Annotated in this window: 182 protein-coding genes, 3 tRNA genes, 1 pseudogene and 1 riboswitch (2 of these 187 running past the window's edge); of the genes and pseudogenes, 128 read left to right on the plus strand and 58 right to left on the minus strand. The window is 50.7% G+C overall.

The genetic code is table 11. The annotated features are described in order from the left end of the window. Positions 1-1313: the 3' portion of an efflux transporter outer membrane subunit gene (locus LX98_RS07320; protein ID WP_496428281.1), read on the plus strand. Its footprint begins 16 nt before the window's first position; 1313 of the gene's 1329 nt are visible here — the last part of the coding sequence; its start codon lies beyond the left edge, outside the window; the stop codon is at positions 1311-1313. A 358-nt stretch (positions 1314-1671) separates the two neighbouring features. Then, entirely contained in the window at positions 1672-2007 is a 336-nt protein-coding gene (locus LX98_RS07325) for a hypothetical protein (RefSeq protein ID WP_496428282.1), read from the plus strand. 305 nt (positions 2008-2312) lie between these two features. On the opposite strand, the gene LX98_RS07330 is transcribed toward LX98_RS07325, so the two are convergent. Both LX98_RS07330 and LX98_RS07335 read right to left on the minus strand, forming a co-directional pair. After that, positions 2313-3503 carry an amidohydrolase gene (locus LX98_RS07330; RefSeq protein WP_496428283.1) on the minus strand — a complete coding sequence of 397 codons (1191 nt, stop codon included), beginning with the start codon at positions 3501-3503 and terminating at the stop codon, positions 2313-2315. Positions 3504-3679: 176 nt separating this feature from the next. Next, positions 3680-4696 carry an NAD-dependent epimerase/dehydratase family protein gene (locus tag LX98_RS07335; protein WP_496428284.1) on the minus strand — a complete coding sequence of 339 codons (1017 nt, stop codon included), beginning with the start codon at positions 4694-4696 and terminating at the stop codon, positions 3680-3682. A gap of 100 nt (positions 4697-4796) precedes the next feature. Here LX98_RS07335 and LX98_RS07340 point away from each other — a divergent pair, with 100 nt between their 5' ends. Beyond that, positions 4797-5828, plus strand: a complete 1032-nt coding sequence (locus tag LX98_RS07340; RefSeq protein WP_496428285.1) for a molybdopterin-dependent oxidoreductase — start codon at positions 4797-4799, stop codon at positions 5826-5828. Here LX98_RS07340 and aspS read toward each other — a convergent pair. From aspS to LX98_RS07370, 6 genes are all read right to left on the minus strand, one after another. Then, on the minus strand, positions 5825-7609 hold the full coding sequence (aspS, locus tag LX98_RS07345) for an aspartate--tRNA ligase (RefSeq protein ID WP_496430578.1): 1785 nt from the start codon (positions 7607-7609) through the stop codon (positions 5825-5827). The genes LX98_RS07340 and aspS overlap by 4 nt on opposite strands. A gap of 58 nt (positions 7610-7667) precedes the next feature. Next, complete coding sequence (locus LX98_RS07350; protein ID WP_496428286.1) at positions 7668-8906, minus strand: pseudouridine synthase; 1239 nt, start codon at positions 8904-8906, stop codon at positions 7668-7670. 2 nt (positions 8907-8908) lie between these two features. Continuing rightward, complete coding sequence (gene guaA, locus LX98_RS07355) at positions 8909-10465, minus strand: glutamine-hydrolyzing GMP synthase (RefSeq protein WP_496428287.1); 1557 nt, start codon at positions 10463-10465, stop codon at positions 8909-8911. A gap of 57 nt (positions 10466-10522) precedes the next feature. Beyond that, complete coding sequence (gene guaB / locus LX98_RS07360; protein ID WP_312641885.1) at positions 10523-11983, minus strand: IMP dehydrogenase; 1461 nt, start codon at positions 11981-11983, stop codon at positions 10523-10525. Between the two features lie 275 nt (positions 11984-12258). Continuing rightward, entirely contained in the window at positions 12259-15201 is a 2943-nt protein-coding gene (locus LX98_RS07365; RefSeq protein ID WP_496428288.1) for an SMP-30/gluconolactonase/LRE family protein, read from the minus strand. A 272-nt stretch (positions 15202-15473) separates the two neighbouring features. Further along, positions 15474-15695: a cold shock domain-containing protein gene (locus LX98_RS07370; RefSeq protein WP_312641881.1), complete on the minus strand. Its 222-nt coding sequence runs from the start codon at positions 15693-15695 to the stop codon at positions 15474-15476. A gap of 339 nt (positions 15696-16034) precedes the next feature. Between LX98_RS07370 and LX98_RS07375 the strand changes: the two genes are divergently transcribed. The 3 genes from LX98_RS07375 to LX98_RS07385 all read left to right on the plus strand — a co-directional run bounded on the left by LX98_RS07375 (position 16035) and on the right by LX98_RS07385 (position 19592). Further along, entirely contained in the window at positions 16035-17120 is a 1086-nt protein-coding gene (locus tag LX98_RS07375; RefSeq protein WP_496428289.1) for an LptF/LptG family permease, read from the plus strand. 28 nt (positions 17121-17148) lie between these two features. After that, the gene (lptG, locus tag LX98_RS07380) at positions 17149-18237 is read left to right on the plus strand and encodes an LPS export ABC transporter permease LptG (protein ID WP_496428290.1); all 1089 of its coding nucleotides are present in this window, start codon (positions 17149-17151) and stop codon (positions 18235-18237) included. Positions 18238-18537: 300 nt separating this feature from the next. Continuing rightward, positions 18538-18628: riboswitch (cyclic di-GMP riboswitch) on the plus strand. An 85-nt stretch (positions 18629-18713) separates the two neighbouring features. Beyond that, complete coding sequence (locus tag LX98_RS07385; protein ID WP_496428291.1) at positions 18714-19592, plus strand: FliA/WhiG family RNA polymerase sigma factor; 879 nt, start codon at positions 18714-18716, stop codon at positions 19590-19592. Positions 19593-19602: 10 nt separating this feature from the next. On the opposite strand, the gene LX98_RS07390 is transcribed toward LX98_RS07385, so the two are convergent. Then, positions 19603-20172, minus strand: coding sequence for a cell wall hydrolase (locus LX98_RS07390; protein WP_496428292.1), 570 nt, complete (start codon positions 20170-20172; stop codon positions 19603-19605). Between the two features lie 440 nt (positions 20173-20612). On the opposite strand from LX98_RS07390, the gene LX98_RS07395 reads away from it, so the two are divergent. The 3 genes from LX98_RS07395 to recN all read left to right on the plus strand — a co-directional run bounded on the left by LX98_RS07395 (position 20613) and on the right by recN (position 23459). Beyond that, on the plus strand, positions 20613-21173 hold the full coding sequence (locus tag LX98_RS07395; protein WP_496428293.1) for a hypothetical protein: 561 nt from the start codon (positions 20613-20615) through the stop codon (positions 21171-21173). Between the two features lie 167 nt (positions 21174-21340). Further along, complete coding sequence (gene trxA, locus LX98_RS07400) at positions 21341-21688, plus strand: thioredoxin (protein WP_312641866.1); 348 nt, start codon at positions 21341-21343, stop codon at positions 21686-21688. A 25-nt stretch (positions 21689-21713) separates the two neighbouring features. Then, positions 21714-23459 (plus strand): DNA repair protein RecN, encoded by a 1746-nt coding sequence (recN, locus tag LX98_RS07405; protein ID WP_496428294.1) that lies wholly within the window; start codon positions 21714-21716, stop codon positions 23457-23459. Positions 23460-23525: 66 nt separating this feature from the next. Here recN and LX98_RS07410 read toward each other — a convergent pair whose 3' ends face one another. Next, positions 23526-24194, minus strand: a complete 669-nt coding sequence (locus LX98_RS07410; protein WP_496428295.1) for a DUF6445 family protein — start codon at positions 24192-24194, stop codon at positions 23526-23528. A 231-nt stretch (positions 24195-24425) separates the two neighbouring features. On the opposite strand from LX98_RS07410, the gene LX98_RS07415 reads away from it, so the two are divergent. Next, complete coding sequence (locus LX98_RS07415; RefSeq protein WP_496428296.1) at positions 24426-25166, plus strand: HalD/BesD family halogenase; 741 nt, start codon at positions 24426-24428, stop codon at positions 25164-25166. Positions 25167-25187: 21 nt separating this feature from the next. On the opposite strand, the gene LX98_RS07420 is transcribed toward LX98_RS07415, so the two are convergent. Together LX98_RS07420 and LX98_RS07425 are read right to left on the minus strand one after the other, a co-directional pair. Beyond that, positions 25188-25967, minus strand: a complete 780-nt coding sequence (locus tag LX98_RS07420; protein WP_496428297.1) for a Stp1/IreP family PP2C-type Ser/Thr phosphatase — start codon at positions 25965-25967, stop codon at positions 25188-25190. Beyond that, positions 25964-26737: a ribonuclease H-like domain-containing protein gene (locus tag LX98_RS07425; protein ID WP_496428298.1), complete on the minus strand. Its 774-nt coding sequence runs from the start codon at positions 26735-26737 to the stop codon at positions 25964-25966. The genes LX98_RS07420 and LX98_RS07425 overlap by 4 nt, the downstream gene beginning before the upstream one ends. A 110-nt stretch (positions 26738-26847) precedes the next feature. On the opposite strand from LX98_RS07425, the gene LX98_RS07430 reads away from it, so the two are divergent. From LX98_RS07430 to LX98_RS07500, 15 genes are all read left to right on the plus strand, one after another. Then, complete coding sequence (locus LX98_RS07430; protein WP_496428299.1) at positions 26848-27243, plus strand: cyclophilin-like fold protein; 396 nt, start codon at positions 26848-26850, stop codon at positions 27241-27243. Next, complete coding sequence (locus tag LX98_RS07435) at positions 27243-27524, plus strand: DUF507 family protein (protein WP_496428300.1); 282 nt, start codon at positions 27243-27245, stop codon at positions 27522-27524. Before LX98_RS07430 ends, LX98_RS07435 begins: the two co-directional genes overlap by 1 nt. Before the next feature lie 46 nt (positions 27525-27570). Continuing rightward, positions 27571-27858 (plus strand): DUF507 family protein, encoded by a 288-nt coding sequence (locus LX98_RS07440; RefSeq protein WP_312641850.1) that lies wholly within the window; start codon positions 27571-27573, stop codon positions 27856-27858. 103 nt (positions 27859-27961) lie between these two features. Next, positions 27962-28228, plus strand: coding sequence for a hypothetical protein (locus LX98_RS07445; RefSeq protein WP_496428301.1), 267 nt, complete (start codon positions 27962-27964; stop codon positions 28226-28228). A gap of 28 nt (positions 28229-28256) precedes the next feature. Next, positions 28257-29132: a hypothetical protein gene (locus tag LX98_RS07450; protein ID WP_496428302.1), complete on the plus strand. Its 876-nt coding sequence runs from the start codon at positions 28257-28259 to the stop codon at positions 29130-29132. 110 nt (positions 29133-29242) lie between these two features. Next, complete coding sequence (gene radA / locus LX98_RS07455) at positions 29243-30625, plus strand: DNA repair protein RadA (protein WP_496428303.1); 1383 nt, start codon at positions 29243-29245, stop codon at positions 30623-30625. A gap of 26 nt (positions 30626-30651) precedes the next feature. After that, the gene (locus tag LX98_RS07460) at positions 30652-31437 is read left to right on the plus strand and encodes a hypothetical protein (RefSeq protein WP_496428304.1); all 786 of its coding nucleotides are present in this window, start codon (positions 30652-30654) and stop codon (positions 31435-31437) included. Between the two features lie 52 nt (positions 31438-31489). Next, positions 31490-32185, plus strand: coding sequence for a tRNA (adenosine(37)-N6)-threonylcarbamoyltransferase complex dimerization subunit type 1 TsaB (gene tsaB / locus LX98_RS07465; protein WP_496428305.1), 696 nt, complete (start codon positions 31490-31492; stop codon positions 32183-32185). Between the two features lie 44 nt (positions 32186-32229). Then, positions 32230-32784: a ribosomal protein S18-alanine N-acetyltransferase gene (gene rimI, locus LX98_RS07470; RefSeq protein ID WP_496428306.1), complete on the plus strand. Its 555-nt coding sequence runs from the start codon at positions 32230-32232 to the stop codon at positions 32782-32784. Positions 32785-32831: 47 nt separating this feature from the next. Then, a complete protein-coding gene (locus LX98_RS07475; protein WP_496428307.1) occupies positions 32832-33077 on the plus strand; it encodes a DUF465 domain-containing protein in 246 nt (81 codons plus the stop codon). 38 nt (positions 33078-33115) lie between these two features. Next, positions 33116-33916, plus strand: coding sequence for a twin-arginine translocase subunit TatC (tatC, locus tag LX98_RS07480; RefSeq protein WP_496428308.1), 801 nt, complete (start codon positions 33116-33118; stop codon positions 33914-33916). 58 nt (positions 33917-33974) lie between these two features. After that, positions 33975-35042 carry a ligand-binding sensor domain-containing protein gene (locus LX98_RS07485; RefSeq protein WP_496428309.1) on the plus strand — a complete coding sequence of 356 codons (1068 nt, stop codon included), beginning with the start codon at positions 33975-33977 and terminating at the stop codon, positions 35040-35042. A 26-nt stretch (positions 35043-35068) separates the two neighbouring features. Beyond that, positions 35069-35590 (plus strand): peptidylprolyl isomerase, encoded by a 522-nt coding sequence (locus LX98_RS07490; RefSeq protein ID WP_496430579.1) that lies wholly within the window; start codon positions 35069-35071, stop codon positions 35588-35590. Beyond that, on the plus strand, positions 35583-36263 hold the full coding sequence (locus tag LX98_RS07495) for a hypothetical protein (RefSeq protein ID WP_496428310.1): 681 nt from the start codon (positions 35583-35585) through the stop codon (positions 36261-36263). The genes LX98_RS07490 and LX98_RS07495 overlap by 8 nt, the downstream gene beginning before the upstream one ends. A gap of 172 nt (positions 36264-36435) precedes the next feature. After that, on the plus strand, positions 36436-37635 hold the full coding sequence (locus tag LX98_RS07500) for a substrate-binding domain-containing protein (RefSeq protein WP_496428311.1): 1200 nt from the start codon (positions 36436-36438) through the stop codon (positions 37633-37635). A gap of 172 nt (positions 37636-37807) precedes the next feature. Here the strand turns inward: LX98_RS07500 and LX98_RS07505 are convergent, their stop codons facing one another. The 11 genes from LX98_RS07505 to LX98_RS07555 all read right to left on the minus strand — a co-directional run bounded on the left by LX98_RS07505 (position 37808) and on the right by LX98_RS07555 (position 46270). Further along, the gene (locus tag LX98_RS07505) at positions 37808-38158 is read right to left on the minus strand and encodes a hypothetical protein (RefSeq protein ID WP_496428312.1); all 351 of its coding nucleotides are present in this window, start codon (positions 38156-38158) and stop codon (positions 37808-37810) included. Between the two features lie 112 nt (positions 38159-38270). After that, the gene (locus tag LX98_RS07510) at positions 38271-38780 is read right to left on the minus strand and encodes a Mov34/MPN/PAD-1 family protein (protein WP_496428313.1); all 510 of its coding nucleotides are present in this window, start codon (positions 38778-38780) and stop codon (positions 38271-38273) included. 4 nt (positions 38781-38784) lie between these two features. After that, positions 38785-39585, minus strand: coding sequence for a molybdopterin-synthase adenylyltransferase MoeB (gene moeB, locus LX98_RS07515; protein ID WP_496428314.1), 801 nt, complete (start codon positions 39583-39585; stop codon positions 38785-38787). A 14-nt stretch (positions 39586-39599) separates the two neighbouring features. Next, positions 39600-39842, minus strand: a complete 243-nt coding sequence (locus LX98_RS07520; protein WP_312641817.1) for an NIL domain-containing protein — start codon at positions 39840-39842, stop codon at positions 39600-39602. Further along, positions 39839-40114 carry a ubiquitin-like small modifier protein 1 gene (locus tag LX98_RS07525; RefSeq protein ID WP_312641811.1) on the minus strand — a complete coding sequence of 92 codons (276 nt, stop codon included), beginning with the start codon at positions 40112-40114 and terminating at the stop codon, positions 39839-39841. The genes LX98_RS07520 and LX98_RS07525 overlap by 4 nt, the downstream gene beginning before the upstream one ends. Further along, positions 40111-41349, minus strand: a complete 1239-nt coding sequence (thrC, locus tag LX98_RS07530; protein ID WP_496428315.1) for a threonine synthase — start codon at positions 41347-41349, stop codon at positions 40111-40113. Before thrC ends, LX98_RS07525 begins: the two co-directional genes overlap by 4 nt. A gap of 31 nt (positions 41350-41380) precedes the next feature. After that, positions 41381-42211 (minus strand): molybdopterin-synthase adenylyltransferase MoeB, encoded by an 831-nt coding sequence (locus LX98_RS07535; protein WP_496428316.1) that lies wholly within the window; start codon positions 42209-42211, stop codon positions 41381-41383. Positions 42212-42430: 219 nt separating this feature from the next. Then, positions 42431-43360: a cysteine synthase A gene (cysK, locus tag LX98_RS07540; protein ID WP_496428317.1), complete on the minus strand. Its 930-nt coding sequence runs from the start codon at positions 43358-43360 to the stop codon at positions 42431-42433. Next, positions 43357-43557, minus strand: a complete 201-nt coding sequence (gene thiS / locus LX98_RS07545; RefSeq protein WP_496428318.1) for a sulfur carrier protein ThiS — start codon at positions 43555-43557, stop codon at positions 43357-43359. Before thiS ends, cysK begins: the two co-directional genes overlap by 4 nt. Before the next feature lie 84 nt (positions 43558-43641). Next, positions 43642-44376: an NAD-dependent protein deacylase gene (locus LX98_RS07550; RefSeq protein WP_496428319.1), complete on the minus strand. Its 735-nt coding sequence runs from the start codon at positions 44374-44376 to the stop codon at positions 43642-43644. A 136-nt stretch (positions 44377-44512) separates the two neighbouring features. After that, positions 44513-46270 carry a DEAD/DEAH box helicase gene (locus tag LX98_RS07555; protein ID WP_496428320.1) on the minus strand — a complete coding sequence of 586 codons (1758 nt, stop codon included), beginning with the start codon at positions 46268-46270 and terminating at the stop codon, positions 44513-44515. A 547-nt stretch (positions 46271-46817) separates the two neighbouring features. Here LX98_RS07555 and LX98_RS07560 point away from each other — a divergent pair. The 17 genes from LX98_RS07560 (at position 46818) to LX98_RS07640 (ending at position 69075) form a co-directional block, all read left to right on the plus strand. After that, on the plus strand, positions 46818-47651 hold the full coding sequence (locus tag LX98_RS07560; RefSeq protein WP_496428321.1) for a DUF4412 domain-containing protein: 834 nt from the start codon (positions 46818-46820) through the stop codon (positions 47649-47651). 449 nt (positions 47652-48100) lie between these two features. Beyond that, positions 48101-49408: a Na+/H+ antiporter NhaA gene (nhaA, locus tag LX98_RS07565; RefSeq protein ID WP_496428322.1), complete on the plus strand. Its 1308-nt coding sequence runs from the start codon at positions 48101-48103 to the stop codon at positions 49406-49408. A gap of 1361 nt (positions 49409-50769) precedes the next feature. Next, complete coding sequence (locus LX98_RS07570; protein ID WP_496428323.1) at positions 50770-51648, plus strand: TP0624 family protein; 879 nt, start codon at positions 50770-50772, stop codon at positions 51646-51648. Positions 51649-51678: 30 nt separating this feature from the next. After that, positions 51679-52656: a DUF4384 domain-containing protein gene (locus tag LX98_RS07575; RefSeq protein ID WP_496428324.1), complete on the plus strand. Its 978-nt coding sequence runs from the start codon at positions 51679-51681 to the stop codon at positions 52654-52656. A gap of 680 nt (positions 52657-53336) precedes the next feature. Then, a complete protein-coding gene (locus tag LX98_RS07580) occupies positions 53337-54575 on the plus strand; it encodes a hypothetical protein (protein WP_496428325.1) in 1239 nt (412 codons plus the stop codon). A gap of 16 nt (positions 54576-54591) precedes the next feature. Beyond that, complete coding sequence (locus LX98_RS07585; RefSeq protein WP_496428326.1) at positions 54592-55803, plus strand: type VI secretion system-associated FHA domain protein; 1212 nt, start codon at positions 54592-54594, stop codon at positions 55801-55803. Continuing rightward, positions 55775-56281, plus strand: a complete 507-nt coding sequence (tssJ, locus tag LX98_RS07590) for a type VI secretion system lipoprotein TssJ (RefSeq protein WP_496428327.1) — start codon at positions 55775-55777, stop codon at positions 56279-56281. The genes LX98_RS07585 and tssJ overlap by 29 nt, the downstream gene beginning before the upstream one ends. Before the next feature lie 45 nt (positions 56282-56326). Beyond that, a complete protein-coding gene (gene tssK, locus LX98_RS07595; protein WP_496428328.1) occupies positions 56327-57670 on the plus strand; it encodes a type VI secretion system baseplate subunit TssK in 1344 nt (447 codons plus the stop codon). 4 nt (positions 57671-57674) lie between these two features. Further along, positions 57675-58373: a type IVB secretion system protein IcmH/DotU gene (icmH, locus tag LX98_RS07600; RefSeq protein WP_496428329.1), complete on the plus strand. Its 699-nt coding sequence runs from the start codon at positions 57675-57677 to the stop codon at positions 58371-58373. Beyond that, positions 58370-62032: a type VI secretion system membrane subunit TssM gene (gene tssM / locus LX98_RS07605; protein WP_496428330.1), complete on the plus strand. Its 3663-nt coding sequence runs from the start codon at positions 58370-58372 to the stop codon at positions 62030-62032. The genes icmH and tssM overlap by 4 nt, the downstream gene beginning before the upstream one ends. Continuing rightward, positions 62032-62997, plus strand: a complete 966-nt coding sequence (gene tagF, locus LX98_RS07610) for a type VI secretion system-associated protein TagF (RefSeq protein ID WP_496428331.1) — start codon at positions 62032-62034, stop codon at positions 62995-62997. The genes tssM and tagF overlap by 1 nt, the downstream gene beginning before the upstream one ends. Positions 62998-63121: 124 nt before the next feature. Beyond that, entirely contained in the window at positions 63122-63943 is an 822-nt protein-coding gene (locus LX98_RS07615) for a type VI secretion system accessory protein TagJ (RefSeq protein WP_496428332.1), read from the plus strand. After that, positions 63940-65058, plus strand: a complete 1119-nt coding sequence (gene tssA, locus LX98_RS07620) for a type VI secretion system protein TssA (protein ID WP_496428333.1) — start codon at positions 63940-63942, stop codon at positions 65056-65058. The genes LX98_RS07615 and tssA overlap by 4 nt, the downstream gene beginning before the upstream one ends. A gap of 81 nt (positions 65059-65139) precedes the next feature. Next, the gene (tssB, locus tag LX98_RS07625; RefSeq protein WP_496428334.1) at positions 65140-65679 is read left to right on the plus strand and encodes a type VI secretion system contractile sheath small subunit; all 540 of its coding nucleotides are present in this window, start codon (positions 65140-65142) and stop codon (positions 65677-65679) included. Between the two features lie 2 nt (positions 65680-65681). Next, the gene (tssC, locus tag LX98_RS07630) at positions 65682-67172 is read left to right on the plus strand and encodes a type VI secretion system contractile sheath large subunit (RefSeq protein ID WP_496428335.1); all 1491 of its coding nucleotides are present in this window, start codon (positions 65682-65684) and stop codon (positions 67170-67172) included. A 463-nt stretch (positions 67173-67635) separates the two neighbouring features. Continuing rightward, positions 67636-68091: a type VI secretion system tube protein Hcp gene (locus LX98_RS07635; RefSeq protein WP_496428336.1), complete on the plus strand. Its 456-nt coding sequence runs from the start codon at positions 67636-67638 to the stop codon at positions 68089-68091. Between the two features lie 378 nt (positions 68092-68469). Then, a complete protein-coding gene (locus LX98_RS07640) occupies positions 68470-69075 on the plus strand; it encodes a hypothetical protein (protein WP_496428337.1) in 606 nt (201 codons plus the stop codon). Between the two features lie 424 nt (positions 69076-69499). Here LX98_RS07640 and LX98_RS07645 read toward each other — a convergent pair whose 3' ends face one another. Beyond that, on the minus strand, positions 69500-69694 hold the full coding sequence (locus LX98_RS07645; protein WP_496428338.1) for a hypothetical protein: 195 nt from the start codon (positions 69692-69694) through the stop codon (positions 69500-69502). Positions 69695-70111: 417 nt separating this feature from the next. Between LX98_RS07645 and LX98_RS07650 the strand changes: the two are divergent. Beyond that, positions 70112-71184 (plus strand): annotated as a pseudogene (locus tag LX98_RS07650) (IS30 family transposase). 454 nt (positions 71185-71638) lie between these two features. Then, positions 71639-75082 carry a PQQ-dependent sugar dehydrogenase gene (locus LX98_RS07655; protein WP_496428339.1) on the plus strand — a complete coding sequence of 1148 codons (3444 nt, stop codon included), beginning with the start codon at positions 71639-71641 and terminating at the stop codon, positions 75080-75082. Positions 75083-75323: 241 nt separating this feature from the next. On the opposite strand, the gene LX98_RS07660 is transcribed toward LX98_RS07655, so the two are convergent. Next, the gene (locus LX98_RS07660; protein ID WP_496428340.1) at positions 75324-78716 is read right to left on the minus strand and encodes an SUMF1/EgtB/PvdO family nonheme iron enzyme; all 3393 of its coding nucleotides are present in this window, start codon (positions 78714-78716) and stop codon (positions 75324-75326) included. 478 nt (positions 78717-79194) lie between these two features. Beyond that, on the minus strand, positions 79195-82299 hold the full coding sequence (locus LX98_RS07665; protein ID WP_496428341.1) for an InlB B-repeat-containing protein: 3105 nt from the start codon (positions 82297-82299) through the stop codon (positions 79195-79197). A gap of 861 nt (positions 82300-83160) precedes the next feature. Between LX98_RS07665 and LX98_RS07670 the strand changes: the two genes are divergently transcribed. Further along, on the plus strand, positions 83161-84435 hold the full coding sequence (locus LX98_RS07670) for a transporter (RefSeq protein ID WP_496428342.1): 1275 nt from the start codon (positions 83161-83163) through the stop codon (positions 84433-84435). 565 nt (positions 84436-85000) lie between these two features. Here LX98_RS07670 and LX98_RS07675 read toward each other — a convergent pair. Continuing rightward, on the minus strand, positions 85001-87742 hold the full coding sequence (locus LX98_RS07675; RefSeq protein ID WP_496428343.1) for a multicopper oxidase domain-containing protein: 2742 nt from the start codon (positions 87740-87742) through the stop codon (positions 85001-85003). A gap of 556 nt (positions 87743-88298) precedes the next feature. Between LX98_RS07675 and LX98_RS07680 the strand changes: the two genes are divergently transcribed. The 17 genes from LX98_RS07680 to LX98_RS07760 all read left to right on the plus strand — a co-directional run bounded on the left by LX98_RS07680 (position 88299) and on the right by LX98_RS07760 (position 112833). Next, positions 88299-90074 (plus strand): FG-GAP-like repeat-containing protein, encoded by a 1776-nt coding sequence (locus LX98_RS07680; protein WP_496428344.1) that lies wholly within the window; start codon positions 88299-88301, stop codon positions 90072-90074. Positions 90075-90638: 564 nt separating this feature from the next. After that, entirely contained in the window at positions 90639-93956 is a 3318-nt protein-coding gene (locus LX98_RS07685) for an InlB B-repeat-containing protein (RefSeq protein ID WP_496428345.1), read from the plus strand. A 663-nt stretch (positions 93957-94619) separates the two neighbouring features. Further along, positions 94620-95459, plus strand: a complete 840-nt coding sequence (gene tssE, locus LX98_RS07690) for a type VI secretion system baseplate subunit TssE (RefSeq protein ID WP_496428346.1) — start codon at positions 94620-94622, stop codon at positions 95457-95459. A gap of 2 nt (positions 95460-95461) precedes the next feature. Beyond that, entirely contained in the window at positions 95462-97297 is a 1836-nt protein-coding gene (tssF, locus tag LX98_RS07695; RefSeq protein WP_496428347.1) for a type VI secretion system baseplate subunit TssF, read from the plus strand. Positions 97298-97331: 34 nt separating this feature from the next. Next, positions 97332-98396, plus strand: a complete 1065-nt coding sequence (gene tssG, locus LX98_RS07700; RefSeq protein WP_496428348.1) for a type VI secretion system baseplate subunit TssG — start codon at positions 97332-97334, stop codon at positions 98394-98396. Between the two features lie 102 nt (positions 98397-98498). Then, positions 98499-101165 carry a type VI secretion system ATPase TssH gene (gene tssH / locus LX98_RS07705; protein WP_496428349.1) on the plus strand — a complete coding sequence of 889 codons (2667 nt, stop codon included), beginning with the start codon at positions 98499-98501 and terminating at the stop codon, positions 101163-101165. A gap of 330 nt (positions 101166-101495) precedes the next feature. Further along, positions 101496-103655 carry a type VI secretion system tip protein TssI/VgrG gene (locus LX98_RS07710; RefSeq protein WP_496428350.1) on the plus strand — a complete coding sequence of 720 codons (2160 nt, stop codon included), beginning with the start codon at positions 101496-101498 and terminating at the stop codon, positions 103653-103655. A 13-nt stretch (positions 103656-103668) separates the two neighbouring features. Continuing rightward, positions 103669-104181, plus strand: a complete 513-nt coding sequence (locus LX98_RS07715) for a DUF6484 domain-containing protein (protein ID WP_496428351.1) — start codon at positions 103669-103671, stop codon at positions 104179-104181. A 253-nt stretch (positions 104182-104434) separates the two neighbouring features. Beyond that, complete coding sequence (locus LX98_RS07720) at positions 104435-105130, plus strand: TIGR02594 family protein (RefSeq protein WP_496428352.1); 696 nt, start codon at positions 104435-104437, stop codon at positions 105128-105130. A 26-nt stretch (positions 105131-105156) separates the two neighbouring features. Beyond that, positions 105157-105585 (plus strand): hypothetical protein, encoded by a 429-nt coding sequence (locus tag LX98_RS07725; protein ID WP_496428353.1) that lies wholly within the window; start codon positions 105157-105159, stop codon positions 105583-105585. Between the two features lie 269 nt (positions 105586-105854). Beyond that, positions 105855-106967 (plus strand): DUF2169 domain-containing protein, encoded by a 1113-nt coding sequence (locus tag LX98_RS07730; RefSeq protein ID WP_496428354.1) that lies wholly within the window; start codon positions 105855-105857, stop codon positions 106965-106967. A gap of 8 nt (positions 106968-106975) precedes the next feature. After that, on the plus strand, positions 106976-108010 hold the full coding sequence (locus LX98_RS07735) for a 3-oxoacyl-ACP synthase (RefSeq protein WP_496428355.1): 1035 nt from the start codon (positions 106976-106978) through the stop codon (positions 108008-108010). Between the two features lie 21 nt (positions 108011-108031). Further along, complete coding sequence (locus LX98_RS07740) at positions 108032-109057, plus strand: PAAR-like domain-containing protein (protein ID WP_496428356.1); 1026 nt, start codon at positions 108032-108034, stop codon at positions 109055-109057. Next, positions 109058-109882: a hypothetical protein gene (locus tag LX98_RS07745; protein ID WP_496428357.1), complete on the plus strand. Its 825-nt coding sequence runs from the start codon at positions 109058-109060 to the stop codon at positions 109880-109882. 26 nt (positions 109883-109908) lie between these two features. Further along, positions 109909-111156, plus strand: coding sequence for a TIGR02270 family protein (locus LX98_RS07750; RefSeq protein WP_496428358.1), 1248 nt, complete (start codon positions 109909-109911; stop codon positions 111154-111156). A gap of 296 nt (positions 111157-111452) precedes the next feature. After that, the gene (locus tag LX98_RS07755) at positions 111453-112106 is read left to right on the plus strand and encodes a hypothetical protein (protein ID WP_496428359.1); all 654 of its coding nucleotides are present in this window, start codon (positions 111453-111455) and stop codon (positions 112104-112106) included. 214 nt (positions 112107-112320) lie between these two features. Then, complete coding sequence (locus tag LX98_RS07760; RefSeq protein ID WP_496428360.1) at positions 112321-112833, plus strand: hypothetical protein; 513 nt, start codon at positions 112321-112323, stop codon at positions 112831-112833. Positions 112834-113806: 973 nt separating this feature from the next. Here the strand turns inward: LX98_RS07760 and LX98_RS07765 are convergent. Together LX98_RS07765 and LX98_RS07770 are read right to left on the minus strand one after the other, a co-directional pair. Continuing rightward, on the minus strand, positions 113807-115084 hold the full coding sequence (locus LX98_RS07765; RefSeq protein ID WP_496428361.1) for a CHASE2 domain-containing protein: 1278 nt from the start codon (positions 115082-115084) through the stop codon (positions 113807-113809). Between the two features lie 145 nt (positions 115085-115229). Continuing rightward, positions 115230-116252: a TP0624 family protein gene (locus LX98_RS07770; RefSeq protein WP_496428362.1), complete on the minus strand. Its 1023-nt coding sequence runs from the start codon at positions 116250-116252 to the stop codon at positions 115230-115232. Between the two features lie 356 nt (positions 116253-116608). On the opposite strand from LX98_RS07770, the gene LX98_RS07775 reads away from it, so the two are divergent. Next, positions 116609-119206 (plus strand): protein kinase domain-containing protein, encoded by a 2598-nt coding sequence (locus LX98_RS07775; protein ID WP_496428363.1) that lies wholly within the window; start codon positions 116609-116611, stop codon positions 119204-119206. Between the two features lie 158 nt (positions 119207-119364). Then, the gene (locus tag LX98_RS07780; RefSeq protein ID WP_496428364.1) at positions 119365-121062 is read left to right on the plus strand and encodes an FHA domain-containing protein; all 1698 of its coding nucleotides are present in this window, start codon (positions 119365-119367) and stop codon (positions 121060-121062) included. A 51-nt stretch (positions 121063-121113) separates the two neighbouring features. Here the strand turns inward: LX98_RS07780 and LX98_RS07785 are convergent, their stop codons facing one another. Together LX98_RS07785 and LX98_RS07790 are read right to left on the minus strand one after the other, a co-directional pair. Then, complete coding sequence (locus tag LX98_RS07785; protein ID WP_496428365.1) at positions 121114-122475, minus strand: sigma 54-interacting transcriptional regulator; 1362 nt, start codon at positions 122473-122475, stop codon at positions 121114-121116. 441 nt (positions 122476-122916) lie between these two features. Beyond that, positions 122917-123912, minus strand: coding sequence for a HEAT repeat domain-containing protein (locus tag LX98_RS07790; RefSeq protein ID WP_496428366.1), 996 nt, complete (start codon positions 123910-123912; stop codon positions 122917-122919). A gap of 711 nt (positions 123913-124623) precedes the next feature. Here LX98_RS07790 and LX98_RS07795 point away from each other — a divergent pair. The 3 genes from LX98_RS07795 to LX98_RS07805 all read left to right on the plus strand — a co-directional run bounded on the left by LX98_RS07795 (position 124624) and on the right by LX98_RS07805 (position 127603). Then, complete coding sequence (locus LX98_RS07795; RefSeq protein WP_496428367.1) at positions 124624-125403, plus strand: lipopolysaccharide kinase InaA family protein; 780 nt, start codon at positions 124624-124626, stop codon at positions 125401-125403. A 127-nt stretch (positions 125404-125530) separates the two neighbouring features. Beyond that, positions 125531-127117: a PGAP1-like alpha/beta domain-containing protein gene (locus LX98_RS07800; RefSeq protein ID WP_496428368.1), complete on the plus strand. Its 1587-nt coding sequence runs from the start codon at positions 125531-125533 to the stop codon at positions 127115-127117. 240 nt (positions 127118-127357) lie between these two features. Then, positions 127358-127603, plus strand: a complete 246-nt coding sequence (locus tag LX98_RS07805) for a hypothetical protein (protein WP_496428369.1) — start codon at positions 127358-127360, stop codon at positions 127601-127603. Positions 127604-127708: 105 nt separating this feature from the next. Here LX98_RS07805 and LX98_RS07810 read toward each other — a convergent pair whose 3' ends face one another. Beyond that, the gene (locus LX98_RS07810; protein ID WP_496428370.1) at positions 127709-127948 is read right to left on the minus strand and encodes a hypothetical protein; all 240 of its coding nucleotides are present in this window, start codon (positions 127946-127948) and stop codon (positions 127709-127711) included. Between the two features lie 221 nt (positions 127949-128169). Here LX98_RS07810 and LX98_RS07815 point away from each other — a divergent pair, with 221 nt between their 5' ends. The 12 genes from LX98_RS07815 to LX98_RS07870 all read left to right on the plus strand — a co-directional run bounded on the left by LX98_RS07815 (position 128170) and on the right by LX98_RS07870 (position 138891). Beyond that, entirely contained in the window at positions 128170-128547 is a 378-nt protein-coding gene (locus LX98_RS07815) for a DoxX family protein (protein ID WP_496428371.1), read from the plus strand. Between the two features lie 19 nt (positions 128548-128566). After that, entirely contained in the window at positions 128567-129031 is a 465-nt protein-coding gene (trmL, locus tag LX98_RS07820) for a tRNA (uridine(34)/cytosine(34)/5-carboxymethylaminomethyluridine(34)-2'-O)-methyltransferase TrmL (RefSeq protein ID WP_496428372.1), read from the plus strand. A 215-nt stretch (positions 129032-129246) separates the two neighbouring features. Next, entirely contained in the window at positions 129247-130605 is a 1359-nt protein-coding gene (locus LX98_RS07825) for a 2-dehydropantoate 2-reductase (RefSeq protein WP_496428373.1), read from the plus strand. Positions 130606-130610: 5 nt separating this feature from the next. Continuing rightward, on the plus strand, positions 130611-131906 hold the full coding sequence (locus LX98_RS07830) for an alpha-amylase family protein (protein ID WP_496428374.1): 1296 nt from the start codon (positions 130611-130613) through the stop codon (positions 131904-131906). A gap of 99 nt (positions 131907-132005) precedes the next feature. Beyond that, entirely contained in the window at positions 132006-132422 is a 417-nt protein-coding gene (ndk, locus tag LX98_RS07835; RefSeq protein ID WP_496428375.1) for a nucleoside-diphosphate kinase, read from the plus strand. Positions 132423-132560: 138 nt separating this feature from the next. Then, positions 132561-134117 (plus strand): tetratricopeptide repeat protein, encoded by a 1557-nt coding sequence (locus LX98_RS07840; protein WP_496428376.1) that lies wholly within the window; start codon positions 132561-132563, stop codon positions 134115-134117. Between the two features lie 115 nt (positions 134118-134232). Next, on the plus strand, positions 134233-134619 hold the full coding sequence (gene gcvH, locus LX98_RS07845; RefSeq protein WP_496428377.1) for a glycine cleavage system protein GcvH: 387 nt from the start codon (positions 134233-134235) through the stop codon (positions 134617-134619). Then, entirely contained in the window at positions 134616-136016 is a 1401-nt protein-coding gene (lpdA, locus tag LX98_RS07850; protein ID WP_496428378.1) for a dihydrolipoyl dehydrogenase, read from the plus strand. The genes gcvH and lpdA overlap by 4 nt, the downstream gene beginning before the upstream one ends. A 31-nt stretch (positions 136017-136047) precedes the next feature. Beyond that, positions 136048-136611, plus strand: a complete 564-nt coding sequence (locus LX98_RS07855; protein ID WP_496428379.1) for a helix-hairpin-helix domain-containing protein — start codon at positions 136048-136050, stop codon at positions 136609-136611. Between the two features lie 31 nt (positions 136612-136642). Continuing rightward, positions 136643-137866 carry a tyrosine--tRNA ligase gene (gene tyrS / locus LX98_RS07860; protein WP_496428380.1) on the plus strand — a complete coding sequence of 408 codons (1224 nt, stop codon included), beginning with the start codon at positions 136643-136645 and terminating at the stop codon, positions 137864-137866. 121 nt (positions 137867-137987) lie between these two features. Further along, positions 137988-138062: transfer RNA gene (locus LX98_RS07865), tRNA-Gly, on the plus strand. 496 nt (positions 138063-138558) lie between these two features. After that, positions 138559-138891, plus strand: a complete 333-nt coding sequence (locus LX98_RS07870) for an STAS domain-containing protein (RefSeq protein ID WP_496428381.1) — start codon at positions 138559-138561, stop codon at positions 138889-138891. Between the two features lie 134 nt (positions 138892-139025). Here the strand turns inward: LX98_RS07870 and htpX are convergent, their stop codons facing one another. Continuing rightward, complete coding sequence (gene htpX, locus LX98_RS07875; protein ID WP_496428382.1) at positions 139026-139910, minus strand: protease HtpX; 885 nt, start codon at positions 139908-139910, stop codon at positions 139026-139028. 205 nt (positions 139911-140115) lie between these two features. On the opposite strand from htpX, the gene LX98_RS07880 reads away from it, so the two are divergent. Beyond that, on the plus strand, positions 140116-140571 hold the full coding sequence (locus LX98_RS07880; protein WP_496428383.1) for a cupredoxin domain-containing protein: 456 nt from the start codon (positions 140116-140118) through the stop codon (positions 140569-140571). Positions 140572-140574: 3 nt separating this feature from the next. Then, complete coding sequence (locus tag LX98_RS07885; RefSeq protein ID WP_496428384.1) at positions 140575-141618, plus strand: squalene/phytoene synthase family protein; 1044 nt, start codon at positions 140575-140577, stop codon at positions 141616-141618. Positions 141619-141894: 276 nt separating this feature from the next. On the opposite strand, the gene LX98_RS07890 is transcribed toward LX98_RS07885, so the two are convergent. After that, entirely contained in the window at positions 141895-142329 is a 435-nt protein-coding gene (locus LX98_RS07890) for a hypothetical protein (protein WP_496428385.1), read from the minus strand. Between the two features lie 74 nt (positions 142330-142403). Then, on the minus strand, positions 142404-142748 hold the full coding sequence (locus LX98_RS07895; RefSeq protein WP_312641752.1) for a (2Fe-2S) ferredoxin domain-containing protein: 345 nt from the start codon (positions 142746-142748) through the stop codon (positions 142404-142406). Positions 142749-142950: 202 nt separating this feature from the next. On the opposite strand from LX98_RS07895, the gene ald reads away from it, so the two are divergent. The 4 genes from ald to LX98_RS07915 all read left to right on the plus strand — a co-directional run bounded on the left by ald (position 142951) and on the right by LX98_RS07915 (position 145455). After that, a complete protein-coding gene (gene ald, locus LX98_RS07900; RefSeq protein ID WP_496428386.1) occupies positions 142951-144057 on the plus strand; it encodes an alanine dehydrogenase in 1107 nt (368 codons plus the stop codon). 19 nt (positions 144058-144076) lie between these two features. Continuing rightward, positions 144077-144153, plus strand: a tRNA-Pro gene (locus LX98_RS07905). A 207-nt stretch (positions 144154-144360) separates the two neighbouring features. Then, a complete protein-coding gene (locus LX98_RS07910; RefSeq protein WP_496428387.1) occupies positions 144361-144984 on the plus strand; it encodes a rhodanese-like domain-containing protein in 624 nt (207 codons plus the stop codon). A 63-nt stretch (positions 144985-145047) separates the two neighbouring features. Further along, entirely contained in the window at positions 145048-145455 is a 408-nt protein-coding gene (locus tag LX98_RS07915) for a hypothetical protein (RefSeq protein ID WP_496428388.1), read from the plus strand. A 76-nt stretch (positions 145456-145531) separates the two neighbouring features. Here the strand turns inward: LX98_RS07915 and LX98_RS07920 are convergent, their stop codons facing one another. Together LX98_RS07920 and mazG are read right to left on the minus strand one after the other, a co-directional pair. After that, positions 145532-146161, minus strand: coding sequence for a hypothetical protein (locus LX98_RS07920; RefSeq protein WP_496428389.1), 630 nt, complete (start codon positions 146159-146161; stop codon positions 145532-145534). Then, positions 146158-147078 (minus strand): nucleoside triphosphate pyrophosphohydrolase, encoded by a 921-nt coding sequence (gene mazG / locus LX98_RS07925; RefSeq protein WP_496428390.1) that lies wholly within the window; start codon positions 147076-147078, stop codon positions 146158-146160. The genes LX98_RS07920 and mazG overlap by 4 nt, the downstream gene beginning before the upstream one ends. 127 nt (positions 147079-147205) lie before the next feature. Between mazG and LX98_RS07930 the strand changes: the two genes are divergently transcribed. The 9 genes from LX98_RS07930 to LX98_RS07970 all read left to right on the plus strand — a co-directional run bounded on the left by LX98_RS07930 (position 147206) and on the right by LX98_RS07970 (position 157508). Next, positions 147206-147607, plus strand: coding sequence for a DUF1844 domain-containing protein (locus LX98_RS07930; RefSeq protein WP_496428391.1), 402 nt, complete (start codon positions 147206-147208; stop codon positions 147605-147607). 177 nt (positions 147608-147784) lie between these two features. Then, positions 147785-150103: an ATP-binding protein gene (locus LX98_RS07935; RefSeq protein ID WP_496428392.1), complete on the plus strand. Its 2319-nt coding sequence runs from the start codon at positions 147785-147787 to the stop codon at positions 150101-150103. Between the two features lie 102 nt (positions 150104-150205). Further along, positions 150206-151579 carry a sigma-54-dependent transcriptional regulator gene (locus LX98_RS07940; protein WP_312641737.1) on the plus strand — a complete coding sequence of 458 codons (1374 nt, stop codon included), beginning with the start codon at positions 150206-150208 and terminating at the stop codon, positions 151577-151579. Further along, the gene (gene rlmD / locus LX98_RS07945) at positions 151554-152969 is read left to right on the plus strand and encodes a 23S rRNA (uracil(1939)-C(5))-methyltransferase RlmD (RefSeq protein ID WP_496428393.1); all 1416 of its coding nucleotides are present in this window, start codon (positions 151554-151556) and stop codon (positions 152967-152969) included. The genes LX98_RS07940 and rlmD overlap by 26 nt, the downstream gene beginning before the upstream one ends. A 9-nt stretch (positions 152970-152978) precedes the next feature. Then, a complete protein-coding gene (purM, locus tag LX98_RS07950) occupies positions 152979-154016 on the plus strand; it encodes a phosphoribosylformylglycinamidine cyclo-ligase (protein ID WP_496428394.1) in 1038 nt (345 codons plus the stop codon). 12 nt (positions 154017-154028) lie between these two features. Further along, on the plus strand, positions 154029-154649 hold the full coding sequence (gene purN, locus LX98_RS07955; protein ID WP_496428395.1) for a phosphoribosylglycinamide formyltransferase: 621 nt from the start codon (positions 154029-154031) through the stop codon (positions 154647-154649). Positions 154650-154819: 170 nt separating this feature from the next. Then, positions 154820-154895, plus strand: a tRNA-Ala gene (locus tag LX98_RS07960). Between the two features lie 176 nt (positions 154896-155071). Next, positions 155072-156283 carry a phage integrase central domain-containing protein gene (locus LX98_RS07965; RefSeq protein WP_496428396.1) on the plus strand — a complete coding sequence of 404 codons (1212 nt, stop codon included), beginning with the start codon at positions 155072-155074 and terminating at the stop codon, positions 156281-156283. Positions 156284-156497: 214 nt separating this feature from the next. After that, positions 156498-157508 carry a restriction endonuclease gene (locus LX98_RS07970; protein WP_496428397.1) on the plus strand — a complete coding sequence of 337 codons (1011 nt, stop codon included), beginning with the start codon at positions 156498-156500 and terminating at the stop codon, positions 157506-157508. 96 nt (positions 157509-157604) lie between these two features. Here LX98_RS07970 and LX98_RS07975 read toward each other — a convergent pair whose 3' ends face one another. Continuing rightward, positions 157605-158678, minus strand: coding sequence for a hypothetical protein (locus tag LX98_RS07975; protein WP_496428398.1), 1074 nt, complete (start codon positions 158676-158678; stop codon positions 157605-157607). After that, positions 158665-159447, minus strand: a complete 783-nt coding sequence (locus LX98_RS07980; RefSeq protein ID WP_496428399.1) for a hypothetical protein — start codon at positions 159445-159447, stop codon at positions 158665-158667. The genes LX98_RS07975 and LX98_RS07980 overlap by 14 nt, the downstream gene beginning before the upstream one ends. A gap of 494 nt (positions 159448-159941) precedes the next feature. Here LX98_RS07980 and LX98_RS07985 point away from each other — a divergent pair, with 494 nt between their 5' ends. From LX98_RS07985 to LX98_RS08075, 19 genes are all read left to right on the plus strand, one after another. Beyond that, on the plus strand, positions 159942-162479 hold the full coding sequence (locus LX98_RS07985; RefSeq protein ID WP_496428400.1) for a DEAD/DEAH box helicase family protein: 2538 nt from the start codon (positions 159942-159944) through the stop codon (positions 162477-162479). 9 nt (positions 162480-162488) lie between these two features. Beyond that, the gene (locus LX98_RS07990; RefSeq protein ID WP_496428401.1) at positions 162489-165095 is read left to right on the plus strand and encodes an N-6 DNA methylase; all 2607 of its coding nucleotides are present in this window, start codon (positions 162489-162491) and stop codon (positions 165093-165095) included. A 3-nt stretch (positions 165096-165098) separates the two neighbouring features. Beyond that, the gene (locus tag LX98_RS07995; RefSeq protein WP_496428402.1) at positions 165099-165839 is read left to right on the plus strand and encodes a hypothetical protein; all 741 of its coding nucleotides are present in this window, start codon (positions 165099-165101) and stop codon (positions 165837-165839) included. 150 nt (positions 165840-165989) lie between these two features. Next, positions 165990-167279 carry a hypothetical protein gene (locus LX98_RS08000; protein WP_496428403.1) on the plus strand — a complete coding sequence of 430 codons (1290 nt, stop codon included), beginning with the start codon at positions 165990-165992 and terminating at the stop codon, positions 167277-167279. Positions 167280-167586: 307 nt separating this feature from the next. Beyond that, complete coding sequence (locus LX98_RS08005; protein ID WP_496428404.1) at positions 167587-167784, plus strand: AlpA family phage regulatory protein; 198 nt, start codon at positions 167587-167589, stop codon at positions 167782-167784. A gap of 50 nt (positions 167785-167834) precedes the next feature. Next, entirely contained in the window at positions 167835-168326 is a 492-nt protein-coding gene (locus tag LX98_RS08010) for a helix-turn-helix domain-containing protein (protein ID WP_496428405.1), read from the plus strand. Beyond that, positions 168319-169422, plus strand: a complete 1104-nt coding sequence (locus LX98_RS08015) for a tyrosine-type recombinase/integrase (protein ID WP_496428406.1) — start codon at positions 168319-168321, stop codon at positions 169420-169422. The genes LX98_RS08010 and LX98_RS08015 overlap by 8 nt, the downstream gene beginning before the upstream one ends. Before the next feature lie 106 nt (positions 169423-169528). Then, the gene (locus LX98_RS08020; RefSeq protein WP_496428407.1) at positions 169529-169885 is read left to right on the plus strand and encodes a hypothetical protein; all 357 of its coding nucleotides are present in this window, start codon (positions 169529-169531) and stop codon (positions 169883-169885) included. Between the two features lie 515 nt (positions 169886-170400). Next, positions 170401-171636 carry an IS256 family transposase gene (locus LX98_RS08025; RefSeq protein ID WP_496428408.1) on the plus strand — a complete coding sequence of 412 codons (1236 nt, stop codon included), beginning with the start codon at positions 170401-170403 and terminating at the stop codon, positions 171634-171636. 213 nt (positions 171637-171849) lie between these two features. Then, positions 171850-174555 (plus strand): CHAT domain-containing protein, encoded by a 2706-nt coding sequence (locus LX98_RS08030; protein ID WP_496428409.1) that lies wholly within the window; start codon positions 171850-171852, stop codon positions 174553-174555. A 79-nt stretch (positions 174556-174634) separates the two neighbouring features. After that, positions 174635-178294 (plus strand): caspase family protein, encoded by a 3660-nt coding sequence (locus LX98_RS08035; protein ID WP_496428410.1) that lies wholly within the window; start codon positions 174635-174637, stop codon positions 178292-178294. A 123-nt stretch (positions 178295-178417) separates the two neighbouring features. Next, the gene (locus LX98_RS08040; RefSeq protein ID WP_496428411.1) at positions 178418-181204 is read left to right on the plus strand and encodes a CHAT domain-containing protein; all 2787 of its coding nucleotides are present in this window, start codon (positions 178418-178420) and stop codon (positions 181202-181204) included. 486 nt (positions 181205-181690) lie between these two features. Continuing rightward, on the plus strand, positions 181691-184144 hold the full coding sequence (locus LX98_RS08045) for a CHAT domain-containing protein (protein ID WP_496428412.1): 2454 nt from the start codon (positions 181691-181693) through the stop codon (positions 184142-184144). Positions 184145-184479: 335 nt separating this feature from the next. Further along, positions 184480-184743: a transposase gene (locus LX98_RS08050; RefSeq protein ID WP_496428413.1), complete on the plus strand. Its 264-nt coding sequence runs from the start codon at positions 184480-184482 to the stop codon at positions 184741-184743. Continuing rightward, entirely contained in the window at positions 184737-185570 is an 834-nt protein-coding gene (locus tag LX98_RS08055; RefSeq protein WP_496428414.1) for an IS3 family transposase, read from the plus strand. The genes LX98_RS08050 and LX98_RS08055 overlap by 7 nt, the downstream gene beginning before the upstream one ends. A 1088-nt stretch (positions 185571-186658) precedes the next feature. Further along, the gene (locus LX98_RS08060; RefSeq protein WP_496428415.1) at positions 186659-188314 is read left to right on the plus strand and encodes an alpha-amylase family glycosyl hydrolase; all 1656 of its coding nucleotides are present in this window, start codon (positions 186659-186661) and stop codon (positions 188312-188314) included. Positions 188315-188508: 194 nt separating this feature from the next. Next, a complete protein-coding gene (locus tag LX98_RS08065; RefSeq protein ID WP_496428416.1) occupies positions 188509-189018 on the plus strand; it encodes an Rrf2 family transcriptional regulator in 510 nt (169 codons plus the stop codon). A gap of 50 nt (positions 189019-189068) precedes the next feature. Continuing rightward, the gene (locus LX98_RS08070; RefSeq protein ID WP_312641722.1) at positions 189069-189290 is read left to right on the plus strand and encodes a DUF2061 domain-containing protein; all 222 of its coding nucleotides are present in this window, start codon (positions 189069-189071) and stop codon (positions 189288-189290) included. Between the two features lie 34 nt (positions 189291-189324). Further along, positions 189325-189729 (plus strand): DUF423 domain-containing protein, encoded by a 405-nt coding sequence (locus LX98_RS08075; RefSeq protein WP_496428417.1) that lies wholly within the window; start codon positions 189325-189327, stop codon positions 189727-189729. Positions 189730-189755: 26 nt separating this feature from the next. Here LX98_RS08075 and LX98_RS08080 read toward each other — a convergent pair whose 3' ends face one another. Continuing rightward, a complete protein-coding gene (locus LX98_RS08080) occupies positions 189756-190685 on the minus strand; it encodes a mechanosensitive ion channel domain-containing protein (protein ID WP_496428418.1) in 930 nt (309 codons plus the stop codon). A gap of 553 nt (positions 190686-191238) precedes the next feature. On the opposite strand from LX98_RS08080, the gene LX98_RS08085 reads away from it, so the two are divergent. From LX98_RS08085 to glnA, 5 genes are all read left to right on the plus strand, one after another. Beyond that, positions 191239-192462 carry an outer membrane beta-barrel protein gene (locus tag LX98_RS08085; protein WP_496428419.1) on the plus strand — a complete coding sequence of 408 codons (1224 nt, stop codon included), beginning with the start codon at positions 191239-191241 and terminating at the stop codon, positions 192460-192462. Between the two features lie 26 nt (positions 192463-192488). Next, positions 192489-193802, plus strand: coding sequence for an ammonium transporter (locus tag LX98_RS08090; RefSeq protein ID WP_496428420.1), 1314 nt, complete (start codon positions 192489-192491; stop codon positions 193800-193802). A gap of 113 nt (positions 193803-193915) precedes the next feature. Then, positions 193916-194254 (plus strand): P-II family nitrogen regulator, encoded by a 339-nt coding sequence (locus LX98_RS08095; RefSeq protein ID WP_496428421.1) that lies wholly within the window; start codon positions 193916-193918, stop codon positions 194252-194254. A 71-nt stretch (positions 194255-194325) separates the two neighbouring features. After that, positions 194326-195609, plus strand: a complete 1284-nt coding sequence (locus tag LX98_RS08100) for an ammonium transporter (protein WP_496430580.1) — start codon at positions 194326-194328, stop codon at positions 195607-195609. Between the two features lie 140 nt (positions 195610-195749). Beyond that, positions 195750-197159, plus strand: a complete 1410-nt coding sequence (glnA, locus tag LX98_RS08105; protein WP_496428422.1) for a type I glutamate--ammonia ligase — start codon at positions 195750-195752, stop codon at positions 197157-197159. Positions 197160-197265: 106 nt separating this feature from the next. Here glnA and LX98_RS08110 read toward each other — a convergent pair whose 3' ends face one another. Further along, on the minus strand, positions 197266-199512 hold the full coding sequence (locus tag LX98_RS08110; protein WP_496428423.1) for a [protein-PII] uridylyltransferase family protein: 2247 nt from the start codon (positions 199510-199512) through the stop codon (positions 197266-197268). Between the two features lie 72 nt (positions 199513-199584). On the opposite strand from LX98_RS08110, the gene LX98_RS08115 reads away from it, so the two are divergent. Together LX98_RS08115 and clpB are read left to right on the plus strand one after the other, a co-directional pair. After that, positions 199585-201219, plus strand: a complete 1635-nt coding sequence (locus tag LX98_RS08115) for a [protein-PII] uridylyltransferase family protein (protein WP_496428424.1) — start codon at positions 199585-199587, stop codon at positions 201217-201219. A 183-nt stretch (positions 201220-201402) separates the two neighbouring features. After that, positions 201403-204003 carry an ATP-dependent chaperone ClpB gene (gene clpB / locus LX98_RS08120; RefSeq protein WP_496428425.1) on the plus strand — a complete coding sequence of 867 codons (2601 nt, stop codon included), beginning with the start codon at positions 201403-201405 and terminating at the stop codon, positions 204001-204003. A gap of 79 nt (positions 204004-204082) precedes the next feature. Here the strand turns inward: clpB and LX98_RS08125 are convergent, their stop codons facing one another. The 4 genes from LX98_RS08125 to LX98_RS08140 form a co-directional block, all read right to left on the minus strand. After that, complete coding sequence (locus tag LX98_RS08125) at positions 204083-207232, minus strand: hypothetical protein (RefSeq protein WP_496428426.1); 3150 nt, start codon at positions 207230-207232, stop codon at positions 204083-204085. Between the two features lie 543 nt (positions 207233-207775). Continuing rightward, the gene (locus LX98_RS08130; RefSeq protein WP_496428427.1) at positions 207776-208483 is read right to left on the minus strand and encodes a hypothetical protein; all 708 of its coding nucleotides are present in this window, start codon (positions 208481-208483) and stop codon (positions 207776-207778) included. Positions 208484-208538: 55 nt separating this feature from the next. Then, entirely contained in the window at positions 208539-208817 is a 279-nt protein-coding gene (locus LX98_RS08135) for a peptidylprolyl isomerase (protein WP_312641696.1), read from the minus strand. A 139-nt stretch (positions 208818-208956) separates the two neighbouring features. Next, positions 208957-210027: a Kelch repeat-containing protein gene (locus tag LX98_RS08140; protein ID WP_496428428.1), complete on the minus strand. Its 1071-nt coding sequence runs from the start codon at positions 210025-210027 to the stop codon at positions 208957-208959. Positions 210028-210487: 460 nt separating this feature from the next. Between LX98_RS08140 and LX98_RS08145 the strand changes: the two genes are divergently transcribed. Next, positions 210488-210904 (plus strand): BON domain-containing protein, encoded by a 417-nt coding sequence (locus tag LX98_RS08145; protein ID WP_496428429.1) that lies wholly within the window; start codon positions 210488-210490, stop codon positions 210902-210904. A gap of 34 nt (positions 210905-210938) precedes the next feature. Next, positions 210939-211460, plus strand: a complete 522-nt coding sequence (locus LX98_RS08150) for a DUF3341 domain-containing protein (protein WP_496428430.1) — start codon at positions 210939-210941, stop codon at positions 211458-211460. Between the two features lie 152 nt (positions 211461-211612). On the opposite strand, the gene LX98_RS08155 is transcribed toward LX98_RS08150, so the two are convergent. Beyond that, positions 211613-212965 (minus strand): hypothetical protein, encoded by a 1353-nt coding sequence (locus LX98_RS08155; protein ID WP_496428431.1) that lies wholly within the window; start codon positions 212963-212965, stop codon positions 211613-211615. 598 nt (positions 212966-213563) lie between these two features. Next, positions 213564-213812, minus strand: a complete 249-nt coding sequence (locus LX98_RS08160) for a hypothetical protein (RefSeq protein ID WP_496428432.1) — start codon at positions 213810-213812, stop codon at positions 213564-213566. 238 nt (positions 213813-214050) lie between these two features. Here LX98_RS08160 and LX98_RS08165 point away from each other — a divergent pair, with 238 nt between their 5' ends. Continuing rightward, the gene (locus tag LX98_RS08165; protein WP_496428433.1) at positions 214051-214761 is read left to right on the plus strand and encodes an Lcl domain-containing protein; all 711 of its coding nucleotides are present in this window, start codon (positions 214051-214053) and stop codon (positions 214759-214761) included. Positions 214762-214964: 203 nt separating this feature from the next. Here LX98_RS08165 and LX98_RS08170 read toward each other — a convergent pair whose 3' ends face one another. Then, entirely contained in the window at positions 214965-215138 is a 174-nt protein-coding gene (locus tag LX98_RS08170; protein WP_496428434.1) for a hypothetical protein, read from the minus strand. A 311-nt stretch (positions 215139-215449) separates the two neighbouring features. On the opposite strand from LX98_RS08170, the gene LX98_RS08175 reads away from it, so the two are divergent. Together LX98_RS08175 and LX98_RS08180 are read left to right on the plus strand one after the other, a co-directional pair. After that, positions 215450-215704, plus strand: a complete 255-nt coding sequence (locus LX98_RS08175; RefSeq protein ID WP_496428435.1) for a DUF433 domain-containing protein — start codon at positions 215450-215452, stop codon at positions 215702-215704. Continuing rightward, the gene (locus LX98_RS08180; RefSeq protein WP_496428436.1) at positions 215701-216093 is read left to right on the plus strand and encodes a DUF5615 family PIN-like protein; all 393 of its coding nucleotides are present in this window, start codon (positions 215701-215703) and stop codon (positions 216091-216093) included. Before LX98_RS08175 ends, LX98_RS08180 begins: the two co-directional genes overlap by 4 nt. Before the next feature lie 155 nt (positions 216094-216248). Here LX98_RS08180 and LX98_RS08185 read toward each other — a convergent pair whose 3' ends face one another. Then, entirely contained in the window at positions 216249-216422 is a 174-nt protein-coding gene (locus LX98_RS08185; RefSeq protein ID WP_496428437.1) for a hypothetical protein, read from the minus strand. Positions 216423-216682: 260 nt separating this feature from the next. Here LX98_RS08185 and LX98_RS08190 point away from each other — a divergent pair, with 260 nt between their 5' ends. The 3 genes from LX98_RS08190 (at position 216683) to katG (ending at position 222020) form a co-directional block, all read left to right on the plus strand. Beyond that, entirely contained in the window at positions 216683-217621 is a 939-nt protein-coding gene (locus tag LX98_RS08190) for a PGN_0703 family putative restriction endonuclease (protein ID WP_496428438.1), read from the plus strand. Positions 217622-218333: 712 nt separating this feature from the next. Then, positions 218334-219179, plus strand: a complete 846-nt coding sequence (locus LX98_RS08195; protein WP_496428439.1) for a sterol desaturase family protein — start codon at positions 218334-218336, stop codon at positions 219177-219179. Positions 219180-219794: 615 nt separating this feature from the next. Continuing rightward, positions 219795-222020 (plus strand): catalase/peroxidase HPI, encoded by a 2226-nt coding sequence (gene katG, locus LX98_RS08200; RefSeq protein WP_496430581.1) that lies wholly within the window; start codon positions 219795-219797, stop codon positions 222018-222020. A gap of 548 nt (positions 222021-222568) precedes the next feature. On the opposite strand, the gene LX98_RS08205 is transcribed toward katG, so the two are convergent. From LX98_RS08205 to LX98_RS08245, 9 genes are all read right to left on the minus strand, one after another. Continuing rightward, complete coding sequence (locus LX98_RS08205) at positions 222569-222778, minus strand: AbrB/MazE/SpoVT family DNA-binding domain-containing protein (RefSeq protein ID WP_496428440.1); 210 nt, start codon at positions 222776-222778, stop codon at positions 222569-222571. Between the two features lie 236 nt (positions 222779-223014). Further along, positions 223015-223263 carry a type II toxin-antitoxin system HicB family antitoxin gene (locus LX98_RS08210; protein WP_442433398.1) on the minus strand — a complete coding sequence of 83 codons (249 nt, stop codon included), beginning with the start codon at positions 223261-223263 and terminating at the stop codon, positions 223015-223017. An 11-nt stretch (positions 223264-223274) separates the two neighbouring features. Further along, the gene (locus LX98_RS08215) at positions 223275-223463 is read right to left on the minus strand and encodes a type II toxin-antitoxin system HicA family toxin (RefSeq protein WP_447965593.1); all 189 of its coding nucleotides are present in this window, start codon (positions 223461-223463) and stop codon (positions 223275-223277) included. A 456-nt stretch (positions 223464-223919) separates the two neighbouring features. Then, complete coding sequence (locus LX98_RS08220) at positions 223920-224399, minus strand: deaminase (protein ID WP_496428441.1); 480 nt, start codon at positions 224397-224399, stop codon at positions 223920-223922. Positions 224400-224568: 169 nt separating this feature from the next. Continuing rightward, on the minus strand, positions 224569-225252 hold the full coding sequence (locus tag LX98_RS08225) for a hypothetical protein (protein ID WP_496428442.1): 684 nt from the start codon (positions 225250-225252) through the stop codon (positions 224569-224571). A gap of 78 nt (positions 225253-225330) precedes the next feature. Further along, complete coding sequence (locus tag LX98_RS08230) at positions 225331-226794, minus strand: DNA phosphorothioation-associated putative methyltransferase (RefSeq protein ID WP_496428443.1); 1464 nt, start codon at positions 226792-226794, stop codon at positions 225331-225333. Between the two features lie 287 nt (positions 226795-227081). Then, positions 227082-228011: a phospholipase D family protein gene (locus tag LX98_RS08235; RefSeq protein WP_496428444.1), complete on the minus strand. Its 930-nt coding sequence runs from the start codon at positions 228009-228011 to the stop codon at positions 227082-227084. Continuing rightward, complete coding sequence (locus tag LX98_RS08240) at positions 228011-229837, minus strand: ATP-binding protein (protein WP_496428445.1); 1827 nt, start codon at positions 229835-229837, stop codon at positions 228011-228013. The genes LX98_RS08235 and LX98_RS08240 overlap by 1 nt, the downstream gene beginning before the upstream one ends. Next, positions 229818-230686, minus strand: partial view of a DEAD/DEAH box helicase family protein gene (locus LX98_RS08245; protein ID WP_496428446.1) — the 3' portion only. It continues 772 nt past the right edge of the window; the window shows 869 of its 1641 coding nt (coding positions 773-1641); its start codon lies beyond the right edge, outside the window; it ends in the stop codon at positions 229818-229820. Before LX98_RS08245 ends, LX98_RS08240 begins: the two co-directional genes overlap by 20 nt.

Below are 230686 nucleotides of genomic sequence, written 5' to 3' on the forward strand. Positions count from 1 at the left end.
AGGATAAAACAGATACCACCAATATTGCCGACATACAGTGGAAAGATTACTTTGTCGATCCGCTTCTCCATAACTTAATAGATACCGCCATAAAGAATAATATTGATTTGCAAATGGCACTGCAGCGAATTGAAATTGCGCGTTCAAGTGTCAGAGCAGCAACCGGAGCACTGATGCCGACGATGGGTTTGGGCGTCGGAACCGCTATTCGCCGATTCGGACGGTACACCATGGACGGGGCAGGGAACGCGACGACCGACATTACTCCCGGACAAACCGTTCCCACCAATTTGCCTGATCTTTTTGTGGGCCTACAGTCATCGTGGGAGGTTGATATTTGGGGCAAGCTGCAAAATCAGCGCAGTTCCGCCATGGCCAAATTTTTGGGAAGTATCGAAGGGACGAGCTTTGTCGTGTCTAATCTGGTAGCCGATGTCGCAATTTACTATAACGAATTGCGGGCATTGGACAATGAATTGGACATCATCAGGCAAACCCTCCACACACAGTACGAATCGTTGGAAGTGATTGAACTGCAGAAGGAAACCGGCAGGGCAACCGAATTAGCCGTGGAATTATTTAAGGCTCAAGTGCTCAATACCAGCATTTTGGAAAAAGAGGTTTTGCAACAAATTACGATCACGGAAAATCACATAAACTTCTTGTTAGGGCGCTTTCCAGAACCCATTGAACGGACCAAAGGCGAATATTTCACAGATATTCCACATGAGATTTCGTCGGGAGTTCCTTCACAATTACTGGCAAACCGCCCGGATGTCCGTGAAGCCGAATTTCAGATCAAGGCCAGTAAGTTCGATTTGAAAGTGGCTAAAGCTGCTTTTTTCCCAACCTTTAATATTACGGCAAGTTTTGGGTTTCAAGCCTTCAATCCCGATTTTTTATTAGTGGCGCCCGCCTCAATCGCGTATACCACGGTTGGCACGTTGGTCGCCCCACTTATTAATAGAAATGCCTTACAAGCACAGTTCCATCTTGCCGAAGCTCATCAGCTGACTGCCATGTATCATTATCAGAAAACAATTTTGAACGCCTATGTTGAAGTGGCCAATGAACTCTCTAATATTCATAACCTGCGAAAAATCAATGCTTTGAAAAAGCAACAAAACAAAGTCCTGCGACAATCTGTCGAAACGTCACACTTACTCTATAGATATGGCAGGGCAAGCTACCTGGAGGTCCTTATTGCACAACGGAATGCTTTGCAATCCAACCTCGAATTAATCAATTTTGCCAAGCAATTACGAATAGCGGTCGTAAAAATATACAAGGCATTAGGAGGAGGATGGAAATAAGATGTCACTTCCGGAATTAACATTGGATAATGTGGAGCGGTGACCAAGAGGCTGGGATTGGGATCGATTGGGCAGGATTTCTCGTAGATTGGAGGGATCGTGTTTGATAGGAACGGTGAATAGTATTTGCCTTTGGCAGTTGAAGCTTCAATAGCCCCAATTATATAGCATGGTTGAAGACTTCAACCGATATGATGAGCAGGCTATTCCGTTATCCTTACTGTATCTTGAGTTCGCTTTAACCTTGGATTCAAGGTACTCTCGGTTTATCTTGTGTCGTGACTCTCGCGCTCCGGTTTATGAAAATAAAATGATGGGACCGCTAGTTTATCATAGCCTTCAACCCGGAAAATAATGCATGAGAGTGCAAGCGGGCATATTGGGAGCTTTGTATGGGGTTGTGGTCTTCACGGGATCGGCCTTGGGCGATCTTTTCGAGGTCAAGGAAACCGTGGAAGAGGCCATTTGCAAAAAAATGGCCACGGATTATGCGAATGATCCCAACTCCCTTACCGTACAAGCCATCGCGCAATTACAAATCTGTCTGGCTCAAACATTGAGGAAGACTGACTCGCCCGTCATATCAAAAAAATTCGAAAGAGAATCTCTTTCCCCATCGACAGGTATTGTTGATACCACACTCCCGACACCCCCAACCCCTCCAACACCACCCAAGTCCCTGAAGATTCGGTGAGAAGGGTTTCTTGCCTTTTTCTTCATCCACCCTCCCATAACCAGATACATAAAGAAGGCGGATGGAAATGATAGGGGGAATTTTTTTTGCTGTGGATGATTCCGTCGGGTAGAGGTCCATTGTCTCAGTCCTTACTTCGGAATGGGTCCTCAACCGGATGGCGGAATGACAGACGAATTGGAACGAGGTTTCGGCCGAACCGGTGAATACTTCGTAAATCTCTCTACCGGTTTTTGGCTCTATTTAGATTTGTTTTTTTTGAATTGTCTTTGTCGCAGTACCTTCGGCAAATTTATCGAAATTGCTCAGGTACCGGTTGCGGCTTTTTCTCCTTGACTTCCATATCCGATCAACAGCGATTTGACCATTTCATAAAAGCCACTCACCGCAATCAGGATTGTCTCGTCGCAGAACTCATAATCCGGCTGATGGAGGCCTGGTGCATGCTCACCAATACCGAGTCCAAAATGGAGTATGGGGCAAATATCGCCAAAATGTCCAAAGTCCTCCGACCAGCGGAACGGTTTGGGAATTTCCATAGCCTCAATTCCCGTATCCAGGCACACGCGCTCCAGGGTATCAACCAAGGCATCATCGTTAATTGTCGCCGGAAAATCCTGCACCCACTCGACTTCTGCAAAAAGTCGTTCCGCCTCGGCACAAAGACGAACACACTGTTCCGCTTCGCGACGTAAATTTTGAAGGCCCGCCGCGGAAGCTGCACGAAGCGTAGCACACACAGTTGCTTCTCCCGGTGTGAGCCCAAACGACATGAGTCCAAGCTGCGCATGCGTCAGCGTGAGCATACAATAGGGATTGTCCGTGACCCTGCTCAATTGGGGCAGTTCAGCTAGAAGCCGTCCTACTGCATTCGCAGGAGAGCGAGCCTGTTCGGGCTCGGCCGCGTGAGACGCTTGGCCAAGGAGACGAACTTTCATTCCGACAGAGGCACTGGCGAACGTCCCCCGTCGATACACGATATGCCCCCTGGGAAATCCTGGTAGATTATGCAGGGTGATAGCGCAATCCGGACGGAACTTTTCAAAATTCGGATCATCGATAATTGCCCGTGCGCCTGCCCCTGTTTCCTCTGCAGGCTGAAACAAGAGGACCACTCGTCCACAGGTTGGTGGCGTGCGATAAAGCAGGGGGGCCATGCCCGCCACGATGGCCATATGTCCGTCGTGCCCGCATCGGTGGGCGATATTTGCTCCTGGCACGAGCCATTGGTTCTTATCTGCTTCTTCCACAGGCAGTCCATCCAGTTCACACCGTAACATGACTGTTGGCCCTGGATGTTGGCCATTATAGACCGCTGCGATCCCATAACCACCGAGATGGGTCAACAGTTTGTCCGGTGGATAGGAATGTAAAAAATTTGTGATGAGTGTTGACGTCATGACCTCTGACCCGGCCACTTCCGGGCAAGCCGCAAGGGAGCCACGAAGTGTGACTAGAATGCCTTCAAGTATGTGGTCCTGCCGAATGTTCTGCATGGTTTTTATTTTATGGGGGCAAGGTGTCTCTGTCCACTCGCGCGGATTAATTGCGTTCGGAGCTTTGGCCAAACGCGGAATTGTCGAGCCAATGGTGTTGTATCCGATTACGATCAGGACAGGTTATGTCATGGGTCACAGATTGCGCGGAATCGATGAACCTCATAATCCGTGATTCACTTTACAAGGTCCAAATGAGAACGGAAATAGTCGATGGCTTTTTCCAGGCCTTGTTCCAACGTAATCCGAGGTTCCCACTTGAGCAGAGTGGTGGCCTTTTCGATATTGGGTCGGCGTACTTTAGGGTCATCGATTGGAAGGGGGTGTTGCGTGATTGTGCTTGATGAGTTGGTGAGTTTGATCACCGTTTTGGCAATGTCCATGACGGTGAGTTCTTGTGGATTGCCGATGTTAACAGGGTCATGTATGGAGCCGAGGTTGGCCTGAGTTTTTCCGAAGCGAACCGAATTTTGAACATCCTGATTCTTTCGAAATTCGTCTGGCGGGGCTTGAAGAAGCAATAGAATTCCCGCGACCAGGTCATCGACGTAACAAAAGCTGCGGGTCTGTGACCCATCGCCATAGACCGTTAACGGATGTCCTTGTAAGGCTTGCACGATAAAGTTGGACACCACCCGCCCATCTTTTGGGCGCATCCGTGGGCCATAGGTGTTGAAGATTCTGACGATTCTTGTGTCGAGGCCATGAAAGCGATGGTAGGCGGTGGTTAAGGCTTCGGCAAATCGTTTTGCTTCGTCGTAGACACCTCGTGGGCTAATGGGGTTAACGTTGCCCCAATAGGACTCCGGCTGCGGGTTGACCAGTGGATCTCCGTAGACTTCGGATGTGCTGGCAAGGAGAAATCGCGCCTGTTTCGCCTTGGCTAACCCCAGCGCTTTGTGTGTGCCTAACGCGCCGACCTTCATGGTGGCGATGGGAAATTCAAGATAGTCCTGCGGACTCGCCGGTGATGCAAAATGCATGACGGCATCGACTGGTCCGTCGACATGAAGATAATCGCAGACATTGTAGTGAATAAACGAAAACTTCGGATGTCCCATGAGTGCACCGATATTCTCTGTACGTCCGGTAAGGAGATTGTCCAGGCATATGACGGTATGTCCTTCATGGATAAGCGTTTCACACAAATGACTTCCTAAAAAACCGGCTCCTCCCGTCAAGAATATCCGCATGCCGTTTCTCCTTCTATTCGCATCATTTTCGTGGTAATTTGTAATGTGGCGTGGATCTTGTCCAAAGTCGTTAAGGTATTAGATAATAGGGAGGATGTCTATGTCATTTTTAAATAATTCTCCTTTTTCTTTTCCACTGAGCCGTCGGGCCCTTTTCAAACTTGGCGGACTGGCCACCATCGGCATGGGATTTCCTGGATGCGATCTGGGGTCCATGTTTGCAGTTCCTCCCAGGGAGACCACTTATTTTACGTCAAATGATAAATTTTACACTGTGAATTTCATGGATGCTTCTTATAATTTTACCCGTGACTTGGATGTGGAGCAATGGAAAATGGTGGTAAAGGGCGCTGTAGAACGCCCTCTGGTGATGAAATGGCGTGATCTGCTCAATCGGGAATCTTTTGATCAGGCTGTGACGCTGATGTGTATTGATACCCTTCCAGGCGGGAGTAGTTTGGGGACCGCTATGTGGAGAGGAATTTCCCTTAAAAAACTTTTGCAGGACATCGGAGCCGATGAAGACACCGCCCGGGATGTGATTTTTCGAGCATCTGACGGATATTCCGACAGTATTCCATTTGCCAGAGCCATGGAAGATGATGTCATGTTGGCCTATCTGATGAATGGGGAAAAGCTTCCTAAGGATCACGGTTTTCCGGTTCGCCTGATTGTTCCAGGTCTCTACGGGATTAAAAATGTGAAGTGGATTACGGAAATCGAAGTCTATAACGGCGATTACCTTGGCTACTGGCAACAGAAAGGTTGGACGGATGATGGGACCATTCATATCTTTTCCCGCATCGATAGCCCCGGTCATTACCAGTCTTTACAAGGGTTTCAACAGCGATTACGCGGGATTGCCTATGGAGGACCGGAGAGCATCAGTGAGGTTCAACTCAGTTTTGATCAGGAGAAAACCTGGGTGTCCGCCGAAATCGAACCACCGTTGTCTCCTTTAACCTGGGTGATTTGGAATTATGATTGGAGTCCGCCAAAACCTGGCAAGCACATGGTGTCTGTCAGGGCCATCGATACGAAGGGAAAGATCCAAACCTCGGAAATCACGAGGCCACAGCCAGCTGGGGCGACAGGATTGCATTCCATTGTTCTGGATGTGCTGAACGCCTAAACGGCGTTATCAGGCTTTCTAGCGGTCGTGCGAATAGAGAGCTCCTGTAGTTGTTCTGTTGTGACGGGGGAGGGGGCTTCGGTCATCAGGCATTGAGCCTTCTGTGTTTTAGGGAACGGGATCACTTCTCGAATCGATTCCGTCTTGCCGAGTAACATCACCAACCGATCAAGTCCCAGGGCGATCCCTCCATGAGGCGGTGCCCCTGATTCCAAGGCATCTAAGAGAAATCCAAATTTTTCACGGGCCTCCGTTTTGGAGATGTTGAGTAAGTCAAAGACTTTTGACTGAACCTGTGGCGCATGAATTCGAATACTTCCTCCACCTAACTCAAAGCCATTCAAAACCAGGTCATAGGCTTGCGTTCGAATCTGGAGAGGATCGGTTTCCAGAAGCGGCATATCTTCTGAGTGAGGGGCCGTAAAGGGATGGTGCAGAGCGATATACCGTTTGGCGGTATCGTCATATTCAAACATTGGAAAGTCCATGACCCATAGCGGTTCCCACCGGTTTCGATCAATCAATCCTAGCTCCTCCCCCAGCAGCAGGCGAAGGCGGCCTAAGACTTGGTGGACAATAGGCGCTTGATCTGCGACAAAGATGAGCAGGTCCCCGGTTTCGGCCGAGGGGAGGGCGTCACGTAGGGTTTGGGGATTAAAGAATTTGGCGATAGAGGAATCCAGATTCCCCTCTTCGTTAATTTTGACCCAGGCGAGCCCCTTGGCACCAAATTCTTTTGCGGTATCGATTAGATTGTCAATCCGGTTGCGGGTAAAGGCGTTGCCACCGGGAATAACGAGGGCTTTCACAATCCCACCGTTTTCCACTGCGCTCTTAAAAACTTTGAAGTCACAGGTTGCGGCGAATTGACTCAGGTCCTGTAACTGCAGATCAAAGCGGAGATCCGGTTTGTCCGTCCCATAACGTCCCATGGCCTCCTCAAAGGACAGCCGGGGCAATGGGGAGGGGAGGTCAATATTCTTCGTCTCTTTAAAGACCAGTCTGACCATATGTTCGATCAACTGCATAATATCTTCCTGATCAACGAAAGACATTTCCAGATCTATTTGTGTGAATTCTGGCTGGCGATCCAACCGGAGGTCTTCATCACGAAAGCACCGGGCAATTTGATAATAACGATCAGTTCCCCCGATCATAAGAATCTGCTTAAAGAGTTGCGGCGATTGGGGAAGAGCAAAAAATTCACCAGGGTTGACTCGACTCGGGACGAGATAATCTCGTGCGCCCTCCGGAGTACTTTTTGTTAAAATCGGTGTTTCCACCTCTATGAACTGATTGTTATGAAGATATTGCCGTACGAGATGGGACACCTGACTGCGGAGTTGAAGAAGTTCTTGCATCTTTGGCCGGCGTAGGTCCAGATACCGGTGTTTTAACCGAAGTGTCTCAGTGGTGGTGATGGTATCGTCGAGGGCAAAGGGGAGGGGTTTGGCTTCATTGAGAATCACAAGGGACGTACTTCGAATTTCTATGGCACCAGTTGGAATATGAGGGTTTGCTGAGCCCTCGGGACGTAATGTCACCTCACCGGTGATGGCCACGACGTATTCATTGCGGAGACGATCGGCTAGTTGATGCACAGTGGGTTGCCGCTCTGAATCAAACACGATTTGTGTGAGGCCGTAGCGATCACGAAGATCAATGAACCTCACTCCCCCATGGTCGCGGCGACTGGCAACCCAGCCGGCTAAGGTCACGGTTTGGCCTACATGGTCTAAGGAGAGTTCACCGCAATGATGTGATCGTTTCAACGAAAAAATCCTTTCCAACGCCTAAAAGCTTTTGATGGCAGAACATAAAACCGAGAATGCGGAATGCTTAAGTTTTAAACTTGAACCGGCTTTTTGATGTGACGCCGGGTCGGCGGGGCCGTGCGTTGCCGGTTGTGCCAGGGGTTGAGATCGTTTTCTTACTCCTGATGGGTTTCGGGTTTCCCTGGCGTGGCCAAAACTGACTAGCGGGTCCCGATTTAGGAAAATTTTCCATTTTTTTGATTGGTTGATCTTTGGATCGGTGCACCCTTGCTTGGCCGATCGTTCCTACAGACGTTGCAGTGCTCCTCCTTTTGATGGAACTCGGGTTTGGTGTGCGTGGCCGAGAAGGAGTCGCAGGTCTGGAGGGAGAGCGATCTTCCGTTTTCTTAATCAGCGGACGAGTTGGTGTCCATGGTCGTGTTTGGCCGGTCTTTTTGGCAGGTGACGCGATATTCTTGCTTCTGATGACATTGGCGGTTGCGGGACGTGGCCGTAATGGACCTGCAGGTCTCGATAGGCGCATCTGTGCATTTTTCGGCTGCCGGACAGTCGGACCTGGCGATTCAGGTGCGATGAGTAAATGGCGTAAGTCGTTCGCTTCCTTATCTGTTAAATATCGGGTTTGGCCTGGGGGAAGGGTTCCAAGGTTCAGAGGTCCAAACTGAACGCGTTTTAACCGGATCACGGGATGGCCGATTTGCTCAAACATTCGTTTGACCTGGTGTTTACGTCCTTCATGGATGGTAATTTCCACCCAGGAATTAGCGGCCGCTTTTCCGGCCTTTTTGACTTTGGCTGGAGCTGTGGGCCCGTCTTCCAACGTCAGCCCATGTCGGAGTTTTTGGATTTCAGATTCTTCTAGGATACCCTTAATTTTCACCAGGTAGGTTTTATGGACATGGTGTGCGGGGTGAAGGCAGGCTTGTGCAATATCACCGTTATTGGTGAGCAGGAGTAAGCCTTCACTATCATAATCTAAGCGTCCGACCGGAAATAGTCGTATGGAAGGTTTCGGGACCAAGGCTTTAATCGTGGGGCGACCGGCAGGATCATGCAAGGTGGAGATGTATCCCACTGGCTTATTAAGCATGAGAAACATATCGGGAGGTCGGGACTTCAAATGGCGCCCTTCGACCTTGATGTGGTCGACAGCAGGATCAACTTTGGTCCCTAGCGTCATGACGGTTTCCCCGTTGACGGTGACCAGCCCATGTTGGATCAGTTCCTCAGCCTTGCGTCTGGAAGCGACTCCGGAACGGGCGATGATTTTTTGTAAACGGACTGTTTTCTCTGCCTGAGCCATATCTATTCCCATTCGATCGTTGCTGGCGGTTTTGAGCTGATGTCATACACCACACGATTGATCCCTTGAACTTCATTGATAATCCGATTGGACATTTTGCCCAACACCTCTGGTGGAATCACGCCCCAGTCCGCAGTCATGCCGTCCGTACTGGTGACAGCACGAATGGCGATCACGGATTCGTAGGTCCGTTGGTCGCCCATGACTCCCACGGTTTGGATTGGCAGCAAGACCGCAAATGATTGCCAGATGATTCTTGACAGTCCGGCTCGTTCAATTTCGTCACGAACAATAGCATCCGCCTCACGAAGGATGGCTAGGCGCTGGGTGGTCACGGAACCAATGATGCGAATCGCTAAGCCTGGACCGGGAAAGGGTTGTCTCCAGACAATATCCTCCGGTAGACCTAATTCCAACCCCAATTGACGAACTTCATCTTTAAACAACTCTCGAAAAGGTTCAATCAGTTTGAATTTCATGCGCTTCGGCAAGCCACCGACATTATGATGTGTTTTAATCGTTGCCGATGGTCCTTTCACGCTCAGACTTTCGATGACATCCGGATACAGTGTCCCCTGAACTAAAAACCCGACTTTACCTAAGGATATCGCTTCCTGTTCAAAAACCTTAATGAATTGACGACCAATGATTTTTCGTTTGCGTTCCGGGTCTGTTGTGCGCCCCAGTGCTGCCAGAAATGTGTTTGCGTGGTCGGCAATGCGAACCTTCAGATGATAGGCGGAATCGAAAGTTGTTTGTAATTGTGCCACTTCATTCTTTCGCATGAGGCCATTGTCGATGAAGAGACAGGTCAATTGGTCGCCGATTGCTCGGTGGGCAAGAACAGCGGCCACAGTGGAATCCACTCCTCCGCTGAGTGCGCAAATGACCTTGGCGTTTCCAACAGTTTGCCGAATGTCTGTCACGGCCTGTTCAATGAATGACCCCATTGTCCAGGTTGGCTCGCAGCGGCAGATATGACGTGCAAAGTTTTGAAGAATCGTTGACCCATGAAGGGTGTGGATGACTTCAGGGTGAAACTGGATCCCAAAGAGCTGTTGCGTGTCATTGGAGGATTTCATCGCAGCAATCGGGGCATGGGCCGTGTGGGCGATCACATGAAATCCGGGTGGAAGCTGTTGTACTGAATCTCCATGGGACATCCAGACCGGAAATGCAATTGTGGGATCGAGATCAAGAAATAAATTCGTGTTGTCGTCAATGGTTAAATCGGCTCGACCGAATTCACGATGAGGTGTGGGGTTGACGGTTCCGCCACATTGATGAGCGAGCAATTGCATACCATAGCAGATCCCCAGAATGGGTATGGCAAGATCAAAGATTTGGCTGTCAATTTTCGGAGAATGGGCCTGAGTGACGCTGGCGGGTCCTCCCGAAAAAATAATCCCTTTGGGGTGATAGTTAAGAATATCCTGAACCGTCGCCTGCGAGGGGAGAATCACGGAAAAAATGTGGAATTCGCGTATCCGCCGTGCGATGAGTTGCGTATACTGCGATCCAAAATCCAGAATGACAATGGTATCGTGGTGCGAGTGCATGGCGTGCCGGTCAATTCGTCAACGGGGGACCTGACTGACTTGGGAAAGAATCAGATCTTAGTCAGCCCGATAATTGGGGGCCTCCTTAGTAATCACCACATCATGAACGTGGGCTTCTCGCAGCCCTGCAGAGGTCAGTTGAATGAACTGAGCGTTCTGTTGTAGTTCTTCGATTGTTCGACATCCGCAGTACCCCATTCCTGCCTTCAGCCCTCCGACTAACTGATAGACCATGACTGCGAGGTTTCCTTTGTAGGGAACACGGGCTTCAATGCCTTCAGGGACTAATTTTGAAGATTCGCGGCCCTCTTGAAAGTAACGATCCTTCCCTCCGCGTTCCATGGCCCCCAGTGATCCCATTCCCCGATATTCTTTGTAGGTTCGGCCTTGATATAATACGGTCTCCCCTGGAGATTCTTCGGTTCCCGCAAAGAGTGATCCAATCATCACGCAAGAGGCTCCGGCCGCGAGGGCTTTGGTGAGATCTCCCGAATATTTTATGCCTCCATCAGCAATCAAGGGTATTTGGTGTTCTTTGGCGATGGTGGCGCAATCCGCAACTGCGGTCAATTGTGGGACTCCGGCTCCTGAAACGATTCTGGTGGTGCAGATTGAGCCTGGCCCGACTCCAACTTTAATAGCATCTGCTCCGGCTTTAATGAGATCCAGCGTGGCAGCAGAAGTTGCAACATTTCCTGCCATTAGTTCCAGGTCTGGATAGCGGGATTTAATATCTTTGACTTTTTCCAGGACGCTTTGGGAGTGCCCATGGGCGGTATCGACAACGATTAGATCAATTCCAGCTTTTGTGAGCCGTTCCAGGCGTTCTTCTACGTCGGGTCCGACCCCGACGGCCGCGCCAACGCGCAACCGTCCATGCGCATCTTTGCAAGCATAGGGATATTTGATTTTTTTCTGAATGTCTTTGATGGTGATCAGCCCTTTTAACTCAAATTGATCATTTACAACAGGAAGTTTTTCAATGCGATGCTCATGAAGAATTGCCTGGGCCTGGTCTAATCCCGTGCCTTCAGGGGCAGTCACGAGGTTGTTTTTAGTCATAACCTGAGAAACTTTGAGATCCAAACGATTTTCAAAACGAAGATCTCGGTTCGTTAAGATGCCGACCAATTTTCCATCTTTGGTTACAGGGATTCCAGATATGCGATAGGTCGCCATAAGATGGTGTGCATCGCGAATGGTATGATCTGGGGAGATGGTGATTGGAGAAAGGATCATCCCGCTCTCTGATTTTTTGACCTTATCGACTTCTGAGGCTTGCATGTCAGGGGAGAGCGCGCGGTGAATTATTCCAATCCCCCCTTCGCGTGCTATTGCAATGGCCAATCGCCCTTCGGTTACGGTGTCCATGGCCGCGCTCAGAATTGGGATATTAATCCGAATATTTCGAGTGAGTTGGGTGGAGGGATCCACCTCAGAGGGGATGATATTTGAATGGCGCGGCACCAGGACCACGTCATCAAAAGTGAGTCCCATCCGTAATTGTTTTTCCAACATGCGTTAGGCCTTGTATTTCGTCCCCTGCCGAATTGTGGATGCGAAAAAGCCTTTCATCTTAATTTTCTTTTGAAAGGCAGTCAATGTGCCTTTGGTTATACTTGATGGGTTTATCGAGAAACACACAAGACTGCTCAGGATCGGCAGCTCAATGTGTTCCCATACCGGGAATCCGGTTCGGCACTATGAAAAATGCCAAAGGGTAATCCCTGCACCCTCTGGCATTTGATGTTAATGTGTGTGGTTGTTTCCCGGGTTTTGCCAGAGCGATGTGGCTATTCTGCTGCCTCAGGAATAAAGGCCATCGTTTCCTCTTCCTGGAAATGATCTTCGGCTTCTTCTGCCGGCATGAATTCTTGCACTCGCATGTTTCCGCTATCAACCGAATAGACGTGTCCTCTGGAGTCAGCTCCAATTCCATAGGGAAAGTTGAATTGGCCATCCTGAGAGCCAAAGCCGCCCCATTGGGTGATAAAGTTACCGTCTCGATCAAACTTTTGGATGCGTTGGTTGCCGGTATCACTGACAAATACGTCTCCTGATTCATCGACTGCCACACCCCAGGGTGAGCGAAATTGTCCCGGTTCTTGTGCCTGAGCGCTGCTGGCATGGCCAGGTCCAATGCCTCCGCCCCACTTGGTAAGTAATTGGGGGAGGACGTTTGAGCTGGTATCAAATTTTTGAATCCGATGATTACCCATATCGACCACATAGACGGTTCCATCTGTTTGATCCACCGCAATGCCTCGGGCAAAATAAAACTGCCCGTCCCCATTCCCAAAGCTTCCCCACTGCATAATAAACTCTCCGGTTTCATCAAATTTTTGAACCCGGAAGTTGGCACTATCTACGACGTACAGGTACCCGCGTACCCTGTCGACCGCCACTCCCCATGGAGCATTAAACTGTCCTTCGCCATTCCCGCGGGATCCCAGTTTCATCATATAATGGCCTAATTTCCCATCAAACTTTTGAATCCGATGGTTATTGGTGTCAGCCACATACACATTCCCATTCCCATCGCATGCGATGCCTGTGGGATTATTGAACCCTCCGTTAGCGGATCCGAAATTTCCCCATAACAGGATAAAATTACCATTCCTGTCGAATTTCTGGATGCGGTTGTTCCCGTTATCAACCACAAATAATGACCCTTGGCGATCAATCGTTAGGCCGTATAGAGGGCTAATAAATTCTCCACCATGGAGTAGGGAAGCTCCTCGGCCTGGTTTTCCCCACTTGGAGGCACAAATATACCCAGACGTGTTAAGAAGGATGTTGGTGCTGGCGGGAACAGAAACGTTGTTGTTGGCGTCTTTAAACCAAACGTAAACGGTTTTTGTGCCATCGGTTGGCGAGGTGGTAAAAGGAATAGTGGCTCCAAATTTTTGTTCCGGTTCCACTTCAACCCACCCAGGCATGGTCCCGCTTGGAGTCATAGGGTTTTCAGAGATGAAATAGGCAGCCACTCCGCTGTCCACGTCTTTAGCTGAGATGGTGGCGACCATATCGGGACTATTGGTCATGTAAGCCCCATGATTAATGACGATGTCAGGATTTTGAGGTGCCGAGATGTCAATCAAAACCGGAATAGCGGTCTGTTCTTCAGATAGCCGGCTTTCTGCTCCATCTTCGGTCACCGACGTCATGGCATAAAAATATGCCGTGTTATTTGTGAGGCCACTATGAATATATGGAGTGGTCACACCTTCAATCTTTGTGGAGGTATCGGTTGAGAGGTTTGGTTCAGTACTAAAATAGAGGTTGTAACTGACAGCATTTGGAACTTCGAGCCAACTTAGGATGTTTTCTGTATCTCCGGGTTTGACGGCAAGGTTGATGGGGGCGGTAAGGTCGCTGGCAACCCGCTTTTCTTGTTTGCCTCGATTGAGTTCATCCTCAGTTGGGGCAAACTTGGTTAAACGGTGGTTGCCGCTGTCTATGACGTAGACAAATCCCTCTTTGTCCACCGCAATCCCTGACGGGAAATTCAGTTGCCCTTCGGTTAATCCCCGATTTCCCCACGAAGTGAGATAGGTCCCGCTAGAATCAAATTTTTGGACACGGTGATTTCCGCTGTCGACGACATACACATATCCTAAAGGGTCGCAGGCGACCCCCCATGGGGCTTTAAATTGGCCAGGGGCATTCCCTTCCTTTCCCCATTTCAGGAGAAAGTTACCACGTGCATCAAATTTTTGAATCCGATGGTTCCCCTCATCGGCAATATAAATATTCCCGACAAAGTCAACCGCGAGGCCGCGGGGATAAAAGAAGGCGCCGTCATATCCCCCATCACGCCCCCACTTAAGTACAGGGGAGCCGTCGGAAAGGAATTTTTGAATTCTGGCATTGCTGGTATCCGAGACAAACAGATTGCCTTGGGAATCGGTGGTAACACCCCAGGGGACATCAAATTTCCCCGCTTCCGCCCCTCTCCAGGCAAAACCGAATTTTCCCCATGCGTTGATAATATTTCCTTCGGAATCAAACTTTTGGATGCGATTGTTCCCACTGTCCGCCACATACACATCTCCTTCGGGGGATGTGGCAATGCCCCGCGGGTAGTAAAATTTTCCTTCGGTTGAATCAGGTTCGTCACCCCAACGTGCAAGAAATTTTCCCGATCGGTCAAACTTCTGAATCGAATGATTGTCTGTATCGCCGACATAGATATTTCCGTCTTTATCTATAGCAATGCCGGTTGGTGATTTGAATTCTCCATCGTCGACGCCTTCACACCCGATTTGCATTACGGGGAGGTAGGGAGAAGGAATGGACATTACCTCTTCGGATAAAAGACTTTCACCCTCTTCCGTAACCACAGAAATGGCATAGTGATAACAAAAGTTATTAGCTAGGTCGTTATGTTCGTAAGGAGAGATCGCTCCTTCAATGCAATTGGCTTTTTCTTTGGTTATCCCAACTTTTGGGATGAAATCCTCTTGGCCCGCAACTGGCCTGGTTAGTTCGTTGGGCTTAATTTGAACGCCCTTAGTGGTCATGAAGTAAACGTTGTAATACAGGGCTTCCGGGACAGGATCCCAGGTCAGGGTAATTCGCGTGTGATCAGGGATAGCGCGTAGGTTTGCTGGTGCCTGTGGAATATTGGCATCCTCGTTTTGTCCTGCTCCCCAGTCCTCCACTCCACTTTCTACGGTCACCATCTTTCGATTGAGCGGATTTCCATAAAATAAAACATCGAAAAGTTTTGTCATGCTGTTCCCCTGAAACTGATGAAGCAGTTGTGTGAAATTTGTAATTTATGCAATAAATACAATGACTTACGGCAAAGTCTACCAGGAGAAAAAGAGGGAAGTCAAGGAAAGTCCCAGCAGGCTATTTACCTCTTAACCTTCTTTGACAACAAGTCAAAGACGAGGAATTCCAGATTATTCCATTGAAGAAAAGTTGAGATCTAACGTCCCAAGAAATTCACCCTTTCGTCATCAGCACATAATAGGCGGGAATGCGTTAGAGGTTTACCACCTTAAGATGGTTGGCCAATTCCTGATTTTGTGACGTTGGCAGCCTGTGGACCCTTTGCTCCCTCTACCAAGTCAAATTCTACCGATTCCCCCTCTTTTAGAGATTTAAAGCCGTCTTCTTGAAGTGCGGAATAATGGACAAACACATCCTGTCCACCTTCAACTTGAATGAAGCCAAAACCTTTCCGATCATTAAACCATTTTACCGTTCCCTTACTTCTCATGATGGCCCTCCCCATTAGAGTATTTGTGGATATATAGAGTATTTGTGGATATATATTTCAAAAAAGTTGTGCGTGTTTAAAAAAAAAGCCGAAAAAGGAATCCATTCCTCTCTCGGCTTCACGGCGTAATATTCTTCTCACTTCTTTACCCATTACAAAAACGAAGAGGATGTAGCACAGTTTGCAAAATCTGTCAATAAATGACACGAGGAAATTCATTCCCTACTATTCGACTTATAGGCTAATTATTTCGGATATTTGATTGAAAATGAGTAAAGGGGTCATGCTAATCACCCAACATATTTCATCACTCTCCACTTATTAGAATTGTCCAAGACCTTGATCAGACTTTTCGATCGGTACATTTTTTCTGAGTTGCTTCCCCCATTTCTGACCAGCCTGACCGGATTGTGTTTCATCATTTTTACAAAGGAAATGCTACGGTTGGTGGATTTAGTGGTATCCCGAGGAATCAGTTTGGCCGCCCTGGGGTCTATTGTGCTGCATTTGCTTCCTTCATTTTTAGTCCTAACCTTACCAATTGCCTGCTTAATTGCCTCAATTTCGGCCTTTAATCGTCTATCGTTTGACAATGAGGTCATTGCTATTCGTGCTGCGGGGGTCAGTTTCTGGCGAATCAACCTTCCTGTGGTGGTTTTTTCCGGCATGGTATTCCTCTTGACTGTATATCTTTCTCAATGGGGCCAGCCCTGGGCCAATGTGTCATTGAAGACTTTGGCTCTGAGCGTCATCGAAGATGAGTTGACTCTTGCGGTTGATTCGGGCGTGTTTAATGAACCGATCCCCGGACTCATGGTGTATGTGCCACACTCGGAGAATGCGTCTGGCGATAAGGGCATATTTATTTCGGACCAACGCAATCCGGAGCAACCCTTGATAATTGTGGCGGAAAATTTTCACATGTTGAAACAAAGCGAACGTCAGCAGTTTGGCATTCGATTGTTTAAGGGGGCAATTCATCAAATCCCCAAAGATGCCAATAGTTTTCATCGGGTCACCTTTGATACCTATGATTTTTGGCTATCTTCGCCTTTTACCTCCGTGAAAGATAAGACAAAACGAAAAACCTACGAAAACCTTACTCGGCAATTGGAGGAATCAGGGGGAACGGACGCAGGAGCCCTTCGTCGATTAGTAGAGTTTCATAAAGACACCGCCTTTCCGGTCGCCACCTTTGTACTGGGGTTGTTGGGCGTCCCGGTGGGGATTGTGTCGAAGCGGTCCGGGAAAGCTGGTGGGTTTGCGATTGGGGTTCTCGTGGTTATCGGATTTTATTTATTGAATGTATTGGGAGAGTTTCTCGTGACGACTTTGGTGATCTCTCCGTTTTTCGGTGCGTGGATGCCGAACATTATCCTGGCCTGCCTCACAGGATTCCTTCTATTTCAAGCTGGAAAACAATGATCCAGAATTCTTTCAAGCAAGTTAGATCATGAAAAAAATTTCTTGGTATGTATTTGGGAAATTTAGTCGCGTCTTCGTAATGTGTCTTGTAACCGTGCTGACGATTTATCTAGTCGTGGATTTTTTCGAAAAATTGCGAAAGTTTTTGAAATATGATGCAGACCTAACCGTTATTTTTAGCTTTTTTGTCTATCGAATTCCAGAAATTGCTTTTCTCTTAGCCCCGCTGGCGGCTCTAATGGCATCAATTTTGACGGTTTGTGGTCTTAATCGGACTCGTGAAATCACGGCGATGCGCAGTTGTGGGTTAAGTTTTTATCAGATTGCCATTCCCTTTTTTGTCTTTGGCGGGCTTGTGAGTGTCGTGGGTCTGAGTTTGACGGCCCTGTTGATTCCTCTGGCCAATATTAAAGCTGAATTTGTTCAATCGGTCTTAATCCAAAATAAACCAGAGCCCCTCTTACTTACTCCGGAACGTTTGTGGCTTCGGGTGGGACGCAATCACCTTATGCGAATTGATTCGGTGACAGAAGATGGGTATCGTTTAAATGGTATTCACCAGTACACGCTTGATGATCGCTTCAGTCTCAAAGGCATTCTTGAAGGAAAATGGGCAACATTTGTCGATGAGGAATGGATAATAGAGCATGCGATTGAGCGAACATTTCAGGATGAAGAACGCATGCAAGTGAATGGTATGACACGGCAGACGTTGTCTCTCTCTCTCACGCCTGATGATTTTCAGAATTGGCTAGCTCAGTCCCCAGAGCATATGTCCTTGTATCAATTGCATGACTATATTCAAGGGTTAATAGAAGATGGTCATAGTCCTCATCGTTTTTTAACTGATTATTGGTCTCGAATTGCGTACTCCCTTGTTCCTCTGGTGATGATATTGTTAGGGATCTCGGTGAGTCTCCGCGGAAGTGGTGTGCGTGAGGTTGGAATAGCTAAAGGGCTTGGGCAAACCCTGGCAATAGGGTTTTTTTTCTGGGCTGCGCATTCGGTAGGCATAGTTTTAGGACGAAATGGAGCGGTGTTGCCGATCATTGGCAGTTGGATTGCCACAGTCATGTTTTCGATCATCGGAATTAATCTTTTTTTAAGGCTAAAATGAGGGATCCACGATTGTCATGAAGAGCACTGGAAGGAATGTGTGATTGAGATTTTGACCATCCGTTCCTGATCACCATTCGTATTGGTTTTTGATGCTGTGCAATGTATGAATTTGTCAAGTTTTCTCATAAACACGCAAGGGATTTTCTTAATTCCCCCTGACTCGGATCCGATAACATTTCCATGGAGATAGAGTCGAAGAGTAGGGGAGATTCCGAAGATCCAAGGCAGACAGTTATTCGGAAAACTTCAAAAACCCACCGCTTACATGAGGTTGTAATTATCGAATAACGAATTCAACAGGTGACAAGGGCAAACTATCCGTGAGGGTAGGGCGCAAAGCCAAGAAACCCTGAGAACGTTGTTGTTTCAGGGTTCGTCTGGTTACCGAACTGTGTTGGTAGATCCATGCGTTCGTTCATGCGCCCATTCCCTGGAATTGGGCGCTTTTTTTGGTCACCCTGGAAAGGCCAAAATATGGACGAAAACGCACAATCTTTCACAGAGACAGTAGTTGGTATTACAGAACTCGACTCGTCTCACCTCGCTTCGGTTAGTCCAAAAAAAGCAGAACATACGGAAGCACAGGTCCAGCTCGATCAGGAACATGTTGCCCGGGTTTTATTAGAGTTTCTCCCGATCATTCGTCGGATGGCTGGAATTATGGCATTCAGGAATCCCTTTTCCCTGGATGTCGAGGATTTGACCAGCGCAGGGGCTATGGGGCTGTTATCAGCCTTGAAGCGCTATGATCCAACACGCGATATTAAATTTCGCACATTTGCCGAATATCGTATTCGTGGCATGATGTTGGATGAAATTCGGTCGATGGATTGGGTGCCTCGCTCTGTTCGATCTCGCCGAGATCAGGTGCGACAAATAGTTGAAGAGCATCTTCAGAAAAATGGGGTGCCACCGACTACACAGGAATTGGCCACGGTGTTGGGCGTACCCATTGAGGAAATAGAAGGAGTGGGCGGGTGTGATCCTCGCTTAATTAGTCTGGATGAGCCGGTTGGGCAGGGAGAAGATGAGTGCACCCTTCGTGATGTTTTGCCGGACGTTAACCATCTGGACCCTTTTGTGGCCTGTGCGGATGCAGAAATGAAAGCGGCACTGTCAGCGGCGCTGCAGACATTATCGGCACGCCAGCAAGAGGTACTTCAATCGTATTATCATGCGGGATTGACGATGAAAGAAATTGGTCGGCAAATGGGTCTGACCGAATCTGGCGTCTGCCGGGTGCATTCCGGTGCCATTCGGCATCTACGCATAGAGTTGAAACGTATTGAGGATGGGGGACCCAGTGCGCCTCGACCCAGGAATTTGCGAAAAACACCCGTTGGCCGTGACTAATTAAACTAAATTAAATTGTGTGCTTATTAAAAAATTCGTGTCCCCCAATTTGTGCCACTTTACGGTTGACCTGAGCCCACCGGGGAGTTTTGACCAGTTGAGGATTATAAAATAGTACAGCCCCATCCACCACTTTGCGCCCGTCTTGTACAACCTTCCAGGCTAATAAACTATCCTGCATGATTCGATTTGTTTGATCAAATTCCACTTCTTCTGGATTACGTCCCATCCATGGTTCAAACTGTTTTGCCCGAAGAACTGTGCCCTTGACCGTGCCATCGCTGTGGTATTTGAGAGCCATTCGGTTCCGAATGACGGCCGCGACGGCTAACTTTCCAGCAAAACTTTCACCACCGGCTTCCAGATAGATAGTGAGGGCGGCTAAAGTGTCGTCGCTGTGGCTAGATTCCTGCGAATAAATTATTTCTAGAGGCAAAGTTGATACAGACGAAGGAGACGAAAGAACGGATGCAATATCGGCCGAATTTACAGGAGTTGGTGAGACTGGGAGTAAGCATATGGAGAAGGTTTCTATACAGATGATGAGGATACAAGACAACAGTGTTTGGTTTCGTTTCATTTTATCCCTTTAAATCTTGATGGGTTTAGAGTTTTTACTCATTGTTTTTGTTTAGATATTGAGAAGTCAGGTTTAAAAAAATGCTTCTTGGTCACGGCCTTTCGCAAAGTACATGCCATTGACGGTTTAGATTGTTCAATGGAATGTGTTTATGGGAGTCTTGCGTTGTAGGGAGGAGTCTGGTGTTAGACTTTTTGTGTTTTCCTAAATAACAAGTGGCCTTTATCCAGCATTGTGTCGTGGTTTCGGGACATCAAAGAATAGGCCAGCCCTATTTCATGCAATAGTGATTGGAAATAGGGCGATTTCGAGATTCTCGTACTGATCAAAAATCTGACAATCTTAAAAATGGGTTCAGTGAATCAACGAAAAATATGCAGAACGAACAGAGGTCTATCGAGAATGATGTCTGTTGCGCGATTTTAGTGATGGAGGAGAACATGAGCATTTCGTCGGTGAGCGAAAGAGTAAGGGAAATGATGATGTGTCTCGGAGTGGGAGTAATTCTTCTTGGGACATTACCGCTTTCAAATGGTTGGGCTCAGTCAGATCAGACGCCTATCCTACCTATGCAATCTCTTGCGCACGCTAAAGTGTATTTGATGGCCGGAGATTACCGTCGAGCAGTAGAGGCTTGCCAGGAAAATATTGACCGCAATCCCTCGGTTGAAGCATACGTGTATTTGGCCTATGTCTATGAGGCAATTGATGGCTATTTAGGATCATTGGCAAAGCAGGAGGATTATGTGAAAGTGGAGCAATTAGCGCTGAATTTGACCGCACGGGATATTCTCGATCTCATTGATCCGCCAAATGTCATGCCACGTATGGCGCAAGAACTCATTCATGAAGGCATTCGGCAACAATTTGATGTGACAGCAGCGATGGCTAATCGGTTGAGTCGGAAACGGACGGATGAATTGTGGGCACAACAAACCCGTTGGCGTGAATTGAAGCCTGATTCATGGTGGACCGGAACCCCGGATGAATGGCAGTGGTGAATTCTATCCCTGCCTTGCCTGTGAGTGAAGAGATCAATCAGATCACACAGGATGCCACTCTGGAGATAGGTTAATCGTATTTGAGTGAGTTGACAGTCCGATAAGAGCGGTTTTAGGATGCCTAGACAGTCTGGACATTTTGTCGTATTTATCCAAGGAGGCAGTCAGTGTCTGATTTAGTGGCCAAAGCCGATGCAGCGAATTGGGATGGGGAAGTACTGAAATCTTCAGAGGTGGTGATGGTGGATTTCTGGGCGGTTTGGTGTGGACCCTGTCAAATGGTGGCCCCAATCGTCGATGAGCTTGCACAGGAATATCAGGGCAAACTTAAAGTGATGAAGCTCAACACCGATGATGCTCCAGAAGTTGCGGGCAAATATCAAATCATGAGTATCCCAAGTATTCTCTTCTTCAAGGGTGGCCAAGTTGTCGAAAAAATTGTTGGTGCAAGACCAAAGCAACAATTCAAACAAGTTATTGACTCGCTCCTGGCTCAATCCACGTCTCCTGCCTGATCAGCGAGACCGATGACTCGGTGTTATGCTGACCGAGCTGCGTATCTCCAACTTTGCCCTCATCGATCAACTCCATTTGGAATTTCCCCCTGGGTTTCTCGTCTTAACGGGGGAGACCGGAGCTGGAAAATCTCTTCTCATTGATGCTCTGGTGTTAATCACCGGGGGACGAGCCTCCGCCGAGCATATTCGGTTTGGTGCCGATGAAGCTCTGCTGGAAGCCTGTTTCGTCATCCCACCGACTCATCCTCTTTCGAGCAGATTGCAAGGGGACGGATACCTCCTACCCGATCAACAGGACATTATTGTTCGTCGGATGTTATCGCGGTCGGGAAGGAATCGCAATTTCTTAAATGGGCAACTTGCCCCTCTTCAAACGATTCAAGACATCGGCCCTCAATTGGTAGATATCCATGGCCAACATGATCAGCAATCATTGCTCTCCCCTAAAACCCAGCTCAAATTGCTGGATGCGTTTGGGAATCTTGAGGATGTCGTCGGATCCTATCAGGTGATGCACCGAGAATGGGTCGAGAAAAAGGCGGCTTTGGATGAATATGTGGTCAGGTTACGGGATCAAGCCAATAGGCAAGATATTCTTCAATATCAATATGACGAGCTGGTCAAGATGCAGTTGCAGTCCGGAGAAGAGGAGACTCTCAGTCAGGAATATCATCGGTTGAAACATAGCGGTCGATTAGGAGAATTATCGAATCAAGCCTTTACGGCATTACATGAAGGCGAACGATCGGTTCTGGATCGTCTGGGTGAGGTGACTGAGTGGATACAAGAGCTTGCAAAAATTGATGCGCACGGTGAGTCGTGGGTTCCGTTGTTGGAAACAGCGAACATGTCGTTGCGGGAAGTGACCGATAACCTTCGGGATTATAGGACTCGAATTGAATATGATCCTGAGAGAATGGATCTGATTGATAGTCGGTTGGCCGGTCTTCAGCGGCTGAAAAAGAAATATGGAAAGCCGGTCGAAGATTTAGTGGAACTTACCAAGACCCTCGAACATGATTTAGCGCAACTCCAAAATGGAGAAGAGCAGGTGCGGTATCTGCAAGCAGAAGTGACCAGTCGATATGAATCGATGAAGGCCTTGGCGGAAGACTTGTCGGCCAGGAGGAAAACAGTTGCGAAGCATTTGGTCAAAGAGATCAAGCAGGAATTAGCGGCTCTTAAAATGTCAGCAATGGAGGTGCAGGTTAATATTGAAATGGCCAACGGAGACAATCGATTTGGGGCGGCAGGAATGGATCGTGTTGAGATGTTACTGGCTCCCAATCCGGGAGAACCGTTGATGCCATTGGGCCGGATTGCATCGGGTGGAGAATTGTCTCGAATTATGTTGGCCTTAAAAACCGTGTTTGCGGAAAATGATCAGACGCCTGTTGTCATTTTCGATGAAATTGACAGTGGGATTGGTGGGGAAGCCGGCATAGTCATGGGAAGTCGATTACGGCAATTGGCTCAATTTCATCAAGTGTGTTGTATCACCCATCTTCCGCAGATTGCCTCTCAGGCTCATGCACAGTTTGTGGTTGAGAAAACAACGCTAGAAGACCGAACCCTAACGAATGTCCACGAAGTCTCAGGAGTTCATCGTGAAACCGAAATCGCTCGCATGTTGGGAGGAGGCACGCTAACTCCAACTATCAGAAAAACCGCCGGTGAAATGCTGGATCGGGGAAGCAGTCCTCATGTAGTCACCAGTCACAATAGGCCAAAAAAGAAACCTGCTAAAACCTCATCTAAATTCGAATGAGCTTGGTACATTCAGGTTAGCTCTTCATAAACGAGTGGATAGCTCTTTCTTAGTGTTCGAGAATTGTCAGGATCCGCATTTCCAAAAAAACACGACAGCCATTCGTTTTGAAGCTAACGCATGGTCCCAGCCAAAATATCCTGTTGCAGAATGGATGAGATCCGATTTATAGGCAACTAGGCGGTTGAAGACATACGGGACCTCTAGGATTTCCTTGAACATGGTAGGATCCATTTCCTGTGATATCCCAGGCACTTCGCTAAGACTTTCATAATCTTTTGGGCAATAGTTGCCGTCTGGTGGTTCACCGGGAAGATGCAATCGGTAAAAGGATGTGCCGCAATGTGATGTGGGTGGGCTGGGATGGAGGTAGAGGACGGCGGCGTAATGACAAATTCTGGCAGAGTCGACATGTGGACGAGCGACCCCCTCAGCTCCTCCGCATATCTGAATGTGATTGTGTCCGGAAAGTCCTGCCTCGTTATGCGATTGGGGAGTGAGGCTGGGAATACCTAAATGTGTGGTCACGTAGCTTTCCACGGTGCGCAGTTCATCGGGAGTCAGAGCTCCAGGAGCCCGCATGCCGGGCCAGGGTTCCGGGCGCCAGGGGGATCCCAAGGTCCAGGTTGGAATGGCCATACATCGTTGGGCAATCTCTAATGCGTTGGGAAGGGCCTGATCCTGAATCCAATAATCCTGGCCATGAATTAATTCGCGATAGGGAAGTCGGTTCATGAATACAAGCCAGACAGAGTGTTTGATCAGAGGAAAAATTGTGAGATGACATGGAAATTGGTGGATGAAAATGGGCACCATAAAACGTCGGTCAGGGTGAGGTCAAGCGGAAGTATTGTTTGATAGCCTGGTGAGAATGTGAAGGTTGTCATGATAAGCTATGGTTAATGACGACATTGAAAAAAGGATAGACTGAAAGTTTGGCGTCTGAAGGGATGAAGGAGAGTGACTATGCTCAATCCAGCGGTGTCCGAGATTGATCAATTGTTGACTGAGACACTTCAGGGCATCAAGGTTGAAGAGGCCACGCGTCAATACTGGGAGCAGGGTGAGTTCTTGGCTTTAGAGCATTTGTTCCCCACTCAGGTTGTTCAGGAATTTATGCGGGAAGTAGAGCGCGTGCGGCCCCAAATCAATCGAAACTTTATACCAGGGCATAAAAAGGGGGGAAGTGTCAGTTTTTATCTTCTGCAGCAGTCGGCTCCGGCCATTCTTGCGTTCTATCATCACCAGGGATGGATCGACTTCTTGAGCCGAATTGCCGGGGTTCCATTAATGCTGTGCCCCGAAGAGGATCCCCATTCCTGTGCACTGTATTTTTACACCGAGGCTGGAGATCATATCGGGTATCATTATGATACCTCGTATTACAAAGGTGAACGATTTACGGTTTTATTGGGATTGCAGGATCAATCAAGCAGCCGATTGGTCTGTCGTTTACATACCAAAGAAGAGGGTCGAGAGGTAAAAGAATTATCCCTACTGACGGACCCCGGCACATTTATTTTTTTTAACGGCGATAAATTGCATCATGCCGTTACGCCGCTGGGGGCTGGAGAGGAGCGGATTGTGCTCACACTTCAATACGTCACCAACCCGTCAATGGGTCTGGCCCAACGGTGGTTTTCGAATATGAAAGATGCAGTGGGATATTTTGGATGGTCGGCCATGTTTCGAAAACCCCACCGTTGAAAACTTTCTCCACGTCCCTCCTCAGTGCAACGCAATTAACACGACAGTCGTATTGTCTTCTCCACCTAATCGGTTGGCAGTATCCACTAGTGTTCGGCATATCGCTTCGGCCTGTGGAGCTTCTTGGCGGATAATAGTTTGAATCTCCTCATCAGTCAGCATTTTTGTGAGTCCGTCTGAACACATCAGAATAAGATCTGACGGCTCAAGCGGGTAGGTCCGAATGGTAGGTCGTGTTTCAGGATCAATTCCAAGGGCTTTGGTTAACACATGCCGAAGGGGGTGAGTGCGAACCTGTTTGGCTGTAATGAGATTCAGGGCCAACCGTTCCTCCATAAGGGTATGATCTTTTGTCCAGAGCGAAAGTGTGCCCTGCCTAAAGAGATAGGCGCGGCTGTCGCCGGCATGTGCCACGCTTGCATGATATCCTGTAGGAGAATGCGTGATGGCGACCATGATAATGGTTGTTCCCATTCCTTTCAGGGATTCGTCCTCTGCTGCTGCTTTTCGAATACGTTGATTGGCGGATTCAAGAGCTTGATTCAGCAGCGATTCTAATTTGTCAGGTCGAACGTAGGGAGAGGTTTCAGTCGAGAGTTGAGTTCGAACGACTTCGGGAATGGCTTTGACCGCAATCTGGCTGGCGACCTCGCCCCCGGCATGTCCACCCATCCCATCTGCCAACACCCACAATTGTAGGGAATTTTCGAGTGAAAAGGCATCCTGGTTCAGTTTTCTAACCAGACCAAGATCTGTCAGTCCGACGCCGGTCCATTTGTCAGAGCGCTGCTTGGATGTCATAGGGAAGCAATATATTCAGGGAGTCCATGACGTTGGACCAGACGGTTATAAATAAGGTCGGCCAAAGGCTCCAGGTTTTTGCAATCTGCCTCATTGTATTGGATGAGTACATCTCTAGAGTTCGATTGTCCGAGTTGCCATTCTCCCCACAAACGGACCGCATCCCATCCCGTCAGTCCTTCCAGCAAAGTCGGGCGATAACAGCCTATTTCGGTTTCAATTGCCTTCAGCCCACCTTTTAATCCGAGGCGTCTGGCCGCAAAGCACAAGTCGATATGGGGATGATCCAGACTCAAGTCTGGATATTTGGCCTTCAGAAAAGGCAAGTCAAAGCCTGAGCCAAAGAAGGTCACGAGAAGATCGTACGAGGCAAATTCCGCCTGCAAGCGTTCACCGGATAAGTTTTCTCCCTGAATCAACGTGGTCATGCGACCTTTTCCGTAAATACCCACCACTGTAATTTCGCCATCGGGTAACGGAACGCCGTTTGTCTCAATATCCAGAAACGCTGCCTGAGATCGAAAATTGGGATAAAGACGCCAGTGGTCGCGCGCTTTCAGGATGCGGGTGAAAAAACGGGAATTCTGTGCCTTCCACTGTTTTTGTGCTTCCAGAATGTCTTCATCGTATTGGGCTTTTCGAAACGGGGAAATGCGGGGAGCGATGGGTTTCTCGAGGAAAGTGTCCCATGTGCCAATGCCATCCTCCCACCAGAGGCGTTCAGTGGATTCTCCAATGCCGGGTAAAAAAAGAAATGTGGATTGTAACATTATTCTTAACGCGAAGAGAGCCTAATTCTAACCTTGATTTCACCAAGAGGACAAGCTACATTCGAAGCAATCTTGAGATCTTCTTTCATTCGTAGCATAAGCGAGAATATATGGAATTCCGTCCACAGAAAATTAAAATGACCATCGGTGGGATCCAGGTCATTGCACAACTCAAACCGAATCGAACCGCACAGGCTGTGGTCGAAGCTCTTCCCATTGAGGTCCCCGTGAACCAGTGGGGAGAAGAGTTTTATTGCAACATGCCGGGGGTCAAAGACTATCGAGAAGTTGCCACCACTCAGGTAAAAGTTGGCGATGTCGCTTTTTGGGGCATGGGGGGGATGTTGGCGGTCTTTTTTGGACGCACTCCCATGAGCCTCGGAGATGATCCGGTTCCTGCTGATCGGGTGAACGTCATTGGAAAAGTGATAGGTGATCCGAAAGTGTTGAGGGAGGCCACAGGGGCGTCCCTTATGAGAGTGGAACAACTTCCTGAAGGAACCTGATGCGACTCAATAAAGTTCGCGTACATCATATGGCCGTCTCAGTCATTGAACGATTACAGTCGAGTGGATTGTTACACATTCAAGGAAAACCGGAAGTGGTGATTCAGAAATTGGAAACAGCCATTCTATCCGAGTTGCAGGTGGAAGATCGTTTGAATGCGGATGTCCGGGAGATGTTGAAACAGTTTGAACGAGAGTTTGCGGAAGGTCGAGCGGATTATCAGAAAATGTTTACGATGGTGAAGCAAAAGCTCATCAAAGAACGCGGGGTCATTTTATAGGGTATATGGCAGAATAGACTTTGAATGCCGTAGGACTGAATTGCTAATGAATACACCCATTCTCAGCGACGAAAAACAAACACACCTTGCGCATGTCATTCTGACCAGTGTCACCGACATGCCCGAGGCAAAGATGATTGGCGATTCTGCTCATGCTCTTCGTGAAGTGAAGCGCGTGCTGGCCGAGCACATGAAAGCAGAGGAGGAGCTGGTTCAAAAAGTGCGGAGTCGATTGCAATCATATGCACGGCCGATTCCAGAAGGTTCCCAAGAGTGGGATGTCCTTTATCAAAAAACCTACCAGGAAGAATTACGTAAGCGGAACCTAACCTGAAGAACTCCTCTTTGCTCCCTTCCAGATTTCTTACTTTTCTGCGAGTGGGCCGACAGCTCTTTTATCGTGCAGGTGCTTATCCCTGGAACTCTCTTGAGGGCCAATGGTATGGTTTGTGAAGGGTACTCTCGTGAATGATCGTGAAAAGACCATGCATGCTCTTGGAGCCGCCACCCTCTCCATTTTACCGGGGATCGGTCATCTGTACTTAGGTGTCAAACGCGGGAATATTTTCCTGGTCTGTGGGATTCTTTTAATGATTATTTCCAAGTTTTTCTGGCCGACAGGTTGGCTAATTTATATGCAATTTTCCATTCTGGCGGGCTTCGATGCGTTTGCATTTGGTAAGCGGGGAAGAGGATTATTTTAACCATTGCCAGCCACATGGAGACCGTAAAATGAAGCAAGGCGATCGTCCCCTGACGAGGTTAGTGAGGTTGGTGTTGCTAGATTGGGGTATGAGAATTTTGGTGACCGTGATTGGGCTAAATGCTTCAATGGCTCAGGCGGCTAATTTGTCGGTGACTGATTTGCTAACATCTCCCGGGAAGCCCATTCAATTACAGGCACGTTTAACCAATCCCGAGGCAGAAGGCGAGATTGGTTTGCCGGACCAGCCCTTGGAATTTATTGTGCATGGTCGGACAGTGGGTCAGGCGAATACCGACGCGCATGGGTGGGCTCGGCTCGACTTTACTCCTAGTATGCGGGGGAATTTGTCAATCATTGTGAAGGTGGTGACACCCTCTAAAACCGAGGCTATCGAAGGAAAAGGGGTCCTCCTATCCTGGGAACGTCGTCGCCCAATATTGCTAATTGATTTGGCGGTGTTAGTGGAAGGAGAGCTGGTCATGGATCCGCCTCCGCCTGAACTCTATGAGGATCCGGGCCTCATATTGGGAGATGCCCATCCAGCAGCAGCGGCAGAATTGGGCAAGCTCGCGCAATTTTATTACAACCTTGTGTATCTGGATTTGACCGGGCGAGGGCATCTTGAACATATTCAGGATTGGTTGCGCGAGCACCAATTCCCTCCAGGAATGATTAGAATCCTTCCGAAGACGCCAACGGCATTGACCGAACTCATCCACGATCTGAAAACAGAGGGTTGGGAAAAAGTGAGTGGTGGTATCGGGCGCACGGCAGATTTTGCGGAAGTCCTCGTTCAAAATCGCTTGCAAACCGTGATTTTACCGCCACCACAGACAAAGGGTCGGTTTCCACGTCGGGCCATTGTCCTCAATGATTGGTCACGTATCCGACGGCATCTCTGATGGAGACAGTTTGCAAAAAGCCGGTCGACGAACGGTCCAACGATCGGATGTGGGCAATGGAGAATGCTAAATAATTTTGTACTCATGAGCCAGATGGTAGGGAAGAAGTCTTGGTGAAGGCACCACGACCCAAAACTCGTTTTGTATGTCAGGAATGTGGATACCAAGGCGTCCGCTGGAGCGGTCGGTGTCCGGAGTGTGCGCAATGGAATTCCTTACGAGAGGAGGTTGATCGAGATCTTTCAACCCTTCAAGAGCGAAGTGTCGCGGGAGGAACACCAGAGGCTCTTCCAATCAGCTCTATCGTACAGACTCAGGAGTTTCGTCTTCAGGCTGGTATTGAAGAACTGAATCGAGTGCTTGGTGGGGGAGTGGTTCCAGGATCGGTTATCTTAATTGGAGGCGATCCTGGAATTGGTAAAACGACACTTTTGCTCCAAACCCTGGCCTCCCTGGGAACGGCCAAACAAGTCGGGTTGTATGTCTCGGGAGAAGAATCACCTCAGCAAATTAAGATGCGAGCAGATCGTATAGGTATTCAATCCCCCAACCTGTATGTGGCTGCTGCCACCTCCCTGGAAGAAATTTTCAAGGTGGCTGAGCAGATGAATCCCGGTGTCATTGTCGTAGATTCCATTCAAACGGTTTTTACGCAGGAACTCACATCAGCGCCAGGTAGTGTCAGCCAGGTTCAGGAGGTCGGCTGCCGCCTGATGTGGTATGCCAAGCGGACGCATGTGCCTATCTTTATTATCGGGCATGTGACGAAGGAAGGCGTGATTGCCGGCCCAAGGCTTCTGGAACATATTGTCGATACGGTGTTGTATTTTGAAGGAGACAAAGGCCAGAGCTATCGAATTCTTCGAGCCGTGAAAAACCGTTTCGGGCCGACCAATGAAATCGGGGTTTTTGAAATGAAGGATGAGGGGCTGACCGAAGTTGGGAATCCTTCGGAACTGTTTTTAACGGGACGAATTGGACATGGTGCCGGATCTATTGTCGTGTCGAGCGTGGAAGGGTCTCGGCCCTTATTGGTTGAGTTGCAGGCTCTGGTCGCGGAGACCACCTACCCTATGCCGAAACGTATGGCCAAAGGTGTGGAAGTGAATCGGGTGTCCTTGCTGTTGGCCGTTCTAGAAAAACGATTGGGGTTGCACTTTACCGGGTACGATGTGTACGTGAACGTGGTAGGAGGGCTTCGGATTGATGAGCCGACGGTTGACGTGGGCATCGTATGTGCGGTGCTTTCCAGCTATCGGGAGTTAGCGTTGGATCCCAGATTGGTCGTGATGGGCGAGGTCGGGTTGGGTGGAGAGGTCCGGCCAGTGCAACATGCGGACTTACGCATTCGTGAGGCGATGAAATTGGGGTTTCAACGCTGCGTGGTTCCTGAGCCGAATCTTAACCAATGGAAACCTGTGGCTGGCATGGAAGTCGTTGGGATTCGTGATATTGGGGATATTTGGGAGGCGGTTGTAAGTCCTGCCTCATAACCGGCGTGGTCTATCGGATTTTCATAATGAATGCTGTTAGTCGCTTGTTCTTGTTTCCACTGGTGTTCCTTGTCGGATGCGCCGGAATGTTTCAAGGATCGTTACAACTGCTTGAAGACGAGCCGGACCGACAGGAGGTATTCCAAGCCTTACGTCAAAAAGAGTCGACCATTCGCACCCTTCGAGGATTATTTCAGGCGTCCATCTCTGGCTCTGGAGTGCCGCTTTCCCAAAATGTCCTTGGCACGGTATCGTATGTGCACCCCGATAATTTGGATCTGAAAACCTTTATCCGTATGGGTGTTCCCGTGATGAATTTTCATCGTAGGGGCAACGAATATGAACTGTATTTATCCGGTGAAGACAAGGTAATCACCGGAAGAGTAGATGAACCTCAGGAGCGTTCGCCCTGGGATCACACCGTGATGCTGAGCCTTCGTGCTTTGGATGCCATGTTGGGTAAGGTCTCGAGGGGAGTCGGTGAGGAGGCTCGCGTATGGAAAAATAACGAACACTATCGCATTGATCTGGCTGCAAACCCATCCTCATCTCACTCATCTCAGGATGATTTCACCGTACGGACCTGGGTGGATGCCCAGACCCTGGATCTGACGTCGATTGAATACCGACGCTCGTTCGATGACATTGTCGTGTTTATAGAATGTGAAGATTATCGAGAGGTGAAAGTCACCACGGGCGAAGTAAGCGCTCCGGTTCGATTGCCGTTTCTGGTTCGGGCGACAGACTATCGACCCAGCGGAGGATCCATTACCCTGCACTTCCAGGAGTTTATCGTCAATGCGGCCTCGTAGTTGCCCCTATGCATCCAGCAATCATTAATCGGTAGGTCAGGATCCATTATTTATGTTGTTTTTAGCTCTAGAATCTGCAACCTCTCATCAGAGTGTGGCCGTGTTTCGGGACCAACAGCTGCTAGCCAGTCTGGCCTGTGAGCCGGGGCAACCTTTGACCCCGCAACTCATCCCCACCATTGATCGGCTGTTATCCTCGGTCTCTTTGCAGTTATCAAATCTTGAAGGGTTGGTAGTGTCCATAGGACCGGGGACATTCACCGGATTACGGGTGGGATTGGCGACCATGACGGCCTTCCGGCTGGCTTTACAAATTCCTTTGGTGGGGGTTTCCACACTCGAAGGGCTTGCCTGGAATCATCCTGGTACCGAGCTCCCTCTGCTCAGTACTATCGGTATTCGGCAGGGGATCGTGTATTGGGCACTGTTCCGTTGGGAGAATCACCAGATGGTGTGCGTGAAAGAGTCACAAATTGGGGACATCATTGAGGTCTGTGGCGGACTGACCGAACCGACCGTTGTGCTCGGAGATGGGTGGATGCAGAACCGGACGACTCTCCTTTCAAAAGGGTTTTCTCTTGTCGAAGCTCCTCCGGATGAGCAATGGCCATCAGCCAAAGGGATTGGAATGGCAGGACGGGTCCTGCTGGCACGAGGGGCTCTCCTTCCTCTAGGCTGCACCCCACATTATATTCAGCCATCGTATGCAGAAATTTCGAAAACGAAAAGCTTGGATCCCATCGGGTGAGACTTTTTGGATACCTGTTCCTGTGAGATCAGAGGAGTGGAGTTATGGACACAAATGCCCCTGCCGTGAGAAGTGAACTATTACACCATGAGGGTAGTCGATTGGCCACATTGGCTGATTTGGACGCATTGGTGAGTCTGGAAGAGTCCTGCTTTTCTGTCCCCTGGTCGAAAAAAAGTTTCGAAGCCGAATTGCAAGGGAATGCCTTTAGCCGAATTCTTGTCATTTCAGGTTCAAGTGACCAACAGGAAATTGCCTTGCTGGCCTATTGCTGCGTGTGGGTGATTTTTGAAGAAATCCGCTTTTTAAATCTGGCGGTTCACCCTCATTTCCGTGGACAGGGATTGGCTAAGCAGTTAATTTTACAAGCTTTATGCATCGGGAGTGCTCAGGGATGTTGTCGGGGGATGTTAGAGGTTCGGAACTCCAATCAAGAGGCGAAACGTCTCTATGAGAGCTTTGAATTTAAGGAATATGGCAGAAGAAGTTCCTACTATACGAATCCAAATGAGGATGCTATCCTTATGATTCTGGAGCCTCTGTTCAAGCCTAAATCTGATAAAAACGATCTCCTGGGGATCCCGGCCGAATGTAAATAAGAAACGGTCACCAGTTCAACATTCACTACTAACACAGGAGGGCACCGATGGTGACGGACGAACAAATCGCCGAAAATTTGCGGGCATCCAATGTGGAGTATCAGGAGTTGGAGGAATCCCATCACCGGTTGGATCTGGAGCTTCAGCAGTTATTGAAACACCATGTGTTGACTCCTCAGGAAGAAATTCTTAAAAAACATTTACAGAAGGAAAAGCTTGGCAAGAAAGATCGAATGGCCGCATTGATTCGTGAACATCGTGCCTCACGTGATAATGCCCAAACACCTGGATAATCCGAACGGCTACTTCGCACTTTAAGTCCCACTTTCTAATGGCTGCTTTTTCCCCTACCATGGCCATGAATGCGGTGGTGCATCCCCTTCAGCGCCACATTCGTGATATTAAACGCCGGTTACTGATCGTGGGAGCCACGATCATGGTGTTTTTTGTTATAGCATTTTCCTACTCATCCATTCTCATCGACTGGTTTAAACGGCCTTTTGAAGATGATCTGATTTTTTACGCTCCGGCAGAGGCATTATTTGCCTCCATAAAAATCTCTTTTATGGCGGCGGTGATTGCCAGCGTCCCTATCATTCTGTACCAATTTTGGAAATTTATTGAGCCGGCGTTGCTTCAGAAGGAGCAACGATGGGCCGTGCCGCTTTTCTTCCTCGGGTTGGGGTTTTTCCTTCTGGGGTTGGGGTTTTGCAATATGGTGATCCTGCCGTTGGTCATCAACTTTTTTGTCACATTTGGCATGGATCGAGCCATTACTCCAGAATTAGCTGTCGGCACCTATGTCGATTTTAACGTCAAATTTCTTCTGGCGTTTGGCTTTGCGTTTGAAATTCCACTGGTGCTTTCTCTCTTAGCCCGCGTGGGTGTCATTCAATCATCTGTCCTAATTCGGTTCCGAAAGCATGCGGCTCTGGTGGCGTTGATTCTTTCTGCGGTGATCACCCCGGATGCGACAATGTTTACCATGCTGTTAATGGCTGTCCCGTTGATCATTCTATATGAAATAGGCATTTGGGGGGCAAAGGTCTTTGGGCGTGCTCCTCTGCCGGCGGGGGAGCAGTGTGAAGCGACTGAGGAGGGAGAAGCACCCGACCATGCAACAAAAGGCTAAACGGATTAGACCCGTTCACCAATCGACCCGAATCTCAAGGCCTCTATGGAATTGCCTTGTGGGCACAGTTGCCTCGTTCTGGCTTATGGGATTTTCCGGAATGGGAGAAAGTCATTCTCTCATATCGCCGCTGTTTTCCGTCTCGAATATTCCGTCTCTTCATCCGGATGACTCCCAAAACACCCAAAAAGGATTTTCCCCCAGTATTCAAACCCTCGTGGTGACCCCGGACGGAGTCGTCTATGCAGGATCCTTTGGAATGGGGCTCTTTCGGAGCCAGGATAAGGGTAAATCCTGGGAGCCGTTGAATCGAGGCTTGACTGACCCTTTCTTGTTGTGTCTGGCCGTGATTCCTGGGAAGCATATCTACGCCGGGACAATGCGTGGTGGAGTATATCGGCTTGAACTCAAGGGGACGACGTGGGAGTCCATTGGAACCGGATTACATGAGTCGGAAGTCAAATCATTTTTGGTTCACCAGGATGTCGTGTATGCGGGAACAGGAACCGGGGTGTATCGGTGGGTTGAAGCCGAGAAACAGTGGGACACTGTCGGAGCCGGATTGGATCGGATTCTGGTTCCGGGCCTTGCCATCATGGATGATGGCAAGCTGTTAGCGGCGACTTCTGGCAAAGGTCTCTTTCATCTGGAGACTCAACACTCCTCTCCTTCTACATGGGTAGACTCCCAATCCATATTTGTCGATCCACGGGAGCGGTTGCCGCATCGCTATCTCCGAGTCATTGCCGTCAATGAGGCGCAACACATTTTTTTAGGGACACAGGATGGGGGGATTTTCACGAGTACGGATCGAGGCCATTCCTGGTCCTCCCTCAGTCGTAATCTTCCCAATGATTCAATCAGAAGTATTGTCCCCGATCATAAAGATGTCATTGTGGCGACCGGAAACGGAATTTTTCGATGGAAAACCGAACAGCAAAAATGGATGGGCATGAATACCGGGTTGACCAACCTGGCTATTCAAAGTCTCACCATATCGAATGCCGGGGAGTTATATGCGGGGACCAGTAGCGGAGCATTTCGGAGTCAAGACGGGGGTGCGCATTGGACGAATATTAGCCAGGGGTTGGGTGTCCAGTTGGTTCCCAAGGGCCCTTATGAATAAATCGATGTCACGGAAAGGACGGGATGATGAGCGACGCAACTCATGAAAGTCAGGCAATTACTATTCACACCCAGGTGAACGGCGAGCCCTGGGGGGATATCCACGTAAAGCTTTTTCCGGATGTCGCGCCTAACCATGTACAGAATATGTTGAAATTAGCCAAGGAAAAGTTTTATGACGGCACGACATTTCATCGGGTGATTCCCAACTTTATGATTCAAGGGGGAGATCCCAATAGTAAAGATCACGATCGGTCACGCCATGGAATGGGTGGTCCGGGCCACCGCGTCAATGCGGAATTTAGCTCCAAGCCTCATAAACGCGGAACGCTATCGATGGCGAGATCACAAGATCCCAATAGCGCGGGCTCCCAGTTTTTTATTTGTGTGGCGGATTCGAGTTTTTTAGATGGTCAATATACGGTGTTTGGTGAGGTGGTGAGTGGTATGGAGACAGTGGATCGAATCGTCAGTGCCAAACGGGATGCCAATGATAATCCTCTTGAACGAATTGAAATGACCATGAGTGTCTCTGAAACGAATGCCTAAGACGTGGCGCGGAGTCTGGTTTTTTTGCTTACTTATTGGATGGCTATTCGCGGGATGTGTTGCTCCCCCATTTTATTCCTACCTGGTCTACGAAAATCCCACATCTTTTGTTCGGCTTGAGGTCTCCCCCTGGGTCGATCCTGATGTTCCTCAGACATTGAACGAGCATCCCGCTACCATGTCTCGCCGCCAAATGATCGAGGCCCTGAGCGGATTACGGGTGCGTGAGTATCGTTCCGGCCCCATTCGCTGGATTCGGGGCCTCGCGGATCCTGAGCCGGCTTTCAATAAAGAAGAAATTCACTTATTGGCGCCACGATTGCTGGAGGGATTAGGATTAGCTGTTCCCCAGGAACTGGTCACGTTTTACATCAGTCATCCGGTGAATGCTACGAAACGGGAAGTGACCTCCGGAGGGATGTATGTCAGAGATGGGCATCTCCACGTCATTATCAGTAATCACCGTACTAATTATGAAATTCCCCCTGCAGGGCTGATCTATGATCGGCGGTATCCACTGTTTTCTCTTGCTCCACTTGACGTGGATTTACTCTATGAGACAGAAGAGACGGTGCTGCCAAAAGAGAAAATTTTTTGGGACGCTATTTTTGGAGACGAACATAGCGGCGAAATTGTTCTCGATCTTTCCCGACTGTCGATGATGAAAATGTAAGGATGAGTTCCTAAGCTGACCGGTATGGGATGGAAAGGGGCGGGACTGCCATCTACGAGTCCTTTAGCAATGGGGTTGGGTTTAGGGAGGCGCAAGGATGATTAAGGTGTTTTGAGCAGGTCATAGAGACCAGCGGGCATCCTCCTTGATATTCCGTTAGAACAATACGATCATGAAAAAATTGGTTTCTAAAAGTCCCAAAACCTCACGGCAGGCGAAGGTCTCGCCTCAAGAATCCGTGTGTAATCGCTTACGGGATAGAAGGAAAAAACAGGGAATCTCACAGGCGGAATTAGCGGTCCGTGTTGGCCTGACACGACAAGCAGTCTACGCCATAGAAGCCAATCAATATTTGCCAAGCACCCACATTGCCCTACGGTTCGCTCGTGCGTTGAAGTGCCGGGTTGAGGATCTTTTTATCCTTGCAGATCATGAAGAAATTGTTGAAGCTGAGTTCATTGGTGGGACAACGCCATTGGGTCAGCCGACAAGGGTGAAGCTGTCATACGTTGGATCCCGGATACTGGCCAGACCGATGGCCGAACTGGGCGATGTATTGAATTTTGTGATGCCGGCTGATGGAGTTATTCAGGAACAGGGGAAGAAATCCTCCAGCGGAAAAAGGCCTTCTGTGCGAGTTCAATTACTGAATTCTTTGGACGTGATCAAAAAAGGGATTCTTATTGCCGGGTGTGACCCTGCGTTATTTCTCGCCGGCGAGCATGTCCGCAAGATTAATATTCTGGCGGGAATTACGAATTGGACCATGGGAAGCGCGAATGCCCTCCGTGCTCTTCAACGGGATGAAGTGCACATGGCAGGATTGCATCTTGTGGATGTGAAATCCGGGCAAAGTAACGTTCCTTATCTGAAACGCCATATTCCTGGTCATGATTTTGTCGGAGTGCGCTTTGCTTCTTGGGTGCAAGGCATGTTGGTTCATTCGGGAAACCCCAAGCACATTGGTGGTGTGGATGACTTTGGACAGCCGGGACTTCGTCTCGTCAATCGTGAATTGGGAGCCGGAGCGAGATTTCTTTTGGATTCCCTGCTTCAGAAATCAGGATTAACCGGAGACCAGTTACTAGGGTATGACCACGAAGTGCCGTCTCATCTCGAAGTCGCTCGCCTGATTCGAGATGGCATGGCTGACGTGGGTATTGGAGTGGAAGCCGCAGCTCGTCATTATGGTCTTGGCTTCATTCCGCTTCGCGAAGAACAGTATGACTTAATTATGCGCAGAGAATTTCTTAAATCCCACCCTGTCATGTCTCAATTTCTTGATGCGATGGTCAGTCAACCATTCAGGCGGGAAATCGAATCACTGGGGGGATACACGGTGACGGAAATCGGAAAAATTCTTCATTGGTAAATCTGGCTCTCTCCCTATATCCCTGGTATGTCCGGAGTCACGGCCAAGGGCCATATGGTCTACTTGCGTAAAGCTGCCAGGAATATTTCGGCTGCATTATGGCGCATTGAGGCAATAGACATCAGCAGAGGTCGGTGGAGGTGGCGGGTAGAATTGTGCCGTTGAGAAAGTCTTAAGGACTGCAGGTCTTGCCATTAAACACTTTACAGGAGGAACCACTTCTGGCTAATTTCCAGGATTTCACTAATGGCGGGGTGTTATCTGATCGCATTTCGACGATCACGTCGATGATATCTCCTACATCCAACGTCTTCAATTGAATCTTTGCCGCTTCATCAACTTGAACCCATTGAATGCCAGAATCGGTCGTAATTAAAAATACCCCTTTGTCCGATTCAATTTTCATAATGGGACTGTTGAACTTCTGGAGGGAGGTCGAAGCTTCGGCAAACACCTGTGATCCAGGCTGAAAAAATACAATCAACCCTAGCAGAAAACCTAACAGGTGATGGGGGATTGGCATAATTTTCTCCTCTTTGTTGCTTTGAGAAGCCTTTCTCATTATCTCAAGATTCTTGGGTGGAAGTCTATGGCCTTTCCAATAAAAATTGCAGGCGTGATTTGGAGGACCCGACTTAGGGCAAGGTTTGGATGGGAACTTCTGTGGCTGTGGATTCCTGGATTTTATAGGCTCGGACTACGGGCTGATGCGTATGCTCTAAGGAAATAATTAAGTGAAACGGTTCCGGGAGGTGGAGTTTGGCCCTGTAGCTTTCGAATTCCATGGCGATAGTGATATCCGTTTGAGAAGGCCTAGCCGGACTAAAGGTGTGGGAATGGTAAAAACCTAACAGATCAAGGTTTTTTGCACGAATGTCCCGCTGAGCCATGGCCATTTCTCTGGCATCCATCTGAAAGGCGATATCCGCTCGCTCCTCCGGCGATAAGCGTTGCAGGTCGGTCAATTTGGCTCCGTCAAAGCGTGTAAGATCCTGTTCTGATAACGCAGCCAGAATATTGGTAATGCGATAGTCCTCGGCGATGGTATTTTTGGTTCCTGAGAGAATGCCGCAACATTCATGGGGAGCTAACTCCCGGGCATGAACAATCATATTGTTGATGATGCTGGACGGAATGGCAAGCATGGACCTAGATGCTACAAGAGACTTCCTGTTCCACAAGTTTGGTGATAGTGGGATGAGGTCCACAAAGAGGACAGTCTGGAGATTTTGGGCGACCAACCTTTCTGAATGTCATATCCAGGGCATCGTAAAGAAGAAGATGTTTGGCCAAACTTTCTCCAAGTCCAAGGACTTCTTTAACAGCTTCATTGGCCTGCAAAACACCAATGGTCCCGGCTAACGCGCCTAATACCCCGGCTTCTTGACAATTTGGCACAAGGCCGGCGGGGGGAGGTTCTGGATATAAACAGCGATAACAGGGAAATCCTTCATGGGGCTTGATTGTGGCTAATTGTCCTTCAAAGCGAAAAATGCTCCCTGAAATCAGCGTCCTTTTCGCAAAAAAACAGGCATCATTGACGAGAAACCGTGTGGAAAAATTGTCTGATCCGTCCAATATGATGTCATAGGCTTCAATTAAGGAAAGGATATTGGTGGCGCTTACGTGTTCGGGATACAGCTTGAGTGTGGTTTCAGGATTAAGGGCTGACAATAATGTTCCGCCGGATTCAACCTTTGAAACACCTATCCGGTCGGTTGTATGCAGGATTTGCCGTTGCAGATTGGATAAGTCCACAACATCGCCATCAGTCAGACCTAAGGTTCCTATTCCGGCCGCAGCCAAATACAGAGCTGCCGGAGAACCAAGCCCTCCTGCTCCTATCACCAGGATTTTGGCATCCTGTAACTTTTTCTGTCCTTTGCCACCCACTTCCGCCAGAATGATCTGGCGGCTGTAACGCTGGATTTGAGATTCAGTAAATTCCATGAGAAGTGAAATCCTTATTCAACAACGTTCAGTTCAATCGGATCAACCATGCAGCCTTTTTGACGAAGACCCTGAATAGCCCGGTCAATTTCATCAGTTTCTCCAGAAAATTCCACATCCATCCATCCGGTCGTCTCACGGACATCGGCACGTCGAATACTGGGCACGACCTGATATTCCTGCCCGATTTCGTACAGGATGGGAGACGGAATTTTATCTTCGGGATAGCGAATGTGAAAGCGTAGTTTGGCCATCATGAACCTCCTGCGATTGCGGGGATGATGGAGACTTCATCTCCGTCCTTCAGTGGGGTGTCCTTGCCGGTCAAAAAACGAATATCTTCCTCGTTGACGTAGATATTGATGAATCGCCGTACCTCTCCCTGTTCATCATAGACTCGTTCCTTAATGCCGGGATGGGCAGACCCCAGGTTGTCAATAATTTCCGACACCGTGTTCCCTGCTATTTCCACCTCGCTTTTTCCTCCCGTCATGGGGCGCAAGGGAGTGGGAATTCTGACCTTAATCATGCTGACTCCTCTATGGAAAAAGTCTTAATAAAGTGACTGAGACTGGGTGGGATGCGAAATGGGCGTCCAACGGAATCGACGACCGCTTCCTGAGTTTTCAGTCCGTTACCGGTAATGTAGGCTACAGTCACATCATTTTTTTGAATGCGCCCTTGTTTTACCAATTTGCGAAGGACGCCGATGGTGACCCCCCCGGCGGTTTCAGCAAAAATCCCTTCCGTTTGAGCCAGAAGTTTAATGCTCTCCACTATTTCATCATCGGTGACGGCCTCCATGGCCCCCTGGCTTTCCGCGGCGGTTTTTAAGGCATAGTATCCATCCGCCGGATTGCCGATGGCCAGTGATTTGGCAATGGTGTGTGGCTTCACCGGTTTAAAAAAATCACGATTCTCACGAAATGCCGTGGCAATGGGTGAGCAGCCCTCTGCTTGCGCCCCGTTTACCTTGGTCTTCACCGAATCCACCAGGCCCAACTTCTCAAATTCTTTGAGGCCTTTCCAAATTTTCGTGAGCAAGGATCCCGAAGCCATGGGCACCACGACCTGATCCGGAGCCCGCCACCCTAATTGCTCGACTGTTTCAAATGCCAAGGTTTTCGAGCCTTCAGCATAATAGGGTCGGATGTTGATGTTGACAAATGCCCAGTGACGTTCTCCCGCGATTTCGCTGCAGAGTCGATTGACATCATCATAGTTTCCTTCAATTTCCACGACATTGGGACGATAAATCAAATTCCCCAGCACCTTCGCGGCTTCCAGGTCGCCGGGAATGAACACATAGCATTTCATCCCTGCGGAAGCTGCATGGGCCGACACGGAATTTGCCAGATTGCCGGTCGAGGCACAGGCGACTGTTTCAAATCCCAGTTCTCTGGCTCGAGTTAAAGCGATGGCCACCACGCGATCTTTAAACGACAGCGTCGGATGATTAACGCAATCATTTTTTATGTACAGGTTGTCCAGGCCGAGGAAAGCCCCAAGGTTTTTGGCATGAACCAGCGGGGTAAATCCGGCATGCAGACCGATGAAATTCGTGCCTTCCACGGGGAGGAGATCCACATATCGCCAAAGGCTGTGAGGGCCGGATGCAATCTTTTCACGCGTCATGACCTGTTTGATGGCGGCATAATCGTATTTGACTTCCAGTGGCCCAAAGCATAATTCGCATACATGAATATCCTGGGTAGGATATTCTTTCCCGCACTCTCGACAGACCAGAGCTTGCATTTTTTTCATAGCATCATCCTCCCCTCTTAACCGGTGGGGTTTATCCGTTGGTTAGCGTTGTAGCCGATGGTTGAAGTTGGCACGCCTCTTGTTCATAGTCGATGAGTTCCGTCAACGTAGGATTTGGGCCGCAAAGTGCGCAGGAAGGATTCCGCTTGACGCGAATTTCTCGAAACGCGGTGGTGCGTGCGTCAAAATCCAGGATGCGGTTCGTCAATGGCGTTCCAATGTTGAGTATGAGTTTCATGGCCTCTGTGGCCTGAATGGTCCCAATAATTCCCGCAACGACTCCAATAATTCCGGCCTCCTGGCAGGTAGGAACCACGCCGGCCGGCGGCGGATTTTTGAAAATACAACGATAGCAGGCGGATTGGTTAGGAATAATAGTGAAGACCCGTCCTTCAAACCGGAGGATTCCGCCATGGACGAGGGGCTTATTCTCCATATAACAGGCGTCATTGATTAAAAATTTTGCCGGGAAGTTGTCGACGCCATCGATAACGATATCGTATTGGCTGATCAGGTCTCGAGCATTGCGAGACGTCAATCGTTCTTCATGCATGTTGACCTGGACATCAGGATTTAACGCCAGGATTTTTTCTTTGGCCGAAAGCACCTTGGACCGTCCTACATCCGAAGTATGGTGAAGGATTTGTCGTTGAAGGTTGGAGAGATCCACCACATCGCTATCAATCAATCCAATGGTACCAATGCCGGCTGCGGCAAGGTAATAGGCGACAGGGCATCCCAGACCTCCAGCTCCAACGATAAAGACTTTGGCCTGTGATAATTTTTTCTGTCCCTTGCCGCCCATTTCGGGTAGTAAAATGTGTCGGCTATAACGGGTAATCTGATCTTCTGTGAAACTCATATGATCTCTGACCTTTTACGGTGTATGGGGTCATCCCCATATTAGAGGAGAATGAGGCGTGTTGATATTCAAAAATGATGCTTGGCCATGAAAATTTTTCTCAGAAAGCCGATATGCCCCCGCATATCTTAAATTTCCTTATCTTGTTTGAGAGAGGGGCGTTGTGTGCTCCTCCTCATTTCGGCTCTTTTTTCATGGAAGGGGTTCAGTGGAAATCCCCTAAATATTGAAATATTTCTCAATACTCAGATACCGTTCACCTGTATCGCAGAGAATCGTCACCACATTCTTATTCGGCCCTAAGGATTCTGCGACCTTTTGAGCGGCAAACACATTGGCCCCACCAGAAATGCCCACCAGGAGCCCTTCCTTTCTGGCGAGTTGCTTCGTGGTTTGGTAAGCCTCTTCATCAGTCACAGTCATAATTTCATCAATGAGTGAGCGATTCAGCACCTTGGGGACGAAGCCTGCGCCGATCCCTTGGATTCTGTGTGGACCGGGCTCTCCTCCCGACAAGACAGGAGAGCCAGCTGGCTCTAGCGCAATCACCCTGACCGAGGGATTTTTCTCTTTAAACAGTTCTCCGCAGCCGGTAATCGTTCCGCCGGTGCCCACGGCAGCCACGAATGCATCCACCTTTCCATCCAAAGCCTCCCAGATTTCCAACGCCGTGGTCTTGCGATGCATGGCTGGATTGGCCGGATTAGAAAACTGGTTCGGCATGAAGTATTCGGGATTTTGGTCCAAAATACTCTCTGCTTCTTTAATTGATCCACGCATCCCTTCCCGAGCGGGAGTCAACACCAATTGCGCGCCATACGAGGAGAGCAGGCTGGCCCGTTCCAGGCTCATCCCTTCCGGCATGACGAGAATCAGTTTATAACCTCGAACCGCAGACACCAAGGCTAATCCGATGCCGGTGTTGCCGCTGGTTGGTTCCACTATGGTGCCGCCCGGCTTGAGGAGTCCCTTATGCTCTGCCTCATCAATCATATTGAGGCAGATGCGGTCTTTCACGCTGCCGCCGGGATTATAAAACTCCGCCTTCCCATAAATTATGGCCCCGCCTGGGGGGGAAAGCCGGTTTAATCGTACTAACGGAGTATGCCCAATGCCATCCGTAATATTCCGAAGAAATGCGGCACTCACACGCCACCGCCCATGAAAAACAAAAACTCCAGTTTATCGCCATCTTTAATGGAGGTGGTTCCTAGATTCTCCTGATCAACCATCTGCGTATTCAGTTCTACCGCGACGAGTTGCGGGTCAATATCTTTGGTTTTCAAGACGTCCAGCACCGTCGAAACCTCCAGGGTTTCAGGTTTACCATTGATCGTCAATTGCATACCGTGCTCCAAACGTAAGTACTGAGAATCCCTAAACAAAAAAACGTAACAAACCCCCACGAAGGGAGTCAAGAAATGGCGCGATTAGGTGACTCCGCGCAACAGCGGCACCAGGTCCTTGGCACGGCCTTGAAAGGCTACGTCCACAACAGAGGAGTTTGGCGTCGGGTCCAAATTCAGCTCGACCACTAATGCGCCACCGTCTTTAGCAATCGAAGCAAAAGAAGCAGCCGGGTAGACCACGCCTGACGTCCCAATAATGAGAAGAATATCACAAGTTCGCAATGCCTGATAACTGCGGCTCATATCTTCCTGATCCAATGATTCTCCAAACCACACAATATGAGGACGTAATAACCCCGAACAGTCCGTGCAGATGGGTGGATAGACTAAAGGCAGATCGCGGTTCGGCGAAATCCGGTTGCATTGCGTACAACGCACTTTCCAGATGTTTCCATGGATTTCGGAAAGACGTTGCGAGCCGGCCAGGGCATGAAGTCCATCGACGTTCTGCGTGATAAGCCAAAAGTGTTCAATCCGTCGTTCCAGGTCGACGAGGGTTTCGTGTGCCGCATTCGGATGTTTAGTTGCGACCAATTCACGCCGCCAATTATACCACTCCCAAACAAGTTTCGGGTCCCGGGCAAAGGCTTCGGGCGATGCCAGTTCTTCGGGTCGGTAATTTTTCCACAAGCCTTCAGGTCCGCGAAACGTCGGCACGCCGCTATCCGCGGAAATTCCCGCACCGGTAAGAACCGTGACCGACCGGGCTTTGGTAATACGGTCACGCACATCAAGAATCGTCAGACCACTAGGCATTACATAAATTCAATTTCAGAGTGAGATAGCCAGACGCCATGTTAGACTTCACGGCTAATTTTTTAATCATAGTTGTAATGTATGGCCCAAGCACAGTATTGAGAGCATACCCTCACTGCCGGTGTCAGAAATTCTCTTATTCCTTATAGAGGCGGATGGTGACTTTTTGCCCTTTAATTCTTGTCCGGCCCAGAGCCTTGATAATGCCATGGACATGCTCTTCCGGCACTTTGACCAGAGAGAATTGATCGGAGACTTTAATTGGGCCGATTACATTCGAATGAATTCCGGCCTCGTTGGCGATGGCACCGACCAGATCTCCTGTGCGGACCCCTGCCATGCGACCGGCGTTCACATGCAAGGTCGCCATGCTTGTGGATTGACGGTGACGTTCCTGCCTACCGACCGGCCTACCGCCACCTACTCCCCTAAGAGCCCTTTTAGAATCAGGAAAATCCGATGGCCCTCGCCTTGGCCGTCTGGACGTCTGGGATGTGTCAGGTGTCCGGTCCCGTATTGCAGGAATATCTTCTTCAACCCGATTGCCTGTCTTTGACCCATAGGCCAATTGAAGGGCGGCTGCGGCGACATCCGCAGGGTCAAATTTTTCGGTGAGGGTATTGACCACGACTCGGAATTGCTCAAAATCGTTGGCCTTGAAAATTTCTTGAATAGAAACGCCAATTTGTTCAAGGCGCTTGGCTTGAAGGTCGGCCCCCGTCGGGAGGGTGCCCATCTCGACTTTGGATTTGGTCAAGCGCTCTATATTTTGCAGCAGCCAGCGTTCCCGGGATTCCACAAGGGTAATAGCTTCACCGGCCCGTCCGGCGCGTCCGGTTCGTCCGATACGATGGACGTAGGCTTCGGGAGAGGACGGAACATCGTAATTCACTACGTGTGATACGTGAGGAATATCCAGGCCCCGGGCCGCCACGTCCGTTGCAACTAGCAGCTCGGTTTTCCCGGCACGGAACGATTGCATCACCCTATCCCGTTGAGCCTGGTTCATCCCGCCATGCAGGCCTTCTCCCCGGTATCCGCGGCCGTTGAGCATGGAGGTCAACTCATCGACTTCCAAGCGTGTTCGGCAAAACACCAGGGCGGACTTTGGACTGGACATGTCCAGGATTCTGGCCAGGGCCGCCACTTTATGTGGCCTGGCCACGAGGTAGGCTGTCTGATGCACCCGAGGGGCCACACCGGCCTTTACCGGTTCCTTGATGATCTGAATCTCGATGGGGTTGCGCAGATGATGTCGTGCGATTGATGCAATGCGTGGAGGCATGGTGGCTGAAAACAGTGCGGTCTGCCTGGTCGTCGGCGTTTGTTTCAGAATGGCATCCAGATCTTCCGCGAACCCCATATTCAGCATCTCATCAGCTTCATCCAGCACCACAATCTGCAGGTCTTTAAGATGAAGGGTTTTGCGCCGGATATGGTCCAGTGCCCGTCCAGGCGTCGCCACGACGATATCGACCCCGCGTTTCAAGGCGATGAGCTGTGGTCGGATGGCTTGACCCCCATAAACCGCGAGGATGGCGATGGCCTGCTGCTTCCCATAACGCTGGACAGCCTCGCAAACTTGTATGGCCAATTCGCGGGTAGGCACGAGAATAAGGGCCGAAGGATGTGGCTGCTTTGGCGAATGGGCAAGACGCTGGAGCAGGGGAAGCGTGAATGCAGCGGTTTTGCCAGTTCCGGTTGCGGCCCGCCCCAGAAGGTCGTTTCCGGCCAGTAGCGGTGGAATGGCTTCGCGTTGAATGGGGGTGGGCTCTTCATATCCTAATGCCTCGAGCGTGGTCAGCAGCGCCGCTTCAAGGCCGAGAGCGGCAAAGCCGGGTGAAAAGCCCTTCATCGTTGGAGCGGTGGGTGAGTTGGAGGCATCGTGTTTCATGACGGTTTTGCAACCTTTCTGGATGAGGTCCTGATATTGTGTGCAGGCCGACTTTGAGCCGGTCTGTCGATATGTGATGTTCGTTAAAGACGAAAAGAAGGGACGGTTTAAACCGTCTTCCTTGGGCTGGTTGGCCTCACCTTGAAGAGACTGGGCCTTCTTACCATTGTCCTACCCCGCGACCCGATGGTCGTGTCGCGCCGGGCAGCATATGGTCCCTGACCATGATGACGAAACCGTGAAAGGTCACGACAACTCGTGACCTCTTTTAAGGGATGTCTGCCTGTCGGTTATGTGGGGTGGTCGTCTAACGAGCTTTACCTGTCTATACTCCTTTTACCAGGAAGGGGAAACCAATTCCTAGCTCTCTGCATGAAAAATGGTTCTTGGTGGGATCAAAATGGCAGGTGGGAGAAGAGTTTATTATGGCTTTTGCGCATTAAATGACTTGTGAATCGGGTTCCATTTTGAGAAATTGACGGGTCTCAGTGTTTACCATATGTCAAAGCAGCAGGTTGTGCCATCTATCACGCGTCAGGAGGTTGATATGGTGAAGGTTCTGGGCCTTGTGGGCGGGTTGGTACTGGGTATTCAGACGACGGTCTGTGCAGGCGTGGTTTTTCATGTCGAGACCATCTTTCCCAATCGGACAGCGGTGCCTTCCAGAAACGACGCGATGACGGTTGACGGGAAGAGACTGAAATTGACGATGAATGAGGCGGGGACCACTCAAGCTACGATTATTTATAGAGGCGATCGTGAGGAAATTCTGCTGATCAATCATGAGGATCACACCTGGCGTGCTATGGACAAGGCCACAATGGTCAGTCTTGGGCAACAGATCAACCCGGCCATGGAAAAAATGCAGGAGATGTTAAAGAATATGCCCCCGGAACGACGGGCCATGATGGAAAAGATGTTTGCCGGGCAGGGGATCAATCCCGCCATGTTGGGCGGGAAGGTCGAGATGCAGGTCAAAAAAACCGGCGAAAGGCAGACCATCAATGGCTATCCCTGTGTGAAATATGAAACTTGGCGGGAACACGAAAAGGTCGCAGAACATTGCGTGAGTGACTGGAAACAGGTTCCCGGCAGCCAGGAAGCCCGAGGCGTGTTTCAAGATATGGCCGCCTTTTCTCAGGAGGTATGGCAAGGGGTATTCAAAGGGGTTGGAGGTCCATCGTCGTTTTTTGAATCCATTGGGAAGATTGAAGGCTACCCGGTGTTCACGAGAATTTTCTCCAATGGAACCATTGTCACAGAAAGCCGGTTGACCGGAGTGGAGGAGAAGTCGGTTAAAGCGAAGGAATTTGACCCTCCCAAAGATTATGTCAAAAAGGATTTCTTGCCGAAAAATCTTTCCTCTCCCATGGGGCAATAGCAGAGAAGAACGTGGAAGTTAATAGAAACAACCTGAGGGAAACAAAGAGTCTGGCGGAGTCTTAGGTTTCTTGATCTGGACTCTGATCCTTCGTATCCGGCTGAGGACGTCGGGTGGATAAAGGTGGATGAGGCCTACCAGAAGCATATGGTCGCCGTTCACTGTCTGCGTGGTTCGATCGAATTTTCTATACAAGAGAATTGCATTTTCTCCCTCGTTGATCCTTCATGACCCTCATCTTGATTTGAATGCCCACCGTGCGGTGGTAGGTGTGGTGGCGCCTGTCCCAATGTTAGGAGAAATGATAGGCGAGGTGATGGCATTGTCCCTGATGATATTGGGCATACTGCTCAAGGGAATCAGGAAGTTGCGGGATGCGGATTTCGTGTCATAAGAAATCGTTCTGGCATTCGGTTTCGCATTCCCGTTCTTCATGGTAGTTTCGAAGCATGAAGAAAACTCCAGTCGATACTTGGCTGACAGATCCCCTTAACAGCTTTCTTGGCAGGCAGACCACCAGTGGCATTGTGCTATTCGTTGCCGCCCTGATGGCATTGATTGTGGCCAATTCTCCCTTTGCGGACGCCTACCACCATCTTTGGCACAACGAAATCTCCGTCGGGTTTAACGATTTCGTGATTAGCAAGACTCTGCACCATTGGATCAATGATGGGTTGATGGCCGTCTTCTTCTTCGTGATCGGGTTGGAACTGAAGCGCGAGATCATGGCGGGTGAACTGAGCAATCCCCGTGATGCGCTGCTCCCTATCGCAGCGGGAGTGGGAGGCATGGTTGTGCCGGCGTTGATCTACCTGGCGTTTAATTCGTCGGGCGACGCCAGTGACGGATGGGGCATACCCATGGCAACCGATATCGCCTTCGCGCTCGGCATTATCTCCCTGTTAGGTAACAAGGTCCCATTATCGCTTAAAGTATTTCTTACCGCTCTGGCCATCGCTGATGACCTCGGCGCGGTGCTGGTCATTGCGGTTTTTTATACATCAAACATTGACCTCGTCAATCTGGCAGCCGGTGCGGGATTCATGATCCTGCTGGTGACATCCAATCTGCTGGGTGTCCGCAATATTCTCTGGTATGGACTGCTGGGAATCGGCGGCCTGTGGCTGGCGTTCCTCTTATCAGGAGTGCATGCCACCATTGCCGCGGTGCTGGCCGCGTTCACCATTCCTGCCAATGTGAAGATCTCGGATAAGGGATTCGTTTCACGCATTCAGGCCTTGGGGGACCGATTTGAGATGGCCAAAAGCAATGACCTGACCCTGGTGACTGATGAGCAACTCCATGTGCTTGAAGACATTCGCGCGGTGGCCAGGGAGGCACTGACTCCGCTCCAACGGTTGGAGCATGGCATGCACCCCTTCGTGGCGTTTGTGGTGATGCCGGTCTTTGCATTGGCGAATGCCGGAATCTGCTTTCCGGCTGACTTCCTGAATCAGTTGGCCAGTCCAGTCACATTAGGAGTGGCATCAGGGCTGCTGGGGGGAAAGGTCTTGGGCATCATGGGCATGTGTTACATCCTGATCCATTTTCGGTGGGCCTCCTTTCCGGAACAGACAGGCTGGCGGCACCTCTTTGGTGCTGCGATGCTTGCCTCGGTGGGGTTCACGATGTCGTTGTTTATCACCGGACTGGCTTTCAACGATGACGTATTGATCCTTCAAGCCAAGTTGGGCATCCTGCTGGCCTCGTTGATAGGTGGAATTTCGGGATACTATCTGCTGCGGCGGGCAGGGTGATTTTCTAGATAAGCTGTGGTCCGTGTTTTACGAGAGGTTGGCTGTCATGTCTTAAATGTAAAAGCATAGATAGCAACATCCAGCCAGTGAACGAAGACCTTATGTTTCTGGTAGGCCTCATTCAGTTTAATCCCATTTTCATCCTGAGCAGGCGTGCAGGATCTGTACTAAGGAGAGATAGCTCCAGGGTGTAGCGAGGTTCTTCATAGAATTTTCCCCTTGCATGCTGAAGGACCCGGGGCCAGTTTTTCGGAAATCCATTACCATTGGGGTTATTCCGGACATGTGTTAATCGGGAAGTCATCGCAGCCTCTTTCGGATGGATCGCTACTAATTTCTTGCGGGGATGATAGAACGAATATCCTTTTGATATTCATCTATAAATTGTTGGATTGACGACCAATGATTTTTCGGCGTAGACCACAATTTCGATATTATTTGAGAGTGTTTGTCAACGAATGCCTTGGTTTTCACATACATTTACCATGATAGCGATGGCCTTATTTCAGCCTGGACTGTGCGCCCCATAGAAAAGCGTCACAGGTAATTGTTGAGGATACGCCAACAATTCCTTGATCTCTTAGGAATATTGGGGAGTTCGTGCGAGAATCGCTTTTGAAATTCCGTCCCTTGCATGGAATTAGGCTAAAACAATGTTTGTAATACCGTTAAAGGTGCGAGAATATTAAACCACAGATCCACGTGTGGGGTTTCTCCGGAAAGACAACGAGACCAAAACTGACCATGAGATTTCTAAACCCGTCGTCCTGAGGCTGTGGGCCATATATTCGCTAGATTTGAATGCCCAAGGAAAAATCTGCCCAAACTCCAGAAGTTAAAAAAGTTGGTTGGGGGTGAATTATGTAGGAGATGCTGGAAGCAATCGGTGGTTTGGTTATTCACTTACTCTGGCTGCTTGCATATGCGTGCAGACGACGTTATTTCCCTAGATGAAAACCTTGCATGCTTAAGATCTACTGAGAAGGCGTTACTCTGCTGAATAATGGCCGGGAATTTTGACATTTTTTTGAGTAATTGATTTTTGGGGCCACGCCCACAAACTCTAGAAATACCGATAAAAAGACCTGAACATTGATTTCTTGAAAGAAATTTACACCAGCTAAAAATCTTTTGGTCTTTCATACATCGTCATTTCGCTGGGGGGTCTGAATTAAAATTGGGATGGGAAATTTGGGAAACCGTGCTCGGGCTTTCTCGAGTCTCGATTTATTTAATAAATTATGAAAGAATAAGGAAATTTAAAAATTTGTGCTAAATATTGATAAAAGCCGCCACAGGCAATGGGGAAAACACTGCTTTGGTTTGGATTCATAAAATCTGAAAAAAAGGGGGACGGAATCATGAAAGCATATTTTATGAAGCAAATGGGTGTGCTTGTGGTGGGTGGAATGGTGATGGGGTATTTATCGATTGTCGGTATGGATCAGTCAGGTGCTGAAAATGTGGAAAATGAACAGGGTAACGTGATGATTTCTCAATCCAATGGGAATATTGACTGGTCCAATGGAATTGTTCAAGCAACTGGAATGGGTTTTCCCAGTCCTGATTCTGGGAATGCCAGGTTGGCCGAAGAGGGAGCTAAGAGGGCGGCCACGGTAGTGGCTAGACGGAATTTATTGGAGATTGTTCAGGGGATTGTGGTTGATTCGCATACCGTCGTCAAAAACTTCATGGTGGATCAGGATATTATAAGTAATAAAGTACAGGGGATTGTGAGAAATTCACAGGTAATCAAGGAAGAGAGGCTTCCTGACGGCGGGTACCGTGTGACTTTGCAAATGCCGCTTAAAGGAGAACTCTCGTCTTTGGTGGTTCCCTCCAGGCAAAGTAAACCCAAGCCTCAGTTTGAACCCAAGCCAGCTAAAAGCCAGAATCTTGTCTATACGGGGCTGGTTATCGATGCGCAGGGTTTACCGGTAACAGAGGCTTTAAGTCCAAAAGTGTTAATGGAAGATGGACGTGTGGTCTATGGTTCTGAGTGGATTGAGCCGGAAATTGTCCGGAAGGAAAATGTGGTTGGGTATGTCCGGGGGGTCAAAGCCGCCCAATCGAATAGTCGGGTAATTTCAAACCCTCTCATAGTCAAGGCCCTTCGTGTCGCAGGAGACAATAAGACTGATATTGTCATTAGCGATGAGGATGCGCAATTACTTCATGTTGTGCCCGAACACATGGAATTTTTAGAAAAAGCAAAGGTATTAGTGGTCTTAGACCGGTAACGAAATCACCCTGGTTCTTGAGGAGTGAAAATGAATAGACCAGATGGTCCATTCCATCATATCCCAACACGTGGCAGGGGGGGGCGAACTTGCTTAGCACAGGGATTCGCCTTGTTGGCCTTCTCTCTGTTGGGCAGCCTACCTCTCTTTGGGTGGGCTAATTCAGCAGAAGAAGTGAAAGGGCAATATTGTTACACCTATGGGGATCAAGAAACTCCAGCGCAAGGGAAAAAGAAAGCCTTGGCCTTAGCCAGGGAACGAGCCGTGGAAAATCATCAGGTCTTTATTTCAAACAAAACCAGTATTGAGAATTTTCAATTAAAAGAAGATCTCATTCAATCGGTCAGTGCCGGGCTGTTGAAAAATGTGGCGATCCAGGAAGAAACGGAGGAAGGTCGGACTCTGTGTGTGGAGATTGTGGCCCAAATTGAACCGAGTCTCATGCAGGAGGAGATCGAACGGCGAATGGAGCAGCGTGAACTGAATAATGAACTGGTTAAGTTATTGGCCACTCCGGTGAACGAGGGTGTGAGGCAAGAAAGTCCAGGACTGAAAATCTGGCTTAATAATCTCGACAGTCTCTATCGAGAAGGAGACAGTCTGATTGTGTATGTTCAGGCTGAGCAAGATGTGTACTTGAAGCTGGATTATTTCCAGGCAGATGGACAGGTAGTGCACTTGGTACCAAATTTTTTTAGGCGGCAGGCCTTTATTAAAAAAGGGGAAACCTATGAATTTGGAGGACCAAATTCCTTAGAACAATTTAGGATCAGTGGGCCATTTGGGGATGAAACAATCAAAGCTCTGACCAGTACGAAGCCTTTTACAGAAGAATTTCTCTCCAGAGAGAAGGTGAGTGAAGGGAAGGCCTATGTAAAAACATTGAAACGGGGCATTGAAAAAGGCATGAGGGGGGTTACGGTAATGTCTGGAGCCACAGTGGCCCTTCATACCAGAAGCCGTGAAGAGATTGAGCACAGAAAAAATTTAAATTTAGATGGTAATTAACACAATCAATAATTCAGAATTGTCAGCCAGGGATTGCCCCTCAATTATGTTTTAAACACTGATTTCTCGAGTAGAAGTATAGGAAGGACCCTTCCTCTCCTCTTGCTATGTTGAAATGATATTCCTGAGGGGCGGTGGGGAAGTTGCGTCTGAACCGGAGAAAATTCGAAATGGGGACCTAAAATCCAATAGGGGCATTCATGCCTGGGAGGTTTCTAATTTTTCCGATTTTTAAGTCTAGCCGGAATTCAAAATCACCCTACAGTTAACCTGCCATCTGGGGAGGCTTGCTTCTTTAGAAAAGTGCGGGTCTTGGGGGCGCTTCCGAAAGCTGCAGTGCGATCCACTTTTCCAATAAAGTCTTCATCGTTGAACCATGACCCTTAAGTCTTCTGCGAGATTTTCTGTTCTCAGGGCATATGGGTTACCCTTGCAATTATTGAAACACTGGGCTACCCTCTTCCGTCTACTTAGCGGATTAAAATTCTGCTTTACCAGTAGGGTAAAGGTAAACCGGTCTAGATCTATCTTTCAGGTCGATGGTTACCTCCTCACTTTCCTCCAAATTTTCTTCCTTTTTTTCCCTCCAATGGGATGAATTTTCTGATTTGTTAAGCGGCGGTCCTTGGGACCAAAACTGTTCTAAATGGTCATTTGAAAACTTGACTGAGGAGCGGCGGTTGGCCTTACCTCATTTGGCTCGCCGTTTTAGCCAGTCGCGCCAGTTTCTCATGACCGATCACGAACAGGACGTTCATCCATTGGAAGCCCTTTGGTTGAAATTGCGATTGTTTGCCGGGCTCTGTGCCCAACTGTCGGCATACTATCGGGACCAACATCGACCGCATTTGGGGTTGGGACCTTCACGGGTCCTTGTGATGTTTCCAAAGGAACATGATTCGCTTTTACCTGCCAGATGGGACTTTTTCGTGGGACCATTTCAAGAGCAGGAAGCCGCAATGGCCTTTGTTCACGAAACAATGCCGCCAGCCTTTCAAGCCAATCTTTTTCAACCTCCACATTCCTTGGATACCGTCTTCAGGGCTCCTGAATTGCGCGAATGGCCTTTGGGAACATCCAAGGAATTTACTGTTCTTCTTCGGTCCATGGAAAAAATCCGAACACAGGAAATTGTCCCAAATCAGGTGAGGGGAATTTTTCACATCCATCTCATGAGTGACGTTTTTCATGGGTCGTCCTTTTCATCTCAGGATGTGTTCTGTGTCAAGCTTCCGGTTTCTCAAAAGGGCAATGCAGTAGTAAACATTTGGATGGCCAGAGTGGAATCCCCTGAGCGGGGGATTATCCTTCGTGGGCAATCCGAGCCCATGTCGCTTTCATCATGGGAGCAAATTGAGGCCGAAAAAGAGAGGGCGTTTTCCAAGACTCCTGTTCAGTTTTTTCGTTCATTTTCAAGTGCCTGTGATTGCTACAGCTTGGGGTTGCTCTTGTTTCAATCCCTTGTAGGGGAAAATGCGGAAACCCTGGGGAGGTTGGAAAGTTGTCTTCCCACCATGGTGAAGGGGGTGAAGGCTCTCAGGACAACGCATACGGATAGATTGGTAGGTATGGGAATCGATCCAATCCGTTTACTCTTTGATGAACAAGGAGCCCTGTTTAGTTCAGCCCGGTTGGTGAGTCCTGGCCCGATACCACAGAGCACGACTCAAGACCTCCCGCGATATGTGTGGTATGCAAGTCTGGAATTGGCTCTTTTACTGGTGGCACGTGAATTTCCTTCCCGGCGAACAGATGAAGGGGATTCGACAGAAACGATCGATCCGGGCAAACAAATGGAGGAAGTGATTGGCCGAATTCAGACCATCGGTGAATGGATCCGGTTGGAACTGTATAGCAGGCAGCAACGGCGAAAAGAAATAATGAGCGTATGCCAAAAGGTTCGTAGGGAAATTAGTTAAAGGAGACCAGTCGGGCATGCCGTTTAAGCTGTTGATCCAGGGAGAATACAATCCTGAAAATGTGGTACCTGCTGCAAATCAGGAGTGGGAAGGAGAAGTCATCATTGGCCGGGGAGAAGATTCCGGATTTTGTCTGCCTGACCGGCGCAAATTAATATCTTCCCGGCATGCCAAAATTAGCCGGCAAGGGAATGATTATGTCTTGATAGATGTTGGCAGTACTAATGGTACCACGTTGAATGGCACGCGTATTCAAGTCGGTACCCCTTTCCCTTTGGCCCCTCAGGATCAAATCGGGATTGGTGGGTATATGTTGGAATTTGTGCCTGTTGATGCCTCAAATCGGATCGGTGAAGAGGATACAGATGCCACTCTGTGTATGGTGCCGATGGAGTCCCCTTCATCCACTATTGTCGAACGGTTGAAAAGGCGATATGCGGAATTACTTTCGGTCCCTGCCGATGAAAGAGAAGCGGAATTAGTGAAGATATTGCAGGAGACCATTTCGGGTCTAAAAAAGGAAAAAGGCGAAGAAATTCTTTCAATGGTGGAACAGGCTTTTTCGGAGGAGGATGCGCCGGGGGAGCCTTCTCAGCATAGGGAATTTCTTCATCCTGCTGAGGTTTCCGAAGCCGCGGCCTCCCTCAAAACCGGTCAAGCTTCTGCAAACAAGCCTCCGATGTTAGGGCCCTCATCCATGGGTGGACGGGAAGACCAGGTGCTGACCTTACTTCTTGATTTTGTCCTTGATTCCATAAATGGACGGAGGCAATTTGAAAAGGAACTGGAGGTAGAGGTGACACGGATTTTTGGAAAAGAACGAAATCCGATTAAATGGGCTAAAACCTCTCAAGAAATACGGACATACTTGTTTGAGAGTCCGGAAGCCAAGAGCCAGTTTCCACAGGTTAGGGATGAATTGCAACTAGTCTTGGAGGACTTAGCGCTACACCCCTTGGGTTTAATGGCAGGGTTTCGAGAATGTTTGAGATTTTTTTTAAAGCAGCTTGACCCTTTGACCTTGGAAGTGGAGTCCAAACATAAAAAGAAAGATCTGGGATCTTTGCTCCAGTCCTTTGGCATGTTGGTGAGTCATCCTACCTGGGAACATTTCAAGGAGAAACATCGTCAATTACGAGAGGAAGAAATTAAAACCTTCCATCGATTATTAGGCCCTGAGTTTGCGAAAGGATATCTCCGTGTATTCCAACAAAAAAAAACTTCGTGAAAATCGGGTTCTGCAGTTCCTAGTAGTGATCCTGTGTGGATTTTTGGTCTCCTGTGGTGGAGGGTCCACAAAAATGGACTTTGGTATCTCCCTGGATGCGTCTAATCGGTGTAACTTTTCGGAGATAGGGCAAGCTGTTCCGGTGACGGTGCGGATCTATACCTTGCAGGATCCAACCCGTTTTGAGAAGGCTACTTTTCAGGAGCTCTGGAAAACAGACTATGAATATTTGGGGAAAGATTTGTTACATCGGAAGGAATTGACCTTACGACCTTCCTCCATGGAACCGATTGTCTTAAATGTGGATCCGGAAGCCAACGAAAAATTTATTGGCATTATGGTGCTATTTCGCGAGTATAAGGACGGTATTTGGCGCCGGGTGATTCCGATTGAAAAACCCGGCATGCTGTCTTTTGGGCCGCCGCGGTACATTTTCAAATGTGACCAAAATGTGCTTGGGGAAGCGGTCAAAGATTAATCGGTGTTTTGACGGGCATGGGTCGTTAAGAAAGGGTTTTATTACATGGATGTCTCGAATCGGGTCATTTGGAGTGAGGGAATGTTATTGACGCCTCACCTATTTCAGCAATGGGATCGGTATCATGATCTCGTGTTGGGAGAGCGGTTTCAGAATCTCCATCCCTTTGGATGGGGGTTATGTCAATTGGATATCGATCGGGATGGATTGGCGAATGGGAGTTTTACGTTACTCCAATGCCGTGGGGTAATGCCCGATGGTCTGATTGTCCGGATTCCTGAGCACGATTCCATTCCCTCTACCCGCCTTTTGGGAGAAGAACTCTTTCCCCCATCTGCAGATTACCTTGAGGTGTTTTTAGGCGTTCCAATGGACCATACGGGAATTGCCAATTGCAAGCTGGATCAAAAGGCCTTACCCCGAGAACCACGTTATGAAAGCACGCTTGTCTCGGTTCCCGACTTCAATACAGGAGACAATACCAAGGAAATTATGGTCGCTCGGAAAAATCTCAAAATCTTTTTTACGGGGGAAGATATGCCGGATTCCAGTATCATGAAAATTGGGGAGTTGGTCCGGACTCCCGGAGGAACGATTACGCTCCGAGAAAGTTACATTCCGCCCTTGATGTGGGTGTCAGGGTCAGAGGCGCTGACCCGATTGCTGCGTTCCCTGTTGGAATTAATGGTGTCGATGGGATCGGCCTTGGCCGATCAGCAAAGAGGAATTCGTGAACATGGCGGTATGGACCTTCTTCGATTTTCCATGTTGCATGCCATTTTTTCCTATATTCCCGTCTTGGCCCATTATAACCATGTGGGAAAAATTCATCCGGAAGCGCTCTTTGTCACCTTGGCGAGATTAGCAGGAGAGTTACTGTTGATGTCCCCCAATGCCAGTCCCAAGGATTTGCCTTTGTATGAACATACAAATCTATCCAGAAGTTTCAGGGAATTAGATATCACCATTCGAAATATTGTGGAGCACATCTCCCCGACTCGGTATATCACGATTCCACTTGAAAAACGCGGAGAGACGATGTTTGTGGGACAGGTATCGGAAGGGGCGCTGTTAGAAAAAGGACAATTTTTCCTCTCGGTGAGTGGCGGGGAGTCGGAAGAGGCCGTCCGGGCTCTGCTCTTGAAACGGGTCAAGATTGGTGCCATGGATGACATGGACTTGATTGTGAATGCGGCAATGCCAGGAGTGCGGTTCCGTCATATCGTTCGGCCGCCCGCGAGTATACCGGGAAAAACTGGACACCAATATTTTCAATGGGAGACGCAAGGGGGATTTTGGGATCGCATCAAACAATCGCAAGGTGTCGCGCTGTACGTTCCGTCTGAATTACAAGACATCAAAATAGAAGTTCTCGTGACGAAAGAGTAACCCCATGAAACCAACTGAAAAATTACGAACAGGACAATTGGTGAATGTCTTTTTTGATCTTTTGGTTCTTGGAGTCCATGTCAAAGATTCACGCGATTTGGGGCGACTGGAATCGTTTCGAACGCGGATCGAAGAGATGCTTGCAGAGGCGGATCGTCGGGGAATGGAGCATCAGTATTCACGCGAAACGTTGAACGAGGCCCGGTATGCGGTTGTGGCGTTTTTAGATGAAATGGTTCTTCAGTCCGGATGGGACCAAAAAAGCCTATGGGCGTCGTCTCCGCTGCAATATCAATATTTTCAGACTCAGGTCGGCGGGGAAGAATTTTTTCGCCGCCTCGATGCCTTGCGTCGGGTCCATCCCGTGAATGCAGATCTTCTCGAAGTCTTTCAAGCCTGTTTGGTATTGGGTTTTGAAGGAAAATACAAATTAGAAGGCCGAGAAAAATTGAAGGATCTCACCCATGATCTCTTTCGGGAAATTGAAGGAGTTCGTGGGGACCTCCCTCCCTTTTCTCCGCAGGGGGAACGCAATGAAGTGGTGCTCGATATCGTGAGACAGGAAATACCCGCATGGGTCATTCTGGCCTGCAGCGTGGCGATTGTGTTTTTTTCTTATGTCGGGATGTCAGTCTTAATCGTCCAGGAAACCGAGGACACCTTTATCCATCTCAATGAATTAGCAGGATCGTCAAAGCCATGATGAAACGGATTACCGGCGCGCTCTGGACCTTGATTTGTCTGCCTCGGGTTCTTTTCCTGAGTCTCTTTCGACGTCCCCGGTTGGTGGTGGCCTTGGGCATTCTCTCCTTATGTGCCCTCATTTGGTTTGCTGGCGATAGGCTGGGCATGGGGAGTCCGGAAATCCGCCTGGTGTTGATTGCCGGGATCATCCTCGCGTGGGTCCTCCTTCTCATTGTCGATTTTTATCGTGCACGCCAAGGGGCGGAGATGATCGAGGAATCCTTGCAGCAACAAGGTGTGGAGCAGGCCGGGCGGTCCCGCCCCGAACAAAAGGAAGATATTGAAGCGATTCGGGTACGATTTGATAAAGCCGTTGCCACACTCAAACAATCCAAACTTGGGAAAGGCTACCGTGGAAAAGCAGCCCTCTACGCCCTTCCTTGGTACATGATCGTCGGACCTTCGGCTTCCGGAAAAAGTACGGCACTGCGGGAGTCCGGGCTCCAATTTCCCTCTCTGGGGGAAAATCAAAATGGCATACAAGGGGTTGGGGGGACTCGGAATTGTGATTGGTGGTTTACGACCGATGCAGTCTTATTGGATACCGCGGGCCGATACATGACGGAGGATGAAGACCGGGAGGAATGGATTGCCTTCTTAGAGTTATTAAAAAAAACCCGGAGTAAAAAACCGATTAATGGAGTTCTGGTGGCAATCGGCATCGATGAGCTACTGCGGGCTACCGATCAATTGATCGAATGGCATGCCAAAACCATTCGCGATCGTATAGATGAACTCATGACCCATTTGGGCATGTCCTTTCCCGTCTATTTATTGGTCACCAAATGCGATTTACTTGAAGGGTTTGTGCAGTTTTTTGGTGAGTTGGGAAAAAGTGAACGGGAACAAATCTGGGGATGTACGTTACCTCGCCCTACGAAGACCTCTTTGCCCCCGCACGAACTGTTCACCCAACAGTTTAGCCATCTCATTGAGGGGCTTCAGGCCAGACGCTTGGAACGGTTCTCGATGACCCGGGGTGCAGGCAAGTTATCTATCTTAGGGTTCCCCTTGCAGGTGGAGTCCTGTCGGCCGGCTCTCACTCGGTTTATCGAAGTCCTCTTTCATCAAAATCCTTATCAGGAAAATCCATTTTTTCGTGGTTTTTACTTGACGAGCGGGACCCAAGAAGGAAGTCCTATTGACCGGATTATTGATTCCGTTCGTCAGGCGGCGGGGCTCAAAGGGGAGGCGATCGGCGCTCAGCCCAACTTAGAACCCAAAAGTTATTTCATAAAAAATTTATTTACCGACGTCATTTTTCCCGACCAATATTTAGCTTCTCCCTCCTCACGCGCCTTCCAACATCGTGGCGTTCTGCGAGTGGCGGTCTTTGGGGCTGCGATTATTGGTGTCGGGCTGAGTATTTTTGCCATGGGATCGTCCTATTTGGGGAATAAGATTATTGTAAGGTCTGTCCAGGATTCAGCGGTCAAAATAGTGCAAATTTCCCGTCAGTCCCACCCAGTGGTAGGTTCCCAGGATTACTTGCATAACCTGGAATTCCTGGAGCGCCTCCAAGGTCGACTGGGTCAAATCCTGGAATACAAGGAACATGGCGTTCCCCTGCGCTTACAAGGATTTTATTGGGGAGACCGGCTCTATGAACCGGTGAAGAATCTGTATTACCGTGAACTTTCCAATGTGATTGTGGAGCCGACGAAAAGGGGGTTGGAAGCCCAATTGTCCCAATTTGTCAATGGGAGGGATATGGATCGGAAAGAGGAGGATTATTACGCCCTGTTTAAGGCCTATCTTATGTTGAGTGATGCCAAACATTTAGATCCCGACTTTCTGACTCGTCAACTCCAGGCGCTGTGGAAATCAGGAAGCCCGGCCTTGCCCGCCCAGGGTGATGCAAAGGTTCCAAAAGCCTATCAAGGGAGTTTACAGGCCAATTTGGAATTCTTTAGTCATTATTTGGCTGGGCAATACTCGATCACCCCCAATCGAGATTTGGTGAAGGCGGTTCGGAATATTTTACGAGAGATCCCTCTCAAGGAACGACTGTATAGCCAAACCCTCCACCAGGCTTCAGAGGGATTGGACCCCTATACTCTGCAGACGGCGTTGGAGGGATATCAGCAACCTCATCTAACAAGCGACTATCAAATACCGGGAGTATTTACCAAAAAGGGCTGGGAGTCGGCTTTCCAAGGAAGGTTGGATGAGGTGCTGGAAGAGTATGCCAAGGAATACTGGGTGTTGGGAGAAAAAGAGCCGTTCAATAAAGAAATATTGGAAGAGGTCAAAGCCAAATATTTCGGAGAGTATAGCCAGCATTGGTTCAACTTTTTGTCATCTATTCAGGTCCGTCCCAATCGAGCCCGGGCCGACGTGCTGACTCTGTTGCAAGGATTGACAACTCCTCCTTCCCCCTTCTTCCTCATTTTGGACGCGGTCAAAAAAAATACCAGCTTTCAAGATCCCCTGATGGCACAGGTGGGACAGGGAGCTTCCGGTCTTTTTGAAAGGATGAAGAAAAGATTATTTACCGACAATCAAGCTACGGGTGCGCAAAACCAGTCTGAATTTTCTCAATTATATCCTGAGTCCATTGCCAGAGAATTCAGATCCATTCATCGCTTTGTGGAGATCCCACAAAAGCAAGAAGGGGCCCAATCCGGTCTCGACCAATATTTGTCGGAACTCAAACGCTTGAATACCGTGATGATCGGGATGTCGTCCATGGGGGGAACCATGGACGATCCAGTCCAATTGGGCCAAAGAATCGTTCAGGGCGAAGCCAACGAGATCACGAAGGCGGCAAATACATTTGAGCAATTAGCGGCAAATTTTGATTTGAGGACGCAAAAAGCATTGGAGCCCATGTTGTTGCAACCGGTTCTTCTGGTCATGCAATCGGTGCTCGATCAGGCGCTACGCACTCTCGATCAACAATGGGTGAGTGAGGTGTTTGAGCCCTGTCAACAAACCCTTGCCCCCTATTACCCCTTTCAATCTTCCGACAAGGAAGCGGCGATTGGGGATGTGGCAAGCTTCTTTCATCCTGATCAGGGGCGGCTGTGGTCGTTCGTCAATAAAAAAATTCAACCGTTTGTCATGGAAGGGCAAGATGGCTGGACTCTGAAAAATTGGAGAGGTGTCCACCTGCCACTCACCCCAGAAACCCTTGAGAGTTTAGGGTACGCCAAATTTTTGTCGGCCAGTATTTTTCAAGGTGAACAAGCGACTCCCAATGTCCCGTTTGATATCTATCCGTATTCGGACCAAGGCTCATCAGCCTCCCTGGTCAGTCATATTGGGATAAAAATCGGTGACCAAAATTTTGTATATGACATGGGTCCCCGGGAATGGCAGGAATTATGGTGGCCGGGTCCTTCCGGATCGGCGGGCAGCCAACTACTGGTGATGGTCAACGGGGTCTGGGAGTCGCGTGAGGCTCAAGGATGGTGGGGCCTTTTTCGACTCTTGGAATCGGCTCAGGTGACGCCCATGAGCGAGTCACTCTATCGGGTAATCTGGGCGTGGAACACATCGGATTCAAAGCCCTTGCGTATTCAGTATGATCTCCGGGCTCGGAAGGCTCAGAATCCTTTCCAGCCCAACTTTTTCTCGAAATTTTCGTGCATCTCCCATTTGGCCGAGGCAATCTGATGCTGGAAAAAATTTCACTAGAAGTCGGCTGTTTTGGAAAACTCCCCCTGTCTCCGGAATTTATTCGGGTGAATGCCAAGGGACCCGCTCTGCAGGCTCTAGACCAATGGCTGCAGGAGGGGCTGCATGGATACCGGACTTCCTTGGGTGTTCAGTGGATCCAAGATTATCTGCAATCGGATACGTGGAGTTTTCTGTTTGACGTGCCAGGTGGGACCGAATGCCTCGTGGGGGTGGTGACGCCGAATCAGGATAAAGCCGGGCGTGGGTTTCCGATGGCGATTTATCTCCGAATAGAGGCACAAGAATTCGCGGGAAGGGTCCACAAGGTCCCCCTGTATTTTCAAACATTTCTGGACTGGGCGAAGCAGATGGTCGAGGAAGAGTGGAAGACTCATTCCCTTCAAGAGTTTCGTGAGCGGGTGACTAATTGTGAGGTTTCCGAGCCTGGGAATTGGGACTCGCTCGATCGGCTGTACCAGGAATTTCTTGGGGCCTATACACTGGACGGGTTGTTAGAGCTGTGCGAGGCCAGTACAGGGTTGGTCTCCATGGCTGCGGTGAAATCACGATTGCGAGAGATGGTGTCCAGCCATCAGCCGTCGAATACATCCAAAGGGGGGCAACTCATGCCCTTTCCGCTGATATATGATCCCGCTCTTCCGTTCGAAATCCCATTTTGGATGGAATACTTGAAAAAGATTGCAGACCTCACCATGGACTGCCCCGTTTTGTTTTGGAACAAATGTCCTCAAAAGGGCCCAGCCGTGGTGTTCATGCAAGAGGGGCCCGTGTCACCAAAAAGTTTTGCAAAATTAATTCATCCCCGCTCATTCGTCGGGCCGCATTGGCCGATGGCCTCGGAGGTTCATGGAGAAGCACATGTCGGAGTCGCCCCAACGGATCGGTCGGAGGGTTCCGATCCTCAAGAAGAGTGGGTAACCTTAGCCCGCTTATTGCGGTAATTGGGCTAAGAGTTCGGAAACAGGAGGGGCCGCGTATAAGCAAAATGAAAGAGACGGCCACTGGGTGGCCAAGCAGGGTAGCTCAGACCTGATCCTATGGACCTCAGGAAGAAGGAATGCACTGATGAATGCCAAAGAATTGTTGGACAAGGGAAAGCTTGCGGAAGCCATCCAAGCGATGATTCAGGAAGTTAAAGCGCATCCTGCCGATGGCCGGGCCAGGACATTTTTATTTGAACTACTCTGTTTTGCTGGGGACCTGGATCGAGCCAAAAACCATTTGGAAGCGCTGGATTCCCAAGACCCGAAATCTGACTTGGGCATTGAATTTTATCGAAAGGTTCTCAAGGCGGAACAGGCCCGAAGGCAGGTGTTTGAAGGGAAGGGGACACCCAGGTTTTTTTCCGGCTGTCCGGACTACCTGCAAGGCCACCTGGACGCGCTCGCGCATATCTGGGAAGGCCGGTATGCGGAGGCCAAGGCCCTGTTGGACGAAGTTCAGCAAAAACGGCCGGCGATTCAGGGGGATTGTGACGGCAAGGCCTTTGCCGATTTTGCCGATAGCGATGATCTTCTGGCTCCGGTGTTGGAAGTGATTGCCCAGGAAGGATATTTCTGGGTGCCCCTTTCCCAGATCACCCATCTTTCGATTACCCCGCCAAAACATTTACGGGATCTCCTATGGGTTCCCGCGCATCTGGAAACAACTGAAATGCCGGTAGGCGTTGTGCTGCCCGTGCTCTATCCTGGCTCCCACGCCGCGATGGATGAACTGCTGAAATTAGGGCGGATGACGGACTGGAATCGGGACCAAGAGGAGCTGATTAAGGGGGTTGGACAGCATACCTTTATCATCGATGACTCGGATAAGGGAATATTAGAAATCAAGGAGTTGTCCTTTTCCGGAAATGAGAAGGCCACTTCAGGAGAAAGGTCAGGGATATGAGCGCAAAATCCGTACTGGACCTAGATACCTTATTGGTGCCAATCCCCGGCGACAATCCGTCAGGCACCGATGTCCGGTATACCCGTTATGACATGGTCAAAGAAGCTAGGCGGGAAGACGATGCGCTTCCGAAAGGCGATTGGGAGGAAAAAGGGGATGCCAAAGTCGCCGAGTGGAAAAAGGTTATTGACATTGCGACAGAGACTCTGGCCACGGAAAGCAAAGACTTGCAAATTGCCGCCTGGTTGGTGGAGGCCTTAGTGAAGGAACAAGGCTTTCCGGGCCTTCGGGATGGGCTCACACTCATGAAAGAACTGCATAGTCGGTTTTGGGAGACGCTCTATCCTCCTATTGAACAGGAGGGCGATCAGGTGGACCTGGGATTTCGGGCCGGTCCCCTGGATTGGCTGAATGAGGAAAAAACCCTGCCCATGGCCATTCGCGGCATTGCCTTTCTGCGTTCACCGGAAGGACAGGGGTATGGACTTCTACAGTGGGAGGAAGCGCAGGCGGTGGAAAATCTCGGTCGCAAGGATCCCCAAAAAAAAGCGGAGGCCATCGCCGAGAAAAAAATCACACTCGAAGAATTTAATAAAGCGGTGCAGGCCACGTCATTGGCCACCTGTGTGGACATTTTAGACTGTCTTCGGCAGAGTCAGGAAGAGGTCGAAGGGCTTAATCAAGTGATCAAGGAAAAATACGGAGAAGCCAATCCTGAACGTCCCAGTTGCGAAAACTTGAAAAACGTCTTAGAAGAAAGCCGGACCGTGTTGGAAGGGATTGTCCAACAAAAGGGAGGTGCCAAAGTGGAGCTTCAAAGTGCCGTGGGGGGGGCAGGGATTGCGGCGGCCAGGGGCCAGAGTGAACGGATCGTGTCGACCGGCGGGGGGATCCACCCTTCTGATCGGATCGATGCCTTGCGGCGGTTGGCGGCCGTGGTCGAATTTTTTAGAGAAACCGAACCCCATAGTCCGGTTGCTCCGTTAGTACAACGGGCCGCCAAGTGGGGCGAAATGCCATTGAAGGAATGGTTGGAGGAAATCATTGAAGATCCAGCAGTACTGGCGAAGGTGTTGGAGACCTTGGGAATGACGGAGAAAACATCCCAGGAATAGGGGTAGGAGAAGGCCGGGCACGGGTGATCCATCGGAACGTCGATCAAGTCAAAAGTCGAATCATTCAATAAGGAGGTCATCATGGGAAAAGAAAGTACACAACACAAACTGGATCGGGTAAGGTCGCCCCGCGTCCATATCACCTATGATGTGGAAACGGGAGGCGCCATCCAAATGAAAGAACTACCCTTTGTGGTGGGCATTTTGTCTGATCTGTCGGGAAAACCCAAAGACCCCCTGAAACCGTTGAAGGAGCGAAAATTCATCGACATTGACGCGGATAAGTTCGACGATGTCATGCGGGGGATGAGTCCTCGATTGGACTATTCAGTCGAAAATAAACTCAAAGATGACGGCTCCAAAATGAAAGTGGAGTTGGAGTTTTCGAAAATGGACGACTTTACCCCCGAAAGCGTGGCGAGGCACGTCGAGCCGTTGAAAAAACTCCTGGACGTGCGAGGGCAACTGTTTGAATTGCTGGCCAAAGCGGACGGCAATGACAAACTCAGTGAGCGGTTGCAGGAAATCATCGGCAATTCGGATGAATTGCAGAAATTGGCGACTGAAGCCGGCGTGAAAGCCTCCGGTGGCGACAGTCCCGACGAAACAAAGGAGGGCTGAATATGAGCGCCGAAGCAGAACAAGCCAAAGCCGAAGGGGCGGCGGGGACCACCGAAGAGAAAAGTTTGCTGGATAAAATAATCGATGAGGGACGGATCGGGCGGGATCAGGGCGAACGCGACGCGTCCAAGCAGCAAATCGCCACGCTGATTGACGAGGTGATGAAGGGGACGGTCACCGTTTCCAAAGACATCGAGTCGATGATCAGCGCCCGGATTGCGGATATCGACGAGCTACTCTCCCGGCAGCTCAATGCGATCATGCATGCCGAAGAGTTTCAAAAATTGGAGTCGGCGTGGAGAGGGCTGCATTACTTCGTGAGCAACACGGAATGCAGTACGATGCTCAAGATTAAGGTCATGAACGTGTCAAAAAGCGACCTTATCAAGGACTTTCGCAAAGCCACGGACTTCGACCAAAGCGCCATGTTTAAAAAGGTGTACGAAGAAGAATACGGCACGTTCGGCGGCGCGCCCTTCGGCGCCCTCATCGGCGATTATGACTTTGGCCGCGGGCCGCAGGACATGGAGCTCCTGGAGAAAATCTCGAATGTGGCCGCGGCGGCCCATGCGCCGTTCATCGCGGCGGCCAGCCCGCACATGTTCCGGCAGGACAGTTTTACCGAACTCTCCAACCCCAAAGACCTGGCCAAAATTTTCGATAGCGTGGAATGGGCCAAATGGAAATCCTTCCGGGATTCGGAGGATTCCCGGTTTGTGGGCCTGACCATGCCCCGCATCCTCATGCGGATGCCCTACGGGCCGGACACGGAACCGGTGGAAGCATTCAACTACAAGGAAGATGTGGACGGCAAAGACCACGCCAAATATTTGTGGGGCAACGCGGCCTACGGGTTTGGGACGCGGCTCACGAATGCCTTCGCCAAATACGGCTGGTGTGCAGCGATCCGGGGAGTCGAAGGCGGCGGCCTGGTCGAAGGCTTGCCCTCGCATACCTTCAACACAGACGACGGCGAAGTGGCCCTCAAATGCCCGACCGAAATTGCCATCACAGACCGGCGCGAAAAAGAATTGGCGGATCTGGGCTTCATTCCGCTCATTCATTGCAAGGGAACGGATGTAGCAGCCTTCTTCGGTGCGCAATCGGCCCAAAAGCCCAAAAAGTACGACACCGATGCCGCCAATGCAAATGCCCGACTGTCGTCCCAAATTCAATATCTCATGGCCACTTCCCGGTTCGCGCATTATTTGAAATCGGTTATGCGGGATAAAATCGGGAGTTTTATGACACGCCAGGATTGTGCGGATTACCTCAACCGCTGGATCAGCAATTACGTCGTCAGCTCCGAAGATGCCGGGATGGAGATGAAGGCCAAGTATCCGCTCAAGGAGGCTCGAGTGGACGTCGTCGAAATGCCAGGCAAGCCGGGCTGTTATCGTGCCGTGTGTTTCCTTAAGCCTCATTTTCAACTGGAAGAACTCACGGTGTCACTCCGGATGGTGGCCGATTTGCCGCCACCGGCAAAGCAATAAGACTGCGCGAGGACCGGCTGCAGAAATGGAGCAGTGTCGCCAGGAAGGTAATATATGACCCATTTCGCAAAGCATCATCGAGCGAGGGGCCGTGCATAGCCGGCCTAAACCTCGAAGATGAGGGATCCACAAGATCGCGATCTGCTCAGACACCATCGAATTTCAAAATCTTAAAATGATTTTTGAAACTGATTGAGGATTGGTTAAAAATTTGAGTCAGTCGTGTCAATCGTTTAGTTAACTTGAAATTCGCAATCGCTCTATGGGAGAGCGGTTCAGAAGAATAGGCAATCTAAAATAAGAGTGGCATTTGGGTTGCAGAGTTTCTTGGGTATGGCACGGCTATTACACACAAACAACCCCGGGATTATTACACAATGAAGGTCATGCGGAACAGGGTTCAACATGAAACCGTGCATTCAGTCATTCCTTCACTTCATCCATCATCACAGGAGGACGCATCATGGCAGAACTACAAGAGTACATTTTTTTGAAGTTGGGCGACATCAAGGGAAACGCCACTACGACTTCGAATAAGGATCAGATTGTCATTCAGCACATGTCCTACGGCATTAGCCAGGGCGGACAATGGGAAGAGGGAGACAAGCTGTCGGGCCGGATAACTAATTTTTCCGATATTTCGTGTACCAAGCTTATGGACATGTCCTCCACGGCGTTGGCGAATGCCTGCGCCCTCAAAACGCAAATTCCGACAGCCGAGTTTGCTGTGACGGCCGGCACGAAACAGGCCTATTACAAGCTCATCCTGGATAATGTGATCGTGACGTCCATCAGTACGTCGATCAGTGCCGGTGAGACGCACCCGACCGAATCGTTCACGCTGAGCTTCCGTAAGGGGCGGTGGGAATACGGCTCCGCCAAGGGCGGGTACGATCTTGCGAAAAACGAGAAGGTGTAAGGAGCGCAGCGGGATTATCGGATCGCGGCAACCCCCTGTAAACATAAAAGTCTGCAGCCCTCCTGCTCACCGAGCGGAGGGCTGCGGCATTTTGAGGGACAAAGGCGCCACGCCCGTTGAGGGGGGCGGAAACGGGGAAATGTAAAAAGGGTGTGGGGGCGATGTGTGATTGCAAGACCTGACCCTATAGCGGATACGGGTGGCAGGATGGTTGGGTTCGGATCCACCGAAATACACAATGGGTGGCGAAGCTCGCCAGCATGTCGGCCTAAAAGTCAATACTCCGGACAGACTCCAATTCCTCGCAACCATGCCTGATCGCAAACCTGATGTGCAGAGAGGTAACATTATCTCTGTTCTTTTTCATGGAGGTAGTTCATGTCGCTTAGCCAGCAACTCTTAATTAAGCTTCCCAAACTTCCAGGGAAAGTCAATCGTCGTCTAATGTCATCAACTATTGCGGGGCTGAAGGCGGAGCGGGCCGGCGGTGGCTTCGCGATGACAGGCGACCCTCACCAACTGGTTGACGTGCGAAGTGGAAGGCATTGGTTTTGGGGAAAGCAATACCACCAGATTCCAGATCGCGATGTGGATCTACAGAAGACTAATGTCGCCAGACGCAAGCTATTGACTTTCGGCGCGCAAAACCAAGAATTTCGGAAGTCGGTGAACAAGGATCTGTCAGGTGGCGAGACCTATCCGATTCTCACAACAATTTTGGGTTTAGGCGTGGGTTTTGTCAGCGCCGGGGCCGGGTACTTGTGGACAGGCTTCACTGCGACACTCTCATTAGCAAGTGATTCCCAACCAGTCCGTGTTCGGGACGGCGACGAGGTTCACCAGCTCGAAATTGTGGGTGTTCGTAACGGCAAGTTCGAGTACCTCGAATGGATTATCCTCGTAGACCCGTTCCGTGTGAAAGCCAATTGCCACATTAAACAATGGATCATCCATGACGAGCGTCAGGAAGTGCGGATTGACTGAGATCTGTCCCAGGTTGATAGGGGTATGGTGGTCCGGATATGCCAAGTCAGAGACGAGACTCAATTGGCACGAAATACAACGATGCATAGCCAATCGCTTGACTGGAGTGGCTGATCCGGTGGGACTAAAGGATTGGTGGTCACCCTAGCAGGCTCTGTCAAGTAGGCACACGTCTCCACTGTTTCTCTTAAGATTTTTTTAGCTCTCCGCTCTTGTCCTTCGGCGCCTAGAAGCCCAATTCGCACTTGGGCTTGTCACTCTTCGTATTGCCCTGGCCTTTGCGGTTCCCATTGTTGAGCTTCGTGCTCTCGACGCACCGGCAGTAAGAGGAAACCGACCCGCGGTGAAGAGTTGGCCAATCTCGTCCGTCTCGAGCATGATCGTGGGCCAGCGTTTGCCCAATGCCGGGGACGGTCAAAAGCGACTAAAACGGCGGCCGCAGTTTCACGCGAGCGTGCACTGCCCGTTCCACCTGGGCGATCTGCTCGGCGGAATGCTGCATCACGGCCATGGTCACTTCAAGGGCGAAGGCGTGTTCCGGAAGCGACACCAACTCACGGACGGTTGTCGGTGTGAGGTGCTTTGTTTGGGTTCCGTTCATGGCGTGTCCCGTATTCAAGCCAATAAGTTTTGAACGCTCAACAGGTTAGCCGTCTTCTGTCGGACCAGGTGGCTGTGTTTGCGAAGCTGTTCGCGCACCGTTTGGCGTTTGCCCACGCGCTCACTGACCTCACGTAGATCGCAGAGAATCCAAGTAGCCCCATTGGTGCGGCCACTGGCCCTCATGCGATTCGCGGATCAGACCCAACAGCCGTTCATCGTCTTGCGACCGCCGGGACGGGGGCGTTCCAATCACCCATCATATCCATTGCGCGAGACCCCCAACACGCGACACAGCGGCTGCACCGCAGTCCAGTATTTGATGCTATAAGATGAACGCGTACCTCACTCCGGGTTTTTCCCCAAGTACGCGGCCTTGAGTTCAATGGATCATGCAACACCATATCTCAACTTTTTGGCAGGGAGGGTGTGGCGTATGGCACAATTTGGCTGGCTTGGTCTAATGAGTTCTCAGAAAGCGGTTGTGTGACAACAGTGGAAATGTGGACAGTCGCTGAGCGACATTGGGCGTGCGCTGGGCAAGCATGCGGGCTGGAGCCACGGCATTATCGCCGCTCACGGCGGCATCACCCCGCTGCCCAGGCGACGGTCTTTCCGGGCCCTCACGCTGGCCGTGCGCGAAGAGATTTCTCGGGGCATTGCCGCCGGGCTGTCGGTATCATGCCACGGTGGCTGATGAAGAAGCTTGGGCAGCTGCATGCCGCCCTAAACCCTGTCGACTTGCCCTTCATCCGATCCTACAGCGGATTGTCGCTGTTAAACTGAGTCTGGAATGGTCGCCCGAACTAATTGCCGGATGGCTGAAACGACAGTTTCTGACGGAGCCTCAGATGGGGGCGCCTCACGAAATAATTTATCGGAGCCAGTTTATTCAGGCCCGAGGGGTGCTCAAGAAAGAAATGACTCGGTGTTTGCGTTCACACCGGACCATGCGACGCTCCAAGCGTGCGAGTACCGACGGCCAGCCTCGAGGTCAGATCATTGATGGCATTTCGATTCCTGAACGGCCAGCTGAAGTCCATGATCAGGACATGGCTGGACACTGGGAGGGAGATTTACTCTCGGGCTCAAGCAACACTCATATGGCCGCCCTGGTCGACGGCAGTCTCGGTTACCCTACTCGTGAAAGTCGCAGGCAAAGGCACCGCGAGTGTTGTGAACGCCCTCATAGTACCCCGCCTGGCTCTCACACTCCGCCCTTCCTTGACGTGGGATCGAGGGATTGAGAGGACGGCGCATAGGCAGTTCACCGTGGCCACGAAGGTTAAGGTCTATTTCTGCGATCTCCACAGTCCCCGTGGCAACGAGGCACGAATGAAAATACGAATCGATTGCGCCGCCAGTATTTTCCCTAAGGAACGGATCTGGTCGGGACTCACAAGCGGAATTAACCACGTGGCATTACGGCTAAATTAACGCCCACGCAAAACTTTGGTTTTTCAGACACCAGCGGAGAAACTTCAAGTCAGTGTTGGAACGACCCATTGAACTCAATGCGGTTTTTTTAGGATGTCACGCTCTTCCTGTGCACGGCGGAGTTCGGCCTTCAACATCAGGTTCTCGCGCTTGACTTCTTTGAGCTGAGCCTCATATCGATCGGTGGCGTTGGAAGCATAAACCTTAACCCACTTGTACAGGCTTTGTGCAGAGACCCTTATCGCTTCGCGGCATCGGCCACCGTGTACCCTGGTACCTGCTTGCTCGCCTCTTCTTTAAACTCATCGACAAATCGCCCCTTGTGTCCGATTTCGTGGGGGAAGATTATAGGAGTTGCTTTTTAAGATGGAAGAGTTATAGTTCCAATGCTTCCTTGGCCGTAATGAGTATGAGGGGGGGAATAATTACTAAGGTTAAAATTTATGGGATTTTAAGGAGAATTCTGATCTCTCCATAATGATATCTCACATCTATGCCTAATCCACCACTCAATGGAGGAAAATAGATGCTCCCAAAACCACTTTTTGTATTCCTCCTAACCGTTCTATTGTTCCTGGCATTTAACCAGGCAGCTGTTGCACAAACAGATAAATTTCCGAAGATAACCAAGTCAGGACTATCCGTACAGATTGAAGATTTCGTCCAGGTACCGGCAAGCAGTGGCGCTCCACCCTTGGCGCGTATCAACTTGCTCTATCATTCTAAGGACAATACTGGAAGACTATTTGTCAATGATCTGAACGGAAAACTCTATGTGATTGATAAAGGTAAAATCACCACTTATCTGGATTTAGCTTCCTCCCACTCTAAATTTACCAAATCTGGCGGGCTAGGTATGGGGTTCTATAGTTTTGCATTTCACCCCGATTTCTCAACTAATGGAAGATTTTATACGGCTCACTCAGAATTAGAAGCCAATGACCCACCAGACATGCGTAGTACAGTCTCTAAATCTCAGCCGTTTCACAACGTAGTTAAGGAATGGACAGCCGTCGTTCCCTCGGATAATGAATTCAGGGGTACCTCCCGTGAAATCTTACGCACCGCACAATCTACAGGTGCTCACTCCATCCAGGAAATCGGATTTAACCCCAATGCGAAGCCAGGCAATCCGGATTTTGGCATGCTTTACATCGCACATGGAGATGGGGGAGAACGTGACACCGACGATCCCCAAAATTTGAGCTCTCCCCATGGTTCCCTACTACGCATCAACCCACTTGGCATGAACAGCCGGAATGGTGCCTATGGAATACCTTCGGACAATCCTTTTGCAAACGATGGCGATCCCAGGACACTAGATGAAATCTGGGCCTATGGGTTCCGCAATCCACACAGGTTTAGTTGGGACACTGGTGGGGATGGAAAGCTTTTGATTGGTAACATTGGTCAGGCTAAGGTCGAAGAGGTTGAACTAGGGAAGGTCGGTGCCAATTATGGCTGGAACAAGAGAGAGGGGACTTTTGTTTTTGATAAGGACAATGGAGGGAAAATTTCCCCCTTGCCCCCCAATGATAATACCTTTGCCTTTACGTATCCAGTTGCACAATATGATCACACCGAAGGCCAAGCTATCGTGGGGGGGTTCGTCTATCGTGGCAACCAAATTTCTGAATTAGTTGGAAAATACATTTTTGGTGACATTGTCAACGGTCGAATTTTCTATGTGAACGTGGATGATTTGGTTGAGGGAAAGCAGTCTGACATAACTGAACTCATCCTTCGTGATGCAAACGGCTCCGAAACTACTATGTTGAAATTGGTATCTGCTCAGCTCGCATCTTCTAACCGCAAAGCGGTTGATTTGAGGTTCGGCATAGATCAACAGGGAGAGATTTACGTTCTGTCCAAACAAGATGGCAAGATAAGACGACTCGTACCCCCAAAGGGGAATCAGAACCTGCTCAGAGGCCACTGGGCATTTGATGAGGGTGAGGGAGTAGTTGCGGTTGACTCCTCGGGTCAGGGAAACAAAGGAACAGTGATTGGGGCGTCGTGGACTAACGGGAACATTAGCAACGCGCTGGCGTTTAATGATGTCACCGATTACGTCCGGGTGGGAACCAACGGTTGGGCTGCAACCCAGGGGACCGTGGCCCTTTGGGCTTGGTTTGACGGGTTTCCTGCGAGGAAGGGCTTCGTTTTTGGCCACACCACACAGCCCCAATTTGCCAATAGAATCCAACTGTACCACGATGCCAGGGGGCAACTCACACTTGGCCTGGGTGATCAGCCAATCAGGCGGGCCAATATAAAGGCACTGGCCACGAGAGGATGGACCCATATTGCTCTGACCTGGGATGGGACAAATTATAGTGTCTATGTTGATGGCTCTGAAGAAGCGGATGGAAAATACAGTGGTCTCTCAACGTTGAATGCCTTCGCGGACATTGGGAATAACGGAGGGACATTAGAGGCACGTATCGAGGCACTACAAGGGAGGATTGACGACGTCCGCGTCTATGGTCGGCCACTGTCTGCCCAGGAGGTTCAGGCTCTGATTGAAGAATCCAAAAACCCCACACCACCCAAATTTTCTTTACAAGTTACCCAATTCGGGTCCGGAAGCGGGATAGTTACGATTTCGCCAGGAGGCGTCAAATGCGAGAGCGAATGCGCGGCGTTATACGATTCCGGCACCTCGGTCACGCTTACAGCGGCAGCGAATCCCGACTCCACCTTTGCGGCATGGGGCGGTGTTTCTTGTGGGAGTGCAGAAATCTGCACGGTGACACTCACGAATAATACGATAGTGACGGCAAACTTCAATAAGAAATCTGATCCTATTCCGGCTGTATTCTATAAGCCCCACATAAAACCACTGTTTGATACGCATTGCATAGAATGTCATGGAGTCAATGGATCTGAAAAAGGAATCAGTTTCGAGAACTACGCCTCGGCCACCCAAGGCAACAATGCCTTCCGCGCGGTAGCAAGAATCAATGATCCGGATAATTTCATGCCACCAATTCCTCGCGGACCACTCAGTAAGACCAACCGTGACTTGTTCACCGCTTGGCAAGCGGGAGGTTTCAAAGAGTCGGCTAGCCAGACGGGTGCGGCGAATCTGGGGGATCTAAATGGCGATGGGAAAGCGGACCTCATCTGGCGCCACACCAATAATGGCAGCACCGCCATCTGGCTGATGAACGGCACGACGATGACCGCCTCGGGCTTCCCGGGCGGCGTGCCCTTGGCGTGGCAGATTAGCGGCATTGGCGATGTGGATGCCGATGGGAAAGCGGATGTCATTTGGCGGAATACCACCAACGGCGCGGTGGCCGTGTGGCTGATGAATGGGATCACCGTGACCAGCACAGGTTTTCCCGGCAATGCGCCGGTGGACTGGGAGATAGCGGGCGTCGGCGATGTGGACGGCAATGGCACGGCGGATCTGGTGTGGCGGAACACCCTCACCGGGCAAACGGCTATCTGGTTGATGAATGGGGCCACAAGAGCCGCGTCGGTCTTCCTGGGCGGCGTCCCGGCGGTGTGGCACATCGCCGGGGTGGGCGATGTCACGGGAGATGGCAAGGCCGATGTCATCTGGCGCAACAGTGCCACCGGAACGGTGGCCGTGTGGCTGATGAATGGGGTAAACATTACGAGCGTGGCTTTCCCCGCGAACGCCCCGACGGTGTTCACCGTTGTGGCAGTGGATGATGTCGATGGCGATGCCAAGGCCGATCTGGTGTGGCGTAATCGTAGTGATGGCAGCACGGTGATCTGGCTGATGAACGGGGGGTCAATTAATTCGTCCGGCTCCCCGGGAGGGATGGCATTAGAGTGGGTGATAGCGGGTATGGGCGATATGACCGGCGATGGTAAAGCGGAGATCGTCTGGCGCAACACCAGGACGGGAGCACTAACCGAGTGGGTGATGGATGGCATCCAGGTGACCGCGAGCGGTTCCCCGAGCAGTGTTCCGACAGAATGGGAGATCCAATAGCAGCATTGATGACATACGGTCTCTTTCAAAGGTAAACATTCATTTGCTGTGATGTAGCGATGGATTTTAGGTTTTCATACAACTCAGGATGCACTCTGTTTTTGTAAGGAGAGAAATGAGTCTGCAGCAGAGTGATTGGATGTAGGGATATGTTACGCAGGTAAGGCAGAGAAAAGGCGGCCTGTTCTCAGATCTAGTACAAGACCACAGAACCATTTCCATATTTCATGAGTACCTTCTCTCATGGAGTTTTGGCGCATCGGAATCCAATATAGGGATTGCCTTTGGCAGGATCTTCTCTGGCTCTATAAGTTGTGCGGGCAAAGACCGACATCACGCTCCACGAGCCCCCGCGGTGAACCTTCATTGTTCCGGAATCATGCCCTTGAGGATTGTGGACCAGAGTAGGAGACGTGTCATACAGGGCATACCAGTCAGCGACCCATTCGCCCACGTTACCCGCCATGTCATGAACCCCATAGGGACTTGTGCCCTTTGTAAACGTTCCAACTTTCAACGGCCCATATGTGGGACTCTCCAATGCCGCTTGCATCCACGTGGCCCATATTTTTAGGGAGCGAAATGGTTCTCGGGACCAATAGCTTGCGGTATTGGTACGAGCAGAATCCCAGTCATTTCCCCACGGGTAAAGATTTTTTTTGGTACCACGAGCGGCTTTTTCCCATTCAGCCTCAGTGGGAAGCCGTTTTCCTACCCACTGGCAATAGGCCTCCGCATCAAACCACGACACTCCAACCACAGGAAGTTCAGGCTGATGAAATCGTTGATTCGACCAGAATTTGGGTGGGGTCCGATTTGTCGCTTCTAAAAACCGCTCGTAGAGTTTGAAAGTCACTTCATATTTATCAATAGAGTAATCGGGGAGGACCACTTGATGCTGGGGTAGTTCCCCTCCAAAAGCCTCAAACGGAACACCCTCAAAATCCTTTAATAGGATGGTAATCTCCTCTGCGGAACTCCCCATGCTAAATTCTCCACCAGGAATAAGAACCATCGAAGTATCGTCCTTCCCGACCACTTCAGATGAAAATGTACGAGATAAATCAGAAGGATGGAGTCGTGCCTCCAAAACAGGTTCAGGTTGAGAATTTTTTTTCTGAATGCCCGAAGATTCAGAAAGTTGAGTATTCTCAGTCTCGAAAGGTGTTGATCCTGAAAGGCTTGAACTTGGGTCATTTGGAGAAGAGGTTACTTCGGGAATGTCAGTGTCCTGATTTTTGAAAATATTCTTAAAGAAACCAAAAAAGCCGGATTCACTTTCATCAGAGGATGGTTGAGCTCCAGTCACAACTCCGTTCTGAGATTCAACAGACCCCTCTGCTCCTGTGGGCGGTTCAAGGCCTTCCTCTACTGGAGTCGTGCCGGGCTTGTTAGACGATGCCATGTGGGCTTCTTGGGCTCGTTGGGCCTGTTCGGCAGCCAGCTGACGTTTTTGTTCTTCTTCTTGGGCCACGCGCCGGGCCTGCTCGGCTTGGGCTTGCAGTTCCTGTTCTTGACGGGCAAGTTCTTCCTGGCGGTGTTGTTCTTCAGCGGCCAGGCGGGCCTGCTCAGCTTGTAAGGCGGCTTGCTCCTGAGCTATGCGGGCTTCTTGGGCTCGTTGGGCCTGTTCGGCAGCCAGCTGACGTTTTTGTTCTTCTTCTTGGGCCACGCGCCGGGCCTGCTCGGCTTGGGCTTGCAGTTCCTGTTCTTGACGGGCAAGTTCTTCCTGGCGGTGTTGTTCTTCAGCGGCCAGGCGGGCCTGCTCAGCTTGTAAGGCGGCTTGCTCCTGAACTATGCGGGCTTCTTGGGCTCGTTGGGCCTGTTCGGCAGCCAGCTGACGTTTTTGTTCTTCTTCTTGGGCCACGCGCCGGGCCTGCTCGGCTTGGGCTTGCAGTTCCTGTTCTTGACGGGCAAGTTCTTCCTGGCGACGTTTCTCCTCCAAGGCGGCCAGGCGGGCCTGCTCAGCTTGTAAGGCGGCTTGCTCCTGAGCTATGCGGGCTTCTTGGGCTCGTTGGGCCTGTTCGGCTTGGGCTTGTAGTTCACGTTGCTTCCGGGCGAATTCCTCCTGGCGGTGTTGTTCCTCAGCGGCCAAGCGGGCTCGCTCAGCTTTCAAAGCATTCTGTTCTTTGGCGAGTCGGGCTTCCTGTTGTTTTTGCGCTTGTTCCGCCGCTAGGCGTTGACGCTCCGCCTCTTCAGCTATCTTTTGGGCTTTTGCTAATTGCTCTTGGAAAGCCTTTTCTTTTTTGGCGAGTTCCTGCTGTCGCTGCTGTTCTTCTTCGAGGAGCCGGGCTTTTAGGGAAGCCTGTTCCTTTGCGAGCCGGATTTCTTGTTCTTTGCGTGCTTCTTCCGCCGCCAGACGGCGTTGTTGTTCGGCCTCGGCCGCTTGCCGGCGTGCTTCCGCCAGTTTAGCTTCCAGGGCCTCCTCCCGTTTTAGTTGTTCCTCTCGTAGGTTCTGGCTTGCTAATTCAAACTGCTTCCGTTGGGTCTCCAAGGCTTTTTGATTTTCTTGCAATTTTTTTCCCTGATCAGTTACGGGAGCTTGCTCAGAAGAAGGAGATTGCGCTTCGAACGATTCCAGTCGTTGTTCTAATTTTTTTAATAGGCGTTCAAATGTCTCAATGGTACTGGCTTCGGAATCTCTGGTTCCCCCTGCGTTTTTTGGAGCCTGGGCCACTTGAGGATTTGACGATGGTGGTTCTGGGACAAAGACAAATTCCCCATTGGCCGCCGTCAAGGACCACATTTCCGGACGCTGAACATGATTGCGCATGACGGAAGCAGACTGCACATGTTCTTCGATATAGGAAAAGAGTTCCGATGCGGGAATGATGCCGTCGCTGTTAAGATCCGCATACCCCTTTTCTAAACCCTCAAGAAGATAATAGGTAAACACACTATGGTTCCACTCCGGTCCTTCTAAGGCCTTTTGTCCGGGCCCTCCCGCCGTAATTAGCTGGCGGGCCGGCTCTCGCGTAATGATTTGGAGATAGTCCTGGTTCATGGTAGGAGAAGTAGACGAGCGAAGCCGACGCCCGGCAATGCCTCCGTAACAAATATCAATAAGAAATAATACCTGTTTAGCCGGGATCGCCTCGGAAAGTTCACGAATAAGGCCCATACTAATTGCCGTTCCGGCCAAAAGGTCCGGTTCGCTATCGACGGGCATCATATATCCCATGGGTTGCCCACCACCAATATTTTCTGTTTCCCCATGTCCTGCAAAAAAAATGACCACCCGGTCTTCTTTTTGGACTCTCATTAACAGATCCCGTCCTAATTCCCGAAGGATAGAACGCCGGGTGGCTTTTTTATTGTGTAAGGGCGTCACCTCAAATCCTTGCCGTGCCAGGACACGAGCCACTCCTTCCGCATCAGAAACGGCGTAAGAAAGTCGAGGTAGATTTTGATAATCATCAATGCCAATGGTGACGGCCCAGGATTTTCCCTGCTTTTCCTGGACATATTGGGGTGGGGTCTTCCCTTCCACAGTCACCCCGCGCGTGTCAGCACACGCTAGGGACGGCAGAAAAAGGAGCGAACAACTGAGAAGCGACAGACTGGTAAGATAGGAAAGGCCCAGGAGCCTTTGCCTCCATTTCAAGAGGACTGCCCTGAGTTCAACTAATTTCAACACGGCACACCTAGAGGGATAGGAAAAACTTAGAAAGGCATTATACTCCGATGAAGACTAACTAGAAATAGGCAGGTTTCCCTCCTCATAAGGCGTAAGGGAAAGAAGCTCTTCAGACTTTTGTCTGGGTGAGCTGGCGCAGGGACCAGTTAGGGGCTTATTTGCTGGGTAACAAACTCAAGATGTGGGCTGGAGGCATCACATATTTTAAAAATCGGCCATCTCCTAGGCCAAAAGGGGTCCGTGATAGATAGATAAGATATAGATAGATAAGATAAGGGTAGTGCAACCAACCTGCATGCCGTCAACTTCGCTTGGGATGATGAGGGCTTTCCCGTCAAATCAAGGCGCTCGTACATCTTGGTTTTCCCTGTTTCTAGGGTTATTCCCCATCACCCAGGTGGGCGGTACAGGTTTTCATCCTTTCTGAAAAGCATCTAAAAAAGCCCTCTATATCATCAAGATTTATATACAAACGTGGCTATTGAATCTCCCAATGCGCAGGCGCGGCCCCGGGAAATCCTGTGGTGCTGATATCCGCGCCATTCATCACCCACACCGCGACGGCACCCTTACCGCTGTGGCGCCAGATGATGTCGGCCTGGCCATCCCCCGTCACATCGCCGACGCCGGCGATCTGCCAGGCCAACGGCACTCCGCCTGGAAAACCGGATGAGGCCATCGTGGTCCCGTTCATCAACCAGATGGCGGTACTGCCATCCCTGGTATTGCGCCAGACCAGGTCGGCTTTCCCATTGCCATCCACATCGCCCACGCCCGCGATTTCAAAATCGGTCGATGCCCTTCCGGGAAAGCCGGTAGTGCGCATGGTGGTCCCATTCATCAGCCACACCGCCACCGCGCCATTTGTGCTGTTGCGCCAGACCAGGTCGGCTTTCCCATCGCCATCCACATCGCCCACGCCCGCGATCTGCCAGGTCAATGCCACCCCGCCGGGAGAGCCGGACGATCCAATGGCCGGCCCGTTCATCAGCCAGATAACGGTGCTGCCATCCCTGGTATTGCGCCAGATCAGATCGTCCTTCCCATCGCCATCCACATCGCCCACGCCCGCGATTTCAAAATCGGTCGATGCCCTTCCGGGAAAGCCGGTAGTGCGCACGGTGGTCCCGTTCATCAGCCACACCGCCACGGCGCCGTTGCTGCTGTTGTGCCAGATCACATCCGCCTGGCCATTCCCATCCACATCGCCCACGCCTGCGACCTGCAAGGCGAGCGGGACTCCACCTGGGAAGCCAGACAAGGCAATGGAGGTGCCGTTCATCAACCAGATAGCCGTTTGCCCGGTGAGGGTGTTCCGCCAGACCAAGTCGGCTTTGCCATCGCCATCCAGGTCGGACCTATCCCTGAGAAATAGTTGCCCCGATGACTGTGCCGTTAAGGCCTGGGTCACAAAAAACTCTGGACCAATGATTTGCTTGGCAGTACCAGCATCGGTAATGGCTGTTCTCGTCTTAGTTGCCAGATTGATTGATTCAAATAAGAGATCCCTCGGGGTACCGGGTTCTGACATATTCTGTCCGGACAAATGATAGAGCAGGCCGGTCGAGGGTTCCAAGCCGATCGTGTCGCCTTTTCGTTTTTTCCCATCCGAGACATTCAAAAAGTGGGTAGTCGTCCCTGTGCTTTTATCCACGACAAAGATTTGAGCGGGGGCGGTATTGCTGGGATTGTTCCCTGTAACGGCGTAAAGGATCCCGGCGGCATCAAAGGCCATGTCCGAAAAGCGACCGGAAACTGAGGCAATTTGAGTGGCGACCCCGGTTTGTGGGTTTATGGTCACCAACCGACGAGCGGTGTTTTTTTCTGCGGTTGTGACGAGTAAGGCCCACAGGGTGTTGGTCCGTGGTTCCGTGGCGAGACCGGTACTCCCGATAATCGGCACTCCGGCTAAGGTAAGAGGACGGGTGGTCAGGGTCATCCCGTTGGTCGGATTGAGGGTAAACAGGGTAGGAGTCTCTTTCCCTTCGTTGAAATTAACAGAAAACAGAGTGGAGCCGACAAAAGCCAAGCCGTTTGAGCGATGGTCGAGATCGCCCAGCTTGGTCACCACACCTGGATTGGTCAGTTGATAGAGGCTCGGCTCCGCGTTGAGATTCCTCCAGGCCACCATCAGAAAGGTACCGGTCACGGGATCTGGGGGCTGACCCTCCTGGGTAAACGTGGCCGTCACATTCTGAGCTTGCGTCAAGGTGACCGTGCAGGGGTCGGTCCCCGTACAAGTCCCGCTCCACCCCGCAAAGATTGAACCCGGGTTTGGCACCGCCGTAAGGATCACGATCGTGCCGTCATCATAGGAGTCTGTACAGGCGCTCCCGCAATTGATATTCCCGGCATTACTGGTCACCGTGCCACTGCCGGTGCCGACCGTGGTCACTGTCAACGTCCGTTGGACGGGAGTGGCGAGAGTAAATGTGGCGGTCACCGTTTGCGCCGCTTGCATGGTGACCGCACAGGGGTTGGTCGTGCCCGCGCAGGTGCCCGCGCCGCCCCCCCAGCCGGCAAAGGTGGAGCCCGCCGTCGCCGTGGTCGTCAGGGTCACGCTGGTGCCATGATCGTACGATGCTGAGCAGGTGCTCCCGCACGAGATGCCCGGGGGCGCACTGGACACGGTTCCACTGCCCGACCCGGTTTTGGTAACGGTCAGCGCTCGTTTAATGGCAGTAAACGTGGCTGTGACGGACTTGGCGGTGTCCATGGTGACCGCACAAGGATTGGTCGTGCCGGCACAGGTGCCCGCGCCGCCGCTCCAACCGGCAAAGGTAGAGCCCGCCGCCGCCGCTGCCGTCAGCGTTACGGAGGTGCCACTGGCGTATATCTGCGAACAATCGTTGCCGCAGGAGATGCCGACTGGGTTACTGGTCACTGTGCCATTGCCATTCTTGGTCACCGTTAGCGTTGGGTCCAATGATATTGGAAATGAGTCAAAGGTGGCCGTGACGGACTTGGCTGCATTCATGGTGACGGTACAGGGGTTGGTCGTGCCGGCACAGGTGCCCGCGCCGCCGCTCCACCCGGCAAATTTCGATATGAAACCGCCGGCGGCAGCACTGAGTGTCACCACCGTACCGTCAGTGTAAGACTCCGTGCAGTCGGTCGGGCAGTTGATGCCGGAGGGCGCACTGGTTACCGTCCCGCTGGCTTTCCCAGCTTTGATTACCGTCAGGAAATGTGTTGAGGGAGGTAATATTATAGGAGGCTCTTTCACAATAATAGTCACCGTATCAGCAGTGTTAGTGCCACTTGAATTCCGTGGGGTCATTGTAACCGTGAAAATTCCGGGATTATTAAAAGTAATGTTACCAGGATCTTCCGCTGTCGAATCCGGAATGCCGGATCCTGCCCCAAAAGACCAGGTTTGTCCGACGGGTAGATGAAATGAATGGGCTTCGGTTGTAGTTCCCGTAAAATTAAGCGTTTCGCCCACGAAAATGGTTTTGGAATTTGGGGTATCAATTACCGCGCTGCAATCAGTGGCTGAGGATTTGGCCGGCAGGCCGAGGAATATGAGGGTAAAACCTAGCAACATCCTTATCAATTGAGTCCGCGACGAATAGATAGGCATATTCATCCTCCTTAGCATTGCCATTTAGGAGAGACTTTTCCGCGCTGGGCTTCCTTCGTGTTTTTCTCCTGCCGTATCCGTTCAACCTTCCATTTTCTGTCCCAACGCTTCCCCAACAATATCCTTAAGAATAAAGTTAAGTTCCCCTCTTTCTAAAAGATGGTCTTTAGATGGTATCCCCAAGATGACCTCGGCATTCAACATGGCAATAGGAAACCCGGGTATTCCGCGAATTCAAAAATAGATCGACCGTGATCACCTCTTTGAACATTATCCGCATAACTTCCAAACATCATGTTCCCCAACAGACTGTTCCTCTGCGAAAAATTTGCCTTGCCTTTCCAGGGTATATTGATTTTTTTGTATGAGAGATCTGATTAGGGAGAACTGTATCAAAGCACCAATCCTTAGCTGGGTGACCATTCCTCGCGGCAATTTGGATGACCTCTTTTCTAAATCTCAATTCACGATAACTTTGCTGAGACGGATGATGGCAAAAAGCCTAGCAACTTTTTTGAATAACATCTACAAGGAAAAAAAGAATTTTGGCAAGGGAATTGGTCGAGGGATTGTCTGATTAGATTCGCAGAGATTCTCAAAGAAAATAATTGACTTAATTCTAGGGAGTTTATACGATCTGCGTGTTTTCATTATCTATCCACGGTGTCCCGCTCAAAACCGTCTCTCAAAATAGTCCAAGCATGAGTGATTGCTGGCATTTTTTTACACAAGATTTCTAATTAGAACGCCAGGGAAAGCACATACTAATCCACAAATGTTTTTCAAGTAGCAGGGGAGATTAGCTGTCGGAAAGCACAGGATTACCATTTTTCATTGATCTACTAGTAGGAGGAGGATCACATGCCTAAACGGTTATGGGTACACAATGTGCTGAAACTCGCTTCGACTTTTAGTCTTTTTTTGCTTGTATCAATGACCGTGACAATATTGGTTCCCGGTCCGACACAGGCTGAAAAATTGAAGGATGTGATCCCAGGCCTCTATGGCGGAAATGGATTTCAGGTGACGGCCAGTGGGCCCAATGCAAGTCCTGCCGACTTTTCACTGAATTCCTTGAATGATCTGAATGATTTGACTAATGGAATTACCTCACAGCTCGGGCAGTTTGCGGTCAACTCGACCGTGGGCGGGGTGACGTTCGACATGGAACGGGGTATTCCGGTTGAGGTGAGCAAAAGTCCCGGTCCACTTTTTGGGGAACTGGCGAACACCATTGGCAAAGGGCGATTGAACTTCCAGATTAACTGGTCCTATGCGAAATATGATAAATTTAACGGGCAGGATTTATCTTCCCTTGAAACAACGGCCCAAGCCAGTTTACAACCGGGTCAGCAACCCACTACCGATCAACTAAAGACTGTTACGGACGTAACTGTGATCACTAATTTTGTAGGGTTTTATGGCACGTTTGGCCTAACGGATTTTTGGGATGTGAATCTTGTTGTTCCCATCGTCACGACAAAGCTCAAGGCGAAAGCGAACTCCCAATTAGTTGACGGAAACGGAATACCCTGCCCCCAACAGCCGGGAGGAGGGACTGGGAATTGCAGCGGTAGATACTCTATTGTTCCTAATCAATTCGATCCAGCCAAGGATACTCGCTCGTCAGAATCCACAGGAATCGGGGATATTATTCTCCGGTCCAAATATCGATTTTTGGAGGAGCATCCCATCGCTCCCGATCTGGCTGTTCGGGGAGATGTCTCCTTCCCGACTGGTAATGAGGATAACTTCCAGGGGTTAGGGGATTTTAGATTTGCGGCTCTGGCTATTGCGTCAAAATATTATTCTTCTCCGATCGGGATGATTGGACCCCACGTCAATACGGGCGTCAGTATTGTCAATAATCAATCGTCACGAAATGCGTTTACCTATGTGGCGGGCTTCGATGTGGCGCCGGTCCCTACCCTTGCTGTGTCTTTAGATCTGTTGGGACGCCATGAATTTAATGACAAGGACAATAGTGGAAAGGACATCGTGGATTTGGCTCCGGGGTTTAAATGGGTGCCCTATCCCAACACTGTGGTGCAGGCCGCGGTCATCCTCCCTCTGAATATTAATGAAGGGCTCCGCGCCAATCAGACCTGGACAGCAGGATTTGGAGGCACATTCTAAATTTACCGATCCTCATTTTACAATAATATCCTCCTAAATCATTCGCCACCGCATGGGGAGACCTGAAGGTGAAGTGTTGATGGATTTCTTTTCATAATACAGGACACTTGCTGGATGGGGTGAGTTATATGACTGCTGACTTTACCGAGAAGAGTTGCGATGGTCCAGCAAAGAACCACGCTTAACGAGTAGGACTTCCAGGTTCATTTTTGTGAAAAATCCCGAGGGGGCTGTGTTTACTGAATTCGAATATGATCTATCTATAGATTTATGTATAAGAATAAGAGAGGAAGAGGTGTTTCGGGTGAATCCCGAAACACCTCTTACACAAGTGGTTCATGAACCCGTAACCATTTAGCGGTGGCCTGAAATTCGCTTTGCCTTCACTTCCTTTCATAATCATTGGAACAATTCCGCCCATAGCCGAAACCCGAATAATGCTTGCCAAGGCGACGTGATTTTTAGAGGGTTCGGTGTAAACCATCGGTTCAAATTTCCCGGTCTTTCTGGTTGAACGGTTTGGAAGAGAGAATAATAATATAATCGACGATAGGGCCTTTTTCCTTTAACCTTGGATTTCCCAAACCGTCGATGCGGTTCCGGCAAAGCCCGTGGTGGTCACGGCCAGGCCATTCATCACCCAGACGGCCACCGCGCCCGTGCTGCTGTTGCGCCAGATGATGTCCGCCTTGCCATCGGCATTGACATCGCCGCTTCCCGCGATCTGCCACGTGAGGGGCACGCCGCCGGGAAAGCCCGAGGCGGCCCTCGTGGTCCCGTTCATCAGCCAGATGGCCGTTTGCCCGGTGAGGGTGTTCCGCCAGACCACATCGGCCTTGCCATCGCCGTCCACATCGCCCGCTGCTTGAATGGACCAGTCCGTGGAGGTGCTCCCGGCAAAGCCCATGGTGGTCACGGCCAGGCCATTCATCACCCAGACGGCCACCGCGCCCGTGCTGCTGTTGCGCCAGATGATGTCCGCCTTGCCATCGGCATTGACATCGCCGCTCCCCGCGATCTGCCACGTAAGGGGCACGCCGCCGGGAAAGCCCGAGGCGGCCCTCGTGGTCCCGTTCATCAGCCAGATGGCCGTTTGCCCGGTGAGGGTGTTCCGCCAGACCAAATCGGCCTTGCCATCGCCGTCCACATCGCCCACTGCTTGAATGGCCCAGTTCAGGGAGGTGCCTCCGGCAAAGCCCATGGTGGTCACGGCCAGGCCATTCATCACCCAGACAGCCACCGCGCCCGTGCTGCTGTTGCGCCAAATGATGTCCGCCTTGCCATCGGCATTGACATCGCCGCTCCCCGCGATCTGCCACGTAAGGGGCACGCTGCCGGGAAAGCCCGAGGCGGCCCTTGTGGTCCCGTTCATCAGCCACACGGCCACAGCGCCAGTATTCGTGTTGCGCCATAGGAGAGAGGAAAGACCCGGCAACACCACTAATTCTGAGGTTTTGCCCATCTCTGCATGGTGAAAAATATGGCAATGAAACAACCAGCGTCCCATGGCTCCTCCTGGCCTAAGACCATCCTGCATTTTTCTATCATCAAGCCGTACTCTGTACACCAAGGTGTGATTCGGTTGAATATCAACTGTATCCACAAACTCTTGGTAATCGAAAGCATACTTCAGGATTTCATTTTCCTCAATTCTTACTGGTTGGAAAGAAAAGCCGTGCAAATGGAAAGGATGATGGGCCTGGGTTAAATTGGTGACCTTCAGCTCTAAGAGATCTCCTACTCGTGCATAACGGCTGGAATCCAGATGAGATATTCCCTGAAAATCTGTTCCTGAAGCGGCATGTAGATTTCCGGCAATCCCGTCAATAGAAGGCTGGCCGCTGGTATTGGTAAATTGAATGGTCTCATTTGCCGTCCCAGGTTGTGCTGGCGATAACGTTGCGGGATCCAGCAAATGATTGAAAATTGTTTGATTCTTGATATTCTCGATCGGTCCATTCACCCTAGGGTCGTCCAGTAGTCCCTGATTCTCAGCAATGGAAAACTGTTCGTTGCCATTGGCAGGGCCTACCATGAGATGGAGGATCGGAACCGTGGGAATGTTGGCAAACGGTCCTTGTCGGGGACCATTTCGGGGATAGTCTTGAGTCCACAGCGTTAAGACTTTTCCTTCGTTTCCATCGGGAATTTTGATCACGACATCGGCTCGATCAGAAGGCGTGAGTAAAATTTCCCCTTGAGAATATTTCGTATCCAACGATTGTTGAATTCCTCCTTCTACCCGAACGCGGTCCAATATTCCTCCTTCTCCGCCGACCCTGAAGAGGGTAACGGGTTGGCCGGTTCCATCGCTAAGCTTTAGACGAAAATATCGGGTAATGGCGGCGTTGATGATTTGTAATCGAAGGCCGTCACCAGATTTAACGTCCAGCACTTTGGCCATCGGTTCCAGGGTTCCCGGCGCGTCAGGTGAACCAGCTCTGCCACCTGGTTGAAGGCCATTCACCAGTACGATTTGACCCTCGTTGACTCGACATGCTCCACCTGGACCCGTACAGTTCATCCCTGGAAAAACATTGGGAACCGTCCCTTGTGATAAAGGACCGGGGATTGTCGTCCCCTCATTATTCCTGGCTGAATTTTCACAAAGATCCTTTGGGTTGGGAGTGAAGGTATGACCTAGAAAAGAATCCCCCCCAACCCAAGGGCGTTCGGGAGAGAAGGTGGCAGTGTCATTGGTTCCTGGAGCTTTACAAACCGTAATGTCACTGAGAATCAAACTATGGGTTTGATTCTCAGGAGGTAAAAGATGTAACTCGTCTCTCAGTTTTTTTGTCTCAGTATCATCGGTAACGATAAAAGGTCCATACATTCCTTTGAAAACTTGATTCGTCGCCGTGAAATGGGGGTGATACCAGAATACTCCTGGCCGCGTAACCTGAAATTGATATAGGAAACTTTCACCTGGCTGAACCATATCTTGCGAAACAGAAGATCCATCGCTTTCATTGTTGACCTCAATGCCATGCCAATGAATGCTCGTCGCTTCCGGTAATGAATTCGTAAAATGCACAATGACGGTATCCCCGACTTTGACTTTTATTTGGGGTCCCGGAATTTTCCCGTTAAAAGTATACACTTTCGTCACCGCACCATTCCCGTCGTTGATGTCCACCACCGCTTCCTTGGCCTCTAGGGTGGTTTCAAACACATTCGTGGCCGGATTATTGTCGCTGGCCTGCGTGAGATTTCCGATTACGGTAGTCGGAACTTGTCCTTTGACCATGGTGCCTAGCATGATAATTAAGGCGACCAATGGGATGAATGGCAAAGTTTTCCAGTTCATAGAGCCTCTTTTTGAAAGGTAGGAGTGACCTAATCAGTGACTTTACTTTCATTGAGGAATTGTGAATTGCAAGAGATTGTAGATAAAAAATTGAATATTAACCAGCTAAAATATTCCCCACATAAACCACTCCAATAAAGTCGAATCCTTTTCAGCAGATTTTCTAAAGGAATTGCGTCTGTTTCCAAACGAACTCCTCCCATTTAGTTTTCCTTACTTCCACCTTTCCAACAGTTGGAAAAAATTCACTAAATCTTGTAAACGTATGCCACTTCTTTAATGCAAGCATAAGTTATACCATTCCCTACACCTTAATACTGTTGTGAACGAGATGCGTCACAATATAAGAAGGTTTAAATCCCCTCCTTTTTGTGTATGGGTCCCTGGCCATACATTCTCTTTTGTCCCTGTGGATATTATTCGAAGAAAGTATTACTGTGAGTCGAACTTCATGAGGATGAGGCTTTTACATTGCAGGATGCAACTCGGCGAAAAAAATTTCTAAATGCAATTTAAAATTAAATGTATTTATAAATCCTTCATGAAAGGAATCCATATGTTTGGTCAAGGTGAGAGAGTTCGTCGAGGAAGAAAATTCTGGTTGAGCGCGCTAAGTCTGTGTCTTGTGCTAATGATGCCGAATGGGGTGACCGCGGCTGATCTTTTCCTGATGGCGGGATGGAGGAACCTTTCTTTCGACCCGAGCCTTTACCAACTGACGAGTGATGGGACGGTGACCAAACTTGGCGATCTCACTCATCGCTCGAATGGTTTGGCCTTCGTCGGGTCCACCCTGTATTCCATTAATTTCAATGAATTTGTGGAACCTCCGACCTTATTCACGCTCAATCCGGCCACCGGGGCTTCCTTGACCAGTCGTTCCCTCACTTTAGCCGGAGTAACGATAATAGGGGGTACCGGCCTCGCCACCGAACCGGGCACCAACACCTTGTGGGCTTTACTCGTGGCAAGTGGGGAAAAGAACGACTCTCGACGGTTGGTGACTCTAAACCCTCAGACGGGAGTCGCCACTCAGATTGCGAAAATTACCGGACGCTTTTCGGACATGGCCTTTGATGCGGCCGGCACACTCTACGCCGTCTCGGGGAATAATCCCAGCAATGTTGCACAGGCTGAAATATTTAGGGTGAATAAGAGCACGGGTCAGACGACGAACTTTTTAAATGTGGGGGATGGTAAGGAAAGAAAGGGGGAAACGATTGGCCTGAACCCTTCGTCCGGACTGCTCTATCATCTGTCCGGTCAAAATATGCCAGGGCAGGGTGTTGCGGTGAAGGATCTTTTGTTTGAATCGATCAATCTGACGACCAAGGCGAGAACGACAATTAAAGAAGGCATTGTCACGCCCATCATCGGACCTGATTTTTTTGTGACCCAGGCTTTGACGGCGTTACCGGGCTCTACCTCGCCACCGCCGGGAAAAAGAGCCGATGGGGATGTCAATGGGGATGGGAAGGCCGACCTGGTCTGGCGCCACACCAATAATGGCAGCACCGCCATCTGGTTGATGGACGGCACGACGATGACCGGCTCGGGCTTTCCCGGCGGCGTGCCCCTCACCTGGCAGATTGCGGGAGTGGGCGATGTGGATGCCGATGGAAAGGCGGATGTCATTTGGCGGAACACCATCAATGGAGTCGTGGCGGTATGGCTGATGAATGCCACCACGGTGCGCACCACAGGCTTTCCCGGCGGCGTGCCCTTGGAGTGGCAGATTGCGGGCGTCGGCGATGTGGACAGCAATGGTACGGCGGATTTGGTGTGGCGGAACACCCTCACCGGTCAAACGGCCATCTGGTTGATGAATGGGACCACAATAGCTGCATCGGACTTCCTGGGCGGCGTCGCGGCGGTGTGGCAAATCGCGGGGGTGGGCGATGTCACGGGAGATGGCAAGGCCGATATTATCTGGCACAATAGTACCAACGGGATGGTGGCCGTGTGGGTGATGAACGGGCTCACCAGGACCTCGGTAGGATTTCCCGGGAGCGAGCCCACGGAGCTTGAGATCGCGGGGATGGGGGATGTCGATGGCGATGGCAAGGCCGACGTGATCTGGCGGAATACCACGAGCGGGGGCGTGGTGGTGTGGGTAATGAATGGCACCACGGTTGCTCGGGCTGACTCCCTGACGGGCCAGGCGTTGGCGGTAAACATAGTTCAGGTCGGAGATGTGACGGGCGACGGGAACGCGGACATCATTTGGCGCGACAGCAGCACCGGCGCCGTGGAAGTGTGGGTGATGAATGGGACCACCGTGATCAACACGGGTTTTCCCGGGACGGTATCGACGGTCTGGGAGATTCAATAGGTGCTGGACATTCTCCTACAAACTTCTCGGGTCCCACCGAAACTTTCTTTTTCCAACACGGGTCTATTTGGACAACGTTGGATGAGCCCGGGTGCGCATCTAGGGAAAGGGGTGGGACTCTAAGCATGTCTGAAGAAAGGTATCCCTAGTGCACGTGAAAAATTGAAGGCCCTTGTGTCTGTCGTTACTGGCATGGTTTGAACTTTCCTATGGCCTATGGGGTTTTCCTAAGGGGCATGGGGGCTTGACATTATTCACCAAAAAAATAAGCATACCGTCACACAGGTCGCAGACTTGATAGCTGTTACGCTGTAAAACAAAAGAGGACGGTTCCGGTCATGTGGTACCCAATAGGGTGTCATTAAAGAGCGTGGCGAGAGGAAAAATTTTCTTTTCTTGTCACGCTCTTTTTTGTGGCATACAGAGGAAAAAAAGTGTAGGTGGCACAGATTTTCAAACCCATTGAAAGGCAGGGATACAAGGAGGTAGGCGAAAAAACACAAAGAAAAGAATTTTGCAAAAGTTCTATTAAGTTTTTATAGAAGGTTTTTTATGGAATTTGGCATGCCAATTAAGCGTAACCGGCTCCGGCTCTTCCATATTTTTATTTTGATGTTTGGGACCATGCTGAGCACGTGGTGGGGAGTCGGAATTGTTCCGGCATGGGCTGTAACCACCTATGTTTCGGATGCCCAAAAGATTCTTAGGGATCACTGCACTGACTGCCATAATCCGAATGGTTCCAAAAACGATGTTCCTCTTGATGACTATGCTTCAGCTCAACCAAGGGGGGACCAAATTATTGTGCGGGCTGTGGAGGAAGGCAATATGCCGCCTGGTGGAGCTCTCCCGCCAGATTTGAAAAATCTTCTGAAACTCTGGAAAGACGATGGTTATCTCCGCTTTGCGTTTAGATTTGACTTAAATAGTGCAGGCACTGACTCGGTCTCCTGTACGACTTTAGTCGAAGGAGGGGCAGAGTCGCAGTGTCAACCGGAGATTAAATTTGACAAGTCCACCATTAGGGCCACTTTGGTAGCTAAGGAAAATGATCTTAAGACAAAATTTGCAAGCTGGAGTAATTGCCCAAATGCTTCAGGCAACCAATGTACGGTGACAAAAGAAGACGGATCTCAAGTGAGCAATAAAATTATCACCGCAAACTTTACGGAAGTAGGTATCAATAGATTGGATGTCCAAAGAACTGGGAATGGTTCAGTTACTAGTGACCCCTCCGGTATCGATTGCGGCGAAGATTGTGATGAGCAGTACAAGGATGCTGAGCCTTACCAGATTGTAAAGCTAATTCCTATAGCTGGGGCGGGGCTGGGGTCGTTTGGCCCTATTTTCGATAGATGGTCTGGAGATCCCGATTGTCTAGATGGATTGGTAACCATGAATCAATCGAAGAGCTGCACGGCTAATTTTATTTCTTTTCATAAGGGCACCTACAGTAGGTTGAGGATTACCACGACGGGCAAGGGTAATGTCACCACTGCACCAGAGGGCACCCCTTGTAATTTGCCGGGTGACACGGGATTTTGTGCGCTTTATACAAAGGACACCTCCGTTATTTTGACGCCTCATGCAGATGCTATGTACAAATTTGATGGATGGAGTGGTGACGAAGCTTGTTTCAGTGGAACGGTAACAATGAATTCATCCTGGACTTGTACGGCCAATTTTTCTGAGGTAGCTCCGCCATCGCCCATTTTTTGGCCATTAAGCGTTAATAAAACAGGGACGGGGAGTGGCACCCTGACGAGTGCGCCAGCGGGAATTTTCTGCGGCACCGATTGTACGGATAGATATAGTGACGGCTCAACGGTGACGCTGACGGCGAAACCGAGTGGGGGATCAACTTTTGAGGGATGGAGCGGCAACGGATGTGCTGGAAAGGCCCTCACCTGTGAGGTGCTCATGACATCGGTTCGCGATGTCACCGCCACGTTTACTTCCATTTCCAGAATCCTAACTGTGGCCAAGGTCGGCACCGGGAAGGGTACGGTCACCGGCACCGGCATTACCTGTGGGGCTGACTGCACGCACACCGTTGACGATGGTACCTCGCTAATCCTCACTGCGACTCCTGAGGTAGGCTCTTCCTTTGTCAGTTGGAGCGGCTGTACCTCTACCTCCGGAAATCAATGCACCGTGATCCTGTCGGGTGACCGCACCGTCACTGCTATGTTCAGAGAGGATCCTGTTCAACATACTCTCACGGTCACAAAAGCCGGCACGGGGAGTGGCACCGTCACCGGCACCGGTATCAATTGCGGGAGCGATTGCAAGGAAGCTTACGCAGACAGCACAAAGGTGACGCTGACGGCGGTCGCCAATGCGGATTCGACCTTTGGGGGTTGGAGCGGGGCCTGTTCAGGCACGACCAACTCCTGTACCGTCACTATGACGCAAGCTCGCATGGTGGGCGCTACGTTCACCCCGAAGAATGGGAACGCACCGGTCACCACCTATGATCAGGATGCCCAGGCGGTTTTTGCCGCGAAATGTTCGGGCAGTTGTCATATGCCGGCCGGATTTCATACCTGGCACTTGGCCTATGCGAATGCGTTTGCCAAAGGGCCAACGATTATCGACCGGGTGAATCGAACGGATGCGCTCACCATGCCCCCTTCTTCTGCCACCCCGATAACTACCGGTGAACGGGCTATCTTGAATAAGTGGGCCACGGACGGCTTCCTCAAGTCCGCCCCGGCGGCTCCCCTGCAACACCTGCTCACGCTCATCAAAGCTGGTGCAGGCAGTGGCACGGTCAGTAGTGCGCCCGCCGGCATCATATGCGGCAACGACTGCACGGAGTCCTACAACCCCGGCATCGCGGTGACACTGACGGCTAGTGCCGATTCGGGCTCAACCTTTGCGGGCTGGGGCGGCGGCGCGGGCACCTGTTCGGACACGATCAATCCGTGCACGGTCCCCATGACGGCGGCGCGAACGGTGACCGCCACGTTTACTGGCGCCGTAATGGGAGGGACCGATCTGGCCGACCTGGATGGCGACGCGAAGGTCGATCTGGTCTGGCGCAACACCAGTGATGGCAGTACCGCCATCTGGCTGATGAACGGCACCACGATGGCCGCCTCGGGCTTCCCGGGTGGCGTGCCCTTGGAGTGGCAGATTGCGGGGGTGGGCGATGTGAATGCCGATGGGAAGGCGGATGTCATTTGGCGTAAAAACACCAGCGGCGCGGTGGCCGTGTGGCTGATGAAGGGGACCACCGTGATCACCACCGGCTTTTCCGGCGGTGCGCCGACGAACTGGGAGATTGCGGGGGTGGGCGATGTGGACGGCAATGGCACGGCCGATGTGGTCTGGCGGAATACCCTCACCGGGCAAACGGCCATCTGGTTGATGAATGGGGCCACGGTTGCCTCAACCGGTTTTCTGGGCGGCGTCCCAGCGGTGTGGCAGATCGTGGGGGTGGGCGATGTGAATGCCGATGGGAAGGCGGATATTCTCTGGCGGAATAGTACCAACGGCACGGTGGCCGTGTGGGTGATGAACGGGCTCACCATCACCGCGGTGGGGTTCCCCGGCACTGCCCCCCTGAATTTTGCGGTCAATGGGGTGGGCGATGTCGATGGCAATGGGACGGCCGATGTGGTCTGGCGAGATACCACGAGCGGGAGCGTGGTGGTGTGGTTGATGAACGGGACCACAAGGGCCGCGGCGGGCTTCCTAACGGGCCAGGCCTTGGAGTGGAGTATTGTTCAGGTCGGGGATGTGACGGGCGACGGCAAAGCGGACCTCATCTGGCGCAACAGCAGCACCGGCGATGTGGAAGTGTGGGTGATGAATGGGATCACTGTGACCACCACGGGTTTTCCCGGGACGGTGGCGACGGTCTGGCAGATTCAATAGCGCAGGCGAGGACCGGCGGTCTCCCTTCCGAGCGGGAACGAATGTGCACTGAAGTGCCAATATAAACGGAATTTGTCAGGACAATGATTGATGAATCCTGTACTGGTCACCAACTGAACAAGCCTTAGGCGATAGACTGGTTGGATGTTCACTGTAGTCCCAGAAATTTCGTCTGATGACCGAATGATGAAATCTCACTTTTTATAAAAAATACCGAACTGTAAACATCGAATCTGCTTTATCGAATAATATTTAGCCTTTCTCGTTGGTGTCGGATTAGTTGTACTGGCCGAACATTTCTCCCTCGTTTGGTTAATTGCCAAGGCCCACTTCCAAAAGAGTTCATCGAGGCGATTCCCAACACCCGGCAAATTAGAGGGAGCGTTGCTGTATGATACTTCTGTACCAAAATGGGCCTGTGTATTAGAAGGGGCTCATGGCTGATATAAATTTTTGTGGAGTCCGTGAAGCCTCGTTATCTGCAGTCCAATTGAATGCCACGGCATAACAGCTCAATATCATTTCTCTTGACTGCCAGAGGGAACATGTTGGATTCCTGAACGATCGTTAAATTTTGTCAGTTCTATTCTTCCTTTATTTAACGGGTTGGGGTATCCTAAGCCACCATTCATACTTTGAACCCTGTTTCGAGGCGCAAAACGTATGAAACCCTCTGATTCTCGTTCCCGAATTTCCCCTTCTATTTTGGATCGGTTGCTGAGTGCCGACCAGCATCAATCGTCTCCCTTGTTTTCTATTTTTGATCTTCTGAATGCGAATGGATGGGTGGCGTTACTTCGTAAAGCTGAGGATCCGATCTCCGGGTACCTGAAAGATCAGTTTCCCGTTGATGTTGCGGCTCACGTTGAAGCCTATGATATCGCGAACCCCGTGCCTGGATTTCTTCAGGAAGGATTGGTGGCAGTATTGAATCGAGTGGTGGATGGGCCCTGTATCTATGAGGCCGAGCGGTTTGAGGGCATCAAGCTTTCAGAGGAGGTCATTCGGCTTTATGAAGAGAAACCGAAGGGACGAGGCCTGATGCATTTAAATCGGATGTTTTTGGAAGACGTTTATCCGCGTCATCTCCGGTCGCGACGCTTTCGTGACACACCCTATTCCGTGCAACAACTCAAACAATCCGTGTCGCGGGATATTGAGGCTTTATTGAATACGAGACGGGAATTGTTGACCAATCTCCCTTCTGAATATCAGGAATTACCTCGTTCTCTCCTGACCTACGGATTGCCTGATTTTACGTCCAGGAGTCTCCAAAATCATGTTGATCGAAAATCTATTCGCCGGGAAATTGAGCAAAATGTTGCGTTCTTTGAACCGCGGTTGAAGGCCGTAAAGGTGATTATCGAAGATCCTAAAAAATTTGAACAAGCCCTGTATTTTCGGATTGACGCACTGTTACGGGTGGACCCCAATCCGGAAGCCGTGAGCTTTGATGCGGTTCTGCAATTGAGTACCGCCAAATATGAAATCAAGAGTCCTTAACGATGGAAGATCGATTACTCCATTACTACGAACAAGAGCTCACCTTTTTACGAAAAATGGGGCAGGAATTTGCCCAGGAATACCCCAATGTCGCCGGAAGTTTGCAATTGGAGGCGGGAAAAGGGGAAGACCCTCATGTGGAGCGCTTGTTGGAAGGATTTGCCTTTTTAGCCGCTCGCATTCACAACAAATTGGATGATGAATTTCCTGAACTGACGAATGGGTTGTTAAGTATTCTCTATCCCCATTTTTTGGCTCCCGTCCCTTCGATGTCCATTGTGCAGTTTGTTCCTGATCCTATGCAGGGTAAACTGACCTCGGGCTATACCATTGATAAAGGGACGTTGTTGTATTCGCGGCCCGTGAAAGGGACGCAATGCCGGTTTCAGACCTGCTACCCCACCACCTTATGGCCCATCGAGGTGGTGTCGGCCCAATTAGAACCACCTGACCGTCTTCCCCGTGGTGTTTCCGCTGAGTCGACGATCCGGATGACCCTACAATGTCAGGGAGGTGTGACATTTGAGGATCTTGAATTAGAACAGCTCCGTTTCTACTTGCATGGAGAAAATCTATTGGTCCATGCGATGTATGAATTGCTGCTCAATAATTCTCTGTTACTCAGTGAGCAATGTGGGGTCCTCGTTCGGGGAAAGGTGGAATCGGGGAAGACGAAAACTCTTGAGCTTCCCCCGCAGAGTCTTCAACCCGTTGGCTTTCAGGAAGATGAAGGCTTATTTCCCTATACCCAGCATTCGTTTGTCGGGTATCGATTATTGCAAGAATACTTTACCTTCCCGAAGAAATTTCTGTTTGTAGATCTGGTTGGATTGGATGCGGTCCGTCGAGAGAAATTTGGTGACACCATTGACCTGATTATTCTGCTGGATCGGGTGCCGCACCTGGAGCAATCGGTGGATGCCGGGGTCTTCCGTCTGGGGTGCACCCCCATTACAAATCTGTTTGACCATATTGCCGAGCCCATTCGAATCGACCACACGCAACATGAATACCGGGTGATTCCTGATGTGCGACGGCAGGAGGCCATGGAAGTTTATTCTATCAATTCTGTGATCTGTACCTCGCCTCATCAGGAAATTGTTGAACCGGTTCTTCCCTTATATTCCTTGCAACATGCCGCTCTGGATTCTCCCCAGAAAACCTTTTGGTACGCCAAGCGGCGACCGTCGACGCGTAAGGGAGATGATGGGACGGAGCTCTATCTCTCTCTGGTCGACTTGAATTTTCACCCTTCCCAGCCCGGAACAGATACGCTCACGCTGCATACCACGTGTACAAATCGGGACTTGGCCGGCCGATTACCTCCGATGAGTGAGGAGGGGGGGTATTTTGAATTAGAGGGATCAGCGCCGCTGTCAAGAATCCGGTATTTGGTCAAGCCGACCAAAACCCTTCGCCCTCCGATTGGGGGTGCCGGCCAGTGGCGCCTGATTTCGCATCTTTCGTTGAATTACCTCTCCTTGATCGAAGGGGGAGAAGATGGATTGCGTGAAATTTTAAAGCTCTATGACTATTCCGGGACGGCTTCGGTCCGACAGCAAATCGCGGGTATTAACAAGGTCTCGAGCCGGTCGGTCGTGCGCCGCCCCCCAGGGATGGGATGGGATGGTTTTTGTCGGGGCCTGGAGGTGTCTTTGGTGTTTGACGAAGAGAAATATGTGGGAAGCAGTGTCTTTTTGTTTGCTTCCGTATTGGAAAAATTTCTGGCTATGTACACCTCATTAAATTCTTTTGTGGAGTTCGTGGCCAGGACGACCCAGCGGGAAGTGCCATTGAGAAGATGGCCCCCACGAGCAGGTCATCAAATTCTCCTATAACACGAGGGCATGGTGAACCCATGGCGTCAGGTTTATGAGATCCCGTGATCCCAGCATCCTGAACCAGTTGTTGACCGAAGGGTACCGGTTTGATTTTTTCCAAGCTGTACGTTTGATCAATCGTGCGTCGGCCGATCGAGACCCTTTGGGGTATGCCGCTCTTCCGGGGCGGGAATGCCTTCGCATTCATTCGCTCCCAAATCTCAATTTCCCTCCCAGTGCGATTTACGACATTACCCGATCGGATAATCCTCAGGACCCCTTTCACATGACCATTGCCTTTATGGGCTTAACGGGGCCCCTCGGGGTATTGCCCCGATATTACACCGAATTGATCATGGAGCAATTGCGGCATCAAGACCGAACCATGTTGGATTTTTTTGATGTCTTTACCCATCGATTAGTGTCCTTATTTTATCGTGCGTGGGAAAAATATCATGTGGTGGTGTCCTTCGAAGGCGCGACGTTTCAGAAGAAAAAAACGGATCGGGTGGCCCACATTATGTTATCCCTCCTGGGGTTAGGCACAAAAGGCCTGGTGGAACAATTACCCTTTCCACCGCAGGCCCTCCTGGGCTATGCCGGCATCATGGGGCTTCGGACACGGTCCGCCCATGCCCTGGGTCAGGTCCTCTCACATTTTTTTGGGGTCGTGACTCACATCCATCAATTTGTTGGCCAGTGGGTGGCTTTGGAGCCGGAAGATCAAACACGGTTGGGCGGTCCGAAACAATATCGCTTGTTGGGACAAACGGCGTTCGCGGGAAGTCACATCTGGGATCAACAGGCACGGTTTCAGGTGAAGTTGGGCCCCCTGTCACTCGAACGATTTTCTCAATTTCTTCCCTCCGGCACGAGGTATCATGCCTTGGTGCAGCTCATCAGATTTTTTGCCGGGCAGCACCTTCAATTTGATATTCGGCTCGGGTTGAAAGGGAAAGAGGTGCCCTATTGTCGACTGAGTGAGAGAGCGGATTGTTCCCCTCAGTTGGGATGGACGACGTGGTTGAAATGTCAGGAATTTACGCAAGATGCGGACGATGTCGTGTTTAAGGGGGAACTCGCCGCTTCTGCACGCCCGATAGAGTTGGGTGCATGAGGAAGGATAAAAGGATCTGGTTGGTCCCGTAAGGGAAATCGTCACATACTTTTCAGATTATGCTGTTATTCATCCATTTATTAAACGGACAAGGGTGAGATTATGCAGGTCACATTAAAATCATTGGTTGGACGATTAAATGATGGGTGCCGGACCGCGCTGGAGGGGGCAGCCGGTCTGTGTTTAACCCGGACTCACTACGAGGTCGATCTTGAGCATCTGTTTGCGAAACTTTTAGAAATACCCAATTCGGATCTCCAACAAATTCTCAGGGCTTTTGAGGTGAATGCCTCACGGTTTGAACGAGATGTGACCGTGGCCTTGGATCGATTTAAAACAGGAAATGCCCGGACTCCCGCGTTCGCGCCGCAACTCTCGACGCTGATTGAGGAAGCGTGGCTGTTGGCTTCCTTGGAATTCGGGTCGGCCAAGGTTCGCTCCGGGCATTTATTGTTGGCTTTGTTAAGCAAGGATACTCTCGCACGGGTGGCACGAGATATTTCGAAGGAATTTGCGGCTATATCAGTAGAAAAATTAGACAAGGAGTTCGATAAAATCACGGCTGGGTCTGCCGAAGCGCAATCGGCAATGGGATTGGGCGAGCAGCCGACGGGGGAAGGTGGACAGGCTCCGCTTGGTGGAAAAACCAAAGCTTTGGATCAATTTACCGTCGACCTGACGGCCAAGGCCAAGGCGGGACAGATTGACCCGGTATTGGGACGTGATTTTGAAATCCGTCAGGTGGTGGATATCCTCACGCGACGACGACAGAACAACCCCATCATGACGGGTGAAGCCGGAGTGGGGAAAACTGCCGTGGTGGAGGGGTTTGCTTTGCGTATTGCTCAGGGAGATGTGCCGGAGCCCTTAAAAAATGTCGCGCTTCGCACACTGGATTTGGGCCTGTTGCAAGCCGGAGCGGGCATTAAAGGCGAATTTGAAAACCGGTTGAAAACGGTGATTGAAGAAGTGAAGGGGTCTTCACAACCCATCATTCTTTTCATTGATGAGGCCCATACCATGATTGGGGCGGGCGGACAGGCGGGTCAGAACGATGCCGCGAATCTTTTGAAACCCGCCCTGGCCCGTGGAGAATTGCGCACCATTGCGGCGACAACCTGGGCCGAATACAAGAAGTATTTTGAAAAAGATCCGGCATTGACCCGTCGCTTTCAGGTCGTGAAGGTGGAGGAGCCGTCAGAAGAAAAAGCGATTGTGATGATGAGAGCGCTGACCGAAACCTTGGAAAACCATCATAAGGTCAGAATTTTGGATGAAGCGGTTGAAGATGCCGTGAGGCTGTCACATCGCTATATCACCGGGCGCCAATTGCCGGATAAATGTGTGAGTGTCTTGGATACCGCGTGCGCTCGGGTCGCCATTGGGCAGGCGGCCACGCCGGGACCGGTCGAAGACGCGCAACGGCAAATTACCCAACTGGGCGTCGAAATGGCTGCGTTGGAACGGGAAGCTGTCACGGGCACGAATCACCAAGAGCGGATTGACAGTCTGAAGCAGAAAAAAAGCCAAGAGGAAGAGCGTTTTGCTCAACTGAAGGAGCAATGGGAGAAAGAAGCCGAGTTGGTAGGAAAAATTAGAGAAATCCGGTCCCAACTCGAGAATCAGGCGTCAGCGAAGGCATCTGCTGAGAAGTCTGCGTCTCCAGAGCCTAAGAGCAATCGGGATGGGCTTCGCGCCGAATTAGAACGCTTGAATAAAGAGTTAGAAGCGGTGCAGGGAAAGCAACCGCTCATGCAAGCGTGTGTCACGTCACAGACGATTGGTGAAGTTATTTCGGGATGGACAGGCATCCCCGTAGGAAAAATGTTGACGGACGAAATCCAAACCGTGCTGTCCTTGAAAGACAGACTGGAGCAACGGGTGATTGGACAGTCCCAGGCCTTGGAAGCCGTCAGTCAGCGGATCAGAACAGCGCGGGCCAACCTGACCGATCCCAAACGGCCGATCGGCGTGTTTCTCTTAGTCGGTCCGAGTGGCGTCGGCAAAACCGAAACCGCGCTATCGCTGGCGGAAACCATGTATGGAGGGGAACGCAACTTGATTACGATTAATATGAGCGAATATCAGGAAGCTCATACGGTGTCCTCTCTCAAAGGGTCCCCGCCAGGGTATGTGGGCTATGGGGAAGGTGGTGTCCTCACCGAAGCCGTTCGCCGGAAACCCTATTCGGTGGTGCTCTTGGATGAAGTGGAAAAGGCTCATCCGGATGTTATGGAATTATTTTATCAGGTCTTTGATAAAGGCATGTTGGAGGATGGGGAAGGACGCGAAATTGATTTTAAAAATACGGTGATCCTTCTGACGTCCAATGCCGCGACGGATATCGTCATGAAACTCTGTGCAGATCCGGATACCCGGCCGGAGCCGGAGGGATTGGTGGAAGCTATCAGGCCCGAACTGATTAAAATTTTCAAGCCGGCCCTTCTCGGTCGAATGGTCGTCGTGCCCTATTACCCGATTTCCGATACCATTATGCGGGAAATCATCGTGTTGCAATTGCGGCGCATCGGTCAACGGCTTCAAGAAAACCATGCAGCGCAATTTAGCTATGATGACGCGGTGATCAATGAGATTGGGAACCGATGCAAGGAGGTCGAAAGCGGAGCACGAAACGTCGACCATATTCTCACCCGCACCTTGTTGCCGGAAATGTCGGGAGAATTCCTCTCACGAATGAGTCGAGGAGAAGGAATTACTAAGGTCCACATTGGAGTGGATGCCGGAAAATTTCAATACAATTTTGTGTAAAGAGATCCGGGGAAAAGGATGATAGGGGAAAAGACGATAGAAAAAACAATCACTTGTTTTTTCAAGACCATGTGAAAATCAATTTCAAATATTTTAAAAAATTGAAACACCTGAGGCATTTTAAAACACCTATTTTGAGAAAATGCATGGTCGGGGACCGATTTAACTCACTGAAAGTTTGGGAGATTCTGATTGGTCTTTTTCAGATAATTTATTTCCGTTTTTGGCATTCGCCTTGCTTGATACATATCAAAAGTGAAAATCGCTTCATCCTGACAGAGGTCTCGGAAGACGGACCAATTTTTAGAGAACCACACTGGGAGAACGGCAATGCCTTTTACACAAGCAGATCGCCTGTTACGCATTGACACCCCTTTAGGGCCCGATGTGTTGTTACTGCGCGGGTTCACTGGAGAGGAGGGTATTTCTCAACTGTATCAATTCGAGTTAGACCTGCTGACCGAAGGTCCCGCCATTGATTTCGGAACCATCATCGGCCAGCCCGTCACGGTCACTGTGGAACTGCTCGATGAGAAGGAACGCTATTTCCATGGCTATATCAGTCGATTTGCTCAAACCAGCGGTGAAACGGGCGTCATCCACTATAGTGCGGAAATGGTTCCATGGTTGTGGTTTCTCACCAGGACCGCCGATTGCCGCATGTTTCAAAATAAAACGATTCCAGACATTATAAAAAAAATCTTTTCGGATCTCGGCTTTTCCGATTACCGCCTGGAATTAAAAGGGACGTATGAGCCCCGGGAATATTGCGTGCAATACCGGGAAACCGATTTCAATTTTGTCAGCCGGCTGATGGAACAATATGGGCTGTTCTATTTCTTTGAACATCAAGAGGATAAGCATATTCTGGTCATTGGGGATCATCCGAAGGTGCATACCAAGTTGCCGACGCAGGACATCGTGGAATGGGAAGGCCGGGGGAGCGGCCCATATGAAGCCGATTTCATCAATACGATTGAGTTTGAAAAAGAATTCCGCCCGGGAAAATTCACCCATACCGATTATAATTTCAAAACACCGAGTACAAGTTTGTCGGCCAATGTCCCCAGTGTCATCAGTATTGGAGGAAATGGTCAATACGAAATCTATGATTTTCCCGGCGAGTACGACAAGAAAGCCTATGGAGACACCTTAGCCAAAATTCGCATGGAGGAAGAAGAAGCGCGGCATCTTATTGTGACGGGTGGGGGTACGGTGCGGGCGTTTACATCGGGGTACACCTTTACATTGGAGAATTATGTTCCCCAGGAGATGAATCAAGATTATCTGCTAACCAGCGTTCACCACATGGGCACCATGGGGAATACCTATTCCTCGGGGGGAAAACGGGGAGGCGTGGAAGAGGCCTATTCCAACACCTTTACCTGCATCCCTGCCTCGGTGCCATTTCGTTCCCCGCAGGTCACGCCCAAACCGGTAGTGCAGGGCCCGCAAACGGCAATGGTCGTCGGTCCCAGTGGCGAAGAAATTTGGTGTGATGAGTACGGCCGGGTCAAAGTGCAGTTTCATTGGGACCGTGAAGGCGAACGAAACGAACTGAGTTCCTGTTGGGTGCGAGTATCACAACTCTGGGCGGGGAAAAATTGGGGAGCCATGTTTATTCCCCGCATCGGCCATGAAGTCATTGTGGAATTCCTGGAGGGAGATCCTGATCGGCCCATTGCCACGGGGCGGGTTTACAATGCCGAAAACATGCCCCCGTATCCCCTTCCCGAGGAACAAACGAAAAGCACGATCAAATCCAATAGCTCCAAGGGTGGAGGCAACTCCAACGAACTACGCTTTGAAGACAAAGCCGGCACCGAAGAAGTCTACCTCCACGGAGCCAAAGACTGGACCATTGCCATAGACAACGATAAAAACCAGACGGTCGGGCACGATGAAACCCAAAGCATCGGCAATGATCGGACTCGATCCGTCGGGAATGACGAAAGTATCACTATCGGGAATAATCGCGACAAAAAAGTGGGGGTCAATCAGAGCGAAAATGTGGGGGTTAATAAAACGATCACGGTTGGTGGCAATCATTCAGAAACCATCGGTGGCAATGAAACCGTGACCGTTGGGATTGCCGCCGCTCATACCATTGCTGCGGCCAAAGCCTTGACCATTGGGGCGGCCTATCAAGTCAGCGTGGGCGGCGCCATGAACGAAACCATCGGTGGTTTAAAGGCCGAAGAAATCGGTGGGGCAAAAACCGTCGTCGTTGGGGCCTTAAGCAGCGAAAATGTCGCAGCCAATAAATCAGTCGATGCCGGAGGAAGCATTTCGGAGACTGCCGCAAAAAATGTGAGCATCTCAGCAGGGAAAAACATGACTCTGACCGCAGCGGATCAAATCACCATTAAAACTGGAAGTGCTTCCATTGTCATGAAAAAAAATGGGGAAATCAGCATCAATGGAAAGAAAATTTCCATTACGGCCTCCGGCGACATCGTCATGAAGGGCAAAAAGATTTTGCAAAACTAGCAGGGGGAGCAATATGGAACGGGAACGAACGGAACGGGTTCTGGAATTCCTGACCGAGAGAGATGATTCAAGCAATGGCCCGCAGACGGAAGAACGGTCGTCAGTGCAGGGAGTAGTGCGCGGCATGGTCTCAGAATTCGATCAGGCAACAGGAACCATACATATTGTAGTACCTCGTCTGTCCCTCCTAGAGCCGATGGCCGCGAGATCCATTGTGCCAATTGCCAGGACTGATGTGGGACGAGAGGTGCTTGTGGCCTTTGAGGCGGGAGAGACCAGCGCACCATTTATTGTGGGTCTTCTCTGGCAACCAGGACAAAATTCTCCAGTTCAAGCGAAACCGATTGAAGCCAGAGTGGATGGTGAACAGATCGTCATCGAGGGGGAAAAAGAAATCGTGCTCAAATGCGGCAAGGCCAGCATAACTCTCACAAAGGCCGGGAAGGTTTTGATCCGTGGGACCTATCTCCTCAGCCGATCCTCCGGGGTCAATCGAGTGAAGGGTGGTTCCGTTCAGATCAACTGAAATGCTGATAAATATTAAAATCATGGTGAGTTGTTCGGCAAAGCTCACAATGCAGTAATCATAAAATGATGCCGTTTTGTGTCGACTGCAAAGCCATTTATGTGTAATTTGACTTGTGCGAGAGATATGAGCTGCAGCCGTAATCAGATGAACGGAGAGGGTTCATTCAAGGAGATGATTTTCTGAATTCAGTTTCGAAAAAAATATTCCTAATTGATATTGAATCCGAGGCTTCAGTGAAAGGCCATTCAAGATGTCAATATTTTTAAAGCTGGGAAGTAAAAATTCTGAGGTCACTCGTTTGCAAACATTACTTATAAAAACAAAAACGGCCAATTTAAAACCTGATGGAGATTTCGGGCCGAAGACCGACGCCGCGGTGCGTAAGTTTCAGGCTATAGCTGGCATTGGGATTGACGGGGTGGTAGGTCCTAAAACTTGGGCGGCATTAGAAAACGCCGCAAGTGGCAAAAAACCCACAAAAGTTTTTGATTTGATTGACACGACAGGAGCAAATTGGATGAAGGTTGCCAAACAGGAAATCGACCAGACTGAAATAAGAGGCTCAAAGCACAATCCAAGGATAATACAATATCATGCCACCACAACTCTGAAAGCCACCACAGATGAAACAGCTTGGTGTTCATCATTTGTTAATTGGGTATTGAAAGAGACCGGTATTAAAGGAACAAATTCAGCGGCTGCAGCAAGTTGGTTAACCTGGGGAGAAACCGTGGCCGCGAAGCCTGGAGCAATCACGGTAATTTATGATCCTAGTGCTGCCAACAGCAACTTGAGCCGGTCGGGAAATCATGTAGGCTTTTTGGTTAAACAAACCGCCACACATTATGTACTGCTCGGTGGAAACCAAAGCGACAGTGTGAAAATCTCTCGGTATCCTCAAAAAACCTGGACATTAAAGGGATATCGCTGGCCGGCAAAGCAATAGCGGCAGAAATCCCATGGAAGAAATGTATGCAAGCCGTTAAAAGCATAGTAGTCATTTTTATCATAATGGTTCCATTGGCCTGTTCTGCTCAACAAAACGAAAATTTTGATACCTATTGGTCAACATTTCGAAAGGCAACGCTCGAATCAGACTATAACACCTTAACCCCACTGATAAGATTTCCTCTTGAAGTAAAAGGTGTGTCTGATTTCGAAGCGGTGAAACATTACGATGCCCGCCAAATACCCGACCTATTTCCTCAATTGCTGGCTCAACCGGTATTCCAGCTGAAGGGTGAAGACGTGATTGAGAAAACCGTTACCGACTTGTTGCAGGAAAAAACAATTCTGGATAAAGAATTGTATCAAAACAAGCAACAGGTTCGCATCGACCAATGGTTATTCGAACAGATCGATGGAAGATGGTATTTAGTGAGAGCCTATTTGGAAGAATAGGCAGAGACCATTTTGTTAATAGGCGTATTGCTATGGCACTTTCAAATGAATGAACTTTGGAAAATAAACAATGGTTCTTTTCGTTCACAGTAAGCATATTGATGGGCGAATGGAAAACGCGCATCTAATTGTTCATTAATTAATCAACATGGAACTGCCAAGGTCACCAAAATGCTAGCCAGATTCCCCATAGGGATGAAACCCAATGGGCGGAAACTCCTGGTCCAAGTCGTCAAGAGATTTCCGTTTAACGCATGGAGGTATTGGCCATGCAAATAACCAGTAATACCACAGGAATGGAAGCCGGGCTCACCATGTTTACCGATAAAGATGGGCGAGACCACTGTGTGGTCGTCGTGAAGGGCACGTTCACCGTGGGCAAAGACGGGACGGCAATCTTAGCAGAGCAGCAAGCCCCACTGGTCTATGCAGATGAGCATTATGGTGATCCGGGTACAACCGCCATCAAATACGAATGTGACTTCGCCCCGTTCAAACCTCGAACAGATATTCTCGTTAACGGACATGCCTACTCGCCAACTGGCAAACCGGTCAGGAAAATGACCGTGGCCTTAGAGGTGGGGAGAGTCAAAAAAGAAATTCAAGTAATCGGCGACCGCCAGTGGAGGCGAGGGCTTTTTCGGCTTCGACCCACCAATCCGATACCTTTTGTCAAAATGCCGCTGTCGTTTGATCGGGCGTTTGGGGGATCCGATCATACACATGAAAATATCAAGAAACAGGGGACAGAATTGCGAAATCCGGTGGGGAGAGGATTCCACAAAAACACGGCATCAAAGGCGATTCGGGATACGCCGCTACCGAACCTCGAAGACCCTCGATCGCTCATACGGAAATGGTCTGATGCCCCTGCCCCTACAGGTTTCGGCCCTTTGGGACGAGGCTGGCAGCCTCGGATTCAACATGCGGGCACCTATGATGATCAGTGGCTAAACGATCGCTTCCCCTTTTTGCCGGACAATTTTGACTATCAATACTTTCAATCAGCCCCTACCGACCAACAATTTCCATACTTCACGGGTGGAGAAGTCGTTCGATGTACAGGAATGACGGCTAAGGGTTCCTGGATGTTTGTCGTGCCAACCTTTCAGGTTCCAATTTTGTATAAGTTCCGTGACCGCGAGGTAGAAGGAAAATCAAAACTCGACACACTGATGATTGAACCTGACCTGGGTCAAATCATGGTCTCCTGGCGAACCATGGTGTCGCTAGGCCGAAAAATCCATGCGCTTCGTGAAGTCATCGTAGGCAAGCCGTCAGCTCCGGTTTCCCCACAGCGAACTCAATCCGGAAAATTGCAATTTGATTCCATCAATGACTTGGTGGCTTGGAAGAGAGGCGATCGGGGATCAGAAGGGTAACCCAATGGATGAATGACTCTATGTATATCTCCTCCACAGGCATGGTTTGTCCCGTTGGTCTCAATGCCGAAGCCGCATGTGCCGCCATGCGAGCAGGTATCGCCCAGTTTGAGGAACTCCCCTATCTCGATAATGACGGTGAACCTATCGTGGGAGCCATAACGCCTGGGTTAGATCCCGACCTCAAGTTTGAACAACGGCTTATAGAAATGCTGGCAGCAGCCATTTCTAATTGTTTAAAAGAAGAGCTATCGACGCCACTTGAAACGATTCCATTGTTAGTGGGATTGCCCGAATCTGGAAGGCCAGGGGTCCAAGATTCCTTGGCCGAGCGTATTATTGGTTTAGTGCAAGAGAAACTGCACATTCAATTCCACCCGGAACTGTCTCGAACGGTATCCAAAGGTCATACGGCTGGGTTTGAGGCTCTCCAGATAGCCCGAGAGTTGCTTAAGGTCAATAAAGTTTCCGCATGTCTGATCTGTGGGGTGGACTCTTATATAAACGCCCGTTCCTTGCTTTGGTTGGATCAGAACTTGCGCTTGAAAACCGGAGAGAACTCGGATGGTGTCATTCCAGGCGAAGCTGCAGCCGCCGTGCTGATACAACGCCAAGGAACCTCGGAGGGAAAAGCTAGCATTAAGATAGCTGGCCTGGGATTTGGCAAAGAGAGGGCTAGTGTCTTGTCAGAAGAACCCTTGTTGGGGCAGGGCCTGACGAAAGCGGCCCGCACCGCTATGGCCGAGGCGGGGATCCAGATAGAAAAAATTAGCTTTCGCCTTTCCGATGTCACCGGCGAGAGTTACGGCTACAAAGAGCAGGCCCTGGTACTTTCTAGGCTTATGCGCGTTCGTAGGGAGGAATTTCCGCTCTGGCATTGCGCCGAAAACTTTGGTGATACGGGCGCTGCCGTCGGCATCATTCAGATGCTCGTCGCACACTACGCATTCCAGAAATGCTATGCCCTAGGCAAGATCGCCATGTGCTTCACAAGTGCCGATTCGGGCGAGTGCGCCGTAGCACTGCTTGCACTAAATCAGTAGCCATTGCGGGAGACGTAACGTATGAGCAACGAGGTATTCGTCAATGGAAACGAGATTGCATGTAAGGGGGGTGCTGGTAAGGTGATTGCTGCCTTCCCAGACGTCTGCCTGAGTCCTCCCTCACCGCCTGCCGGCCCAATCCCGGTTCCCTATCCGGATACGTCCTTCTCGAAGGACATGAAGAGCGGCAGCAAGACAGTGAAGATCGACGGTAAGGAGGTGGGACTCAAGAATAAGTCGTTCTTCAAAACGTCCCCGCTCGGTGATGAAGCGGCGACCCGCAGTTTTGGAGGGAGTGTCATCACCCATACCATCACGGGGAAAACCTATTTCGCTGCCTGGTCGATGGACGTCAAGGTAGAAGGGTACAACGTACCTCGCCACCTCGATCTGACAACATCCAACCACGCGAGCTACCCAGGCAGCACTCCGCCGACGCCGGAGCAGGAATTTGCGCTCATTCAACTCCGCCACGATGCGTGCCCATGTTGTGGTTCTGAGGGCTGTACGGCGGCTCTGCCTAAGAATGTCACTGATACTGCCGGTAACGAAAAAAAACGAGTGGCCTACACATTTCGAGAGTGGCATCGGCTGGACGAAACTGACGCTGCCGGAAATCCAGTCAATGACACAGCTGCCCAAATGGCCGCGCGTCCCTGTGCAGGGGGTGACTGTCCTAATGCAGGGAGAGCCGATGACGACAGAAAGTCAGATCCCCCCTGTGACGTCTTCAGGGTCACGACCGCGCAAGAGAGCCAAGATAATAACGCGGGAATCACTCAATTCCGTAAGGAAGATCTTCGAGAAATGGACGGCGTTCCAACCCGTTCCGATGATGCCTCACTGGCCGGACAGTCTCAGCAAGCCAGACAAGACGCGGTCCAGATTGATCATCGAACACCGCGTTCGGCTGGGGGCTGTCCGACATCAGACGACAACACTGTGGCTCATGCCATTCTTTGCGCGAACTGTCAGGATGTGGATAATTTGCTCGATAGACGGAGCGAACAGGAACTCGTACGTCGCCGCGCAGCACTGGGGTTATGAATGAAAGCGCTACCAGACTTGTATAAACGGCGCCATTGGACCGCCAACGGCTATCATGCGTTTCCGTTGACCGCAAATGACGCTGGCGTTCCAAACTATGAGAAGTGGATGGAATTTGATGCATTGCTCCGCGAAGCCAAGGTAGGAAATCTCCGCCGAATTCCATTACTTGTGGATCGGGTCGCCAATGCTGAAAGCTGGGTTCTTTGGGGCCAGTACGCCCAACTTCTTGGCGATGCAGGTTCGAATCAAATTCTTAGTCAAATTCTTGAGTCAATTCCCCTTGGGCAGGACATCACTTTAGAGTTTTACTATGCAAACGTCCTAGTATTTTGGGGCCACTTATCAGTGATCCCAACACTCATCGATATGTTTGACCGATATAGCTTTAGTGAAGATTCAATGTATATTGGGGCCGGGCTAAGCCGTCTTCTTGAAAAAGATATTGGCGAAATTGCTCGTTTTCCAAGAGACGAATCTAGGGACACAGTCAATGAATACTGTCAAAGGGTCAAGGAACGATACCACCAACTCTGCGACCAGCTGGGTACCGATGATGTGACAGTGTTTCGTGGCGAGGTGATTGATATCAAGAAAATCTGCCAGCGCATGCTGGAGGACCTGGGCGGTCGGCACCGTTTTCATGAGGAAATGCGTCACAAGTTCGAGGCGATGACCGGGATCAACTGCAGTTCCTTTTACAAAAACGGCAAGCTTCAGCGGCTCGCCGTCGCGGCCCTTATCGAGGATTTCTTGGAGGGGCCTGAGCCTTCGAGGTACACTGAAGGCGTCCGGTACTTCTTTGGCCACCGTATCCAAAACTGAGTAATTATCTGCTTATGGATAAAACCATGGAAAGCGTAATTCCTGAAATTGTCACCCAACATGCAGAAGAAGCCGCATTTCTTTGGCTCCTTCGTGACAATGCTATCTATGCTCCCCATTACAACTTGAAAGATTTGGTTGAGCATGATGAGCGAGTTGAGGCGCATATTGACGGGCTTCATATTGCTGGTGAGCCTGGTTGGGAAATTTGTCAAGAAGCCTTGGGTCAAGAGGAAGCGGGCGAGGTATTTGCCGCATCGATCTTGGCTTTCGAAAGCGGGGAGGACTCCCGTATTGAGGCCGTGTTGGAAGTGGGCGCCAAGTCGTATGAGTTAGCCCGTGGGTTGGTGTCGGCTCTCGGATGGATTCCCTATGCGTCAATTTCGAGTATTCTTAAACGTTTTCTGAATGCGAAATCCCCGTTTCTCCGTCGCGTGGGGATGGCCGGCATGGCTGTCCATCGGCAAGATCCAGGGCCTTTGCTTGGGAAGTTCCTGGATTCGGATGATGCCCTTCTTCAGGCCCGTGCCCTGAAAGCTGCTGGGGAATTGCGCCGGCAGGATCTGCTGAGAAACGTGAAAACTTCCTTTGCGAGTGAAAATCTGGCTTGCCGGTTTTGGGCCGCGTGGGCTGGGATTCTATTGGGCGATGGGGCATCCTTTCCTGTGCTCCAACGGATCACCTTTACACCATCTCGGTATCAGGAACGTGCTTGTGCTTTGGCTTTACGAGGATTGGGGTTGGAGCGGGCGTTAGCCTGGCATCGAGAGTTGATTGCCCGGCCAGACCTGCATCGGTTGGCGGTACAAGGTGTGGGGGTGATTGGCGACCCGGTGTTATTGCCCTGGTTGTTTGAACAGATGGCCATTCCTAAAGTGGCGCGTGTGGCTGGCGAATCCTTTAGCATGATCACTGGGCTGGATTTGGCCTATGACGATTTAGATGGGGAATGGCCGGAGGGGTTTGAAGCCGGGCCGACCGAAAATCCGGAGGATGAGAATGTCGAAATGGATACCGATGAAGATCTGCCCTGGCCGAACGTGGAATTACTTCACAAATGGTGGAAAGAACACAAGCAGGATTTTCGAAACGGGACGCGGTGTCTGTGCGGGCCACCCATGACGATTGGCTCCTTGAACCAGGTGCTTCGCACTGGCTTTCAGCGCCAACGGATTGCCGCGGCGATGGAACTAGCGATTCACCAACCCGGAACGCCTTTATTCGAAACCCGCGCCCCCGGTTTTGTTCAACAACGGCTTTTAGGGAAGGAGTAGTGGGAGTGACGACGTGGCATGTTTTTGATTGACCTGCCATGAGTCCTGCTTAGTGGCATAAGGTTCGACGGGCCCACCATGAAATGTGGGACGGGTACATTGGAACTCAGGATGCTGGGGGTGAGTGCCCTGGGTTGGTTGAAGGCTTTAAGGCACTCGAACTCATTTTTTGTTTTTAAGGCCAACTGACCTACGATTCGGATGCCGTATGACATCGAGGGGAAGGTGGTCGTCTTGCTTGAATATTGTTCTCGACAGGCCGCGAAAGTTCCTTCTCGTTGAGCCATGAGGATCACATGGGCCTTACCTATAACATACAGGAAGCGATGGAAGTGCAGCGGGAAACCGAGGCCTTGCGGGCGGGGGTTTCCCCGCGGGATATCGATCTCTCGCGGCAGAGCGGCATTGATGCGATGGATGTCCGTGTCTTTCGAGAATTCTCCGGTAAGGGGTTTCTGATTGTTGTGCGTTGTCCGAAAACGGCGGCCCGGGCCTGGCATGGACTCATCCCGCCCAAGCCGGTTTCGATCAAAGACAAGAGTGGGTCGTCGGGGGTTGCGGTCAAACAGCCCGGCCATATGCGGGTGTCGGATTACGACCTCATGAGTCTTTGGCGGCAGGATGGGGTTGGTTGGCGAAAAGTGTTCGCGTCGGCTGCGGATGGTGCCCCTCGCGGTCCGTATTCACCCGAGGCCACGGCCATTATCAAAGGCCTTAACCGCCGCCTCGTGTCCCGGATTCAGCACGGCTGTCAGGACGATTATTGCTCTCCACAAAATCCAGGGGTCAACATGAACGACCATTTTGCCGTGTTTTTCAATAACGTGGGGGAGCACCACTCCAATCCTCTGCTTTGCAAGATGTTCTATGAACGGAAGGGGTTGGTGTGGCTGTATAATTCTGCCGGTGTGTATCTCCTTGATGTTGCCCGGCAACAGGTGGCGCAATAGTAGGGGTTGTCTCTCCGTGACACGAGAGGGGAATTCTATCCGGTTCAGAAGAGGAAGCCACAAGAGAGAAAAAGATATTATGGTCTGGCCTATCCCTTCATAAGGAGTATGGCGATGAGTCTACAGCCTGGCACCAAATTTCAGCTTGTTCCCTCCGCCTTGTTTAGCGATCTCTCTGGTATCTGCCTTTATTTTTTGATCAATATTGGGAGTTATGATGTCCATTAGGGGTTGGCCTAAAAAGATTACTTGGAATGATTTTGGAGAAGTCAGTACTCCCCCAGGTGAAGAAACCGGACAAGCCTATATTTATTCACTGTTTTCTTTTCACTATTCGAATCCGGTCAAGGATCGAAAGGGTTGGCGCTTGGAGAAACTGGTCGTAGAATTGTCAGTGGATAAGGGCCAATCCTGGGTTGTGAAGGGCAAAGAACATCCGGAATTATTGAATCATGAACAGGGACATTACGATATCACGGGACTGGTTGGGGGACGGGAGTTATATGAATCGTTAAGGAAGTTGCGGACGGGAACATCTAAAGAATTGCTGGAGCAAAAAGACAAAATTTATAACCGAATCAACAAAAAGGTGAGTCGGCTTCAGGAGAAATATGATTTGGACGTCAAAAGTTCGGATGATCAAACAATTATTGCGGAAAAACAAAAGAAATGGGATAAATTACTTCAGTCCTGTATTCAAGGAAAGAAGTTTTTGCCTAATCTTTGAACATGTCGCCGCCTGGAAATGGACTCAAACTTTCGGAGTTTATAAAGATTAGAACATGCCTTCCTACGGTATGGTGATAATTTGTTCGAGTGGGAAGGCCTTTTACTTTGAGGCCTCTCCCAATTCTTTGGGTTCTTCTCCCTTGAGTTCTTCCTTCAAACACCAAATTCTTCCCATGCCGGTTGCCTTTCTTTCTTTTTAATCTTTTAACTTCCTGTTCCACTTTTTGAAAATCCCGATTTCTTTTGGAAAGCCATTCTGGATTTCCATTTGTTTTAATGTTGATGAAAATCAACGACTTCTGAAGTCTTTATTTAATGGTGAATTCATGTGACCCCTCGGCATGTGGCTTGCTCTCTCATATTGTCGGAAGAGGTAATCCTGGTAAGAAATGTTTCTCAATAAGGAGCGACACAATGTTGATGATCTTAACAACCACCTGTCTCACGATTGGAATCTCTTGGGTCCTGCTGTACCGCATTTGGTTCTAGACGGGAAGAATGCTGTATCAGGGTATTCTCTTAAGAAGGTGTTCTCCGGGGGTGCGATGACTTTTGGGTGCACTATTTGGGTATTGAGTTGAGCACTGTAATCCGGGGGTCAGGTCGAGGTAGGCGTTATTCTGTGTGAAATTTTCCAGCCTCTTCGCATATCCATATTTCGTTTTCAGTCTTTTCCGGAATTGCAAAATACACTTCCTTAACGCCGACTTAAAGGGCTTCGGAAAGAATGGTGAGTTGTAACCGTTTGGCTTCCGGGGACTGCGTCCTCCTGTTTCCAGACGGGCTTGTAAGCCTTTCTCTTGGCTTTTTGTATGGATTGTGGATGGTCGCATCGTTGTTCTCTAGGCCTAGGAGTTTGCATTGGGAGGCCCTCTCTTCCTGCACTCGTCTTCCCGCGTCCTACCATTTATTGCGATGAACGGACTGAAAGAAGGCTTGTTTGGTGTTTCGAATAGTAGGTGAGAGTGTACCTAGGTGATGGCTCTGTTTCTGGTCTCTTGTGTTTCCGCTCCAACTTTTTGATCCAGCAGCGCCTGCAACCGGTTTTTTTGGCGGACGACGAGATACCGTTGATATGCGGTTGCCAGGGCAAAATGGCCGTTGATGACAGCGATGAGGGGCATCACGTCCAACCAATAATTGTTGTAGATAAACAGGACAATACTGAGAACAATCACGCTTGCTAATAATCCGATGACTCCCAGGACGACGCCGAGCTCGCCTTTGGGGAGGAGGGTGACCAGTAGGCAACATCCCAATCCTAGGACTCCAATCAGGAAAAAAATCAGAGTTGAAGGGGAATGGGTGATAAATTGCCCGGTGAGGAACATGTTCAGCACGTTGGCATGCACTTCGACTCCCGGCATGCGTGTCCCCCAGACGGTGGCAGTTTGAGCTTTCAGTGTAGTTGTCTCTTTCTGAGCGAAGGGCGTGAGATGAAAGTCCTGCAGGGTGGCGGCGGATGACCCTAGCAAGACAATTTTGTCGGATATTTGCTCAGGAGAAAATTCTCCTTTGACGATTTTCCAGAACGGTAAAGAGGGGAAGGTTCCTGCAGGACCCGCAAAATTAATCAGGGTAGTGTTGTGCTCAACGGGGATATCGATATCCCCCAACTTGGCCAACCCTGGGGTGTCGACGTTCAGGGGACGTGCGCCATCCGGATCAAGATAGAGACGGCCGGCCTCCGCTCCCAGCGTGACAAATGGCCGGAGTTGATCTTGATAATATCCTACGCCCAGGAGGGGCATGGAACGGAGTACGCCATCTGCATCCGGCATAATATTAATGAGCCCTTCTCCTAGCGCCGCCTGCTGAAAAATGGGGAGAGGGGTCATAGTCTGGTCCGGGCCGATATACCGCGTTAGGATGACATTGCCGGCCTGTGTCATCGCGGTTACGAATAGGTGATTTTCATCCGGGTCTCCCGCATCAGAAAACAAGATATCCAGGACGATCAATCGCGCCTTGGCCTTCTGGAGGTGTTGAATGGCTTGGGCATACAGTGTGCGTGACACTTGGCTGGGGGCTATCCCCAAGTGGGTCACGGTTTGTTCATCATTGAGAATCAGAAGGATCGGGCTCTTAACGGACTGGGCTCCCCTCAGGTTCATGCGCATGTCGTAGGTGTGCAGTTCCAACCATTGAAATCCGCCAAACCCATAGATGGCCATCATCGTGAGGGTCACGCACAGACTCAATCCAATCCCTACCCATATTTCCCGCTCACTTTTCCCAAAAGCGTTCATTGTTCGAAAAGGTACTGTATTTCGAGAAGAATGGAAAGAAGCCGGCAAAAGGGTGGTTAAGGGGAGCTGTCAAAATCAATATGCCGTTGGAGACCTCCGCCAAGAATCGGATATCAAGTGGGAAAGTCTGCCGCAGTCGGTCGGGCTACGGGTAGTTTACGGGCAGCACGTTTGCCGGTCTGAGGCTTCCTTCCACGCCGGCCACCAGAGGATCGATTACAATAATTACGTTAGCGTTGTGAAGAAAGTCCATGAGTATCGGGTCTTGTCGGATGTGTTCTGCATCGGCAGCGCTTACCATAATATCCGTTCCCAGGACGCCTGTTTTTTGTATGGCTTCAATCTGAAGGGGACGTGGCCCGACGCGTTCTTCAGCGACAGGTGGGGGTTTCTTGTCGGCCACGGGATAGAGAAAATGTTTGGGAAGAGTAGAGGAGGTTTGGGGGGCCTGGACAAAATACTGAACCATTCCCCTTTTTCTTAGCAGGTCGTGTGAAGCCGTCTTTTTTTCGTAGAGCATGTGGCCCCGCTCGTCCGTCACGGTCGGAAACGTGGCTGGTTGGACACCCAGCTCTCGAGCATCAATAATGAGTCCTGTGTAGGTTCCATTGTCCCTAGCGCCTTTCAAGGGACTAGAGAATTGTGTTGTTTCGGGTACGATGGTGGACAGGAGGGATTCGTTTCCCCACATGTTCATGGTCAGCAGGACTTCCACATTCCCATCTGAAAGGACATTTTCCTCCGTGATAAAGGCATTTTTTACCAAGCCCTGCACGCGGGATTGGATGGTGTCACTTTTCACCATAAAGTTTTCTACCAGGGTTTCAGAATCGATACGTACGCCTTGCACCAATTCCAATAAATTTCTGCGAGCGACGGCAATTGCCGCGCGGGCCGCCATAGTTTGGAACGCTGCGGATGGTGTTGTCGATGAAGCAGATCCAAATCCTCTGGCAGAGAGGGTTCCTGAAGTCCAATTAATGTGTCCTTCACCCTGCTGTTCTATGGCCTGGGATAGGGTCAGTGAAGGTTCTTGCGCACAAAGTACAGAAACCAGGCACGCGGCAGTGATCATTAGAATGCTGAACAGGCCGTAGGAAATTTTCCAGAAGCGAGGTATCTTCCCTGAGATGACGAGGCAACTGTGCGGGGTGTTTGATCGTGTCATTGGGCGTTATCTCCGAGGCTATTGGATAGGAATTTTAATTTTTCGTCAAGAGCTGTGAGAAAAAAGTCATTTGCCGATAGTAAAAATTTACAGGATTCATCCCCTCGGGGAAGGTCATAGATGCATCAGGTCCCCAATCTAATCTCATCGGGGTACGGGGCCAACCAGATGAGGTTCCTTGGTTCCGGGACGTGGATTGTGACGCCCCACAGAGATATGAAATGCAGGAGACTTTCAGGGAGTTTCTGGCGGCTGTCATGGCGTGGATTGCGGGGTTCCTCTTTCTATCTATTTTTAAGTCCGTATATGATAAAGTCGTTGCAGTATAAGGCGTATAGTCATGTAAGGACGGCACCATGGCTGAGCAGATTATTTCTGGAAAATATTTAGTGCAACGTGAGATTGCCCGTGGAGGCATGGGTGTGGTGTACCTTGCACTGGATCAAACTCTTCATCGGCAAGTGGCGATCAAGGTGCTGCATGCTCACTATATGGGAGATGCTTCTTTCGCCCAACGATTTTTGCGGGAAGCCCGAGCGATGGCCCGTTTAAACCATGAGAATATTATTCAAATTTATGCGGTCGAGGAAGATCAGGGTAGTCATTATATTGTGATGGAATATTTTCCGAGTAAGGAACTCAAACAATTGCTAAAGGAAAATGGTCCACTTGATCTCGGCGGCGCTCTCCGGTTCGCTATTGCCATGACTCGGGCTCTCACCTATGCCCATGGAAAAGGTATTATTCATCGGGATATTAAACCCGGCAATATGATGATTGGGGAGGGCGATCTTCTCAAATTAACTGACTTTGGAATTGCGGCGGCGCTGGGGGAATCCAGTGCCACAGTGACGGGAACTATTATGGGGACACCCGAATATATGTCTCCTGAGCAAGCAAGGGGTGACCAGATAGATGCCGGCACCGATATGTATTCTTTGGGTATGGTGCTTTATGAAATGCTCACAGGCAGTACTCCGTATAAGGGATTGGCCGGACAAACTATTGTGGGGAAACTTGCGTATTCCCAGGAAGAAGTGGAATGGCCGTTTCCTGAACATGTCCCTTCCTCTCTCCGGTATTTAATTTGTAGCATGACCAAAAAAATTCGGGAGGAACGATTTACCGACTCCAGCTTAATCTTGGAAACTCTGAGAAGTCATTTAGATCAACTCACATCTCTTGTTCCACCCTCTTCATCTCCACCTTCAGACGATGCCACCCTTGACCTGAGTTCATCCACACGCCTCCTTTCTAGTCGAACCAAGACTTTTCCGCAACAAGAACCGGAAAAACCCAAACCCCGAGAAGCTTCAGGAGTTGGTCCTCAAGAACCTTCCGCCTCCCAAGCTCCCCCCCCATCTCCAGCGAAGCCCATCACCAATGAAGATTCCGGAACTTCCACTCGTCATTGGTGGTTGTCTCCTGCCATCCTGGCAGTAGTCGCATCGGTTTTTGTTATTGCGGGTGTGTTGGTGTTTCTTCAGCAATGGCCCGGAAGTCAGAATGGGGATATTCCAGAATCCATTTCTTCTCCGGTTTCATCCAAGCCAGGGGAGTTGGGACCTGGTACATCGGAAATTCCTTTGGTCGATGTATTGGCCGCGAAAATGAAGAAGCTTGCCGACCAATGGGAGGAATTATTGGTGCAACACAAGGCAAGGGTTCAGCAATCTGATGCTGATTTAATTGCGGTTGAACGGCAGGTGTCCCGATTGGAAAGTTCAGAAGTTAAACTGTTAAAACTTCAGACGGTGGGGACAGTTGAACAGCGCGTGGAAGAGGTCGATAAGGCTTTTCAGGAGAATTCTTCCCGATATCAAAGCGAGGTGAAGGAACTTCAGATTTCCATGAACGGTTTGTTGGCCGAGATGGAAGTGGTAACACGTCAAGACCCAAATGGGCCAACCATAGACCGGCTTTCCCAGGCTAGCAAAAAATTACAAGATCTCGCGAGACATACGACCAGTTATCAAAAGGAATTCGAAGGGACCTGGGGCAGGCGTATGGTGGCGCTTCGAAAAAATGTGGAAGCCGTGAATCGCCGGGTCGTTAATCTGGAACGTGACCCTCAACCTAAGCCACGGGAGTTCAAGCCTCAAGGTGGAAAGCCCAAACAGGAGGATCGTGACCTCCAGCCACGGGTTGTCGCGTTGACAGCACGGATATCTGATGTTAGAGAAAAGGTCATGGGCATGGGAAAAACCCTCTTGATGTCCTTGCAAAGCTTTCAAAAACAAATCCATGATTTGAAACAAAATGTCGGAAGTTTTTCCACCCCTACCCGACAACAATTGGATATGCTGAGCCAGACGCTGGATAAATTAAATGCGGAATTTTTTCGGGATCAGGAACGTTATCGTGATGAGTTGAAACAGTCCCATCAAAACATTCAGGACGTTTCGAATGAATTGAATGTATTGAAAACGGCCGGGGTGGAAGCTTCGACGCTCAAGCAGGTGATGACCCATGTGCAAACCCTGGAGACTATGCTTGGAGAACTTGAAGTCAGTCAAAAGGAAACCAGTGTTGCCTGGAGTCAAGATGCGGCGAAAATTCAGGATCGCCTCCAAGAAGCTCATCATGCTTTAGCACAAGGTCAACCAAAAAAAGACCAAAATGGGGAAAAAACGAACATTCAGGAATTAAAAACAATCGTAGGGGATATTCAACAATGGTATCAAAACCGGGATTTGGCAGCGTTGCAACTAGGTACCAATCTTTCACCTAAACAAGCGGAGATTCTCCGAGCCTTATTTGCCAATTGGGCGTCATTCACGGTGCACACTCAGATTGATTCAATTGACAAAGACTCTGCGAAAGTGATCGTCCAATTGCATGAAATGGTTGATAAACGTGGAAATCGGGCTAAGGCTCATCAGGAAGAAATCATCGGACGCCAAGTGCTGTATATCCCCAATCAAGGCGGGGAATGGGGAAAGCCTCAATGGTAACTCCAATAATCATTCGTGCGAAAGTCTGACGCTTAGCAAGGGGTTTTCACACAAGATAAAATCCTTTTTTGATGAAATCCTTGGGGGAGTTGTTTTGAGCCTCCTGGTCTAAGGTATTTCCTTGACGGCTAAATCCTTTCAAGAGTGGGGGAAATAGAATGGCAGATGATAGGACTGTTGCTATTTCTTCTCTCGTTCCATTAACGCTGCGGGTTGAAAAGGGAACGACCGAAAAAAAAGAATACCGGTTTTCCTATGATTTTACTTTGGGGAGGACGGCTGAAAATGATGTTCAATTTTCTGATCGTTCCGTGAGTAAACGGCATGTCAGGTTTTTCCTTGAAGGACGAAAATGGTGGATTCAGGATTGGGAGAGTCGAAACGGCACTTTTTTAGATGGACAACGTATTTCCAAAGAAGCCTTACCCCTTCAAGGTACTATCACACTAGGCCACAGTGGCCCAGTATTACACTTCGCCATCCAATCTCCAGAAGAGGGGAGTCAAGAGTTCGCCATGCCTGGTCTTCCAACGGCGAAGGTCGTTTCATCCAACATGGCCGCAAACCCTTCCATGCCTTTAGAGAGGGGGAAGGGTTCTATTCCAGCCGAGGAAGCAGGCAAGCCAGTCAGTCCGGAGTCGCCTGCCGATCGTCTATCTGATCAAGGGGGTGCAAATATTGATAGCCTTCAGAACAACTCCTCCCTCCAAAGGGGTGTCCCATCTTCTGCTCCCCTTCCTTCACTAGAAAGTTCTTCACAAACGCAAATATATATCGATCGATATTTTCGCAATCAAGCAGTTGGAGGTGAAGGCGACCATACTCGAATGGTCAAACGAGCTTATAGTCAGGTAAGAAAACAGCATGCGCGTTGGTATTGGAAAGTGATCGCGGTATTTGTCGGAGTGGGGATTGTCCTAGGAGGAGTGGCTATTTTTCAGACCCTCAAATTGCGACAACTTGAAGCCCAAGCGGCTGATGTTTTTTATACGATGAAAACTGTCGAATTAGAGTTGGCTCAAATTGAAGATTTGGTGCTGGAGCATCTTTCTCCGGATCAGGTCAAAGGGATCCTCTCAAAAAGGGATGCTGTTCAATCCACCCTTTCCCGTTTGGAAAACACCTATGAAAATTATTTGGAGGACATTGGGATTTATTCAAAAGATATGCCCCCAGAGGATCGGATCATTCTTCGAATGACCAGGTTATTCGGAGAGAGTGAAGTGAAAATGCCCAAGGGCTTTGTGGCTGAAGTCAAAAAATATATTCAGAAATGGCAATCAACTGATCGGTTGGAAAAAGCCTTCCAGCATGCAGTGCGTCAGGGGTATCAGAGTAAGGTCCAAGAGGTGATGCTGAGTCAGCATATGCTGCCGGAATTTTTTTATTTGTGTCTCCAAGAAAGTAACTTTGATCTTAAAGCCGTAGGGCCGCCAACTCGTTTTGGAATCGCCAAGGGACCATGGCAATTTTTACCATCTACTGGGTTAGAATATGGGCTGAAAACGGGGCCTCTAGTAGATATAGAAAAATATGATCCCAGGGATGAACGTCATGATTTTGATAAAGCCACTCACGCGGCAGCCAAGTTTCTTCGATTTCTGTACACCACAAGGGCTCAGGCCTCTGGGCTTTTGGTGATTGCGTCCTATAATTGGGGCCCTACCCGGGTGAATGATTTCATTGACCAGCTTCCGCCCAACCCGAAAAGTCGGAATTTTTGGGAGTTGTTGAAGAAATTCAAGGTTCCCCAGCAGACCAAAGATTATGTCTTTTATATTTTTTCGGCAGCGGTCATAGGGGAAAATCCTTCTCTATTTGGATTTAATTTCGAATCTCCACGCGAGGTCAGTTGAGAAGAATGTCAGCAGGACCGGAGGCAGGTTCCCTCGGCTAAAGGCTGGTGGTCAAAACGTCCCTCGTCCGGAAATTTTGGTCCCCTCAATCCCATATTTTTTCATTTTATAATAGATGGTCCCACGGCTTACCTTCAGAATATCGGCAGCCTTTGTCGTATCCCAATGGCAGTCAGATAGGGTCTTTAGTAATGCCTGCTTGTTCAGTGAATCAAGCGGAGCTTCCCCTATCTTATTCGAATGTTTCCCCAGCCAGGCTTCTGCATCCCTTTGTAAAAGAATTTTGTCTATGATTCCAATTCGACGAGCTTGTAGGCAGGCGCTATATAAGCTGTTTTCTAATTGGCGTACGTTGCCGGGCCAAGAGCCCGTCAGAAGAAATTCTTTGGCCTCATCGGTAATAACCATGGTTTGCGGGAGTTGTAGCTCTAAGGAAATCTTTGTAAGAAAATGGTCGACAAGGCTTGGGATATCGTCCTTGTGTTCACGTAACGGGGGAATGTGAATCTGGGCCACTCTGACACGGTAATACAGGTCGGCACGAAATTCCTCATTGCTGATAGCCTTTTCCAGTTCCCGGTTGGTAGCGGCGATAACTCGCACATCGACGTGAATTTCCTGGGATCCACCAACCCGCATGATAGTTTTTTCCTGAAGAAAACGAAGGAGTTTGGCTTGAGCTGTTAAATGAAGTTCGCCAATTTCATCCAAAAAGATGGTGCCTGACTTGGCATTCTCAATTTTTCCCAGTTTTCCAATATTGGCCCCTGTAAATGCGCCTTTTTCATAACCAAATAATTCGCTCTCTATGAGATCAAAAGGGATGGCCGCACAATTAAGAGGGATAAAGGGTTTTCCGTTTCGTGGGCTCACCTGATGGAGGGCTCGGGCAATTAGTTCTTTTCCCGTTCCATGTTCCCCGGTAATTAGAACAGTCGCGGGGCTATTTCCTATATCTTGGATGAGGCAATAAAGATTTTGCATGGCCTCCGACTCACCAATAATTCCTGAAAAGTGCACCACAACTTCCCGGGGTGGTTGCGAATATTCGGAGGACCCTACCTGAATGGCCACACTTTTCGAAGTCTCATTTTTAGGCAGAGGGATGGTGATCGTTTCCTCTTCGAAGTGAATAGCGCACTCCAGTTCATACGGGTAGATAGTGAGTCGACAGTATGGGGGAAGGGTAATTTCAGAGGGAATTCTTTTATTATCTAAAAGAATTCCGTTACGACTTTTGTCGACGAGTTTCATGCTGTTGCCTTCTTGGGTAATGACTCCCTCTAATCTTGAGACGTGAGGATTAGGCAGGATGAGGTCATTTTCAGAGGAACGACCAATGGTCACAGAATTTTTTGAAATCTGGACTTTGTGGATAAAAACCTGGTTGAGAGAGACTTTAAATTCAATCATCGATGGGAACCATGAGGAAGGGGACGATGAAATTGTTGAAATAGTAAAATGGAAAACGCTTCACCGACCCTATACAAGCGGTATCGGGGAAAATTTAAACAGGTTTGTTGGGAGCCCGGTGGCTATTTTGGAATAACTGAAGAAAAAAGCCAAGCGATTATTATAAAAACGTATAAATAACTGATTTCTTCTTTCGGACAATGTCCGAAGAGGGGAGAATGAAACCCGTTGGCGGCTGTTCTGGGAGGCGCTTTCTTACGGTCATTTCCGGAGTGTTTGGCCGGAATGACGAAAAAGAGCCACCGTTATAGGAACAGAATTCCAGATGCTGTCTAACACATTAAAAATATGATATCTTATTTCCCCTCCAGCATGGTTAAACGCCCATGTTGCTCGGTACACTGGATGGCCATCCGCAGTTGACCCTTCGTCAAGTTGGGGTTACCGGGATTGAATGAGTTGGATCGCATGCTCCGCAGCCGACCGGACTTCCGGATCGGTTTCTTTTTCCAATAATGTTGTGAGTGGAGAGAGAAACGTGGTGTCGCCAATCTGGCCAAGTTGAGTCATGGCCGCCCCCCGTTCAGTGGCTTGCGCTTTTTTGGCAACCGTCCATAAGACTGCCTGCGCTTCAGGGGTATGAAACGCCCCCTGTCCTAGTTCCTGAATGATATTCATCCTGGCGCGTTGTTGCACAATAGCCTGAGTCGCTCCCCGGGCTCCGGCCGCATTTACCAACTCTTTTTGGGTAAAGGGCCTTACCAACACCTCCATTAACATCTCCTGTTCATTCTGGTCCCGATCAATATGTCCCCGAATGAGATCTCCAACAAAACAGTAATAAGGATCTTCCTCCAGATTACCAATCGCGTCCCAATACAGACTCCCGAGGGGAATCGCGTTGGGTTCTGCTTCGAAGTGATGTGAAAAGATTTTGCCCAAGCGGTCATGGACCAGCTTCATGTCGTAGCGGATAGCTGTCGCTTGTTCCAATACCTGAAACTGTCCACTGGGTATTTCCTCATATTGAATGTAAAGCATCGCATCATGCGGTTGCTTGGGATCAAAGACCACTTGAAACCCGGCATCTTCCAGTTTGAGTTTCAAGGTTACCCCCACATTGTAGGGTGGACTCGGCACATTCAGCCAGGTTTGGACGGTGCCGGCGACGAGTATGGTGCGAATGTTTTGGAGGATCTTTTGATCCTCCTGAGACCATGGGGGCTTGGTCAGTGGCTCATCATATGCCAACAGTCTATCCGTGAGAGAAATCGTCAGGGTCAGACTGATCAGAAGGACAGAGGCCCTCCACGCAGGCCTCAGGTATCGGATCGCTAATGGCTGCCGTGGCCGCTCGGCATTTCGTTCATGTTCGTTTGGTGGGGAGAAAAAGAAAAGAATTCTGATAGGATTCCATCGGCTGAGACGGTGAAGCATAGAACGTTCCATTGGGTTGGACGAATCTGGTCTCTCCCGGCCATCAATGACGTAGTAGTTATACCCTATCAAGAGTTGATGAGGAATTCAAAATCTTTCTGATTCTGATAATCCGGTTTTTCCATTTTCATACGGCAAGCCCATGCAATCAATCGAAGCCATAGTCTCTCTTGCAGGCTATTGTGAGAACAGTTTGAAGGACTGAGAGAAAAGTACGGTTATGATTTCGTATATATGAGACTTTGTGTGAGCGCGTGAGTGAGCTATGTTTCTGGACTCCGCCTATGAAATTAACCGGGGCTATGGAGGGGATACATTCATGTAATGGAGTCGGCAGAAAATGCCAATATTTACTTGTGTAGTTTTGGGATATAGTGCTGTTAAAAAATATGCCCATTGCCCATACAGACCCGAGAAGAGATGGCCATCATCCGTTAGTGGGCAACGTTCTACAAAAGTCCGTCTAAAAAGACTGTAGCCATAATAACGGGCACGGGGTATATTAAGTCCGTGAGAACGGCCAAATGGCAAAAATTTCGCTGGAGGCCATTTTCGACATTCCCACTGACTTGGCTTAAGACTATTGCTTGCCTCTCTCCCACACATCTTTTTCATAAGAGTCTGCATATCGATCAAAGCATAAAGCCCTTCCTGGCCAATGCTGGGATCTCCCAATTTCAAGATTTTGTCGATTACTCTGCTGGGACGCTCGTGTCCCGCCCTGCCAAGCGACATGTCCGCAGACTTTCTCTTGAGGTCGCGGGACAGAAAAAGAAGTACTTTCTCAAGCAAAGCGGTTTTCAATCTTTTCATCTGCTTTTGAAATCATGGTGCCGACTTCAAGTGCCTCTTTCGGGCACGGCCCGAGAGCTTTTGCTTCTTAAATCATTTCGAGACCAGGGCATTCCGGTGATGAAGGCCGTCGCCTGGGGAGAACACAGGGTTTTGGGCTGGCCTGTGAGGGGTTTTATTTTAGTAGAGGAGGTGGTGGGTCAGGAGTTTGTGGACGTCTACCTAGGGGCATCTCTACGAGTTCGTCGGCGCCTGTTTCGCCTGTATGGTGAATTGATGGGGACGCTACATCGTATAGGAATCGATTCCAAGGTTCGACCCCAAGATCTCATTTGTGTTTCCGATAACTATAAAGATTTTCGAAATTGTTTTGTGGTGATTGACCGCGAACATGGGCGACCGTATTTGATGGGACTTTCAATAGAGCAATGCGGAATTCGCTTGGGGGATATCTGGGCCAAGGGAATGTATCGAATTGGACTGGGTGAACGTAGCGAATTGCTGGCGTTTCTCTCCGGCTATCTCGCAGGCGCCGGTCAGCGAAGTGTCCGTGAGACGCGTGGCGCGATCTCTGCGAATCTGGTGAAACGGGCGTCTTGTCGGGCGGCTGAAGTTTTGTATCATGACAATCGTTTTGAGACGCTGCGAACCGGATTTCAGGTCCTATACGGTATTAGCCCCGATAGATTCATACCTTGACTAATTTCCTGAATTGACCAAGAATCTTTTCTCATTCGAACGCGGCGTCTGCCATGGGAAATAAATTGAGATAGTATAAGGCTTGCTCACACTGACATTCGTGCAAATCTCATTCGGAGGTACATTCATGACGACATCCGCGCAGCATCCCTACCACCCCATCATCTATGTCCGCGGCTTTGCGGCCACTTCGAGCGAGATTGAAGAAACGGTGGCCGATCCTTACATGGGGTTCAATATCGGCTCGACCAAATCGCGCACGGCCTGGACCGGCGACGTGAGGCGTTTTTATTTTGAGTCGCCCCTCGTGCGGTTAATGGGCGATCACGAATATGAGGATGTCTTTGTGGATGGAGACGATCTCGTGTTAGCTGAGCGTACCGACTATCCCGTCCCATACCGCTCGATTATCATCTACCGCTATTACGATGAAGCTTCGAAGGACTTTGGGGACGGCAAGACGCCGCCTATTGAGCACTTCGCCAAAGGCCTTGGCACTCTCATTCTGCGCCTGCGCGAAAAGGTCTGCTCGAATAAGGCCAATAAGGTCACGCCTAAAGACTTCCGTGTGTATCTCGTGGCTCACTCGATGGGAGGGCTGATCTGCCGGGCTTTTCTGCAGAATACAAAACTCGGCTCAGCGGAGGCGCGCGGCGCGGTAGACAAGCTCTTCACCTATGCCACGCCCCACAATGGCATTGATATGCGGATCGTGCGCAATGTGCCTGGCTGGCTTTCATTCGGCGATATCAATAACTTCAATCGCGACAAGATGGCCGGATACCTCGCGGTACCGAAGGGTAATGATGTCTCGGTCGTCAAAAATTTTCCCCCCGAGCGCATCTTCAACCTGGTCGGCACTGATGCACGCGATTACACTGTGGCCGGCGGCATTTCGTCATGGGCGGCAGGGGATGCCAGTGACGGCCTCGTGCGTCTCGAGAATGCCACCACGCATGGCGTGGGTCCCGACGGCAAGGATGTGAGTTCGCCCCGCGCGTTTGTGCACCGGAGCCATTCCGGGCACTACGGTATCGTAAACTCCGAGGAGGGCTACCAGAATCTTACGCGGTTCCTGTTCGGTAAATTGCGAGTGGATGGCATTCTGGAGGTCGATGACATCACATTACCCGTGGAAGTGCAAAAGGCGCACGAAGACGGCAAGAAGGTACGAGCATCCTACCAGTTCGAAATTGCGGCCAGCGTGCGCGGCTGTCAGTGGCAGATGACGCGGCGCGAGGTGCGCGAGAACTCAGCGATCTTTCGCAGCTACGAGGAACTGTTCCCGGGGAAGGATCGCAGCAAGCGCAAGCCGGACCGCTCGAACAGTCCGCATCTCTTCTCCATTTTTCTGGATCCCAGTAAGAGTGTCAAAACATCCAAGTCCGTTAGCTTTGCTTTCGACATCAAGGTGCTGGTACCCGATTACGTCGTGGATGGTCTACTGTTCATGAAGCGCCATTATGAGGGTGGTTTCATCTATCGTGAGTTGATTCTTGTCGAGGCCTTTCCCGATAAGGGAAGTCCGAGTGGGTGGCGCATCAAGTATGGCTATCAGGACATGAATCCCGGGAAGCCCGGCAAAGATGTAGAAACCCGTCCTCTCATGAAGGGAAAACCGAGTGCAGGCATCAGCTTCGATATCCCCATCGAACAAAACGCTCGCCCCGGCCTGACCGGCACCTTACGCATTGAAGCAAGGCCGTGGAGCTGAGTGGTATATGACGTGAGCAGATTCCGCTCCGCAGCAGTGACAGTATGGTTTAAACCGACTATCGTGTATTTTTCAGAAAAATCGAAGTCGTGTTACACCGACAGCATAAGAATGATGCGCATACTATGCAAATCCATTTAATCATTGCTTAGCAGGATTAAAAAGGGGGTGATAGCACAGGAGTAGGATTCCGAGATTTGTGTTAACCGTCATACTAAATTTTAGGAGAAGGAGTTTATTATGGCTGTACATATGGTCGAAAACTATGTTCTTCGGTATGCCTTGGAACAACAGCGTCCTTGGTTTATTTTTCATTATAAAGTGGCTGGAGCTTGGAAAAATGTGAATTGGTTTCCCGCAAAGGAGAATGCCGTCTATCTTTCCGATATGTTACGTAATGAGAAGCCGGTCTATTACGTTGAAAGTAGTGCTGGTAAAAAATGGCTGACAACCTCGACTGAGCAAATTGTACAAGAAGAAACTTAGAGTTACTCCTGACAAATTAGGCTAAATTTGATCTCGCATCACGATAAACACCCACTCAATCAATGGCTTGAGAAGGACGCCGCAAAAAGGCGGCGCCTCTCAGCCCTATCGTTCGGCGTCGACACAGAAATTCGCCCGCTCATCAAGGGGAAACCAAGTGTGGGCCTTGCGTTCCCTATTCTCATTGAGCAGAAATTTTGCCCTGGCCTGCGTGGGATGCTCGACCATGAACGTGGGCCGCTGAAGGGGTGAATGAATTCTGGCCCGTGTCGATGCCGATTGTCTCATCGACAACCATTCCGATTTGCCGAGCGAACCTGACTTATCAAATCTCTCCTTCAGCATGCTGCACCTACGTTCGCTCGACTTTTGCGGAAGGCCACAATCAAGAACTGTCTCTAACCGGCGTAGTCGTTAAGATGGCAAGGGGTTGCAGAAATTGGAACAACATGTGTGAGTGTTGCATTATGCTACGAGTTGTCTGTTGTTCTGTCGAATTGAAAAAGGCTTAAGATAAGGGCTGTGTTGGGCTCAGAGCTTTCTTTTTTAAATGGGTTGGAGATGTCATGAAGCGCGTGATGAACATTGTCTTGTGTGTGTTGTTAGGGATTTTCTTTATTGCGGCGGGGGGAGCCAAGCTCATGGGCAGTGAGTCTCAGGTTGAACATTTTGTGCAATGGGGGTATCCCTTGTGGTTTCTGTATTTAACCGGAATCATTGAAGTCGGCGGCGGGATCTGTTTATTTATACCGATGACGCAATGGTATGGCATTGTGGTCTTGAGCATTACCATGGTTGGTGCGGCGTTGACACACCTGAGGGCTGGAGAAATGGGTGCTGTTCCCGTTCCACTTGTGCTTCTTGGTCTTCTGTTTCTGTTGGCTTGGATGATCCGGGAACCTCCCAGGAAGAATGGAGCCAATCACTGGCCTTCCCAAAAATGAATTGGCTGAAATTTCATACATGTTAGATGTTGTCCTCTATGAACCGGAGATTCCTCCGAACACCGGGAATATTATTCGTCTGTGTGCCAATACTGGATTCGGCTTGCATCTGATCCATCCGTTGGGATTTGAGTTGGATGATAAGCGGGCCCGTCGGGCCGGATTGGATTATCATGAATTGGCCCGGATGAAGGACTATCCCACCCTGCAAGACTACCTGAATGCTCACAAGCCCCCCCGTATTTTTGCGATCACCACAAAAGGCCAGCGACCCTATCACGACGTGGCTTTTCAGCCTGGCGATGCCTTGTATTTTGGTCCCGAGACGCGGGGCTTGCCTACCCATATTTTAGAAGCGCTTCCTCCAGACCACCGGTTACGCATTCCGATGCGGCCTGATTCTCGTAGTTTAAACTTGAGCAATGCTGTTGCTGTTGTCGTTTATGAAGCCTGGCGGCAACTGCAATTTCATGGTGCCAAATAAGGCAACGATCCGTAGGCGAGCATCGCTAATTCTGCTAGAGTAGGGGATTCAGATCTCGCATATATACATTTAGAATCTTGAAGCTTGTTTGCTCGGAATCAGATCCTTCGCTCCAGCTCAGGATGACAATATAGTTGAGGCCTCATCGGACAAAGATGTGGCTAGTCAATATCTAAACAATCACACGAATTTTTTTTATTAGGAAAGGTCAACGGATGAAGGAGATTTTAATTGTGGGGGCGGGGTCAGTTGGGGGATATTTTGGGGCGCACCTTGCTCGCCACAATCCGAACGTGTCGTTCCTCCTACGACCGCGTACCAGGGAGGCCGTGGCTAAAAAGGGGCTGACCATCCGGAGCGCGATTGGTAAGAGCTTTACCGTGCATCCCCCCGTAGCTTCCGATCCCGAGGAACTGCCCCGCCCGGATTTGGTTGTGCTGGGGATCAAAGCCTATGACCTGGATGAGGCAATGAATCAGATTGAGCCGGTGCTGAAACCGGATACCATTATCCTGACCCTGCAAAATGGGGTGACGATTGAGGATACCCTGATGGTCCGATTTGGCCGGGAGCGGATTGTGGGCGGAGTGGCATTTATCTATTCCAAGATCGCCGAGCCGGGGGTTATCGACCATTATAAGAAAGGCATGCTGACTATTGGGGAACCGTTGGGGATGGAAACTCCCAGACTCCAAGCCATCCTGGCGTTATTGAAAGGGGCAGGGATTCCCTGTTTCATTAATCCTGATATCCGGCGGGCCAAGTGGGAGAAAATGTGTTGGAATTGTGTGTTTAACCCGTTGACGGTGTTGCTGAATGATCGGGTGGCAAAAGCCTTGGATTATCCCGAGTTTCAACCGGTCATCGCAACCATCGTGCGGGAAGTCTCGGCCGTGGCCATGGCGGTGCACCGTGTGCCGTTGGATGAGGATATGCCGGAGAAGGTCGTCAAGTGGGCCCAAGAACTTCGAGATATCCATACGTCGATGTATGATGATTGGTTGGCTGGACGGCCCACTGAGATTGATGAGCTGAATGGTTTTATTAGCGAACAAGGCAAGGCGTTTGGAGTGCCCACTCCTATGAACGACATGTTGGCGGCGTTCATTAAGGCCATCACCGCATCCACGCCTTCCACCGAGGCCATGATACAGGTGGACGGAGCCATTCTGCAGACTCTCGACTTCACGCGAACGACGCTGGCACAACTTCCTGCCACGCATCAGGTGTCTGAATTGCCTACGTTGATGCCAGGAATGAATGTCTGTGGCGTCAAATTTCAAGCAATACTTGATGTTATAACGCTTAATGTGGGAGCCGACCATGTGACCTTCGAATCGCAGGACGGAAAATTCTCAGCCTGTCTGACCATCAAGCAAGCTGCAGAATTCGGCATTCTGGTGTATGAACAGAATGGCGCGCCGTTTCCTTCCGAACGAGGCGGGCCGTTTCGAGTGGTCACTCCAGGATTGGGTGATTTGTGCGCCAATGTGAAACAGGTTGGCAAAATCATCTTTTCAAAGGGTCTGATTTCAGATAGCCGTCCACCTCAAGTCTGTCCAGAGAAAGAATAAATGTTATGCAGACTTCGCCCCAGGTTCCTCTCATCTACAATTTGTTCCCTCGACTGGCCGGTCCTTGTGATCGCTGGGTCTCGCACGCGGAACGGGCCGCAGGCATGGGGTTTAATTGGCTCTTTGTGAATCCCATTCATCTCCCGGGATTCTCGGGAAGTTTATACGCGATTAAAGAATATGATCTCCTGAATCCGGCATTTCTACCGGAAGGGACTCAGGACCAGCGACTTGATGTGTTACGTCCCACGCTTCAAGGTATTGCCCAATGTGGCCTGGCGCCAATGGTGGATCTCGTATTGAACCACACGGCCATCGATTCCTCTTTAGTGTCCAAACACCCCGACTGGTACATGCGGGATGGTCAGGGAAAAGTTGAACATCCGTATGCGGTTGATCCTGATGACCCCGGCAAGAAAACGGTGTGGGGCGATTTAGCCGAAATTGATAATCGGCATTCTCCGGACCGGGAGCATCTTTGGGAGTTTTGGGGGCAATTGGTTGACCGGTATCTTGAATTAGGGTTTCAGGGATTTCGGTGTGACGCGGCCTATAAAGTTCCTAGTGAGTTGTGGCGCTTTCTTATTCACCGGGCGCAACGCGTGAATCCGCAGGCCGTCTTTTGGGCGGAAAATCTTGGTTGTACCTTGGAGCAGACGCGCGCGCTAGGAGAAGCGGGATTTCACCTTTTTTGTAACAGCTCCAAATGGTGGAATTTCAAGGACGCCTGGTGTTTGAACCAGCATCAGGAATTTCAGTCTATGCCGTCTATTGGGTTTCCTGAATCGCATGATACCCCGCGTCTGGCTGCTGAGTCGGGAGGAAATGAGGCGGTTCAACGCCAACGCTATGCCTTTGCCGCGCTGTTCTCCACCGGCCTCATGATCCCGATGGGGTATGAATTTGGATTTCAACGGTCGCTGCATGTGGTGGAGACCACTCCGGATGATTGGGAATCCCCCAGATGGGATTTGCAGAGTTTTATCCGTGCGGTGAATCACTGGAAGTTGGAGGTGCCGCTCTGGCAAGGGGAGGGGGATTTGATTCAACGGTCAATGACCAACGCCAACCTGTGCGTTTTGGAGCGGCGGTCGTTGGAAGACCCGCACAGTTGGGCACTCCTCTGCCTCAATACCAATGCTCATGAAATGGTTGAGGTAGCCATTGGTGAGTTGGGCCCTCTACCGTCTTCTCCCGGAATGTGGCGTGTCAGTTCGCTGGATCAGCATCCTGGTTCCCATTCCATCCCTGAGCGGGTCGTGTTGCAGCCGGCCGAAGTCATTGTGATTACAGCCTTTTAAGTGTGGTCTTGAGATTGCAACTGAATAGAAGGGGCCGTAAAATGCTCCTTTCTTATTCACAGGGTTTTATTATGGGATTTTTTGGAAAGGACGAGAAGTATGTCAGAGCGGACGTTAGCGATTATTAAGCCTGATGCGGTGGCCAAACATGCGATTGGTGATATTATCCGCCGCTATGAAGAGGCCGGGTTGTTTCCGGTTGCTATGAAAATGATGCGGTTATCCAAAGGAGTGGCGGAAGGGTTTTATGCTGTGCATCGAGAACGCTTCTTCTTTAATGACTTGACGACCTATATGAGTTCGGGGCCGGTGGTAGTTGTGGTGTTGGAAGGGAAGGACGCGGTTAAAACACACCGCGACCTGATGGGCGCGACCGATCCCAAAAAAGCCGAGCCGGGTACCATTCGGGCTGCGCATGGGGCTTCTATTGAGGCCAATGCGGTGCATGGGTCCGATTCCACGGAGAATGCTCAAATTGAGATTCGCTACTTTTTTGCAGAATCCAATCTGGGCTAAGTGGAAGACCATACTGAGCCTGTATTTTAAAACCCACTGACTCCGGCACGCTGCCCGCCAAAAACGGCGGGCATGTTCCTCCTCATAAATCTAGTGTAAGGGTTTAAGGTTCATTTCCATCTACGCACGTATTGCCGTATGACAACGTGGCTGAAAATATGTAGTTTGCTGTTGTGTCTGGGGCTCCTGGCCGGATGCGGGCGGACACGTCCTCCCCAGGGACCACCGGTGAGTGGTGCTATTCCTCCCCCTGCCGTCGAATCCGTGCCGGAAGATCGCGATGAAGGAATCGTGTCATCCCCACCTGAAGTTCCTCCGGATATTCAACAGATGCATGCGCAACTCTTTCAACGGTCAAGGGAACGTTTTGAGGAAAAAGCCTATCCTCAGGCCATCAGCGGACTGACGCGCTTGCTGGCGCTTCTTCCTGGAGAGTCCATTGAAGTCCAAAGCCGATGGTTGCTGGCTCAAGCCTATCGTCAGGTTGGGGAATGGGAAGCCGCCAGGGATCAGTACCGCATACTCATCGTTGCGGGGAGCGCCAATCCTTATCAAGCCGGTGCTCAATTGCAGTTTAATGAACTTCAACGGTTACTTGAACAATTTACGATGCCTCCTCTCGATACTCAGGCCATCCGGTTAACTCTTGAACAATTGCCGGCCAGTGGAGGGTTTGACCAGGGAATTAAAAAGATGAAGGCTGATGGAATTACCACCCTGTTGATTGATTTGGGTTGTGAGGGAGCCGGATTCCACACCGATCAACAGCGGACATCGCGGGCGCCTCGCCATCTACTTGATCTCCAGGCGCTCCTGCGCTCATATGTGGAACGCAGTCATCAGTTGCATCTGTTGGTGTATGTGGGAGTGAATCTCCGTTGTATTGGCAATTGGCATGATTCCCCTCTGCCGGAATGGCGGGACGGCAGGTATAATACGACCACCCGCCAGGTTCAGGATTCCCGGTTTTTTGATATTTTTCACCCGGAATATCAACGGTTTCTCGATCAATTTCTCACCCAACTTTCCGAGGAAGGCGTGGACGGTCTTGTGTTTCTCGACGATTATCCCATGGGGATGTATGACGGGATGTCGCGGTTGGGATTGACCCGTTTTCAAACCGCCTTTGGAGTGAGCTTTGATCCCGGACTTACCTTTCAGTCTGGGTTTGATCCCCTCAGGGCATCGAAATTGGCGAGTCGATCAACCCAGCCTTCAGGCGCTCCTAAGGAAGATCCCGTGTTTTGGCGCTGGGCGGGGTGGAAGGCCCGTGAGCGATTGACTGTTGTTGAGCAGTTGATTGGCCAGCTTCGCAAACGCCACCTGACGGTTCAATGTGGTCTGGAACTTCACCCCCATGGATTGACCGATCCGGTTCGGGCTCTGGTGGACTATGCCCAGGACGCAATGGAAGCCATCCGGCGACCGTTTTCATTTTTCTTTGTGCGGCCGGAAATTGACCGTCACTCCTCGTCCGATCAAGTGTCGGCGATTGAGAAGCTCCGGCGCATTTCGACGAAGGCGGTCTTAACCCGCTTGCTTCCCGTCCTTGACGATCCGCGACGGGTATGGGTGAGTATGCCGGCGGAGAGAGGAAAGCGCATTGTGCCGGGAACAGCGGAAAGCAGTACCTCACTGCTCGGTGAGTTTCCTTCGGGAATCGGTGTCGTGCACGATCTTCGCGCATTTTCTTGAGTGCTCCGGTACTGTCCTTATCACATTGAGCTGGGGTCGCTCGCTTCATGAGGTGCATGGGAGACATTATACAACTAGAGAACGCCATCATTGTTTTGAACAAAAGGGGGTAGGAATGGAGCCACAGGATTTACGATTTCACAAAGAACACGAATGGATTCGCGTTGAAGGGAAAAAGGCGACCTTAGGGATTAGCAATTTTGCTCAGGATGCCCTGGGGGATGTGGTCTTTGTGGACGTTCCTAAAGTCGGAACCTCGCTGCAAGCTGAAGATCAATTGGGAGAAGTGGAGTCGACCAAAGCCACTTCGACGATTTACACGCCGGTTACCGGAAAAATTCTTCAAGTGAATACAGAACTTCAGGACCATCCCGAACTCCTCAATCAGGATCCCTATGGCAAGGGATGGATCGCGGTGCTGGAATTAGGCGATCCTGGTGAGGTGGATGGGTTGATGACGCCGGAGCAATACACGGCATTTTTAGCCTCACAGGAATCATGACCACCTCTCCCCACATTGTCATTATCGGATCAGGCCCTGGTGGGTATGTGGCGGCTATTCGCGCCGCCCAATTTGGGGCCAGGGTGACGATTCTAGAGGAACAGGTGCTTGGAGGGGTGTGCCTGAATTGGGGCTGTATTCCCAGTAAAACCCTGTTGGGCTTTATTGATCTTGGCGAACGGGTTCGGCATGCCCAGCCGTTTGGCCTCAACATTGAGGGGCCTGTGAGCTATGACCTTGCTCGCATGGTTGCACGTAAGGAGGAAGTGGTTCGTGGGCTCGTAAAGGGAATCGGCACTTTGTTGAAGCAGTGGAAAATTACCCACGTGCCGGGGCGAGGCGAATTGGTGAATGACCGGCAGGTGCGGGTTACCCATCTTGATGGGTCCTCATCCACCATTGATGCCGATGCCATTATTCTTGCCACAGGTTCTTCCTGGCCTCAGCTGCCTCAGTTTCCCATTGATGGCCAACGCGTGTTGACCAGTAAGGAGGCTCTGGATCTAACGGAGATTCCCAGGAGCATGGTGATTGTCGGTGGTGGGGTAGAAGGATGTGAGTTTGCCTGCTTGTTGAGCGGGCTGGGATCGGAAGTGAGTATTGTCGAAATGATGCCGTCCGTGCTGCCACTTGAGGATGAAGATACGATTTCCACCATGACGCGTGAGTTGAAAAAACGCAAGATTCAACTCTATCTCAATACGCAGATTACCAATTGGACGGCTGTTGATGAGGGAGTGCAAGCAACGCTGGCTTCGGGAGAAGAACTGGTTGCAGGCCACCTGCTGGTTTCAGTCGGGCGTCGTCTGAACTCCGGCCGGTTAGGGCTGGATCAGGTTGGCGTGCAGGTGGGAACCAGGGGTGAGATTCTGATTAACGAAAAAATGGAAACCTCCGTCCCCGGTATTTACGCGATTGGAGATGTGACGGGAAAATTCATGTTGGCGCATGTGGCCTCGGCTCAAGGAAAAGTGGCGGTCTCAAACGCGATGGGCCGGCCGCAGGCCATTAACTATGATGTCATTCCTGCAGGGATTTTTACCTTACCGGAAATCGGGCGTGTCGGCCTGACTGAGGCACAGGCCCGGGAAGGTGGGTTGACGGTCGCGGTCGGGCGATTTAAATATGCCGGTCTCGGAAAAGCACAGGCGGTTGGTGAGCCCTTTGGACATTTCAAAGTGATTTCGGATGAACAGTCCAAAAAAATTTTGGGCGTCCATATTATCGGTGCTCATGCGGCGGACCTTATTCATGAAGCCGCCATGGCAATGCAGGGTGGGTTGACCGTCGAGGATCTCGCCAACATGATCCATGCGCATCCGACTTTTTCGGAAGGGTTGATGGAGGCAGCCGAGGATGTGGAGGGCATGGCCATTCACCAGGCGCGAAAACGCTGATAATGCTATGAAGCAAAGCCATTGATTCAACATGAAAGACATCGAACCGCCAAGGTCGCTTGCCAGCTCGCTTCAAGTATCTGATAGTCATTCAGGCAAAATTTCCTGGGGAAGCTCGCTCCTCTTGAAATTGGCCTTGTTGGGAATGGGGGTGTTTTTTGTCTATTGGGTCGGTTGGCCGCAACCGTCCCTTTCTCCAGTTGTTCCGCTTGAAAATCCAGGTGTTCAGCCATCACACACCCTTCCTTCCGGTTCCGCGGGTGATCCTGACGAGGTTGTGAACGTAGCACCGTTTGCGGGGAGAAATGTGGTTCATCCTCTTCAGGAGGGGGTGGAAGGAGAAGGTGGGCAATCAAGGGAAGTCGCGGGGTTTACTGTCGACTTGAATGACGGCACCTTAGCTGAATTAGAGCATCTTCCTGGTATTGGACCAATCCTGGCAGGACGAATCGTGGCACATCGAACGTCCCATGGAGCATTTCGACGAATTGAAGACTTGGCTCTGGTGCCGGGTATTGGAAAAAAACGGTTGGAGCAATTGCGCCCCTTTGTTGGTGTCCGAGCCTCAACCATTGCGATAGGGATCGGGAGTTAATTTTTCACTTTTACACAGCGTGGCTTACAAGATGACACCTTCAGAACTTAACCGGCAGCTGGACCTTATTCTTCGTGGAACCGTGGAGGTCATTCAGCTCGATGAATTAAAAGCCAAATTAGCGGAGTCCTTAAAAGCACAGCGTCCCCTCAAGATTAAAGCCGGGTTTGATCCTACGGCGCCGGACCTGCATCTGGGTCATACCGTGTTAATCCAAAAACTCAGGCACTTTCAGGAGTTGGGCCATCAAGTTATTTTTCTCATCGGGGATTTTACCGGCATGATCGGCGATCCAACCGGGGTGTCGGAAACCCGGGTGGCGCTGACGAAAGAGCAAGTGCTGGCCAATGCGAAAACCTATGAACAACAGATTTTCAAAACCCTGGACCCACAGAAAACCCGTATCGAATTCAATAGTCATTGGATGAGTGGCATGCGGGTCGAAAAAATGGTGGAGTTGTGTTCACATTATAGCGTGGCGCGCATGTTGGAGCGGGACGATTTCTCAAAACGATACCGGGAGCAAAAGCATATTAGCGTGCATGAATTTCTCTATCCTTTGGTGCAGGGGTACGATTCCGTGGTGTTAGAAGCCGATGTGGAGTTGGGTGGAACCGATCAGAAATTTAACCTCCTCGTCGGGCGTGACTTGCAGCGGGATTACGGCCAAAAACCACAGGTGGTGCTCACCATGCCGTTGTTAGAAGGCACGGATGGGGTCCGGAAAATGAGTAAGAGCTTTGGAAATTATATCGCCTTGGAAGATCGTCCGGCAGACATGTTCGGGAAGCTGATGTCTATTAGCGATGTCCTGATGCTGCGCTACTACGAACTGTTGACGGTCCGCAATTTGGAAGAGGTCAAGCATCAGCATCCGATGGAAGCCAAACTGGCCCTGGCCGAACAGATCGTTCGTCAATATCATGGAAGCGATGCCGTGGAAGAGGCCAAGGCTGATTTTCAGCAGCGATTTCAAAAGCGGGACTTTCCCGATGAGCCGGATGCCCATGTGAAACTCTCACCCACGGATTTTAACAACCCACAAGATTATTCCATGCCTGTCGTTGACGTCTTGATGCGGACCGGCTTAATGCCCAGTAAATCTGAAGCCAGACGGCTCGTTTCCCAGGGTGGGGTCCAGGTGGACGGAGAAAGGCTTGCGGACCCCAACGGGATGATGACCTTTGAGCCTGGCCGATCCTATCCGATGAAAATTGGCAAGCGAAAATTCGCGATCATTGAATTCAGGCAATAGATTTATCCGGATATATTCGGGAGTGACTGACTTCCGGCACAGCCAATTCGGCCGCTCGCCAATTTTTGGTACCTTGACTACGACTCAGCCCACACCTAGAATGCGAATCCTGATCTCGTGAGCGGGCGTAGCTCAGTGGTAGAGTCCTTGCTTCCCAAGCAAGTTGTCGGGGGTTCAAATCCCCTCGCCCGCTCCAATTCAATCCACCACTTCCCTCATCTTCTTCTGGCGTCGAGTTCTGAACATTTCCGGTTTTTGTCACGGTAGGGAATTCAGGAAAATGTTGGACGGGGACTCGGTCCAGAATCAACCCAGGCTGTCATGGGAAATTGGCTTCTGTATTCGAGACAGTTCATCCTGCTTTCCGCTCTCATTGTGATATCCAATGCCTTCAAGGCCATCTGTCTCGGCTTTTTTGCCAATCACCCTACGATAGACTGTTTGATATCATGACCTCGACCATTCCTGCACTTTCAATTACTTGTCCTCACAATAGAACTGCCTGATCAGGGCAATACCAGCAGTCATCGCAGGTGGGCATGGCGAAGGACTAGATCCAACAAGGCGACGCTAGTTCTATTAGGGAATTGTAGGGGTATGGCTTAAGAGGTTACTCAATCCTGTATGGATAGGTGGCGCAAGGAGAGTAGGTGCGTCAACAATGATCATTCAGGCTTGAGGAGGATTTCCTAATGCAATGGGGACTTCAGATCTTACCGGATGCCGTCGTAATTCGAATATTGGGTTTGCCGGATCATTCTCTCGGGGAGATGTTTGAAAAGGCGGCCGCGCGAGCGATAGGTCTGGACTATCGAAAAGTCCTCGTTGATTTTACTGAGGTGGAATCCATGGGCCCGATGGGGCTGATTTTGTGTGGGTATGGACTCTATCACCTTCAGCAATTGCGTATTCCTGTCGCACTGATACACCCTCCGGCCTCGCTCTTTCCTGTTCTTTGCCGACATGGAATGAAGGAGTTCCCAGTAGTCCATTCCCATGAATACGATGTCAGAACGCTGAATTAACTCGCATTCTCTCCGGCCGTGGACAACAAATCGCTCCTTTGGTTTTGAAACAATCCGGATTGACAAAAAGACGATAAAAAAAAAGGGACTTGGCCATGCCAAGTCCCTTTTTTGAATTACGCCTATTTAACGAGTTAAAGTTGACGTAACGCAGTCACCCTCGCTTCAATCGGAGGGTGAGTCGCAAATATCTGCATGAAGCTATGCGATTTCCCGGATATTTTCATCGTCGCCAGCGCGTCTTGGGAGCTATATTCAAATTGGGTGCGTTGCACCCAACGATCAATGCCCTCCAGAGCAGAGATCATGTGTTCTTTGCCTACGGTGTTGGCTGCGAACCGGTCGGCTGCAAATTCCCGACGGCGGGACCACCAGCTAATGGGAATCATCGCCAGAACGGAGAGAACAATTTGCAGAACGATATATACTCCAAATCCTAGTGCCTCATTACGTTCCGCTACCTGCCGGTAGATAAACCGGCTAATAAAGTAGACAAATGTATTCATCAGACCTGCCAACACGGTTGTGGTAAACATATCGCCGTTGTAGACATGGCCCATTTCATGAGCCAGGACGGCTCGCACTTCACCTTCATTCAGGTTGTTGAGCAGGCCGGTTGAGACGGCCACCATCGAGTTGTTTCTTGTGGGTCCGGTGGCAAACGCATTGGGATCTGGGGACTCATAAATCCATACTTCCGGCATGGAAATGCCTAACTTTTCAGAGATCTTTTGGACAGTATCAAATACGATTCTTTCAGCCTGATTTCCCGGTTCTGTGATTTGCGTGCAGTCTATAAAGGCCCTGGCCATTTGTTTGGAAAAGGCCAAACTGATAAACGCACCACCAAATCCAATGACAAACGCCCATAACAGATCCATTTGAGCGATTGATCCACGGAGATCGATTCCGAAGGCCGGGAGAATCATCTCAGATAACACGGTGAACGAAATTGAAAGGGTAATAAAGATGAGGATATTGGCAATCAGTAATAAACCAATTCCTTTAAGTTTTTTCATAGACAATCTCCCTTAATTGTTCCACATTCGCTTGTGGAAACACGCTAATATGTTCGACTTCATGGTTGATGAAATGATCCCTGTACCAGTGTCCTAAAAAGCAACATAAGGTTTCAACATGTTGGAAGATAACACCTTTTTCGTGAGAGTCAAGAGATGGAAGGGCGTGACCCTTGTCTGGAAAATCGTTATGATATCGTTACTGATGAGGAGATCATTTATTCTGGACATTTTTTCTGTAAATCATTATACACGATTGATATTGAGTCTTGTTGTGGCGATGGGCTGTTGGAGCTTTTCCGACCGTCTATACGCCCAATCCTCGGAGGCTTCCTCGCCTTCAGTGGAGGACCCTTTCGGGCAGCAGGTACTAATCGGTATGGAAAGTTATGCCTTTACGCCATCGGAAGTGGTGGTGAAAGCGGGTCAACCCCTGACCCTGACTCTGAGTAATCAGTCTTTTCTGGTTCCTCACAATTTTTTGCTGGATGACTCCAGCGGGACTCGTCTGGTGGATGTGGATATTTCCAGCGGCGATACGAAAGCTGTCACCCTCACGTTGACCGAGCCCGGTATTTTTCCTTTTTATTGCGATAAACAGCTTCTTTTCTTTCCCACGCATCGTGAGCAAGGGATGGAAGGCCGTCTCATCGTTCGCTAGATTATGCGTCTTTCTCCACCGGATCAACACCTCCTCGGTGAGGTGCTCAAGCGGGTTTCCCGCTCCTTTTATTTAACCCTGGCTATCCTGCCTCGCGCGGTTCGTGCACAAATTGGTCTGGCCTATTTGTTGGCCAGAGCTGCGGATACGATCGCCGATACTGGAGAAGTAGAAGATGGGATCCGCCTGGAATGTTTACGTCTGTTAAAAGGGCAGCTATGGGGAAGTACCACCGATTTGGCACAGATCAAAAAAATCCAGACGCAAGTCCTCACGATACAAAGCAATCCTGATGAGCGTCGCTTATTGGAAGAATTGGAGGGGTGTTTCCGAATTTACCAAAAATGTAGTCCGACCGACCGGTCTCAAATTGCGCAGGTTCTGTCGGTGCTGATTGGAGGAATGGAGTTTGACCTCCATCAGTTTCCCCAAAAAACGGAAGGGCAGGCGGTACGCGCCTTACAGGCGATTCATGAATTTGAATATTACACCTATGCGGTTGCGGGATGTGTGGGAGAGTTTTGGACGAAGATGGTATGCAGCCACCTTCCGGGATTTCGAGGGTGGGATCAGGCCTGTATGATTCCTCTTGCCATTCGTTATGGGAAGGGGTTGCAAATGGTCAATATTCTGCGGGATTTGCCACGGGATTTGAGGAATGGGCGGTGTTATATCCCGACAGTGTTGCTGGATCAGGTATCTCTGACTCCCCAGCAACTGCTCGATGAGACCTCTGCACCCGCATTTCGCCCCCTCTTCAGAAAATTGATACAGGAGGCTCGAGATCATTTAGATCAAGGATGGCGCTATACAATGGCCATACCCCGCCTGGAAATTCGCCTGCGGCTGGCCTGCATGTGGCCGATTTTGATCGGGATCCGTACCTTACAACAGTTGTCGGTGTCCCCGCTTGTGCTGAGCCCGCATTCACCCATCAAAATTGCACGGAGCGATGTCTACCAAATCGTGGCGTCAACCGGACTCACCGGTGGCTGTAGTACTGTGGGTACGGCCTATTGGGGATATTGGAGGAAGCGGATTATTTAATTTACTCTTGCTTCGGTACCAGAAGTTTTTCGCCTTTGCGGAAGACTCCGTAAATGGCCTGAGACGGGCAGGCATCCAGACAGAGACGGCACGATTCCATGCACCGTGACGAATCGAATTTGTAGGGAGGAGTCGAAAGCCAGGCTCCTGTCGGACAAACTGGAATGCAGATCGCATTATGGGTGCAACGATCCGGATGTCGGACCAAGTAGTCTCTTCTCACCATCATAGGGCTTACTCCTTCAAAAAGGGCTCCGGAAAACATTTCAAGCATATTCATTGTGAATGATGATTCTCCCTGTCCCATTGTTTGACTAAATCCTGAATGCGCGATTTGAGTTCAGGAATTCGATCAAGGTTGTTATCAATGGCATTCAGAATATTTTCTAACCTGGCCATGCGTCCCAATTCCTGATCCAAGCGTGTCAGATGATCGTATTCCGTAAATGCGCTGGCATGAAGGGATTCAAGATGTGGACGAGCGGCCACGAGTCCCGCTGTCACCATTTGCGGTTCGTCATGAGCGGGCGGGGTGACCACAAAGCGGCCTTCAGATAGGAGGAGGACGGTATGGGGAGCATGTCCCGGAATCGGGAGGACCTGTTCAATGGAGGCTCCTATCCCGTGTTCCCAGGAGGAGAGCCAGCCGGGAAAGGACTTTAAAAAGGCCACTTTTCGTAAGTTGGCTTTCCATTTGTCTTCATTGCCCATAAGATGAAGGCCATGCGCCGGGTTGTGGCGACAGGTTTAGGGGACCAGTGGTCCGTGTGTAAAAGGACAAGGCATTAGGAGTTGACTGTGGGTAACGAACCATTTTTCCCTGGCATCAGGAGCCGTTCCACAATTTCCCCTTTACCAATATGTCGCTCCATGATTTCGGTGACATCAGCTTCCTGGCCAACCCAATACCAAACGCCTTCGGGATAAATGACGACGCTTGGTCCGTACTCACATTGGTCCAGACATCCGGCTTTGTTTGCGCGGACAATGCCTTTTAACCCTAACCGCTCGACTTCTTTTTTAAAAAAAGCATGTAATCCGACAGATCCTAAGGCTGAGCAACATCCTCGTGGATCTCCCTTGGGCCGTTCATTGATGCACACAAAAATATGATGGGTGAATTTACTCATACTCGTTAAATTCTCATGAAAATAACCGAAAAAGCAAAGGGAAAATAAAGAGCCGATCTTACCTGAGGATTCAGGAACCTGTCCAGGTCACGGGAACAGGTCGGCTGGAAAGTCCTCGTATTTATTGGATAAAACATAGATAGTTCGTGAATAGGATGTGGGCCGGCATCAGGGCCACAGAGAGGTGGAAGGGGTTAAAAATATGGTGATTGGGGTCCCAAAAGAAAGTAAGGATCATGAATTTCGTGTGGCACTGACTCCTCATGGCGTAAAGGAATTGTGCGGTCGCGGGCATCGGGTCGTCATTCAACAGGGAGCCGGAGAGGGGAGTGGGTTCAGTGATGACCTCTATCGGCAAGCCGGTGCAGTTCTGGCCCAAACGATGGAAGCGACCTATGGAGAGGCTCAACTCATTGTGAAGGTCAAGGAACCACAATCGGAAGAGTGGATATTTCTGAGGAAAGATCATGTGGTCTTTACATACCTGCACCTGGCGGCCTCCAAAGCCTTGACAGAGGCTTTGCTGAGGATCGGGTGCGCAGCCATCGCCTACGAAACGACTGAGGATGCAAAGGGACAATTTCCTCTTTTGCGTCCCATGAGTGAAATTGCCGGACGAATGTCGGTACAAATTGGGGCACATTATTTGGAAAAGCAACGTGGAGGTTCCGGGGTCTTGTTAGGTGGGGTGCCCGGAGTTCCGCCAGGGGAAGTCGTGGTATTGGGCTCGGGTGTCGTGGGTTCCTCTGCCGTCAAAATTGCGGTGGGGATGGGAGCCAACGTCACCGTGTTAAGTCTGGATCTATGGCAGTTACGCATTTTGGATGATCACTATCCCGGTCGTCTCGTCACAGTGGCTTCCACCCAGTCCATGATTCACCACTTTCTCTCTCGCGCAGATCTGGTGATTGGAGCCGTGTATCTCCCTGCGGCACGAACGCCTCGAGTGATCACGAGATCCATGATTGCTGACATGAAACCGGGGTCAGTGGTGGTCGATGTTTCGGTTGATCAGGGTGGGTGTGCGGAGACCACCCGCCCGACCACGCATAGCGATCCGGTCTATGTTGTCGATGGAGTCCTGCATTATGCCGTCGCAAATATTCCTGGAATTGTGCCGTATACATCGACTTTAGCCTTGACCAACGCCACGCTACCTTTTATAGTCCAGCTGGTCGAAGAAGGGTTGGAAGGTTCTCTGCGCAACCATCCTGGCTTACGAAATGGCTTGAACGTGTTCAGTAGTCGTGTGACATGCCAAGCCGTTGCCGATGCTCATGGATTACCGTATGAGCCTTTTCCTTCTTGATCAGTAGACTCGTAAGGATCGGGGCGTAGCGCAGACCGGTAGCGCACCGCGTTCGGGACGCGGGGGTCGGAGGTTCAAATCCTCTCGCCCCGACCAGTTATCAATATTCCACTGAATGTTTTTCTCCTACAGTGGTTTTCTGTTTTTTACATATTCTATTAACAGCGAGAGTGTCTCACGCCAAAAAATGTGGGAGACATTCGTCCTGTAGGGCACAAATCCCTTTAGGGCGGTAAGACCACAAAATAACCGATGTTTGAATCGGAGAGGGCCGTTTCTGAGGAAAAGAGACGAATTGGTCAGATGGATAGCCTAGGAATAATTTTCGGCGGCCTCGGTTTGTGTCTCGCGAGTGTGGCGCTCTGGTCTGTTCGGCGACTCCATCAGGACCTTATACGCCTGAAACGTGAACAATATAATCTTGAGCAAAAGGTGGGCGCACTTTCTGGAAAAATTGAATCAGCCGTAGAGCCTTTACGCATCCAGACGGCACTCTTGGCTCGAGGTCAGCGCGTCTCCGATACGTTGATTAGAAATGGCCTGCTGTATCATGAGATTTCCGGCGCGGATGCAGCCCAATGGCTGGGGCCATCTTTCTCTGCATCGAATGTTTTCGTGTTGGATGTCCGCACCAAAGCCGAATTTGCCAAACAGCGAATTCCTGGAGCTAGATTGATTCCTGTCGAGGATTTAGAAATACGGTACCAGGCGGAACTTCCGATCGAATCTGATAAAATCCTGGTATATTGCGCGGGTGGTGATCGGAGTCGTCTTGCCTGCGATTTTCTGAGTCGACATAATTATCCCAATATTTATCTTCTGAAAAATGGATTACAAGGGTGGACGGGCCCCCTCGAAGGGAATTCGAGCGGAGCCCTCATTCAAATATCGTCTAAATCACGAGTGTCTTCACCTTCTGTAGAATAGATCCACGTATTCATCGTCTTCATATTCATCGTCTTCATATTCATCGTCTTAAGGAATGAAATTATGCAGTCAGATTTAATTGTCTTGAATGTGATGGGTCCTTATCGGGAACCACGCGAGCCGGCCTTTTCCTATGATTATTCCGTTCAGCGACCTGATTGGGCAACCGCACAGGGAGTCAGAGTGAAGGTCTCGATTGAAATGGAGCTGGACTATTTGAAAAACTCGATTCTGGGAATCGTGGGGGGATCAGTCGGGCAACAGCTTCGGATTAATCAAATCCTTTCGCGAGCCATTGCAGATAAAAAACTTGAGATTGCCGACGCGGATGGATTGCTGGCTGATCGTCTGGATGTGATGATCGGGCCTTTCACAGACGATTCCATTTCTCTGTTTGCTGAGCTGGATCAGTGGATGAAGGCTGAACAGGCTGTCTTGCGAAAATCTATCCACGATCAGACGGGACTCTGAGAGCCACAGAAATTTTGCGAAGGCAATCTCAGCAGGAGGTATGAGACCCTTCTCCCCTTCAAACATCCCAAATCTATTAGAAGACGCGTTGATAACGTTTGGAATACACCCCCGTCTCGTCCTCACCAAAACCCAGGGACGCATGCTCCGGCGAGTTTTTATTGTACAAGTCAATAGCATAGTGGCCGCGGACATTTTCCATAGCCACTTCGTATGGAATGGAGCTGGGATAAAATTCCCCAGGGGCATGAGCCCCCCGGCCCAAGGCCTTGGCTGATTCGGTCACGCCGTATTGGGCTTCTGAAAAAATATAGATATCGGCAATGGCGAATTCCCCGAGTTTGTCTCCCGGTGTGGTGGGTGGCAAAAGGGTGTCCAGCGTATTATCCAGACGGGCTTTTTGGAAATATTGCAACAGTGCGACCACCTGACTATCTGTGGTGGCCGGAGGAACCAGAATGGTGATGGCTTTCATATCCGCGACGGTTCCGGTCGCCTCATATGTCGGAATGAGGTCAGACGATACGATGTTGTGGAGACCCACGGGGGTCTTGGGGGTGGTTCCCGGTCCCTGATTGGGTAAATTTTTGGATTTAGGAATGATGAGGGTGATGAACAGCCATAAACCAAAAATGACGCCAAACACCACGATAAGCGGGTGGATGCCTACCCGTCGACCCTCTGTTGGTTCTTCTTCCTGGCTCACGTTGTGGCTCCTTCGATGCGTTCGGAAATCTGTGGTGCTTGCCGCTCCAGATGTTTGGCCGCATCCCACCATTTATCGAGTTGCGAAAGCGTATAGTCGCGTAGATCCTTCCCTTCCAACGCAGCTTGTGATTCAACGAAATGAAACCTGGAGATAAATTTATTGGTGGCCCGGCGTAACGCCTCTTCAGGATTGACTCGAAGGAACCGTGAAACATTGACTAAGGCAAAGAACACATCCCCCAATTCTTCTTCAATGGTGCTTTGAACCGTCGGGTTTTCTGGTCGAAGAGTCCCTTCCGAAGACGACGGAATACTATCCGCAGCGGCAGCATATAATTCATTCAATTCTTCTTTGAATTTTTCCAAGGCCGGCTCAATGGTCTCCCAATCAAATCCTGCGCGCGAGGCGCGTTTTTGGACTTGAAAGGCACGCTGGAGAGCTGGAGCGATTTTGGGAATCCCCTGCAAAAGTGACTGAGGTCCCGGTTGAGTGGCTTGTTCCTGTTGTTTGAGTTGATCCCATTGCCGGCTTACATCTTGGGCTGTTGTGACAGGTGAAGCATCGGTGGTCTGCTGAAAAACATGGGGGTGCCGTCGAATCAGTTTGTCGGCTAAACCGTTGGCCACGTCATTGAATGAAAATTGATTCTGTTCTGAGGCAATTTGTGTATGAAACATAATCTGTAGCAAGAGATCCCCCAATTCTTCCTTGAGGGCGGAAGGCTTTCCGGCATCTATGGCTTCCAGCACCTCATACGTTTCTTCAAGAAGATGGGGTTTGAGGGACTGACTCGTTTGTTCACGATCCCAAGGGCAGCCGTCGGGTCCACGCAATCTGGACATGATCGCCAGTAAATCCGACAAACATGTGGTCGGAGAAGCGGAGGAGAATTTTTCCGGAGATGGTTGTTTCATGAGATTGCCAAAAATTTAGAGTTAGGTGCCAGGGCATTATACCCGTTTTCTCCCTCAGTGTAAGTCCTGGATTCTTGATAGAGACCATCGGTTAGTGCTAGTGTTTTCCCACTATGGGAGGTGTCCGATGAGCGAAGAAGAACCAGGGTTTGTGATTCGGGATAAACGAGGGCGATCGGAGCCAGAAGCCTCTCCTCCACCACCGCCAGATTCCTCTATGGCGCAACCCCATTCTTCGGCCGAATCATCTCATGCGCCTCATCCTCCCTTGTCATTTTCATCTTTTGTCTTTTCCCTCGGAACCTCATCTCTCATGCTGATGGGAGAATCTCTGGATCCCCAACAGCCCGCACCGCCCATGAATCTTCCCCAGGCCAAGGAAATTGTTGATATCTTATCTTTGCTGGAAGAGAAGACCAAAGGGAATCTTACGTCTGAAGAAGCGTCCGTCTTAGGAGATATGCTCTATACCCTGCGGATGAAATATGTCAGCGTCACGTCAGGGAAGGGCAGTACGGTTTCTCCCTAATTCCCGGCGAACCCTCTTCCTTCCCGCAAGCTTCCAGGCGAGTGCTCCTCATGTCGCCCATAGGCAGACAGACGAATCGATAGTGGGGATGTGGTCGCGCCTTGCGCTGTTCCTGTTCTTGATCAATAATGATCATAGTTGACTGGCCCTTGGATGATATTCTCCCACTGACATGCCGTGAACCTTCTTTCAGAACCGCTCACTGAATCCCGGAAATTTCCTCGAACGGGGTTGTCGTCCACGTCGAGCGAGCCGGGTGTTCCCTCCCACAGTTCCGCCTCGAAGCAAAAACGGCATCATTATAGGCCCGTCTGGATTGTATTGGTTTTGTTGTTGCCGTGCCTGGCCCTTACCCTCTATTACGCGCGGTATGGCTTATCAGGACCCCTGCAACCGGATTCGATACTTCCAAGCCCCAGCTATGCCCTGGTGCTTTTTCTGGTGTACCTGGATAGCGTCGGGTTGGTGGCGCTCACCCTTCTGTTGTCTCGAAATTTAATCCGGGCCTTTTTCGAAAAGCGTCACAAGCTGTTGGGGAAGGGGTTCCGGTCAAAGTTGGTCGCGGCCTTTATCGGCTTTGCCCTGATTCCCACTGTGCTGTTGGCCTTGGTGGCCAGCGGGGTCATCAGTGAAGTCATCGACGTGTGGTTTAATGATCAGATTATGCAGGTCTTACGGGACTCGGAAGAAGTCGCCCATCTCTATCAAGAGGAACGCGAATCATTAACAGCGGATACGGCGCGCGCCATTAGCAAGGAAATTTATCGAGAAGATATATTAAGGCCGGAACATCGGGAATTATTGAAAGCCATTATGGCCCGTATGCAACAGGAATATCATTTAGCGGGCGTGGAGGTCTTTTCGCCAAAAATGGAGACCCTGGCCCGCATGATGGATCCCAAGTTGTCTGATGCGGTGTTGAGCCTTCCTGTGGGGCAATTGGTGCTCCATGTCTTGGATACGGGTCAGCCCCTGTCTTCGGCCCAGGAGGCTCCGGTGGGGAAACTTATCCGGGCAGCGGCGCCGATCCGGGGAAATGGTCAAACTGACCGAGTGTTTGGCGTGGTGGTGGTGTCGTCCTATGTGCCGGAAGTCTTGGTCATGAAAATGGATGGAATTGCCAAACAATTTGAAGAATACCGGCAGATTATCTCCATGAAAAATCCGATCAAGGGTGGAGCCTATTTGTTTGTGGCCGTGGTAACGGTGCTGATTTTATTTGGCGCCACCTGGTTCGGGTTCTATGTGGCTCGAGGGATTACGGTCCCCATCCAACGACTGGCTGAAGGAACCGAAGCGGTCGCCAAAGGTAATTTAGATGTGAATATCGACGTCAAGGCCACGGATGAAATTGGAACCTTGGTTCAGTCGTTCAATCGGATGACCGCCGATCTGCGCACCAGTAAATCCAGTTTGGAAGAAGTGAATATGTCGCTGGTACGATCCAATGTGGAAATCGATCAACGTCGGGCCTACACCGAAGCGGTGGTGGAAACCATTGCCGCCGGAGTGTTATCGATTGATATGGCCGGTCTGATTTCCACCTTTAACCCCTCCGCTGAACGGATAATCGGGGTGAAGGGAGACGACTTGCGTGGACGACCGGTCCATGACGCGTTCAAGTCCTTTAACCTGCAACTGTTTCAGAAAGCCTATGACCAGATGCTCCAGGAACAGACGGAGAGTGTGTCCATGGATGGCCAGATGGAAACACCCAATGGCCGGCTCTTGACCGTAGGCCTCAATATTTCCAGAATGCAGAACGATGCCGGTTTGGACCTGGGTTTTGTGTTTGTGTTTGAAGATCGAACGGAATTCATTAAGGCGCAAAAAACGGCGGCCTGGCAGGAAGTGGCGCAACGCATTGCTCATGAAATTAAAAATCCCTTAACCCCGATTCAATTGTCGGCCCAACGGTTGCGAAAAAAATACGCAGAAAAGTCTACAGGATTTGATGAAATATTTGATCAGGCCACCGGCGTCATTATTAGCGAAGTCACCCGGTTAAAAGGGATGGTCGATGAGTTTTCGAAATATGCCAGAATGCCGCTTCCCCAGATGCGGAAAGCATCCCTGCATGACATCATCGAGAAAGTGATCTCCCTCTATACCGGGGCTCATCGTGACATTGAATTTATTGTCGAAATTGATGAAGACCTTCCCACATTAAATTGTGATCCGGAGCAGATGCACCGGGTGTTGGTCAATTTGTTTGATAACGCAATCCAGGCCATGAACGATCACGGCCGTCTCTGGGTGACGACGGAGTGCGATTGGCGGCGGCATCGGGCCGTGGTCAGGGTGGCGGATGAAGGGATGGGGATTCAGCCGGATGATCACAAAATGTTGTTCGTGCCGTATTTCTCAAAAAAGCGGACGGGAACAGGGTTGGGATTAGCCATCGTGCATCGTATAATCTCCGATCACAATGGGACCATTCATGCGGAGAATCATCATCCAAAAGGTGCGTTATTTACATTCGAATTGCCGTTGTAGGGGAGGGGAGCGTCAGTGGCTGGACTGTCTTTTCTCCGGAAGGGTTGTCTCGCGTGACACACGTGAGAGACCATTCATTCCATACCTGATGGAGGGAGTATTGTGGCCGAGACCATTTGCCTGATTGATGACGAACCAGCCATTCTCAATACCTTAAGTAGCATTCTTGAGGATGAAGGCTATCAAGTGCTGGTGGCCAAGAGCGGCCTTGAGGCGCTCAAGCTTGTCCGAAGTGAGGTGCCGGATTTAGTCATTTTGGATATCTGGATGCCGGAGATGGACGGGCTGGAGACATTGAAACGATTGCGCACCCAGTTTCCCAACATCCTGGTCGTGATGATGTCGGGTCATGGATCCATTGAAACCGCCGTCAAATCCACAAAATTGGGCGCCTATGATTATTTGGAAAAGCCCTTAGACTTGGAAAAAGTCACCATATTAGTGCGCAATGCGTTGCACCAACGCAAGCTGGAAGAGGAAAATCTGAATCTCAGAATTCAGGTGGAGCGACGATTTGAATTGGTGGGCTCTTCTCCTCCTATGGAGCGGCTTCGCGAACTGATCGCAATGGCGGCTCCAGCCAATAGTCGTGTATTAATTGCCGGGGCAAATGGGACAGGGAAAGAACTGGTTGCCCGCGCCATACATTTGCAGAGTCCACGGCATAATCGTTCCTTTGTGGAAATCAATTGCGCGGCGATTCCGGAAACGTTAATCGAGAGTGAGTTATTTGGGCATGAAAAAGGGGCCTTCAGTGGCGCCAGCTCCATGAAACGTGGCAAGTTCGAGCTGGCGGACGGAGGAACCCTGTTTTTGGATGAAATCGGGGACATGAGTCTGGCCACGCAAGCCAAAGTGTTGCGTGCCCTTCAAGAGCAACAATTTACACGGGTTGGGGGAACCAAACTCATCAATGTCCAGGTCCGGGTCATTGCTGCATCCAATAAAGATCTGGCGGAAGAAATTGGGAAAGGGACATTCCGTGAAGATCTGTATTACCGGCTAAATGTGTTGCCGATTGTGGTTCCGACACTCAAGGAGCGTCGAGACGATATCCCTGAACTCGCGCAGCATTTTTTGCGACTGCATTCTGAAGAACAGGGCATGAAACCGAAAGAATTTAGTCCGCAAGGCATGGAGGCGTTGCAGCGTCATGATTGGCCGGGCAATATTCGTGAACTCCGGAATTTGATTGAACGCTTATTAATTATGGTGCCGAAAACCATCATTGATGCGGCCGATGTTGAGATGTTCCTTCAGGGTCGGGCCCCAAGCGGGGTGCCCTCCCTTGCCGTGGGCACCAACTATGATTCGCTCCGGGAAGCCCGAAATGCATTTGAGCGGGAAGTCATATCTCTCAAACTCAGGGAAAATAATTGGAATGTTTCCAAAACCGCTGATGAATTGAAAATCGAGCGTAGTCATTTACACAGAAAGATTAAGTTACTTCATGTTGAACTCCGGCCTGAACATTAAGCCTCGCAGGACTCCTTCTCCCTCTTCTACTGAAACGTTGTCTCCCGGATCTTCCCATCCCCTCCACCTTGAAAAATTGGTGGCCGGCGGATTCGGTCTCGGACGAGTGGATGGTCAGGTGGTGTTGTGTGGCGGCGGCATTCCCGGGGAAGCTCTTCAGGTGGAGATTCTCAGTCGGCGCAAAGGCGTGAGCCAAGGGAAAATCCTCCAGGTCCACGATCCGGCTGAGAGCCGGGTTGTTCCCCTCTGCCCGGTCGTCGGGCGATGTGGAGGATGCCAGCTTCAGCATATCCAATACGAATCCCAACTTTCTCAAAAACGATTGATTCTGGAAGATACCCTCCGTCGGATTGGAAAAATTTCCGATGTGCTGATTGCTCCAGTGATCCCCTCTCCAAGGCCCTATGGCTATCGGCAGGTCCTTCGAATGGGAATCGGAGAGGGGCCCGACGGATTATTTTTGGGTTTTTTCGAATCAGGAACGCAACAACTGCTACCGGTTGACACGTGTTTTTTGGTGGACGATAGGTTGCGATCGGTGATTGACTCTGTCCGTTCCAGCCTTCGCTCCTTGGTCATGGAGGGAATGAATTTGGAGAGTGTGGAAATCCGATGGTCCCAACTGGAGGAAGGCGGTCTGTTGGTATTCCGCGGTCGGGCCCTGACCAAAGAACACGTCGAACGTCTGATGCATGCCTGTTCTGAGATCGCTAACATCAAGGGGTTGATTTATGAGCGCGCGGATGCACCGGAACATGATTCGAGGCGCCGTGTGCGGCACGAGCCGATTGTACGAGGAGCGGATCATGTATGGGAAGCCTTTGGAGGGTTGCGCTTGAAAATGGGGTTTCGATCATTCATGCAGGCCAACTGGGACGTCTTTCAATTGTTGGGAAAGATGGTTGAAGAATGGCTGGGAAATTTGAAAGGGCAACGGATTTTGGAATTGTATGCCGGAACCGGCCCTCTGGGTCTGAGCTTATCGAGTCAGGGCGCTCAAGTAACCTGTGTGGAAGGGAATCCGTTTGCCATCCACGATGCCCGCGAATCGTTACGCTTGAATGCGATTACAGGGTGCCGTGTGCGGATCAGTTCAGTCGAATCCTATCTCATGACTGTCAAATCCGGCGCCTACGATGTTATCCTTCTGGATCCTCCACGTGCGGGGCTCAATCCAAAAATTATAGACCGCTTGGGAATCTTGCAAGTCCCGAAACTGTTCTATCTTTCTTGCGACGCCCCGTCATTGGCCCGGGATATCAAATCGTTATGTGAAAAGGGCTATACCGTTAAGCGCATGCAACCCTTTGATATGTTTCCCCAGACGGCACACCTTGAAACATTAGTCGAATTGACGCTTTCAGCAACTGAACCGAACGACGGAAATTAAGGATACGCCATGGCCACCTATCGAGAAGCGGGAGTTGATATTCAACGAGGCGATGATTTTGTCAAACGAATCGGCCCCATGGTTCGCTCCACCTTCCGTCCTGAAGTCATGGGAGACATCGGAGGGTTCGGCGGCCTCTTTCGGTTTCCTTCCGACCGCTATCGTGAGCCGATCCTGGTGTCCGGGACGGATGGCGTCGGGACCAAGGTTAAAATGGCCACTTTAATGAATCGACATGACTCGATCGGGATTGATTTGGTCGCGATGTGCGTCAACGATATTATTGTGAGCGGGGCGGAGCCGCTCTTTTTTCTGGATTACCTCGCGACGGGTCATCTTGAAGTGGAAGTCGGAGAAGCGATTATTCAGGGAATTGCCGAGGGATGCCGGCAAGCGGGGTGTGCCTTGATCGGTGGAGAAACCGCAGAAATGCCGTCATGTTACCCGCAGGGTGAATACGATCTGGCGGGTTTTGCGGTAGGGGTGGTGGAACGGTCGGAAATGTTGGGCCCGGAAAAAATTACACACGGGGATGTGTTGATTGGAGTCGGGTCGAGTGGGCTTCATAGTAATGGCTACTCCCTGGCGCGGAAAGTCGCTCTTGAGCTGAAGGAATGGTCTCCTGAGACCCGGGTGCCGGGTTTACCGGGCACAGTCGGGGAGGCGTTACTGAAACCGACGCTTATTTATGTGAAACTGGTCAAAGCTTTGCTGTCCAAGAGCCGAGTACACGGCCTGGCGCATGTCACCGGTGGTGGAATTACCGGGAATGTGCCACGGGTCATTCCGGAGTCCTGCCAGGCGGTCATCGATCGAAGCACGTGGGCGCCACTTTCGTTGTTCACTGTTCTTCAAGAAGCAGGTGCCATTGATCAAGACGAAATGTTTCGCGTGTTTAACATGGGAATCGGTCTGGTCGTGGTGGCCCCCCCTGAAGAAACCAGCCGGATATTGGACATTATTCAGGAACAAGGGATGACGGGCTGTGTCATTGGAGAAGTTCGAGATCGTCCGTCTTCTGAGCCAAAACTTTCCTACTCGCATTAGAAGGTTGAAACTGTGTCGCTTGCCCTTGGGGTCTTAATCTCAGGCCGCGGATCAAATCTGGTGGCCATTCTGGATGCAATTGATCGTGGCTCGTTGGATGCGACTCTTAAGGTCGTAGCCAGTAACAAGCCCAATGCCGCGGGCTTAGAGCGCGCGAAGGAACGAGGGCTTCCCACGGTCTATCTGGATCCAAAACCTTTTGCTCAGGACGCCAACCCGCGTGAGGCCTATGATCTGGCAATGGGTGCCCTTCTCCAGCAACATGGAGTGGAATATGTGGCCCTGGCGGGATATATGCGGATTGTGACCGCCGCCTTAATTCGAATGTACCCATCGAAGATCTTTAATATCCATCCCTCGCTTCTACCGGCCTTTCCTGGACTCGATGCCCAACGTCAAGCCTTGGAGTGGGGCGTAAAAGTCAGCGGTTGCACGGTGCATTTGGTGACAGAAGGGGTCGATGAAGGACCGATAATTGTACAAGCCGCTGTGCCCATTCTTGAGGAGGATACGGTTGAATCCTTATCCGCTCGCATTTTGGAAAAAGAGCACGAATGCTATCCGCAGGCTCTTCAGTTGATGGCACAAAAACGGTTACATCTGGAAGGGCGCAAGGTCCACATTCTTTCATAGAAGAAATTATCAGACCTAAACGATTAATGGGCGCGTGAGGGGACTGCGGGCAGGCAAAAAACAGGTCAGCGATGGCAACTCGACTAACAGTCAGTTATAATCCTGTGATATTTTTCAATTCATAAGGACTTCTTTTTTCCAACGCTTCACATAGTACGAATCCCAAGTGTGGGGGGCTAGCTCAGTTGGGAGAGCACTACGTTCGCAACGTAGGGGTCGCGGGTTCAACTCCCGTGCCCTCCACCACTTCATCATCCAACGCCGTCCGATAAAGTATAATGATAAAACGAAAAGCCGCAATATAAGCGGCTTTTTTGTTGTCTATTGTCCAGTAGCGGCTTAAAAAATCCATTGACAGCCGGGAGTAACTGGGGGCAACATTGGGGGTAACTGCCATATTGCGGAAAGGAGTTACCCCCAAAATGCACTTAACCGATACTGCCATCCGTAAGGTCAAGATCCGAGAAAAACCCGTCAAAATGTTTGACGAGCGCGGTCTCTTCCTGTTGGTCACTCCGTCAGGGGGCAAATGGTGGCGATTTAAATACCGATTCGACAATAAGGAAAAGCTCTTGTCGTTAGGTGTCTACCCCGATGTGGGATTGAAAGAGGCCCGTGAACGGCGCGACCAGGCCCGTAAGCAAGTTGCCGCTGGGATCGACCCTTCGGAAAACCGCAAGGCACTGAAGATGGCCCGTGCCGATAGAACCGCAAACAGTTTTGAGGCCGTGGCGCGGGAATGGTTCGCCAAACAATCGCCCAATTTGGCTGCGAATCATGCTGACCGGATAATGCGACGGTTAGAACGGGATATTTTCCCCTGGATTGGTGAAAAACCAATTGCCGAGGTCACTCCACCGAAACTCCTGGCAGTCCTCCGCAGAATCGAAGAGCGGGGAGCCTTGGAAACCGCGCACCGCGCTCTGAGTACCTGTGGCCAGATCATTCGCTATGGCGTGGCCACGGGACGGGCTGAACGTGATACGACCCAGGATCTACGAGGGGCGCTGTCATCAGTGAAAAGTGTGCACTTCGCTTCAGTCACCGACCCGAAAAAGGTGGCCGAATTGCTCAGAGCCATGGACGGGTATGAAGGCACACTGACAGTGGCCTGTGCGCTGCGCCTCGCGCCCTTGGTCTTTGTTCGGCCTGGAGAATTGCGTCAAGCAGAATGGGCCGATATTGACCTGGAGGAGGCGGAGTGGCGGTATACCATCACAAAGACCGACACCCAGCACATTGTTCCCCTTTCCTCGCAAGCTGTAGAAATCTTGCGCGAGCTGTACCCCCTTACCGGGCGTGGGCGTTATGTCTTCCCTAGTGCACGTAGTACGGCGAGGCCCATGAGTGATAATGCCATTCTTGCCGCCATGCGGCGCATGGGTATCAGCAAAGAGGAAATGAGCGGACACGGGTTTCGAGCCATGGCACGAACCATCCTGGATGAAGTGCTGGGCTTCCGACCTGACTTTATCGAACACCAGTTGGCCCACGCGGTACGCGATCCAAACGGGAGAGCCTATAACCGCACAGCCCACCTTCCCGAGCGGCGAAAAATGATGCAGGAGTGGGCCGATTACCTGGACAAACTGAAAGCTGGGGCGGAAGTCATCCCCATGGATCGAACCGCCTGATCGAATGTGCGTAGATCTTTGATAATAAATGGAAGGATAACCTCGAGACTGCCTCAGATCGGGCGGACGGAACGATTCATTATATTTAAAACTGAAGCCTCAATATCAAAATTCTTCAAATTCCTCCCTTCCTAATTCTAAGCGCCAAGATTTTTCATTTGACCACAAAAGCCCTTTTGAGTAGGCTCTCCCCCCACAACTTGGGAGGCCTCCTATGCAAAGGTACTTTAAACTTGTTTGTCTCCATGATGAAGACCCCCAATTCATTTTGAGGAATTTCCAAGAAGGTCGTGCGAGATTTGGATGGAGTCCACCCAATACTGATCTTCGTAAGATCAAAAATAAAAAATGGGATACTTGGTTAGAACAAGAAAGAATAACCTGGCGTTACACCCAATTTCTGATTGAAAGAATTCTTCCAAGTCACCGTATTGTTATACAACGGGACCAGCCGATTAAGGACATCCTTGTTGGAGAGGTTATAGCTCCTGGATACGATTTTGCCCCTGGAGATCTGGATGACTTTAACCATTTGCTTCATGTGAACCCACTTACTCCAGAGCCGATATCTGTTAATTTGAAAGAGGTAAGTCTGGCTCTAAAGCATGACCTGTCCAAGCGTGGGCATTACTATGAAATTTATTCAAAGGAATCGATCAGTGAATTAGACCTGCTTGTCAAAAAGTCCATAGATAAGACCCTGGATTTGCACTCGATAAGAACTGATGAGGTCACTCAAGACCAAGTATCTCAGTTGGTAAAAAACCGCATTATCGAAATAGTATCCAGAAATTGGCCAGCTAAGAATTTTGAAATCTTTTGTGGAATGTTATGTAAAAGTATTAGTTACATTGAGGTTTCTGAAATCAAAGACTCACATAAGGGGTGGGACCTATTAATAAGAATTTTGAACCCACTTACAGGGAAGATTTTGCTCGACAACATTCCAGTCCAATGCAAAAACTACATTGGGAAAGTCAACATTTTCGATGCAATCGATGATTTAGAAAGGTGTATCAAAAATTCTAGGGGGGATTTAGCTTTTCTATTTATATTGGGTGACCTGACACCTGAATTTCAGAAACACTTGCAGGAAAGGCAGGAGCAACTCAGTCAGGAACTCAACCGACAGGTTACCCTAGAAATAATTGATCAAGTCCGTATAGCAGAATTGTATGCACGTCATATGGACGGAACCGGGCAAGAATCAGCTGGTGAACGCTAACCATCCGCACCTCAACGTACCCACCATCATGATGCTTTTAGGGATATTAACCATGAATTTTCCACAATAAACCTATATTGGTAAATTATTAAGGGATTAGCACGTCGCTAACTTGGCAAGGAGCAGCTCTAGCTCTTTATTAACAGCTTCATTGTGTTTGACAAATTCTCGTCGCGAAGACAGAGCCCTCCTCACAATCTGTCTGGCAGTAAACCCCAGGACAAATCCTAGGGGTCCACCAAAAATAAGGGAACCGGCAATTTCTTCTGTAGCGAGGGCAGCAGTAAAGCTGGCCGTGGATGTGAACACGGTATCAACGACCTGGCTTTTCGCCTCTTCAGCCTCGCGTTGTCCTTTCCACCACAAAAATCCGACGAACGCCGATTGTAAGACAACTGCGGAAGTAACCCCACTAGACAATTCTCCAAAGAGATTACCAAAGTTTTCGAGGCCCTCAGCCCCAACGGCGTCAACTCCGGAACGAAAAAGTTGGGTCGCTTGCTCCGTGGTAATACCAATTGGGTAAACGGTTATTTGGGCCAATTCAGGCGTCTCTGCGACAAGGCGTCGCACTTCCTCTACCTTATCGTCCGGTACTGCCCAGTTGATAGCTCGCACTGGAACTCTGCCGTCTTCCCCCAGGATCTGTTCATTGAGAACACGGTGTTGAACCTCTTTCATTTTTTCTAGGACTTGATTCGGATCAGAGTAAAGTTTCACCTGAATGTACTCTCGCCCGTCTTCGGGACCACGGAAGACATCGTAACCAGGCTGATTGGGGTTATTTGCCAAATTAGCGCCATCAAATTGTTTGTTAAAGAGATCTTCCCCCAACTGACCTTTGTACTTGCTTATCCACCCCTTGCTACTCTCCTTACTATTAGTAATGAGATCATTATTAAGAACCTCCTGAATTTTCCGCCGAGCTTCATCGTAGGCTCCCCAATTTTTTGGTTCTCTTGCTAGGTTTGCCACAGCATCACGAACCTCTTCCGGCACCTGATCTCGAAATCCATCTCCCTGAATGAGGTCTGCCGCCAACGCACCCCCAACCACAACAGCGTCGGCGAGGTCCTTCGCCAAACGGGTATTGTTCCAGGTTTTCACAATCTCAGATATGGGGCGGGCATCTGGGCCATGACGCTTCACAAAATCCTCAATGGCTGGCATCGGTGATATCTCCTGGGAGCCGTTCAAGTTTCTCAATTCTGGCCAGGGCCTCTTCTAGTTTTGTTGCAAGCACATCGTTGTAACGCGCCTGGAGGTCAAGTCTGGCCTGAACGACCGCAAGAAGCTCCTTGCCCGCAAGCCTATCCAATTGCTTATTTGCCTCTCCCGCCACCTCTTGCCCACGCCGTAAGATTTCCTCAGAAATGCTTTCACCCATAGCCGTATATTCGGTTTCGCCCTTTTCGACTTCAATTTTGGCGTTAGTTAATTCCTCCTGAATTGTGGCAATTTCTTTGACGTATTGGTCCAAAGCTTTTGCCATTTCCGAAACCACTGTGCGGACGGTCTTCGGTGGTACAAGGGAATTGAGGGGCTTTCTCGCAGCGGCAACCACTAGCTGCTCAATATATGGGGCTATCAGCTGAATATATCTCTCTTCGATTTCATCTATATCCTCATTCTTTCCCACAATCTGCTCAATAAGCTCGTCATATGTCGGTATAGGATCACTTGCCCTAAGCTTGAGCCCCCTTTTTCGCATCGCGTTGCCCAGTTCCTTCAGTAGCTTCACCAAGTTGCTGGGCATTTCCATAGCAAACCATCGAAGGTCGTCCCCACTAGTAAAATGGGCCGCCAATCTTAGAAACCCCTCGCACAGGATCCTCCGGACCTCTTCCTCTTCAAGCTCCAAATTGCTTTCAAGGGACGCACGCGACAGCTTCGACGTCCCAACGTCAATTCGGTTCAGTATCTTGTCGAAAAAATCCATTGAAACATCCCTTTCGCAGATGAACCAGGACCAGCACCTATTTCCAAGGACGTGTATGTAAAGGCTCCGCTTTGAATCAATTAAAGCCGAATCTGAGCCCAAAAAACACAAATACTCTACCCCTTTCCCCTTAAAAATCAACAACCCCTCAATTTGGTGGGCATCAGAATAAGTCCTTTAGCGAATCAGGCCTATATGAATTAATCCACAAACCGTTCTATTCGTCCTCTGCTCAAATTGCCACGCGATAATTTATCGCAACAAAAGTCAGACGCTTTCTCTAGACGAATTGCGGGATCTAATTCATAAAAAAGTCTGTCCGAACCCTACCCAAGGGAATAATGGTGATTACTGTTGACAATTATTCTCTCTCCTGTTTCCTAAGGTTGAGGAATCAAATATCTGTACTTTAATCAATAGGTTGGGTAGCATGTCCTACCTATGGGAAACCCACCGAACGAACCCTAAACCATCAAGCGACCACGCCTTAATCGATGAAAGAAGCCACAGCCCGTATCAAAATAAACAAGCTGCTCGAAGCAGCAGGATGGCGGTTTTTTGCCGAAGGGAACAACCCTGCCAACATCAGCCTCGAACCGAGCGTCACAATCAAGTCAACCGACCTTGCCGCGCTCGGTGACAACTTCGAAGAAACCAAGAAAGGATTTGTCGACTTTCTTCTGCTTGACGCCAGAGGCTTTCCGCTCATTGTTCTTGAGGCCAAGTCGGAGGACAAAAATCCGTTGGTTGGCAAAGAGCAGGCCCGCAAATACGCCCGCTCCCAAAACTGCCGTTTCGTCATTCTCTCAAATGGCAACCTGCACTACTTCTGGGATCTTGAACGGGGCAACCCCTACGTCATCACCTCGTTTCCCACTCCAGGCTCGGTGGTCGGCTATCAAAAAGTCACGCCAAACCCACAGCGCCTGATCGATGAGCAAATTGGGGACGACTATATTGTCCTCACCCAACGCCCGACCTATGCCTCCGAAGCGGCATGGAAAAATGAATCCGAACGACCAAATTACATACAAACCAACAAATTGCGATTTCTACGCCCTTATCAGTTGAAGGCCGTTCATGCACTACAACGGGCTGTCAAAGACGGAAAAGATCGCTTCCTTTTCGAAATGGCTACAGGCACGGGCAAAACACTCATTGCCGCCGCCGTCATCAAGCTGTTTCTCCGGTCCGGCAATGCCCATCGCGTGCTCTTTCTCGTCGATAGACTCGAACTGGAGGACCAGGCGAAAAAGGCCTTTGTGGGGCTACTCTCCGCAGACTTCAAAACGGATATCTACAAAGAAAATCGCGACGACTGGCGACGCGCCGAAGTGGTCGTCACCACGGTGCAGTCCTTGCTTTTCAACAACAAGTATCAAAGGCTCTTCTCTCCAACCGACTTCGATTTGGTGATCTCCGACGAGGCACACCGCTCGATTGGCGGGAATGCCCGCGCCGTCTTCGACTATTTCATTGGCTACAAACTTGGCCTGACCGCCACACCCCGTGACTACCTGAAGCGGTTTGACCAGAGCAGCCCAACCACGCGGGACCCGCGTGAGGCGGAGCGACGCTTGCTGCTGGATACCTACCGGACCTTCGGGTGCGAAAATAGCCAGCCCACCTTTCGCTACTCATTGCTAGATGGGGTGAAGGAGGGTTTCCTGATCAATCCCATCGTGGTGGATGCGCGGACGGTCGTCACAACCGAGCTGCTCTCCGAAGAGGGTTTCGTGGTTTCAATGAAAGACGATACAGGAGAAGATCAGCAGGAAGCCTTTAAGCAACGTGAGTTCGAGAAACAGTTCTTTTCCAAGTCCACCAACCAACTCTTTTGCAAGATCTTCCTAGATAATGCCCTTCGCGATCCGGTCAGCGGAGAAATCGGTAAGTCCATCATTTTTGCTGTCAGTCAGAATCACGCGGCCAAACTGGCGCAGATTTTCAATGAGATAGCCGACCGCATGTTTCCGGGCATGTACCAGTCGGACTTCGCCGTCCAGGTGACGTCGCAGATACCGGATGCCCAACAGTTCACGATCAACTTCACCAACAATAACTTGCTCGGTTCGGCCAACGTCCTACCCGGCTACAAAACCAGCAAAACCAGAATCTGCGTGACAGTCGGCATGATGACGACCGGATATGACTGCCCGGACATTCTCAACCTCGGCTTGTTTCGGCCAATCTTTTCTCCCACGGATTTCATCCAAATTAAAGGGCGAGGCACCCGTAAGCATAACTTCCTGGAGCAGCTTTTCGACGACACCATCAAAGGAGGGGTCAAGGAACCAAATAAGACGTCGTATAAACTCTTCGACTTCTTCGCCAATTGCGAATACTTTGAGGAGGAATACAACTACGATGAAGTCATAAAGCTGCCCAAACCTACTCGGGGAAAAAGTGATGGTGAAGGAGAGGGAACTGGCCCGGTCGTGGTGGGAGGCACCTACGAGCACCTGGGGCAAGACATCCTCTCCAGCATTCAAGCGGAGAAGATCAATGAATACGGCATGAAAATCGACCGCATGTTCTTTGAGAGGTTTGGAGACGCTATGCGCGAGAACGAAAACATTGCTCAAGCCGTCGAGTCTGGACAATGGGATAGGGTAATTGATTACGTCAACCGGGAGGTCTTCGATAAACCCGAGGAATACTACAACCTCGACAAGCTGCGCAAAGCTGCCGCAGTGGATCGCCGCCTCACGCTGCGCGAGATTCTGGAAAAAATCTTTGGCCTCATCCCACGGTTCAAATCCAAGGACGAACTCTTGGAAGAGGAATTCGCCAAATTCGTCGCCGACCACAAGCCCGACAAGGCTGAAGGCATTCTAGCCATTAAAAATTACTTTAAGGCCTATGCCAGCAGCAACCAGATTCGCTCCATTATTGAAAATCGGCATTTTACAGACTTGGCCACCAACCCGGTCTTTTCGACACGCGACTTCAAGGCCGTGCCGGAAAAATATCGCGCCCTTATCCCCGAATACATCAAGGATTACGTCTCCTTGAACCAATTTGTTGCCTAGAGGAGATTCATGCTCGATACCGATACCAAACGCCGCATCGACACCGCCCGGGACATTCTCGTGGGCAAGGTGCCCGACCCCAAGAGCCAGGTCGAGCAGATCACCATCGCCCTCATCTATAAATTCATGGACGACATGGATGCCGAGAGCGAGGAGTTCGGGGGAAAACGCAAGTTCTTCGCCGGAGAGTTTGCCCGCTACGGCTGGGCCAAACTCATGCGCTCAGGCCTTGGCGGCCACGAAATCTTGACCCTTTATGCTGAAGCCATCGCCAAGATGCCGGAGAACCCCGGCATCCCGTTGCTCTTTCGCGACATCTTCAAGAATGCCTATCTGCCATATCGTGACCCCGAAACCCTGCGCGCCTTTCTCAAGATTATCGATGAGTTCGCCTACGATCACTCCGAGCGCCTGGGCGACGCCTATGAATATTTGCTCTCGGTCCTTGGCTCCCAAGGAGAGGCCGGGCAGTTTCGCACGCCGCGGCACATCATCGACTTCATCGTCGCCATCCTCGATCCGAAGAAGACCGAAACCGTGCTCGATCCCGCCTGCGGGACCGCCGGGTTTCTCATCTCGTCCTACAAGCACATCCTCAAAGCAAACAGCTCCCCGGAAGGTATCGAACCGAACGGAAGCAAGAACGGCGACGAAACAGCTCTTCATATTTCGAAGATTCCCCTCGCCAAGGGCGACCTGCTGACCCCCGATGAAAAGGGTCGCCTGGCCACCAACTTTAAGGGGTACGACATCTCACCAGATATGGTGCGCCTGTCCCTGGTGAATCTCTACCTGCACGGCTTCACCAACCCACACATCGTCGAATACGACACGCTCACCAGCCAGGACCGATGGAACGACTATGCCGACGTCATTCTCGCCAACCCACCCTTCATGTCACCAAAGGGAGGCATCAAACCTCACAACCGATTTTCCGTGCAATCCAAGCGGAGCGAAGTCCTGTTCGTGGACTACATGGCTGAGCACCTCACACCCACTGGCCGTGCCGGCATCATCGTACCCGAAGGCATCATTTTCCAGAGCCAAAATGCCTATACCCAACTACGCAAGATGCTGGTCGAGGAATACCTCGTTGCCGTTATCTCACTTCCAGCAGGAGTGTTCAATCCCTACTCTGGCGTCAAGACATCCATCCTCATCCTCGACAAAAGCCTAGCACGGCAGAGCGACACCATTGCTTTCTTCAAAGTGGAGAACGACGGCTTCGGCCTCGGCGCCCAGCGCCGCGCCATCGAAAAGAACGACCTCCCACAAGTCCAAACCGAACTCGCCACCTACCTCCAAGCGCTTCGCAACCATCAACCCACCACCGACCTCCAGCTTGTGTGTGGCCTGATCGTTCCGAAAGAAAAGATGGCCGCGAATGGGGACTACAACCTCAGCGGCGAGCGGTATCGGGAGGGCGCAGTAAGCAACTCGTCTTTCCCCTCTGTTGGGCTTGGCGAAGTGTGCGAGTTGGTGCGTGGCGTTGTCTTCTCAAAGGAGGACGAAGTAACTGAAGGCGGCGTCCAAGTCCTTCGAGCCAACAACATCAACAAGGATCGCTACGAGCTTAACTTGGACGACATCCGACGAGTGTCGCCGAAAGCTGATTTCTCTGACGAGAAGAAGCTCCGAAAGGACGACATCTTCATTTGCCTCGCGAGCGGCAGCAAAGATCACGTCGGCAAAGTCGCGTTCATCAATGCGGACACAGATTACTACTTTGGCGGCTTCATGGGAGCGATCCGCGTCAAACCGGGGCGACTTCATGCCGGCTACTTGCTCAAACAGCTCACGACCGGCCATTTCAATGACTTCCTGCGGGAACAGATTGCCGGAGCGAACATCAACAATCTCAGCGGAGGGCTGCTCTACCGATTCAAAATCCCCCTCCCGCCGCTGGAGATGCAGAAGGAGATCGTGGCGGAGATCGAGGACTACCAGAAAGTCATCAATGGTGCCCGCGCCGTCCTCGACAACTACCGCCCCCACATCCCCATCCACCCCGACTGGCCAATAGTGACTGTTGATGACATTGTTGAGTTCGTCAGTGGCCTCACGGTCTCCATCCCCGAAGTCGAAGCCGAAGGTGGAACCCCAATCATTGCGATCAATAACGTCACCGAGGATGGCAAGCTCACGTTGGAAGGATTGCGGTGGATAAAGCCACCGACAAAGACACTGAACTACTTGCAAAAGGGCGACCTTCTTTTCAATTGGCGCAACGGAAGCAAGCGTCTGGTGGGAAAGACGGCGATGTTCGACTTGGACGGCGAATACCTGTTCGCATCCTTCCTCCTTGGAATCCGGCCGAACCGTAAGCGGGTGGACAGCAGCTATCTTTGGCACACCCTCAACATCTACCGGAGGGAAGGCCGCTACATGCAATTCATGCGGATGAATGTGAATGGACTTTTCAATCGTGAAGAACTTCGGGTGGTAGAAATCCCCCTACCACCCCTCGCCACCCAGCAAGCCATCGTCGCCGAAATCGAAGCCGAGCAAGCCCTTGTGGCCTCCAACCGCGAACTGATCGAACGGTTCGAAAAAAAGATCCAGAATACTCTATCTCGCGTGTGGGGTGAGGACAAACAATCCCCAGCGGAGACCTGAAATATGGATGAAGCTCTAGAACTGGGCAACTACCTGCCGCTCTCCTACAAAACCCGTAGCGAACAGGATTACATCGCCTTTCTGTGGGATGCTTTCGAGACAAACTACACCCACGGCAAGTACCAGTTTGCCTTCCTGGCCTATCACATGCTCGCGATGAGCTGCGTCTATTTTAACATCTGGCAAATTAAACAGACCGAGCCAGATGATTTCGGAAAGGGGTTAATCGGCTTCGGGAAAGATGTAGAGAAGAACCTTCTCGAAGCCACCTCACCATTTGTGTTTAGCACAGTAAATGAGCGCACCATCCTGCGCTTTCTCAAACTTATCGCTTGTGACAACAGCAAGATCGGCACCTATGCAAAGCTGGTGGATGACCGCAACGAAACCACCCACCCGAACGGCAACATCTTCTTCAGTACCGAGGCCGCGGTGGATGCAAAAATCACCGAAATCCTGCGCGTGGTAGACGAGATCCAAACTCACTCGAAGCCCGTTATCGAGCATTGTTATCGGGAGTTCTTACTTCAAAATCACGACCCCGACGAACGAGAGTACCCTGGCTCCGGCGACCAAATCAGAGAAGTGCTGATACACGGGAACTATTTATCACAGAGGGATATCGAGATTTGCCTCAATTTCGATCTTGCCAGCCTGTCCGCCCAACCCCAGTATGAAGATATGCACAAACTGCATGAGGTCCTTATTGCAACCTACGGCGCTGATGCAGCAAGCGCCGCATAAAAAGCGTTGTATAGCTGTTGTTTCGTTTCTTTAATTTCTCAAGCCCTGTGGCCAAATTGTGCTGACGACATACAATATGGCGCTCCTGAGGTCTGAGTCTTTCAGTATTCCGCATTGACAGACGGGACCAATTCCCTCAAATATTCCCAGATGCCCAATACCTCTTCAGAGCCATTAGAAGCACTCCTTAACCAGATTTTTGATGGGGCCGGAACGGAAGACCCGCAACGAAACAAGATCAAAGATCAGATAACCCGAAATCTATCGAGTCTGCTCGCTTTCAAGCAGACTGGAGTACCAGTTGAGGAGCGAGAGTTAGCCCAAGCTGTCCTAAACCCTTTGTGGGGGGTTCTGCCATTTTATCGGCTGAACACGTTACGGAAACACCCCATTCCCAACCTCTCACGAACCGAATATCGTGATGCTTGTCTGCACCGATCTCCCACATTTCAAAAGGACTTGCTTCAATTTCATCAAGAATTCCCTCCCATTTTCCTAGCTGCAACGCAAGGTCGAAAATTTTCAGCCCTTCCGGCTTGGCTCCTCCACCTGCTTACCTTGAAGAGTCCCAACCTCTACGTTGGCACGCTCACCTCTTTGGATGACCTTAGGAAACTCCATAGTATGAGTGCAGAAATTGAATTATTACGGCACAGGTGGGAACGGCTATTACCTCACCAGGGTACTTCCTATTTTAAGGCACTTGGGAAAGTAGGCAGGACCTATCAACGCAAATTGAATCGCCTTAAAAAACAATGGCCACATGTCAGCGGCGAGGTCTTTACCAGCGGAGATCTGACCAGTGGAAACGCGTTCCCCGCTTTGCTGATCCCCCCCATACAAGAAATCCGGGGGATGGCCCACGGACAACTTCAGATAAACCAGCGGGAATGGAACCGGACACTCATTCAAGCAGGTAAGAAGGCTGTCCTCATGATCCCCATTTGGCCGCACACTGTCGAAACTGATGTGAGTTGGGATCAGATCAAAAAATGGAAAGAAGCACTCTCTTCGACTACGAGATCACGCACGCATGACACCGTTTTGGGGACCCGCCTGGCAGTGTATGATCGGTATCAAGAGCTACGGTCTTTTGCCGCTGTGGGAAAAGAGCTGAAAATTCCTGGGAAGAAGGCACGAGACTATTTTCTTCGGGCTTACCAGGATATTCATGGTGAGAGGCTTCAAGGGACTCAGAAAGCCCGCCGGATTCAGGGTTTGGATGACCTAAGTCATGTCCCCAATTGTAGCCGATGCAGCCGAGCCGATCGGGTAGAAGATTGGTGCCCCACCGGAAAAGCCCTTGTCAGCCCAGTGGAATCTTCCGCACCTTTTAGAACGGGGCCTTATGACGAAGCTATTGCCCCTTCTATTTCTTTTGCCGACGGAGATTGGCTAACAACCTCTGATCCCCGCCATGACCAGTTAGACGACGAATGAACAAATAAGCCCCCCCCTTATTCGTTCCATTTCTATAGGTGAAAGGAGATACCACCTATGGAAATGGACCCACACTACTATCCCTACGCATCACTCTTCAAAAAACTTGTCCCTGACCTCAGCCATCCTGACCCAGAAGGGTGGGCCACAGGCTCATGCCCCTACTGCGGCGATCCTGAAACATTTCGAGTCAATTTGAAATCGGGACGGTGGACGTGTGTTCCACCGCCCCCAATGAAAACTTCCCACAAACCGACTCGATAGACCCCTTAAAGGCTATGACTCCACACCATCGAGAGGCTCAACGATGACGTACCACATCCTAAGACTCCCCGCGGTCAAGGCCCGCACCGGACTGTCTCGCAGCACCATCTATAGCCGTATTTCGGAGGGCAATTTCCCTGCACCTGTTTCTCTCGGTGGTAGGGCAGTCGGCTGGATTGAAGCAGAGATCCAAGGTTGGCTTGAGGACCGGATTCAGGCAAGCCGCAAGATTGAGGCTTGATGCCACCCTCATTCTTTACCTACCAGATGACCTTGCGTTGAGGGCGAGCGATGCCAACACGCCACCCGAATCACCGGCTCGTCAAGATTCACCGCAACTACACCGTTGAGGAGATCGCCACCCGACTTGGCGTTCACCGGAACACCCTACGCGAATGGATCAAGCGGGGGCTTCAAACAGTTGATAGGAGACGGCCCTTGCTGATCCTTGGCCAGGACCTTGTCGCCTTTCTCCAGGAGCGCCGAAAGAAGAATAAGCGACCCTGTCAGCCAGGCGAAATCTATTGTGTCCGCTGCCGCACTCCGCAGAACCCAGCCGGCGACATGGCCGAATACAAGGCAATGACCCCTAAGCTTGGAAACCTGATAGGCATCTGCCCTCGCTGCGAGTCCATGATGTACCGACGGGTCAACCCGACCAAACTGGAGCAAATTCGAGGTAACTTGGACATCACGATGCCGCAAGCACGGCCACGCATAGATGAGAGCGCTCAGCCCTCCGTAAACAGTGACTTGAGACAGGGAGAATTGAACCATGCCTAAACACAATCCAAATAACGAGCGAATCAAACGGGCTTATCTCACGTATTTGAAGGAGGCAAAGCGGCATAATGAAGCGACGATAGATGCCGTCGCCAAGGCGCTGGCCAGGTTCGAAGCCGATACGAAGTTCCGAGATTTCAAGGCTTTTCATTTCGAACAAGCCATCGCCTTCAAGAAATGCCTTGCCGAACAGGACAGCCGGTCGACAGGAGAAAAGCTAAGTAAAGCGACCCTGCATGCCACCTTGGCGAACCTCAAGCGATTCTTTCAATGGTTGGCGGGCCAACCGGGCTATAAGTCGCGTTTACGGTATTCTGACGCCGAGTATTTCAACCTGTCCGAAAAGGATACGCGGGTTGCGACCGCACGGCGTGAGAAGCGCTACCCGACTCTGGCGCAGATCAAACACGTCATTTCTGGAATGCCTTCAAACTCCGAAATCGAACGACGGAATCGGGCGCTGATTGCCTTCACGCTCCTGACCGGAGCACGGGATAGTGCCATCGCCTCGATGAAACTGAAGCATGTCGATATGGTTGGGGGAAGCGTTTTTCAGGATGCGCGTGAGGTACGGACCAAGTTCAGCAAGACATTTAGCACGTATTTCTTCCCGGTTGGTGACGAGATTCGCCAAATTGTGGCCGACTGGGTGAAGTATCTGAGGGAAGAAAAACTCTGGAGTCACGACGATCCCCTCTTTCCCGCTACGAATGTCAGCCAAGACAATACCCACCACTTTACCGTCAAAGGGTTAAAGCGGGAACATTGGAGCACGGCTACTCCCATTCGTAAAATCTTTGCTGAGGCGTTTTCCAACGCAGGGTTGCCCTACTTCAATCCACACAGCTTCAGAAATACCCTCGTCCACCTCGGGGAGAAAGTTTGCCAGACACCAGAAGCCTTCAAAGCCTGGAGCCAAAACCTTGGGCACGAGAAAGTCTTAACCACGTTCTGTAGTTATGGCGAGGTCTCAAACCGGAGGCAGCAAGAAATTCTTGAGGGGCTGAGATCACCAATGCGATCAGCGGAGACAGATTTCGAGAAAATCGCAAAGGCTGTCGCGCAGGAACTACGGAAGGCAAAACCAGAGGAGTAATCTCACATAAGGAGCGGAGTCTGGTTCCCGGTTTTCTGCGCAGAGCAAGACGAAGATCTAATTAGGAAATTATCTGGACTTTACATCCTTCAATCAAAGGAGGGCGATGATGCAATCCCTAATGAGGATTTATATATTTGTACTACTGGGCGGAGGTGCGTGGGCGGGTGAATATTTGGGCTGCCTCAATTGCTCAGAGTACGACCCCGACAGCGCACAGAATCCCTATGGCAAGTATGGAAGCCCCTATTCGTCGGATAGTATGAACAACCAATATGGGCAATACGAAAGTCCCTATAGCCCCAAGAGTCCTATCAACCCGTATACCTCGACTCCACCGAAGGCTTTCCAGAACGGACAGTATAAAGGTGATGTGACGGTAAACCCGACGAATCCGAATCGTCTCAATAGTGCAGTGCGGCCCATCAATCCCTATGCGCCAGTTGATGTGTGGGCACCCTGAGGAGCGCTCATTTATCCCTTCCCCTTGCTTGGGCAAAATGCCCTTTCTTCTCCGCTCCCCGTACCCTGCCCACATCCATTGCTGCCCTAGCTACCAAAACGTCGTAACATTTCGTTGAGAGTAAAAGGGATTTATTTTGTTCCGTTGAGCTGTTGCCCCCAAAGTTACCCCCGTCAGGGTCATCCCCAGTCACAATTTGCCAGGATTTTCCCTTCCTGGTTGTCACATTTAAAACCGACCCCTTTATCCTTCATAGGGGAATACGGAAGAGCATTATCCCATCTCGATAGGGAGGTTCAAATCTTTATTTTAAGGGTTTTATTTGCAACAGAATTTTGCAACATGCGAGTGATTGATTTCATTGGAAATGGAAAATGGTTGCAAAAAGGATCTATCACGAAACACATATCAAAAAGAGGTATCTTCAAAAAATGTGTAAATAGGAGAGAGGCGGTGTATCCTCTCGGGTGACCAAACCCACCGGGAAAATCCGGTTAACAAAAGGAGGCACCGCCATGAAGGAGCAGAGCACAACGCAGACTGGTGAATCAAGCCCAACCTGGGAGACCTTAGAGGTCTGGATTCGGGGTCATGTCCAACAATTTATTCAACACGTCTTGGAAGAGGAAGTAACGGAGTTGCTTGGCCGACAGAAATCTGTCCGGCGTGGGGGCCTCGATGGGTCCCCTGGATACCGGAATGGGTATGGCCAACCACGGCGGTTAACCTTGGGCTGCGGCACGATCATGGTGCGGCGTCCACGGGTCCGCGAGTGCGATGAACGCTTGATCAGTCGTGTACTCCCCTTCTTCAAGCGAAAAAGCACTGCTGTAGATCATCTCTTGCCCGAGTTATATCTGCACGGTCTGGCTCAGGGTGACTTTGATCTGGCTCTTGGTGGATTGTTAGGCGCAGACGCGCCGCTCTCGAGTTCCACCATCGCCCGACTCAAGACACACTGGCAGGCAGAATTCGTGAACTGGCAAAGCCGGTCGCTGGAGGACCTGGAGGTCGTCTATCTCTGGGGAGACGGCCTCTATGTGAAAGCGGGGTTAGAGAAAGACAAGGCAGCCCTCCTCGTGGTGTTGGCGGCGTTGAGCAATGGGCAAAAAGTCATCCTTGCTGTCGTGCCAGGCCACCGAGAATCCACCGCCAGCTGGAGTGCCGTGTTACGGGATCTGAAAGCTCGTGGGTTACGTACCCCCCGGTTGGTAATTGGCGATGGCCATCTGGGGATTTGGGCGGGCCTGCGCAATGTCTATCCGGATGTCGAGGAACAGCGCTGTTGGAATCACAAGAGCCTGAATGTGCTCGACAAACTTCCCAAGCGCGCACAACCGGAAGCCAAGACTCTTCTCTGTCAGATTCCCTATGCGCCAACCTGCCGGGAGGCAGAACGGCGAAAAGGGCAGTTTGTGCGGTGGTGTGAACAAGGGGGTCACATGGAAGCCGCCACCTGTATTGAACGGGATTGGGACCGGCTCACGACCTTTTATCAATTTCCACACTCGCATTGGCAACATCTGCGGACGACGAATCCAGTGGAGTCGCCGTTTGCCGCCGTTCGCTTACGCACGGATGCGGCCAAACGGTACAAGAAAGTCGCTAATGCTACCGCCGTGATTTGGAAACTGCTCATGGTCGCGGAACAGAGCTTTCGTCGAGTGAAATATCCGGAGTTGATGGCCGAAGTCTATCGCGGAGTGGAATTTGTGGATGGAAAACAATCGAAAACTGAGGTGGCCGCCTAACTCTGTTTACACACTATTTGACGGAACCTCATCAAAAATTGAGGTTACCTCTCATCTCAAGCGAGTCTTTTTTTAGCAATCCAGTCAGAAAGTTAAGTTCTGAGTTCTGCCCTTTTAAATGCATCGGATCAGTCCTATTTACTTTATTGAAAATTTTTTTTACCGTAGGAAAAGATTCCTTCAATCATTTTTTAAAATGAAGGAGGAAAAGATATGGAAAATAAAAAGTATTCATATCGGTCTTTCGGGAAAACAAAGCTTTGTATGGAAAAATCCTTTTATTTGATCCCGACATTTATAATTTTAGTGGCAATTCTCTGTGTTTTCCCTCTATTCGCATGGGGAGGGGAGGCAAATGATAGTGAGTTGGAAGTACTAAAAATGGAAGGCGATTCCGCAGGGAAAAATTTTGATTACCTTCAAGCATATGAGAAATGGAAGGAAGGCTATCAACTCGCGAAAGCCAGAAAAAATAATAAATACATTGGAATCTTTTCTAATTATCTTGGGGTTTTATCCATTGAACGAGAAGACTTCAGAGAGGCAGAAAAATATCTTACTGAGGCTCTCCTAATATTTGAAGCACGTTTGGAATATGAAGAACATAAGGGAAAAGTTTTGCTTAATCTTGGGGTGGTGAAAGATAAACTAGGTGAATTTGGTGAGGCTGAAAAACACTACAAAAACGCTTTAAATATTTTTGAAGAAAAAAATGACTTAAAAGGAAAAGCAAAAGTCCTCATAGATTTGGGCATTTTGTTACAGCATGTGGGACTAGATGCCTCAGCACGCGATTATTTTTTACTAGCGATACCTCTTAAAGAGGACTTAAAGGACCCAAAGGGTAAAGCATCCGCTTTAATAAATTTAGGAAGGTCAGAAAGAAAGCTAGGACATAAAGACATGGCAAGACTTCATTTTAAAGAAGCGTTGGAGATATACAGAAATCCTCCGGACAAGAAAAGTATAGCAAGTGCGCTTCTTAATCTAGGATTAGTGGCATCTAATTCAGAGGAGGCAAAACAATTTTATGATGAAGCCAAATCTATTTGTACAGAGCTAAAATATCGAACTTGTTTAGGGACTTTATTCTATAATTCTGGAGTTCTTTTCTTTGAAGCAAAAAAATACCAAGATGCTTTACGTAGTTTTAAGGATGCGTTATTGATAGATGAAGAATTAGGCTTGAAAGGTGAGCGATGGAAGGTATTGGATGGATTGCAGCAAACATATGCGAAACTTTCACAGAGGCCGATTGCAATATTTTGGGGAAAGGAAGCGGTTAATGATATTCAAAATATGAGAGGGGAGCTCATAAATTTTGGCGAAAAAATCCAACGTTCGTTCATCAAAGATAAATATTATGTTTATGAGGCTTTAGCCACTTCCCTTATTGATGAAGGTCGCCTATGGGAGGCACAGCAGATCTTAGATATTCAGAAAGAAGAAGAATTATTCGATTTCTTGCAACGTCAGATTAAGGAGGTGAGACTTGAAACTCAAGTGTCTATGACAACTCAGGAGCGTAATTCGATTGACCAATTCCAAGCTCTTCGACCTAGAATAGTATGGTTGGGGCACAAATATGAAGAGCTTCTTCAACTTCGCCAAAAGCGTTCACTCACTACTGCTGAACAGTCAGAGCTAGAAAGAATTCAAACTGATTTGAATAATGCAAGTCAAAACTTCGATGAGTTTCTTAAAAAACTGGAGGTCGAATTTCAACAGACAACTAGGGAACAACAACGGGAACTTACTATAAAAGAACTTAAAAGCCAAGAGTCATTTAAATCCACTCTGAGGTCTTTGGGCGAGGGGACGGTTGCACTATATTTTCTGTCAACGAAAGAACGACTGATCGTGATTGTTACGAGTAGTGATGCTTCGCAGGTTCCATTTTATCATGAAACACAGATAGGAGAGCGCGATTTAAATCAAAGGATTTACGCTTTTCGGCAAATATTGCAAAATCCGCATTTGGATCCATTGATTGCAAGTCAAGAACTTTACAGCATAATTTTTAGTGGTATTGCTGAAGATCTTAAAGAGCTAAACACCAAAACGATTTTAGTTTATTTAGAAGGAGCCTTACGTTATTTACCTCTTTCTGCTCTTCATGATGGGAATAATTACTTGGCCGAACAATATGCAATAGTTCTTTATACTCCTGCAGTCAAAGATAGATTAGGTAGGGGACCATTTGTGGAATTGAAAGTCGCCGGGTTGGGCGTCAGTTTGCCAAGTGGGAGCTTTGCTGCTTTGCCAGCTGTGCCTGATGAATTGGATGGAATTGTAAAAGAGAATCGAGCGGATGACGTGCGAGGAGTCTTGCCGGGGATTCTACATCTTGATCAATATTTTACCAAAAAACAATTGAGTAATGCCTTGCGAAACGGATTTAATGTAGTCCATCTTGCAAGTCATTTTCGTTATGGTGGTGGGACGGAAAGTGAATCCTACTTTCTGCTAGGTGGCGGAGATAGGCTTACTCTTTCCGAATTAAGGGGGACTGAGTATCCTCTCTATAATGTCGAATTACTCACACTATCTGCATGTGAAACAGGTATAAGTGGTCCTACGATAGATGGGCAAACAATAGAGGGTTTGGGCGCCCTGGCTCAAGAGCGGGGGGCAAAGTCTGTGTTAGCCACTTTATGGGAAGTTGCTGATCATAGTACAGGGATTTTTATGCAATTATTTTATAAAATTCTGCAGGAGGAAAAGTTAACAAAAAGCCACGCTCTTAAACGTGCACAGGAGATGTTCATTCGAGAAAAAGATTTTGGTGAATTACTTAGTATAAATGAGTCAAGAGCTCCAGGAAATAAAGGCATGGAAAATTTAATCTTGCCTCCCAATAGTTACTACGCCCATCCCTATTTTTGGGCGCCTTTTATTCTGATGGGAAATTCTTTATGACTCAAAAATAAAAAATGGGATTTTCCCCAGCTAGAATAGATCCTGCGTTTCTCACCCCTTGCCAAGGAGGGCTTATGAAATGGATACCCTTCCTTCTCCATCCCTTCATAGTTTTACGGCTGCACTTGGTTTATTCCTCTTCATTGTAGTGACCTCCGATGCTTCGGCCCAACAAAGTAAGCGGGCTCTGTTAATCGGTATTGATAATTACAAATCTGATCGTATTTCTGATCTACGTGGATGTGTAAATGATGTGGAACTTATGCGCAATATTTTAGTAGGAAAATTTAATGTGCCAGCCGAAAATGTCACCGTTTTAAAAAATGAACAAGCGACGCATGCGGGAATCGTTGAGGCCATTCAGACACATTTGATCGCCAAATCCCAGCCGGATGAGGTGGTGATCCTCCATTACAGCGGACACGGATCACAAATGAAGGATACCGACGGAGACGAAATAGATGGCCTGGATGAAACCATTGTCCCCCATGATAGTCGGACAGAAGGAGTGTTCGATATTAGTGACGACGATATCAATGGCCTACTGGCACAGCTGACCCAGAAGACAAAACATGTGACGGTGATTCTTGACAGTTGCCATTCAGGAGCCGCGGCCCGTGGGGGCACAACGGTAAGGGAAATTGATCCTGATGATCGGATTCCTCCCCCTGCTCCGGCCTATGCTCGGAGCTCACGAGCAGTGGGAGAAGGGGACGCGGACTTTCGATTGAATGGGTCCAATTACGTCCTGATATCCGGCTGCTTATCGACCCAACTGTCGAACGAATCGGTCTTCAATGACCGGCGGCATGGTGTGTTGACCTGGTTTCTGGCTGAGGCGTTACAAGCCGCAGGGGACACGACCACCTATGAGAGCTTAATGGATGAGGTAAAACGAGACGTCACCATGAAATTTCCTACCCAAGCACCTCAACTCGAGGGACTGGGAACCAATCAAGTGGTGTTCGGAACGGACCAAATCAATACACGTCCCTATGTGCTGGCGAATCCCTTGGGGGAAGGAAAAGTGCAGCTCGAGGGGGGAACGGTCTATGGGTTTCGAAAAGGCTCGACCCTAGAGGTGTATTCACCCAAAACCGTCGACTTTGATAAAACCACGCCGCTTACCACCGTTAAAGTTTTTGAGGTTGAGGATTTTTCGGCCAAAGCCGAAGTAGTGGGAGGCGAACAGGCCATCCCTCTCGGATCCAAAGCGGTGATCGAGGCTATTCATTTTGGATCAACCGCAATTCCCCTCTATATCGATGATCAATCGTCCTCCACCTTGAAACCAGTGCGGGATGGTCTGGCTTCCATGGAAGCGCTTCAGTTGGTCCAACAGGAAATTGACGCGCAACTCATCCTCCAGGAAAAAAAAGGAAAAGTGATCTTACGAAGTGGCGATTTAGAACTTTTGGCGCCCCCGGTGCAGGTGACCAGCCAAGGGTTTGCTGACACCGTCATTCAGCAGGTGAAAGATGTTGTCCATTGGTTGACGGTCTTAGAATTGAAAAATCCCAATCCCAAATTTCCCATTGAGTTTCAGGTGCAACGCAGAGAGGACCCACAGGGATCTCCCACGCCCCAAGAAGTGATTTCGGGAACCTACCTGATGTACAAGGTCACCAATAAGGCCACGGTTCCCTTATACATTTATATTTTAGATGTCTCGAGCGATGGTGCGGTGTATTTGCTGTACCCGCCCGTCTCCGGACAGCAAGAGGCTCTGCCTCCCGGGCAACGGTTGGTGAAGACACAGGATTTTGTCGTCCCCACAGATCACCCCACATCGAATGTGGTGGATGTTCTTAAAGTGATCGCCACCAATAAACCGATCAACCCGGCCCTGTTTCCCAGAGGCAAGCTTCGATCCGCTCCTCTCCCGGATACGAGAAGTGATCAAAGTCCGCTCGAACGCTTTTTAGCCTTTGCCACGCATGGGACCCGGGCCCCAGGGGGATATGACAAGCGTCCCGACCCCGACTCGTGGGTCACTGTACAAAGAGGGTTTACGATTACGCGGCCGACGGTCAAGGTGGCCGGCTATTCGGCCACGTTTACCCAACCGCAAACCGCGGACACTCTCAAAAGAAATTTGGAGGATACGCGAAGCAAAGAAGGACCAACGGACTCCTCAGAATCCTGTTTGAACCTTAGCCCCATGGCAAAAAATGGCACCGTATTTGAGGCTCTGCCCTGTCAGGTCACCCGCGGGGGGGAGGAAGTGTTATCGATTGGCCAAGCCTTTGACCGGGCGTATGCCATTCAAAAACAATTGGGTGCCCAACGAGTTGAACCCAATTTGGAAGTGCCCATGCCGGATTTGGAAACCGAACGCGGTATCGACAAACGAAGTAGCGGGGAGGAAGACCGCCATGATCCCCTGGCAGAACAAGATGATCAATGGAGCTTAAAACAGATTCGGGTAGCGGAAGCCTGGCAAAAAATTCGAGAAAAATACCAAGCGCCCGAAGGCTCGGAAGCGGAAGCCATTTTGATCGCGCATCCCGATACTGGGTATCGAATGCATCCGGAGATCTGGGCAGAAACCAATGGCCACCGGCCCATCGATGTGGCGAAGGGGTATAACTACTATGAAGGCAATGGCAATCCTGAAGACCCCTTGCTCAGCGATCGAATACTGGACAATCCTGCTCATGGGACGGCAAGTGGCAGCGTTATTGTCAGCCCCCCAGGTTGCCAATTGTCTGGTGCAGACAAGTGCGTCAATGGAATTGCCCGCGGTGCTCAAATAATTCCGTTGCGCGTCCATCGCACGGTCGCTCAATTTAAAACCGCTAATTTGACCCAGGCGATTCAAGATGTGGCCGATGGAAAAGTCTCCGGAGACCCGAAGCTCATCTCAATTGCTATGGGCGGTCCCCCCACTTACAGCATGTGGAAAGCGGTGAAAGCCGCAGAGGCCAAGGGGATTTTAATGGTTGCCGCTGCAGGCAACTACGTGCGGACCGTTGTGTGGCCAGCGCGCTTTGAATCCACGATTGCGGTGGCCGCGCATAATGTGCGCTGTCAACACTGGAAGCATTCCTCGAATGGAGCGGCCGTGGACATCAGCGCCCCGGGAGAATCCGTATGGCGGGCCACCCTCAATGAGCAACATGATGACATCAATGGTATGGGGAAGGGGACGACCTTTGCCACTGGCAACACTTCGGGATCGGCTGCTCTTTGGTTAGCGTGGCATCGGGATAATCCCGAATTGAAAGATCTTCAAGCCAAAGGGCTGGTCACCAAGACATTTCGTCGGATCTTAAAAAAGAGTTCCTGGCGCCCGAGTGCTGATCCTGCAAAAAACCCGAAGGGGACTTCTTGTCAGGGGACGCAATGGGATGAAAATTATGGGCCGGGGATGCTAGATGTGGCGACGATGTTGGAAAAACCTCTTGGAGAGACTCGCGATGTGGAACCGACGGAGGCCTCTATGGGTGAACTCCCAGAGTTGCCCTTGTTCTCTTCCCTCTACGCTCCTGGAACGAATCCGGACACGATTCGGAACGACTACCAGGCCCTGTTTGGTGAAACGCGGGGATCTGATCTAGAGGCTGTGTCCTCCTATGAAACCGAAATTCTCTATCACTATACCGTCAATGAAGACGTGCAACGCGCGCTGGATGCCATAGTGCAAACCCAGCGAGGCGGAGAACCCTACGAACGGGCCAACAGTGCACTCCGAAAACAAGATCTTTCATCGCAGTTACGAACAATTCTAACCCAATAGCCTCATGTTTCACTGTTGAGGGAGTTATTCATGATCTCATGGGTCAAATGGAAGGACCATAAGAATTTTAAACCATCCAGCTTTTCAGGTTTCTTGAGTTTAGTGCAGAGAAGTTGGGGGAAAATGATGGGGTCATTGTGCCTAGCCTTGGGGTTACTGACGGCTTGTTCCCCATCTATTAAAGAACTTGCAACGGAAGGTGAGATCGCCTTTGAACGTTCCGATTACCCTGAGGCTTTGCAAGATTGGGAAGAAGGCCTCCACGTGGCCACTGTGCAGGGGAACCTCCCATTTAAGCTTTGGTTTTTATTGAACCTTAGCATGGTGTCGGGAATTTTTGCTCATTACGCTGACGCGGAACGCTATGCTGCGCAAGCATTGACGATGGCACGAGATCTTAACGATCGAAGAATGGCGGCGAGGGCGCTGTACAATTTATCCTGGGTGTCAATGCGCATTGGGCGGTATGAGGAAGCGATACCCTATCTTGAGCAGGTATTGGGTCTGGAGGACCAAGGTATGGAAATGTGGGCATTGGGCAACTTAGCCACGGTGTCCATGGCCTTGGGCCAGTATGAGGAAGCGAGACGCTATTATGAAAATGAACTGGCGCTTGCTCAAAAGGCAGGACGCCATTTTGAGCAATCCCAGGCGCTGAGTGGCCTAGGCGTTGTGTACCAGTTGTTGGGACAGTATGAAGAAGCGGGACATTATTATAAAAAAGCGCTTGCGCTTGCCAAAAAGTCAAGCCATCCAGAGCTAGAAGTATCCATGTTCGTCAATCTCGGCTTTATCTTCCAGGCTTTGGGTCAGTACGAGGAAGCTGGACGATATCTTGAGCAGGCCCAGGCTCATGAGCAGGTTCTGGCCAGAAAGTCGCACGATCTAGCTTCAAAGGCGGCGCGGCTTACCATGTTAGGCACCCTGTCACAGCGTTTGGGTCAGGATGAGGCAGCCCGGCAGAAACATGAGCAAGCCCTCGCGCTGGCCCGAGGGCTAGGCGACAGAGGGACGGAAGCACATGCCTTAACGGGCCTCGGCGCTGTGTCTTCCAGTCTAGGGCAATATGAGATGGCCCGGCATTATTTCGAGCAGGCACTGCTAATTGGGGTGGAAGTGGGCATGCCAGAAATCTATTGGCGGGTGCTAAAAGGGTTGCAGGTGACCCATGCGGATTTGGAGCAGATGTCCGCCGCCATCTTCTATGGCAAGCAAGCGGTCAATACGATTCAGGCCATGCGCACCCACCTAATGGCGTTAGAGCCCTCCCTGCAACAGTCCTTTCTGATGGACAAATACTTTGTCTATCGCGAGGTGGCTGATCTGCTCATTGAGGCTGGCCGGCTGTGGGAAGCGCAACAAGTGCTGGTCATGCTCAAAGAGGACGAATACTTCGACTTCATCCGCCGACGGGGGGAGGCCGATCCGCGTGATCAGCAAGCGGTCATGAGCCAGACAGAACGCCAGTGGGATGAGCGATATCAAGAAATTCGATATCGGCTGGTGTCTTTAGGCCAAAAGTATCAAACTCTCAAAAAGAAAAATGAGGTTGGATCATTAACTCCCGAGGAGGCAGCCCGATTCACGGCCTTAGATGAGGATCTTCGAATCGCCCGGCAAGCCTTTAGTCAATATTTCCAAGACTTGCAAGTGGCCTTTTCACAACTCGGGGGGACAGCCGCTGTGGCCTTCGGGGAAAAAGATCTCAAGAGTCTCAAGGCCTTCCAGGGAACCCTCCAGCGGTTAGGGCAGGACACCGTGCTCATTCATTTCCTTCCGATGGAAGACCAACTGCGTATCATCCTGACCACGGCCAATGCCGCGGTGCCGCCCATTCCCCGGGAAAGCCCAATTACACGTGGCGATCTGAATAAACTCATTTTCGAGTATCGGGAGATCTTACAAAATCCACAGCTCGATCCCAGGGCCAAAGGACAAGCGCTCTACCAGGCCATCTTGGGCCCCCTCGAACATGATCTGCAAGAGCTAAAGGCTAAGACCCTGTTGGTGTATTTGGATGGGGTGATGCGTTATCTCCCGCTGGCGGCCCTTTATGATGGGGAGCACTATGTGGCGGAACGCTATGGCGTCGTCATGTATACCACGGCAGCCAAGGCGGAAATCCGAACCCATCCCGTGGCCCACTGGCGGGCGGCCGGGTTAGGGGTGAGTCACGGGGCCCAGGGGTTCGACCCCTTACCGGCGGTAGAGGAAGAATTGGATGGCATTATTAAAGATGAAGGCAATGCCCAGGATGTTTACGGTGCTTTGCCGGGCCGCATGTTTCTCAATACACAATTCTCCGCTCAACAACTGCAAACGGTCTTACAGAATGAGACCGCCCCTTATCCTGTCATCCATTTGGCCAGTCATTTTCACTTTCATCCCGGTTCGGATGTGGATTCGTTTCTGGTGTTGGGGGAAGGCAAGCACCTGACCTTAGCCGAACTGCAAGAGGGTCACTACCCCATGACGCACGTGGACCTGCTGACGTTGTCCGCCTGTGAAACGGGGATCGGGAGCGCTTCAACTAAGGAAAGCCAGGCGGAAGGGGAAAAAAGGGATGGTCGGGAGGTAGAGGGATTTGGCGTGCTGGCCCAGAATCAAGGAGCCAAAGCGGTGATCGCCACCTTGTGGTCTGTGGCGGACCGGAGCACAGGGCAATTCATGCAATGGTTTTATCAATTACGGGAAACGGAAAAATTGACCAAAGCCGAAGCCCTGCGCCGAGTGCAGGAGATGTTTATTCGAGGCGAGACACTAAACCAAGAATCGGGTGAATATACCTCAACCCGTGCACCAGGTTCAGGAGTGACGAATGGGGGGCAGCCTTTCAACATGGATCTCGCCGCACCATACGCCCATCCCTATTACTGGGCCCCCTTCATCCTCATGGGAAATTTTCTCTAGCATTTGAATTTGAGATTGGGGTTCATTCCTGGGAACTTGAATGTTTAGGTGTTAGAAAAGGAAGTTCTCAACATGCTTGATGCCACGCTGCACCGTATTCTCGAAAATTTTGTAAATAGTCAGAGTGATTTACAAGTTGGGTTCAAGAATGTAGTTCGAGACCGCTTATTGAAAAGAAATTATTCACAGCCTTATCTAATTCGGAAAGTATACCTTCCCTATATGGAGGGATAAGTTATGAGTCAGAGAAAATTCCGGATGGTTTTCTTCATTTTGTGGGCTTTTTTGCTTGGCCCAGGCTTCGCTTGCAGCCACAAAAAGGTACAAGATTTTGGTCCAGCTGAACAAAGACCTGTAGGAGACTTTGGTCCCGCTTCACAAAGAGCAGCGGATGATTTTTCGCCTATTAGCAATGTCCCTATCTACGATGGAAGAGGAGATTTTTACCCAATAGCAAAGGGAGATTCACCTGGTGATCGGGAAGGGATGCGAGACTTATTGTCCGGTGAAAAGCAGGAATTAGAACAGCCTGCCATTGATAAACGCTCCTTGGATTTTTCGCCTGTTTCACAAATGCCAATTCCTGAAGAGACCCGGGATCTTTCTCGGGCGAGATATCTCACTAACCTCGGGGTCGAAGCATGGAGAAATGGTGAATATGCCAGTGCCCAAAAGTACCAGACGGAAGCCCTGACCATTAATCGGGAGGTAAATGACCGGGAGGGGGAGGCCAAAATTTTAACGAACCTTGGTCTTGTGGCCAGAGCCCTTGGGGACTATGCCACTGCACGCGAGTATCAAAAAGAGGCTCTCAAACTACATCAGCAGCTGCAAAAAAAGAAAGATGTGGCAAAGAATTTAAACAATTTGGGAGTTGTAGAGCGAATGGTGGGTGACTATGGCCAAGCGTTGGAGTATTTCGAGCAGGCGTTGGCCCTTGATCGGGAATTGAGGGACCGTTCTTCTGAGGGAAAAGACTTAATTAACCTGGGAGTGGTCCATACAAAACTCACCCAGTATGCCAGTGCACGAGAAAATTTTGAAAGGGGGCTAGCTATTCATCGGGCCCAGGGTGATCGAGTTAGTGAGGGGAAAGCTCTCTTGGGTATCGCTATAGTATACTTACGTCTCGGGAAGTCTTCTGAATCCCGCGAATATTTCAAGTTGGCACTGGCGGCGGTGGATGAGGTCGATGACATAGAAACGCGCTGGCGAGTGATGAAAGGGCTTCAGGAAGTTTATGTTCTTCAAAAAACTGTTCCAGCTGCTATCTACTTTGGCAAGCAAGCGGTCAATACTTTACAGAGTATGCGGGGGCGACTTACCAGATTGGAACAATCGCTTCAACAGTTATTTGCGGAAAGCAAACGCTTTGTTTATGAACAACTGGCAGATCTGCTCATTGATGAGGGGCGCCTTTGGGAAGCACAGCAAGTGTTGGCCATGTTGAAGGAGGAAGAATATTTTGACTTCATTCGACGACAGGGGGAGGATACAGGACTACTCACACAACTGGCGCTTACTCCGCATGAACGAGAATATGTGGCACGCTATCAGGCTCTGCAACCCCTTATTGTGACACTTGGGAGACGCTATGGCGAACTTCTGCAACATCAACAACAGCGGGATCTTAATTTTAATGAGCAGACAGAATTTCAGCAGATCGAGGCCGATCTCAATCACGTCCGTCAGGCCTTTGAGGTGTTTTTGCGGGACCTGGAAGTGGCGTTTAAGGAGGCACCGCGTGAGCAAGAGCGGGAGTTTCCTGAAGCCGAATTGAAGAATCTGGAAGCGTTACAATCGACCCTGGCTACCTTGGGCCCGGGGACGGTGGCGCTGCATTATTTCTCCACTAAAGATCGGCTACGAGTGATTGTGACAAGCGGTGTGATTTCTCAGGTGCCTTTCCATCGGGATAGCCCAATTGAGGAAGTGAATCTGAATCGTCAGATTCTCGCTTTTCGGAAAACCATGGAAAACCCACATATGGATCCGTTACCCCAGGCGCAAGACCTGTACAACCTACTCTTTGGGAGGGTTGCCGAGGACCTGAATAAATTTGAAGCCAAAACACTGCTGGTTTATCTGGATGGAGCCTTACGCTATTTGCCACTCTCAGCCCTCCATGATGGGACCCGTTATGTCGCAGAAAAGTATGGAGTGGTGCTCTATACCCCTGCGGCGAAAGATAAGCTGAAAGATCGCCCCTTGGACGAGTGGCGTGTGGCCGGAATGGGGGTGAGTCAGGGAAGTGGGAACTTTTCCGCTCTTCCCGCGGTCCCTGAGGAATTGGATGGGATCGTCAAAGAAGCTCGGGATGATGACTTGCGCGGCGTGTTACCGGGAATCACGAATCTTGATCAAGCTTTTACGAAAGAACAATTCAGTGGAAATTTGCGGCGGGGCTATCCTGTGGTGCATCTGGCCAGTCACTTTCACTTTGGCGGGGGAACAGATGTGGACTCCTACTTCCTGGTGGGGGGAGGAGAGAAGCTCACATTGTCGGAGTTTAAAGGCATGGCCTATCCCTTGGGCCAAGTGGATTTATTGACGCTTTCGGCGTGTGAGACGGGCGTGGGTGGAGCGGGCCAAGATGGACGAGAGGTGGAGGGATTAGGGGCCTTAGCGCAAAGGCGTGGCGCCAAAGCCGTCATGGCGACCCTGTGGTCTGTGGCGGATCGGAGCACGGGACAGTTTATGCAGTGGTTCTATCAATTGCGACAAGAAGAAAAACTAACCAAAACCGAGGCGCTACGGCGCGTGCAGGAGATGTTTATTCGAGGCGAGTCACTGGACCAAGAATTGGTTGCAGATACCTCACTCCGTGCACCAGGATCTGGGGGGGCAAACGGGAGCCAAACTTTCCCCGTAGATCCTGCCGCTAAATATGCTCATCCCTACTACTGGGCGCCATTTATCCTGATGGGAAATTTTCTTTGAAGAGTTTGTGTCTATGTTAATTTAAACATGGATTATATCCCACCCAGGGAATTCCGAATTTTGTGCAAGGAAAGTTCGATGATTGTTCAGCCACTCACCCCATTCATAACCAGAGAATATTATTGGTGATTTTTAAATTCTTCTACCCTATGCTGCAAGGAATGCAAAGAACTCTGGTCCGGGTCTAGCCATCTGAAAAGTTCCAAAATCGTCCACTAGCCCCAGCCTTAATCACTTTTCTCATCCAGAGGGAGGACGCTATAAAGGATGTGGAGTGCTCCCCGAATTTTGGACCAGCGTTATGTTAGGTTTTCCTCAACCTGAGGAGGACCAACATGAAGAAGACGCGATTCACGGAAGAACAAATTGTGCGCATCCTCCGAGATGCGGAAGCGAGCACGATTGAGCAAGCGGCCCGGCACCATGGCGTCTCAGCCCAATCCATTTATCGGTGGAAGCGGCAGTTTGGGCAGATGGAGGTGGCCGATGTCCGCGAGTTGCGACACCTGCGGCAGGAGAATATGCGGCTGAAAAAGGTTCTGGCTGAACGGGACCTGGAAGTGGAAGTGATGAAGGAATTGCAGGCAAAAAAGTGGTAACCCCACACGCACGACGGCAACTGGCCAAGGTGGCTTGTGCCTGTGGGCTTCGGACGCGACGAGCTGCGTGGCTCTGTTCGACGCCACGCTCTGGGCTGAACTATCGGTCGCGCAAAGTGCGACGGGATGTCCGACTGGCCCAAGCTCTGCGCGGAGTGATCACACGCTATCCGCAGTGGGGGTATCGGTTAGCCGGAAGCTTTCTCCAAGGTCGTGGCTGGTCGGTGAATCTCAAACGAATTCATCGAGTGTGGCAACAACAGGGGCTGGGCCTTCCGAGGCGGAAGCGCCGCAGAAAGTTTCGCACGGGATGCACTGTCCAGCCAAGAGCGAAGACCCAACATGATGTCTGGAGTTGGGATTTTGTCCACGATACCTATGCCCAGGGCGAACCCTTTCGGTGTCTGACGGTCAAAGATGAAGCCGCACGATTTTGTTTGGCGATTGAAGTGGCCCGTTCATTGACTCATCGACAGGTCATCACCGTGTTGCAGCGGTTAATTGCTCGCTTTGGACGTCCACGGTATATCGGGAGTGATAACGGCCCCGAATTCATTGACCAGCACCTCACAACCTTTTTGAACGACCAGGAGATTATCCCGAGTCGGATCGAACCCGGCAAACCCTGGCAGAATGGCAGTAACGAAAGTTTCAACGGCACATTGCGTCGTGAATGCCTCGATGCCGAACTCTTTCAGAGCTTGCCAGAGGCCAGGGTCGTGATCGAGGATTGGCGACGCCGGTATAATTACGAACGGCCACACAGTGCGCTCGCCTACCAAGTGCCCGCGGCTGTTTTTGAGGGAGCATTTATCCGAAAAACCTAACATCCCAACTGGCCAAAGAATGGGGGCAGGTCAGATGTATGACCCCCCCTCCTAATTTCTCGCCGCCCTCTTTTGGAAAAGGGAAATCTACTCCCGGCTTTGGTCCGTTTTGAATCTATTGCAATCGCACTTCATCACACCTGAAAGAACAGTTTTGTCTTCATTGACTGGGATATGGTCATTCTCTATCTTGCCTAATCATTCTTGGTCGTAGGGGGATCAGTTGAGACTTCGGATTTGAAAATTGTTTCAGATCACACCGAATTAATTCGAGTCTTCGAGGCTATGATTGTCGATGTTGTTGGTTATGGCCAAACGATATGAGATGGGAGCAAGGAATGCCGGGGCTGGGAAAATGCCATTTCAAAATTAGTGTAGATTAAAGATCCAACCAGGAAGGTAAACCCTGTCAACTTATGACGTTGGATTCTAAGTATGGGGGCAACTATGGGGGTAACATTTAAACGATCAATTGCAAATACGTTTTAACATCATACAGTTACTCAGACTTTTCGGTAGCCGTGCCCCCACCACTTCAAAATCCCAAGACATCCGATACAGTATAATGATGAGACGAAAAGCCGCTGTATAAGCGGCTTTTTTTGTTTTCTGGTATCGGCGGTTTAGCAAATCCATTAACAGCCTCTGGCCCAGACATCTTGAGGGTAACTGACCCACAATGAAATAGAGCTACGCTCGAGTGGACTTAATCCCTACTGAGATCGGCAAGGTTTCCCACGCGAAGGCTACTTATGGGGAACTCCATAAAGGGAATGCTCGTGTGCATTCTCCATGTAAAATAACTGAGGAAGAACTGGCTATATAGTAAGGCGGATGCGAATGCATCTTCAGATTTTTAGCCAGAATTTTTAAGAGTTTTCAAATTAAGTGAATGGCATTTCATGTCATTGGCTTTCAGTCATCGAAAATGATTCTTTCCATTTCCTCTTCAGGCATTGTTCCACGAGGCTGGAAGTGGTTAAATCGTCAATATTTTATTCTTTGTGGGTTTAATGAAATTTCCACAGCCTTGAATGTGGGTGGTAAGTTGATGGAATCAGAGAGGCTAGGAGGACACATCCGGTACCGTGATTGAAGATCTTTGGTATAAAAATAATGTGATCTATAGTCTCGACCTCGAAACGTTTATGGACACCGACGGGGATGGGGTAGGGGACTTTGAGGGCCTGACGAGAAGGCTGGACTATTTGCATGCCTTAGGAATCGGGACGATTTGGCTCTCCCCGTTTCAACCTTCACCAAACCGGGACAATGGGTACGACATCTCGGATTATTATGGTGTAGATCCTCGTCATGGATCGAGCGGCGACTTTGTGGAGTTTATGCACCAGGCGCAAAAACGGGGAATCAAGGTCATCATGGACCTTGTGGTGAATCACACATCGAAACAACATCGGTGGTTTCAGCATGCGTGTAAGAATACGAACTCCTCCTATTTCGACTGGTATGTATGGTCAAAAAAGCTTCCGTCGGACTGGAATCAAGGCATGGTTTTCCCCGGTGTCCAAAAGGGAACTTGGACCTATGAGAAGAAGGTCCATGAATACTACTTTCATCGTTTTTATGATTTTCAGCCCGATTTGAATATGGGCAATCCAGAAGTGCGTACGGAGATCAGGCGGATTATGGGATATTGGTTGGAATTAGGCGTGGCGGGATTTCGTGTTGACGCGGTGCCGTTCATCATTGAAACACCGGCCCCCGGAAAAAAGAAACCGGTGATGCGGTACGAATACCTCACTGAGATGCGGAATTTTCTGCAGTGGCGCTGTGGGGATGCCATCCTGCTGGGTGAAGCCAATGTTTTGCCCAAGCAGAATCGGAAATATTTCGGGGAGAATGCTGAGGGCATCCACATGATGTTCAATTTCTTCGTAAACCAACACCTGTTTTTTGCGTTGGCGACATCGGATATTGCCCCTCTTGTTCATGCGCTGAAAGCCACGCAAGATCTTCCGCCCACCGCACAATGGGGTCAGTTTCTCCGCAATCATGACGAACTCGATTTAGGGCGGCTGACTCCGGAACAACGAGAAAAAGTGTATGCGAGATTCGGACCTGAAAAACGCATGCAACTGTACGATCGTGGTATCCGGCGACGTTTAGCGCCCATGCTGGGGGACCGACGGCATATCGAATTGGCCAATAGCTTGCTCTTTTCTCTACCCGGCACGCCCGTGATCCGATACGGAGATGAGATTGGCATGGGCGATGATTTGACCTTAAAAGAACGTGCGGCTGTGCGCACGCCTATGCAATGGTCGGACGAGGCCCAGGCTGGGTTTTCCACAGCTGAACACACGATTCTTCCTGTCATTGAATCCGGTATTTATAGTTACAAGCAGATTAATGTTGAAGCGCAACGACGGGATCCCGGTTCCTTACTGAATTGGACAGCACGGATGATCCGTGTCCGCAAGGAATGTCCGGAAATCGGCTGGGGCTCGTGGAAAATCCTTCATACAGGTTCTTCGAAAGTGCTGGGCATGCGATATGATTGGCGGGGAAATTCCCTGGTGGTGCTGCATAATTTTGATGAAAAACCCCAAGAAGTCCGGATTCGTCCCGGCGTGGAGGGTGGAGATCGGTTAGTCAATCTTCTAGCAGAGGAAGAAAGTCGCAGTCCTTCTTCCGGCATCCATAAAATGGCACTTGAATCGTACGGATACCGTTGGTTCAGAGTAGGAGATCTGAATTATGTGATCCACCGGAAGCGGGCCTGACCTCCATACATCGCGGAGTGTGATTTAAAGATAGAGAACCTTTACTAGCGATGGCCTTGGGCCGATGCCAGTGAGGCCATCGAAAATTCTCCCCCCGCTTTCCCATATCCCTCATAAAATCCCGGAGTGTTGTCTAGCAACCTAACCCAATATATGTTAATTGTGCATAATATTAGTTAACTTTATGTAGTATTATGCGATTTTCTAAAAAAAGCGAATATGCCTTGCGGGCCATGATGGAGCTGACTCAGGAGTTCGGGAAGGGACTCGTGCAACGGAAATCCCTGGCGGAGCGGCAGAATATTCCATTGGGTTTTTTGGAAATGATTTTGTTGTCCTTAAAAAACGCAGGACTGGTTGGAAGTCGTCGGGGCACCCATGGCGGGGTGTATTTAATTAAGTCGCCCCGCGAAGTCACCTTGGGGCAGATTATTCGCCTTCTGGATGGCCCTCTTGCACCGATTGCCTGTGTGAGTCAGACAGCGTATCAAAAATGCCAGGATTGTCCTCATTCGGCAACGGCGACGTGTCCGATTCAGCGCATCATGCTGGATGTGCGGAACGCCATTGCATCGGTCCTTGATCATTACACCCTTGAAGATTTTGTATTCTCCAAACCGGGAGGGGGAGTCCCCACTATGAAAACACAACCGGTTCCAGGTGCAACGCAGAAGAAAAAAAAACCGTCGAAAAACTCATCTTAGTCAATATTTTTGCTGTTCTCACGCGGCAAGATCAAGGATAAGAGGAACCTATGGAAACTCATTGGCGTAGTGTGGTGAAGGGTGTGAGTTGGCGGGCAGTTGGGACGTTGGATACCACCCTTTTGGTGTTTATTTTTTCTGGAGAACTCCTTCTTGCCGCGTCGGTGGGATTAACCGAATTGGTCACGAAAATTTTTTTATATTGGCTTCATGAGCGAGTTTGGCAAAAGATTCAATGGGGACGGATCTATCCGACAACCAGTTCACCATGAATGAGGTCCCCTTCACCATAAAAGGATAAAAAGTATGGCACGGCAAATACTGATAAGTGGGGCGCTGATGGCTTTCCTTGGTGTTGCGATTGGCGCCTTTGGCGCACATGGACTCAAGCCATTTCTTTCTGAACAGATGTTGGGGGTCTTTGAAACCGGTGTGCGGTATCATTTGATCCATGCCCTGGCTATGCTCAGTGCCGGACTGAGTCTGGTTTATGCTCCCCTTCGCCAGTTCAGGTGGGCGGGTTGGGCCTTTTTCCTGGGCATCGTGTTGTTTTCAGGAAGCCTGTATGTCATGTCCCTATCGGGTGCACGTGGATTGGGGATGATCACTCCTTTTGGAGGGCTGTGTTTTCTTGTGGGGTGGGGCTTGTTGGCGAGAGGCTATTGGAAAGCCTTTCCCCACCAAAAGGCTCCATTTTCTCCACCAGAGTAAGGCGTCGAGTCCTTAATGCCCCATGATTAAGACGTTGACCTTTCAGTCGCAGGCAACATGTTTTTGACGACAAATGGCGGGCTGGCCTCTCCCATATAGAGCGTGCGATGCGGAAAGGGAATTTCAATTCCATTTTGATCGAAGGCTTTTTTCAGGCGCCGCCGGTATTCTCGCCCGACTCCCCATTGCTCAATGGGCATAGTTTTGATCCGGGCTTTAATCACGACTTCTGATTCTCCAAAGGCATCTACACCCAATATTTCAATGGGTTCCAGGATTTTCCTGCCCAATTGCTCATCTTGCTGTAAGTCTGTTCCGACCTCTCGCATAATTGCCGTCACGCGGTCAGTGTCTTCTTTGTAGGCCACGCCTATATTCATGACATAGGCAGACCAATCTTTGGTCATGTTGGAAAGAGTCGTGACGGTGCCATTCGGAAAAATGTGGACGGTTCCTGCCTGGTCGCGAAGGGTAATGGTTCTAAAACTGATGGATTCGACTAAGCCCCCGGTTCCATTGACCACGGCCACATCTCCAACCCGTACCTGGTTTTCTAAAATCATAAAAAATCCGTTAATGACATCCCGGACCAGATTTTGTGCGCCAAAGCCAACGGCAAGACCCACAATGCCGGCACTGGCGATAATGGGTGTGATGTCCAACCCGATTTGATCCAACCCCATCACGACGGCAATGACCCAGACCAAGGTCAGGCCGATCGTCAGAAGCAAGCCGATGAGAGTTTTAACACGTTTTTCAGCGGCCACCCGGTTCTTATCATCGTTTTCTTTTATTCTGAGTAAAAAGATCTCGAGTTTGTGCAGGCCGAACCGGACGGCACGTATCCCAACATAGGTAACCACCAGGATAAGGAGAAGCCGCAAGCTGGCCTCCATCATCACCACCGACTTGGCTGCGAGAAAGGGAGTAAGCTTTTCAAAACCAAAAGATTCCATCTATGACCTCCTTAAAGAGAAAGAAATGAGTCAGTTCCTTGAAAGCCTGTATCCACCTCAGGCAAATTAAGGAGCTGAGCCAGAGTAGAATGCCTATTCTTTCAAGGGATTGGAGCATTGGCAAGCCTGGTTGGCAAGCCTGGAAGGGAGAGCGTTGGCATGTTTCTTATACCCCGGCTGAAGAATGTGAGAAAGAATTCAGCTGTAGGATTTTTGCGAGGCGCCGTTTTTCCACCATCAGGGGTTATTTTGATGTCTCTCCCTTGACACATGGTATCTTGGGTGGTAAAAAATCCAAAATAGGTCGCCAAGGACAACGAAGTCCCATGGTCGACCTCCCATAACAATAGAACGCGGACAATGAAGTCCTCAGCCAAAGAAATTGGTTGGGGATTTTTTTTTGCCTTTTTGACCTCATGCCGGTTCGTTGTCCTTGGGAAAATCAATAGAGTCTCGTCAATGAAGCGTGGCTGATCATTATTGGGGGAAGGTGGAGTCGGAAAATTCCTGGTCGTGGTAGGGCGAGTGCGACCTCAAAAACACGGAGGGCTACATGATTGGAGACCTAATACCTGGTATCACCTTTCACCACTCACAGAAGGCTCGCAGGCGTGGAGGGCTATTGGGCCTTGGTCTTGCGCTGCTTGTGGTGGTTGGCGGAACGAACGTCGGTGAGGCGGCGGTGTTAACCAAGGAGGATTTCAAACTCTATGGGTATGTGGAGGCCTCCTATACTCAAAATTTCAACTTTCCCAAAAATTCCGGGGCCAATGCCAATGATTTACGGATCTTTGACGGGGATGCCAATTCTTTCAGACCCAATATGGCGCAATTGGTCTTTGAAAAGGAAGCGACCAACGCCAGCAATATCGTCGAGCGTGCCGGCTTTCGACTGAAATTAGATGTCGGGGAGGATGCGCAATTTACGGGTGGGCGAACCGGGGATGATATAGATTTTCAGGAAATGTATGTCCAATATGTCGCCCCCATCGGCAACGGATTGGATATTCGGATTGGACGAATGAATTCCTTGGTGGGCTATGAAGTCATTGAGAGTCCTTACAATAACAATTTTTCCCGATCCTGGTTGTTTGGTTTGGGTCAGCCGTTTACGATCACCGGCCTTCGTCTGGCGTATGCCGTCAACGAACAGGTTTCAGTGTTAATGAGTGTTCTCAATTCTTATACGGGTTTGACAGAGGATAATAACACGGCGAAATCTGTGGAGGGGTTAGTGTCGTATCGCCCCACTGAAGCGCTTGGATTGAATGTGTATGGCATTGTTGGAAAAGAGAGTTCTAATACGAGATCCGGGTCAGGCACGCGGGTTCTTGTCGGCGGGTATGCGACCTACCAGGCCACTGATCAATTAGGCTTTGTGGTGGAAGCGTATTATGCCAATCAGGAAAATGGAAGTGCCATCAGCTCGGGTCGCAATGCCCGTTGGGATGGTGTCGCGGGGTATGCCATTTATGATTTCAATGAACAATGGGGCCTTCGGTTTCGTGGAGAAATTTGGGAGGACGCCGGAGGCGATCAGAGTTGTTTGGGAACGGCCGGATCCGGTGGAAATGCGAATGTCTGTGCCGTGTCAGCTCCGATCGCACAAACCCTTTGGGAGAACACGGTGACCCTTCAATATAAGCCGACTCCGTCGCTGATCACCCGATTGGAATTTCGATATGACAAATCAAATCAAAATGTCTTTCTAGATGGAAAAAATACTTTGACTAATAACCAACAGACACTGGCGGTTGAAGCCATTTTCCTCTTTTAATGAAGAGGTCAAAGGAGCAAAAGACGATGAAGGTCTATATTCACGCGGCCAGTAGAGCCCTATTTTCCGCAGTCATGTCTGTTTTGGTCTTGAACGGGTTGAGCGCATTCGTGTGGGCTCAAGATGGAGCAGTGTCGGAACTCAATGCCGGCGACACGGCTTGGGTGTTGATGTCCTCGGCCTTGGTGCTGGCCATGATCATACCCGGGTTGGCGTTGTTTTATGGCGGGATGGTCCGGAGTAAAAACGTATTAAGCACAATGATGCATAGTTTTATTGCCGTCTGTCTCGTCAGTGTGGTGTGGGTGTTTTGGGGGTATAGCCTCGCGTTTGCGCCGGATGTGGGAGGCGTCATTGGCGGGCTCAATTGGCTGGGATTGATTGGGGTGGGACCCGAACCGCTTGAAGGTTCCACGATTCCCCATTTGGCCTTTATGGTGTTTCAGCTTATGTTTGCGGCGATTACCGTGGCGCTCATTAGTGGAGCCATAGCCGAGCGAATGAAATTTAGTGCCTTTGCCTTATTTGCCGTGTTGTGGGTCACGTTCATTTATGCGCCTCTGGCTCATTGGGTGTGGGGAGGTGGCTGGCTCGCAGAACTGGGTGACTTGGATTTTGCCGGTGGGACGGTGGTCCACATCAGTTCGGGGGTGGCTGCGTTAGCCTGCGCGCTTGTCTTAGGAAAACGCCACGGATATGGTACCGAGAATATGAGCCCCCATAACCTGCCGTTTACGGTCATCGGGGCCAGTTTGTTGTGGGTCGGATGGTTTGGATTTAACGCCGGAAGTGCGTTGGCAGCCAATGGGATTGCGGCGAGTGCCTTTGTGGCCACTCATGTGGCGACGGCCGCGGGAGCGTTAGCCTGGGTCGGCGTGGAGGGACTCTATCGAGGAAGAGCGACCGTGTTGGGCGCAGCCAGCGGTGCCGTCGCGGGTCTGGTATCCATCACCCCGGCTGCCGGGTATGTGGGGCCCATCGGGGCCCTTGTGATTGGTTTTGGAGGAGGCGTGGTGTGTTATCTCGGTGTATTTTTAAAGAATAAACTGGGCTATGATGATGCCTTGGACGTGCTTGGCATCCATGGAATCGGAGGAACCTGGGGGGCAGTGGCCACCGGATTATTTGCGAGCATGGGTGGAGGTACCGGGCTCTTTTTCGGCAACCCCTCGCAGGTCGTCATCCAAGTCATTGGAGTGGGCGCAACATGGGCGTTCTCATTTGTCGGCACCTATCTCATCCTCAAACTCGTTGACGGCACGATCGGATTACGTGTCACTCGAGAAGATGAAGTGCTCGGATGTGATCTGACCCAACATCGGGAACGGGCCTATGGGTAATTCAGACAAAAGAGATGTCATGGTTCGAGAGCAGGGGCGGTCGGGAGAGTCTGTTGCCCGCGACGACGGAAAGCGATATTCAGGTGTTTTAATCCAATGGAAGGATGGTTCTTATGAAGCTGATTCAAGCCATTATTAAACCCTTTAAGTTAGATGAAGTGAAAGATGCGTTGATCGAGTTGGGTATTCAGGGCATGACTGTCACCGAGGTGAAGGGATTTGGTCGTCAAAAAGGTCATAAAGAGACCTATCGTGGCACTGAATATCAGATTGAATTCGTTCCAAAAATTAAACTGGAAATCGCCTTGGCCGATGAACGAGTGGGAGAGGCTCTGGAAGCCATTATGCGTGCAGCCAAAACCGGCAGTATTGGGGATGGAAAGATTTTCGTCTCCGACTTACATAGCGTTATCCGTATTCGTACGGGGGAATCGGGCGAAGGAGCGGTCTGACCATTGGCATCCCACTACATCACGTGTTTACTCGAGGAGGGGAAATGAATCTGTTGATTCCACGCTCAACGATGGGAAGATTGACCGGACTGGTGATTGGCCTGAGTTTGACTCAACCCTTTGCTGTTTGGGCAGGAGAGGATTCGCCGACAATTGATACGGGCGACACGGCTTGGCTCTTGATGTCTTCGGCGCTGGTGTTGTGTATGACACTTCCCGGCCTGGCCTTATTCTACGGCGGGCTGGTTCGCAAAAAAAATGTGCTTGGAACCATCATGCATACGATGGTGATTCTGTGCGTCATTAGCCTGGTTTGGGTGCTGTGTGGATACAGTTTAGCCTTCGGTCCTGATGTTGGAGGGTTCATTGGCAGCCTGGCATGGGTGGGTCTGAATGGTGTGGGATTGGATCCGAGTCCGCTGTATGCGTCGACCGTGCCCCATCAAGTCTTTATGTTCTTCCAGCTCATGTTTGCCGCCATCACCGTCGCCCTGATTACCGGCAGTGTGGCCGAGCGGATGAAATTTAAAGCCTTACTCATGTTTGCCGTCTTATGGTCCCTTCTAATCTATACCCCGTTGGCCCATTGGGTGTGGGGTGGCGGGTGGTTGGCCAAGCTTGGGGCGTTGGATTTTGCCGGAGGTGCGGTCGTCCATATCTCTTCCGGGTTCGGAGCCTTGGTCTGTGCGGTGATGCTTGGGAAGCGCAAGGGATTTGGTGCAGAGCCGATGCCTCCACATGATTTGCCGATGACCGTCCTGGGTGCGGGACTCCTCTGGTTCGGGTGGTTCGGCTTTAACGCGGGGAGTGCGCTAGGAGCCAATGGCGTGGCCGCGGCGGCGTTTCTTGCCACTCATACGGCCGCCTCGGCCGGGGGACTCAGTTGGATGGTGGCCGAATGGGTTCATAGGGGAAAACCAACCGTGTTAGGGGTCGCCAGTGGAGTGGTCGCGGGTTTGGCCACGGTGACGCCGGCTGCAGGATTTATCGGGCCGATGGCAGCCCTTCTGATTGGTCTGGTTGCCGGCACCGTTTGTTATATCGCGGTCGTGTGGAAAATGCGGCTCGGCTATGATGATTCGCTTGATGTCGTGGGTATTCATGGTGTGGGCGGTTTTATGGGCATATTAGCAACAGGGTTGTTTGCCTCCATCGGGGCCCAGGGTTTCTTTTTTGGAAACCCCGGACAGTTTGGTATACAAGTGGTATTGGCTTTGGTAACCTTGGCGTTTTCTGTCATCGGAACCTATCTCATTCTTAAAATCGTGGATGTGACAGTGGGACTGAGAGTCTCCGCCCAGGACGAGGAAATGGGGCTGGATCTTAGTCAACACAACGAACGGGCCTATTCCTAACAGGGAGGTGTGGGAGAAGGCATGATGGGGTGGAACGGGGCATGGCTTCCGATCCACGTCGGATGCATGCGTGCTATTGGTTGAGGAGATGAGGGTGTTGTTACTTTTATAAACAGCTGTGCTGGCGAAGGAGGTATTGAATGACCGCGAAAGAAGTGTTGGATTTTGCGAAAAAGAACAAGGTGGAAATGGTCGACGTCAAGTTTGTCGATCTGATGGGGACCTGGCAGCATTTTTCGATTCCGACATCAGAGTTAACGATGGATCTCTTTAAGGAAGGCTCTGGATTTGATGGATCGTCTATCCGTGGCTGGCGCATGATCCAAAATAGCGACATGTTGATCGTGCCTGATCCGAATAGCGCCTGTCTGGATCCATTCATGGAAATTCCCACGTTAAGCCTGATTGGAGACGTGCAAGATCCGATTACCCGGACCATCTATGAGCGGGATCCCCGTGGAGTGGCGCATCGCGCGGAACAATATCTTAAGAGCACGAAAATCGGAGATATTTCCTACTGGGGCCCTGAAGCCGAATTTTTTATTTTTGACCATGTGTCGTTCGATCAAAACAGTCACTCCGGTTACTACTTTGTTGATTCACAAGAGGGCATCTGGAATTCAGGGAAAGACGGAGAGAACCTCGGGTCACGGCCGCGCCACAAGGAAGGCTATTTCCCCGTCTCGCCAGTCGACTCCCAACAGGATATCCGGTCGGAGATGTGCCGGGAAATGGAAAAAGCCGGAATCAAGGTGGAGAAACACCATCATGAAGTGGCCACAGGGGGACAAGCCGAAATTGACCTTCGATTCGATACCCTGGTCAAGATGGCCGATCAGATGATGATGTACAAATATATTGTGCGCAATGTCGCGCGGCGGCACAACAAAACCGTGACCTTCATGCCCAAGCCGCTCTATGGGGATAATGGCACCGGAATGCATACGCATCAGAGCATTTGGAAGGACGGGAAGCCTCTGTTTGCCGGGAAGGAATATGCGGGTGTCTCGCAGATGTGCTTATATTATATTGGTGGAATACTCAAACATGGTCCGGCCCTGGCCGCGCTCACCAATCCCATTACGAATTCGTACAAACGCCTGACCCCTGGCTTTGAAGCACCGGTGTTGCTGGCCTATTCCAGCCGGAACCGATCGGCGGGCATCCGCATTCCCATGTATTCGCCGAGTCCCAAAGCCAAGCGCATTGAGGTTCGATTCCCAGATCCTTCCTGCAACATGTATCTGGCCTTCAGTGCCATGCTGATGGCCGGTTTGGACGGGATTCAAAATAAAATCCATCCAGGGGAAGCCATGGATAAAAATCTGTATGATTTAGAACCGGAGGAATTAGGGAATATTCCTTCATTGCCTTCGAGTCTGGACCAGGCCTTAAAGGCGCTTGAGGATGACCATGAATTTCTCTTGAAAGGCGGAGTGTTTTCCGAGGACCTGCTTGAAGCCTGGATCGCCTATAAACGGTCTAATGAAATCGATGCCATTCGAGTCCGGCCACACCCGTATGAATATTTTATGTACTATGATGTGTAAACGTTGAACGTGAACCTTTCCGCCAGTCTGCGGGAAAGGTCGGTGGGTGTCCTAGCGCCCGGGTATTCAATGAAGGGATGACGTCATGCCTTCTGATGCCCGGGCGTTAGCGTTTGGGAAACCGTCGAAGAAATTGTTCGTGAATGTTTCTCATCCTGGAGTGGATCGCATGCTCCAGATCCTCGGCCCCCTGAAGCCAGTTTGTGGTGAGCATCCCGAGCCGGCGAGCGAGAAAAACCATCTCATCAGAACCGGATGGGGGCAGGACAAGGTCCTGGGCATGGCCACGGACAATTCTCAGTCCATCAATGAGTTGTCGGAAATACACATAGTGGTCTTTGAGTTGGGCCCCCTCCTCAAGACTGAACAGGCCTTCCCCGCTTAAATGATCGATGGCTTCGAGCGTATTGGGAGTACGAATGGAGGGAAGGTCGTGTCCGCGCATGAGTTGAAGATATTGCACGGTATACTCCACATCAAGGAGGCCACCCGCTCCGTATTTTACATGCGTAGTTCCCGGCCGGACCAATTCCTTGATCTGCCGTTCACGAAGGTGGAGGGCGGTCTGCAGATCCCATGGGTCGGGGGCATAGACAAACTGGTCACGATGTTGCTCAACGGCTTTTCCGACTGCACGATTGCCGGCAAGAAATCGAAGCTTGATAAGGGCTTGTCGTTCAAAGGGGGCGGCTCCGCCCTCTGAAGTATAATAGCGCTGAATTTCTTCCAGGGAATTGGCGAGGAGCCCTTTCTCCCCATGCGGCCGAAGCCGGGTATCCAGGTGGAAAATGCCTTCCTGTTTGGCTTCAATCCATTGGAGAAATTCCTGTGCCCAGCGTTCAAAATAATCCGATGATACCCGCGCGGTCTGACCGCGCGGTGGTTTGCCCGGCATGTGATAGACGAACAGAATCTCGATATCGGAGGCATACCCTAATTCGCCTCCCCCGAGTTTCCCTAATCCAAAGATGGCCATCGACGGCGAAGCGGTGAGGGAGGATTTGGGATTGATCGCCTGTTGAGAATGCAAAAGGGCCTGATTGAGAATGACGTCAGCGAGATTGGTCAGGGCCTGGGAAAATTGCGGGAGCGGACTATTCTCCAGGAGATGACGCATGTCGATTCGAAACAGTTCTTCATCTTTCCATTGATTCAAACGCTGCTTTTTGTCGGCGGGAGTTTTAGCTTTGAGCAATAATGGCTCTATGGCCTTGCTGAGGATAGCTTTTGACCGGATCAGGGGACCTTTTTGGTACTGATTCATCATGGGCAACAAATTGTTATGCTGTCGGCGAAGTAAGTCCTCCCACAGGTAATCACTGCTGCCAAAGAGTTGCGCCAGCCGTTCCAGAGTGGAAGCCTGGCTCAGCTTGGTGAGATGCGATGGGGAATTGGCCTGCTCTAACCATTGATCCAGGAATTGATCAAAATGGTCGAGCGCTTTCCCGGGGTCCGGTGCCCACCTCAGGTAATGGGTGAATTCTTTCAGTAAGGTGGCCGCCGTTCGCAGTTCCTGTTGTTCGGCTTTCCCCTGAATTTTTCCACCTTGTCGCCCGCGGACGTAAAGACGATTGCGGACGCGATGGTTGGCGACTTCAATCTTGGCTTTCACAATATAGATGCCGCGCATGGCCAGAGCATTGGCAAAGGTGTAGAGAAACGCCGGCGTATCGGTTGAGCTAATATCCAGGATAGTTTCATGACCGCCACGCGGGTTGGAAAAGCTGATGTGCACCGGATGAACCATCTCCGTTGGTTTCTGCCGCATGTTCTCTAAATTCTCAATCAGTCGTCGATTGACCTGGCGACGGGCTTGCCGGATCTGATTCTTTTGAAGAAGGATGAGGAGGGCCGTCACCATCTCTTGAAGCTCACGTTGTTCGGGTTCCCCAAATTTCAAGTCTTCAAGAGCCTGCACGTGAAAAACATCCACCACAATTTTTCGGGTCAACCCTCGAGTCCCTTGTGGAGAACCGCCCATGGGCATGTGTCCCGGAGTGGATTTCGTGGAAAGGGCAGTGGGGGATGTAATCTCCAGCGAGGTGAAAATCGTGGCCTCGCGAATGTCCAACCCAAAGGACGATAAGACGCCACAGAACATGGCAAATTCTGAAAAATAGTCATATCCCACGAGAGTCAGTTGGTATTGCCGGGCGGGGAGAGTCCGGATCGAGATCGCACAGGGTCGTTCAAACGTGAGCTGGTTTGCCAGAGCTAAATGTTCCAAGATAGCGGCGGGAGGAAAGCTGTCAAAATAATCCGGGTCCATCTGCCGGACAAAATCTCTGATCAGGGCCGGACGAAGATCAGGACATTGGGTTTGATACGACTGGATCCGTTCGGCTTCGTTCATGGTGTCCGAGTATACTGAAAAATTGTTGCATTGTAAGGTCTGCCGCGCTTCCGTATAATTTTCCCTTTGACGATGAGCGCTTTCACACCACACACAGCTTCTGAGGGTGATCCTCCCGCTGCTTCACTTCCCGACCCGACGCCCTTACTTCTGGCTTCAGGACTTCCCTCCCAGGACGTGGCCCACATTCTTGAGGCCTATAGTCTGCAGGATTGGAAACGGGCGGACCAGAATCTGCAGGCCATGGCCGGTGAGCCGGTCACCCGGAAAGCCCTGGCAACCATTCTGCCCGCGGTCTTAAGCAGCGTGGGGCGAACGGCCGACCCGGATCAGGCTATCAATGAATGGGAACGGTATGTCGATTCCGGTATCCAACGGCTCCAACTGTTTCAATATTTAGCGATGGTCCCGCATGTGGTTGAAGTGTTGGGAGCGGCGTTCGGGAATAGCCCGGCCATGGCGCAAACCTTTATCCGTGATCCGTTACTCGTGTATTGGATTGAAGATGATGGGGTTCTGCGACGGCGAATGACGCGCGTGGCTCTTGAGGCCCACGTGCAGGCTGCCCTCAGTGCGGTGACGAGTTTTGAGGCAAAATGTGAAGCGTTACGACGGCTGAAGCGCCGCGAAATGCTCCGGATCGGCATTCGCGACCTCTTGGGCATTGCGACGCCGGTCGAAACCTATACGGTGTTATCGGATCTGGCCTCGGCTGTGATTCAGGCGGTTTATGAACTGGTGAACCGGGAGTTAACGCAGCGGTTTGGCGATTTTGCAGAGGAGACATCGACCGGGAAAATGGGAGACGGTTTCTCCGTGCTGGCCATGGGGAAACTCGGAGGATGGGAGCTTAATTATAGCTCGGATGTCGATCTGATTTATGTGTACCGTGCCCCCGAAGGAAAGACCAAAGCGGGGAGGGGACAAACCAGTATTACGCGTGCCCTGTATTGTGAAACGCTGGCCAGGGAACTCACGGCGGTCTTAACCGAGCCCACAGCGGAAGGGGCTTTGTTTCGAGTCGATCTCCGTCTCCGTCCGGAAGGAATGGTCGGGCCGTTGGCCTCGTCCCTTGAAGACGCACTTCACTATTATGGGGGTCGAGGACGAACCTGGGAACGTCTGGCCTTTCTCAAAGCCAAGCCCATTGCCGGAAATCTCCGTGTGGGGCAGGCTTTAATCAAGGGGCTGACAAACTTTGTGTATGGGAATGCAGGGGACGAAGGGCAGGTCTTCCCGGCTATTCATTCACTCCGGTCACAAATTCTGGCCAAGATGATTCGACGAGGGGAAGTCGACCGGCATGTCAAACTGGGCATCGGAGGGATTCGGGAAATCGAATTTATTGTGCAAGCCCTTCAACTGCGTTGGGGGCAGGCGTATCCTAAAATCCGTGACCGGCAAACACTCAAAGCGTTGGTGAAGTTGAGGCACATTGAAAAACTCACGGCACAGGAGGCGCGTCTACTGAAAGAGTCGTATGTGTTTTTGAGAAATCTTGAGCACAAACTTCAAATGGTCCATGAATTTCAAACGCATCTGCTCCCGAGTAAGACGGACGAGATTGCCAAATGCGCCGTCAGAATGGGTTACCTCAAACAGGGAACCGTGGGGCAGGCCACGGAAACGTTCCTGAACGACTATCGCCGGCATACCACCACGGTGCATCAGTTATACGAGCGCATCCTGTGTTCGTCATCGTCCTAGCTGCTCCACGCTTTTTTCTCAAGATATCCTTTTTTTGCCATCCGTTTGACAGTTGCGTTACAGGGAAGGAGACGAATGTCGGGTGTGAATCGTGCTAAGGGGTTGAATTCCCGCTGGGGATTATTATCTTTATAGTGCGAGACAAATTCCGGACGTATACATTATTGATTGAGGGGGAAGCCAATGGACCTTAACCGAATGACGATCAAAGTACAGGAAGCCTTGCAGGCTGCCTCGGGGATCGCGATGCGACGAAGCCATCAAGGGATTGATGTGGAACATCTCCTGCTGGCGTTGCTGGAGCAATCCGGTGGATTGGCGCACCCGATTTTAGAACATACGGGAGTTTCTCCGACCGCCGTCAAAAATGCCGCAGAACAAGCACTGCAGAAGGTGCCTCAGGTTCAGGGGAGTGGGGCGCCTCCCGGTCAGGTGCATCTCTCTCCGCGTCTGGCCAAGGTGCTCAATCAGGCGGAAGCGGAAATGAAGGAGCTTCGGGATGAATTCTTGAGTGTCGAGCATGTCATCCTGGCCATGGTGGCCGAAGGGGGCGTGTTTACCTCCATGGGACTCAAGCGGGATAAGGTCCTCGCCGGCCTTCAGGAAGTGCGGGGCAATCAGCGCGTGACCAGCCAGGATCCCGAGGGCACGTATCAGGCATTAGAAAAATATGGTCGGGATCTGACCCGGTTGGCCAGCCAGGGAAAATTGGATCCGGTGATCGGCCGTGACGAAGAAATTCGCCGGGTCGTGCAGATCCTGTCACGCCGCACCAAGAACAATCCGGTCCTGATCGGAGAACCGGGTGTGGGAAAAACGGCCATTGTCGAAGGCCTGGCACAACGAATCATCAAAGGGGATGTGCCGGAGGGACTTAAAAATAAACGCTTGATCGTGCTTGATATGGGTGCCCTGGTGGCGGGTGCCAAATTTCGCGGGGAATTTGAAGAGCGGTTAAAAGCCGTCTTAAAAGAAATTCAATCCTCCCAGGGACAGATCCTCTTGTTTATCGATGAATTGCACACGGTCGTGGGGGCCGGAGCGGCGGAGGGGTCCATGGATGCCGCCAACTTGCTGAAGCCGATGTTGGCCAGAGGGGAGCTCCATCTGATCGGTGCCACCACGCTGGATGAATACCGGAAACATATTGAAAAAGATGCGGCCTTGGAGCGGCGGTTCCAACCGGTGGTAGTTGATCAGCCGTCGGTGGAAGATACCATTTCCATTCTGCGCGGGTTAAAGGAGCGGTATGAAGTCCATCATGGCGTGCGCATCAAAGACTCGGCATTAGTGGCAGCCTCACGCCTGTCCAATCGCTACATCGGGGACCGGTTTCTGCCCGATAAAGCGATTGACCTCATCGATGAAGCCAGCGCGCGATTGCGAACCGAAATCGACAGCATGCCCGCCGAAATGGATGAGATCTCCCGAAAAGTCCTGCAGTTGGAAATTGAACGGGAGGCCTTAAAGAAAGAAACCGATGCGGCCAGCCGCACCCGGTTAACCCATATTGAGGAAGAGTTGAAAGCCAAACAGGCCGCGCTGAATGACTTGAAAACCCAATGGGATGCCGAGAAATCGTCCGTCGGCAAATTACAAACGATCCGACAGGAGATCGAAGGCGTCAAACAGCAAATTGAACAGGCCGAGCGGCAGTATGACCTGAATCGCGTGGCGGAGCTGCGCTATGGCACCTTGCCCAAACTGGAAAAATCCATGAAAGAGGAGGAAGAGCGGCTGGCCAATCAACAAGGCACCAGTCGTCTGCTCAAAGAAGAGGTCGATGAAGATGACATTGCCGAGGTCGTCAGCCGGTGGACAGGCATTCCCGTGAGCCGGTTACTCCAAGGCGAAGTAGAAAAACTGCTGCACCTCGATGAATGGTTACACAAACGCGTGATCGGTCAGGATGAAGCGGTCAAAGCGGTGGCTGAAGCCGTGTTGCGTGCCCGGTCCGGCATCAAAGATCCCAATCGCCCCATCGGGTCGTTCCTCTTCCTGGGACCGACCGGCGTGGGCAAAACCGAGTTGGCGCGGGCGCTGGCGCATACCCTCTTCGATAACGAAGCCAACATGGTGCGTATCGATATGTCGGAATATATGGAAAAACATACCGTGGCCCGATTGATCGGCGCCCCGCCAGGGTATGTGGGCTATGAAGAAGGCGGACAGTTAACCGAAGCGGTGAGGCGCAGACCCTTCTCGGTCATCCTCTTCGATGAAATCGAAAAGGCCCATCATGATGTCTTTAACGTCCTCCTCCAAGTCTTAGATGACGGGCGGTTGACCGACTCACAAGGCCGAACCGTGGACTTCAAAAATACCGTGCTCATCATGACCTCGAATCTGGGCAGTCAGGATATTTTGGAAGCCCAGCAACGGAATATGGACTATGAAGCCATTCGGGCCTTAGTGCTCAAAGAAATTCAACAGCATTTCCGTCCCGAATTCTTAAACCGGGTCGATGAAATTGTGGTCTTCCATCCCTTAAAACGGGAGGAACTCGCGCAAATCGTCGAAATTCAATTGGAACGGCTCAGGGTCAGATTGGCGGACCGGCGGATGTCCCTGGAACTCTCGCCGGCGGCCGTGGCCGATCTGGCTGCGCGGGGCTATGACCAGGTCTATGGAGCTCGTCCCTTGAAACGCCTGCTTCAACAGGAAATTGAAACGCCGCTTTCCCGGCTGATCATCCAGGGCAAAGCGGTTGATGGGCAACGCATTGTGGGCGATCTGGTCGACGGCAAGTTCGTCCTCACCGCCCAGGAAAATGTAGAGGCCTAACGCCACTCCATCAATCCCACGGGGAGTATGATTGTGGTGCTCTCCGTGGGATTGTTCTCCTCAACGGATTCCCGTCCAATCACCTGCCAAGATATTCAATAAACAGCATGAGGAAATAGCCACCGGAAGGAATAGCAAAGGCCTTCAAAATGGGTTGTTCGGCAAACGGGCAAAACGCCCCTTTCCTAAAGTTCTGCACCTCGCTGATGACCTTCTGTATTTGAGCTTTTCGGGTAGAGCCTGCACTTGTGCTCAACATGGACGTCAGCTCATTGAGAACGCGCCCCCGGGCGTTTTCAGCCGTTCGCCGGAAATGAAAGGCTGAAAAAACGGCCAGCCCGATGTTGCTTCCTATTACGATAAGAAGACTAATCGGAAGATCCCAGTCATCAAAAAATGAAGAACGTGACACAATCATGACCAATACAATGATAAAGGGATAATAGATTAGGGTCCCGACCACTTCTGTGAGCTGACCACAAAACCACAGACCGTGTTGAAAGTTGTCCAGAGCATCCTTCATAGAACTATGGAACCAGGGTTCGCGTGCTCTATTCCGAGGTGGCCATTCCACGCCTGGTTGTAACACCCACTTCACCATCCTGGCACAAAGCCGTGTGACATACACCACAAAAAACACCAGGAGCCACATGGTGACCACACTCAGAATAAGAATCGCCTTATCCCAAATGAAGCACGTCCCACCCCGGCAGGGGGTGGTGGGAAATCCGATGAGCATAAAAATAGGGAAGGCAAACAGAATCAGGTAGACAGCTGTCTGGACGACAACACGGGAGCCTGCGCACCGTAAGCCCATTAATGATGTATAGATGCGCCATGTTTCACGCACCGTATGTTTAGGGGGTGCGCCGCCACTTGAAAAGTCCGGACCAAAGTCCATCCACTTTTTCCATTCGAAGCATCCGGTACATTCTCCTGGAGAGAGATCGAAATCTGCCTCAAGTTGACGAAATTTGGCCTGCAGGGTTCTGTATCCCCGGCAAAGAAAGCAAAGACTCAAAAAGAACGCCGCCAATCTGAGTATCTCAGTTGGCCAGACACTGATACCTTCCAGCCAGACAAAGGGTTCTCCATCCTCAAGTTGGTGGGTGATGGACACAAACAGCCAGGAATAGCTACCGACGACGGCAAACAGGAAGGCCCAGAACATGGGAGACTTGGCCGCCGCTCCCGCAAGAAACACCGCTTTCCGGCTCATGGCCGCATAAATCAGCCAACTACTCAACAGAATACATCCCAGCAGGATGAATGTTCGTAAACCTATAGGGGGCGCCGGCTCTCCATGTTCAAAGTCCGGGCGTGAAACATGGATGGAGCGGGTGCCGTCACTCAGGTCGTACGCACCCGTGAGTCCGACCTCGAAGACTCTTGGCGCTCGATAAAGAGAGGGTTGGTCTGGTGAGTTGTCGCATAACCCGTGAGCAAACAGTCCTGAAGCCGTGTGACACACGGCGTCGGGGTCAATGGCCAGCAGCGTGGACAAGAATAATGAGGTTTGATAGGCATCACGAAACGGGGGAATCGACCCTTGCACCTTGTCATCAAGACGAAGGCCGAAATGGGAGGCAATGAGAAGATTTCGAGTCCATTGATATTGGCCCGGATGTAAGAGACGGGCATCAAGATCGGTGGTAAAGAAAAGGACACCGGGAAATTCCTTTCGCAAGGCTTGGAGGAGGAGCAGTTTGTCATAGACATCTCCAGCCAAAATGCCGATGGCCTTAAAGCCGGGACAGGTTGGCCATGATCCTTCTCCCACACTGTCCAGACACTCTTCGCGAATCCTCCGATCCTCAGCTTGTATTTGCAAGGCCAACCGCCTCAAATAATCGAACTGGGCCGGGCCTTCCGGTCGTTCAAGACCCTTATTAATTTTAAAAAGGTTCTGAGAAAGGGTTCCGTCACTCTCGGATTTTCCACCAGAGGCATTCATACTTTGAGGAAGCTCACCGTCAATTCCACGAAGGTAGCTAAAGCGATGGGCCCAATCAGGCCAGTCCACGTCTCCCAAATTCCTGATCTTGGTGACAAGATCAAGATCCCGAGTACGATGAGTCACTTCAAGAAAGGTCAGTGGCAGTTTCCGCCCGTAGAGCGTATCCCATTCCCCGATCAGGGCAATGTGATCTGGTTCGTCGGTAAAGTCCACGTTGCGTTTGTGTAATTCCTCTGCCAGTTCCCTGGCCAGCTCTTCGTCTGTACCTATGACGCGATGCACATCAAAACCCAAGGACTTCATATACTTCCAGCACTCAGCTTCGCTGACACACTGTCCCTCATCAATGTTAAGGCCTTCAAACAGAACCGCCTCAGAGGCGGTGGCCGAATAGGAAAGATACTGGATAGCTGTTGAATCCTCTGTGGGTGTATTTGAGGAAGACCCCATTCGATGTCTTCCCAGAACTTCACTGATCATGGCGCGTAAGGTTCCGGAATGAAACGGGCCTAACACCGTAAACGACATCGTGGCATCAACATAATCGTGACGACCTCGTTCCTGTGGAGAGTCGGGTACCGAATCGTTCACAAAGGCCACGAGGTCTTCCAGGGACGCTAATGGGTTTTTCTCAAGATCTTGATCCTTGACCCAGAGGACCAGCACGTGGTCTTTTCCGGGGTTGTCCGGTTTAAACCATTCGAGAGGCACATCCATGCCGGGACAACTTTCATCCCAGCAGGTGTCTTTTCCTTGAAGTTTTGTGCGGTTCCACGAAAAATATCTGAAAAACTCCCCTTCCTCGGGGATATACCCCGCCTCTCCAAGAGCAGACACCACCGCATAGCGATGCCGTAACCGGTATTCGGTTCCGGAAGCAAAGGGAGTGCCTTCTGTTACGACAATCAGGGTTTTGAATGTGGGTGTGGGTTCTCCTATAGCCCTCGTGATCTCATGTAACTGAATGCCCAAATTATGATGGTCCGTGGTCTGTGAACCAGTGAGAGAATCCTGGCGTGACTGAGCCACAGTCTGAGATTGAATGGCTTTGGGTTCGGCGTGTTTATGAGCCTTTACCGATGCGAAAGGGTCCTGCCACAGACGGCTTTGCACTCGCTTGTCACCAACGATCACCGCCTCGCTTTGTTGTTCATGAACGGGCCGATCACTTTTAAAGGGTTGTTGGTAAAACAAAATTCCACCCAGCACGGTGAGCAGAATTAATAACCCCGTCACAGGAATCTTAAAATCGTCGCTTTTTTCAGAGGCCATGCGTCACTCGCGAATGTTCCCTGGAACCAGATGACTGCCGGATATGGCTGTTCAGCTTCATCTCATGGCTAATGGGGAAGGAACTATATGTGGTTGAACAATTCAAAATGGACAATGATCCAACTGCCGGACACGTGCGGTTCATCACCTACAGGAACTCAAGATTCATGCGAGCGCGACGGATGACTCTCGCGCCGCTGAGAGAACGAATGATAAACCCGCGGAATGTAAGAAAAAGAATGAAACAAAAGGAACGCCGATGGAAAACGGTCTAGATGTTGAGTGGTCGATTGCGTATCCAATCAGATACGACCCTGTATCCAATCAGACACGAGATCCTGTCATTCGATGATGGAACGGACTCTCGTCGTTTTCAAAGGAAGAACGTTGGTGATCATTCCACAATTCGCCGGGGGAACCTATCCGGTATGTACAGATTGAAGAAGCGTGTGTCGGGGATGTCATCGTCGACCAGATTCGTAGACCTGTCAATCCATTATCGACCACGGCAAGGCGCAGGCTTAACCGACGCATCCCCGCTGGTCACTCCATCGGTCCGACGGCTTTACAACGAAGCCGCAAGCCGGCAAAACCGCCATCGCCCCAGGAGGCTTCGATGCCAATGGCAATTTGGTCGCTCGGGCAGGAAACCTTCTCGCGCCAGCGTTTACAGTTTGGGCGCCTGAACTTGTCACTGAGGCTGGCGTCGAAGAGGGTTCCATCCTGGCCCACACGCACGGCCCAGATCTCCGCCCCTTTAATCTTGTCGTCTTTCTTTTTCTTGTCCGTGGTGCAGACCTGGATGGACTGAACAACATGATCGGCCTTGTCGAATTTAATCGTCTGTTTGTCGTGAACATTTTTACCCGTGCACGGCGGCCTGGTGGCTTTGTTCGACGTGCTTTCTGCGGTGTGGCGACCATTTAAACTCGTGCGCAATGTGCCGATATAGCACGCCTCGTCGCTCCGCTCATAAAAGACAAGGCCGCCGAGCGCCCACTGATTTGCGGACGTCGTCGCAAAAGCATCGGGTGCGAGAGTTTTGACATCGAGCGTGCTTGTTCCGCCGGGAGCCGAGCCGGACAATGGACTTTTACTGACCGTCCCGATGACGATGGCCTCGGCCCAGGCCTGGACCGGTGCCAGGCCAAAAACGAGAAACGCCATGATTACTTGCGCACAAAGTCTTTGTTTCATCTCGCCTCCTTGCTGGTGATGATCCTCGAACATGTACGGCAAAGAAATTTTCAAGACGTCTGTCCGAAATGATTTGTATGAATTGCGGAAGAGGTCTCAGTCAGGAAGGTTATTCCTTCTGACCCGTTTTTTTAATGATGTGATATCCGAATTGGGTTTTGACAACCGGACTCAGACTGCCATGTCCCAGGCGTTTGACCGCATCTTCAAAGGCTTTCACCATTTTGCCGGGACCAAACCATCCCAGATCACCACTTTTGGAACCGCTGGGGCAGGTCGAAAACTCCTTCGCCAGGTCGGCAAATTTAGCTCCGGTTTTCAAACGTTTCCTCAGGTCTTCGGCTAACCCTTTTTCCTTTACGAGAATATGACTCGCTCTCCACTCCATACGTTCTCCTTTCAAACCCTTCAACACAGTCCTGTCAACAGAGGCACTTCTTTTTTTATGGGCAAATTATATGATGCTGTGTAAAAAAATGTCATCTCGAATTTCATGACGGCCAGCCCCCGGCAGTTTGAGACGCCCCTCATGGTTTGGGAAGTGTGGAGGTGACGGATGCCGGCGGAGTAAACACTTCGTTCACAACACTAAAGGAGCCTCCCGGTGTGGGCCCGCCACTGATGACGTAAATGCGGTCATTCACTACCGCTGACCCGAGGCCGTGGCGTCCTGTCGGCATGGGGGCCATGGTCTGCCAGCCATCACCCGTTGGATCATACGCCTCGTTTTCACGAAAGGTTCCTTCTTCCTGTTCGCCGCCGAAAACATATATCCGATTGCCCACACTGGACGCGGTGATACCACTGCGGGCAGTCGGAAGATCTGCAACTCGCGACCAGCGGTCGGTGACAGGATCGTAGACTTCCGTGACAGCGAGATTCTGTCGATAGTCGCCGTTCAGGCGTCCGCCAATGGCGTAAATGTTACCGGCTACGGTTGCGGCTGCAAGGTGATCGCGAGGGGTCGGCAGCGGCGCGCGCATCGTCCAGGCATTGCGCTCCGGATCGAAGACCTCCACTGCCGCGCTATTGGCCTTCCGATCGTAGCCGCCGATGGCATAGAGCTTCCCGTCGTACAGTGCCACCGACAAGGCTCCGCGAGGGGTCGGCATCGGTGCGCGCTCGGCCCAGATGTCCGTGGCTGGATTGTAGACATACACGGTGGCAACGGGATGCCAGATGCTGAGTCCCGATTGCCTGTATCCACCAATGACAAACAGTTTGTCGTCTGCCACTCCGAGACCCACATGGTGCAGGCCCACCGGCATTGGCGCTCGGGATGTCCATTGGTCGGTGGCCGGATCATATTCCTGGAGGGCTGGCGTGATCCCGAGATTAATGATATTGCCGAAGGCGGGTTGCTCAAACCCGCCCACGACGTAAATTTTGCCGTTCAAGGTCGCGGCGGCCACCTCAGTCCGCATCGTTGGTGCAGGCTTGACCGTCTGCCATACCCCCTGATCCGCCTCTGTCTGCATTGATTGAGCAGATACGGGCGGCACGATGAGGCAGAGCGCAGTGAAGAACGCCAGAAGGACCAGGATAGGGCTTACCAAAGGAACATGGCGTAGGATTGCCGGGATGATCTGGTGTCGCATGGCTGGAAGTATAGCAATCGAGGAATGGAAAATCTTCACTGTGTGTGATGACCACAGTGAGCCGACCAAAAGAAGCCGGACTCACCCACCCCCACAAGGACGTCGCGATGAACTGCGAACCGCGTGGAGAACCATTCCCGCTCAACAGGGCACAGTGGATAAAGACACAGGTGATGACGACGTCAACGATATAGTTGAGAGAGTCCATCGAACGAGTGTCAGAAGGTCCCGGTGAGCGTGAATCTCGTCAAAATCCCATCCTGAAATAGCCCCACATGGATCACCTGCCGTGCTTCTACGACCGGGTATTTTCCTGCCGTCAACATGGTGACATTTCGGAAAAGGTCGGGTAATCTAGGCCCACTTTGGGAGGGGAAATGAGGAATATGTCCATCAACGGGGTTGGACCCGGTTACCCAATATTTAATGTCCACTCTTTTCACCCCATGACGGAATAATTATGAAGTACGTAACAGGTTGTCTGATAGTGCTGGGCTGTCTGGCTCTGGCAGGGTTTTTGGAGATCCCCTCCGTTGGCGGTCAAACACTCCCGACCGCTTTCAAAGTCGCGTCCGCCGAAGTTGAAAATTCCCAACAAAACCTTCGGGACAGTGAGGGCACCACGCTGACTCCTTTCGACCAGTCCAAAGGGAGCGAGGAGGATGTGGAGCTGACCCGGCGTATTCGTCAGTCACTTATAGCCGATAAGACCTTATCCATGAACGCCCACAATATTAAGATCGTGACCCTGAATGGAAAGGCTACGTTACGAGGACCGGTGGAGACGCATGATGAGCGAAGGCGGATTTTGAACATGGCCACGTTAGTTGTCGGCCTGAACAATGTCATCAACCTGCTAGAAGTTGTAAACGAATAAATACCCTCGTTATCCCCCGGAAAAGGAGCATCAGATGGCTAAAGCCGTTTTTTGTATTGCGACAACTTTTCTGCAAGCCGAGCAAATCGTCGACAATCTCAAGATTGCGGGTTTCTCGAGTAACGATATTTCTGTGCTCTTTCCAGACACCCATGGGGCCAAAGATTTAGCGCATGAAAAGCACTCGAAGGCTCCGGAGGGGGCCGTCACCGGAGCCGGAGCAGGTGGGGTGTTGGGTGGAGCCCTTGGCTGGCTGGTGGGCATCGGGGCATTGGCGCTCCCCGGCATTGGTCCGTTTGTGGCTGCCGGCCCGATTATGGCCGCGCTGGGCGGGGTGGCACTCGGCGCTACGGTGGGAGGCCTGACCGGCGGACTGGTCGGCATGGGCATCCCGGAGTATGAAGCCAAGCTCTATGAAGGAAAGATTAAAGAAGGCAAAATCCTGATCTCGGTTCATTCAGAAAATCCCGATACGACGGACCGTGCCCGAACAATCTTCAAAAATGAGGGAGCCGAAGATATTGCCACCTCGGATGAGGCCTCGGTCAAGTCCTAAAAGGGGTGAGGAACAGAAACAGGTCAATCCCAAACGCGCTAGAGATCGCACGCGTTCCTTGCGGTCATAGGCCCACCTCGATAGGTGGGCCTGAGCGCCCAGAGTACATTTAGGTTTATCTGCCACCAGACTCATGGTCGGATAGTGGGGACCTAGCGCACGATCTCGGCTTTGGCTCCGCTGGCGATCGGTTCCTCAGTTGTCGCCATGATCGGGGTCAGAAAGCGCGATTCCGCCTTGTAATCATACAAACCCGTGGCAGGATCGAGTTCGAGGATCTGGCTTCGCAACGTGCCTTGATAGGTAAAGGCCTTCTCGCCGGGCGGCACCGAAAAATTGATCGTCTCGGTAGTGGCCGTGGAATATTGTTCGGTAAACGAAATAGAAAATCCCACGGTGAATTTTCCCTTCACCAGCACAACACCCGCCTCAAATGATGCGCTGATGTCGATCTTCTGGGTGCTGGAAAAGATAAAGCCGGTCGTCACGCTTTTCGCGTAAGATGACGTGGCCTTGGAATGGGTATTGTCAATGCTTCCGATATTTTGCAGGTCCGGAGAAAAGAGGACCAGAACCTGTGCTTTTGTGGAATCGGCCAGCAACGGCAGACTTTTGCGGAACGTGTCGGCATCGGCCGGCGGGCGTTTATCATAAATTTCTATCGTGGTATCCTTCACGGGAATGCCGTCAAGTAGACCCCCTTCACCACCAAATGCATGACCTTTAAAATGGGCCATCGCGGCTGCGAGGTCCGCATACAAGACGTTGAGATCGCTGTAGAGGACCGCCCGCGCATCAATCGTCAATGTCGTATCGTGCTTCATGGCCTCTTTTTTTACTTTGAAATCTTTGATGATCAGGTGCCAATCCACGGCAAGCACCCCGATAGCATCCGCATATTTTCCATCGTAATTCTCGACAAGAAATACGACGCGACTGTCTGTCTTGTTGTAATCCCTCGCAGAGGCATCGTTCAGGGGACTAATGACGTTGGAAAACCCAGATTTAATGGAGTCTTTGTCCAGCCCCTTGATAAGCACGGACGAAGCGGTTTGCGCCAGACTGGAAAAGGCATCCTTGATCGAATCCACCGAGTCATAGCGTTCGCTAAAATCCTCATGAGCGCGGGTCCCGGTAAAGCTGGGTCGGTTGGCATGAAGCCAATCGAAGTGGTCCTTGTAGATCAAATATGCCAAGTCGGCAGCATAACCTGCCCCCGTGGTGTCGGGTTTCCAGTTGCCGACCGATGATTCGGCCCATTCACCGACCAGCCCTTTGAGACGGACTTCCCCTTTTTCAGCAGGTTTAAGAATTTGATAGGTTTGGATAAGTCCGTCAGGTATGGTGGCTTCAACCTCGGAAATGAATTTCGTCAGCATTTTTTTGTCGGTATACTTGCATGTGAGACCGATGTTGTTCAGTTGTTTTTGAAGTACATCGGGGGTGAGTGCCGTGGGCGTAGCCCGAGTCAGGTCGATCTTAATCTTCTTTCGTGGGATCGGCATAGAAATTCCTTCCTGACATTCCTTTGAGGTTGACATGAGCACAGACTTTTGAAAAATTTTGTCGACTCTTCAATCCGAGTTCACAGGGGGTGACAAAGGTTAGGTCAATGGTGGTGAGGTATTCTTAATTTTTTTTTGTTAATGGGATGATCTGTCGTGTGTAAAACCTCCTGATTGAGATGAGTGAAAGGCAACGGAAGACCCGGAGTATGCCAACAGAGTCCCATGAGTGCAATGCCGCAGAGTATGATCTGAGCTTCTGAATACTTTTATAGCGCTCCCTGATTCACATTCATCCAGTAAGGAATAACGAAAAAAAAGAATCTTCGCCTTTCGTCGCCATGTTCATGTGGTCGTTTGCAAAAAGTTTCCTTTCCCCATTGTTGACAATTTGCAACCGGAAATAGCTTGAGTGGGTTTGGACGCTGCCCTTGCCTCTGTGTGGGATAGGAAGAGATGCTATTGGTTTATGTGAACGCGGAAAACGAATTTTCATGGAAGTCCCTGATAAGGTTTTTGTTACGGTTCGACGCCTGCCGGGTGGCCCATAAGGAGGGACGCTCTCCGCATCTGGCGGCCCATGAATGAGCCCAGCGGGTCATTCAGCTATGCCCTTTAGCTTTCCTGGCCTGGTGGCATGGCCGAGCAGTGCAACCGGCACCGGAGAAAAGGCGGGCAGTGTTTGAGCCAGGCGAGTTTGCCCGCCGCCGGTGTCGGTGAACCGCGCAGGACACCCGAAGGGCCATGCCACGGCCAAAATGGGTTTGGCCACTTTGACCGAAACCAAAGTGGCTCGTCGTCCGGGGACGAAACCCCGGAAGCCCTCAAAAAGAAAAAGACGCCCCACGCAAGCGCTCCGCTCAGGGCCTGAACCCCAGCTTCTTTTGTCCCCTCACTATACTTCTTGCGATTCTCCCACTTTGCTCGCCACATTTCAGTGTTACCGTAATTGGGTGTGGGTTTTACCAGATAGCATTCGTATGGCCCCTCCAGTATATTTAAGAAGGCAATATGCCGTTCTCGTTTGCTACCAGTGGGAGACATGAGGAGGGGTGCCGGCACTACGGAATTCAGGGAGGTACGGAATGTCTGCTCGACGAGCAATCATTGCGGGTGTAGGGGTGGGGGCGATGCTGGCAATGTGTCTGGCGCTATCAGGGGTGATCTGGGCCAAACATGCGCCACCAGAGAATACGCCCAATCAACCGATTACTGACATGCATGCGCACAACGATATTGTGAACGACACCATGTCTGCCACCTCCGACACCGGCGCGATCGGTCCGTGCGGTATCTCAAAGATGGGGGGACAGACATTCTCCGGTGCAGACCGGTTTGTCCCTGTCCTGTATGGCGTTGCCTACTGTGACCGGGAAACGGGCGTCGTGTGGGAAACCTCCCCGGCGGTGACCTTCTTTAACTGGGCCGGGGCCATCAGCCATTGCACCACCCGCGAGGTGGGAGGACGGAAAGGCTGGGCACTCCCGATGCGTGAACAACTATCGAGTCTCCTGGATATCAATTCGATTCTTTGCTTAGGTGGGGGACTCTGTTTGCCGGATGGGCATCCGTTTCAAAAGGTTCAGTCGGCCAACTATTGGTCGGCGTCCACAACCGGGGGGACTCCCACGTTCGCCTGGCTCGTGAATTATTTCCTGGGCGGGGTGTTCGTCATCAAGTTGGAGGGCAAAGGGCTCGCCTGGTGTGTGCGCGATGGTCAGACCACCGACGGACTAGGATTGGCCGCCATTGCGGAGCCCCACCAAGACCATGAAGTGCTTGAGGTCGCGTGGTGAGTAGTTTTAAGAAGAATAGGGGATAGAGCCTCCTTTCCTCCCATCTCAAAATCTTTCTAATTTTCAGCCAGGTCTGCACTTCTTCCTCTGTCATGATTTTCATGATCATCCATAAAAGACTCCTATTCTATTTTCCGACGCCTGCCTGGCCCACAGGAGGGACGCTCCTCGCATCTGGCGGACCTTGTCTGAGGCCCGCGAGGTCATTCAGCTTTGCCCTTTAGCTTTCTTGGCCTGGTGGCATGGCCGAGCAGTGGAACCGGCACCGGAGAAAAGGCGGGCAGTGTTTGAGCCAGGCGAGTTTGCCCGCCGCCGGTGTCGGTGAACCGCGCAGGACACCAGAAGGGCCATGCCACGGCCAAAATGGGTTTGGCCACTTTGACCTCCACCACAAAGGTCGCGCTCTTCGAGACGCACCAGGCGAAACCTCCTCGTCCGGGGACGAAACCCCGGAATTAACAAACTCTCTCCTCACCTTCAACCTTGTTCATCAGCCAACTACTGATCGCACTTTCAACCTCTCCTTGTGTCAGATCAAAGTGCAACAATTAACCCGAATCCACGCTCACTATAAAAGGCGGGCGTCCGGGGTGGAAGGAATGGGATTGGTGACTTCTCATAGGGTCTTGGCTATACTTTTAATCTCACGCATCCCTATTGCCGAAAGATTAGGGTAAGGAGAAGCATCATGCCCGCCATTAATTGGCGAGACTACATTGTTTCCGATCCAGCAATTCTGGGAGGAAAACCGGCTCTCAAGGGAACTCGTCTGTCTGTGGAGTTCGTACTTGATTTGCTGGCGGCTGGATGGGACCAACCTGCCCTATGTGACAATTACCCCAACCTGACTGAGGATCGAATCCGAGCTGTGCTGGCGTATGCTGCGGAAATCTTCCGGGAGGAACGGTTCTATCTGCTGCCGCCGACCGGAACGTCCGCATGAGTGACCGGTATCTTGCCGACGAAAATTTTCCTGCCTCAATAGTCAAATTGCTTCGAACGCACGGCGACGATGTCCTCTATGCAGCGGAGTCACTGATAGGGGTTTCCGATGAGGAGGTGTTGCGCCAAGCCGTCATTCAATCTCGTGTGTTGCTGACTTTCGATCGTGATTTTGGCGAATTAGTGTTTCGTTGTCGGCAACAGTCTGCTCCCGGCATTGTCTTGTTTCGTCTGGGCGGACAATCCCCTATGGAGCAGATGTCGTTTTTGCAGATCTTCTTTTCATCTCAGCCGAAGCTACGAGGGTTTTTCACGGTCGCGAGTCCGGGGCATTTTCGCCAAGTTCGTCTTGGTGAGTCCCGTGAAGATTCGGAAGAAAAAACCCCTTAAAAAGACAGGATAGGTACCAATGGCCGAAACCCCGGGACCTATCTTCTCTTTAATATTCTTCATTTATTCCTTTTCTACTTTTTCCGACGCCTGCCGGCTGGTCCACAGGAGGGCCGCTCTTCGCATCTGGCGGACCTTGTCTGAGGCCCGCGAGGTCATTCAGCTTTGCCCTTTAGCTTTCTTGGCCTGGTGGCATGGCCGAGCAGTGGAACCGGCACCGGAGAAAAGGCGGGCAGTGTTTGAGCCAGGCGAGTTTGCCCGCCGCCGGTGTCGGTGAACCGCGCAGGACACCCGAAGGGCCATGCCACGGCCAAAATGGGTTTGGCCACTTTGACCTCCACCACAAAGGTCGCGCTCTTCGAGACGCACCAGGCGAAACCTCGTCGCCCGGGGACGAAACCCCGGAAGCCCTCACCTTAGGCGTTAAAACGGCATTCCTTTTCTGCAGTCAGTCCCTGCCATTTCTCTCTTCTTAACCTCTCCCCCAAATCCAATTTTCCTCACATCATTCAGCTTCATCCCCCATTCACCGATAAAGACAATAAACACCACATTCCAATTTCTATGCTCACTTTAAAGGCCAACACCTATGGACCATGCCACCAGAACACGCCTCGAACGCAATATCTTTCCCCACGCGCATCAAGCTTGTGAGCCATGGGATACCTTTCCGTGGCACACAGGCCGGGGAGGAGCCATCGATACGCATGTCACGCATTCATCCCAAGCACTCGCGATTGATGTCTTCGGCACCATCAAAACCTCCCCTGATTGCGATGCGATTCTCGATGCCCTGGCAACAAACCTTGGGGTGCCGGCCGGCCCTCCATGGGAGATCACCTTGGAATGGCGCGCGCGCCCATCATTGCTCAATGAACCCCGTCCGACCCAAGTGGATGTCTATGCGGAAAATCCCCATTCCGTGATCATGTTTGAATGTAAATTTACGGAGCAGGATGGAGGGGCGTGCTCGCAAACGGTGCGGCGCAATGGCTCCGTCCCGTGCAACGGAAACTATGCCCAGCAAGCCAAGCGAGTCATCGACATGACCAGTCGTTGCGCCTTAAGCGAAAAAGACATTCAATATTGGGACATCATTCCGAAAGTCTTTCACCTCGATGCCCACACAGATTACCACCCCTGTCCATTCGCGGGACCGGCCTACCAATGGATGCGCACTCTCGTCGTGGCCTATAAGCTGGCGCGGCAGAAAAATAAGCAACCGGCGGTCGTCATCGTCTATGCGGACAGTGCCGACCTGCCCATGGCCCAAAAGGTCAAAGCCCCTGAATGGAGCGAATTCAACGAGACGGTCAGACAGGATCAGGTCCAGTTTCACGTGCGGTCGTATCAAGAGATTCTGACATGCGCGCAAGAGGCAACCAGAGAGAACAGCGGGGCGGATACCGTATGGATAGCGTTACAAGAATGGGTCAACAAAAAAATAGCACGTAGCCATAAACACCGGAAGAAACCACAGGGGAGGAGTCGCACAACCCGACATACGGTCTCGCAAAATAGAAGATAAGCAGACGCCTACGCTTGATTCGCCATCTGAATGCATCATTCCCACTGGGTGCAATCAAGCCTCTCTCTTCTCCTGCTCCGTTATCCCTGCAGATTGTTGGCAAACCTTTCTCTCCTCATTGTCATCCTGAGCGAGAGCGAAGGATCTGAGCCCTAACCACTTCATCCCAGTTTCACAACACGCGTTCTCATCCTACACAGCATCTTTTTTTCCGACGCCTGCCGGGCCAAACCCCCAGCTTCTTTCTTCCCTTCACTATCCTTGCTGCGATCAACCACTTTCTTGGAAATTAGATAAGGATTCTTTTCCTATTTTGTTGGACGCCTGCCGGCTGGCCCACAGGAGGGACGCTCTTCGCATCTAGCGGCCCTTGTTTGAGCCCGGCGAGTTGGGCCGCTCTTCAAAGGGTTAGCGTCCCTCCTCTTCAATGAAGCCAGACGGGGCGTCAATGGGTTTGGCCACTTTTGCCTCCACCACAAAGGTCGCGCTCTTCGAGACGCACCAGGCGAAACCTCGCCGTCCGGGGCGAAACCCCGGAATGCACTGGAAACCCCGGAATGCACTAAAAAAGAACAAAGCGCGCCAAATGATAGTGTCACCGTTCAGAATGGGATTTTCCCCTCATGACCCCCTGTCAAAGGATTCCCCTTCTTTTCCTTTGTCCGACACGGGAAGGTGAGCTAGTGTGTTAAGGCAAATCTAAAGTCTCCCCATGAACACTGACCTCATCATTCGCATCAGCGCGTTTATCGGCATCCTCGCCATCATGGCCGTATGGGAACGCATGGCTCCCCGACGTCTATGGTCTGCCGACCGGTCCACACGCTGGATCATTAATCTCGCCATGGGGGGTGTCAGTACCCTCTTCATCCGGGTGCTTCTGGCAGCAGGGGCGGTGGGTGCGGCGGTCCTGGCAGGGCAAGGGCAAGTGGGGATCTTTCATCAACTGGATTGGCCCTGGTGGGTGGAACTCAGCCTCGCCGTCATCCTGTTGGATCTGGTGGTGTATTTTCAGCATGTGCTGATGCATGCGGTCCCCATCCTCTGGCGCTTGCACATGGTGCACCATACCGATGTGGATTTCGATGTCACCACCGGCGTGCGGTTTCACCCGCTCGAAATCCTCCTCTCCATGGTCATCAAGATTGCCGCGGTGCTGTTGATCGGTGCCTCACCCGGCGCGGTGGTGGCCTTCGAAGTCCTGCTCAATGCCACTTCCATGTTCAACCATAGCAATGTGCGCATTCCCTGGACGGTGGATCGTCTGCTCAGATGGTTCCTGGTCACGCCGGACATGCACCGGATCCATCATTCGGTGATTCCCCGGGAGACCAACCGGAACTTCGGATTTAATCTGCCCTGGTGGGATCGCCTGCTCGGCACCTACCTGCCTGATCCCAGCCGTGGACAGACAGGGATGACGATCGGACTGGAAGAATACCGGGACCCGAGCAAACTCACCTGGTTGATGTTGATGGCCTTACCCTTTCTAGGAAAACCGGGACGATATCCCACCTGGATGGCAGAGGAGACAGAGGTCACCCAGCGCCAGGAATAACGGCGAGAGTCACGGCCATCCCGCCCGTCCGCCGACGAACCTGTCTTGAGCCTGACCAAGAGCCCATCCCTGACAGTCCTGTTCCCTACTTGTCGAAGGAAAATAAATTTTCTCTTCTGACCGCCTTGTAAATGTGAAGGCACCCCTTGCGATAGAAACGGTGGATCTGCACTAATGTTTGTATAAGGTTGATCCATCGCATACGCTACGGTCCGGTGGGTCTGAGCGTCACGCCTCCCTATGATCGTTGCCTCTGCAGATCTCGAGTCCCGGGAAAAAGATCAGAGTGACAACATAAGCCTAGCCAACACCAAAGCGAGCTAATACCAACACCTCACCACTGATACTGATACGCCGTCTAAATACAATGAGATCAAACCAACAAACACTAGATAACTCACCAGGAGAAATCACATGTCTCATATTGAAACCGAAAAGAGGTGCCCCGTCAGAAACGGAGGTGCGCCACGACACACAAAGCGACGATTCAACCGAACACATTCAGTCTGGCTTGTGGCCCTGGCCCTTGGCTGTCTCATGGGGACCACCGGCGGGATGGCGCCGGCTCACGCTGCCGACTCACAAACGCAAGAGGCCGAATCCTACGGAGAAAAAATGGAGTCGGGTAAAGGCTCAGGCGCAACCCTCAGGCCCACTTCCGCCGGGGCCTGGACGAATGAGGATTGGTGGCCGAATCGGTTGAACCTGGACATCCTTCATCAGAATCCGCCCATGAGCAATCCACTGGGTGAGAATTTCAATTACGCCGAGGAGTTCAAGAAACTGGATCTGGAAGCCGTGAAGAAGGACCTCGAAACGCTGATGACGACGTCGCAGGACTGGTGGCCGGCCGACTACGGCCATTATGGGGGGCTCTTCATCCGCATGGCCTGGCACAGTGCCGGGTCGTATCGCATTGCCGACGGTCGCGGGGGCGCCTCCACCGGGGCACAGCGCTTTGCGCCCCTGAACAGTTGGCCCGACAATGCGAACCTGGACAAGGCCCGCCGGCTGCTCTGGCCCATCAAACAAAAGTATGGCCGTCAAATTTCCTGGGCCGACCTGATGATCCTAGCCGGGAACACCGCCCTGGAGTCGATGGGATTTAAGACAATGGGATTTGCCGGAGGGCGCGAAGACGTCTGGGAGCCGCAAGCGGATATTTACTGGGGACCTGAACGCGAGTGGCTGGCCGACAAGCGGTACACCGGCGATCGCAACCTCCAAAATCCGCTCGCCGCCGTGCAGATGGGTTTGATCTACGTCAATCCGGAAGGGCCCAATGGCAAACCGGATCCGCTCGCCGCCGCCAAAGACATCCGGGAAACCTTCGGCCGCATGGCCATGAACGATGAAGAAACCGTGGCGCTCATCGCGGGCGGCCATACCCTGGGCAAATCCCACGGCGCCGCCGAGCCGGGCAAGTATGTGGGGCCGGAACCGGAAGCGGCCGGACTCGAAGAGCAAGGCCTCGGCTGGAACAATTCCTATCAAACAGGCAAGGGCGGCGACACGATCACCAGCGGCCTGGAAGGGGCCTGGACGTTCACCCCGGTGCAATGGTCCACCGGCTACTTCACCAACCTCTACGGCTACGACTGGGAACTGGTGAAGGGTCCTGGTGGTGCGTGGCAGTGGACGCCCAAAAATAAAGCCGGGGAGGGATCGGTGCCGGATGCGCACGATCCGTCCAAGAAGCACCCCCCGATGATGTTCACGACGGACCTGGCACTCAAGATGGACCCCATCTATGGGCCCATATCCAAACGGTTTCATGACAACCCGGAAGAGTTGGATCAAGCCTTTGCCAAGGCGTGGTACAAACTGATTCATCGCGACATGGGGCCCGTCTCGCGGTTACTCGGCCCGTGGGTGGCTGAGCCGCAGTTATGGCAGGACCCGGTTCCCGTGGTGGATCATCCCTTAATCGGGGAGCAGGACATCGCGCATCTCAAGAGCACGATTCTCGCATCAGGTCTCACCATACCGGAATTGGTCTCGACCGCCTGGGCATCGGCGGCCACGTATCGGGATTCAGACAAACGGGGAGGCGCCAACGGAGCCCGCATTCGCCTCGCCCCGCAGAAGGAGTGGAAGGTCAATCAACCGGCCCAACTCGCGAAGGTCTTGCAAACGTTTCAGACGATGCAACAAGACTTCAATCAGTCGCAAACCGGCGGCAAAAAAGTCTCGCTGGCTGATCTGATTGTGCTGGGCGGGTCTGCCGCGGTTGAGGAAGCGGCGAAAAAGGCCGGGTATATTATTCAGGTGCCTTTCTCGCCCGGGCGCACCGACGCATCGCAGGAGATGACTGATGTGAAGGCCTTTGCCCCGCTGGAACCGACCGCCGATGGATTCCGCAACTACTACGGACAGGAACAGGATCGCCGGCCGGAGGAGCTGTTGGTGGATCGTGCGCACCTCTTAACGCTCACCGCTCCCGAGATGACGGTGCTCGTCGGCGGCATGCGGGCCTTGAATGCCAACGTCGGCCATTCCCTCCATGGGATCTTCACGAAACAGCCTGAAACCTTGACCAATGACTTCTTCGTGAACCTGCTGGACATGAACACGACATGGCAAAAGTCTTCCGAAGGAGAGCACATGTACGAAGGCCGGGACCGCAAAACGAGTGAGGTCAAATGGACGGGCACGGCCGTCGATCTCGTGATCGGTTCGAATGCGCAACTGCGGGCCATTGCGGAAGTGTACGCCAGTGCCGACTCGAAACAGAAGTTTATCCATGACTTCGTCGCGGCCTGGACCAAGGTCATGAATCTCGATCGATTCGACCTTCCTCCGGCCCAGCGAACCGGAACAAAAACCATGGCATCCCGCTAACGCCAATGCTCGGCTGCTCGACGCCCCAAGTCGAAACGTGACGCATTTGACAGTGGTAAGTAAATTGGCATTTTTTTGTCATCCTGAGCCTTAGGCGAAGGATCTGGCTTGGCCATGGCACGGTAAGGCTGGCATTCCCCTCGCTTTGTCATCCCAATCACCTTCAGATCGGCCAACCGGGTCGGCGTGCCAATCCGCGGCCCATTGATCCGACGCCTGCCGGCTGGCCCCAAGGGAGGGACGCTCTTCGCATTTAGCGGACCTTGTCTGAGCCTTGCGAGTTGGTCCGCTCTTCAAAAGTTAGCGGCCCTCCGCTCTAATGAACCAGACGGGGCGTCAATGGTTTTGGGTCCTTTTGCCGAAACAAAAGGACCTCGGCTGCCGGGCCGAATCCCGACATCTATCAGCCAGCAACGAGAAGGCGTGATGAGGAAGAGGTTTTAAAACGATTGATAATTCTGGAGTGGAAAATCAGCCCGGCGGATGGCCGGATCGCTATCCCCCCAAAACGCGTTCTGACTACTGAAGGTGTCCCTATCTGAGATAGATCATGCCCGTCCCGGTTTTTCGCGAATGGCTGCCTTGGACATGCCCTTCAGTGCTCCCTTCAGATTTTTAAGCGGCACTTCCGGCACGAGGCTAATGACTCCACCCTTTTCTACAAACTGCAAACGTTGTTGAGGGGTCAGGTGAAGTTTCTCGCGCACGTCCTTCGGAATCACAATTTGAAATCTCGGTGAAATCGTGATCGTAGCCATATCAAGTCTCCTTACCAATTCATGATCTGCCATGCTATCGACATTCGGTTGGCTAGTCGAGCGCGGGGTCTTTCGCAAAGACTTGTCTGCGTCTCATAGTGAAAAAATTTCATCCAGATAACGAGAGTTAACTCAATGCCATTTGAATGTATCTTTTATGAAACCGCAACACTGCCAATCGGTTGAATGAGACGGTAAATGCGTGGGTCAGGCGAAAGAGGCCTAAGGGACTGACTTCAGGATACACTGCCGGCGGGTTGGGCGTTTTTGATGAGGACGGTGGGTTGCGGATTGTTTGGGGGGACAGGTAAGTGTTCGGTTTGTAAGAGGGTGATATGCTCATCCATTCCCCAACGAGCGTGATACAGGCAATCTTCAATGGAATGCCCTGTGCCCGAAAATCCTTCGAGATCCGGAGAATAAAATCCGAAAAATGTGGGATCGTCGGTTGCTTCAATGATAAGAGAATAGGGTAAATCAATCATAGCCTGTTCCTTTATTGCTTGATCCGGGCAGCCTTCAAAATGGCATGACATGTTCCCGATGGGACCTCTTTTTTACCATGATAATCGACCCGAATGAGTTTGTCATGACCACGTTTCTGATAATATCGAATGGAGCCTTTCTCTTTTAACAAGGAGAATCCCTGTTTTTCTAATAATCGGACAAGTTCTGCAAATGTCATTGTGGCATCCTCACTGATCCTATCAAGAGAACTATACACCTTCAAGGCTGTACCTTAAAGCGTTCAACGCGTAGTCATAAACAATATTCTGATTCCTAAGGTGGAAAATGAATTTTGGTGTAGGCAGTCAGCGAACAGCAGAACAAATAAGAAGAGGTTCTTCCATTATAACCTTCAAGTCGGCCAAGCGCGGCGGTGTGCCAATCAGCGGCCCATTGATTCGACGCCTTCCGTCTGGCCCAAGGGAGGGACGCTCTTAGCATCTAGCGGACCTTGTTTGAGCTTTGCGAGTTGGTCCGCTCTTCAAAAAGTTAGCGGCCCTCCGCTCTAATGAACCAGACGGGGCGTCAATGGTTTTGGCTACTTTTGCCGAAACAAAAGTGGCTCGGCTGCCGGGCCGAAACCCGGCATCTAAGCAACACACTTTGATTCTTTCCCAATTCATAATCAAAAAACTTATTTCTCACATGCACTCCGCCGTGCTGCCTCAAACAACGCATTACACTCCTGCTCCAGAATCCCCCCAATCACTCTCGTATTCCGAAACGGAGTCCTTCGCGCCACCTCCTCGGCCCGAATATCGATTTGCCGCCACCCGTGGTGTTGGAGAAACGGAATCGACGTGCCAAAGTAGACGGTGGCAATGCCGGCCCACTCGATCGCACTTTGACACATCGGACAGGGTTCAGCGGTCGTATATAAATCGAGTGTGGTCCAATCGACCGGTGCATGGGCGGTCGCACAACGATTGATGACATCGATTTCGCCGTGAACGAGAGGATTGCGGGAAGAGCGATTGTACCCTTTCGCGAGGACCTCTCCGGTTGTCCGGCGAACGATCACGGCTCCGAAGGGATAATGAGGTACCTTCTTCGCCATGAAAATGGCCAGGCGCATGAAATCAGCGGGGGACATGGGCTGTTGGGTGTTCCGCATGCTTTAAGGAAAAACCACTGCTTCCTACTTTTTCCCAGAAAATCATCTTTGCCGTTGTGCACTAAGGGGCAGGTATTTATTCAGGGAAAACTTTATCTCTTTTCTTATATTTTTGGGAATGTCCTTAGCAGACCTTTTGGCGATGTAGAAAAGGCATCAGAAACCACTCCTAATATTTCTCCATTTCTAATTCATCGTATTCCATTAATTGCTCTGAAATGAAATTATTAAACCAATGTTCCTGTTGCGATGTGGAGAGATTACAAAAATCAGATTGGAGAATGAAATCTTTATAGAGTTCCTTTCCATCTTCATAGTATCCAGCATTAAGAAAAAATTGAAGTTTGTTTGAAGCGGGTTTTGGTGCACACCAATATAAAGAAGCATCCTTCTTTGAAATTCCCACGGAAGCATACTGACCAGGGGAACCAGGTACTTCAAACCAATAATCCCAATATTCTTTATATTCTTTAGTTCCTGAATAGTCTGGCTTTCCTGGAGTAAATTTTTGGATGACCATTGGAAGTAAAACTTGAGTGATTTCAAGAATTTTGGTGATGGAATTATTTTCAGGGTAGGAAGAAACCAAGATATCGCTTGGCAAATTTCGGCGTGTTTTAATCGACTTTATGGAAAGATTTTTCTTTCTTCGGAGGTTCCGACAGATTTCAAAGAGCACATGTTCCCATCCCCTGTAGCCGGCCTGGAATGCACTGGGAGGAAGAGGATCGCCATTTTTTATCCTTGTACATAATTGTAAAATAAGGCTTTCTATTTCCTTGAGCGTTGTTTCTGTCGATACCCTTTCCACCGCTGCAATCAGTTGCTCGTTGGACAATTTTCGTTTTCTCATTAGCTTCTTCACAAAGATTGGGGATTATGAAAGCAGTGGGTGCTGGTTTTTGGAAGTCTTCACATTGATTTTGGCGGTCTACTTTCCAAACGCCTGTAGCTGATGATTAATGATGCAGAGGCCTTTTGAACGAAGCAAGGCTTCCCATGCTTGTTTATAGCCGATATCTGAAGCCGACAGTAGCCCTTCAGCTTCTTCTTGTAAAGTAAGTTGTTGGAATGTCGCATAGTAGGGGTAGGTTTTAGTCACAAAAGTGTCTTTGCGGTGGAGAATTGGGGGATTGTCCCCCTTGGAATAGTCACGAATATTAAAACTTGTTTTGGGTAAGTAGACTTGCACACTACGGAGAAGAGCTGGATGGGGATCTTCATCAAAATTGGGATAGTCCAGGAATGAAATTGTTCGCCCATCCACGGCAATCTTTGCGATGTTGTAAGGCACTTCTCCGACAATCTGCTTGGCCGCAAAAATCACTATTCGAAGAAGGGCAGGTAGTTCGTCTTCCGCAGATTGATGGACATAGATATGACTAGGTAAGTGCTTTCCGATTTTTGAGGACTTACAGGCTTTCTGGATAACTTCGGGATTACCCAGTGCGAAAAGGTAACGTTCGCTTTCTGTTAATGCTGTCCGGTAGGTCTTCCATATTTCTTTAATGTCGGCTTGGACTGATATGGGCAATTTGAGCAAAGGCGGTGGTTTAAGGCCCTGCAGCCTCATCATGGAAAAGTACGTTAGGATGTCTTCTCGTCGTTGGCCTTGTGAGCCGGAGAAAGCGTCGTAATCAATATGCCGAAGAGCAAGGCGGGCAACTCGTTGCGGAGACCCGAAAGTTTCCAAAAGCTGATCGAGTTTGGGAAACTCTTCCGGCAAAGGTAGCCGACCAAGGCGACACGATAGAGAAACATACCGACGGGCTAGTTTGCTCTTGGCGAATTCCTCAACCAAGTCGGTTCGATACTCAAGGCGTTGCGTGAACGCACGTGCGGCAAGAAATGGGGCCTCAGCTTCCTGATTCTTAAAGACGTATGCAATGCCTATAGCTGCGGTATATGGTCGACATCCCAATACACTCTCAAGAAATTTCAAAAATTCATCTTGCGTGTAAATCTTCTGAAATGTTCCTCTTTTAGTGACCACGCCATCCCCGAATACTGAAGCATCTTCAAGAGCACGTTCCACCCGTACAGCGACAATCAGAACTCGTTTCGCTAACGAGTAAGCCTGCTGCAAGGTTTCTGCCCGTTCTTTTAAATCTTCAATGACGTTGAGTACGTAACCGAGATTGATAACATCTGCTGATACGAGCGCAGCCTCTGGTTGGTGGAACGGATCCCAGCCAGAAGAGCTAATCTTACGTTTTCGAAGATACCGGACATCGGCACCGTGTCCGCAGCCATAATCGAATGTGCTGGTGGCCGTGGTGATGATTCCATCAGACAAGGCGAGAGCGATGGGCCGTGAACACGCGACTCTCCGCAGGGCCGTCCGACCTCTGCGGAGTTTGTTATCCGGTATACAATGTAAAACAGAATTTTGCATTTCTTAACAGTAGGCCGGTTTCTGCCGACGAGACTCGGTATGTCAGTGCGAAAAAATCGCCAGGCTTAATATGCTAATACCAATGCGATGTTCACTCGACGATTTGTTGTTTTCTTGGTCTTCCCAAGAAAAGAGTCATTTTACGGATCAACTAGGGCGATTGAGTAACCTCACCATTTCGCTCAAAAGTCCGAATCCATGAATGGTACTTGTGTCTGCGCATCGTCCGGTTCCGCCTGCCTCGCCGATTTCATGCGCCTTCGAATATCATCAAGGCCATGTTCCTGTCAGCCGATTACTCTCCCTTGGCGGAATACCTCAGTTGCCGCCTCGCGACGATAGCGAGTCGGGAAAAAATGAATTAACCATGCCTGCAAGACCTCCCACATGTCTGCCGGTGGATAAGGCAAAGTCCCCTGATGTGCAATACCTTCTATTAGGGCCGACGCGGCAACCGCAGTCACACCGTCTTGAGCAGCTACATCGATCTCTTGGACGAACGGCATTTGCCTTAACGTCGCAGTCACATGCTCATAGAATCGAGCCTGTGGAAGCCCCGGAGCAATGTCGAGCGCGGCGAGGTCCACTAACGCTGCCTTAAAAGCGGATTCAACCATTCGGCGCTGCGTGGCCTCTCCCTCCTTGTATACGCTCCACAATCGCTCAGGCGTCCTACAGGTCGGAAGCCATGTTGGCTCAACTCCGTGGGTTTCGGTTTCCAAGACATCCGACGCTGCAATAGGTGCGGATTTCGCCTTCTCGACCTGTGCCAGAATAACGTCCCGGTATGTGGCGTCTACGCGAATAGCGGAGCGCAACAAATCGGCCTCGAACACCTTCAATTCACTCAGCAGATCCTTCGAAGCGTGCAGGAGTTCAATGTTCGCAGGCGCTTTCCAACCAAGGGCTCTTCCCGTCAGGTTTGCAGAACCAAAGAACACGACATCATCGAAACGATAGAGCTTTGCATGGAGCAAAGGGTGAACATGGAGAGCTGCTTTCGATCGCGCAGACACGACGTCGAAGATTTCCAAGTCACAAACACCGACGGCAATCTCGGTCGGTATCCACCGGGCGATCACATTCACAGAAATCTCTGCGCGCACGTTCTTGAGGATTGTGGTCAATGCACCGACCTTCATAAACGGGGCGATCAGTGTGACATCACGGCGCGCAGCGGCCGCAGCTGTGACAAGGTTCTCGCCGAGTGCACGCATTAGCCCTCTATCTCATCTGTCAGGAAGTCCCGTGCCATCCGGCCCCAGTCCATTCGCATTCGCCGGAGCCTTTCCCGATTCGGCATATCCTCGATTTCTTGCCGTGCCCATGCAGCAAATAGCATCTTGACGGTGTCGGACGCATTCATAATTCGACCCACAAGATCGCGATCTGTCGCATTTGCTGTATCCGCGTCAAGAGTTCTGAGGAGATATTCATAGGCCGGGTGAGAGCTATTGAAAACTATCTCGGTTATTCCGCCGGGTTTCGGTTCTACCGAAAAGAAGGCATCCATCTCGCTCGATGCCTCGATAAAGATGACCTTCCGATCTCGCCGTTTAACGGCGTCGGCGATATGCTTCGCGGCCGGTTCTGAGTAGTTCTTCCCTGTCACTAAATCGTCGACAAGGGCATCTTTAGCGTCTTCATCGAAAACCTCCATGTCGCTGGCTGTTTCGTGGCCCGTGGTCGCGCGTTCCTTGAACTTCGTTGAGGCGCGGTCCTCGACTGAGGTTGCACCATGCCGTTTGCCACCTGACCGCCTTCCCTTCGCTTGGTCCTCCAAGGCCTGACGGATTTTTGGCAGGATCGTTCGGATGTAATTGACGATATCAATTAGATCAGCTCGCGGATCTCCTTCCTCCGTGATCCGGCGCTTGTAATCCAAAAACTCTTCTCCCGGTTCCGCCTCGGTCTTCCAATCGAAATTCACCATATGGGAAAATACTGTTGCCGCTTGCTTGTTGTTGGTGACGCCGAAAATCTCATCAAGCGCCGGGTCAAAATCGATTTCGATACCCCACCACCGTTCACGGGGGTCGTAACTGATGGCCCATGATGGGTCTAAGTCGAGTTCACGATCAGCGCGAACGATCGAAACGCCAATGTTTCTTGCCGCGTGCTTTCCGTAATCCTTGGCACCGCGATCAGTCCCGTCGTCCGGCAACGTTTCCAATCGCGCCCAAGATGCCCGTACGGTAACTTTGTGATTCGCCCCATGAAAATTGATTCCGAATACTTGGTCTTCCTCCCCCCATTGCTGGAACATCGGTTTGCTATTGAACGGTGCTGGCGTTGAGGATGGAACCATCAGATAGAGCGGATCGTTGACCCGAACGTACTGATCCATTAGTACGTTGTTCGCGCCTTCCAAGGCATGCAAATGGATACGCAGATCGCCTTTATTGATGAACTTACGGTACATCCGCCCGACTAGTGCTTCGGTATTCTCTAGCGTTGCCTTGGCGCCCTTCCACGTCAGTCGCTCATCTTCAAACTTACTCCATACGACCAAGGCGCCCGTCGTTCCGAAGCTTTTCCCACGAGAGCGCCATTCTGCAGTGACGGCCTCTGGCTGAGGCATTGGGACGAGCTTGAGTTTTCCATTCTGGATCTCCTCAACATCGAGATAGCTGTGGATCGCATTGTCAGGACCGCTCTGCCACGTCCAAACGTCGACCCTCTTTCCTTGAGATATCGAGGCGTTGGGAAGGCCCATCCCAAACCGGCCAATTCCAGATCGATCATTGAGATGAGTTCCATTACCGAACTGAAGCGCTAGCCTCAGTACGGCTACCTGCATCCCGATTCCGTTATCAAGCACGGCGATCTTGTTGATACGTCTTCTGTGCCTCTGGTTAACTAATATTATCTCCTCAATACAGAAGACTTCGACCACGTTTGCCTTTGCTTGCACCGAATTATCGATCAGCTCCGCCAAGGCATACGCTGTGTTACGATAGCCGCTATCGCGCATAGCGCGAATGGCGAGTTCCGTTGGGATAATGTCGTTTTCCACGCGGAGATCAGGTTCGTCGTTCGTCATAGTTCCAAACGTCCTCCCAATTTGTGAATGCGTCGGCGATATCGCCGAAGCCCGGTAGCTGAGGATCCACGACGGTCACGATCTCTGCCGTCGCGTTGCCGCCCGCGCGTTTACCGCGAATTGCACGCCCCACCATTTGGCTGTAGAGCACCAACGATCGCGTTGGACGAGCAATAACAGCGGCGCTCGTCCTAGGCGCGTCAAAACCTGTTGTCAGAACTCCAAAGTTGCACATTACGATCGGTTCAGGGGCATTGCTCTTGAATTTCGTAAGTACTCGTTCTCGCGTTGTCCTGTCTGTGTATCCCGTTACGACGAAGGCTTGTGTCCCACGTAATCCCAAGATCGACGCGATTAAGTGAGCGTGACCGACGGTCGCCGCAAAGACAATGATCCTCTGGTGCTGTTGACGTATATCCTCGACCGTTGTAATGATACGGATGTTCCGTCGATCATCCGCGGCAAGGCGTTCGAGTACCAAAGGTGGAATATCATGCTCTTCTGACAGGTCCTTCAGATCACTGTCCGATAGAGTGAAGCCTGCTTCCACGTTTAATGTACGGAACGTAGGCCGCGCGAGGTAACCCTCATCTATCAGGTAATGCACGGGGTTCATGTACCCGTCGACATGCAGCGTAACCTTTCGATTCCCAAAGAACTCGGCGAGTGCTGCGTCGGCTGCGATGTCCGCCCATGTTCGCCCTGGTGTCGCGGTGAGTCCGAGCAGTGCGTTTCCTGGCTTCTTCTCGTATAAATAACTGATCAGTGCCTTGTAAGTCGGTGCAATCGCTTGGTGGGCCTCATCTACCACTGTCAACACAGCTCGGTCCCCGAGACGCATGATCATGT

The sequence above is a fragment of the Nitrospira marina genome, from assembly GCF_059568365.1.

Coding starts and splice junctions, on each gene's coding strand:
- LX98_RS08195 (WP_496428439.1), top strand. CDS start 218,334: ATGAACACTGACCTCATCATTCGCATCAGCGCGTTTATCGGCATCCTC.
- LX98_RS08175 (WP_496428435.1), top strand. CDS start 215,450: ATGCCCGCCATTAATTGGCGAGACTACATTGTTTCCGATCCAGCAATT.
- tssA (WP_496428333.1), top strand. CDS start 63,940: ATGAGCGCAAAATCCGTACTGGACCTAGATACCTTATTGGTGCCAATC.
- LX98_RS07725 (WP_496428353.1), top strand. CDS start 105,157: ATGCAAGCCGTTAAAAGCATAGTAGTCATTTTTATCATAATGGTTCCA.
- LX98_RS08035 (WP_496428410.1), top strand. CDS start 174,635: ATGGATACCCTTCCTTCTCCATCCCTTCATAGTTTTACGGCTGCACTT.
- LX98_RS08075 (WP_496428417.1), top strand. CDS start 189,325: ATGGCACGGCAAATACTGATAAGTGGGGCGCTGATGGCTTTCCTTGGT.
- LX98_RS07570 (WP_496428323.1), top strand. CDS start 50,770: ATGAAAGCATATTTTATGAAGCAAATGGGTGTGCTTGTGGTGGGTGGA.
- katG (WP_496430581.1), top strand. CDS start 219,795: ATGGAGTCGGGTAAAGGCTCAGGCGCAACCCTCAGGCCCACTTCCGCC.
- LX98_RS08145 (WP_496428429.1), top strand. CDS start 210,488: ATGAAGTACGTAACAGGTTGTCTGATAGTGCTGGGCTGTCTGGCTCTG.
- LX98_RS07780 (WP_496428364.1), top strand. CDS start 119,365: ATGGCAGATGATAGGACTGTTGCTATTTCTTCTCTCGTTCCATTAACG.
- LX98_RS07985 (WP_496428400.1), top strand. CDS start 159,942: ATGAAAGAAGCCACAGCCCGTATCAAAATAAACAAGCTGCTCGAAGCA.
- tssM (WP_496428330.1), top strand. CDS start 58,370: ATGATGAAACGGATTACCGGCGCGCTCTGGACCTTGATTTGTCTGCCT.
- LX98_RS07785 (WP_496428365.1), bottom strand. CDS start 122,475: ATGATTGAATTTAAAGTCTCTCTCAACCAGGTTTTTATCCACAAAGTC.
- gcvH (WP_496428377.1), top strand. CDS start 134,233: ATGGAGCCACAGGATTTACGATTTCACAAAGAACACGAATGGATTCGC.
- tssH (WP_496428349.1), top strand. CDS start 98,499: ATGCAGGTCACATTAAAATCATTGGTTGGACGATTAAATGATGGGTGC.
- LX98_RS07560 (WP_496428321.1), top strand. CDS start 46,818: ATGGTGAAGGTTCTGGGCCTTGTGGGCGGGTTGGTACTGGGTATTCAG.
- LX98_RS07685 (WP_496428345.1), top strand. CDS start 90,639: ATGCCAATTAAGCGTAACCGGCTCCGGCTCTTCCATATTTTTATTTTG.
- LX98_RS07995 (WP_496428402.1), top strand. CDS start 165,099: ATGGATGAAGCTCTAGAACTGGGCAACTACCTGCCGCTCTCCTACAAA.
- LX98_RS07615 (WP_496428332.1), top strand. CDS start 63,122: ATGAATGCCAAAGAATTGTTGGACAAGGGAAAGCTTGCGGAAGCCATC.
- LX98_RS07930 (WP_496428391.1), top strand. CDS start 147,206: ATGAGCGAAGAAGAACCAGGGTTTGTGATTCGGGATAAACGAGGGCGA.
- LX98_RS07830 (WP_496428374.1), top strand. CDS start 130,611: ATGCAGACTTCGCCCCAGGTTCCTCTCATCTACAATTTGTTCCCTCGA.
- LX98_RS07800 (WP_496428368.1), top strand. CDS start 125,531: ATGACGACATCCGCGCAGCATCCCTACCACCCCATCATCTATGTCCGC.
- LX98_RS07805 (WP_496428369.1), top strand. CDS start 127,358: ATGGCTGTACATATGGTCGAAAACTATGTTCTTCGGTATGCCTTGGAA.
- LX98_RS07425 (WP_496428298.1), bottom strand. CDS start 26,737: ATGTTACAATCCACATTTCTTTTTTTACCCGGCATTGGAGAATCCACT.
- LX98_RS08150 (WP_496428430.1), top strand. CDS start 210,939: ATGGCTAAAGCCGTTTTTTGTATTGCGACAACTTTTCTGCAAGCCGAG.
- trmL (WP_496428372.1), top strand. CDS start 128,567: ATGTTAGATGTTGTCCTCTATGAACCGGAGATTCCTCCGAACACCGGG.
- LX98_RS07340 (WP_496428285.1), top strand. CDS start 4,797: ATGTCATTTTTAAATAATTCTCCTTTTTCTTTTCCACTGAGCCGTCGG.
- LX98_RS08230 (WP_496428443.1), bottom strand. CDS start 226,794: ATGCAAAATTCTGTTTTACATTGTATACCGGATAACAAACTCCGCAGA.
- LX98_RS07740 (WP_496428356.1), top strand. CDS start 108,032: ATGAGCAACGAGGTATTCGTCAATGGAAACGAGATTGCATGTAAGGGG.
- LX98_RS07965 (WP_496428396.1), top strand. CDS start 155,072: ATGCACTTAACCGATACTGCCATCCGTAAGGTCAAGATCCGAGAAAAA.
- LX98_RS07635 (WP_496428336.1), top strand. CDS start 67,636: ATGGCAGAACTACAAGAGTACATTTTTTTGAAGTTGGGCGACATCAAG.
- lpdA (WP_496428378.1), top strand. CDS start 134,616: ATGACCACCTCTCCCCACATTGTCATTATCGGATCAGGCCCTGGTGGG.
- LX98_RS07585 (WP_496428326.1), top strand. CDS start 54,592: ATGCCGTTTAAGCTGTTGATCCAGGGAGAATACAATCCTGAAAATGTG.
- LX98_RS07475 (WP_496428307.1), top strand. CDS start 32,832: ATGGTGACGGACGAACAAATCGCCGAAAATTTGCGGGCATCCAATGTG.
- LX98_RS07970 (WP_496428397.1), top strand. CDS start 156,498: ATGCAAAGGTACTTTAAACTTGTTTGTCTCCATGATGAAGACCCCCAA.
- LX98_RS08030 (WP_496428409.1), top strand. CDS start 171,850: ATGGAAAATAAAAAGTATTCATATCGGTCTTTCGGGAAAACAAAGCTT.
- LX98_RS08065 (WP_496428416.1), top strand. CDS start 188,509: ATGCGATTTTCTAAAAAAAGCGAATATGCCTTGCGGGCCATGATGGAG.
- LX98_RS07500 (WP_496428311.1), top strand. CDS start 36,436: ATGAAAAAATTGGTTTCTAAAAGTCCCAAAACCTCACGGCAGGCGAAG.
- LX98_RS07885 (WP_496428384.1), top strand. CDS start 140,575: ATGCGTCTTTCTCCACCGGATCAACACCTCCTCGGTGAGGTGCTCAAG.
- LX98_RS07765 (WP_496428361.1), bottom strand. CDS start 115,084: ATGAACGCTTTTGGGAAAAGTGAGCGGGAAATATGGGTAGGGATTGGA.
- LX98_RS07350 (WP_496428286.1), bottom strand. CDS start 8,906: ATGGCTCAGGCAGAGAAAACAGTCCGTTTACAAAAAATCATCGCCCGT.
- LX98_RS08220 (WP_496428441.1), bottom strand. CDS start 224,399: ATGCGGAACACCCAACAGCCCATGTCCCCCGCTGATTTCATGCGCCTG.
- icmH (WP_496428329.1), top strand. CDS start 57,675: ATGAAACCAACTGAAAAATTACGAACAGGACAATTGGTGAATGTCTTT.
- LX98_RS07870 (WP_496428381.1), top strand. CDS start 138,559: ATGCAATGGGGACTTCAGATCTTACCGGATGCCGTCGTAATTCGAATA.
- LX98_RS08240 (WP_496428445.1), bottom strand. CDS start 229,837: ATGACGAACGACGAACCTGATCTCCGCGTGGAAAACGACATTATCCCA.
- LX98_RS07640 (WP_496428337.1), top strand. CDS start 68,470: ATGTCGCTTAGCCAGCAACTCTTAATTAAGCTTCCCAAACTTCCAGGG.
- LX98_RS07335 (WP_496428284.1), bottom strand. CDS start 4,696: ATGCGGATATTCTTGACGGGAGGAGCCGGTTTTTTAGGAAGTCATTTG.
- thiS (WP_496428318.1), bottom strand. CDS start 43,557: ATGCAATTGACGATCAATGGTAAACCTGAAACCCTGGAGGTTTCGACG.
- LX98_RS07365 (WP_496428288.1), bottom strand. CDS start 15,201: ATGACAAAACTTTTCGATGTTTTATTTTATGGAAATCCGCTCAATCGA.
- LX98_RS07975 (WP_496428398.1), bottom strand. CDS start 158,678: ATGCCAGCCATTGAGGATTTTGTGAAGCGTCATGGCCCAGATGCCCGC.
- LX98_RS07430 (WP_496428299.1), top strand. CDS start 26,848: ATGGAATTCCGTCCACAGAAAATTAAAATGACCATCGGTGGGATCCAG.
- LX98_RS08205 (WP_496428440.1), bottom strand. CDS start 222,778: ATGGCTACGATCACGATTTCACCGAGATTTCAAATTGTGATTCCGAAG.
- LX98_RS07720 (WP_496428352.1), top strand. CDS start 104,435: ATGTCAATATTTTTAAAGCTGGGAAGTAAAAATTCTGAGGTCACTCGT.
- LX98_RS07980 (WP_496428399.1), bottom strand. CDS start 159,447: ATGGATTTTTTCGACAAGATACTGAACCGAATTGACGTTGGGACGTCG.
- LX98_RS07895 (WP_312641752.1), bottom strand. CDS start 142,748: ATGAGTAAATTCACCCATCATATTTTTGTGTGCATCAATGAACGGCCC.
- LX98_RS07510 (WP_496428313.1), bottom strand. CDS start 38,780: ATGCTTGCCATTCCGTCCAGCATCATCAACAATATGATTGTTCATGCC.
- LX98_RS08140 (WP_496428428.1), bottom strand. CDS start 210,027: ATGCGACACCAGATCATCCCGGCAATCCTACGCCATGTTCCTTTGGTA.
- LX98_RS07750 (WP_496428358.1), top strand. CDS start 109,909: ATGGAAAGCGTAATTCCTGAAATTGTCACCCAACATGCAGAAGAAGCC.
- LX98_RS07505 (WP_496428312.1), bottom strand. CDS start 38,158: ATGCCAATCCCCCATCACCTGTTAGGTTTTCTGCTAGGGTTGATTGTA.
- recN (WP_496428294.1), top strand. CDS start 21,714: ATGCTGACCGAGCTGCGTATCTCCAACTTTGCCCTCATCGATCAACTC.
- LX98_RS08235 (WP_496428444.1), bottom strand. CDS start 228,011: ATGCGTGCACTCGGCGAGAACCTTGTCACAGCTGCGGCCGCTGCGCGC.
- LX98_RS07745 (WP_496428357.1), top strand. CDS start 109,058: ATGAAAGCGCTACCAGACTTGTATAAACGGCGCCATTGGACCGCCAAC.
- LX98_RS07390 (WP_496428292.1), bottom strand. CDS start 20,172: ATGAAACGAAACCAAACACTGTTGTCTTGTATCCTCATCATCTGTATA.
- LX98_RS07760 (WP_496428360.1), top strand. CDS start 112,321: ATGATGTCCATTAGGGGTTGGCCTAAAAAGATTACTTGGAATGATTTT.
- LX98_RS07495 (WP_496428310.1), top strand. CDS start 35,583: ATGCCTAAGACGTGGCGCGGAGTCTGGTTTTTTTGCTTACTTATTGGA.
- LX98_RS07710 (WP_496428350.1), top strand. CDS start 101,496: ATGCCTTTTACACAAGCAGATCGCCTGTTACGCATTGACACCCCTTTA.
- clpB (WP_496428425.1), top strand. CDS start 201,403: ATGGACCTTAACCGAATGACGATCAAAGTACAGGAAGCCTTGCAGGCT.
- LX98_RS07460 (WP_496428304.1), top strand. CDS start 30,652: ATGAATGCTGTTAGTCGCTTGTTCTTGTTTCCACTGGTGTTCCTTGTC.
- LX98_RS07855 (WP_496428379.1), top strand. CDS start 136,048: ATGAAAGACATCGAACCGCCAAGGTCGCTTGCCAGCTCGCTTCAAGTA.
- LX98_RS08225 (WP_496428442.1), bottom strand. CDS start 225,252: ATGAGAAAACGAAAATTGTCCAACGAGCAACTGATTGCAGCGGTGGAA.
- tagF (WP_496428331.1), top strand. CDS start 62,032: ATGCTGGAAAAAATTTCACTAGAAGTCGGCTGTTTTGGAAAACTCCCC.
- mazG (WP_496428390.1), bottom strand. CDS start 147,078: ATGAAACAACCATCTCCGGAAAAATTCTCCTCCGCTTCTCCGACCACA.
- LX98_RS07680 (WP_496428344.1), top strand. CDS start 88,299: ATGTTTGGTCAAGGTGAGAGAGTTCGTCGAGGAAGAAAATTCTGGTTG.
- LX98_RS07790 (WP_496428366.1), bottom strand. CDS start 123,912: ATGCTTCACCGTCTCAGCCGATGGAATCCTATCAGAATTCTTTTCTTT.
- LX98_RS08215 (WP_447965593.1), bottom strand. CDS start 223,463: ATGACATTTGCAGAACTTGTCCGATTATTAGAAAAACAGGGATTCTCC.
- LX98_RS07735 (WP_496428355.1), top strand. CDS start 106,976: ATGAATGACTCTATGTATATCTCCTCCACAGGCATGGTTTGTCCCGTT.
- LX98_RS07910 (WP_496428387.1), top strand. CDS start 144,361: ATGGATAGCCTAGGAATAATTTTCGGCGGCCTCGGTTTGTGTCTCGCG.
- LX98_RS08040 (WP_496428411.1), top strand. CDS start 178,418: ATGATGGGGTCATTGTGCCTAGCCTTGGGGTTACTGACGGCTTGTTCC.
- LX98_RS07675 (WP_496428343.1), bottom strand. CDS start 87,742: ATGAACTGGAAAACTTTGCCATTCATCCCATTGGTCGCCTTAATTATC.
- LX98_RS08010 (WP_496428405.1), top strand. CDS start 167,835: ATGCCAACACGCCACCCGAATCACCGGCTCGTCAAGATTCACCGCAAC.
- ald (WP_496428386.1), top strand. CDS start 142,951: ATGGTGATTGGGGTCCCAAAAGAAAGTAAGGATCATGAATTTCGTGTG.
- LX98_RS07410 (WP_496428295.1), bottom strand. CDS start 24,194: ATGAACCGACTTCCCTATCGCGAATTAATTCATGGCCAGGATTATTGG.
- htpX (WP_496428382.1), bottom strand. CDS start 139,910: ATGAAAAAACTTAAAGGAATTGGTTTATTACTGATTGCCAATATCCTC.
- LX98_RS08115 (WP_496428424.1), top strand. CDS start 199,585: ATGAGCGCTTTCACACCACACACAGCTTCTGAGGGTGATCCTCCCGCT.
- LX98_RS07520 (WP_312641817.1), bottom strand. CDS start 39,842: ATGATGGCCAAACTACGCTTTCACATTCGCTATCCCGAAGATAAAATT.
- LX98_RS08045 (WP_496428412.1), top strand. CDS start 181,691: ATGCGAGACTTATTGTCCGGTGAAAAGCAGGAATTAGAACAGCCTGCC.
- LX98_RS07555 (WP_496428320.1), bottom strand. CDS start 46,270: ATGAAACACGATGCCTCCAACTCACCCACCGCTCCAACGATGAAGGGC.
- LX98_RS08020 (WP_496428407.1), top strand. CDS start 169,529: ATGATGCAATCCCTAATGAGGATTTATATATTTGTACTACTGGGCGGA.
- LX98_RS08090 (WP_496428420.1), top strand. CDS start 192,489: ATGAAGGTCTATATTCACGCGGCCAGTAGAGCCCTATTTTCCGCAGTC.
- moeB (WP_496428314.1), bottom strand. CDS start 39,585: ATGGAATTTACTGAATCTCAAATCCAGCGTTACAGCCGCCAGATCATT.
- ndk (WP_496428375.1), top strand. CDS start 132,006: ATGTCAGAGCGGACGTTAGCGATTATTAAGCCTGATGCGGTGGCCAAA.
- tssF (WP_496428347.1), top strand. CDS start 95,462: ATGGAAGATCGATTACTCCATTACTACGAACAAGAGCTCACCTTTTTA.
- nhaA (WP_496428322.1), top strand. CDS start 48,101: ATGAAGAAAACTCCAGTCGATACTTGGCTGACAGATCCCCTTAACAGC.
- thrC (WP_496428315.1), bottom strand. CDS start 41,349: ATGAAAAAAATGCAAGCTCTGGTCTGTCGAGAGTGCGGGAAAGAATAT.
- LX98_RS07450 (WP_496428302.1), top strand. CDS start 28,257: ATGAAGCAAGGCGATCGTCCCCTGACGAGGTTAGTGAGGTTGGTGTTG.
- LX98_RS07385 (WP_496428291.1), top strand. CDS start 18,714: ATGGACGAAAACGCACAATCTTTCACAGAGACAGTAGTTGGTATTACA.
- LX98_RS07330 (WP_496428283.1), bottom strand. CDS start 3,503: ATGCAGAACATTCGGCAGGACCACATACTTGAAGGCATTCTAGTCACA.
- LX98_RS07770 (WP_496428362.1), bottom strand. CDS start 116,252: ATGACACGATCAAACACCCCGCACAGTTGCCTCGTCATCTCAGGGAAG.
- LX98_RS08190 (WP_496428438.1), top strand. CDS start 216,683: ATGGACCATGCCACCAGAACACGCCTCGAACGCAATATCTTTCCCCAC.
- LX98_RS07840 (WP_496428376.1), top strand. CDS start 132,561: ATGACAACGTGGCTGAAAATATGTAGTTTGCTGTTGTGTCTGGGGCTC.
- LX98_RS08180 (WP_496428436.1), top strand. CDS start 215,701: ATGAGTGACCGGTATCTTGCCGACGAAAATTTTCCTGCCTCAATAGTC.
- rlmD (WP_496428393.1), top strand. CDS start 151,554: ATGTTGAACTCCGGCCTGAACATTAAGCCTCGCAGGACTCCTTCTCCC.
- LX98_RS08100 (WP_496430580.1), top strand. CDS start 194,326: ATGGGAAGATTGACCGGACTGGTGATTGGCCTGAGTTTGACTCAACCC.
- LX98_RS07755 (WP_496428359.1), top strand. CDS start 111,453: ATGGGCCTTACCTATAACATACAGGAAGCGATGGAAGTGCAGCGGGAA.
- LX98_RS07915 (WP_496428388.1), top strand. CDS start 145,048: ATGCAGTCAGATTTAATTGTCTTGAATGTGATGGGTCCTTATCGGGAA.
- LX98_RS08085 (WP_496428419.1), top strand. CDS start 191,239: ATGATTGGAGACCTAATACCTGGTATCACCTTTCACCACTCACAGAAG.
- LX98_RS07550 (WP_496428319.1), bottom strand. CDS start 44,376: ATGCCTAGTGGTCTGACGATTCTTGATGTGCGTGACCGTATTACCAAA.
- guaB (WP_312641885.1), bottom strand. CDS start 11,983: ATGTTGGAAAAACAATTACGGATGGGACTCACTTTTGATGACGTGGTC.
- LX98_RS08080 (WP_496428418.1), bottom strand. CDS start 190,685: ATGGAATCTTTTGGTTTTGAAAAGCTTACTCCCTTTCTCGCAGCCAAG.
- purM (WP_496428394.1), top strand. CDS start 152,979: ATGGCCACCTATCGAGAAGCGGGAGTTGATATTCAACGAGGCGATGAT.
- LX98_RS07810 (WP_496428370.1), bottom strand. CDS start 127,948: ATGCTGAAGGAGAGATTTGATAAGTCAGGTTCGCTCGGCAAATCGGAA.
- LX98_RS07535 (WP_496428316.1), bottom strand. CDS start 42,211: ATGAGTTTCACAGAAGATCAGATTACCCGTTATAGCCGACACATTTTA.
- LX98_RS07825 (WP_496428373.1), top strand. CDS start 129,247: ATGAAGGAGATTTTAATTGTGGGGGCGGGGTCAGTTGGGGGATATTTT.
- tatC (WP_496428308.1), top strand. CDS start 33,116: ATGGCTGCTTTTTCCCCTACCATGGCCATGAATGCGGTGGTGCATCCC.
- LX98_RS07370 (WP_312641881.1), bottom strand. CDS start 15,695: ATGAGAAGTAAGGGAACGGTAAAATGGTTTAATGATCGGAAAGGTTTT.
- LX98_RS07420 (WP_496428297.1), bottom strand. CDS start 25,967: ATGACATCCAAGCAGCGCTCTGACAAATGGACCGGCGTCGGACTGACA.
- LX98_RS07440 (WP_312641850.1), top strand. CDS start 27,571: ATGAATACACCCATTCTCAGCGACGAAAAACAAACACACCTTGCGCAT.
- tssG (WP_496428348.1), top strand. CDS start 97,332: ATGAGATCCCGTGATCCCAGCATCCTGAACCAGTTGTTGACCGAAGGG.
- LX98_RS07525 (WP_312641811.1), bottom strand. CDS start 40,114: ATGATTAAGGTCAGAATTCCCACTCCCTTGCGCCCCATGACGGGAGGA.
- tssE (WP_496428346.1), top strand. CDS start 94,620: ATGAAACCCTCTGATTCTCGTTCCCGAATTTCCCCTTCTATTTTGGAT.
- LX98_RS08165 (WP_496428433.1), top strand. CDS start 214,051: ATGTCTGCTCGACGAGCAATCATTGCGGGTGTAGGGGTGGGGGCGATG.
- LX98_RS07775 (WP_496428363.1), top strand. CDS start 116,609: ATGGCTGAGCAGATTATTTCTGGAAAATATTTAGTGCAACGTGAGATT.
- LX98_RS08070 (WP_312641722.1), top strand. CDS start 189,069: ATGGAAACTCATTGGCGTAGTGTGGTGAAGGGTGTGAGTTGGCGGGCA.
- LX98_RS07325 (WP_496428282.1), top strand. CDS start 1,672: ATGAGAGTGCAAGCGGGCATATTGGGAGCTTTGTATGGGGTTGTGGTC.
- LX98_RS08095 (WP_496428421.1), top strand. CDS start 193,916: ATGAAGCTGATTCAAGCCATTATTAAACCCTTTAAGTTAGATGAAGTG.
- tsaB (WP_496428305.1), top strand. CDS start 31,490: ATGTTGTTTTTAGCTCTAGAATCTGCAACCTCTCATCAGAGTGTGGCC.
- LX98_RS07715 (WP_496428351.1), top strand. CDS start 103,669: ATGGAACGGGAACGAACGGAACGGGTTCTGGAATTCCTGACCGAGAGA.
- LX98_RS08000 (WP_496428403.1), top strand. CDS start 165,990: ATGCCCAATACCTCTTCAGAGCCATTAGAAGCACTCCTTAACCAGATT.
- LX98_RS08155 (WP_496428431.1), bottom strand. CDS start 212,965: ATGCCGATCCCACGAAAGAAGATTAAGATCGACCTGACTCGGGCTACG.
- LX98_RS08110 (WP_496428423.1), bottom strand. CDS start 199,512: ATGAACGAAGCCGAACGGATCCAGTCGTATCAAACCCAATGTCCTGAT.
- glnA (WP_496428422.1), top strand. CDS start 195,750: ATGACCGCGAAAGAAGTGTTGGATTTTGCGAAAAAGAACAAGGTGGAA.
- rimI (WP_496428306.1), top strand. CDS start 32,230: ATGGACACAAATGCCCCTGCCGTGAGAAGTGAACTATTACACCATGAG.
- LX98_RS07670 (WP_496428342.1), top strand. CDS start 83,161: ATGCCTAAACGGTTATGGGTACACAATGTGCTGAAACTCGCTTCGACT.
- LX98_RS08005 (WP_496428404.1), top strand. CDS start 167,587: ATGACGTACCACATCCTAAGACTCCCCGCGGTCAAGGCCCGCACCGGA.
- LX98_RS07880 (WP_496428383.1), top strand. CDS start 140,116: ATGAGGAGATCATTTATTCTGGACATTTTTTCTGTAAATCATTATACA.
- LX98_RS07395 (WP_496428293.1), top strand. CDS start 20,613: ATGAGCATTTCGTCGGTGAGCGAAAGAGTAAGGGAAATGATGATGTGT.
- tssK (WP_496428328.1), top strand. CDS start 56,327: ATGGATGTCTCGAATCGGGTCATTTGGAGTGAGGGAATGTTATTGACG.
- tyrS (WP_496428380.1), top strand. CDS start 136,643: ATGACACCTTCAGAACTTAACCGGCAGCTGGACCTTATTCTTCGTGGA.
- LX98_RS08025 (WP_496428408.1), top strand. CDS start 170,401: ATGAAGGAGCAGAGCACAACGCAGACTGGTGAATCAAGCCCAACCTGG.
- LX98_RS07890 (WP_496428385.1), bottom strand. CDS start 142,329: ATGGGCAATGAAGACAAATGGAAAGCCAACTTACGAAAAGTGGCCTTT.
- LX98_RS07445 (WP_496428301.1), top strand. CDS start 27,962: ATGGTATGGTTTGTGAAGGGTACTCTCGTGAATGATCGTGAAAAGACC.
- LX98_RS08210 (WP_442433398.1), bottom strand. CDS start 223,263: ATGATTGATTTACCCTATTCTCTTATCATTGAAGCAACCGACGATCCC.
- LX98_RS07815 (WP_496428371.1), top strand. CDS start 128,170: ATGAAGCGCGTGATGAACATTGTCTTGTGTGTGTTGTTAGGGATTTTC.
- LX98_RS07655 (WP_496428339.1), top strand. CDS start 71,639: ATGCTCCCAAAACCACTTTTTGTATTCCTCCTAACCGTTCTATTGTTC.
- tssC (WP_496428335.1), top strand. CDS start 65,682: ATGAGCGCCGAAGCAGAACAAGCCAAAGCCGAAGGGGCGGCGGGGACC.
- tssB (WP_496428334.1), top strand. CDS start 65,140: ATGGGAAAAGAAAGTACACAACACAAACTGGATCGGGTAAGGTCGCCC.
- LX98_RS08015 (WP_496428406.1), top strand. CDS start 168,319: ATGCCTAAACACAATCCAAATAACGAGCGAATCAAACGGGCTTATCTC.
- LX98_RS07435 (WP_496428300.1), top strand. CDS start 27,243: ATGCGACTCAATAAAGTTCGCGTACATCATATGGCCGTCTCAGTCATT.
- LX98_RS07990 (WP_496428401.1), top strand. CDS start 162,489: ATGCTCGATACCGATACCAAACGCCGCATCGACACCGCCCGGGACATT.
- LX98_RS08125 (WP_496428426.1), bottom strand. CDS start 207,232: ATGGCCTCTGAAAAAAGCGACGATTTTAAGATTCCTGTGACGGGGTTA.
- LX98_RS08135 (WP_312641696.1), bottom strand. CDS start 208,817: ATGGAGTGGAGAGCGAGTCATATTCTCGTAAAGGAAAAAGGGTTAGCC.
- LX98_RS07490 (WP_496430579.1), top strand. CDS start 35,069: ATGAGCGACGCAACTCATGAAAGTCAGGCAATTACTATTCACACCCAG.
- guaA (WP_496428287.1), bottom strand. CDS start 10,465: ATGCACTCGCACCACGATACCATTGTCATTCTGGATTTTGGATCGCAG.
- LX98_RS07575 (WP_496428324.1), top strand. CDS start 51,679: ATGAATAGACCAGATGGTCCATTCCATCATATCCCAACACGTGGCAGG.
- LX98_RS07665 (WP_496428341.1), bottom strand. CDS start 82,299: ATGCCTATCTATTCGTCGCGGACTCAATTGATAAGGATGTTGCTAGGT.
- lptG (WP_496428290.1), top strand. CDS start 17,149: ATGAAAAAAATTTCTTGGTATGTATTTGGGAAATTTAGTCGCGTCTTC.
- LX98_RS07415 (WP_496428296.1), top strand. CDS start 24,426: ATGCTCAATCCAGCGGTGTCCGAGATTGATCAATTGTTGACTGAGACA.
- LX98_RS08050 (WP_496428413.1), top strand. CDS start 184,480: ATGAAGAAGACGCGATTCACGGAAGAACAAATTGTGCGCATCCTCCGA.
- LX98_RS07730 (WP_496428354.1), top strand. CDS start 105,855: ATGCAAATAACCAGTAATACCACAGGAATGGAAGCCGGGCTCACCATG.